This window comes from Limosilactobacillus frumenti DSM 13145 (assembly GCF_001436045.1).
GTDB classification, from domain to species: domain Bacteria; phylum Bacillota; class Bacilli; order Lactobacillales; family Lactobacillaceae; genus Limosilactobacillus; species Limosilactobacillus frumenti.
The window spans coordinates 115,343-292,708 of the sequence record NZ_AZER01000014.1 but is presented as its reverse complement, the minus strand read 5'-3'; the positions used below and the strand labels follow the sequence as shown (position 1 = coordinate 292,708).

The following is a 177,366-nucleotide window of genomic DNA, read 5'->3' as shown; positions in this document are numbered from 1 at the left end:
TTTAGTTCGTCAAAACTTTGTTCAGTTTTCAAAGGTCTACCTCAGTCAGCGTTAAGCGCTAACTAACGTTCAATATTATATCAGATGCTTATCATCAAAGTCAAGAACAAATTTTAATTTGTTTTAACTGTCATTTGTAATGCGCTCTGACAAGCAACTTTTATAATATATCAAGTTGTCATCAATCTGTCAACAACTTTTTCTAATTAAGTTAGAAGCAAAATTGCTAATCCCTTGCGACAACGTTAACTACTATACCTTCTAGTCCTCTCTTCGTCAAGCACTAATTTTGCAGAAAATCGTTGTATTTTCAAAAACAGAAACATTACAATTATATTTCAAAATAATGTTCGTTAGATTTCGTCAAAATAAATAAAGCACCCAGTCCGAATTGGTCTAGATGCTTTATTTCATGAACAATTAGATTTTAATTTATTTTACACGTGCTAAGAAGTAACGCTTCTTACCTTTACGGACAATAACAAATTTACCATCAAAATGACTACTTGGATCAATTTCTGCATCAACATCATCAACCTTTTCACCATTAATGTGGATAGCACCGTTTTGAACATCTTCCCGTGCTTGACGACGTGAAGGTTCAATCTTTGTATCATCAACTAGCCAGAGAATGATGTTCTTCTTCTCACTGCTGATATCCATCGATGGCATGTTCTTAAAGCCTTGTTCAATTTCCTTGGTAGAAAGGTCAGCAACATCCCCGGAGAATAATGCCTTACTAATCCGTTGAGCTTCTGCTAAGCCCTCTTCACCATGAACAAACTTAGTAACTTCTTCAGCTAAACGGCGTTGTGCTTCACGCTTCCATGGTTCAGTCTTTACCTTCTCTGCTAATGCATCAATTTCATCCTTGGATAAGAAGGTAAAGTACTTCAGGTACTTAACAACATCCCGGTCGTCTTGGTTAATCCAGAACTGATAGAATTCGTATGGCGAGGTCTTCTCTGGATCAAGCCAAACGGCACCACCAGCAGTCTTACCAAACTTGGTTCCATCAGACTTCAGCATTAGTGGAATGGTTAAACCATATACCTTAGTTTCTGGGCCCTTAATCTTGTGGATCAAATCAATTCCAGAAGTGATGTTCCCCCACTGGTCAGAACCACCAATTTCTAGTTGAACATCATTATTTTCATATAGATGTAAGAAATCAATGGCTTGGAGAATTTGGTAGGTAAATTCAGTGAAGGAAATTCCTGAGTCCAATCGGGAAGCAACAACTTCCTTGTTTAACATGGTATTAACGTTAAACAGCTTCCCATAATCACGTAGAAAGTCGATCATGGTTAACTTATGTAACCAGGTGTAATTATCAACAATGGTAAAGTTCTCTGTACCAAACAGTTTCTCCATTTGTTTGGTTAGGGCCTTTTTGTTGTGGTCCAATTGTGATTCCGTCTTCAATTCACGTTCCGTCTTCCGACCGGAAGGATCACCAATAGCACCGGTCCCACCACCGATAATAATCACTGGCTTGTGACCAGCTAATTGGAATCGTTTCAAGATCATGAAAGGAATCAAGTGGCCAATATGCAAACTGTCCCCAGTTGGGTCAGTTCCACAGTACAGGCCAATAGACTTTTCTTCCGTTAGCTTCTTGAGTGCTTCTTTATCCGTCGTCTGGTTAATGGCACCCCGCCATTCCAATTCATCAATAATGTTCATCCTATCTGCCTCCATTTCTCCAAGTAGAACGAAAAAATCCCCAACTTCAAAATGAAGTCAGGGACGATTTACCGCGTTACCACCTTGATTTGCAGCTATTGCTAGCTGCCTCTCTAGTCGATAACGAGACGATCCGTTCATTGCTGAAAGGCTCGGTAATTGTAATTTGCTAATCAGTATTGCTTAGCTTGCAGCGACTGCTAAGTTTCTCAATGTCCAACTAACTAGCTACTGTGATTACGTCGTTGCCTTTATTGTTGCCGTTATTTTAACCATGAACCCTCGTCACTGTCAACCCTCGATACTAAAAAACAGCCACCAGAGAGGCAGCTGTTCTCATAACTATTTTTGCTGGCCCTTAGCAACTGGATCAGATTTCTTATCTTCTTTATGGTTCTTCTTCGGAACGTATACGTCATGGACATATGCTTCACCAGTTAATTCAGCAACTGGCTTGAAGGTTCCAGCAAAGATTTCATTCATTTGGGCTGTTGCTCGTGCTTGTTCGTAATATAAAGCAGGTACTGCCAACATCACTGGCAAATAGAAAGCAAATCCCAAAATCATGACTGCGAGGCCAATGTAAATGAAAGCATTCGTAGCCGTGTAAATTCCCCACCAGGTTAAGCCACCAAAAATGACTTCCCAGATTAGAACTGGAACAACTACCGTCACCAGCATTAACAGAATATAGTTCCATTTCCGGCCACCCATAAAGCGCCGACTAGCGGTTAATGAATGCCGCATCGATTGCCCCAGGAATTGTGGTTGCTTATCCCGATAAAGGAAGTTAGCTTGAGAATATTCAATACCCTTCCAAATCAAGATTAAGTCATTGGCAATCCGGCAGATCATCACTAAGATAGCATTCTTGGCAACCAGGCCAGAAATAATGTCCAATGGCAATGTCCAAAGGAAGAGGAACAATCCCATGTACAAGATAATCCGCCATAATTGATTCTTCCGCAAGTGCTTGAAGTGCATCCAAACAGCACCAGCAGAAACAACTTGTTCTGGATGACGCAGGCGATCCTGGTAAGTAAATTCAACCGCCGTTGTAAAGAATGAGTAGAAGAATGACAACGCCAGCAAAATAACAATGGCAACAATAATTTCAAGAACAGATAAGCCAATTGCTGCTGGGGAAGCCATTCCGTACATCGACATCATGATGGCCATCCCCACTGCACTGGTAGCACTTTGAGCATAGAAACCAACAATAAATGATAAAGCCAAGAAGATCACCATTATCCCTGCTAATGGCCACATTGCAGGTTGATATGGCTTCACTAAAGCACGTAAATCCTTAATAAATTTCTTTAAGGATAGGCTATAACGTTTTTTCATTAATAACTCTCTCCATATTTTTGAATTTAAACTTGATGATAACACAAATTAGGAAAAGCTCAATTTGTCGAGAATGATTTTCAAACTTTTTTCATATTTAACAATAATGGTGTTGGTCGCTCTTTCATGGTAATGTTCTTATTTAAATAATAAATACCGTTTTAAAATTATCTATTGTTCGTAATTTATTTTAAATTAAGGTTGATTTAAACTTAATTGTTCGTTATCATTAAGCCACGTTCGAACGGTTGACTGTCACCAAGGAATCTTAAAGGAGCGATTTAAATGAATTTTGCAACTGTTGAAGAAGGACTTACTCAATTACGCAATGGTGGTTTCATTATCTTGGCTGATAACGAGGATCGGGAAAATGAAGGTGACCTAGTCGCCTTGGGCGAAGGAATTACCCCTGAGACTGTCCACACAATGCTAAAGGAAGCTAATGGTCTGATGTGCGTACCAATGACCGAAACGCGTGCTCACCAGCTGGGGTTTAAGAAGATGGTCGAACACAGTACCGATCCAAACCAGACACCATTTATGGTTACCGCTGATGGAACATTCGCCGCAACAGGTGTAACAACTGGTGTCTCGGCTTTCGACCGCGCAGCGACCATTAACCAAATCGCTAAAAGTAATGCAAAGGCTAGTGACTTTAACCACCCTGGTCACATTCAACCTTTATATGCCCAGCCGCGTGGCCTGCGAGACCGGATTGGCCATACTGAGGCTGCCGTTGACCTGGCTTTCTTAGCGGGGAAAGCTCCAGTTGCCGTCATTATCGAAGTCCTGAAAGACGATGGTCACATGGCCCGTCGCGATGACTTAGCAAAGTTGGCTAGTCAACTGACTGTCCCATTTTTAACCATTCAAGAAATCATCGACTACATGGACCGTCATCACATCGACAATGCTGCTGAAGTCCAAACAGTAAAGGCCTAATTAAGCCAATACCTGCGATTACAAATCAACACTCCCATAAAAAAACGTCTGATGCAATTATGCACCAGACGTTTTTGATATTTAACAAGAAACAGTCATTCTAGTACTTTTCCTTGTTCAAAACATTCAACTTGTCATCGAAGTCATAAACAACTGGTTGACCAGTAGCCATTTCCAGGTTCATGATGTCTTCGTCAGAAATGTTTTCAATGTACTTGCTCAAAGCACGGAGAGAGTTACCGTGGGCTGCGATGATGACATTCTTGCCATCAAGAAGCTTTGGAGCAATTTGGTCTTGCCATAATGGGATAACCCGTTCCAGGGTAACCTTCAAGTTTTCACCACCAGGAACAGTCCGTGGGTCCAAGTTAGCGTAACGACGGTCATGTAATGCTGAACCTTCGTCACTGGCCTTCAGCAATGGAGGCAAAACATCGTAAGAACGACGCCAAATGTGAACTTGTTCGTCACCGTACTTTTCAGCAGTGGCCTTCTTGTTAAGTCCTTGCAATGCACCGTAGTGACGTTCGTTCAAACGCCAAGTCTTGGTTTCAGGAATCCAAAGTTGGTCACATTCTTCAAGAGCATAGTGCAAAGTCTTGATGGCACGCTTCAAAACAGAAGTGTAAGCATAATCGAATTGAATACCGTGTTCCTTAAGGGCCTTACCAGCTTGCTTAGCTTGTTCAACACCCTTTTCACTTAAATCAACGTCAATCCAACCAGTGAACTTGTTAGCAAGGTTCCATTCACTTTGTCCGTGACGAATCAGAACTAATTTAGCCATGTTATTCTTGACCTCTTTCTTCTTATAGTTTATTTACAATATACGTTTAATATTATAATTCAATCCCCTATAAATTCCAACTGTGAAACAGGGAACAAAAAAAGTAATGAAGATAAAGTTTGCCAGAATATTCTGGACAATCTCCATTACTTTTTTATCTTATTTAAGTCCCGCCTTGGCACCAATATCGGTACGGTAAAAGCATTCGGGTTCATTTAATTGTTTTAAATACTTATAAACCGCATCATGAGCATCTTGGAGAGTCAGTGCTTTAGCTAATACCATCAGTAAACGTCCGCCAGCACCATCCAGGTCATTAAGCTGACCACTCACGTTGGCATAATCAATCATCACCTGGTCATCCATTGGTAATTGTCCTAATGATTGACCATGGACTGGTTGTTTAGGGTAGCCTTTGGAAGCCAACACCACCCCAAAGGTTGCAGCAGGGTCTTCCACTACTGCCGGTAAAGGCCGGTCATTAATGGCTGCATCAATCAGATCATAAAAATCACTGGAAATTCGTGGCAGAACCACCTGCGTTTCAGGATCCCCCAAGCGGACATTATATTCAATTACCTTTGGGCCATCCTCCGTCAACATCAAGCCAATGTACAAGATGCCATGATAATCATAGTTTCCCGCCACAAGGCCATGAACAGTCGGCTTAACCACTTGGTCAATCATCTGTTGACGATCCGCATCTTGCAATTGGGGAAGCGGACTATAAGCACCCATCCCCCCAGTATTCGGACCACGATCACCATCATAAGCGCGCTTATGATCCTGGGCCATCGGCAGCATTTCATAATGTGCGCCACTAATAACCACAAACATAGAGTATTCGGGGCCAACCAAGCACTCCTCTAATAATACTTCTGTCTGGCCCGCCGTAAACATTTCTTTAACGGTCTGTTCAGCGGTCACTTTGTCAGGCGCAATTACCACGCCTTTGCCTCCTGCCAACCCGTTTTCTTTGATAACTAGTGGGAAACCGAATTTGTCAATATGGTTAATAGCAGTTTCCTCGTCCTGACAAGCCAGGAAGCGCGCAGTGGGGACATGATACTTATTCATGAAATCCAACGCATACTGTTTAGAACCCTCTAATTGTGCGGCACGAGCATTTGGTCCAAAGATCTTGAGTCCAGCTGCCTGAAACTGATCCACAATGCCGTCCACTAAGCAGTTTTCTGGACCCACAAATGTCCATTCTACATGATGATTCTTGGCAAATTGGATTAACGATGAAAAATCTTCTTCATCAATGTCAACTGGTTCAACACCGACAGTTGGCATCCCAACATTGCCCGGTGCACAGTACACGTGAGCAACCCGTGGGCTTTCTTTGAGCTTTTTAGCAATGGCAAATTCACGCCCACCTGAACCAACCACCAATAAATTTACACCAGTCATCATTGGACTCCTTTCTTGATGCGACGCGCTCCGCCTTCGACGACAAGTCGCCGTTCTAATGCAGCTGAGTCGAAATGTGCTCGCCAGGAGCTTGCTAAGCTAGCAACCTCCTTCCTAGGCGTACAACGCCTTCGTCAGGAGAAATTGCTAGCCTTCCGCAAGCTCTTTGCTGGCTCGCACTCTCTCCTTTTTAATGCCTGAAATGTCTTACTCCCGTCATCACCATGGCAATTCCATACTTATTTGCCATATCAATCGACTCTTGATCACGGATCGAACCACCCGGTTGAACAACAGCCTTGATACCATGCTGACCAGCAAATTCTACACAGTCGCCAAATGGGAAGAAGGCATCGGACGCCATCACAGTCCGGTCATCAATATCATCCCCAGCGTGCTTAACGGCAATCTTCAGTGAATCAATCCGGTTAGGTTGCCCTTCACCAACACCAAGGGTCCGTTCATCATTAGCTAATACAATCGCATTTGACTTAGCATGTTTAACGGCCTTCCAGGCAAACATTAAATTCTTCAACTGTTCTTCAGTTGGCTGAACGTTAGTGACACACTTCCAGTCATGATAATCTTCTGCCAAAGTATCTTGCTCCTGCATTAGCATCCCGCCCATAACAGAAACAACTTCATGCTTAGTTGGCTCATCCTTTTTGCTAAAGTCAAGGCTCAATAGCCGGATATTCTTCTTCTTAGCTAACACGGCGTAAGCATCATCATCGAATCCAGGAGCAATCACAATTTCCAAGAAGATCTTATGCATTTTTTCCGCGGTTACTAGGTCAACTTTCCGGTTCAGAGCAATAACACCACCAAAGATAGAAACCGAATCGGCTTCATAAGCGCGATCCCATGCCTGTTCCAGCGTATCACCCTGACCAATGCCACATGGGTTCATATGCTTCATAGCAACTACGGTTGGCCGGTCGAATTCACGAATGCACCGCAATGCTTCATCAGCATCCTTGATGTTGTTGTAAGACAGTTTCTTCCCGTGCAACTGTTCAGCAGAAAGAACAGAAAAACGCTTTGGTAAAGCATCTTGGTAGAGCCATGCTTTCTGGTGACTGTTTTCACCATAGCGCATGGTCTCCTTCAGATCCCAGGTCAGCGTCAACTGCTCGGGATCTTCCAAGCCGGTTTGTTTTGTCAAGTATTGAGAAATCAGGGCGTCATATGCGGCTGTATGGCGGAAAGCCTTAGCAGCCAGCCGTGCCCGGGTGTCCAGGTCAGTATTTCCTTCTTCCATAATTTCACTCAGTACTTGGTCATAGTCACCCTTATCGACAACCACCGTAACATCCCGGTAGTTTTTCGCAGCTGAGCGCACCATTGACGGGCCACCGATATCGATATTTTCAATAGCATCAGCTAATTTAACATCTGGTTTTTCAATGGTTTGTTTGAATGGGTAGAGGTTGACACATACCAGGTCAATCGGCGTAATGTTGAGTTTCTTTAGTGTTGCCATGTGCTCTGGCAATTCACGACGGGCTAACAAGCCACCATGAACATAGGGGTTCAAGGTCTTAACCCGGCCATCCAAAATTTCTGGAAAGTGGGTGACATCTTCAATGCTGATGGTCTGAATACCAGCATCATCAAGTACCTTTTTCGTGCCTCCAGTAGAAACAATTTCAAAATCATTTGCGACTAACCCCTTAACAAAAGGAACCAGGTTTTCCTTGTCGGAAACACTTACCAATGCACGTTTCATGATCTAATCCTTCTCCTTTGCTGCTAATGCTGTCAAAACCTTCTTAACTGCGGCTGGATAAAGTCGGTGTTCGGTTTCATGAACCCGGGCTTCCAACGTTTCTTCACTATCATTTGGCAAAATCGGCACTCTTTTCTGAGCAATGATTGGCCCCGAATCCAGGCCGGAGTCAATATAATGAACCGTTACTCCCGTTTGTGTCCGGTGGTCATTAAAGGCCCGTTCGATAGAATGTAAGCCAGGATATTCCGGCAACCAAGCCGGATGCAGGTTGACAATCCGGTGGTCATAATGGTCCAAAATGGTGGGGCCCACCACGCGGAGGTAGCCTGCCAAAGCGATAAAGTCAATCTGATATTGTTGTAACAACTTTAATAACCGTTCTTCATATGGTTGTTTTCCACCACAGGACTTAACAGTGAAGCTTTCTGCAGGTACCCCGAATCGTTGGGCCCGTTTCATAACGGGCGCATCCGGATGATTGCAAAAAAGCAATGCTAATTCTCCTGGAATGTCACCATCCTGAAAATGTTGTGCTAGTGCTTCAAAGTTTGTCCCGTTACCGGAAGCAAATACTGCTACTCTCATTGTTCTGCCTCACTTAATTACAATCTTTGCTGCGTCTGCTGGTCGGGATTGCAAGCGGCCAATGACGTAAGGTTGTTCACCCTTAGCGGTTAACTGTTCTTGAACCATTGATACATTGTCTGGATGAACAGCTAAAATCAGCCCTAGCCCCATGTTGAAAGTCTGCCAACAATCATTAGCGGCTAAGTGACCCAGTTTCTGTAAATAAGTAAAAATAGCTGGGACAGGCCATTGCCCTTGGTTGATCACTGCTTGCAAGTTATCACCAATCATGCGGGGAACATTTTCAATCAAGCCACCACCAGTAATATGACTAATTCCTTCAATCAGGTCCTGATGAATTAAAGGCAAAACTTGTTTTATATAGATGCGTGTGGGGGCCAGAAGGGCTTGACCAACCGTTTGACCGTTGAGTTCAGTCGGCTGGGCATCAAGTTGGACATCGTGGTCCTTAAACAAGATTTGACGAACAAGCGAGAAACCATTTGAATGGAGTCCGCTCGAACTTAAGCCCAGTAACACATCCCCTTTTTGGGGGCGTTCACTAGTCAGCAGTTCATCCTTCTCAGCCACCCCAGTTACGGCACCCGCCAAATCATATTCTTGGGGAGCGTACATATCTGGCATTTCTGCGGTTTCACCACCAACTAGGGCTGCGCCAGCATCGCGGCAGCCGGCAGCCACACCGCTGACAATTGCGGCCATTTTAACTGGATCGTTATGTCCAGTTGCAATGTAGTCAAGGAAATATAGCGGTTCGGCTCCCTGAGCAAGGACGTCGTTCACACACATGGCGACGACATCGATCCCAATCGTGTCATGTTTGTTCATTTTCTGAGCAATTAACAGTTTTGTTCCAACACCGTCTGTTCCAGAAACAAGCACGGGGTGATGGTAATTCAAGGCTCCAAGGTCAAACAAACCGCCAAAAGCACCAATTCCGCCAAGGACACCAGTCCGGTGAGTTGACTTAACGGCCTTTTTAATCCGGTCAACTAACTCGTAACCAGCATTCACATTGACTCCCGCTTCTTGATAGCGATTCATGATAAGTGCTCCTTTCGTGCTAACCGTTCCTGTTCATTCAGGGACTTTAGGTATCCTGCTTCGTAGTCGTACAGCGGGGTTGGGTACTCACCAGTGAAGTAAGCGACCGTTAGCCCACCATTAGGCGCATCCCCAGCATCAGGTACTGCGATGGCTTTGATTAAGCTATTTACGCTAAGAAAGTTTAACGAGTCCGCCCCAATAAATTGACGCATCTGTTCTACGGAATAGTGAGCGGCCATTAATTCTGACCGAGTTGAAATATCAATTCCATAGAAGCATGGAAAACGAAATGGCGGTGATGAAATCAAGAGGTGGACTTCTTTTGCACCCGCGTGCCGGAGCATTTGGACAATCTGCTTAGAAGTCGTGCCCCGGACAATCGAATCATCTACGACAGCCACACGTTTGCCAGCCACCACACCACGGACCGCTGATAGTTTCAGATGCACGCCGCGTTCACGCAACGCCTGAGTTGGCTGGATAAATGTCCGGGCAACATACTGACTCTTAATCAGACCCATCTCATAAGGTAACCCGGACTCTTCCGCATAACCGGAAGTAGCGGACAGGGATGAGTTAGGCACCCCGATCACCATATCAGCGTCTACTGGATGCTCGCGGGCTAATAGGCGCCCCATTTGCTTACGAGCATTATGAACGGTGACCCCATGGATAATAGAATCCGGCCGGGCAAAATAGATGTACTCCATTGAGCAGATCGCGAGTTGGGTATTAGTGGTGTAGTGGTCGATATGAAGGCCATCACGATCGATAATGATCAATTCACCCGGTTGGACATCCCGCACGAAAGTGGCATTAACAATATCCAAAGCACACGTTTCTGAAGCCACTACGTAAGAACCATTGGCTAATTGGCCGATACAAAGCGGACGAATGCCATTTGGATCCAGCGCAGCAATCAGCCGATCTTTTTGTAAAAGCAAGTAGGCAAAACCACCGTGTACTTGATTAAGGCTCCACTTCAAAGCAGGGATAAAGCCGTCTTTAATGTGCTGCCGAACTAAGTGAATCAAAATTTCAGTATCCGAGTCCGACTGGAAAACCGCTCCCTGGTCTTCTAACTGGCGACGCAGGGTTTGCGCGTTCGTTAAATTTCCATTATGTGCAAGGGCAACATCCCCATCGTGGAAACGAAACAGGAATGGCTGCACATTAGCAATTGAATTATGGCCACTCGTACCGTAACGGACATGACCAATTGCTGCCCGACCGACCAACCGTTTTAATTCAGCCGGATCTTTAAACACTTGGGCCAGTAATCCGCGATCACGGTGTTGGTATAATTCAGTACCATCAGTTGAAACTATCCCGGCACCCTCTTGACCACGGTGCTGAAGAGTATGGAGACCATAGTAAACCAACTGGCTAGCGTCTTCGGCCCCGAAAACACCAAAGACTCCACATTCTTCATTTAATCCTTTGATTTCAGCTGGCACGGGATGGCCTCCTCCCATAAGTGTTGTAATTCCGTAACATTTTGATTTAATTCTGCATCTTGTAAGTGCAATTCCAGCCAGTGGGTGTTGGTGACGTTCCCAACTAATTGGGCGTCATGACCCAATGATTTTTCGAAGGCTGCTTGCGCACTAACAGGGACAGTGACTACTAAGCGACCGGCACTTTCAGCAAATAGCTGGGCCGCACTTAGCGAACGCAAATCTAGGTTCATCCCCAGATCGGTCTTGAAGAGCGTTTCTGCTAATGCTACTCCTAAGCCCCCTTCACTCATGTCGTGAGCAGAAGCAACATTGCCAATTTGCATTTGGGCCAGTAATTGTTGGAGGTAATGGTGAATATTATCTAAGTCCAACAGCTGTACTGTTCCCGAAATGTCACCCTTCATCATCTTTTGCAATTCAGAACCAGCATAGTCATCACCGGTTTGGCCGACCAGGTACACTAAATCACCTGCATGTTGAGCAAATGATGGAACAATGTAGTCTAGGTCTTTGATGAGACCCACCATGCCGACCATTGGTGTTGGGTGAATTGCCTTACCATTGTTTTCGTTATACAAGGAGACGTTTCCAGAAATAACCGGCGTATCAAAGACGCGACAAGCATCAGCCATCCCTTGAACAGACTGGTGTAATTCCCAGAAGATTTCCGGATCATTCGGGTCACCGTAGTTCAGGCAGTCAGTAATGGCTAGTGGTTCAGCCCCGGAAGCCACGACATTGGTGACCGCTTCAACTAAAGCCATTTGGCCACCAGCTTCCGGGTTAAGGTAAACAAAACGGCCGTTACCATCAGTCGTCATGGCCAGGCCCTTCTTTGTTCCCCGTACACGGATAACGCCGGCATCAGATCCGGGGCCAACAACTGTACATGTCCGCACTTGCGAATCATATTGTTGGAAGAAAGTCCTCTTGTCCGCCACCGTTGATTGTTGAAGCAGTGCCCGTAACGTCGCTGCCGGATCAGTAATTTGTGGCTGCCATTGAGGGGCTTGTTCAGCCTTGGTAATTCGTTCCGGTTTAGCTTCCCGACTTTCTTCTTCCAGAACATCATCAGTTAAGCTGGAAACTGGAATATGGCAAACCTCTTGGCCATCATGGTAGAGAACATAATCATGACCCTCTGTAATCCGGCCAATGGTCACGGCATCCAGGTCATAAAAGTCAAAAATCTTTTGGACGTCCTTTTCATGACCCTTCTTAACACACAGCAGCATCCGTTCTTGGGATTCGCTCAGCATGATTTCATAAGCTGACATATTAGGTTCACGCTGCGGAACCAGGTCAAGGTTGAGCTCCATCCCACTCTTACCTTCCGAAGCCATTTCCGCACTAGATGAGACAATTCCGGCTGCCCCCATGTCTTGAATGCCGACGAGCCAGTCTGGGTGCTGATGAATTAATTTCAGGCATGCTTCCAGTAAGAGCTTTTCCATGAAGGGATCACCGACCTGAACAGCTGATCGTTGGGTAGCGTGTTCATCACTAAAGTCAGCCGATGCAAAAGTTGCCCCATGGATCCCATCACGACCAGTTTTGGCACCAACATACATCACTGCGTTGCCGACCCCATTAGCTGTCCCCCGTTGGAGGTCGCGTTGGTCCATTAAGCCGACACTCATCGCATTACACAAAATGTTGCCTTGGTAGCAAGGGTCAAAAGTAGTTTCGCCGGCTACCGTTGGGATTCCCATACAGTTGCCGTAGTCACCAATACCACGCACTGTGCCATCAACTTTCATCCGCATTTGTGGGTCACTAAGTTCGCCAAAATGCAGAGAATCTAGTGAAGCAATTGGTCGAGCACCCATACTGAAAATGTCCCGCAGGATCCCACCAATTCCGGTGGCCGCCCCTTGGTAAGGTTCAACCGTGGTGGGGTGGTTGTGACTTTCTGCCTTGAAAACGACAGCTTGGCCATCATCAATATCCACTACTCCGGCCCCTTCACCAGGTCCTTGTAAAACCCGCGAATTCTTGTTAGGAAAGAGGCGGAGCACTGGCTTAGACTTCTTGTAAGAGCAGTGTTCACTCCACATGGCAGCGAATAACCCAGTTTCGGTATAGTTAGGTAACCGTCCTAATAATTTCTTACTAATGTAGTCGTATTCGACTTCACTTAAACTCCAATCCAGGTAGGGCTTCTTTGCTTTAATTTCTTCCGGTGTCATTGCCTGTTTCATTCTCTACCCCTCCACAGTAATGCGACCATGTTCTAATAACGACTTGAATAGTTTTAAGCCATCGGTGTTGCCCAAGATTGCTTCAACTGCCCGCTCTGGGTGCGGCATCATCCCTAAAACATTGCCTCGCCGGTTCACAATTCCCGCAATGTTGCGCAAACTACCGTTAGGATTCTCTTCAGCATAACGAAAGACAACTTGGTGGTGGGCTTCAAGTTCATCAAGCGTCTTTTGGTCAGCAAAATATGACCCATCAGCATGGGCGATTGGTAATTGAATCCGCTCGTGGGCTTGGTATTGACTGGTAAACATTGTCTGGTTGTTGACAACTTCCAGTGGAACCGTCTTGCAGATAAAACGTTGCTGGTTATTTTGTTTTAGTGCTCCCGGGAGCAAACCAACTTCGGTTAAAATCTGGAATCCATTGCAAGTTCCAAATACTGGTTTGCCTTCATTGGCCATCTTGACAACTGCCGGCATGATGTTGGTGAACCGGGCAATTGCCCCGGGACGTAGATAATCACCATATGAAAAACCGCCTGGCAACATCACCGCATCAAAGCCATCAAGACTGCTGTCGTGGTGAGAAACATATTCCACGTCTGCGTCGCAAACTGTCCGGAGAGCTTCATAGAGGTCAACGTCACAGTTAGAACCTGGAAAAACGATAACCGCAATTTTCATTTAGCTTCCTCCAATACTTGGTAACTGTATGTTTCCATGTTGAAATTAACTAGTAATTGGTCCGCCATCTTTTTAACGGCTTCTTCGACAGGTTCTTCTTGTTCGTCGATGGTTACGTCAAAGAACTTACCAACCTGAACATTGGTAACATCGTTGTGGCCGAGCGTATGGAGGGCATCCTTAATCGTTGACCCCTGAGGATCAAAAACCGATGGCTTGTAGGTTACGAAAATACGAACAGTTGTCATTTACTTATCCTCCTTAACGACCTTTTCCAAACGTGCTAAGACTTCATCGTACGTCTTTGTCAAATTAGCTAACTTACGACGGTAAACGTCCTTGTCCAGGTGTTGGTCAGTTTGTAAATCCCAAAGACGGCAGTTGTCAGGTGAAAATTCATCGGCTAAGACAATCTTGCCATCTTCGAGCCGGCCAAATTCGAGCTTGAAATCAACCAGTTGCATTCCGGCTTTTTCAAACAATGGCTTTAACAACGCGTTTACTTGCCGACACAGCTGCCACATGGTTGCCAATTGTTCATGAGAGGCAATCCCGAGAGCAATTGTTCCAGATTCATTGATAAATGGATCGTCTAATTCATCACTCTTGTAGAATGTTTCTTCAACCGGTTCAGGCAAAGCCTTACCTTCCTTTAATCCGTAACGGGTTGCGAAGTGACCAGCGACAACGTTCCGGGTCACAAATTCTAATGGGAACATTTGACACTTCTTTACCAAATCTTCGGTTGCTGATAGCTTTTCAATGAAGTGGGTCGGGATCCCGTTCTTAATGAGGTATTGGAAAACTAAGCTTGAAATGGCATTGGCTGCTTGGCCCTTGCCGGCGAAATGTTCCTTTTTCTTGCCATTCAGCGCAGTTGCTTGGTCCATGTAAACTACCCGTAAAACATTAGGGTCATCAGTTTGCCACATTTGCTTTGCCTTACCGGTGTACAGTAACTTTTCCATTAGAATTATCTCCTCTATTAAAAGCCGAACATTACTACAACTAAACTAGATTTTATTCGTTAAAATCTAGTTTCAATATACGCTGGGCCCCATAGGTTGTCAATATAATTTGCTAACTTTATTTTTAAATTTTACATTATTGTTCGTTTATTAGGCAAAATAATGTAAATTAAGAGCATGAATTGAAAATATGTTCGTTATTCATGATGATTACCAGAAAAATTTGCAAAAGTGGTTGACATTGAGAAAATGAGGAGTAGTCTATAAAGCAATTAGAAAATGATTAGACTTTGAAGAGAAGAGTAGTGCTCAACAATCCAGCAAGAGAGCTTCAGGTGGTGGAACGAAGTGTATTGAAGAGCATGAAGATGAGCTCTGAGTTAGTTTGCTTGGTCACAATGGCCGGGCAGGCCGGTAGCAACCGTTATCTTGCCGGGTATTTCCAGTTAGCTGGAGTACCTATTGAGGTTGCTATTGTGAATTAGCAATAAATTAAGGGTGGCACCGCGAAAGCTTTCGTCCCTAGATCGAGTAATCGGTCTGGACGAAAGCTTTTTATTTTACCTAGAAAGGAGTTTTAGAAATGACAGCAAATGCAACAAATGGCTTCTTATTAAGAAGTGGCGAATGGCACAACCACTTTCAGTTAAATCCCCTATCAATCGTGGTGGTTAACTTAATGCCTACCAAAGAAGCCACGGAACGACAATTTTTAACCCAATTTAATCAATTGGATCATGATGTTGACATCACCTTTATCTATCCCGCCACCCATCACTTCAAGGGAACTCCTTTTTCAGTAATTTCACGTGTTTACCAATCACTCGTTGAAATTGAGGGTCAGACATTTGACGGCGTGATTATCACTGGCGCCCCAGTTGAACAACTACCATTCCAACAAGTTGATTATTGGGAAGAATTTCAAACTATCTGTGACTGGGCTGAGCGGCACGCCCATCAAACACTATTGGAATGCTGGGCCGCTCAGGCAGGCCTCTATCACGATTTTGCAATTACTAAACACCCAGTTAACCATAAGATCTTCGGCATTTACCAAGCCGACCAGCTTGCTCCAGAATTAGCCAACGACTTTGGAGCAGGAGGCCTGCTAAAGATGCCTCAATCTCGGCATACCAACAGTGATATCGACCCGCAACGTTTACCCGGTGACCTGCAAATTGTGGCCAGCAACAACCAAATTGGTCCACTGATCTTGCGATCCAATCAACATCACCGCACATACATCACGGGGCATCCAGAATACGAAGTCGATACCCTCGCTAGTGAATACTACCGTGACCGCAAAAAGCGGCTCCCCATCCGGCAACCGCTTCACTATTTCAATCACAATGGAGAAATCAATTTCTCCTGGAAAACTTCTAGCAACATTATTTATCAAAATTGGCTTCACGCCTTTGCACTTCAGAAAGTAGGTAATTAATTATGAGTAAACAACCACAATATCATTTTGAAACATTACAAGTTCACGCTGGTCAACATATCGATGAAACTGGTGCGCGTGCTGTCCCGATTTATCAAACCACTTCTTACGTCTTCAAAGACGCTAAACAAGCAGCTGACCGTTTTAGTCTCAAGGAACCCGGTAACATTTATACACGACTGACGAACCCAACTACGGAAGTCGTTGATAAGCGGGTAGCCGCTTTGGAACACGGGACAGCTGGAATCACTTTAGCTACTGGTTCGGCTGCCATTACCGCAGCTATTCTCAACATTGCCCAACAAGGCGACGAGATTGTCTCTGCCAGCACCATTTACGGCGGGACATACGACTTATTTTCCGTGACCCTGCCAAAGCTCGGTATCAAGACTCGGTTCGTTGACCCTGATGATCCAGAAAACTTTGCCAAGGAAATTAACGAACATACCAAGGCCCTATACGTTGAAAGTATTGGTAACCCGGGCATTAACCTCGTGGACTTCAAAAAGATTGCCAAGATTGCCCATGACCACGGGATCCTCTTCATCGTTGACAACACCTTCGGGACGCCTTACCTTGTTAAGCCGCTCGATTTAGGTGCCGATGTGGTCGTCCACTCCGCAACGAAGTTCATTGGTGGTCATGGAACCACAATGGGTGGGGTCATCGTCGAAAACGGTAAGTTTGATTACCGAGCCAGTGGCCGTTACCCTGGATTTACCAAGCCTAATGCTCAATACGACGGCCTCGTTTTTGCCGACCTCGCACCGGCCGCCTTTACGACTAAGGTGCGGGCAGAAACTGCCCGTGACCTCGGTGCTACCATTAGTCCTTTCAATTCATTCTTACTCCTCCAAGGACTAGAATCACTGTCATTACGGGTTGAACGACACGTTGCTAATACCCGGAAGATTGTTAAGTTCTTAAACGACCATCCAAAGGTTGCATGGATCAACTACCCAGAATTACCAGACAGCCCATACAAGCCATTAGCTGACAAGTACTTCCCTAAGGGGGTTGGTTCGATCTTCACCCTTGGTTTAACTGGTGGTGAAAAGGCTGGTAAGGAACTGATTTCCCACCTGAAGTTATTCTCACTGTTGGCTAACGTGGCGGATGCCAAGTCATTGATCATTCACCCTGCTTCAACCACTCACGCTCAGTTAAGTCCTGAAGAACTGAAGGCTGCCGGTGTGACCCCTGACCTCATCCGGATATCTGTGGGGATTGAAAACGCTGATGACTTAATTGCTGACTTATCACAGGCCCTCGATCAAATTTAAAAAGGAGGCTCCATCATGCGCACAATTACCCTTGGCCTACTGGGATTAGGGACAGTTGGTTCCGGCGTGGTTAAACTATTACAGGCCCAACAAGCAAAGCTCGAGCAAACCGCCCAAGTCCATTTCCACTTAAAGCGGGTAGCAGTCGCCCACTTAGCGAAGCACCGCAATGACCCGCTGCCATCTGGCACGACCTTAACCGACAACATCGATGACGTGTTGAATGACCAGGATATCCAAGTAGTAATTGAAACCATGGGGACGGTTAATCTAGCGCGTGACGTGATTAAAAAGGCTATTTACCGGGGCAAATCAGTTATTACCGCTAACAAGGACCTCCTAGCAACTGATGGTCCACAATTAGCAGAACTTGCCCGTTTCCGTCACGTTGACTTTATGTACGAGGCCAGTGTTGCCGGGGGGATCCCCATCCTGCGGGTGCTTTCCAATAGCTTAGTTACTGATCAAATTAATCAAATCACTGGAATTATTAATGGAACAGCTAACTATATTCTGACTGCAATGAGCTCCGCTGGTCTTTCCTACCAGGATGCCTTGGCGGAGGCACAAGAAAAGGGGTACGCCGAACCCGACCCAACTAACGATGTTAAGGGAATTGATACTGCTAATAAGTTAAGTATTCTGAGCCAATTTTCCTTTGGCCGGGCATTGGATCCTCACCAGCTCACTGTGACCGGAATTGACCAGGTTTGTAAGCAACAGTTAGCCGCCGCTAGTCAACTCGGTTATGCTGTTAAGTTATTGGCCATTGCCCGTCGAAAAGGTGACTGTATTTTCACCTTTGTAGGTCCAGCCCTGCTGCCGCAAACCGCCCAATTAGCACAGATTGCGGGCGTTCAAAATGCAATTGAAGTTAACTCTAATGCCTTAGGAACCACCGTTTACACTGGTCCAGGTGCCGGCGCAGAGCCAACGGCCAACAGTATTTTGAGTGATCTGGTGGCGGTGGCGGACCACATCATGAACTTCGACTGTGGGAAAGAATTTAATGGTTATCACAACCACCTGACGACTAACTCCATCAATGACCTCCCCCAGGCCTACTTGGCAGTTGCTAAACAAGCACCGCCAGTCGATTTAGCCTGGCAAAAGACTTCGACCAACAATGACCGGTGGGCAGGTATCACCCCGACCCTATCAACGACAGAAGCGGCAGCTCTCCAAAAACAGTGTGATTATCCACTATTACCAATTGCCAATAGTTGGTCCCTCTAAGCACTGAAGAGTGTTAGAATAGTCGTAATCTACTAATTTTGGGGGATTTTGAAGCATTTGAGTAAAATCAAACGACACGTAAAAAATGAGATGGCCGTTTGGGAGGCCGATCAAGGAATTGAACTCCAAAAGATCCGCGCTTCCCAACGCCATCTCATTTATAATCTATTGGCTTATTTAGCGATTTCGATAATTGAATACTGGTTAGCCGCCATCAGTAAATCGCAAACTTTACGGGCGGACGCCTTTAACAACTTATCAGGAATCATTTCCACGGTTTTATTAATGCTTGGTTTACATATTGCCCAAGACATTAATGACGATGATATTGCGGGAATTAAGCTCCCTAATATGAAGACTAAAAAGTTCTTGGGCGGCGATCAGCGAATCCAATTTGTCCGGTGGCGTTACGAAACCATCTTTTCGTTGGTCACAGCGGTTGTGATGATCTCCATCGCCCTTAGTGTTATTACTGATGGCTTTCACGGTCTTACTGATCCAGCCACCCGTGTTGTTCCTCAGCCCATTGCCTTAGTTGGGGCCGGCATTGCTTCTGTAATTATGCTCGTGGTTTGGTATATGAACCGGCAGACGGGACGCAAATTAAAGAACGCCGCTTTACTGGCATCCGCCCAAGATAGTTTAAGCGATGCTTTTACCAGTATCGGTACAATGGTTGCTATTGGCGGTGCCCTCGCTTTCAATCTGGCATGGCTTGATGGAGTTACCAGTATCGTAGTTGGTTTGTTCATCCTTTATTCAGGGATCAAAATATTCTTTAGTACGAGCCTGAATTTGGCCGATTATTTTGATCCTAAAGCGGAAGCAGAATACCGCACAGCTATTCTGGATGTCCATAAGGTTCATCAGGTTGTTGAATTAAAAGCCCACTATAACGGCAATGTGGTTTCATTAGATGCCACACTGACCGTCAACGGTAAAATGACCATTTTGGAAAGTTACCAGTTGTCGGAAAAGATTGAGCGGATGCTCCGGAAGAAGTTTGGGATTATCGATACCGATATTTCATTTATCCCTGATCCTAATTCCTTTAAGGATAAGGATGTGAAGGGGCATTTCTAGAAATGAGAGTGCGAGCACGTTAAATCTCCCGGTGGCTAACGAATACTCCAACGAACGGCGACTTGTCGTCGGAGGAGGAGGTCGTTAGCTCGAGGGAGATTAGGGCGAGCATGTCTTGACCTGGGAGCATTAGAAGGCAGAAGTTGCTGTCGCGGCAAGGGAGCGAACCAGAAAACTTGTTTTCGTCTGTGAGCCCCCGCAAGGCTGATTAGGATAGTCACACCCGATTCATCGGTGTGGATGTCCAATCAGCTACTGCTCACATTTTGACTCGGTTGCAGTAAAACCGTTAGCTACTAGTCCTTCTCGGCGATAAAACAAAATATTCATTTAAAACGCAAACAGACGACTAACGTATCAACGTTAGTCGTCTGTTTTTCTTTATTTAACCAAGAACCCGCTTGTAAATGTCATCAACGTGACGCAAGTGCCAATGGTAATCAAAGGCGTCGTCAAGGTCTTCCTTGGTTAATTGCTTTTTGATTGTTGGATCAGCTTCCAATAATGGCCGGAATGGAACCTGGTCAGCCCAGCACTTAGCAGTATATGGCTGGATAAGGTCGTAAGCTGCTTCCCGGGTCATCCCGCTGTTAACCAGCTTCAAGAGCACCCGACCAGAATAAATCAAGCCCAGGGTCTTATCCATGTTCTTCTTCATGGTTTCAGGGAAGACATCCAAGCTGTGTAAGATCCGCCCAAACCGGTTCAGCATGTAATCCAGTAAGGATGTGGAATCTGGCAAAATCATCCGTTCAGCACTGGAATGGGAAATATCCCGTTCATGCCACAAAGGAACATCTTCATAAGCAGTTACAACATTACCGCGTAATACCCGCGCACAACCGCAAATGTTTTCTGAGCCAATTGGGTTCCGCTTGTGTGGCATTGCGGAAGACCCCTTTTGCCCCTTGGCAAAGTGTTCTTCAACTTCATGGATTTCTGTCCGTTGCAGGGAACGGATTTCCGTGGCCATTTCTTCCAGACTAGTACCGATTAAGGCAATAGTGGCAATGTATTCAGCATGTAAATCCCGTGGCAAAATCTGCGTAGAAATTTCTTGTGCCCGCAAGCCTAGCTTTTGACATACATACTTTTCCACAAATGGGTCCACTTCAGCAAAGGTACCTACCGCACCAGAAATCTTACCAGCTTCAACCCCGCGGGCAGCATGTTCGAAACGTTCCTTGTTCCGCTTCATTTCAGAATACCAGCGCAAGGCCTTTAAGCCAAATGTCGTTGGTTCAGCGTGGACACCATGGGTTCGTCCCATGCAGACAGTGTACTTGTACTTCTCAGCCATTGTCTTCAAGACATCCATAAAGTTGTCAATGTCCTTACGCAGAATGTCGTTAGCTTTCTTCAGCCGTAACCCCTGGGCAGTATCAACAACATCAGTCGAGGTTAAGCCATAGTGAACCCACTTCCGTTCCGGTCCCAGTGACTTTGATACATCTCGAGTAAAGGCAATCACATCATGGTGTGTAACCGCTTCAATTTTCGCAATGCCATCAACAGTAAACTTAGCGTTTTTCTTGATCTTTTCAACGTCTTCTGCTGGAATATGACCAAGCTTGCTCCACGCTTCATCTGCCGCAATTTCGACTTCAAGCCAGCATTGGTATTGCGTTTCAAGGCTCCAAATCTTTTCCATTTCTGGACTGGTATAACGATCAATCATCTCTGCAAAAATCCTCTCTAAATTTATTACTGTTCCATTATCGCACGAATTCGCTATTTATCCCAAATATGAGTGTCAGCAATTTCCTTAATTGTTTGGTTGACATCATTTGTCAAAATCGTGACGTGCCCCATTTTACGATTATGCCGGACTTCGGCTTTGCCATAATCATGGAAGTGCCAATTTGGTCGCTTAGCAATTTGGTCACGAACACCCGCAACGTGTTGTCCTAGAACGTTAACCATCACAACTGGTGATAACAATTTAATTTTTGGTAATGGCCAATTGCAGACCGCCCGATTATGGACGGCAAACTGTGAAAAGTTGCAAGCTTCAATCGAATAGTGCCCTGAATTATGTGGCCGTGGCGCCAATTCATTAATGTAGATCTCGCCATCATGACCAACAAACATTTCTACCCCTAAGATGCCCCGTAAGTTAATCGCATCGGCAATCTTAACCGCCATTTGTTGGGCTTTCTTCTGTAATTCAGCTGAAATTCGTGCAGGGACGATACTTAGGTGCAGGATTTCATCATGGTGAATGTTTTCAGATACGGGGAAGACGGTTACTTCACCATTTTCGTTTCGTCCCACCATGACGGAACATTCTAGTTTAAACGGTACCCAGCCTTCCAAAATGGCGTCCTTAGTGGATAGGATGCCATCGCACTTAGCAAGGTCACTCTTAGAATGCAGTACTTCCTGGCCATGACCATCATAGCCACCTTCACAGGTCTTGAGGACGGATGGGAAGCCGATCTTGGCCACTGCCTTGTCAAGGTCAGCATGGTTATGGACGGCCATGAATGGGGCCGTCTTTAGTCCTGCATTACGCAAAAAGGTCTTTTCACGAATCCGGTTCTTGGTAGTATACAGCAAGTGAGTCCCTTGAGGCACGTAGACCTTATCGGCAACATCCTCTAAAGCATGAAGGTCAACATTTTCAAATTCATAAGTCAGCACATCTGACCGCCGTGCTAATTCTTCAATTGCTTTAACGTCTGCGTATGGTGCCACGATTTGTTCATCAGCCACCTGCCCGGCTGGACAATGCGGCGTTGGATCAAGGATGATCACTTTCATCCCCGTCTGTTTAGCATCCAGTGCCATCATTTGACCGAGTTGGCCACCGCCAATAATTCCAATGGTTTGTCCTTGTTGAATCATTTTAGTCAAGGTCAGCACTGCTTTCTTTAGCGGCATCGTGCATTTGTTGCCGGTATGCCACAATCTGTTGTTGAATGTCATGATCATTAATGCCAAGAATCTGGAGAGCCAGCAATGCCGCGTTCTTTGCCCCCGCAACCCCGATCGCCGTGGTTGCAACAGGAATGCCAGCTGGCATTTGAACAATCGACAGTAACGAGTCCATCCCGCCCAGGGCCTTGGTTTGTCCCGGAATACCGATCACTGGCAATGGGGTGTTGGCCGCGATCATCCCTGGCAAGTGAGCGGCCCCACCAGCACAAGCAATGATCACCTTAGTCCCATGATCAACTGCACTTTGAGCAAAAGCGAACATTTCATTTGGCATCCGGTGAGCAGAAATAACCTGCTTATCGTAATCAACGCCAAATTGATCTAAAATCTGGCAAGTCTCTTTAACCGTTGGCCAGTCTGACTTGCTACCCATAACAACAGAAATTTGACTCATAATGGAACCTCCCTTAAAACTGCTTTCAGGATAGCAAATTCCCATCGATAAATCAATCCTATTTACGAACAAAATAAAATATGCACGCACTATTATTCGCCTTTAATATAAAAATCTCCTAGTAAGATTTACTAGGAGATCAGAAAAGAAGAACTTTAGATTTTACTTAACTAGTTGGTTGGCGGTGTCTTAACGGTTTCTTTCTGTTATGGTGGATCGACTTTACCCCCAGAATATCCAGCAAGAAAGTAAAGATCGGTACCCCAACAATCAAGCCCCAGGTCCCAAAGAGGTGCTCGCTGACAAGCAGAACAATAAAGGTATAGAAGATCGGTAATTCCGTTTTACTCGACATAAACTTCGGGTTCAGGACATATGCTTCCAGGGTATGGATGACGGCAACCATAATTAAAATATAAATAACATCGCGTACGCCACCCACCGAGTAGGCAACCATACTCAATGGCACCAGCGAAATAATGACCCCAGCAACTGGAATCAGTGAGAACAAGAACACCATTAATCCCAAAGCAAAGATCTGTGGCATGTGCATAAAAATCAGGCAGATTGTCGTAATCACGGTATTGCAAATGGCAATGAAGAATTGGGCTTCCAAAACGACCCCAAAAGTATTCACAAACTTTTTACCGAAGAAGTCAATATCTTGGAAGAACCAACCAAAATCGCTGGTCTGAAACGACCGGGAAAACTCATTCATTTGTTTTAATTCTAACGAGTAGAATAAACTAAGAATTAACGAAAGCACAAAGGTCACAGTTCCAGTTCCAAGACTGGTTAAAGTGTTAACTGCAATCGTCAAGCCGTGCCGGACCTGACTCATAATCGTTGCTGTGCTAACAAAATGATTAACATAATGGTAAATGACGGTTGCCTGATGGGTACTGTAAAACTTAATAACTGAATTAACCATTTTAATAACCTGGTTAACTAGTACTGGCAAGTACTTCGTGACCCCAAAGTAGATTGCAGCCACCAAAACCACATATGTGACCACCACGGTCAACGTTGTCGGGACCTTCGGCAGGCGGCGTTGGACCCACCGGACCCAATTAACCACAATAAAGGTCAAAATAAAGGTAAACAAGATCAAGTTCATCATTGATCGCATCATCCACAGGACCAAAATGATCAGCATCAATACCACAAAGCGGCGTAATCGCACATTATTAATAAAACGATGCCAGACATCTGTCATATTACTTTCCTCCATAACAATATTCTGTCCTCAATCTTACCGGTATTTTTAATTGGTGACAATCAATTCATCAGAAAAGCTCACAAGCTAGTGTTATAATAAACTGCATACTTTGTGAAAGAAGGATTCGTTTAAAATGCTAGAAAAGACGTTCTATAAGTCACTACTTAGTCACTCATTCAACATCCCCGTTAAGGTTGTTTTCTGGGATGGCAAAAGTGTCGTTTATGGTGACGGAGAACCCGAAGTAACGATTACTTTCAAGGAAAAGATTCCAATCCGGGAAGTTACTCGTAACGCCTCCATCGCACTTGGGGAAGCATATATGGATGGCAAAATTGAAATTGACGGTAGTATCCAGAAGCTAATCACCTCTGCTTACGAAAGTGCCGGTTCATTCATGCGTAATTCTAAATTCCGCAAGTTTCTTCCTAAACAAGGCCATTCCGAAAAGGAAAGTGAGACCGACGTTCAAAGTCACTACGATGTTGGTAATGACTTCTACAAGTTATGGCTTGATGACACTTTAACTTATTCCTGTGCCTACTTTGAAGGTGGCAACCGGAATGACCTGACTAAGGCCCAAAAGGATAAGGTTCACCACATCCTAAAGAAGCTGGACCCTCAACCAGGAAAGAAGCTCCTCGACATCGGTTGTGGTTGGGGAACTTTAATGCTGACGGCTGCTAAGTCATATGGCCTGAAAGTAACTGGGGTCACCCTGAGTGAAGAACAATTCCGCTTCGTTCAAAAGAAGATCGAAGACGAAGACCTGCAAGATGTCGCTGAAGTTCGCCTCGTGGATTACCGTGAACTTGGTGACGAAAAGTGGGACTACATCACTTCCGTGGGGATGTTCGAACACGTTGGAAAAGAAAACTTAGGCCTGTACTTCCAGGACATTTACAAGTACCTCACCAATGACGGGGTGGCCTTAATTCATGGTATTACCCGTCAACAAGGTGGCGCTTTCAACGGTTGGATCAACAAGTACATTTTCCCTGGTGGCTATGTTCCTGGTCTTGGTGAAATGGTTGACCACATCGTTGAAAACCATATGCAAATCGCTGATATGGAAATGTTGCGGCGTCACTACCAACGGACTTTGGAAATTTGGGATATGAACTTTAATGCTCACCGTTCCCAAATTGAAGATATGATGGGTGAACGGTTCACCCGGATGTGGGATTTATACCTGCAAGCATGTGCCGCTTCATTTGAGTCTGGAAATATCGATGTTATCCAATACCTGATGACGAAGGGTGCTTCTGGTAAGAACTTACCAATGACGCGGGAATACATGTACAAAGAAAGTAACAAGTAACAAAAATCGAAGCTGGGAATTAACCTTCTCAAGAGCCTGGTGGGCTAACCTGGAACGATGAATGGTGATGAAATTATCAGAGTCATCCGTAGTTAGCCTCGAAGGCGCTGGTTAATTCGCGCAATTAGACTTGGTAAGTTCAAGACTACTAGTAACAGAAGAGGGTGAGAAAAAGCGTTCTGCTTTTTCTCACCCTCGATTTTATTTCTTCAAATATTCTTTTTTAGCCAACTACGGCCAGCTTGTGTTGTTCACTCCAGGCCATTGGGTTTTGCCGCCATTCTTGTAACGACTTCAGGTGGTCGGCACTAATGTCACCATTTTCCTTAGCGATATTAATCAACGTGGAATAGTTAGTTACTGAGTAGTAGCTCAAGCCGTTTGCCAGGAAGTTTTGTTCAGCGGCTTGCAGTTGGTAAGTAAATACTGATACTACCCCGATAACATTGCCACCGGCATCTTCTACTGCCTTGGCGGCATTCAAAACACTGCTACCAGTAGAAATCAGGTCGTCGATTACGACTACCTTTTGGCCAGCACGGATAACACCTTCGACTTGCTTGCCTTGGCCATGATCCTTAGCATGAGCGCGAACGTAAACCATTGGTAAGCCCATTTCTTGGGCAACGGTAGTCGCATGAGGAATCCCAGCAGTCGCGGTTCCAGCAATAACATCGACATCTGGGTAGTGCAACTTAATTTGAGTGGTCATACCGTTAACAATTGCTTGGCGAACGTCTGGATATGAAATGGTCAGACGGTTGTCAGTATAGATTGGTGCCTTCAGTCCACTAGCCCAGGTATATGGTTCGTCAGGGCTCAAGGTAACCGCATTAATGTCTAAAAGTGCCTTTGCAACGTGTTGTGCGTATGTCATAATCTGTACTCCTTTAATCAAACCTAAGTGAAAAACAGCATTAGCTAACCATTTTCCTGATTAGACTAACGCTGTTTTTGATTAAATATGAATGGGTTTAATCAGCACACCGATTATGTCCTCACAGGAACAATTAAATGGTTTAGCGATAAAATACCCAGATTATAATTGGCGCTTTGGCAGCCATTCATGTTCACGACAGGTAAGAAAAAGCCTTCCCAGCCGTGGACTGGAAAGGCGCTATACTTATCACGTTCAATTAGATCCTTCCTAGCCTCACAGGACTAAGTTAAAGGTATTTTGTTTAACAAGTATAATAATCACATTAATGATGCTTGTCAACCATTATTTTGCATTTTTATTCAGATGACCATCGATAGCAACCACACTGATACTAACCCACCAACAACTGAAATCGCCATCGAACGAGTAAAGTAAGCAATCACCATAACAATCAATGCAGCCACGATTTGGTCGGGATGACCGAAGGGGACAAAATGATAACCCTTCGTGGTGATGAAGATGTTTTTAACAACCAGTGCCGTAAACAAACTAACCGGCACATACTTCATCCATTCGTTAAACCATTCCGGAATCTTACGTGAAGATAAAAAGCGAATTGGAAAGTAACGAGGAATGAATGCCGCGAAGGCTGCAAAGATAATTACAACCACGTGGTAAAGAATTTTATTACTAGCAAATGTATCACTAATCATTAACTGTAAATTACTCAACAAATCCATATTAACAGTCTCCACTAATTATGCTGACGCGGTTCGTCATGACTAGCCGCTGCTTCTTCAGCTTTGCTTGCCTGCTCTTCTTGTTCTTCCTGTTCTTCTTTTTCTTCAGCTTTCTGATCTTCAATAGTAATCCGCGTTGCCCGTGGACGGAAGAGCTTGGCCAAGAACCAATTGTTCTTCGGCACCTTTGCATGTTCACGAACGGTATTTTCAATCAGGAAACCAACGAACGAAGCAATTAGGGTGGCAATAACAACCCCAATAATGCTCCCGGTTAATACCATAAAGATAACAGCTAGGACAGCCGATAGTAAGCAAATCAGCAATGCCAGGTGGCTTCGTAATTGCATGACAATCATGTAAATAAAGAGAGCCGTCAATGCGAAATCAACCACTTCCAGGTTGATCGACACTGCACTACCAATTAAGCCCCCCACCATGTTGGAAACTGACCAGAATAGCAGCGAATAATGTTCTACTAACAAGCCATCTTTAGGATGCCACTTTTTATCCGTTGCAAACTTCAAATAGTTAACGGCATAGTTTTCGTCATTCATTGAAACCGCAAAGAGCCAGATGAAGTGCTGTGACTCATTTTTGATATATTTAGAAAGACTTGATCCTAAAAGAGCATACCGCAATTCCAAGAAGAAAAGCGTCATAAAGATCGAACTTAGTGGGGCATTGATTGTCAATAGCGATGCCAGAATGAACTGAGCTCCTCCAGAGAAGACCACGATTGAAACAATCAGTGTCATGATAAAGTTAAAGCCCGCTGCGTGAAGTAAGATCCCACAGGCTACCCCAATTGGAATGTAACTCAGACAAAGGGGCATTGAGATGCCGAGGACTTCAAGCCACCGTGCTTTTTCAGGATTAATTTGCGCTTTTGCCGACACAGAATTTCCTCCAATTAATTTGTATTCTAGCTTCGTACAGAAGCCGACACAATGCTCTTTTAGTTTAACACATTCAACATTCGGTGAATATAAAAGGAAGGCGGAATTTTTTAATGTTTTCCGTCTTCCAAACTTAATTTATTTATGCTGCTTGAGGGGTAAGGTAACGATAAATGAGGTTTGCTGTTCATTTGATTCAGCCTTCACGGTCCCATGATGAAGGTCAACAATACTCTTAACAATCGCTAAGCCTAACCCAGTTCCCCCGGTAGCCCGTGAACGCGATGCCTCAGCCCGGTAAAAGCGTTCAAACAAGTGGTCAATTGATTCCGCAGGGATCGGCGTCCCGTCGTTGCTAACTTTCACCACAACTTTGGTGCCCCGCTGACGGGCATCAATTTTAATATAGGAAGCGCCATTGCCGTACTTAAAAGCATTTGAAACCAGGTTAGAGAACACCCGGCCCAGTTTCTCTGGATCTGCTTCCAGCATCAGTGGATCTGGTTCTACGTGCGAAGTAATTTCAATTCCTCGATGCTGAGCTTCCAATTCAAAACTAGCAGTCAGCTGTTCCAGTAACTGGTTCAGGTCAATCTTCATGATATTGACTGGTGCCCCATGCTGTTGCACCTTGGTATATTCAAACAGGTCTTCCACCAAGTTCTTCATCTGCTTAGCTTTCTCATAAGCGGTGTGGGTGTACTTGAGGATATCATCTTCGCTCCGGTATTGTTTGTCTTCGATTAGTCCCAAGTAGCCAATAATGCTAGTTAACGGTGTCCGTAAGTCATGGCTAACGTTGGTAATCAATTCATCCTTGGATTTTTCAATCTTCCGTTCATCATCCATCGACTGAACAGCACTATCAACAAGGGCATTCACACTCGTGATCACGTGCTGCTCATTTCCCTTTAATTTAAAGGGAATCCGGTGGTCTAAGTGACCTTGCGCAATATAGTGCAATTCACCAATGATATGGTTCATTTGATACAGGTGGTAACGCCGGCGCAGTCGCCACCACACTACCCAGATATCAATAATGATCAAGAACGCAATTATGATCCGCTGGTAGCTCCAAATTTGCGCCTGCATCGGGCCAATTCGCAATGACTGTTTGATCATGAAGATCCCGCTTGTGATTCCCGGATTTGATTCCACGATATCTTGAGCAATCGTGATAATTGCCAGATTCAGGAGAATTAATAGGACAACCGTCACAATCCCCTCAAAAATTAATGAACTTTTTTCGCGTCCAGTTAGTTTCACAACCGTTCCTCCATCAAATATTCACACGTACTATCCTAGTGGTCTTCAACCTTGTAACCGACACCCCATACGGTTTGGATTACTTTTTCACCGTTTGTTGCTTCTTCGATCTTATCACGAAGGTGACTAACGTGGACCATGACCGTCTTGGCAGAAACAACACTCTCTTGCTGCCATACTCGTTCAAAAATGTCGTCCGCTGAGAAGACCCGGTTAGGATGGCTAGCCAACAAGTACAAGATTCCAAATTCCAGGGCTGTCAATTGAATTGTGTCGCCCTTGATCGTCTTGACTTCGTGAGAGTCCTTATTGATCGTCAATGGACCCACGTTCAATATATCTGGGGTATCGTTAGTAACTTCACCCTGACTGCGCCGCAATAATGACTTAACCCGAGCCATTACTTCCAACGGATTAAATGGCTTCGTTACGTAATCATCAGCGCCGGAAACCAGGCCCTGAATCTTATCCATATCGGCGGTCTTAGCAGATAGAACAAGGATTGGAATATCAGAATCCTTGCGTACCTGCTTAATTACTTGCATCCCGTCCATCTCAGGCATCATCAAGTCCAGAATGATCAATGCAATATCCGGATTAGTATTGAGCTTGGTCATTGCTTCCTTCCCATTGTAAGCAGCGACTGGCTCGTAGCCTTCATTTCGAATGTAAATTTCTAATAGTTGAACAATCTCTTTGTCGTCATCTACTACCAAAATTTTCATATCATTCACCCTTTAACTACTTTAACGAGTTAATTATAGTCATTTTATGTTTCATCACCGTGTTTTACGGGTTACCTTAATGAAATATTTGCTTTTTGCACACACTTCCATCATACCATTTTCCAATAGAAATGACCCAAGCAAGCAAATGCCTACTCAGGTCATTAAAGATTAATTATTTGTATTGAGGTCTTCTTGTTCGAGTCCCAAGCTGGAACGGAGCAAGTCGGAAATTCGTTGTCGTTCTGAATGTGAAACATCTTGGAATGCTTGACCATCCGAGTCATCACTTGTTCCTTGCGCATGACTCTGCTTAATGTTCTTGGTAGCCTGCCGGTAATGTTGCGCTAAGGTCATCATTTCACTAAACTTCAGGTCCGTCTTAGCATTCTTAGAAACCGTCTTAAGGAACTTCTGGTTAAGTACAGTCTTGTATGAGATCGACTTCTTCAGCAAGGCTTCAATGACCATCTTCTGCCGTTGTTGACGTCCATAGTCACCTTTTGGATCATCATACCGCATCCGGCAGAACTTAAGGGCCGTCCACCCATTCATGTGCTGGGGCTTTCCTTTAACAAATGAGGCCCCTTCGTAGTCAAAGGTTAGTGGTGGCGTTACCGTAACTCCGCCGACCTGGTTGATTGCTTCTTTCATCCCGGCCATATTAACTAGTGCATAGAAGTCGACCGGCACATTGAAGTATTTCTGAACAGTATTAATCGTTTCTTTGGTTCCACCGTATGCATAGGCCGCATTAATCTTAGCCGGTGATTCATCAGGATAATCTGGCAAGTTAACCTTCATATCACGTGGAATGGAAACTAGCGTGGTCTGCTTTGTTTGAGGATTGATCGTCATGAGCATAATTGTATCAGTCCGTCCCTTGTAATGACGACCCAGGTCACCAGTATCTGTTCCTAGTAGCAAAATTGAAACTGGCCGCCGTTCAGCTAAGACCTTTTGGGCATTCCGCTCCTTATTAGCACCAGCGGAAGTAAACATTTCATTGCTGGTCTGATGAACATTATGCCAAGCAATCCCACCAAAGATGACAATAATGGCAATTAAGAAAAGAACAATTGACCAAAAAATCCGATTACCCCAGTTTTTCGGTTGACGATTGTTACCCCCATTACCATGCATCCGGTGTTGATATTCCGACCTTGTTAATGGAAATTCTGTATCTCCCGAATTATTATTCATGATTCTTCTCCCTCAATAAAAACAGAATTATAAACTGATTGTACCAGCTTTTCTGTTAATAGTCATAATTTCTTTTGATTAAAGAAGGATAACTCCCGCTTTCGCGCTTTTTATGTCTTTTTTAGTATCAACTAATTGAATTTATCCATCGATACAGTACAATATGAAAAGTAATCGAACAAATTTCAAACATGTGAGGAATCACAATGAAACTATCTATCAAACGGTGTGGGGCAATCGTAATTGTCATCTTAGTAATCGTCACTAGCCTGATGATTCATCACCAACACACCTATTTCAATCAAAATACGACCATTAATGGTGTCCGGGTTGGCGGGTTGAACACTAAACAAGCCTTTAATAAAGTTAAAACTGCTAAAAGGCTAAATCGTGTTTACCTTAATGGACAACTAATTTATTCGGGGGCGCCTTCCAACTCTGGTATCCAAGATTCTCAAGAAAGACAAATGACCAGACTTCAGAAAAAGCAACGCACTTTCTTCCCTTCCAAGAAGAAGCAAGCATTAATTTTAACACCAGCGGACAACCCAGCAGACCGTAAAAATGCTCTGCAGACGGCTGTTACTAATGCTTTACAGCGAATGAATCAAGGACGGCAACGACCCGTTGATGCTTACGCCCAACTCAAGGATAATCAAGTATCAATCGTTCCGGCGAAAGCTGGTGATATGTACGATCCAGCAGACGTGATGCGTCAATTTAACCAGCAGGCGGCCCAGGGAACAATCAGAATTACTGCACACCACATGCATCCCCTGTCAGCTTCTAGTGCTACTGTCCAGCATGAAAAAACCCAGTTGCAAAATCTACAAAAGCGGGCTGTGACCTACACCGTTGCCGGAAAAGCTTATCATTTAACCGCTGCTCAAATCATTACCACTGCTACCTATCAGCACGGTAAATACCAGTTTGACCTGCATAAGTTGAATTCCAGCATTAATCGCATTAATCGTCAGCAAGCCACTCTGGGCCGGTCGTTCAAGTTTAAGACCCCCACTGGGAAATGGATCACAACCAGTAACAAAGGAACTTATGGCTGGAAGATCAGTAAAACGAAAGCCCAACAGTCATTTACGACCGCTCTGGAAAAGAACCAGTCAAAAGTAAACGCAGCTAATGATATTTATGGTAAGGGTTACTACACTGGCGGAACCGGTTATGGAAAGAAAGCTAACGACGGGATCGGTAAGACGTATGCGGTAATTTCGATTGCCGACCAGCACGCTTGGTTCTATCGTAATGGTAAACGCGTCTTTGATGCTGATATCGTCACGGGATCTAACAAACCTGGCGATCGGACTCCCCACGGTGTCTGGTACATCATGTATAAGCAATCACCATCCGTTTTGAAGGGTTCTAATGATGATGGCTCGAAATATTCAAGTAAGGTTAAGTACTGGTCCCAATTTACCAATAGCGGTTGTGGTTTTCACGACGCCCCATGGCGAACGGACTGGTCCAAGACCGCTTACTTGAAGACAAATAGTGTCACAAAGGGTGGTTCCCATGGCTGTGCGAATATGAAACCGGCTGACGCGCCGAAAGGCTACCAAGCCTTAGAGGTGCATGAACCAGTAATCGTTTATTAACTTGTAACTAAAAAGGCGACTGGAAATTTCCAGTCGCCTTTTTGATAGTCTCAGCTAACTTTATTTGTAGTTAGGAGCCGCCTTAGTGATTTGAACATCGTGTGGGTGTGATTCACGAAGACCGGCATTGGTGATTTGAACAAATTGGGCATTTTCAATCATCGTTGGAATATCAGGTGCACCAACGTAACCCATTCCTGAACGTAAACCACCATCAATTTGGAAGAGGACATCTGCCACGTCACCCTTGTATGGAACACGGGCTTCGATTCCTTCAGGGACCAACTTGTTGGCTTCATTAACGCCACCTTGGAAGTAACGATCAGAAGAACCATGAGCTTGAGCCATTGCACCAACAGAACCCATTCCACGGTAAGCCTTGTACTTCTTACCGCCGTCTTCGAAGACTTCACCAGGAGCTTCAGTAGTCCCGGAAAGCATTCCACCAAGCATCACGGCATTACCACCAGCAGCTAAGGCCTTCACAACATCACCGGAGTACTTGATACCACCATCGGCAATAATTGGCTTGCCATATTCACGTGCAACTTGGGCAGCATCATAAATGGCCGTGATTTGTGGAACACCAACACCGGCAACCACTCGGGTAGTACAAATTGAACCAGGTCCAATGCCGACCTTAACAACGTCAACCCCGGCATCAAAGAGGGCCTTAGTAGCAGAACCTGTAGCAACGTTACCAGCAATTAAGGTTACATCAGGGAAGTGATCGCGGATTTCCTTAATCTTCCGCAGAACACCAGCAGAGTGACCGTGAGCAGTATCAATAACAATTGCGTCCGCACCAGCGTCGAGCAGAGCTTGGGCACGTTCAAAAGTATCACTAGTCACACCAACAGCTGCCGCACAAAGTAAACGATGCTGGTCATCAACGGCTGCTTTAGTAGCATTAGCTGGAACCCCAACGCTCTTAACGTTAGCGACTTCACCAGCTTGTGCTTGAATAGACATATTCTTGTGAACTACACCTAGTCCACCTTGAAGAGCCATTGCGATCGCCATTGATCCTTCAGTAACGGTATCCATTCCGGCTGAAATGATTGGAATGTTCAGATGCAGGTTGTCAGCTAAGGTTGTACTCAGATCAACCTCATTTGGTAACACGTGACTTTCTGCAGGAATCAATAAAACATCATCGAAAGTTAAACCCTTCTTGGCAAACTTAGTATCCCAATTTGACATGTGACTAGACACTCCCTTTGATTTTTGATTAGATATACTGTACTAGGATTCATTCAAAAAATCAACGGAAAAACCGGAATTCGTGGTTAATTTTCTTAATTTAGCGCATGATTGTTTCAGACGACACTAACTTTTGTGTTTAATGTAATTACATAAGTTCGGTATTTTATTAAATCAAAAATTAATTTAAACGAAAAAATTGGTGAATGTTCGGCCTATTCCATGAACACTCACCAATTTTTATTTTATTTACGGCGGTTACCAAACAGTGAACCTTGAATGTGGAACCGCTGCCGGAAGATGATATCGCCAATGAAGAAGACAATTCCGATGATCAGGTAAGCCCAGACATTCAACCGCGGGTTGAGAGCGTTTGGTAAGAGGCTGGCTCCCATGTAGATTGCCAACCAAACAACTAGTCCAAAGGCAATCGTCAAGATCCGGAACCACAGCGGATTTGTTTGAACCCACTTGCCATTCTTCTTCTTTGGTTGCAATTGCCAAGCAACATAACCAAAGATGGCCCCACCGGTAATTGCGACAATCACAATCGAAGTCATTCCAGAACTTCCATTGTGCGGAACCTGCATTGCTGCTGGAGCTAACCAGTACATCAAGCCATACAGGAAAGTGAAAATACTCATGAAGATAATCATGTTATCAACAGAGAGCAGCTTAATGGTTTGCTTGGTCATGTGTTTAGCATTGCTCTGCTTCTTAGGATCCTTAAGGTCCTTAACGTATTGCGTTGGGGTACCAAACAGGCTTTTAGCGGTTTGCCCCTTCTTTTGTGCTGCCTGTAACTGTTCAATCGTCGTCTTCATAATTTCTGGACGTTTCTCACTAGCAACATTTTGCCGTTCTAATTGCTTATTCAATTGAAAAACGAATTCTTCGTTCTTCTTTGTTAAATGATACTTACTAAATTCATTGCCCACTGCTTGGCGATCCTTTTTCAGGTGTTCGCGTTGGCGTTGGCCAGCTTGGGCATTTCGTGGTTCTTGTTCGCTCACGATTAATGTTCCTCCTAAAAATGGTGTGGATAAATAATTGTTGTGGATTGAGGTGCAGCTCAGTCTAAATTCCTACTGCAGTTAAGTTGAAACGTGCTCGGCCTAAGTTTCTACTGCAACTGAGTCTAAACGTGCTCGGCCTAAACTTCTACTGCAACTGAGTCGAAATGTGCTCGGCCTAAACTCCCTCGAGCTAACGCACTCCTCCGCCGACGACAAGTCGCCGTTTGTCGGAGCAATCGTTAGCCACCGGGAGTTTTTTACGGCCTCGCACTCTAAACATTGAACCTAAACTCCACAATATCGCCATCTTGCATGACGTAATCCTTACCTTCTAGCCGTAACTTTCCGGCTTCCTTTACTGCCGCTTCTGAGCCCAGCTTATCCAAGTCATCAAAGCTCATTACTTCGGCCCGAATAAAGCCCCGTTCAAAGTCAGAGTGAATAATACCAGCGGCTTGGGGAGCCTTGGTACCCTTCTTAAAGGTCCATGCTCGAGTTTCTGGGCCACCAGCAGTGAAGAAGGTTTCCAACCCAAGGAGCTTGTAAGCAGCTCGAATCAAACGGTTCAAACCAGGTTCCTTAACCCCTTCCATTTCAAGGAAGTCAGCCTTATCTGCTTCATCCATTTCTGCAATCTGCTCTTCAGCAGCGGCAGCAACACCAATGACTTCACCATCACCCTTAACATGTTCCTTAATTTGGTCCATGTACTTATTGCTGTCGGGATCAGCCATGTCTTCTTCCGCAATGTTAGCAACATACAGCACGGGCTTACTCGTCAGTAAGAATAGGCCCTTAACGATCTTCTTTTCGTCGTCATTAAAGTCAATTGACCGGACACTCTTGCCGTCTTCCAAAACTGGCTTAATCTTGTTCAATACTGCTAATTCTGCTAAGGCATCCTTATCACGGCCCTTAGCAGCCCGTTGAACCTTTGCCAAACGCTTGTTAACGGCATCTAAGTCGGCCATCACTAATTCTAGGTTAATGGTATCAATATCGTCGATAGGGTCCACCTTACCAGTAACAGAGGTGATGTCGTCATCATCGAAGGCCCGGACAACGTGCACAATCGCATCAGTTTGCCGAATGTTTTCCAAGAACTTGTTTCCAAGCCCTTCACCCTTGCTGGCACCCTTAACGATTCCGGCAATATCGGTGAATTCGAAGGTTGTTGGGACAATCTTCTTTGCTGGAATAATTTCGTTAATACGGTCCAAACGACTATCTGGGACTTCCACCATCCCCACGTTTGGATCGATCGTTGCAAACGGGTAGTTGGCCATTTCGGCGCCCGCCTTAGTGATTGCGTTAAATAGGGTTGACTTACCAACGTTTGGTAACCCAACAATCCCTGCAGTTAATGACATGTCTTCTTCACTTTCCTTTTCTTTTATAAATTAAGCTTCTTCATTAGTTCCCTTTTCCAGAACCTTCTTAAAGCCCTTGTCGAACTTTTGGCGAGTCATCATCACAATGTGCCCACAACCAGTACATTGAATCTTGATATCAGCCCCGACCCGCGTGATTAACCACCGATTGGTCCCACACGGGTGTTGCTTTTTCATCATTACAATGTCGCCTTTATCGTAAGCTGCCATCAGTGATCATCCTTTCTGTTCTAATCTAATGAAATATTTAATACTTTCATGATCCGGTCAAAGTCTTCTGCGTTCGTATAAGGAATTTCGATCTTCCCCGTATTCCGCTTCCGGCCAGGAGCAACCGCCACCTTCGTACCAAACTTGCTTTGCAGTTCAGACTCGGCTGCCCGAGCATATGCTGGCTTGCGACGGCGCCGTGCGGTTTTCTTTTTGGTATTGCCGTTCATCTTGGCCACAATATCTTCAAGCTGACGAACCGTGATGTTTTGATCCACGGCCCGCTTAGCCAAGGATACCAGTTTCTTACGATCCTTCAATCCCAAAATTGTCCGGGCTTGTCCCATTGACAACTGGCCACCAGATACAAGCTTCTTGATCTCTGGTGGTAATCCTAACAACCGTAAGTAATTGGCAATGTATGGCCTGCTCTTCCCTAACCGGGTCGCAACTTGCGCCTGAGTCAGGTCCAACTTATTCATTAATGTCTGATAAGCCTGGGCTTCTTCCAGTGGTGTCAAGTCTTCCCGCTGAAGGTTTTCCAGTACGGCAACTTCCATCATTTTTTCATCAGACATGGACCGCACAATTGCGGGAATAGTCTTCTGTTTAGCTAACTTAGAAGCCCGGAAGCGCCGTTCACCAGCAATCAATTCGTACCGTTCCAGTTTAGGATCTGGTTGACGTAAAATAACCGGTTGAAAAACGCCTGACTTCTTAATGGAAGCGGCCAGTTCCTTCAAGGCCTTCTGGTCAAAGGTCCGCCGTGGCTGGTAAGGATTAGGACGAATCTTAGTCAGTTCAATGTCCTGCACACTTTCCTGTGAGGTTAAATCATCAAGGTTGTTTTCCTCAAACAGAGCTTCAATGCCTCGTCCTAAACCACTTTGCTTTTTATTCGCCATGATTTGCCAACACTTCCTTTGCTAATTGCTGGTAGACGTGCGCACCAGTTGACCGCTTATCGTAGTCAACGATTGCCTCACCGTGACTTGGTGCTTCTGACAAACGCACATTCCGTGGAATGATCGTCTGGTAAACCTGTGAGCCAAAGAACTTCTTTACTTCGGCGTTGACTTGTTGACCAAGGTTAGTCCGTTTATCAAACATTGTTAAGAGGACGCCTTCAATCTTCAAGTCAGGGTTAAAGTGTTTCCGAACTAATTTAATAGTGTTCAATAACTGACTCAGTCCTTCAAGGGCATAGTATTCACTCTGAACCGGAATCAAGATTGAATCACAGGCCGTGAAGGCATTGATTGTCAGCAAACCCAGCGAAGGCGGACAATCGATCAAAATGTAGTTATATTCGTCTTTAACGCTTCCAAAGGCATCTTTTAAACGGGTTTCACGGGCCATCAAACTGGTCAGTTCAACTTCAGCACCCGATAAAGCAATGGTCGTCGGCGCAATATCCATCCCCTTATGGCTAGAAGGCAAAATGATATCGCTCAGGTCTACATCATTGATCAGCACATCATAAACGCTCTGCTTAATGCTCTTCTTATCAATGCCGAGACCACTTGTGGCGTTACCTTGCGGGTCCAGGTCAATGAGGAGAACCTTCTTGCCTAGATCCGCTAAGCAGGCCCCTAAATTAACACTGGTGGTTGTTTTCCCAACGCCACCCTTTTGATTAGCAAGTGCAATTACGTATCCCATGTACTTTCCTCCTACTGTTTCTTCGGAATTTCAATCACGAGTTGATAGGAATCGTCATCATCTTGCTCGTGGGTCTTCACCGTAAAGCCGTTATCAGTAGCCAATTTAATTGACTTCTTAATGGTATTCAAAGCCAGGCGGGGATCATTAGCTGTAGTCCGCTTACTACCCTTCTTAGTCTTTGAACGCCGACTAGTTTTCTTTCTACTCTTCTTGGCTTTCTTAGCTGGTTGTGAAGTAGCAATAACCTCTTCTTCATTCGCGGTGCCACTTGCTGGCAAGCCTTCAAGATCGGCTAATTCTTGCCGCTTCTTTTCTGCTCGTTTTTTAGCCAATTCTGACGGTAACGGTCGTCCTAACAAACGGGCAACTTCATCTTCAGTCTGCCGGACAGTCAGCCGTTCATTGACCACCCGCATTAACATTTCTCGTTGCTGACCTTCATCCAAATCAAGCATTGCCCGACCATGCCGTTCAGAAATCCGGTGGTCCAGGATTGCTGTTTGAACTGGCTTAATTAACTTCAGGAGCCGAAGCTTATTGGCAACGAAGGACTGACTCTTTCCCATTCCCTTAGCCAGAGCAGATTGGGTCATGTGGTTCAGGTCCATCAATTGACGGTAGGCTTGAGCTTCTTCGACAGAGCTCAGTTGTGACCGTTGTAAATTTTCAATCAACGCTAATGATGCGGTCTCCCGGTCACTCATCTTTTCAATAATTGCCGGTACCGTTTCCCATTTTAATAATTTAACAGCTCGGTACCGCCGCTCACCGGCAATGATTTCGTACTTTGCCGGTTCATATTCCCGTACAATGATTGGTTGCAATAAACCGTGTTCATCAATCGTTTGGGCCAATTCACGAATACCATTTTGGTCAAACACTTTCCGTGGCTGGTAACGGTTAGGGATAATTTGATCAACCTTAATATTAACAACCTTATTCTTAGTGTCACCGGAATGTTCTTTCCCGATGCCAAATAACGAAAAAGCCATAATTCTCTCCCTCACTTCTAATGGATTGGTTTTTTGTTTGGCAACCCTGGCCGCCGTGGATACTTCTTTGGGGTTGCACTCACCTTATCAATTAAGATGAGGTTCCGTTCTTCATCCGTTCCCGGCAATGTCATCGTCACTGTCTTATTAATTTTACCACCGAGTTTCTTAATTGCAGTGCCACCTTGTTGGATTTCCTCTGCCGCAGCACTGGCTTTATATGCCAGAAACTCGCCACCGACTTTGGCAGCTGGCAAGCACAATTCACTTAATACTGACAGCCGTGCCACTGCCCGGGCAGTTACCAAATCATATTTTTCACGGTGAGCACTCTTCTTATCGCTGAATGTTTCGGCGCGATCATGGACCAGCGTCACATCAGTTAAATGAAGGTGATCGACCAGTTCTTGTAAAAAGTTGATTCGTTTGTTAAGTGAATCAACAATGGTCACCGTTAATTGGGGGAAAGCAATCTTTAATGGAATCGATGGGAAACCAGCCCCCGCGCCAATATCACATAAGGTTAACTGCTGGCTTTGCAGACGTGGTTCAGCCATGGCACCCGTTAAAGAATCATAGAAGTGCTTTAAATAAACTTCATTCTCTTCAGTAATCCGCGTCAAATTAACGTGTTCATTTGTCACTGTTAATAACCGATAATAATCAGCAAATTGTTGCATCTGGCGATCGGTTAATTGAATCCCTTGATCATCTAATGTTTGGCGAAATTGTTCCGGATTCATTCATCGTGCTCCTTTCGTGAAACACTTTGTTTCACATCTCCTACTACTGTACCTTAAATTCCTAGTGCTTTCAAGGCTTCAGCTTACTTTATCCCTTTAGAAAAATAAATAAAAAACGACAAACCAGTAACAATACTGACTCATCGTTTTTAGGCACGTTCATGACCGTGTCGCCCCTGCCAAGGAACTAAATTATAGCACGTTAGTTTTTAGCAATTTATTAATTTAAATAGTTTTTACACCAGATAATTACTCTTTATGAACCCAATCAAGTATAATGAAGGCAAATTGTATTCGCTTTCAATCCTTAAGGAGGACTTAATATGGTAAAAGCAGTCAAAATCGGTCACTCAGACGTTATCGCTAATCCATTGGGCTTAGGGACCAATGCCGTAGGTGGCTACAATCTCTTCCCAAATTTAAATGATGAAGATGGTCGCCAATTAGTTGATGCGGCATTATCGAATGGTATTAACCTATTAGATACGGCGTATGTCTATGGACTTGGCCATTCCGAAGAATTAGTAGGTGATGTGGTGGCAAAACATGACCGGGATAAAATTGTCATTGCCACGAAAGGAGCCCAGGACTTTTCAACCGGTGAACAAGTAATCAATAATGATCCTAAGTTTCTTACCGACCAAGTTAACAAGAGTCTGGAACGTCTCGGGGTAGACTACATTGATATCTATTACATCCACTTTCCAGATCACGACACACCAAAGGCTGAAGCAGTTGGTGCGCTGCAAAAGCTTCGCGAAGAAGGCAAGATTCGGGCAATTGGTCTGTCTAACTTCAGCCTGGACCAAATCAAAGAGGCCAATGCTGATGGTTACGTGGATGTTGTCGAAGATGAATTCAGTCTCCTCCACCAAGATCACTTAAATGAAGGAATGCTGGATTACTTGCATGACCACCAAATCAGTTTTGTTCCATACTTCCCACTAGCTTCAGGACTGCTGACTGGTAAGTACGAACGGGACGTTAAGTTCCCTGCTGATGATATCCGGAGTCAAATCGCCGACTTCAAGGAGCCCCGTTACAGTACCATTCTCGAAGCCGTTGATAAGGTTCGCCCAGTAGCCAGCGCCCATAACGCAACAGTAGCCCAAACCATTTTAGCTTGGTACCTGCAAAATCCACTAATCTCAGTTGTTATTCCAGGTGCTAAGAAGGCTAGCCAAGTGATTGCTAACGCTAAAGCAATGGACTTAACTCTGACTACTGAAGAATACTCAATCATTGAAAATGCCTTTGAACCATTCAAGAATACACAGAGTGGTAAATCATTGAAAGATCCTGACTAATGGTAATAAATTAACGCGGCCCACTAGCTGGTGGACCGCGTTTTGTTTTGGATAGTACAAAAAAAGCAGAGACCTTTCAGTCTCCGCGCTTCCGCTGGAAAGATACCATACCGGGACAATTTGACTTATTACGTATCAAGATCCGTTAAGTTTGAGCCGTGTCGTTCTTCATCAAAAGTGAGGAACCTTAGCTGTCAAATGTCATAAAATTGACTGTCTAGATATGGCCACTAATTAGCTAAACATGCTTTTCAAGGAAACTATATGTTTTCATGTGGAGTGGGGTGTGTTGTTAAATTTAATATGGTTTTTACTAAATTAACATTCTTCAAAGTAGTTTATTATGAGAAGATGTTCGACATCACCGGCCTGATATCCTTCCACACTTTTAGTATATATTAGGGAATCCCAAAAATCAAACAAAACCGCGCCATTAAAGCAATGGAAGCGGTTTTACATAATAAACATTTTTGCCTTTTTTGTATTCTTTTTAGGACCTAATTTGGCTATTTGGCCCTTTTCTTCGTCCAATTATATCCCCATGCCAAAATGGCAAAAATGGCAACCGTAATAATCAGCGGAATTCTCGTTGAATCAACGAATAATAGGATGACGAGAAGTGCAAAGTAGAAGGCAATCGTAATCCAGCTGGTCAGCGGGAAGCCAGGCATCTTAAAGTAGGACACCCCTTCTGGATGCTGTTGCCGGTACTTAAGATGGGCAAACATGATAATAATCCACGTAAAGATAAACGTAATCGTGGAAATGCTTGCAATCGCGTCAAAGATACCGGCCGGCATAATGTAATTCAAGACCACCGCAATGAACAGGATCGCTGACGAGAAGGTTAATGCATTATCAGGAACTGCTTTCGCACTTAACTTGCTAAATCGTTTTGGCGCATTACCGCTCCGTGATAAGGCATATAATGAACGACTCGTACTGAAAATGGCACTATTCGTTGCCGAGGTTGCTGCCGTTAATACCACGAAGTTCAAGATTCCTGCAGCCCCAGGTAAGCCAATTGCCGCGAACACTTGAACGAATGGGCTGGAGTTCGTCTTAACTTGGAACCAAGGGTAAATGCACATCAGCGCAATCATCGAACCGATGTAGAACAAACCAATACGCACGGGTAATGTGTTGATGGCTTTAGGAATATCCTTACGCGGATTTTTCGTTTCACCGGCGGTAATACCAACCATTTCAATCCCGACGAAGGCGAAAGCAACCATCTGAAATGACATCAAGAAGCCCATTCCACCAGTGGGGAAGAAGCCCCCGTGATTTGCTAAGTTGGCTAAGCGAACAACTTGGCCATTTACCCGGCCGTGCATAACTAATAACACAACGCCGACTGCAATTAAGGTAATAATCGCAATGACCTTAATCATGGAAAACCAGCTTTCCAATTCACCGAATAAACCGACGTTAATCATGTTCACTAACATTAGTAAGACAACAATGATTAATGGACCAACCCATTGGGGCAAAGTCGGGAACCAATACTGAAGGTAGATCCCGGTTGCTGTCAAATCCGCCATAGCAAGGGTTAACCAACATGCCCAATACATCCATCCGGCCACGAATTCCATCCGGTCACCTAAATAAACCTTTACGGAATCAATAAACGAGTGTTTAGTCGTGTCAGCTAGAATTAACTCACCCATTGCCCGCATCATAAAGAAAGTAATTATCCCGACGATCAGGTATGACAAAATAATCGACGGACCAGCTTGATGAATAGCCGAACCAGACCCTAGAAACAATCCGGTTCCGATGGCCCCACCAATTGCGATCATCGTAATGTGACGACTCTTGAGCGAACGTTCTAGTTTTTGATGTTGTTGTTCATTCATAGTTGACCTCCTCAATATGTTTTGTCTTAATTCATTGAAAAGAAAAACGCCTCTGGTAATTTCCATTACCAGGGACGTTTTGTTAACGCGGTTCCACCCATTTTTATAGTCAATGACTACCTCTTGGTTGATACTGGAACCACCCATTTCAACGAATCTGCCATATAATTAGGCCTAACTTTCAGCGACTGTCAGGCTCTCTGTCTGCTAATCATTATTAAAAGTTAGTTTTAATTATACTGAAATCCGTACTAATGTCAATAGCATTCCAAAAATTATTTGTTTTTAATCAAACATTCAGAACTTTATCCAAGAAATTCTTCGTGTCTTCGTGCTGAGGGTGGTCAAATACTTCTTCAGGAGTTCCTTGTTCCCGAATATCACCATCATGGAAGAAGACAACTCGATCAGCCACCTGCTTAGCAAAACCCATTTCGTGGGTAACCACGATCATCGTCATCCCCTGCTTAGCCAGGTTCTTCATAACTTCAAGAACATCCCCGACCATTTCTGGGTCCAAAGCACTTGTTGGTTCATCGAACAACATAACGTCTGGTTTCATTGCCAATGCTCGGGCAATGGCCACCCGCTGTTGCTGACCACCGGAGAGTTTGCTTGGGTTAGCATCGGCCTTTTCCCGTAGGCCAACTAAGTCTAAGTAGTGGTATGCTGCTTTCTTTGCTTCTTCCTTCGACATCTTGCCAAGTTGAACAGGCGCTAAGGTAATGTTTTGCAGTACCGTCATATTCGGGAAGAGGTTAAAGTGCTGGAATACCATCCCAATGTTTTGCCGCACCTTGTTAATATCAACTTGGGGGTCCGCAATATCATACCCGTCAACGTAGACGTGACCGCTATTAGGTTCTTCCAACTTATTGATGCAGCGGAGAAAGGTTGATTTACCAGAACCAGATGGCCCAATCATGCACACCACTTCATTGGGCTTGACGTTCAGATTAATCCCCTTTAACACTTCGTTGCTGCCGTAACTTTTGTGTAAATCTTTAACTTGAACTTTGTAGCGTTTATCCATTTTAAGCCATCCTCTTCTGTACGTAATTCGATAACCATGTCAACAGGGTGATAATGATGATGTAGATGACACCAATAATCAGCCACATCTTAAATCCTTCCATGTTTTGGGAAATGATCACTGTCCCGGTCTGTGTCAATTCCATTACACCAATGGCTGATAGAATCGAAGTATCTTTCAATGTAATGATGAATTGGTTAACCAGTGATGGGACCATCAACTTAAATCCTTGAGGAGCAATTACTTGTAACAATGCCTTACCATAAGGAAGTCCCAAGCTCCGTGCAGCTTCCCACTGTCCTTTATCAACAGCTTCAAAGCCACCCTTAACGATCGCCCCAATGTAGGCTCCTTCATCAAAGGTTAGTGTTAAAACACCAGCTAAGAACAATGGTACTTTATGACCAAGGACGTTTGGCAATCCCATGTAAATGAAGAAGGCCAACACGATCATTGGAATCCCCCGGAAGATGTAAATCAAGACACTTGAAACACCCTTAGCAAGTTTGTTGTTCATAATGCCAAGGACACCCAGGATAATTCCGAAGATCATCGCAAAGATAATCCCGACAATCGTCAATTCAATTGTCATCCACAAACCACGGAGTAAGGCTGCCCGGTTGGTCTTAAGCAGGCCCATAATTGTCCGGTCAGCGGCACTGTTCTTAGCAGTCTTGTTACCTTTCGTGTACTTGTCAATGATCTGCTTCATTTGGCCGGTCTTGTTTAACCATTCAATCCCGTCATTAATCTTCTTTTGTAATTCGAGGTTTTTGCCCTTTTGGAAACCAACGGCAACTGGTTGCGCGTCAATTGGTTTCTTGGTAACAATCTTTAATGGCACACCCTCTTTAATTCCGTATTGAAGAACTGGGCCATCATCGAAGGTTGCCGCAGTGTTACCAATCTTGACATCGTTCCACATCGTGTTGGAGGAATCGAAGTACTTAATCTTGTAGCCATACTTCTTTTGGTTCTTCTTTAAGAAAAGGGCGGCACTTGTACCAGACTTTGCAGAAACGGTCTTGCCTTTTAATTGCTTCATCGAAGTAATCTTACTGTTCTTAGCAACCGCCATCATAACCCCATCAGTGTAGTAAGGGGTTGAGAAGTCGTACTTTTGCTTCCGCTCATCGGTAACACTCATCCCGGCAATCACGGCATCAACTTGGCCAGATTCCAAAGCTTGGAGGTCACCGTTAAAACTCATTGGCTTCAACTCATATTTGAAGTGTTCATGTTTGGCAATTTTCTTCAGGATTTCAATTTCAATCCCGGGGTTCTTGCCGGAGTAACCACCCTTGCTATCCTGAATTTCAAATGGTTCAAAGGTGTTGTTCGTAGCGAAGGTGTAAGTAGGTTCATCGGCAGATGCCTGCTGAGGTTCGACTAACTGCCAGCCAATCACAATTCCCAGAACTGCAATGCAGGCAGTAATAAATTTTTTCCAATGATTACTTTGCATCTATACCGACTCCCTTTTTCTAATCAAATCTTAACGTTGCTAATACCTTATCATTGCCAACGTCATAAGTGAATAGAATTAAGCTAGGTCCGTGCAAAATCAAGATGATAGCGGTTTATTCAGTCGATTAATTATGCAAAATTTTATCCCTGCTTATTTAAATTAAGTCGCAAATAACGCTTTCAATATTTTCTAAGAATGATCTCATTTTACCTATTTGTAAACAAAAAACGCCTCGATCGATATCTCGAGACGCTTCACTAACTTCAAAAACAAAGTTATTTAATCATCATCGTCGTCATCATTGTTGTCTGAGTTCTTAATTGAGCTATTGTAGGCCGCTTCAGATTTAAGTTGGTTGGCATAACCATTAACTTCATCCTTCTGTGATTGACTAACATAGTAGTCTTTCTCCAGACGGGCCAACGACACAGTCTTCGTTTCCATGTGTCCATCAGCAACCGAATCACCCGGAATCCACTGCTTGTAGATCACCATATTGCCATTTACTTTATAGTGGATGAAGCTAGTGGGATCCCCATTGGCAGTAATATAGCTGTAACCATTCAGGTCCCCACTGTCGTCATCGTCGCCGTCTTGACCGTGAACACCATAGTACATGTCGTCAATCCCGTTTTTGAACCAATCAGGCTGGGCTAATAAAGCAACCATTACGCCAACCGTTTTATCGTCGACGTGTTGAACTGGCGTCGACGAGCTGCTCATGGCACTAGCAGATTGACTGCTAGCGACTTGTGACGATTGGGATGAGTTGTTTTGACTACTGCTACTGTTCGTGCTAGCACTCTTATTTCCACAACCAGCTAACACTCCCGCAATTAAGAGCGCCGCCATTCCTGATACAATACTTTTCTTCATACGAATCCTTCCTAACCACATACTGTTAACAGATACCCATTATAGCGCAAATTATCTATATAAATTAAAAAACGTCCACTGGGGAATTCCCTCAATGGACGTTTATTTCAATTACTTGTTACGGAATGGTACCGCATTTTCCTTGGTAATCTTAGTAACACCATGCATGTATGGTACTAAGACCTTTGGAACGGTGACGGAACCATCTTCGTTTTGGTAGTTTTCCAAAATAGCGGCGACAGTTCGACCAACAGCAAGGCCAGAACCGTTTAAGGTGTGAACATATTGAAGCTTACCATTTTCATCCCGGTATTGAGTGTGCATCCGCCGTGCTTGGAAGTCCAGGCAGTTCGAGCAAGATGATACTTCACGGTACTTGTTTTGAGCAGGCATCCACAGCTCAATATCGTGAGTTTCAGAAGCTGTGAAGCTCATGTCACTAGTCGTCAGTGTAATGACATGGTAAGGAATCTCCAGCTTCTTCAGGATGTTTTCACCATTAGCCGTCATCTTTTCCAATTCGTCCCATGAATCTTCTGGCTTAGTGTACTTAACCATTTCAACCTTGTTGAATTGATGCATCCGAATCAAACCACGGGTGTCACGACCAGCAGCACCGGCTTCAGAACGGAAGCATGGGGTCAAAGCAGTTACATAAACTGGTAATTCTTCAGCAGGGATAACTTCACCCCGGTAGTAATTAGTCAATGGCACTTCGGCCGTTGGAATCAAGGTCATATCTTCACCATTAACTTGGTAAACCCCTTCCTTGAACTTCGGGAATTGACCAGTTCCGTACATTGAAGCGGCCTTAACAATGTATGGTGGCAATACTTCGGTATAACCATCTTTCATGTGTTCATCCAACATGAAGTTGTAAACGGCCCGTTCCAATTGGGCACCCAAGCCTAAGTAGTAAACAAAGCGGGCACCAGATACCTTACGAGCACGGTCAAAGTCGAGGATTCCGAGGTTTTCACCAACATCCCAGTGGTGCTTTGGTTGAAAATCAAAGTCACGGATCTTGCCGACCTTACGTAATTCAACTGATCCTTCTTCAGTTAAGCTAACAGGAACGCCTTCGTGGGGGATATTTGGCAACCGGGACATCTTATCGTGGAAGACTTCATCATTAGCTTCTACCTTTTCATCAAGTGCCTTAATTTGGTCACCTAATTCCCGGGTTTCCTTAACTGCTTCATCAGCTGATTCACCATTGCGCTTAGCTTCCCCAATCTTCTTGGAAGCGGCATTCCGCTTGGCCTTCATCGCTTCAGTTTGTTGCAATAATTCACGACGCTTTTTATCTAATTCAAGGACTTCGTCAATTTCTTCAGCTTTAATGCCCCGCGTAGCTAACTTCTGCTTAAAGAAATCTGGATCTTTACGAATCTTTTTAATGTCTAACATAACAATTCCTCCTAATAAAAAGAGCCATTCCATCCCTTATATTTTGGGACGAAATGGCTCTTAGTTCCGCGGTACCACCCAAGTTTGACAACTGTTTGTCACCCTCGCGATGGATAACGGCCATCAGCCGTGCGGCATTACCCGCCCACATTTATCTGCACCGGAGTTTCGACCAACAGCTTGCACCACCCGCTGCTTCTCTTGATGGTCTACTTAAAATGCATTCGTGTTTTATCTCCGCCATTATCATATTACATTTATAGTCAATTGACAATAATATATTATAGTTAATTTGTCACCGCCACATTTATAATCTGCTCGTTCTGCTGAACAAAGACAGCTCCCAGGTTACCAGGTTGCTTTTGCCAGTCAGCTATTGGCTGACCATTAAAGAACAACCGCTTAGCTTCAATTTCACCCATGACGGATTGTTGCGTAAAAACAGTGACACTCGATAAATCAGTTTGTAACGGGTAGCCCGTGCGTGGATCTAACAAATGATGGTACTTTTTGCCATTAACCTCCAAGAACCGTTCATAGATCCCTGACGTGACGGCTGAACAAGCTGGTTTTTGAACTAATTCAATGTTCTCACCGCGATTCAATCGTGGGTCTTGCACACCAATTACCCAGTGGCCGTCTGCCCGGCGAGGGGATTGACCAACAAATAGTAAATTGCCCCCCAAGTCGATAATGCCCGCTGGAACATGACGAGTATCCCACAAGTCCTTTATCCGGTCAGCAATATAACCTTTGGCAATTCCCCCAAGGTCTAATTCCATTCCCGGTTCTTCCAGGAATACCGTATGTCCCGCATCATCCAGCAACACTTTATAAGGGTCAATTAACCGCAACCGTGCTTGAATTTCACGATCTGTCGGTACCCGGGCCCCCTTAAAGCCAATTTTCCACAGTTTCACAAGTGGTCCAATCAAGGCATTGAAGCCAAAGTTTTCGCGACTATAATGAACTGCTAACTTAATCAATTCATAGGTAGACGGCGAAACAATTTTAGGTATCCGCCCAGCAGCATGGTTAATGGACATTACCTCAGATTCCGGTCGATTGACGGTTAACCGATCTTCATATTGGTCAATTAAGCGCATCGATTGCTTTAGTAACGGAAAATATTGATCGCCATAAATAGTGAGGACAATCCGCGTGCCTAAAGCATGGTGAACTAGTGAATGGCGCTGGGCAGTTAACTCTTGCTTATTTATCATCGTGTTGGGAAGCCCCGGTAGAAGCATCGGCATCATCATCTTCAGCATCTACGGAACCAGTTTCTGAAGCACCCGTAGAAGCATCAGCCTGTTTATTACCATTGCTGTCGTTTTCAGATGCGCCCGTTGATGCATCAGGTTCAGACGACTCTTCATCATCATTTTGAGAGGCCCCAGTAGAAGCGTCAGCACCTGATTGTGATGCTCCCGTGGTTGCGTCCTGGTCCCAGGCACCATTTTCAAAGAGCTGCAAAATATATTCCACACTGCCCGTGAACTCAATTGTACCGAGATAATGGCCATCTACATCACGGAGAGCATAGTACTGGATCAAGGAACGGTGGCCCTTCATCCATAATGGTCGTGTGACCACGTCCCGCTTGCCTTCACGGAAACTATTGATGATACTCATCACTGCGGGCACGGCCATTGGTGGATGACATTCCTGAACAGTCTCATTCAGGGAAGCAACATTACGGACATGTTCCCGGTTTGGCTTGTCTGAATACCAAGCAAACCGGTCATCAGCATCGATCAGGTCCACTTCAAATGGAATTGTGGAAAAGATTTGCTGAACTTGCTTCAAAGTAAGGCGCCCAGTTGGGAATTGGACATACGCATCACTAATCGTGGGTTGTTTAACGGACATTTGTAGATCAGTCCTCCTAACATTTTCAAAGATTTGAATATATTCAATAAAGTGGGTAAAGCACTGTTCAAGGTTATCGACAATCTCTTGGTCAACGATCCGCCCATCCTTGGCAAAGGTTTGTTTGACGTTACCAATGAGGACTTCATTGCCTGGCAATAAATTAGTATCGCAATCTGGCGAAATCAAGATTTGTCGCATTTGAACCTGCGAACGGGCGGATGCCTGACGACCATAAGCCACCCCGACGACCATTGTTGGTTTCTTTTTAAGAACGGTGGTGTGGTAGGATAACCATTCAATTGCACTTTTTAGCACCGCGGGAATCCCGTGATCATATTCTGGAGTTGAGAAAACTAACCCATCCGCTTGTTTAACCTTCTGCTTAAGCTTCCACACTTCCGTTTGTTCTGATAACGGCGTGTCAACACTAAATGGTGGCAACTTGCGCACTTCATAAATTTCAATCTCGGCCATCTGCTTGAAATGCTTTTTCATAAAACGGAGCAACAATCGATTATATGAGAAATCCGCATTCGTACCGACAAAAGCTAAAATCTTTTTCACTGTTGCTTCATCTCCTCTGTTAATCGATTAATGGCCCGGGCAAATGGGCGAAATTCGGCCATACATTTGTCGAGTACTTTAATGGTGACGGGGTTAGTGAGGTTGCCATCTTCGTCCATTTCATTACGAACGTCGCTTAAGAAAAATTCAGACATCTGACAAAGCGATGCATTCAGTCCTGGTGAAATGAGAATATCGCGTAGCTGAACTTGAGATCGTGAAGTTCCCTGCGCTAAGGTGGAAGCCCCCGTGGTCCATACTGGTTTATGGTCTAATGGGTGAACCTGATATGATAACCATTCAATCGTACTTTTCAAAGCCGATGTAATTGAGTGGTTGTATTCCGGACTCGCGATAATCACCGCATCGGCAGCCTGAATTCGTTGGTCAATATCCTTAACTGACTGGGGCAAGTCCCCACGAAAGCTTTCGTTAAACATGGGTACCGGGCGAATATCGATCACGTCAAACTGATCTTGATCCTTATAACGATTAGCCATGTACTCCAATAGCATCCGGTTATATGAATGGTTAGCATTCGAACCAGCGATTGCTGCAATCTTCAAAAGATGTCACTTCCTCTTCTTATTAAGTAAATCTTATTTTACTATGATAATAGTCTATTTTTCAGGTATTTTGCATGTATCTATTGTAATAAATTACGATTATTAATAATGACCTGTTCAGCATCATCCATTTATTCAGAATGGCATTCAATAAATATGCTACAATAAGGCGTCATTACATCGACCTGCTCACTTAAAAGGAGTTTTTTAAGATGAAACCATTACACCATCACGATACCGTTGAAGTTGCTGTCGGTGATCGTTTTCCGTTAACCATTCGGCGTTTAGGAGTTAATGGTCAGGGAATTGGTTATTTTAAACATAAAGTATGCTTTGTTCCCGGTGCATTACCACATGAAGTCGTCGTCGCCGAAGTGACTAAAGTTCATCCCCGCTACTTAGAAGGGAAAATCCACCGTCTGCGGAAGGTCAGCCGGGACCGGGTCCAGCCACGTGATCCGTATGCCAACGTTGCCGGGGGCTTTGAATTAGAAAATTTGGCTTATCCTCAGCAATTGCGGTTTAAACGGCAAGTGGTGCTTGATAGTTTAGCTAAGTTTAAGCCCTATGGTTATCGGGCTTACGATGTACGACCGACGATTGCTGCCCCACATGAATATGGCTACCGGAATAAGGCAACTTTCCAAGTCCGCATGGTTAATGGCCAGGTTGCCGCCGGTTTGTACAAAGCGAATTCCCACGACCTCGTCGATATGAAAACGTGCGCTGTCCAAATGCCAGCCACGATGAACGTCATTCGAACTGTGGTGGAATTAATCGAACAACTTGCCATTCCAGTATATGATGAGCAACACAATAGTGGGATCATAAAGACACTCGTTGTTCGCGAATCGCGAGCCACCGGCGAATTACAACTGACCTTTATTACTAATACGCCAAAGTTGCCCCACAAGTACCAACTTATCACTGCTATTCAACAATCTCTGCCGAAGGTTGTTTCGATCATGCAAAATGTTAATCCCGGCAATACCCCATTAGTTTGGGGCAACCAGATGATTCACCTGGCCGGAGAGAAATACATTACCGAGAGCTTAATGGGGCTTGATTTCAAACTATCTGCCCGCTCTTTCTTACAGCTCAATCCCGAACAAACGGAAAACCTGTATGAAGAAGCAGCTAAGGCCCTGTCCTTATCACCGGACGATACCTTAATTGATGCGTACGCCGGGATTGGTACAATTGGGCTATCGTTAGCCAACCAGGTAAAAGAAGTTTGGGGAATGGAAACCATCCCTGAGGCGGTCGCGGATGCCCAGGAAAATGCCCGCCTGAACAACATTACCAACGCGCACTATGAAGTTGGCGCCGCTGAAGATGTGATGCCCCGTTGGCGTCGAGAAGGTTGTCACTTTGATACCTTAGTAGTGGATCCACCACGAACAGGACTTGACGACCAGTTGATTGAGCAAATTCTCAAAGAAAAGCCCCAGAAGTTTGCCTATGTCTCCTGTAGTATGGCTTCCTTAGCGCGGAACCTCCGTCGATTGACAAGTGTTTACCATGTTGATTATATCCAGCCCGTGGATATGATGCCTCAAACAACTCGGTGTGAAGCCGTGGTTAAATTATCATTGCGAAAGTAAACGTTTGAATGTAAAAAACTTAAAAAAGATTTTTAAAATATCTGGCATTGGTTTATGCTAAACCAATGCCAGATATTCCTATATTCAAGTATAAAAAGAGGTAAGTCCTTAATGCGACGCAAGGTCGTTATTAATTAATTTAATTTTATAAAGCTACCCACTGTTTCCAAGTATGTAAATTACTAATGTTATCAAGCGAATCGTACGCCCCAGTACTCAACTTTTGAAGTAACTGTGGGTTTTGTAATAAGTTGAGAATCGCCTTTTCCATCTTCTTAGCGTTATTCAGTGGAATTAACTCACCATTAACATCAGACTGAACCATTTCAGCTGGTCCATACAAGTAGTCATAAGTAACTACCGGAACACCGTGTGATAAAGCTTCTCCCATCGCTAATGGTTGACCGTCAATCCGGCTAGTATCGACGAACAGTTGTGCACTATTGTAAGCCTGCTCCAGGTTCGGTTGATAACCCGCAAAGGTAACTAGGCCACCCAACTGAGCGTCCTCTACCTGTTTCTCGTACCGCTTTACATCGTCAGGATTACCGTAACCATACAACGTCAAGTGCGTTGCTGGGTACTTTTTTTGAACCCGTCCAAAGATTTTAATTAGCTTGCTGATTTGCTTATCTTCACCCAGCCGACCAACGTAGATAAGTGATCCGCGTTGCCGAGCACTCATTGGCACCCGTTGTAAATTAGTCTTAACAGGGACCGCATTAATCGCAACGATTGGTTTATCTTCCCCGATGCGCTTCTTTAACATGTCCGCTTGCGCTTGAGTCATCGTAATGACCCCATCCCACTTATCAAGATCATTGATTAGTGGCCCTTGCAGCATGGCGTTCAATGGACCGGTCTTCAAATTATCACCGTCATTGACGTGGTTCATCGCAATCCACAAGTACTTTTTGGCCTTGGTTTGCATGTTTTGGACCGGTTGAATAGCAATCGCTGGCCGGTCAGCAATGAAGACATTATTTTCGCCATTCGCCCTATTCAGTTCATCAAGGAAAAACTGGAAAAGTTCTTCTTCACTATCAAAGTAATAGTCTTTTCCATTATAATTCTGCAAAACATTCAGCGAGTTAATTGGTGTATCCTGAACAGACTTAACATAATACCTTTCCATATAAATCGTCTTATCTGGACGATAATAACGTTCATAACTCATCCGCCCGTCCTGGCCAAAGAACTGGTCAACCGCTTTGAAGCCCCGCAAGTCAAATTGTTGCCGTAGGGTTAAGTTACCAGTAACGTCGAACCAATCGACATGGTTGACAAGGCCAACAGTACCACCAGTAAAGTAAACGATGCAGACTAGGCGGTCCCCATCCTTGACTTCTTGGTAGTTATTGCCGGTACCGACTTGGTATTCAATTGGTAAATTCAAGTCTGATACATGCAAAACATGTCCTTTATAATCAGTTGTTCCCGCAAAGAAATCGTACATGTTTACCAATTGATCATCGCTCAAGCCAAACCGACTCAAAGTGGCATGAATAATTGAATCGAAACTTTGAGTAACTAGCTTAGCTGGAACATTATGGTCCTTAAATAACTTCAGCCGCTTCATTTCCGCGTGTTCAATACTGGAGTTATTACTAAGTAAGTATTGGTTAACGAAAAAAAACATTATTGGGCGGCCTCCTTTATTTTCATATCATTGACTAGCTCATTCCACAGCTTCATTACATTTGCCTCTGAATAACGTTCACTATCCTGATATGCATTTTCACTAAATTGAGCAAGCTTCTGTTGATCCGTTAAAAGACTAATAATTGCTTCTGCTAGACCATCGATATCTCCATTTGTTGTTAATAGCCCGTCTTGACCATCAATCACAACATCGGCTGGCCCGTATTTAATATCATTCGCAACGATTGGTAATCCATGAGATTGAGCCTCGACTAAAGATAATGGAAGGCCTTCAGCACGGCTCGGTAAAATTAACAGTTGAGCATCATTGTAAACTGCATTGGGGTTGTTAGTATAACCATGGAAAGTAACAGAGTCTTCTAGCTTTTCATCTTTTACGATTTTTTGTAACGTTTTATCAAAGTTATCGTTTGCATATCCCCAAAAATCCAACTTGGCGTTTGGCACCTTTGCAAGAACTTGCGGCCAAGCTTTTAAAAGCTGATCTTGTTGTTTCTCTGGAGAAAGACGGGCAACCATAACTACCTGGTCCTTAGTCCGTTTTTTAAATGGAATGTGTTTGGCCATTAACACGGCCTTAGGAACAATTGGTCCTGGAATACGATAAATCTTTGTTCCATACTTAGCAAACCGGTCTTTAACATCAACTTGTTGTTGAGGGGTTAAAGTAATAATGCCATCCCAATCTTTGATATGATTTAATCCCCAAGCATAGTTGTAATTAAGGGGTGAGTGTAGCATATCATTGTTATTATTAACATGATCGTTATGCAATTGCATAGCACGAAAGACACGATGTTTCATATGCAGTACTGACCAGCCAACTTCATACGAGCGGTCTACAACCAGGCCGACAGGTTCATGATTTGTCAGTTGTGGATCAGTCACTAATTCATCATAGAAAAAGCGGGTAAGCTCATCAAAATTAGCAAATTGATAGTCATGACCGCGATAGTTCATCAAATGATAGGTATCAACAACTTTATTACGCTTGTTCTTCAAGTGAGTTAACTGGATAGCAATTGACCCATCAGGACGCAGGTAATTTTCAATTGCAATATTGCCATCCCAGTCATAAACCTGTTCGACTGAGATAAATCCCCGGTTATCATACCAAGACACTTTTAACAATTTGCCAAAATGATCAAAATATTGGACATTAATAATGTGTTTTTGACGGTCATTACGACGGCGTACATATAAAACTCGGTTGCCATTACGATAGTAATTATAATTAATACCATCAGATTTACGATCCCAGCTAGAATCAATGTTTAAATCCTTGATCGTCACATCATGCTGGGGGAAAAGCCGGACACCTTGAAAGTAGTCAAATAAATTGTCAAAGTCGTTATCCTTAATTCCCGCCTCTTCAGTTACCATATGGAGTTCATTGGAATACTGACGAGTAACAATTTTGGCAGATTCATGATACATTTCAAACAAGTGTAATCTTTTAATTTGGGCGTGTTCAATTCCTGATTTGTTGTGTTGGATATTATCATTCAGAAAGAATAGCATGAGCTGATCCCCTTTTTTAGTTTCACAAGATAAGTTTACCATATCTAATTACCTTAAGTTTATCAGTAACGAGCTTTAGTGGGGCTTTGAACAACTTTATGGTAAAATAATGAGTATTATCAAGAAAGAAGTGGAAGCGCTGTGCAAAACCCATTCGGCAATGGCAATGGCAATAACAACAATCAAAATCCCTTTGATTTGAACAACCTACCCCTACCGCCAAATTATGCCAAAATTGTAAACAATCAGGGACAAATGCGAATCGCCAAGGTGGGCTTTTCGTGGACGACACTATGGTTTGGCCCACTGCCAGCCTTATTCCGTGGCGACTACTACAACTTCATTTTAATGATCGTCTTGGATCTCGATTACGCGCTTGTTGTTCTGTTCTTTGGTTTAAACTCGCTAATGCAGTTCCCGTGGCCTTCAATTGTTTTCGGAGCCATTTACAACATGATGTTTTTCCGGCACTCATTTAATATCGGGTACCGGCCAGCTGATCAGCGTTCGCGCGAGTTATTAACACGGTCACGTTACTTGAAAAAATAATAAAAAATGAGATTGGCTAGAAAAAGTCAATCTCATTTTTTATTAGTTATTATGTTCTTGAGACCACAATGCTGGTGATTCCCGCCATTTTTTAAGTGACTCTAAGTGTTCGGCCGAAATCAGATGGTTCCGCATCGCGACGTTAATGAGGGTCGAGTAATTGGTAACCGAGTAATATTTCACACCAGCCGCCCCCATATTATTATCAGCAGCCGGTAATTCATAGGTGAAAACTGAAACAACGCCGAGAACCCGACCGCCAGCTTCCCGAACGGCTTTAACGGCTTTCAGAACGCTGCCGCCAGTGGAAATCAAGTCATCAATCACAACCACCCGTTGGCCGCGTTCAATAACCCCTTCAATTTGTTTGCCCTGGCCATGATCCTTTGGTTTGGATCGAACATAGATCATCGGCTTCTTCAGACTCTGGCCAACCCAGGCAGCATGCGGAATTCCTGCCGTCGCCGTGCCCGCGATGACTTCCACTGTCGGGAAATTATCACGAATCAAGGTTGCCATTCCCTGGTAAATGGCCTTCCGAACAGCAGGGTAAGAAATGGTTAACCGGTTATCGGTATAAATTGGGGCCTTCAACCCGCTCGCCCATGTGTAAGGATTTTCTGGACTTAAAGTCACAGCATGGATCTTTAATAAAGATTCAGCAACTACTTCTGAGGTGTTCATTATTGTTGTCCTCCTAAAAAGTCACGGCGAATTTGCTTATAAGCAGCCACTGGATCATTGCTTTGGGTAATTGGCCGACCAACGACGATCCCGTTAGATCCTAATTCCGCTGCTTGAATGGGGGTAACGACCCGCTTCTGGTCGTCATGATCATTCAAATCAAGCCGAATTCCCGGGGTAATGCATAAGAAGTCTGGATTCGTAACTTCCCGAATCGCTTTGATTTCCTTAGCAGAACAAATAACCCCGGCTAATCCGGATTCATCCGCTAACCGTGCATAGTTTTGCACTGATTCCATCACCGTTCCTGGAATGTGCTGTTCATTGTGCATAATGTTTTCATCAATTGAGGTCAATTGCGTAATTGCCAGCATTTTAGGAACCGCATTCCGTGCTTCTCGCGCACCTTGTTCCAGTCCCCGTAAACCGGCCTTCATCATTTCTGAACCACCAGCGGCGTGAACCGTGACGAATGAAACACCCAAGCGGCCTAATTGAGCCATGGCACGTTCTACAGTATTAGGAATATCATGTGACTTTAGGTCAAGGAAAACCTTAAATCCCCGTTCCTTAGCCTGCTTAATGATTCCCGGGCCAAAAGCGTAAAACAGTTCCATCCCGATCTTAACGATTGGCATATGATCTGTATCATTGGATAGCTTATCAAAGAGTTGAACAGCTTCCCGCTTGTCTTGCACATCAATTGCCACAATGGGTTCAAATCGTTCCATCATTATTCCTCCTAAAAAAGCACCAGTCCTGAGAAGGCTGGTGCTTTTCTGCTTTTAGTAACACCGTTGTGCCCTCTCTGGAGCAAATTAACAAGTTAACTATTCGTGATGTTCAATTGTAATATCTTCATGACCATCGTATTCTTCGACAGCGACGTGAACCGTTTCGTTCATGGCCGTTGGAATGTTCTTACCAACGAAGTCCGGCCGAATCGGCAATTCACGGTGTCCACGATCAACCAAGACCGCTAATGAGATCCGTTGTGGACGTCCCATATCCATCAAAGCGTCTAGCGCTGCCCGTACCGTTCGACCAGTGAAGAGGACATCATCAACTAAAATGACATGCTTGTCAGTAATATCAACATCTAATGAAGAAGTCTTCACAGTTGGTTCCTTGTGGTGGTCAGGAATGTGCCGATCATCACGATACAAGGTAATATCAAGGGCGCCAACTGGCACTTTCACGTTTTCCAATTGGTTTAGTCGCTTTGCTAACCGTTGTGCTAAGTAAACTCCTCGGGTCTTAATCCCAACGAAGACTAGATTTTCGACCCCTTTGTTTTGCTCAATAATTTCATAGGTAATTCGCGTCAATGCTCGTTGCATACTTGAACCATCAACGATTTCATGAGCCATTATTATCACTTCCTCAATCTCTTAATCAACAAAACCCCTTCCTACGGTGAGCGTAAAGAAGAGGTGTATTTACCAGCGTATCCTTCTTGATCTCACAGAATCAGATTAAAGGGTCATTTTATTTACATGTAATTTTAGCCGCCTCATACTGGCATGTCAACCAATTGCCGCTTAGTTGCTGCTGTTTTGGTACTTGTTCAGCCAACTTTGGACTTGTGAGGTAATGGAAGACCATAATTCGTCAAAGCCATCCTTGTTCTTCAAGTTGTTAACCGTGGAAGAAGCATTAGATGGATCCTGTTGAACTTGGTTAACTACCTGGTTGATATCCTGTAGCTTTTGTTGAGCACTATCAGAGTGCAACTGACTTTGAATTTGCTGGTTCTGATTAGAAATATCATTCAAGCGGTTTTGTAATTCTGCTTGGTCATGATCCTTTTCATATTGCTTAGCGGCTGCCCGTAATGCAGCAACCTGCCGAGCCAGCTTCTGGTTATCCGAACTAAGCTTATTGATACTACTGGAGTTGTCTGAAATTTGACTACTCTGTTGGGCATTGTTAGCTTCCTGGGCCTGGTTACGGTTATGTGCCGAGATTCCCCACCAAGCGAGTAAAATCACGATGATAATTGCTAAGGCAATCCATAAGCCGTAATGCTTCTTATTATTACTTGGCGCTGGCGCATTATTATTGTTGTTAATTATGGTTGTCCCCCGTTGAGCAACAACGTTTAACGTTAACCGGGCAGAAGCAGTTTGACCCATACTATCCATAACCGTAACTGCAACTGGATATTGCCCCATTTGGTTAACATTCACCTGGGTCGTATTGAAGGTCACCTTATCAGTAATATTGTTACCATTACTAGTTGCTTGAATGCCAAAACGGTTGACCAACTCTTGGTCCGTTAATGTTTGACCAAGTGGCCAGTCGACCGTTTGGCGTTGAATTGTTAATGTTGGATTTGCCATGATGTCTCCTCATCTTTTCTTGTGTGATTTGACTGAATTATATCATAAGCACGCGTAGTCAGATTTGCAGGATAACTTTTATGGATCAGAAAAGCGCCAACAATTGGGTTAATCCCAATCGTTGACGCTTTAGTTAAATTTTGCTTATGTTTTGGTTCTACTGCAGCTGTGTCGAAACATGAGCAGTAGCTGATTGGACATTCACACCGATAACTCGGTGTGACTATCCTAATCAGCCTTGCGGGGGCTCACAGACGAAAACAAGGTTTCTGGTTCGCTCCCTCGCTGGGAAGGACTAGTGGCTAACTACAGACAGACACTCGACGCGCTTCGCACGCCTAGCACTGTCTTAGGTTAGCCATACGTCCTTCTAACCCAGCTCACACTCTATAATTTCCAAGGATCCTTCACAATAATCGTCTGGATTCGGTCGGCACCAACCGAAACAGTTGCCAATGGAGTTTGTGATAATTCACTAACCCGCTTCAGGTAGTTTTGGGCATTGACTGGCAAGTCTTCAAACTTCTTAACACCAGTAATGTCTTCATCCCAACCAGGCATTTCTTCGTAAACTGGTTCACACCGGTCCAGTTCCTTCAAACTAGCTGGGTAGTAGTCGATTTCCTTACCATCAAGCTTGTAAGCCTTGCACAACTTAACAGTCTTCAAACCAGTCAAGACATCCAGTAGGTTCAAGCTCAATACGGAAATACCGGAAACCCGGCGTGCGTGTCGCATTGCAACGGTGTCAAACCAGCCAACCCGGCGAGGACGGCCAGTAACTGTCCCATATTCATGACCAGTTTCCCGAATTTGGTCACCAATTTCGTCAGTCAATTCAGTTGGGAATGGGCCGGCACCAACACGGGTGGAGTAAGCCTTGCAGATCCCGACAACGGTATTAATCTTGTTAGGACCAACACCAACACCAGTGCAGACACCACCGGCAATTGGGTTAGAAGCAGTAACGTATGGGTAAGTCCCTTGGTCAACATCCAGCATAACCCCTTGAGCACCTTCAAAGAGGACCTTCTTACCAGCATCCAAGGCATCGTTAACAACCCGAGAAGTATCAGTAACGTACTTCTTCAATTGTTGACCATATTCATAGTAAGGTTCAAAAATGTCATCAAACTTAATTGGGTCAACGTGGTAAAGCTTGGTGAATAATTCGTTCTTTTCCTTCAGGTTACGCTTGAGTTTAATTTCAAAGGTATCCTTTTCAAGCAGGTCACACATCCGGATACCAACCCGGGAAACCTTGTCCATGTAGGTAGGTCCAATCCCGTTCTTAGTGGTACCAACCTTGTGATCACCCTTGGCAGCTTCTTGGCACTTGTCCAATAAGATGTGGTAAGGGAAAGTAATGTGTGAACGTGAAGAAATCCGCAAACCAGAAAGGTCAATTCCATTGTCTTCCAGGTACTTCATTTCCTTCAGCATTGCTGGTGGATTAATAACAACCCCGTTACCAACAACAGCTAACTTGTTCTTACCAAAAATTCCGGATGGGATCAGCCGCAGAGCAAACTTCTTCCCATCAAAACTAATTGTGTGGCCGGCATTGTTACCACCTTGGGAACGAACGACAACGTCCGCTTCTTGACTAAGGTAATCAGTCATCTTACCTTTCCCTTCGTCGCCCCATTGACTACCGACAATCACAACTGATGACATTGTTCTTTCACCTCAAAATATATATTTGTAAAAGACGTTTTTACTATCTCATGTTACAGGAAAAGCGGTTCATCGTCAATAACTAAACGAACAATTTTTGATTCGTTTTTCAGAAATGTCCGCACTTTTTTGTTGACCGTCTTGCAATAAAAGTGCATAATAGCAAACGGAAAATTTGCATCACTCAAAGGAGCTTTTTGCCGTGAAAACATTTGACTACGATGATATCCAACTAGTACCGAACAAGTGCGTGATCAAGAGTCGGAAAGAGGCCGATACCAGTATTGAGTTTGGCCCGCACCGTTTTAAAATCCCCGTTGTACCAGCCAATATGGAAAGTGTCATTAATGAAGACCTAGCTGTATGGTTAGCGCAAAATGGCTACTACTATGTCATGCACCGATTTGAGCCTGCTACCCGGGCCGCGTTCGTTAAACATATGCATGATCGGGGACTATTTGCTTCTATTTCGGTGGGAATTAAAGATGATGAATATCAATTCATTGATCTGCTAAAATCCGAACAATTAGTACCAGAATACATTACGATCGATGTTGCCCATGGTCACTCAGATTACGTCATTAAGATGATCCAATACATCAAGAAACAGCTCCCCGAGAGTTTTGTCACGGCTGGTAACCTGGCCACCCCTGATGCCGTTCGGGAACTGGAAAATGCCGGCGCTGATGCCACCAAGATCGGTGTTGGTCCCGGTAAGGCCTGCATTACCAAATTGAAGACTGGTTTTGGCACCGGTGGTTGGCAACTATCCGCCCTCCGGTGGTGCTCGAAGGCGGCGCGGAAACCTCTGATCGCTGATGGTGGGATTCGCCACAATGGTGACATTGCCAAGTCAATCCGGTTTGGTGCTTCCATGGTTATGATTGGTTCCCTGCTAGCTGGTCACCTCGAGTCACCTGGCCACATCATTACGATTGATGGCAAGCGTTACAAGCAATACTGGGGCTCCGCTTCCGAAGTCCAGAAGGGTGCCTATCGGAATGTCGAAGGTAAACAAATGCTGGTCCCATTCCGGGGATCAATCAAGGATACTCTCCGTGAAATGCAGGAAGACTTGCAATCATCAATTTCATACGCTGGTGGCCGCGACCTGGAGTCTATCCGCAAGGTTGATTACGAGATCGTTAAGAATTCTATCATGGATGGCGACTATTAATAGTTTCAACTGAAAAGGTCCATAGTTATTAGACAGAGATGCTAATAACTATGGACCTGTTTTAATTACTAAAATGGAGTACTTCACTTAGCGGCTGGCGCTTCGAATGATATGTATTAATCTTGGCTGGCTTCTCATAACCGAGTGAAATACCGACAATAAAACGTTCATTTTGGGGTACGTTAAGAACTTTATGCAAAATATCCGGATAACGGACACTGTTGTAAGTTGGGATTGACCCTAAACCACGATCAGCCGCGGCTAACATTAATGTTTGCGCAAAAGCACCTGCATCAAAAATTGACCAATCAGGGCTGGCTTTAGGAATAGTAATGTAGAGAATCACTGGTGAACTATAAAGGGTATTGCTAGCCTTCGTCATTTGCTCATGTGCCTCATCAAAGTTAGTGAAATGGTGGACAATTTCATGTCGCCACTGTTTCATGTTTGATTGGGTCACCGAACTCCAGTCATCCCGTGACATTACCGCAAGATCAGGATGACCATGTTCACCCGCCTGATCTCGCTTCTGATATTCATTTTTAATCCTGGTTAGAGAATCACCCGTGGCACAATAAACCTGCCAAGGCTGGGAATTTACCCAAGACGGTGCTCGCTGAGCTAGTTGAACAATTTGTTTAATAATACCTTGGTCGACTGGCTGATCACTGAATTGGCGAACTGAATGGCGGCTCTTAATTGCTTCCGTAGTTTCCACGATAATCACTCCTCTTTAACTTACTAATTGTAAGTATAATTGATTGTTATTGGTCACTCAAGTGTTTTGTTGGCCAAGGCATTAAAGGGATTTAACGATTAACTTCGCTAAATCCCTTTTTACTATTCACTTAGCTTTGGCAAGTAAATAAAGATAATTAAACCAATCAAGAAAAGAACGCTTAATGAGGCCGCTCCAATCGTCGATTGTCCACTCACCTGGGTAACAATTCCGACCAGGAGCGGACCAATGATAGCTGAAAACTTACCTAAGATGTTGTAGAACCCAAAGAATTCACTACTGGAGTCCTTGGGAATCAGCCGGCCGAAGTAGGACCGACTTAACGCTTGAATACCACCCTGACTAGTCCCAATTAAGATGGCCAGGAGCCAAAAGTCGCGTAAAGAATGGAGCCAGTAAGCGTAAACACAAATAAACAGGTAAACGACAATCCCCACCAGGAGCATCGTCCGCGTGGATAATCGTTGCGCTAAGTATCCATACAGAATGGAGAATGGGAAAGCAATTAATTGCACCACTAGCAACACCATCATCAGAGTTGTAGTTTGGACGCCAATGTCTTTTCCAATCGAGGTGGCCATAGTAAAAATGGTATCAACCCCATCGATGTAGAAGAAGTAAGCCACCAGAAACCAGCTGGCCCGGCGATACTTATTAATGTGGCGAATGGTTTGGCTAATTCGTTTAAAGCTATCAATGATTGGCCGTTGCACCGCCGCCACGTGGTATTGCTGCCGACCATGGCGCAACAGGGGCCACCCAAAGATGATCCACCAAACAGCTGATAATAGGAAACTAAACTTGGCCACTTCCAAGTTCGATAAGCGATTGCCAAAGCCGTTGGTTAATTCGGCAACCAGGAAAATAATAAATGCTAGGACACCACCAAGGTAGCCCATCCCATAGCCAGTTGAAGATACCCGGTCCATCTGCCGATCATCCGCCACATCAATTAAAAAACTATCATAGAATAAGTTTCCACCAGAATAACCAATGATCGACAGGATATAGATAAATAGCAACCACTGCCAGGCCTGGGTTGGCACAAATGTCAGACCAATTGTCATAATAATTCCCGACCAGGTGAAGAAATTGAGCCACCGACTTTTGGCATTTGGATAATCAGCTAAGGCCCCTAAAAGTGGTGCCAAGATTGACACAATCAGGGTGCCGAAACTATTGGCATATCCCCAGTAAGCGGTCGAGTTAGCTGCAGTTACTCCTGCTTGGCCAGCAACTGCTTTAAAGTAGACTGGCAAGACAGCAGTGACGACTAAAATTCCGTAACCAGAATTAGCCCAGTCATAAAAAATCCATTGCCACTGTTGTTTTGAAAACTTCACAGAATCCCTCACTTCTTAAAAACGCCATCAATTGGCTGACCAGCTGTTGCTTCTGGATACTTCAGCCCCATTAAGTAGGCAAAGGTTGGTCCCTCATCCACTAGATTAGCGTGGGCCACCTCATTGCCCGCTTGAATTGCGGGACCCGCAAAGACCGCCGTTGTGTAATAGTTAGCCTGAGTTGGTCCGTAGCCATGGACACCATGGTAACGATCATGCGTACCTAACGATTCTGGATCAACCTGCTCAACGATTGCTGGCCGATTTACTTCATCCGTAAAATAGTAGCCTGGCTTGGCCTCAACCAGGAATGTACACTTTGGATCAGCGCCCAGTTTAATGGCTTCAGCGCCATCGTAAATGTGTTCGACACCTTCAACACCAGCGATGAGCTGTTTCAGTTGGCCTAAATTAACATTGCCCCGGGTATATACATACGTTTCACCATCACAAGTCTTAGCTGTTACTTGCCAATTGTTCCGGTAGGTCGTCTTACCAGCAAGCGGTGTTAGCCAACCATAACGAGCAAACAGCATATTTAAGTGGATCATCTTGTCAACATTAATCTGGTAGTGGTCGCCTAAAATAACAAAGTTGGTATCATCATAGGTTCCCGCTTCCTTCGTTGCCCGGATGATCCGTGCTACCCGCCCATCCAGTCGCTGCAGGGCCTGCTTGGCTTGGGCAGACCGCACACCATAACGATGACGCATGCTGTCCATGTCGACCAGGTGAATCAAGGCTAGGTCGGGAAACTTGTTCTTAAGCGTATCAACCGCACAGGCTGTCACAAAGTCGTCCAACCATGGTTGTTTAATTCCGTGCCGTAACTTTCCGTAGCGGTGGTTCATCTGGATCAAGAACCACGGTGAACTCGCCTTTAATGACACTGCCACTTGGTTAGTCCAAATCCGGTTAGGGAAGATTTCGGCAAGATTATAGTCAATTTGACTGCCAGCTGTGACGGGCCAGAGAAATGCGGCCGTCGTCATCCCCGCCGCCTTCGCTACATCATACAGTGGGGTTGCTTTAATATCACGTCGGTACCAGTACCAGTCTGGCGACAAGCGCCGGGGTTGTAACTTCGTATTGTTCACAATGCCGTGTACGACGGGATACTGGCCAGTAATAATCGACGTGTGTGATGGGTAAGTCAGAGTTGGGAAGATCCCCCGGACACGCTTGACCCATGTTCCATGTTGAATAAGCCGGTTAACATTGGGTACTAAATCACGTAATTCATTCAAATCACGAAATCCGAGTGAGTCCAAAGAAATGACAACTAATTTATGTTGTTTCATCAGTGTTCATCTGCTTTCTGAATTTTGTTCCGTCGAATAGATTCGACATTGGCAATCGCAATAGACGGGTGCTCTGCGAAGAAGACGCGACCACGTTCCCATTTCAGATTAGTAATCCGGTCCTGAAATTCTTCGTAGTAACCACTATGATCATTAAAGTAATGGATTACGACAGGAAGCTGAGTCTTCTGGGCATAAACCAGCTGCTGCCGAACCTGCGCTTCCGCTTTGGCTGACAGGTATTTTTTATGGGCATAAATCTCGGCCGTATCCCGAATTAATGAATTGAAGCCCGTCAAGGCCGCAAATGGTGAAAATTGGCCAGCGCGGTCCTCCTGACTCATTGGCAAATGCGCCTTCGACCGATGAGCAGGGAGGTCCATAATATCGTCATACCGCGAAGTATCCGAAAATAGCTGGCGTTCAATAATTTCCTTTTCGTCCATTATGCACGGTGCCCCCCAATCTGGTCATTTCGTTCCTTGGTGTTGGAACCCTTCTTTAGATCCCCGAGGCGCAAAACAACGTTCTTATTACCGGTGACCTTTTGCAGACGCAGAATGGTATCGGACAACTTTTTGTCACGTTGCCGCTTGGCTTGAGCTGCTTTTTCCTGCTGAATTTCCTGGTGAGGATCCTCAAACAGGTTAGTTTGTTTAAAGCGGGTAAGGTGCGCCGCCTCATCTTCATCAATCATGTGAGTCACAATGAGGGTTACCCGCCTAATCAATAGTCGTGGATTAGCGCACTGGTCATATAACGCATGGTAAACCTGGCGGAGCTCTGAACTAGATGATGTCAGGCTTTCCAATTGAACATTGGCATGATCGGACTTAGGAGTTGAACGACCATAGAAGTCTTTGGCGATCGCTCCCTGGTAGTCAGGGGCGTACTGGAGACTGGTGGGATCATAGTCAATGACTAAGCCAAAGTGACTGGAGACAACGTGCCGCTTAACCATTTGCAAAGCTACGGCCTCAACCATCCCCAGTACTGCCTGACGGCCTTCCGGGTACTTATCTGGCGTCATTAGGACCTGACTGGAATAAATACCGTGTTCGCTCGAATGATAGTTTTTAATGTCCGCAATCGTCGCTGTTTCACGACCCCAGGCATGGTCAATCAACAATTCCGCATTCTTGCCAAACTCACGATACAAGATTTCTTCGTTTTGGGGATCTGACAACTTACCTAGCGAACACCGGGCAATGTCACCCATGGTTTTCAAGCCGAGCTTGTCTAATCGCTTGGCGTACCCGCGGCCTATCCGCCAGAAATCAGTCAGTGGCTGGTGCGCCCACAGGTAACGACGATATTGGTGCTCATTCATCTGGGCAATCCGGACCTCGTCATTATCAGCCGGGATTCGCTTAGCAACAATGTCCATTGCGACCTTAGACAGGTATAAGTTTGTACCGATTCCCGCTGTTGCTGTAATGCCGGTTTCGGTTTGAATCTGCTGAATAATCTGTTTTGCAAGGGTATGGGCAGAGACATGATGGTCTGCCAGGTAATCCGTCACATCCATCATGACCTCATCAATCGAGTAAACGTGGATGTTTTCTGGTCGAATAAAACGCAGGTAAATGGCATATACTTCCGCGCTCTTTTCCATGTAAAAACGCATCCGTGGCTTAACGATCTTATAGCCGACGCGCAGATTTAGGGACTTCAATAGCTTCCGCCGGTAAATTGACTTGTACTTGGAAAGATGGTGGTGGCTAGCTTGTTGGGCCCGTTCCCGATTAACTTGGTCGACCCGGCGAGCCACTTCAAACAACCGGGGCCGTCCAGGTACACCAAACTTCTTCAACGCTGGCGATACCGCTAGACAAATTGTTTTATTGGACCGCGAATCATCTGCCACTACCAGATTGGCGTTCAGAGGGTCCAAATGATGAGCAACACATTCCACTGAAGCATAAAACGACTTCAGGTCAATTGACATATAGGTCCGTTCAGTTGGCATGTGGTCCTCCTCCTTTTATGGTTCTAATCGTGTGCCCGCTGGAACAACGAGAATAAAGTTCATAATCCGATTAGCATATGACTGGTGGCTTAAGTAATCATCAATAGCACTATTTAATTCACGTAAGTTGTCGGTGATAATGCCATCCGTATGGTCGTAAATCATTTGTTTCATCAGGGATGGCTGGTTGACAGTCCACGCATAAACCTGCTTATGTTGACGGTGCGCCTGCCGGATAAAGTCAAAGTTAAGGGTTGAGTACTCCATCGAGTAACCATCGGCTTGACTATTTGGATAGGATAAATTGTAAGGTTGAATATATAGTACAGGCAAAGTTGAATCGCGGTGCTTTAATTCGGCCACAACACCATAGTCCAATGAATGAACCTGGTCATGGTCCCGTTTGAGGCGTTGGCCATACTGCTGGTCAAAGCGCTTGAGCATCCCCGGTGAATCATGGGGCGTTGTCTTAACTTCCACCAATAGTCTTTGGTGAAGGTGTTCCGCCGCATTTAAATATTGGTCGAAGCTGGCGACTTTCGCAGAATGACCATTCTCGCGAGCCGTCAGCCGCGTTAACTGTTTCAAGGTCAGCTGGTATGGTGTCTTGTTGACCCCAGTGAGTTCTTTCAGATTTTCATCATGCATAACTACAAACTGGTGGTCCCGCGTTTCATGAACATCCATTTCAACGTAATCAGGATGAAGCCGGTGGGTCTTTTCCAATGCCGGGATCGTATTCTGGACCCCGTTATTATCAGCGACTCCCCGATGCGAGATTGTAATTGGTCGCTGATCATCTTCTCCTTGAAGGTAAACATGGTTGTTAGCAATGGTCGCGCCACCAAAAATCACTACTAAAACGAGCAATGCCCAACCATAATGATGGGAATTAGCCCCGTTCGTTGTGTATTGGATTTCCCCGAAGTCCTGCTGGGTAATGATCATTAAACTGGAAATCATACTGCCGACGGTCACAATTTCACTAACAACCTGAATCAAAGTTAAATTAGCGACTGCCGGAACGAGGGCTTGTGAGTGGGGAAGAAGATGATCCCATCCAATTTGAAAGCCATAGATGACTCCATACACTATTCCGAGGCCAATTGTTGCTAACAAGCCCACCAGGATGAGGCGACTAATCACCGATATCCACTGCCAATGAGCCGTTTTGCGCCAACTATTGACTAACGCTGTCCGTGTTCGTTGCGCACGAAAAACCATTAACGGCAGAGTAAAGAGCCACCGGATTCCTAAGAAAAGGATGACGAGGTAAGTCGCAATAAAGAAGATAAAAAGGCGGTCACTCCGCGTCATAAAGTCGACAATAAAAGCCGGAATTTGCACTTTAGCAAGCAGTGGCGTACGAAATACCAAGTCAGCAAATGGAATGATCAAGATAAAGTAAATGAGCATCAACGGCAGGGACCCTGGTCGCAGACGGCGTACCGCTTGCCAAGAATTCTGCAGTAAAGAATAAAAGCCTGTCCGGCCCACTGAAAATTCTCGGATACTGAGCAGGAGTAAAGCAAATTGCCAATAAACGACCATTAGCAACAGGAGTAGCTCTACTAAGAGGCCAATAATCACTAACGGGTGCTGCTGACAGATGATGACGATATTTTGGTAGGAAATAAATGGGATTTCCCCCGCTTGTAAAATAACTGTTGTGACCCACCGAAAGAGCGGTATAATGACCCACTGATTCAGTAAATCTAGACCCAAGAACAGGGCTAAGTACGTTATCCAATGCTGCTTAAAGCCACGCCAACTACCCTGAATATCTTCCCATGCTGCCCGCATCAAGTATTCCTCCCTTAAATACCGTTAATTATACAATATTCGCTAGTTAGGGATAAATAAAAACGGGACTAAGCACTGGCTAAGTCCTGTTGATAATTATTAGAATTCCACTTCATCTGGGTCAGCACATTGTCCGCCTAAGTTCGTTAACATACTGATCTTACGCATTTCATCATCAGTTAATGCAAAATCAAAGATATCCTTATTTTGGATCATCCGTTCTTCATGAACTGACTTTGGCAATGGAATAATGCCCTGCTGAATTAGCCAGCGAAGACTAACCTGAGCGGCCGTCTTGTGGTACTTGTCCGCAATTGCCAACATCGTCTTGTTTGTCATCACATGGGCTCCTTGACCGCCCAGCGGTGCCCAAGCCTCGACGACAATGTTGTGAGCTTGCAAGTACTTAACTTGTTCGGTGTGTGGCCAACCAGGGTGAACTTCAATTTGGTCAACGGCTGGCGCCACTTTAGCTGTCCGCATTAAGTCAACGATGTGGTGAGGCATGAAGTTGCTCAGACCAATTGCCTTGATCTTCCCTTCTTTATACAGGTCTTCCATCGCCCGCCACGTCTCCGCATTAATTTCAGCAGCTTGGGTACCAAATTGCTTCTGGTTTGCTGGCCAGTGAATTAGGTAGAGGTCAAGGTAGTTCATTTGCAGACGATCTAAAGTTTCCTGGAAAGCCTTTTTAGTGGAATCATAACCCCGGTTATCATTCCACAGCTTACTCGTCACGAACAGGTCTTTACGGTCAATCCCCGAATCTTTAATCCCTTTACCAACTGCTTCTTCGTTACCATATACAGCTGCAGTATCAATATGGCGGTAACCAACTTTAATGGCATCTTCCACCGCTTTTTCTGCAACATCAGCTGGCGTTCGGAATGTTCCATAACCGACGCAAGGAATTGTTGTTCCATTATTCAGGTTCATTCGTGAATTAATGTTATTCAATTCAATCATCATTTTCATCCTCTCTATCCGGTAATCACTTACTATTGTATAGCATGTTCACGGCTTTACCAAAAATTTGGGCTTTTCTCTGGATGAAATTTTCATTATAATACTATTAAAATTATTCAAGGAGGTTCTTTTATGCGACCACGAATTGCTATTCCAGCCGATACTTTAACGGAGGCCACTAATATCATTAATGAACGTAACGCTGCTTTTGCACCACGACCATTAATTGAAGCCATTATTAAATCAGGCGGCCTACCTGTTATTTTCCCAAGTGTGGCGCCAGAATTAGCTCATAATTACTTGGACCTCTTTGATGGGATTATTTTTGCCGGCGGTAGCGATGTCGATCCGATCTTTTTTCATCAAGAACCACACCAAAAATTGGGGTCAACCTACTTACGACGCGACCAGTTTGAAATTGAATTAGTAAAGGAATCGTTTAAAGCTGGGAAAGCGATGATGGGAATCTGCCGGGGAATGCAAGTTATTAATGTTGCTTTAGGCGGAACCTTATACCAGGATTTATCTGAAGATCCTCATAAAACCCTAAAGCACTCTCAAGATGCTCCTGGCAATTTTCCTTCCCACCACGTTAACGTTGAAGAGGATAGTCGCTTATTCAGCCTGGTCGGCAAACGACCTTACGTCAACTCGCGACACCACCAAGCAGTCCATGAAGTGGCGCAGCCATTACGCGTAACCGCCAAAGCAGACGATGACGTCACCGAGGCGCTAGAAACGGTTCAAAGTGACCAAATTCTAGCTGTCCAATGGCATCCCGAAAATATGTTTAAGCACTACGATTATTCTCAGCACCTCTTCCAGGACTTGATTAAACGGGCGCAACAATCATAAACATTCAATAATTAAAAGAGGTTGAGGAAAAACAGAATGTTTTTCCTCAACCTCTTCTTTGTTACTAATAGTCTCGAACTTACCAAGTCTAATCGTGGGAATTAACCAGCGCCTTCGAGGCTAACTACGAATGATTCTGATGATTTCATCGCCATTCATCGTTCTAGGTTAGCCCACCAGGCTCTTGAGAAGGTTAATTTCCAGCTTCTTTATTGTACTTCACTATTTATTAATGTTTCGCTAATGCAGCACGGAGTTCATCTGCAGTGTAAATCTTCCCATCTTCAAATCCCTTAAATGGATGAATTGACTCCAGTGCAGCCTCCTGGTAACGCTTAGCGCGCTGTAAAGCATATTCCGTTAGGGAACCATCCTTAACATAATGCAACAGCTTTGCACTTGGCGTAGTTGAAGGGTTCACAACCCGATCTTCTAAGTCTTCTAAGACTTCTGCATATTCAGGCCCTAATTGAATCTGATTAGCATACCGCTCCAAGCTTTTGACCACTGCCATCGCTTTTGTTTGGTAATGACATTTACTTGTTGGTTCTTCCTCTGCCACTACTTCATTCATGTGATCAGCGTTCACCAGAACTGGTTCGACTTCATCCTCATTCAATGCTGGGTGCATGATGAAGTAAGAAGCTAACAACCGGATGAACCGCAACGTCCCAGTCCGAACACCTACTGAACTGCTTGGGTCCAAATCCAGCATCCGTAATTCGAGATACTCAATTCCCTTTTTAGGGAGATCCTTTAAATTGCGGTTACCTTTAAAGCGGACTGGTCCGTGAAATTCATAGTCAGAAGTTAAGACACCTTCTTTAACCCCTTCCTCAATCCGGGCAATATAGCGGTCAAGATTTGTAAAGTCGCCCCGAAACTTAGTCCCAAAGCCATACTTACTTTGACGAATACTCCGCATGGGCTTTTTAGGTTCTTGCCCTGGTTCAAAATAATTTGCTTCTGCAACGGGGCTCGCACCAAACAGGTATGTGATAAACCATCGATAACGAACAAATCCTTGTGCCAACACCGTATAGAGATAATTACGGACTGCTCGTTCATCTGCAAATTTATCAGGGAAATGTTTTAATACTAAGTCCACCACGTGTTGATCAATACTTAGATTAATATGGGCGCCACATGGTGTTCCTTGTGAATATCCATGACGCTTAGCCCATTCATGCAGGTAGGCTTCCTTTTTTGGCCCCATCTTGGCTACTTGTAAAGTTTTTTTATTCTTCGGTAAGCGTGGTGGCATTGAAAGGGGCCACAGCAATTCACCAGGTGCTAATGCACAACGAAGGGTGTTGTTGATGACATATAAGTAATGCATCGCATCCAAAGCATGTTTGGCCGATGGAGTAACTGTTTCTGACATTGTCTCCAGAAAGTCATTGGTGATCCACGGATTTGTCTTTTCATCACCAATCGCTGTTGGATACGGCTCTTTACTCAAATTGCCTGCCTCATCAACCCGTTGCATTTCAATCTCAATGCCCATGGTGAAATCCGAGGTTTTTGCCACTGCTTCATTATCAAAAATAAGTTGTCCAACACGACTAAACATTCTCTCACCTCATTTGATTAGAAACTTCTAATATTTCCTGTTAAGATACATTACTTTCTAATAATATGCAATGAGATTTGTAAAAAATGAAAAACATAAAACGGGCTCATGATTTGATCAATCATGAACCCGCTTTCTGGTTTATTTACTCAAGTGAAATGATTAGTAAACTTAATTTTCACTCATTTGTTGTTTAATTGCCGCAAGGGAAACGTCGCCTGTACTGTTGAATTTAACATCAGCATCTTGCAAATTAGCTCCAAAACCGATGGATAATTCACCAGCCCGGTTAATGGATTCAACCCCTGCTTGAGCATCTTCCAACCCGGCCACTTGATTAGCTGGTAAGTTCATTGTTTTCGCTGCTTCAGTATAAATCTCAGGGTCTGGCTTACCATGAGTCAACTTAGCAGGATCAACAATGCCTTCGAAGTAATCCGCAATTTGAAGGTACTTAATAACCTTTGGTGCATTCTTCGAAGCAGAAGCAAGAACGATGTGGTAGTGGTTAGCCTTCAGTTCATCCAAGAAGTCCTTCATCCCCGGCAGGATGTCGGCAGGTGTCAAGGTTTCCACTAACTTGACATAGTTGTCATTCTTTTCCGTTGCCAAAGCAACCTTCTCTTCTTGGCTGTAGTCATTTTCGTGGCCGCCAGCCTTCAGGATTAATTCTAGTGAATCCATCCGGCTAACACCCTTTAGACTATCAGCCAATTCCTTAGTCCAAGGAGTACCAACCTTGTCAGCAAGTTGGTGCCATGCTTGACCATGGAAACGAGCAGTATCAGCAATCACACCATCAAGATCAAAGGCAAATCCCTTTAAATCTTCAAACTTCATATTTAGGCCTCCAGCAAATTACTTTAATTCTAACTTCTTACCGTCTAAATCAATGGTAATTGGGTCACCGGATACCAAGTCAATCTTGGTACCATTCTTGTCAACCTTAACCTTCAGGATCCGACCACGGAACATTTGGCGGAATTGGTAACTGTTCCACTTCTTTGGCAGGAATGGAGCATAGTGTAATTGACCATCACGAACACGCATGCCGGCGAATCCTTGCACGATATCCAGCCATGAACCAGTCATGGAAGTAATGTGCAAACCATCAACAGTATCGTTGTTGTAGTTATCAAGGTCAAGCCGTGCTGAACGTTCGTATAATTCAACCGCCTTGTCTTCATAACCAATATCAGCAGCAATAATGGAGTAAACAGAAGCTGACAGACTCGATTCGTGAACCGTGAATTGTTCATAGAAGTCGAAGTTACGCTTCTTTTCTTCCTTAGTAAAGTCATCGATGAAGTCCCAAAGACCTTGGATAACGTCACCTTGCTTAACATATGGTGAACGTAAGATCTTATCCCATGACCAGTGTTGGTTCAATGGTAATTGGTCGCTTGGAATTTCAGAAACTGGTGTCAGGTCCTTGTCTAAGAAGCCATCGTTTTCAGGGAAGATGTCCTTTTGCTTGTCGTAAGGCAGGTACATGTTGTCAGCAATACCCTTCCAACGACGCTTTTCATCTTCAGAAACATTAAGCTTCTTAGCAACTTCGTCATCCACTTCATCCAGAATTTCCAGAGTGTATTGGAGAGTCCACTTACATAAGAGGTTGGTGTACCAGTCGTTGTTGACGTTGTTATCGTATTCGTCAGGACCAGTTACCCCATGCAACATGTACTTGTTTTGACGTTGTGAGTAGTGAACACGGTCAGCCCAGAAGCGAGAAATTTCAGTCAGCACTTCTGCACCTTCATGAAGAACGTATGACTTGTCGCCAGTGTACTTAGTGTAAAGGTAGATAGCGTAAGCAATATCACCGTTACGGTGAATTTCTTCAAAGGTGATTTCCCATTCGTTGTGGCATTCAATCCCGTTGAAGGTAACCATTGGGAATAATGCACCATCAAGCCCTTGTTCCTTGGCGTTAACAAAGGCACCATCCAATTGCTTGTAACGGTACATCAGCAGGTTACGAGCAATTTCTGGGTTAGCAACACCCAGGTAAACAGGAATACAGTAAGCTTCGGTATCCCAGTAAGTAGCACCACCGTACTTTTCACCAGTGAAGCCCTTTGGTGAAATGTTCAGACGGTAATCTTCACCATAGTAAGTGGAGAAGAGTTGGAAGAGGTTGAAACGAATCCCTTGTTGAGCCCCTTCATCACCGTCAATTTCAACATCTGACTTGGTCCAACGATCTGCCCATTCTTGGACATGAGGATCAAGCAAGTCGTCAAAGCTTTGGGAATCAAACTTGTCAGTTAATTCGTCCAAGTGCTTTTCGATGGCTTCTTCAGAATCAAAGTCCCGGGAAGTAACAACAACGGTCCGCTTTTCAAAGTTAACTTCCTTACCAGCAGCAACCGTACCAGCAAAGGTGTTGTAAGCATCCTTTTCGTCAGTCCCGTCACCAGCATGGTCTAAGTCAGTCTTAGTAGTGGTCTTCATGCCGACAGTGAATTGTGGAGTGCCGAAGTCGTTCTTCTTAGTTTCAGAAGTCAATTCAGCGTGTTCACCATTAGCACTCTTGTTCAAGACCATCCAGAACTGTTCATCGTAGTTAGCATCTTCGTTGTAAACATCAGCATCAATCATGCTGGTAATTTCAACCTTAGCATCACTATTGCCGAGGTTCTTAACATGCAGACGTTGACCAACTAATTCCTTTTGGACAGCGGAAACAAAGCGTTCAAAGGTGAAGGCCATTTCAGCTCCACCAATTTCAACAGTAAATTCACGGGTGAGGACACCACGCTTCATATCGAGGTCAAGCTTGAAGTCCTTTGGTGCTTGCTTAGCAAGGTCCAGTTGTTCGCCGTTAACCTTAATGATCATCTTCATGAAGTTGACAGCGTTGATCATCTTACCAAAGTACTTAGGATAACCGTTCTTCCACCAACCAACACGTGTCTTGTCTGGGAACCAAACACCACCAAGGTAAACCCCTTGCATGTGGTCACCAGTATAGCCTTCTTCAAAGAAGCCCCGCATACCAAGGTTTTCGTTGGCTAATGAAGTCATTGATTCTTGAAGACGCTTATCTTCAGGATCCCACTTATGAGTTGCAACATGCCATGGAGCAATTTCAAAAGTTTGTTTCATGATAAAAATTCCTTTCTTTGTAGACAAATGGGAGTGGAAGGAAAGTATTAATACTTTCACCTTCACCCTCATTGTAATATGTGATTCAATTCATTGATAATTTATTCAGCGAAAGTTTCCTTGATTGTTGATACTGAAAGTCCACCAGCGATTAACACGATTCCGGCAAGGATAAACATGTTAACTTGGGAGTTACCAAGCAATGGGAATAATGCAAAGCTAAGTAATGAAGCAACAATCTGTGGCAAACAAATAGATCCGTTGAAGAGACCTAAGTAAGTACCCATGTGCTTACCAGACAAAGCGTTAGTAACAATTGTTAATGGGTAAGTGTTCATACCAGCCCATGCAATACCAACAAGGGTGTAGGAAAGGATCAAAGTCCATTGATCGTGGATAAAGAAGACGGTAATAAAACCAATTCCACCAAGCAATAAACTACCACCATAACCTAACTTGTGGTACTTGTTAGGAACTTTAGCTAAGACGTAAGACCAAATAACAGCAGCAATTGATTGAACGGCAGCTAAGACACCATACCAGTTACCAGCGGCCTGGTATCCTGCTGAAGTAGCGTTGGTAGTGTTCCAAACGTTTTGGGCAATTGCACCAGCAGAGTATGTCCATAGATATTGGAAGGCAAACCAACAGAAGAATTGAACAAGAGTAACAGTCCAGAAGGCCTTAGGAGCGGTCTTAAGCAAAGTGAACCAGTTTCCACCTTCCTTGTTATCTTCTTCAGAAATACCATGGTACTTAGCGTAAGTAGCAGGGTCATATTCGTGAACACGGAAAACAGTGAACAGACTAGTAACAATCAGTAAAGCAGCTCCAACATAGAAGGCAACCTTAACGGAATCAGGAACGACACCCTTAGCAGCAGTGTTCTTTACACCAAACCAAGTGAACAGGAATGGGAAGATAGCAGCTAAAACGGCACCGGTGTTGGATAAGAAACTCTGGATCCCGTAAGCGTAACTCTTTTGGTCATCGTTAACCATATCACCAACCATCATCTTGAATGGTTGCATAGCAACATTAGATGACAAGTCGAGGAAGGCAACGGTAATGGCACCAAACCACAGTGCAGCTAATGATCCATAACCAAAGCCGAAACTACCTGAGTTTGGCAGCAACAGCATAACGATAACAGCAACAATCATCCCTAAAAGCAAGTAAGGGAGACGACGACCACCGAGCTTAGGTGCCCAAGTACGATCTGAGTAATAACCCACAATTGGTTGAACAACTAATCCCATCAATGGTGGCAAAATAAAGAACCAGCCCAGCTTGTTAGGGTCGGCACCAATCGTTTGGAAGATCCGGCTCATTTGAGAACTTTGCAAGGTGAAGGCTGTCTGAACACCAAGAAAACCAAAGTTGATCATCCAAATGACGCTCTTCGACAGGAAAGGTAATCCTGCACCAGAGGACTTCTCTTGACTCATTTCAAACACTCCTTAAATGATTTAACAATTTAATGCATTCATGAAAGCGCTTCATGAATTTTTACAAGTATTAATATACCAGATTAAAATCAGTTGCGCAACCGTTTGCACAAAATTTCTGAAAAGGCTTTCTACATTTCAAGAGTTAATAGGCATTTATCCTATAAACGTCAAAAAACGTCAGTGATTTCAAATCATCACTGACGTTTAGATTTAATATTCAACCTTAAAATCAACAATTTGATGCTGTCGATCATGATCAAATAATAGCTTGATAGCCTGCCTCCCAAGTTCGCGCGGTTGCAAATCTACCCGCTCGTCACAATGGGTCAGCATCCGCATTAGGCGACTGTTATTAAAACAGATCACTGGCAACTGGTATTGTTGGACCTCCTGGACAAAACGGACAAATAATAAATCATCGGAGAAAACCAGCGCATCAACTTGCGAATGCTCATCAAAATAATCCCTTAACGAGCGCACATTATCGGCCAGTTGCCAAACAATCTTTGGCAAATCATGCTCACGCATACTCTGTTGGTAGCCCGCTGCCCGGTCTTGTTCGAATTGCCATGGTTGATACGATTCCACAAAGGCCACTTGGTGCGGTTGGTAGTGATTAACGATGTAATCAGTTGCTGCCTTCCCTGCCGCCACGTTGTCATTATCAACAAACCGTTCATTGTAAGCACCTTGAGGATGACCAATAACAACATAATTCAACCCTTGGTCACGAAGATACTTGGTAACTGGGTCATTTTTCATCGTGTAGAAGACCAAAAAATTGTGAACCTTCGATTGGGTCACCATTGATTTAACCTCGTCTAACAGGTCCTCTTGTGTTGGTGCGATTGCCACAACCATTTCATAGTGAAGTGGCTGAACTGCTTGACTAACGCCCCGCATTAAATCGATATGGAACGGGTTCGCAGGTGCAGTATCACTGGTCACTGGAAAGGCTAAGCCCACCATATTCGCCTCGCCCCGTGTTAAATTACGGGCTGTATAGTTTGGCTGGTAACCCAACTGCTTAGCAATTTTCTGCACACGCTGGCGAGTAGCAAGACTAATCCGTTCATTATCATTGAGCGCCCGGGAAGCTGTCGAAACTGATACACCCGCTTCTTTAGCAATGTCTTTAATGGTCGGCACCTGTTTTTCCTCCAATCGAAAATGAGATAAACTTTCTCAATTCTACCAGGTATAGACCCATTTGGACAACTGGCTCTTCTTTCATCATATTCAAAGCTTGCCGGTAAAGTTCCAGCTGGCCACGATAACGGTCCTTAATCCGCTCAATTGAAGCAGCGGTATTGTTGGTATTAACGTGATCAGTCTTATAGTCGACTAAAGTAATTCCCGTTGGTTGTTCTAAGTACCCATCGATAATCCCGTGAATTAGAATTCGTTCATCATCTTGTGCTTGAACATCACGAAATAGTTCATGACCATTCATCAACATCGCAAACGGTGCTTCACGCTGATAATTAGTCGGATCATTGAGAATTTGCTGCCCAATTGCTGTCGCAAAGAAGGCTACAATTCCTTCTTGGTCAATCTGGTGAGCAACGGCTGGCGCAATGAGTTGCTGGTCGACTAACTTGTCGATGGTATTAGCCACAAGATTGTGATCAACTGTATTTTTATCTAATGGCAATTTCTGAAAGACCAGATGCGTTGCGGTTCCGACTTCGGCTGCCGCCGGTGATTGGTCAGTTTGCTGAACGAAACGTGGAGTGGCAAAATCATTTTTCAAGTAAACACCGCGGTGCTTCGTTTTGCGTTGGTCATCATAATCCCACTGACCCATTTGGCGATTATCTGGATCTTCAAAGACCCGCTTAACATCTGTTACAGACTGGTAGGCCGTCGTTTGGGTGGCAACTTGATGAGGGTACTGATAGCTTAAAACATCAGCAAAGTGATTTTTTAGGTCTGGATCAATTGGCTCCACCTCGTGATCACTATCGGCTGCCGCCTGGTTCAGCTGGGCTAATGCATCATTAACTTGTTGTTGGCTAAATGATAGGACCTTAAATACTGCTTGATTCTGCATCCATGGGTAAGCTTGGTCATGATCGAGTGGACTTGGTAAGAGATTCATCCCCTCTTTGCCCGCAACGTTAACAGCAACGTCCTCCGGCTTAAAAAACTGACGATAGCGAGCACAAGCAAGGCCAATCCAATCCATAAAGGAGTTAGCATTCACCCGCACTTGAGCGCCCAGTACTTGTTGGTCACTTTGAAAAGCCTTTTGCCATCGTTCCCAAGCGGTTGCCAGCTTCTGGTTCCGTCGTTGTTCGTTAAACGACGACGTAATGATTAAGCGTTGCTCGGCCCGGGTTAAAGCAACATATAGAACCCGCAATCCTTCAGCACGTTCTGACCGCTGGATTTGTTCCAGGATGACCTGTCGTTGGGGCGTGTCGTAAACTAATCGATGCTCATCCATGTACCGAATTCCCAATCCCGCATCAGCATCTGTAACCGCGTTTTCCTTACTAGTTGAATTATTGAAACCATGAGTAGCATCAATCAAGAAGACAATTGGAAACTGCAGTCCCTTACTACCGTGAATCGTCATCACGTTGACAGTATTTTCAGCCAGTTGCGCAGGGGCAACACCAAGGTCCTGATCATGCTCCTGCATTTTCTCAATAAAACGTGTGAATTGATACAGGCCCTTGAATGAAGTCTGTTCATAATTTTGAGCTCGTTCATACAAGGCATGCAGGTTTGCTTGACGTTGCTGACCGCCAGGCATTGCGCCCACATAATCGAGGTAGCCGGTCCGTTGATAAATCTGCCAAATAAGGTCCACCAACGTTTGCTGTTGTGCGGTTTGGTCGAATTCATTTAAGTCCGCTAAGAAACGTTTGAGTTTCGTCGCTAAGTCGTTAATGGCATCTTCAGGCAGCAATGATCGCCGCTGCACACTGTGTTGGTCATAGTTATCAACGAATTCGCGGCAAGCACTGTAATAATCTGCCGACCGGTTTTGCAACCGAATCATGGTCAACTCTTTATTGTTAAGCCCCACGATTGGCGAACGCAAAACAGCCACTAACGGAATATCTTGGTGCGGATTATCAATCACTTTTAACAGAGCCATCATGACCCGCACTTCAGTTGCTTGGAAATAACTTTCAACATCATGGACCGTTAATGGAATATTTAACTTGTTAAACTGTTCCATTAACGTATTGTTGATTCCCTTTGTTCTTTCCAAAATGACAATATCGCCATAGTTGATTGGGCGCATTCGTCTCAAATTACTGTCATAGATCTGCTCCTGGTGAGCAATCATCTGCTTGATCCGCATTCCAACCATCTGCAGCTCACCAGTTAATTTATCATCTTCGGTTGGTTGGTCTGGGTCAACATTAGCGTCGTACAAAAGCAGTTCTGTTGGTCGTGGCTGGTTCTGTTCATCCTCATCATAATAAGTTGCCGCATATTTTAGGTGGGCATCCTCGTCATAGTCAATTTGACCGACTTGACGGTCCATAAGTTGTTCAAATAACAGGTTAGTAAAATCAACAACATTGCGCATGGACCGGAAATTCTCTGCTAGGACAATATCTTCACCAGCCGCTCCATCTTGTTGGTAACGCTGGTACTTATCCGTGAACAAGCTTGGATCAGCTTCCCGGAAACGATAAATGGACTGCTTAACATCCCCAACCATAAACATGTTATGGCGTTCAGGACTAGCTAGTTTCTTCAAGATACCTTCCTGAAGAGGGTTAGTATCTTGATACTCATCAACCATGATTTCGCGGTAATGGTTTCTTAAATCGGCTACTAATGCCTGCCAATCGGCATCATCGGCAGGTGGGGTCAGAATTTGGTAAGCATAGTGTTCAAGGTCATTAAACTCCAATACATGCCGGTTCAACTTGACTTGCTGGTACTGTTGACGGTAGCCAATGACGACATTCACTAGTTCTGCCACGAGGGCCTGTGATTTTTGAGACAGGCTCTTTAACTGAGCGGCTGGATAAATAAAGAAATGTTCGCTCAGCTGCCGGAGCTGCTTTTTAATCCGGTCACGGTCCGCTTTAATTGCCTGGTAATCCTCATATTCTGGCGTCCCGGCATCCTTCTTAGTTGGACCACCTGCCAATCGCTTAAACTTAGCACCTTGGAAATGAGCCCGTAGTTGGTCCCAGGTACAATTCGTTAACTCATCTTTTAACTGTTGCAACAGTTCCTGGTCAGCGGTTAACACTGCGCTTGGCTTTTCATAACCAGTGTCTTGCATTCGCAATACCAATTCATGGCTATCATTAATCAACTGTTCCAGTTGTTCAGCAACTAGTGGTTCCAGGTCATTGACAAAAAATTTTGATTCAGTAATATCACTATTTCCCAGGAAATAATGTTCTGGTAGCTGCCTTAACCACGCTTCAGGATCAGGTTGGGCATTTGCAATCTTTGACAACCGCAATACGAGGTCATCTAATCCTGTATCATCACGATCGCGGGAAAAATTAAGAACCAGTTCATGAAACGAAGCCCGATCATCTGCTTGGTAGTCCGCATTAGCGTACAAGTGCTCACTGAACTGTTGCCAGGTATCTTCCTGAAGGAGTAACCGCTCAGTATCATCTGTTAACAGTCTGAACTGCGGGTCCAAATTAATAAGGTAGTAATAGCGTTTGATCAGCTTCAAACAGAAGGCATGGATCGTACTAATATCAGCAGTTGCAACCAAATTCATCTGTTTAGCCATTGCCCGCTTCATCGCGACTGAATTGGTCGCAGCAGTGGCCTCTTTCTGAAGAGCTGCGCGGATTTTGTCGCGCATGTTTTTAGCGGCAGCATCCGTAAACGTCACCATCAAGAGGCGGTTAACATCAATCCCCTCTTTAATTAAACCGATCGCCCGTTGAACCAGGACGGCCGTTTTCCCTGAACCAGCAGATGCTGATACTAAAATATTCTGATGACGGTCATTAATGGCCTGTTGTTGTGCCGGGGTAGGTTTAAATTCTGCCATGATTATTCCCCTTTCCGATGATCATCATTGTGACCAGCCTGTTTAAATTCGTCTTCCGCCGTTTGAGGATTCAACTGACGATAACGACTCTGATCTAGCATATTATCAAACTGATAGATATCCAGGAAGTCACTATAATCAAGTCCCGTTTTACGATTACTGCCTTCAATTAACCGGTATGGATTAAGGTGAAGGTCACCGCTAAGGATTTGATTTCCGGCATTGATAATTAGTTGCCGATTATGCTCCTGCAACCATTTTAGCTGCTGGTCATTCACCAGCAAGGCGTCCTTGCGTGCTGAAATACTCCCTTTCTTGGTAACCCGCAATGGATACAACACGGATTGTTGTTCCTGAATACTGTGATCTAGTTGGTCCAGTAATTGTGGCTGATCAAGTAGGATTCCCTTGTACTGGTGAGCGGATAACTCTAATTCATCCAGCGTCTTCTTTTGATTGCGATTCCAATTAAATTTAGGGTCAGCCAAGTGCAAATACAGGGCACCCGCCAGTTGAGCGCTGGGAACCTTTAACTGGGTCAAGTTAGCCTGCAAGCCGTTCAGGTATGTTAGCAATTGCAAAGAAATCCCGTAATAAGCAGACGTGAGGTCAAAGCGTCGATCGCCAGACTTATAGTCCACCACGGTCAAGAAGTCTTGGTCAGGGGATGCGTTAGTTAGCCGATCAATGCGGTCAATCCGTCCGCGCAAATAGATTCGATTACCATTACTCAACGGGTAATCAAGTGGTTGTAAGTTCACGTGGTCAGGACTGCCAATCCGTCCAAATTGTGCTTCCGTCTTAAATGGTCGTAGTCCCGTGTATTGGGCCTGCTTACACAAAATTTTGATCATCGTTGTAACGATACTACGCAACTGCTGATACTGGAATGCTGCCTGGGCAGATCCAGCTGCTAGCCGTGCCATATCTGGTTGACTGTCAGTTGCCGTGGATAAAGACTGCCTAATTAATTCTTGCAATTGTTGCTGGTCTTGGTTAAGGCGATTAAGGTTCAACTTATTGTCCACTACCTGATTAACAAAGGTCTCCATCGCTTTGTGGAAGAATGTCCCAACTCGGTCAGTTGACATCGCTAACTGATCACGTTTTTGCAGACGTAACCCGTACTTTAAGAAGTACTCGTATTGATTAGTATAGAAGTCTTGTAATTGGGAGATCGAAGCATAGAGGACATGCTGCTCATTACGGTCACGCGCTGTCCGTAAATAAAGTGCTTCGGCCAGTTGCCGACCCAAACTATCAACGGTGTTAGCGTAGTTAAAGCCACGGGCGATAAGTCCTAGTTGCCGCTTCAGGTGTTCCTGTCCAGGTTCTGCACTTAATTTAACCAGTTGATTGGCAAGTAAGTGCCAGCTCACTGGCAACTGCTCAGGCTGATGCGTTTGAACAGCTTGATCACGGGCGAGACGACCAACTTGAACTAATTGATTAAGGCTTGCTTGTGGTGCAGACAAGAATAATCCGGCGTGATCCAGACCCATTTTGCTAGTAGCTAGCGGGTAGAAGTTTACCGCCTGATGGAAGTAATTGGCCATATCCGTAAGGTATGGTGACGGCGATAACTCTTGATCATCATTGTTAGCTAAAGGTGCCGTCATTATTAGCCGTTCTTGACCAGTTAACATGCCACTATAGTTGACAAACGGTTCATTGGCCAGTTCCTGGTTAGCATCGCCCGGTAAGTACTGGTAATCGTGGTCCAAGTAATTATCAATTAATTCTTTATCTTGATCAGTAATTAGTCCTTCATTGTCTTGCATTTCTGGCATCACATCATCCGTCGAGCCAATCATAAAAACAATCTTTTTATTCAGGCTCTGGACAATTCCCGTTTCAGAAATAACGACTTGGTCCAAGGTTGCTGGAATTTGTGAATATTGAGCCGCCGCAAACCCTGACTGTAAAAGTTCACTGAAGGTGGCGAGGGTTGCTGACCCTTTTCCATCTGGAATGGACTCGTCTCCTAAAATATCAACATATTCCTGAAGTATTTGGCAAAAAGTATCCCACACCTGTTGGGGCCGCTGGGCCAGGTCCAAATCACGAGTACTTTGGTATTGCTGCCATTGGTATAACCGTTCAGTAACGCCAGCATCCTGCAAAAAATTAAACAATGTTGTTGCTAAAGATTGCCCATCAGTTGCAGAAAACAGGCGATCAAATAGCGGGATCAGCTGAGTCCTAACATAGTCTTTAACTAGTAACAGTTGACGGTTTAAAACGTTCACCGCTGATGATGGGTCATTTTGGTGCCGGGGATTATCATCGTGGGTCTGCCATAACTGATTGATCTTATCTGAATTGGTCGTTTGCCAATCATTTTTGCCCTTAATACCATGCTTAAGGCACCAGTTTTCTGTGGCAAAAACCGCTTCCTGAAAATCGGTAATTGCCATGAGGTCACCATTATCATTCCGCGGCACAAGCAGCCAGGTTTTAAGAACCTGCATCACATCCGCCAGCTGATAATTGTGTTCGGGAAGCGCCAGTAAGGATGACAGGAGTAGTACTAATGGATGTTGGTCCATTTTTCGTTCATGGTCATTAAAAACGGGGATCTGATGATTAGCAAAAACTGGCTCAATCATTGTCTGATATGCATCCAGGTGACGGCTTAATATTAAGAAATCACGATAACGATAACGGCCACTAGTAACCAATTGTCGAATTTTGGTGGCAACGGCATTCAGCTCTGCCCGGCGATTAATCATCGTTGAAAAGGTGACCTGCCGTGGATCAGCGAGTTGCTCACCCACTTCATCTGTGAGGGGACCCTGCGCATATCGTTTAAAGTAATGATCTACCTGCTGCAGACTCGTACTTACCCGCGGCTGGTCAGCAAAGATCACATTTTTTACCAGTTCCACCTGGTTTGGATGTGCTTGGGCTATTTTCCAAAGACGGCGATACTGCATTGCTGCCGAGTAAAATAAGTCATTTAAGGATGGCAAGTCATGGGGGTTCGGGTGATTCTGATCAGGGTATCCCCGATCAAGGTTGAGTGAAACGGTGGTAGAAGCTCCGTGAAGGATTAAAGAATTAACAACTTCCTGTTCACTAGCAGTAAACTGGGCAAAGCGGTCCAAAAAGAAATGCATATGCTTGGTTGCTGGACTATCAGCCAAAAAGGCCGCAAGCTGGTGATACAGTTCGCCACTGGATAAGAAGTGCTTGTGTAATTGCTGCTGATACGCTTGGTAAACTAACGCAACGTCTTGCATTTTAGCAATCCACGCGCGATTAACATTATCATTTTCATTTATTACCCGGGAAATAATATCTTGGAATTCATCGGGTGAAATATTAGCAGTCTGTAATTCTGTCAGCTGATCGCGGAGTTTTTGGATGAAACCAGGTTGGTGAATTTCAGAAGCATACAAGTGAAGGTCATCCTCGTGCTCTTGGACGACTTTGGACACTAACATTGCCATCCCAATTTGGGACAATCGCGGCCGCTGAAATTCCGGTTGATCACGCATTAGGAACCACGCTAGTCGGCTAAAAGAGAGAACTTGAACCCGATCAGAAGCAAAGCGACCGTTATCACTGATCCCTGCTCGTTGCCGCAAACCAGCTAGAACATTTATTTCTGTTTCAAATTTAATATGGTTAGGCACCAAGTAAAAGAATTGGTCCTTTTGTGGTGCTGTCCGTACCTGGTCAGCCAATTGGTCAATCAAGACTTGTTGGTGATCCATTGCTTCCGTCCCTAAGACAAAGTTAAGAGTTCCCACGCTGATCCGTCCTTTTCTCATAAGAATAAATTCGCATTTTATTGTAACATACGCAGTCGAACAGACGTTTACTTAGGTAACAAAAAAGCTGCTCAATGACAGCCAAAGAAAATTATAAATAAGCCTGTTTAAAGTAGATAATTGCTTGAGTTACTGCTAGTAACGCGATTAACCACCGCATTAATCGTGCAGAAACATGACGGACTACGATAGGACCAAGGTAGCCCCCAATAAACATCCCCACCGCCATCGGGATCGCATACCACCAATAAATCCGTGAGCGAAAAGAGTAAATAATTAGGGCAACAAGGTTGGTTAACCCACAGACAGCATTTTTAATGGCGTTGGAAACCAAAAAGTTTTCGTCTGTCAAATACGTTAATAAGACCAGAATAACAATTCCACTAGCGGCACCAAAGTAACCAGCATAACCGCCGACGATGATTAACAGAAAAATATACAAGGCTTTGAGCCATGCTGGCTTTTGCTTAGTTAAATCCGGTTGATGCTTTCCAGAAATTAAAATCAGCGCACCAGCAATCAAGATAAAGAATGGTACTACTCGTTCAAATACCTTGCCCGGAAAAGCTAAGAGGCAAAAACAGCCAATAATTGAACCCACCACGGTAAAAAGGCCGTATGTCCATACCTGCCGCCAATGCCCATGTAACTCTCGTCCTGAAGCAAAGACGGCCCCGAGACTGTTCCAGATCAGCGCCGCATCATTAGTAACATTCGCATACACTGGTGCCACCCCGACACTCAGTAATAATGGGTATGACGCAAGGGAAGCAAATGAGGCGGCAGATGAAAGAATTCCTGCGACGATCCCTCCTAAAAGTAAATAAACGATCAAGCCGATTGATGGAACTGTCATTATGAAGCCTCCTTATCCTGTTACAAAATTGGTGAAAACAGGCGTGAAAATGTCTGCTTGAAGCGCAACCACCGCGACATCCCCGCAAACATTTCTGGGGTTATAACGCGACTATCACGAATATCATTCACAAAAATCTGTTCAAGGTGGTCAGTCATTTCAAGGTCATAAATAAATGAGTTAATTTCGAAGTTGAGTTTGAAGCTCCGAAAATCAACGTTTGCTGATCCCACTGAGGCCATCTTGTCATCAACCATGACCGTCTTGGCGTGGAGGAATCCCTTTTGGTAGAAGTAAATCGTAACACCCTCATTTGCCAACTGCCGAGCATAGTATTGAGTTGCCCGGTAGACAAAGGGGTGATCTGGCTTACATGGCACCATAATCCGAACATCAATGCCTGAATGAGCAGCCACCCGCAAAGAGTCTAATACACTATCGTCGGGAATCAAGTATGGGGTTTGAATCCAGATATGGTCAGTGGCCGCATTGATTAGCCGCAAGTAACCCAATTTAATATTTTCCAATGGTGCTTCTGGTCCTGAAGATACAATTTGTAAAGCGGTATCATTGTCTGGCTGATCTTTATCAATTTTGATTTCAGGGAAAAAGATACCGTAGTGGCTAATTCGGTCAGCTGGATCTTTCATCGTGGCATTCCAGTCACGAATGAATCGTTGCTGCAGGCTATATACCCCACCACCAACAATCCGTAAGTGAGTATCACGCCATGGGCCGAACTTTTTAACAAGGCCTAGGTACTGGTCACCAATATTAAAGCCGCCGACATAACCGATTTGACCATCAATTGTCACAATCTTCCGGTGGTCACGGTAGTTTAGCCGGAAATCAATGAAGTTACTATGCGTCATCAGGAATGGTGCTGCATAGCCGCCCCGTTTCCGTAAGCCATCGTAGAAGCTCTTGCGGACTCCCATTGATCCCCATGAATCATACAGGACTCGTACTTCGACCCCTTCGGCCGCTTTTTGTTCCAACAGTGTCCGTAGTTGGTTACCAATTTGATCGTTATAAATGGTATAAAATTCAATATTGATCGTTTGGGTGGCCGCTTCTATATCCTCAAATAGGTGTGCGAAAAATTCCTTACCGGTGGTATAGACGTCCACGTGATTATGGCGCGTTAAAAAAGCATTATCCAAACTTTGGAACAGCATAATCGTGCGCCGGTACGTTTGGACCGTGGAGTGTTTCGGTCGAGGCATATTTTGAAATTGCGTTTTCTGCCGGTCAACAGCCTTTTTAAGCTTTAATTGGGTTTGCGACTTGATCCGTTCCAACCGCCGTTGTGGTAGTTTCCGACCCAAAAAGGCGTAAAAAATAAAGCCGATTACCGGAATCAGCATTAACACCAGTAGCCATGCCCACGTTGCCGCAATATCCCGTTTTTCACGGAAAACGGTGAAGATGGCTGCCACTTCGTTTAGGAGGATAATTGCAATTAATAGCCATTTGATAATGTTCCACGTCAATAGCATTGCATAACCCCCTTTATCATCCAATTAGTTACGTATATTTTAACTCAATCATTAGGACGAACCAATGATTCGCCAAACGAAATTACCGTAATTTGAAATATTATTCAGATGCGCTAATAATAGGGACAAATTCAAGAGGTGACATTATATGACAGCTATTTACCTACGGCGCGGTCAAACCCGCGATTTAGATTCGATTATGGAAATTATCAACCAAGCAAAATCCTTTCTGAGATCCTATGGCAGTCCGCAATGGCAGGATGGCCACCCCAACCGGCAAGTCTTAACCAGCGATATTGCGCGACAAGACAACTGGGTCCTCATGGTTGGTAAACAAGTTGCTGGCACGGCAACCTTACAGCTAACCCCCGAGCCATCTTACCAGGTTATTCATCACGGGCAGTGGGCACAACCTAATGCACCATATGCCACCATTCACCGTCTTGCCATTAGCAGCGATTTCCGCGGTCAACACCTTTCTAAGTTTATGTTTTCTAATTTGCTCACGATTGGTCAAATGCAGGGAATGAAGAATTTCCGTTTGGATACGCATAAACTAAATAAACCCGTCCAACACCTGGCTGCTGATTTTGGCTTTATTCAACGAGGGATTGTGACGGTCAAGGATAAAATCGATACCCAACGGCTAGGGTACGAACTTAACTTAGGTAGTGACAACAAACTTCACCGTATTAATAACGACTTTATGCAAGGATTAATCCGCTAGTCCCAAGCTCACTTTCAACATATGATCCACTTGGGCCATCATTACATCATCTAAGTGGTTTATTTTGTCCATTAAACGTTGTTTATCAATTGTCCGCAGCTGTTCAAGCAAAATAACTGAATTTTTGGGAATTCCCGTCACCGCTTTAGTAATTGGAACATGCGTGGGAAAGCGCCTTTTCTGGGTTTGAGTGGTGACCGGAGCAACAATGACCGTTGGGCTAAAGCGATTGCCAACATCATTCTGCACAACGACCACTGGCCGGTCCCCACCCTGCTCTGAACCAACTACTGGTGATAAATGAGCGTACCAGATATCACCACGTTTAACTTCATGATCCATTGTTGAATCTCTCTTTCCGTTTCTCATAACTAATTATTCAGTCTAAACCTTTTTGTGAACAAAAACGAGCCTCCCAGCGGCGCATCTGCGTCACTAGGAGGCTCATTATTATTTAGGATTAGTCTTTGTCTGAACTAGTATCTTCTTTCTTGTCCTCTTGGTGGTCGTCAACTGGAGTGTATTCCTTACTGTCATCAGCAACAGCGTCCTTAGCATCCACGATTACTAACTTACCATTTTGCATTTCAGCAACTAAGTGCTTTGCGTCCAAGTGGTCAAGGTAGTAGTCAGTGACCTTGTCACGGATTTCCCGTTCAATTACCCGACGAAGTGGACGAGCACCCATGGCCTTGTCGTAACCTTCATCAATCAGGTATTGCTTTGCTGTGTCAGTAACCTTAACATCCATGTCCTTCTTAGCCAACGTCTTGTTAACATCTGCCAACATCAAGTCAACAATCTTCTTCAAATTGTCCTTAGTCAGGCTGTGGAATTCAACAATGGCGTTGAACCGGTTCAAGAATTCTGGACGGAAGTATGCTGTCAACTTCTTAATCAAGTCTTCTTCACTTTGGTTCTCACCAAGCTTTACTGGAGCATCGTTAGAGTAACCAGCGTTAGAAGTAGCAATGATAACGGTGTTCTTGAAGTCAACCGTGTTCCCTTGACCGTCAGTCAAACGACCGTCATCTAATACTTGGAGCAAAAGGGTAATAACTTGTGGGTTAGCCTTTTCAATTTCATCAAGCAAGATGATGGAGTATGGGTGACGACGAACTTTTTCAGTTAATGTGTTACCGTTGTCTTCATAACCAACGTAACCTGCAGTAGCACCAATTAACTTAGAAACAGCAGTGCGGTCAGAGTATTCTGACATGTCCAACCGAATCAAGTCATTCTTGGAGCCAAACATGTCAAGTGCTAATTGCTTAGCTAATTCAGTCTTACCAACACCGGTAGGTCCAACGAAGAGGAAGGAACCAATTGGTTGGTCACCTTCGTCAAAACCAGCCCGGTTACGACGAATAGCACGAGCAACCGCTTCAACAGCTTCGTCTTGACCAATGACCTTGCCTTCAAGCCGCTTGTCCATGTCCTTTAGACGTTCAACATCAGAAGCCCCAATCTTGGATACTGGAATACCAGTCATCTGTTCAACTGCCTTAGCAACATCTTCTGGAGTAGCAGTAACCTTATCATCTTCAGAACCTTGCTTCAGTTGCTTTTGCAATTCCGCAATCTTATCCTTGGCAGCTTGAGCAGTCTTGTAGTCTTCCTTCTTAGCAGCATCTTGTTGCTTCTTCTTTTCGTTCTCGATGTCCTTTTCAATTTGCTTAGCATCGTGAGCAGGGTGCTTTGCAGCTAAGTGAGCGGCAGTCATATCAACCAAGTCAATTGCCTTGTCAGGTAAGGACCGTTGTGGCATGTATTGAACAGAGTAGTCGACCGCTGCCTTAAGGACATCGTCTGGCAACTTAACGTTGTGGTGCTTTTCGTATAATGTCCGAATACCCTTCAAGATTGCTAAAGTGTCAGCCTTGCTTGGGGCGTTAACCGTTACTGGGTTGAACCGCCGAGCTAAAGCAGCGTCCTTCATAATTGTGTTCCGGTATTCATCTTGAGTAGTAGCACCGATTACCGTGATTTCACCACGTGACAAAGCTGGCTTGATAATGTCAGCCATCCCTTTAGAACCGTCGGCATCACCTGCAGATCCAGCACCAATAATCTGGTGAATTTCATCGAAGAAGAGAATAACGTTTCCGGCTTTCTTAACTTCAGTAATCAACTTTTGCATATTCTCTTCAAAACTGCCACGGTATTGAGTACCAGCTTCCAGACTGGAAATATCAATTGAGATAATTTCCTTATCTTTAATCGCAGCTGGAACATCTCCAGACACAATGGCTTGAGCTAAGCCTTCAACAACAGCAGTCTTACCAACACCAGCGTCACCAACTAATACTGGGTTGTTCTTTGTCCGCCGGCTTAGGATTTCAGCAGTTTCTTGAATTTCTTTGTTACGGCCAATAACTGGGTCCAGCTTGTGTTGACGAGCTTCTTCCGTTAAATTACGACCGAGCTTTTGTAAAATAGTTTCTTTTCCTTGCTTTTGTTGACCAGGACGGCCTTCTTGAGGATTTGCACCGCCTGGCAACCGTCCTGTTTGCCGATATTGGGCAAATTCTTCAGGAGTAACTTCACGACCATTAATAAGGTAACGACGGTTATCTGAATTGTAACCATTCATGCCACCCATTAATGAGTTAAAAATGTCATTCATGTCACTGTCAAATGGATTCATTGGATTTTGAGCCATATTGCAATCCCCCTTAAAAGTATATTCATTCCAAATTAGTAGTCTTGTTTTTCGTTAAAGGAATAATCCCTTCCAGGCTACATCGACTTATCATAACTTCATTCCAAATAGTGCTCTTCCAATTCTTTCAGCACTTCCCACATTCGCTTGTGTTGGGCTTGGGCTAAAGCGTCCAAATCTCGCAAATTCAGTGAGGTTGAGCTCGACTGTGGTTTATTGAAAGATTTGTGTAAAGTCGTGTAACCATATCCGGACCGCTTTGATACTTGATAAATCGTCAAATTATGGACTGTCAAGTAGTGTTTAACATCAATCCGCATAACCTCACTTCCTTTACATCTACTAGTATATCACATTTGTGATATAACACAAGTGTGATATAGCAAAAAAGTGAAATATTTTTAAATTTTTTGGATTTTCTTTTTTAAAAACTATTGACATATATTAGAAAAAGATTAGAATAATGATAATCTCTTAATCAATTGAGGAATGGCAAAGATAGTGATTGTTATCTCTTTTCTATGTGTGCTTTGATCATTCCCAGGTATTCCCCCAAGTATCTGGGAATAACTATTTTACTCATTCCAATTCTACAAAAAAGTCACTGCTCCCCGCGGTGGCTTTTTTGCTATTTAAATGAAATTTTACTGCGACCGAGTCGAAACGTGCTCGCCTTTCTTATGCAACTGAGTCGAAATATGCTCGCCGTGACCGCACGATGACGTTCTAATGCTACCGAGTCAAAACGTGCTCGCCGGGAAGGACTAGTAGCTAACTACAGACAGATACTTGACGTGCTTTGCACGCCAAGCACTGTCTTAGGTTAGCCATACGTCCTTCTAATCCGGCTCGCACTCTATGCATATTATTTGCCATCCCCTCCCTCTTTCGTCATACTGTGATTAACAATAAAGGAGTTGATACATTATGAGTACTTTTAAAGTTAAAGCAACCAAGACCTCGACCGGTCTCCAAGTTTCCGCCAGCACCCGGGGCTTTGAAATCACCTTCGACGAACCAAACAGCACCAACACGGGGATGAACCCGGTAGAAGTGCTGCTAACCTCCTTCGGTGCATGTACCGCTATTACAGCGCATGAACTTGCCAGAAAGAAGCATTTTGACTTACGCGCATTTTGGATTGATATTGACGGTGACCTTGGTCGCGAAGATGTCGCTGACGGTGATAACCGCAGTAAATTTACCGAGATTCGTTTCACTCCGCACCTTCGTACCGACGAATCAGACGAAGATGTTCAAAAGTTTATGGCGGAAGTTGAACGTAAGTGTCCCGTTCGTAACACGCTTGAATTTGGAACCAAGTTTGTGGCAAATGGCTTCGTACGTGAATAAGGATTACTAATATGGCATATATTAAACGCATTCGCGATAAGGTGGGGCATGAACCATTAATCATGACGTCTGCATCTGGTGCATTATTAAATGATCAGGGGGCAGTCCTCTTGCAAAGCCGTGCCGATACGGGCGATTGGGGCTTCCCCGGTGGGTGGCTATATGGAGTATGGCGAATCATTTGTCGACACCCTTAAGCGGGAATTCAAGGAAGATGGCGGCTTTGAGGTTACCCCTATTAAGTTATTGCAACTAATGGATCAAGATTTTTACACTTACCCAAATGGTGATAAGGTCCAGCCAATCAACGCCTTTTTCCTTGTTAAATTAGCTAACCATAAACATTTTGCAACTAAGCCGACCGAAACCAATGAAACAAAGTTCTGGTCACTAGATCAGCAACCACCGCACTTCTTCAATGGTCAGCATGAAGAAATGTGGCAAATTTTAAGAAAAGAACTGGATAAATAGGTTCTGAATGACCTCAAGTATGAGTTGCCTTGAGGTCATTTTTTATATGCATTATTTGGAGTGTTAATCCCTATAATGAATAAGCACCCGAAGCTTAAATAGCGTATGATATAAGAGATTATTGATTAATATCATTTTTTAAAGGAGAAAAATAATGGTTTGGTCTTGGGATGTTATTCGACGCATCATTGAAGTACTATGGCTGATTAACATTGGTTTTGCAATATGGACGGTTTTCCGGAGTCGTCGTGATATTGCAGCAACGTGGGCATGGCTACTTGTCTTATCAGTATTCCCCTATGTTGGTTTTATTCTCTACATGTTCGTTGGGCGTCAACTATCGCATGATGATATTTTTAGTATTCAAAAAGAACAGGCGGCCTTTCGTGATTCTTTCTTAGACAAACAGCATCAATTGCTAAACCAGCACCAACTATTGCCACGCAGCGATCGTAAGCCACGAGCTCGTATGTTAGCCGAATTAAACTTAAACAACGACGATGCCATCTTGACCTTTAATAATCAGGTTAAAGTCTTCACTGATGGCCACGCCAAATTTGCACAACTAATTGACGACATCGACCATGCAAAACACTCCATTGCCATTGAGTATTACACTTTCTATGCTGACCACCTGGGTCATCGCGTTCTTGATGCGTTGGTACGGGCAGCTCAACGCGGCGTCAAGGTACGCGTCTTGTACGATGCTAGTGGTTCACGGGGAACGAAACCAGCTTTCTTTGCCCCATTGACAAAGCTCGGTGGCGAAGCTCAGGCATTTATTTCAAGTTCACCTAAGTGGTATACCTCGCCTCGCCTGAACTATCACCTTCACCGGAAGCTCGTTATTATTGATCACCAGCTTGGCTATATTGGGGGCTTTAACATTGGTGATCAATACCTTGGTGACAGTCCTAAGTTCGGTTATTGGCGTGATACCCACTTAAGGGTTATTGGACAAGCTGCTTTAATGATGGAAGTTCGTTTTGCAATGGACTGGAACACCACTTGCCGGCGCACACATAAGCAACACTTGCAGTTAGACAAAGAGTTAGCACAATTTAACGTTATTCGTCCTGACGAAACACAGTCCGATAATGTACCGATGCAGATTGTTTCTTCTGGTCCCGATAATGACCATTACGCTATTCGCCGCGGGTACGAAGGAATCATTGCAACAGCTCGCAAATATGTCTACATCCAATCACCCTATTTAATCCCCGAAAGTTCGGTCCTGGAAGCATTAATTATTGCTGCCAAAAGTGGGGTTGATGTCCGCATCATGGTGCCTTGTATGCCAGACCACCCATTTGTCTATCGAATGACCGAATATTACGCTAAATACCTCGTTCATAACGGTGTTAAAGTTTATCGCTACGATAACGGCTTTATTCACGCCAAGACGATTGTTTCTGGAACCAATATTGCTTCTGTTGGTTCCGCTAACCAAGACTACCGAAGTTATAAACTCAACTTTGAGGTTAATGCCTTCACTTATAGTCCAGAATTATCTGCTAAGCTCAAGAAAATCTTTGAAGATGACATGATGAATTGCACGCCAATGACTGAAGAATACTTTGCTCAACAATCGACCTGGTTAAAGTTCAAGCAACAATTCTCCCGGCTGCTTTCACCAATTTTCTAACTAAATTCGGTCCGTCATGGTCCGTTTTTTGATTTAAAATTATTGTTAGAAATAGCTTAGGAGGTCAGTCTCATGATTCATAATCAAACCCTTGATCAGCAATTTAATCATCGTTCAATCCGGGCATTTAAACCCCACTCATTAACCAAAGAACAATTGACCACTTTGTATACCGCTGCCAGTCATACTTCAACCAGCAATTTCTGGCAACAATTCAGTATCATCCATGTTACTGATCCTGAAAAACGGGCTGCTATTCGGAAAATTTCCAAGCAACCCTACGTTGGTGCTAATGGGGACCTCTTTATCTTCTTGGTAGATATGTACCGCAATCAAAAGATTCGTCAGGCAGCCGGTAAAGATGATGGACTTCTCCACACCACTGACCTCTTCCAGCAAGCTAGCGAAGATGCCATCTTGGCCGTTCAAAATACTTTAACTGCCGCTGAAAGTATGGGCCTTGGTGGGGTGATTCTAGGTTCCATCAAGAATGATCCTTTAAAACTCATTCAAGTCCTTAATTTACCAAAAATGACCTTTCCTATTTTGGGTTTACAAGTCGGCGTACCAGACCAAAAGCCCCAGTTAAAGCCCCGATTACCGTTACAGTTCATTGCATTTGATAATGAATACCACCGCGATTTTCAAGCGAGCGATCTTGCTGACTACGATAAGGAAGTTGCACAATATTACGACTTGCGTGATACCAATAAGCGCATTGATTCCTTTACTCACCAAATTGCGGGTGAGAAGCTTGATAAGGGTGACAATAACCACCGCGATCAATTGCCTGATGCCATTCGTCAACAGGGATTCTCTCAAGATTGGTAATCACTGTTCCACATGAAACAATAACAGCCACTAACGTTTAAAAACGCTAGTGGCTGTTATTTATTTTATAAATATAAAGATTATTCTCCCGGCTTATATTCTGGGTCAATGATCAAGACTGGCTTAATCGTCTTACCTGATACAGAATCTGCGTTGGCTTGGTTAATGTCCTTAAAGTCATAGAACTTTTCAGTCTTATCAAAGTCAAACATTCCTTGCTGGTAGAACTTAATTAACCGTGGAATATCAACTTGTGGGATCGAGTCACCCATGTTGACACCGATAATAGTCCGGTCAGCTGGGCAAAGATCAGTCCACGTATTAACGTCAATGTGGTTAGCAGTAACTGCGATGGCTGCAAGAACACCACCTTGAGCTAATGCTTGAATGGAGTCTTCAAGAACCTTTGTTACCCCAGTAGTATCAACTAAGTAGTCAACTCCCTTGCCGTCGGTTAAGTCTTGAACAGCCTTAACCATGTCAACATCATTGGTATTAATAGTATCGGTAGCGCCTAGTTCCTTAGCCAATTTCAGCCGTTCTGGAACTCGGTCAATTGCAATAACTGTGGTGCAGCCAGAAATCTTGCCGGCCATCATTGCGGCCAAGCCAACCGCCCCAGTACCAGCAACCGCAATTGTGGAACCTGGTTCTGGCTTTAAGGTATTAAAGACAGTTCCGGAACCGGTAACGTAGCCACAACCCAGTGGTCCTAACTTCCGCAAATCCAAGTCCTTTGGTACTTTAACAGCGTTCCGCTCACGGACAACCGTCGTTGTGGTGAATGATGATTGGTCAAACATATCGTCAACTTGGTGACCATTTTCAGTAAAGTGGGCACTACCATCTGGACGAACTCCAGATAGATTGTTAGCAGCATAGTTTAAACACTTAGTTGGTTTACCCTTCAAACAGTTAATGCAGTTACCACAACCATAGAATGACAGGATAACATGGTCACCAGGCTTAAAGTTTTTAACTTCAGGGCCCACCTTTTCAACAATGCCGGCACCTTCGTGACCCAAAATAATTGGATAGCCGATTTCAGCGTCACCTTTCCGTAGCGCTTCATCTGAGTGACAAATTCCAGATGCAACCATATGAATTTGTAAATCATCGGCTTGCATATCAGCTAATTCAACGTCGTCTCGGATGTCAAATTGAGCACCCTTCTGATCTACAACAGCAGCTTTAATTTTCATAAGACAAAACCTCCTGTGATCGTTTCACGACTCTACATTGTTTAGCGTATCACAAATCAAATGTCTTATAAAGCGATTACATTTGACTAACCGCTAATAAATCGTATGAAATCATATGATATTAAGTGCTTGATGAACTAATTAGTTTGATCATTAAACAACAAATCCACCACTAACCAGTGATGATTAGTGGTGGATTCTAAAGCGTAGAAATTATCAAGAGTACTTCAAATGCTTAATAAGGTTCTATTTAGTAAATACCATCGTATGCCTTTTGGTAAAGGTCAATGATTTCTTGCTTGGTACCCTTACGTGGGTTGGAGAATGCATTCCCATCCTTCAAAGCATTTTCAGCCATCAATGGGAAGTCTTCTGGCTTAGCACCAATTTCCTTGATAGATGCTGGGATACCAACAGCCTTGCACATTTCCTTCATTCCGTCAATGGACTTTTGGGCAGCTTGCATGGTTGTTAAACCAGTAGTGTCATAACCCATAATTTGAGCTAATTCAGCAAACCGTTCTGGGCAAGCAATCAAGTTGTACTCTTCAACCGTGGACAGCAAAAGGGCACAGCATACACCATGAGGAGCATCGTATTGACCACCAAGTTGGTGTGCCATTGCGTGAACATAACCCAAGTTAGCGTTGTTGAAGGCCATACCGGCAAGCATTTCGGCTTCAACCATCTTAGTACGAGCTTCCACGTTGTGACCATTAGCAACGGCAGCTGGTAAGGCAGTTTGAATTAATTGAATAGCTTCCTTACACTGACTGTCCGTAATTGGGTTGTGATCAACAGAAACATATGGTTCGATTGCTTGAACAAAGGCATCACAACCAGTGGCAGCAGTAACTGATTGTGGCACATCAAGCATTAACATTGGGTCGTTGAAGGATACCAATGGAATATTCCGCCATGAAACCACAACAAACTTCAGGTGGTCCTTTTCGTTAGTGATAACAGCGTGACGAGTTAATTCTGAACCAGTTCCGGCAGTGGTATTAACAGCCATCAATGGTGGAAGTGGGTTGTCCAGAGTTTCAATTCCGGCTAACTTAGTAATGTCATCACCATTAGTTAAGATGATACCAATTCCCTTACCACAGTCGTGAGCGGATCCCCCACCAACAGTAATGATGGAGTCACACTTTTCTTCTTCGTACATCTTCTTACCAGCTTTGATGTTACGGATCTTTGGGTTAGGTTCAACCCCTGTAAAGACTGCGTAATCAACGCCGGCCTTTTCTAAGGAAGCCAAGGTCTGCTTAACTGGGCCATTATCAATGGCAGCCAAGTTATCTTGGGTAACAACTAATACTTTGTGCATATTGAGCATTTTGGCACGATCACCAATTTTTTCAATTACACCAGGGCCAAAGAAGTTAACACTAGGCATTAAAAAGTCAAATTGTCTATTCATAAAAATAGCCTCCTTAAGCTAATCGAATACGCTTTCATTATGCACTAATGTGAAGTTTATTTCAAAGAAAAGCAGCTGGCTTATTCACTATACCAATTAATATTAGATTTATTATAACCTGGCACCTACTAGAACGATTCTGCTAAGCTAGTGAACCAATTTGATCTATTTGTCTTATTAGCAGTTTCATCCTGTGTTTCATGTGGAACAAATATTAATAATTTGACCATATCAAAAAGGCTTCCAATACTCGGATCCTTGAGTATCAGAAACCTTATTAGCCTATCGAGAGCTCTCACTCTCGGCGCTCCCCCTAGCCGAATGGCTAACCACAGACGACAATCAATTAATAGTAATTAATTGCCGTCCTCAGCTAGCCATCCCCTAATGGAATAGCTAGTAGGTTATATTACTGTTTCTTACGTTGAAGCCAGCTGCCCATTAGCAGTTGGGCCCCAGCAATCAGAAGCAATGCTAATCCACCTAATGTTACTTCACGAGTTGATTTATTACTAGTTTGTGGCAAAGTATCTTGTTGTGACTTCGTAACTGTCATTTTGTTTACGATTGTTGAATCATTTCCTTTAATTTCAGTATGTGTTCCATCAATGTTATCTGTAATAGAGATTTCATTATCTGACTGATCTGAATTGGAACCTGGGCCCGGGGCTAGTGTTGAATCCGGATCTAGGTTTGGATTTGGATCTGGGTCTGGGTTTGGATCTGGATCTGGGTCTGGCGTTGGGTCTGGATCTGGATCCGGGGTTGGATCTGGGTCTGGCGTTGGATCTGGATCTGGGTCTGGATCCGGGTCTGGGTTTGGATCTGGATCTGGGTCTGGCGTTGGGTTTGGGTCTGGATCTGGCGTTGGGTCTGGATCTGGGTCTGGGTCTGGCGTTGGGTTTGGGTCTGGATCTGGGTCTGGCGTTGGATCTGGGTCTGGCGTTGGATCTGGATCTGGCGTTGGATCTGGATCTGGCGTTGGATCTGGGTCTGGCGTTGGATCCGGATCTGGATCTGGGTCTGGATCCGGGGTTGGATCCGGATCTGGGTCTGGCGTTGGATCTGGATCTGGGTCCGGGTCTGGATCTGGGTTTGGATCCGGGGTTGGATCTGGATCTGGGTCTGGCGTTGGAATTTCAATAAATGAAGGTGGGCCTACTGGATGAATATCCCATCTGTGAGTTTCACCACCAATAATATTAACGATATTAGCAATAATGTTCCCATCAATATTAACATGCGCATTGACGATTGCATTAGGTGCTAAAATACTTCCCATGAAACGACCACTCATGATATCAATTTTCTTTGCATCAGTACCGAAATTCCATAAAACATGGTTTGGAACTTCATGACTTTCCGCATTATTTACAGGACTATTACTTCCATCGTAGTACAAATGAATTTGTGAATTAACTTCAAATAATCCCATGATGCCATCTATAACATTAATTATAATAGTTGGTCCATCAGTTTTACTGGAAAGTCCCTTTATCTTGATTGGTTGAGGCCCTTGTAAATACTTAGCAGGAATATTGACATAAATAACGTTATCGGTTGGCTTTGCATTAGTGACATCAATAACTTGATTATTCATATCACTAAAGTCCATTACCACTCCTTCTGAAGTTGATTGGTCAGAATAGAAGTTAGAAGCATTAATTAATCGCTGAAATACAGCCGCAAAATTAATATATTGTGATCCTGCCGTGTCTTTAAATACTTCCTCAGGTTTTAGATTATCCATCGGTTTGCCATTAACGTATACTTTATCATCAATAATTTCTACATTTATGTCACTGCCGAAAATTACATGGTTAAATTCAGGATTTCGAAACGACCCGCTATTTAACGCTTCTGATAATTGTTGGATGTAATAAATATCACCATTAGTTAAATGAATAGAATCTCCACGAGTTCCAAAATCAACTATTCCATTTAAAGTTCCAACCGCAATATTGCCATTAACATCTGCTCCTAAATTCGCTTCATTAGCAAAAATATGGAACAATGATGCAAGTAATAGAACACTTTTCGCATCTAAATGATTAATGTCAATTCCATACTTATCTTTTAGGGTCTGGTCATTATGGATTATCCCTACTTCTCCAACAGTTGGCTGCTTTAAGGAATCAGCAGTTGTTTTTAATTCTTCTGACTGTTCACTTACTATTCCGGCGTTGGAAGAAACAGGCGAGGCTTCCACCCCTGAAGAAGTATTCGCTTCAGGTTGCGTGGTTGATAATGCTGACGAATTTTGTATTTGATTGGCTGGATTTGCCACCACTTGCGGAGCATTTTCGCTCGAAACTGGTACCGTTTCTGCTGAGCTGCTACTCACTACATCATTGTAGCTAGGTTGCCTCGCGCTTTCATCATTAGTAATGTTGGCGGGCTGGACATTTATTAATTCTACTTGATTTTCTTGCTGTCCCTGATGTACTGTTTCATCGGCCGAAACACTACTCGCGCCCAGGAATGTTAATCCTAACAACACGGATGCCACACCAATACTTAATTTACGTAGGCCGAAGTGTTCCCTTTGAGCCTTAAATTTACGACTCATCATTTGGACATTATTTCTTGATAACATATCATAATCCTCCTGTGATCAAAATAAAAAGTAACGATTGAGTTGCTTTCTATCTATCCGCATTCGTCATAGGGGGAAAACCTATTATTAAGCTTTTAGATATTTGCTGATCATAATATACTATGCGTACATAGATATCTAAATACTATTAAGATAAGAGATAAGTTTTCTTAATGAAATAAAGTTTGCTTTAATAATTTAGACTAAATTTCTTCACAATTTAAATAATCATAAGAAAAGCATGTTGTGATAATGTCATTATCATCACAACATGCTTCTTTTTACTTATGGTAAGGCAGACCATTAATAATAGTAAAGGCCCGGTAAATTTGTTCTGACAACACTAACCGCATCAATTGGTGTGGCAAAGTAAATCGACCAAAGGAAATCTGTGTATCAGCTCGCTTCAGCACTTCTGGGCTAAGTCCTAATGAACCACCAATAACAAAGGTAATATCGCTATGACCATACGTTGCTAATTGATTAATTTCTTTAGCAAATTCTTCTGAGCTTCGTTCCTTACCTTTAATCGCTAATGCGTAAACATACTCACGATCCTTAATTTTAGCAAGAATCCGTTCACCCTCCTTTGCCATGACTTCATCCATTTCAGCCTGACTCAAGGATTCAGGAGCCTTTTCGTCGGGAACTTCAACAATCTTGAATTTACAAAAGCGACTGAGCCGTTTAGCATATTCTGCAATCCCAGCCTTAAAATACTTCTCTTTGAGCTTACCCACACCAATTATTTTGATATTCACTACTAATCCACCACTTTCAACATTTTATCCACAAAGTTTTCCACAGGCAGTCAACTTTATCCACCGATTTCCCGAATGTTCGCTAGTAAAATTTCGGTGAAACCGATTTCTAGTGTTTTACTTATCCACAGTTATCAACAGAAACATGTGTTTGATAGCACATCTATCTATCGTTGATATATCAACGTTTATGATCCATATATTTTAAATTTTTCCACTTATCAACAATTACCCCTCACTCCTGTGGATAACTTTTACACTGGATTCATCCTTGCTATATTAACATTTATTGCTAGTGTTGAAAAATCCCTTTAACTTTCCACAGAGTTTTCCACAGTTATCCCCACCACAATATATAGATTAAAATAACCACGGATCGTGAACTAAATATCACAATCCGTGGTTTTATGAATGATTATTACCATTAAATTCCTAATCATTCGCTTTTTCATCAATTAAGCATACTTATGGGCAATTTTTCCACAAACAGCAGCGACAATCGCTGATAACAAATCATCAATGAACGTATTAACGTGAGTGCCATCAGTATCAAATTTCTGCATAATCCCTGTTTTTACGCGGTCAAAATAACCAAAATTAGTAGTCCCAATCGTTCCGTAAATTGTTGCAATCTGTAGGGCAAGGGTTTCATCCACGCCAAATACCCCTGCGTCGGCTTTAATAATCGAAGATAATGGTTCTTTAATCTTTCCTTCTTCAGTCAAGCGATCCAGCTCAAGCATCACCATAGCGTTGTTCATTAGTTCCCGCTTATGCATTGTATCAACCACTGCTTCTTGACACTCTGCCATCGTCAACTGTGGTTCATACTTAACTTGGGTATCATAAGCTACCTGAGCTAAGTCACTGAGCTCAACACCCCGCTTGTGCAATCGTTGCACTACGAAATTATATGCCTTCGTATCTGGATATTTAAACTTTGGATTATTCATTCTTTTTCCTCCACTTACTTTGTTAAAACAATAAATCGCGTCTAGTTCGCTTAACGAACCGACGCGATAAATTATTACTGCTGATTATCGTCACTTTGTTTATTATTGTTATCACTGTTGGCCGCTGCTGTCTGGGATAGCTTCAGGTTAGCAGTGTGGCGATGACCATCACGATAGTAGGTTACTGATACGGTATCGCCAACTTTATGCTTGTACAGTGCTGATTTCAATGACCCAGTATTTGTAATTTTAACATTATCAAGTTTCGTAATTACATCATACTGTTTTAATCCCGCACTATCAGCTGGTGAACCACCTTGAACCTGCATAATAACTACTCCCCGGTTAACCGAAGAAGGCAGTTTAAGGACTGATTTTTGTTGGTCCGTTGTGACCCGGCTCAAATCAATCATCCCCACACCTAACGCTGGCCGTGAGATCTTACCATCCTTAATTAGTTGGTTAATAATCTTGACGACTTCATTACTTGGAATTGCGAAGCCCATCCCTTCAACTGACGAGCCATCGTTGCTACCAGCGAGCTTCATAGAGTTAATACCAATGACTTGACCAGCTAAATTAATTAAAGGACCACCAGAGTTACCAGAGTTAATCGCTGCATCAGTTTGAATAACTGACGTCATCGTACCATCTGAACTAGCTTTCAGTGTCCGGTTCTTAGCAGAAATAATTCCCTTGGTAACCGTATTAGCATATTCACTACCCATTGGTGAACCGATCGCTAAAACATCTTGACCAGCGGCAATTGAATTGGAATTACCGAACGAGGCAACTGTTGTGACGTTTGCAGCATTGATCTTCAATACTGCTAAATCAGTCGCTGCGTCAGCCCCAACCAGTTCAGCATCTACTCTTCGGCCATTGCTCATGATCACTTGCAGGGCGCTAGATCCCTTAACGACGTGATTATTAGTGACAATATAGGCCGTCTTACCAGACTTCTTATAAATCACTCCAGAACCTTCACTGGCCGTTTGCAGCTTACTAGAGTTCGAACTGTTGTTACCCTGTGCTCCTTCTTGGTCGTCAGCATCACCATTAATCGCACCAAACATCCCCATAATTCCTTGATTGGATGATTGGACTTGTTGCTTATTAATCACAGAAACAACCGCACCCTTGACTGAGTTATATGCCTTGGTTGATTCACCATTTAACTCTGCCTTATTCTTGTGAACTTCTGTCCCGCCTGCTTTGTTAGATCCAGCAGGAACCTTCGTACTGGCAACCTGTTCATGGTGTTGAATTGCGCTACCGATACCTAATGACAGGCCTCCACCAATTAATCCAGCGACGAGTCCGATTCCCGCAACTTTTAACCAAAAGCGGTTTGAGCGTTGTGTTTGTTCTGACATTGATGATCCTCCCGTTTACAAAATTAATTCATTCTTACCATATCGCAAGAATATGAAGAAAGTTTGAACTAGTTGTAGCGATTATTTAACTTTATAGGGTCATTAACTTTGATGGATGATCTGGTTCAGCATCTAATAACTTAAAGTCATGATTGACACCGAAATCATGCTCCTTCATCAAACTAGCTACTGTTAGGTGGGCCAATGACCGCATATTATTATGCTGACTGCGGTGTCCTAAGAAGATCCGTTTAGTTCGCCGCCCCAACACATCCATCAATGCATCTGCGCCTTCCTCATTCGAAAGGTGGCCTGTGTCGCTAAGGATTCGTTGCTTCAATGGCCATGAGTAGGGACCCATCCGCAGCATTTCAGTATCATGGTTACATTCCATCAGGTATGCATCTGCATCACGAATAGTACCTTCGACGCGGTCTGATACGTAACCTGTATCGGTGAGAATGCAGAAAGTTTTGTTGTTATGGTGGACCTGATAAAACTGCGGCTCGGCTGCATCATGGGATACCGAAAAGCTTTCAACATCCATATCACCAAGGTCCTTAACGCTATTTGGTGCAATAATGTGCTTCTGCTCCAATGGAATCTTGCCAATCTTATTTGCCATCGCATCCCATGTTCCTTGGTTAGCATAAACATCCATCCCGTAGCGGCGTGCTAACACACCAACACCATGACTATGATCGGAGTGTTCGTGAGTAACGAAAATCGCGTCCACATCATCTAATGAACGATGAATCTGGGCCATTAATCCCGCAATTCTTTTACCACTTAAGCCGGCATCAATTAAAATGTGGTGTTCTTTTGTCTCCAGATAGGTAACGTTGCCTGTGCTCCCACTGGCTAAAATGCTATAACGTAACGGATCTGTTTCTTCCACATCACAACACTCCTTACTTACCGATTTAATGAATCAGTATTAATACTGGTCTGTTGGTTATTCTTCAAGATTGTACTGTTAAAGGCATTAATCGCAATCTGTTCGACCTCGCCTGAGTTTTTCGTTTTCATTTGAACTGTCCACGTTGGAATATACACGTTCTTGTTATCCGTATTGGTCGTCATTAGACGAGAATAACCAAGTTGACACCAGCGGATACGAGAATTATTAGGAATTTGATTGTGCTTGTATAACCAGGTTACAGCCTTCTTTTGACTGATTAGGGGCGTATCTGGACGCAGGACAGTTGCATCTTCCAAATAAGTTTGGTTATAGCCAGTAACTTCCCCCGAATTATTCATGTGGAACTTAATCTGACCATCGCCATTCATAAGAGGCCGTCCTTCAATTACCTGTGAGTAAACTACTGTCTGGCCCTTCGATAAGGCAGGATTATAACGATAATGACTGCCAAAAGCAACTTGGTGGCTGTTTTTAATTAATTGGTTCAAACGTTCTTCTGGTGCTTGGGGATCAACCCGAATAGAACGGTCAAATTCACTAGAAAGTGTATAGCCATTAAAATGTTGATCCTGATTTCTTAATCGCGACGTGGCCGAGTCTAACTGACCATCGCTAGCTGATCGTTTACCAGAAATGTAAAAACCGGTATGGACTCTACTACTGAGTTTATTAAAGGTAATTGAGTCATTACGCATTTCCTTCATGATTACTTCGGAATTATCACCAATATTATTAGCGATAATAAACCGATTTTCGACTAATAAGGAACCAGCAATAATTACATCAAACAGTAGGAAAGCAAAGAAGAAGATCCATTGAATTCGTTTAAAATTCATTGTTTATTTCCCCCTTACTTTTCCAATTTCTGATAATTAATCCAACTACCATTGTACTTAACAAAGTAGGTTGGTGTTAACCGGACAACCTTACTCGTTGAGTCGCTGCGCCAGAGGTAACCGACCCTAATATCAGAAATATCCTTAAGTTTATTATTTTCCCGTAATTCATTAAAGACCGTTGTTGTGGACGGTATTTTTTCTGCCTGGCGGTCGATTGGCAGTGGAACTTGGATATTGTAAAGGCTCATCCATAACTGCAGCTTACCATCATTAGCTGCCTTAACCTTGATTGCACCATAACTATCATGGTTGTAAATCGGGAAGCCCTCAACATAGCTTCGGTAGCTAATCATCCGTTGGTGCTGACTAATCCCATCATAGCGTAAATTATTTAACGGAATGCCTGTCCGCGCAATTAGCCGGTAGAAATAGCTATACAGCTCACTGCTTGCCGGGACATCTTGTTTACTCAAGAAATTACGGTAATGAATTTCTCCATTCCAGTGGTCATAAAAGACCCGCTTATCATCACCATCACGATACGTTGTTATATGACCATTATGGTTAGTATTAACAGTGGACCGCTTATTGCTTGATATCAAGTTTTGACTTAAGGTGTCAGCATTCTGCGCCGTGACCTGGTAGCCAAATACTGGCAATGAGAATGAATGCGGATAAAGCAGTAGTGTTTTTCCATTGATAATCTTGTGTTCAACAGCTACTTTGTCAATTGAATGTGTGTTACCGATAAACGGCTTAAGGTATTTATCGGTATTGCCACGACCAATCCGTACCCGGTAAACCCGGTAACCTTGATCGCACAGTAAGTAAATACTCCGTGGATGATTAAGGTGGATCAAGATATGATCCACCTGCTTAATCCGACTAGTGTCAATTGTCTGGGCAAAAGTCTCATTAAAAATCGTGGCGGGTACCGGGTCAGAATATGACAACATGAGAGAATCTGGCTGGCGCAGGTAGCTTAAATAAACATCGCTGTTATTATTCTTAACAAGGACACTCCATCCCAACTGCCAATGCTTGATCTGCCGTTGGGCTTGTCGAACCAGATTAACTCGTGAACTATAGAGAAGATTTTGGTCTTGACCACTGCTATTTTTAACAACTTGTGTTGGCAAGTACAAGTCGCCAATCGATTGAGCACTAGTATTTTGATTTCCACTACTAGTGTCACGAGGGTGGTCATACTGAAAGGGATTTGTCCAAATAATTCCTGATAAGATCAGACTAATGATCACGACGGTCGCTAATGCTATATCGAGCCATTTAATCTTTATCCTTTTGGTCATCCCATTCATCTCCCTCTTCGTATGGAACATAAGGTAATGAAATGTAGAAGGTGGAACCTTTGCCTTCAACACTGTCGACCCAAATTTGGCCGCCGAGCATGTTGACAACTTCCTTCGAAATAGCTAATCCTAAGCCGGTACCACCTTGTTTCCGACTACGAGCTTTATCCACTCGGAAGAACCGATCAAAGATGTGTCCCAGGTCTTTCCGTGGAATCCCTAACCCTTGGTCAGAAATACTCAAAATCACGTGATTATGGGTTTCTAATAGCCGCGCGGTAATTACCCCACCATCAGGCGAATACTTAATCGCGTTATTCATAATGTTATCAACGACTTGGGTAAATTTATCGGTATCAATTTCTACCCACAGATCTTTTTTAGTAAAGAATCGCTCAATAGTGTACTTCTTACTCTTGGGATCTTCTTCTTTTTTAATGATCATGTCGAAGCGATCCAAGATGTAATTGAAAAGCTCGTTAATATTAACGTATTCCAAGTTTAACTTAGTCGTTCCAGCATCCATCCGTGACAGACTTAACAGGTCATTAATCATCCGGATCATGCGTTCCGTTTCATCCTGGACAACTTTCAGGAACTGCGGCGCAATTTCTTTATCTTGCCAAGCCCCATCGCTTAAGGCTTCAACATAACTCTTAACACTTGTTAATGGTGTCCGTAGTTCGTGAGAAACGTTGGAAACAAATTGTTTCCGTTCGCGTTCCTCTTTTTGCTGACTCGTAACGTCGTGAAGGACACATACTAAACCATTGATAAAGCCAGATTCTCGCTGAATTGGGGAGAAGTATGCGTTCAAAATCATGTTGCTTCCCGTGTTGGACATATCCAGCAAAATTTCTTTCTGGTCAGAATCAATCAATTGACGAACCGTGTAATCATGCCGGATGTCTAAGACGTCAATAATGGACTTACCAATCAATTCGTCTTCATGATCGACTCCTAGCAGTTGCAGTGCCATATTATTAACAATTGTGACATTTCCGCGCCGATCAGTGGCTAACACCCCATCCGACATGTGGGAAAGGACACTATCCAACCGCCGTCGTTCAGATTCACTTGATTCCTGAGCTTCTTCAACCCGTACAGATAAGTTATTGATAGCGCCTGCCAATTGCCCTAGTTCATCATTACCCAAGACTCGTACTTGTCCTGAGAAGTCTCCACGAGCTATTCGTAACGTTTGCTTCCGGACTTCTTCAATTGGCCGCGTAATTTCCCGGGAAATAATAACTGCCAATAGCAGCCCAATCACAATTGTAATTAGCGCCGCCGACAGGTAAATCAACGTAATGTTATTAATGTTTGTGTAGACATCTTCCAAACTAGCCCGCAGGTAAACTGCCCCAACAACGTTATTGTTATTGTTATCGACTAATGGAATCATATTTACGTAGTACCGCGTATGGTTAGAGCGGTCATAGATATTCTCCGTGTGCGATCGGTTGTTGACCAGCGTCTGTTTTAGTGTCTGGTCGGTCGTCTTTTGACCAATAATATCCCGATTGCTGTAACTACTGGTTCCACGGACAACACCTTGACTATCGACAACCCGAATCTCCGAAATGTTATTGTTATTGACTTCGGCCAAGATTTGCTTGATTTCTTTATTCGCTTTTTTGTGGTTAGAACGAACCAATTGCTCACTCAAAGAATTGTCGACGTATGATGGCAATTCAATGGTTTGCTTAAAAGTATTCAAGTTTTGATGTTCCAATTGACGCACAAAAACCGCCCCAACGCATTCCAACGTTAACATGAGCATTAACGCGAAAACGAGGGCGATTTTAAACTGAATCGATTGATAGAATTTTAACTTACTATTCACAACCGTGGTGCCTCTAATTTTGATCAGGATTTGCTAGGTAGTAACCGACTCCACGACGAGTGACCAGCCATTGTGGATGACTAGGATTATCCTCAATTTTCTCCCGTAACCGCCGAACAGTCACATCGACAGTCCGCACATCACCAAAATAATCGTAACCCCAAACAGTTTGTAAGAGATGTTCACGATTAATAACTTGGCCAATATGCTCAGCTAAGTAGTGGAGTAGTTCAAACTCACGATGAGTCAAATTGATGTTTTCACCCCGTTTAGTAACGGTATATGCTTCGGGGTGAATTGTTAAGTCACCAACTTGAATATCCGTATTATGTTCTTCTTCAGCTGGTGCTGCTGTAGCTGCTTGCCGCCGTAAGTTAGCCTTAACCCGAGCAACTAATTCCCGGTTAGAGAATGGCTTAGTTACGTAATCATCAGCCCCCAGTTCCAGTCCGAGGACCTTATCGAGTTCGGAGTCCTTAGCGGTTACCATAATGATTGGTGTCGTATGCTTAGCACGAACCCGCTTAGCAACTTCTAAGCCATCAATTTTTGGCAACATGAGGTCAAGAATAATTAAATCGGGTTTTTCCGATTCAACTTTTTCAAGAGCTTCTTCTCCATCAAAAGCTACAACTACATCGTAGCCTTCTTTTTTTAAATTAAACTTGATGATATCAGAAATTGGTTTTTCATCATCAACAACTAAAATTTTCTTAGCCATAACAAATATTCCCCTCCAAACGGGTATCATTGACTAATTACTTATTACTCAATATACTGCCATATATTATAGCACACCATCGTCAACGGGCTAATTTGCCGGTTTTTTGAAATTTATTATTGACATCACTCATGACAAATGATAAATTAATAATGTTCTGATTGAACAAATGGGCAGTTAGCTCAGCTGGCAGAGCAACGGACTCTTAATCCGTGGGTCCAGGGTTCGATCCCCTGACTGCCCATCAGAGGTTTACAGAGATTGAGATTTATTCCTCAATCTCTTTTTTTATCTCAAAAATAAGAGTTCAGTTGAAAAATGGCGACAAAGCAGTGATCGTTTCATCGCTTGATATACATTAGCCTAATTTAGTTTTTCAAGAGATTGAAGTTAATTCTTCAGTCTCTTTTTCATATTTTCCTTGCAAATTACGCGGCGTCATTTTGTACAATTAAAAATACAAAAGAGGTGTTTTGTATGTATTCAAGCGGTCAGCTAGCTAAGCAATGTCATGTCTCTGTTCGCACAGTTCAATATTACGATCGGCAAGGACTTCTTCATGCAACTAGAACGGCTCATAATCACCGCCAATATCAGCAAGCAGATTTACTCCGCTTACAACAAATAATTACTTACCGCCAACTTGGCTTTTCCATTAAAGACATCAAAGAACTGCTGGATAGTCAGGATAATATCCCCGTCTTACAAGCCTTGATTAAAAAGCAGCAACAAGTAACTCGGCAAATCTTACAGCAATCTCAACTACAAATCGAAAACCTTTCTTTTATGGAAAAGCACTTAGATCATTTTGGTGTTTTACCCCAACATTGGGATCAAAACTTGAACTTTAATCTCCAACAAAGCCACAAGTTACATCGTTTCCGCTCTAAAATGCTGATCAGGGGAGCCGTTGTTGACTTGTTATTATGGGGTAGTCTTGCGGTTGTGGTTTGGCAAGGCGTTTCCATTAGCTGGTTTATTGTTGGCTTAGTTATTTCACTACTGCTTTGCTTAGAAATCACCTGGGCTTACTATCATCACGCCCGTTACCTTTGTCCCCATTGTCAGTCTATATTTGTGCCGCATTTCAAACAATGGTTTTGGGCTGCTCATACTCCAAATACACGTAAACTCAAGTGTCCTGAGTGCCATCAGAAGAGTTTCTGTATCGAAGAATACCGATAAACTACAAAGACTGAAGAATAAGTTCTTAAAGCTTACTCTTCAGCCTTTGTAATTATTCTTGACGATCTTCCCATAACTTACGTAACATTGCGTACCGGAGATCTCCTACTTGGGTTACCTGATAATCAGCAGAACTAATTTGTTTACTGTCACCAACACCAACTGATAAGATATTGGCATCCTTCATCAATTGAATCTCATGTTGACTGGTACCAATTCCAATACAGTCTGCAGGTTCAATTGATAATTCTTCACATGCCTTTAAATATAGGTTATCAGTGTGGTTGTCATCAACGACAACGTTAAAGTAATCATCGAGGTTAACCTTTTCTAGAATATCATGAGCATAGCCGTCGGTATCATTAACGGCTAGGTCCACATAATGATCATAGAAGTTGATGATCAAGCGTTTAGCATTCGGCAATAATTGGTCATCGGTAATCCCATCAATTGCCTTTCCATACATCTCATATTGTTCTTTTAGCAGAGCCTCTTCATCAGCATCCGTTTGCTTGAAGTGTTGTAATACGACTTGTAGTGCCTGCTGCCTGCTCAGTCCTGCTAGGCTTTGCGCCATCTTCCCCGGAAGCCCCATTCCAAACTCATACATGGCTAGTTCACGCCATGCTTGAAATTGAAGTTCATCAGTATTCAAAATAATATGGTTTAAACTTAAGACTGCGCCTTTCATGTTCTCATCCCTTTATCACTAATATTGCTAACATCTACTCTACCGGGGATCAGCCGAATATTCAATTAATTCTTGTCCCAGAATTTATCATTATTATTTAAATTAACCCTTGCAAAGATCACTAAAGCTTGCTAAGATAGTATCTGTTGTCAAGATATGGGCAGTTAGCTCAGCTGGCAGAGCAACGGACTCTTAATCCGTGGGTCCAGGGTTCGATCCCCTGACTGCCCATCATATCTTTAGCAGGTCATTGATGACCTGCTTTTTTATTTCCAAGGGAATATAGTAAAACGGTCAAGTGACGGCTAACACGTTACTTGACCGTTTTTCATTTATTAATACCGGATTGTCTTTGACTGATTGAACTTTACAATGATAAATACTGCAATCAGGACAACCATTACAGAAAAGGCACAAACCACAAACAAAATCCGGTAACTGGCTAGTTCAATTACAATCCCACCGAAAAGGGGCCCGATTGCTTTCCCAATCGACGAAAAAGCATTCAGTATCCCTTGATATTTTCCTTTTACTTCGACTGGCGATAGCTCATTAACAATCGCCGGCATTGTTGGAAATGCCGTTGCTTCACCGATCGTCAAAACGACCATCGCAAGGACATACCATAGATATGACTTGGCAAATAGTAAAATCACAAATGATAAGGCAACGGTAAAGATCCCCAAGAAGACTTGGCGATATAAGTTTGAATGGTAGCGATTGATCCAGGTAATAATCAACTGAATAATTACGATCAATACTCCGTTAAGCGTCCAGAGGAGACTATATTTCGTCATGGAGATACCTTGATCAGTCATAAAGACAGATAGGTTACTGGACCACTGCTCATACATTGTCCAGATGACCGCGAGACTAACGAAGAATGCCCACGAGATCATCAGGTTACTTAATGGTAACTTAATTTTCGCCTTAGTATCCACCTGGTGACCACGATTAGAAATTTGTTCACTACCATTATCATCACTCTTAAAGAAAATAAAAACAACGGTGCTAAAAAGGATATACAAGACAGTTGTGATGGAGAACATTGGTGAGATATTGCCATGAGCATACTGGTAAAGTGGGCCAACAATCGTTGTTCCAATCACCATCCCCAAGTTATTCGCAAAGTATAGCATATTGAAGACATACCGTCCATCGCGACCAGATTGCGTGCCGTATGAGTTCACCATGGTAATGATCCAGCCATTCAAGAACCCAATAACGGTCAGCAGGATACCGTAAACTGGCCACCCGTTGAAGGCAATTAATAATCCCATCACAATAGTTGCTGTTACTGTGCCGCCAAGCATGAGGCGACGGGGATCCTTCTTATCGAAGAGTAAACCGGCAATATAGGACCCAATCACGTTGGCCCCAGAATACAGCAAGAGGACAATCCCCGAAACCGTTAATGATTCATGTAACTGTTGATGCATATAAATAGTCGTTAATGGCCATACAAAACTATTACCTATGCTCCCTAAAAACATGCCGAGCAGCAACCACCGCAATTGAATTCCTTGACGATTCATCTTTCCGCCTCCTCATTTACTAAAACCTAAAAAACATACAAAAGGGCCTCTCGCTCGATCTCTCGTAAGATGCCCTCATGCCATTAATTATTATCTTCTGGAATATAAGAAACCGAAGCAAACTTGTTATAGGACTTAGCAAATAGCAGCTTTACTGTCCCCCGTGGACCGCTACGGTTCTTTTCAATGATGACTTCAACTTCACTAACGTTTGAGCCATCATCGTCTTGTTGTTGGTTATTATCCTCCTGGTCGTCATCCTCATCGTGTTCATAATAATCATCACGATAAAGGAACGATACAATATCCGCATCCTGTTCAATTGAACCAGATTCACGAATATCAGATAGAACTGGCCGTTTGTCTTGCCGCTGTTCAACTCCCCGTGAGAGCTGTGATAAGGCAATGACTGGTACTTCCAGTTCCTTAGCAAGTTTCTTTAGTTGCCGCGAAATTTCAGAAACTTCTTGTTGCCGGTTATCAGGGTTAGTTCCTTCAATAAGCTGCAAGTAATCGATAACGATTAATCCTAAATTACCCTTTTCTTTTGCTAACCGCCGACAACGAGCACGAATTTCGGCCACTTTGATTCCGGCCGTATCATCAATGTAAATGTTAGCCTTGGAAAGCGAACCAGTCGCGACAAACAGACTATTCCACTCATCCTGAGTTAATTGTCCAGTCCGCAGGTGGTTAGCGTTGATATTGCCTTCTGCACAAATCATCCGGTTAACCAGTGATTCGGCGCCCATTTCCAAACTGAAAATAGCCACTGTCGTGTCAGAACTAGTCGCCACGTTTTGAGCAATATTCAGGGCAAATGCGGTTTTCCCAACAGCTGGCCGGGCCGCAATAATTACCAATTCATCCTTATGCAAACCAGTGGTCATTTCGTCCAGCTGTGCATAACCAGTCGATAGTCCCGTCACTTCACTATCATTTTGGGATAGCTGGTTAACATGACTCAGTGATTGCTCCAGGACGTCCTTAATGTTCTGAAAACCGTTTTGGACATTATCCTGGGATACAGACATAATCTGCTGCTCAGAACTGTCGAGAAGGTCACTGATACTATCATCATCCGCATAACTCTTATTGATGATCTTTGTAGCTGTATTAATCAGTCGCCGACGAATAGCCTTATCGTGAACGATCTTCGAATAGTAAACAACATTCGCAGCTGTTGGTACCGCGGAGGCCAGTTCGGCAATGTAGGCAACCCCACCGATGTTTTCTGTTTGATTGTCCTTATCAAGAGCACTCTTCATCGTCAGAGGATCAATCGGTTGGTCCTCATCATTTAGGTCAATCATTTTCTGAAAAATGATTTGATGAGCTTTCCGATAAAAATCATGCGGTTGTAAGTACTCCATTGCATCAGCCAATGCGTTCTTACTCAAAAAGGCTGCCCCTAAGACCGCCTTTTCTGCATCCAGATCGCGTGGCTCTTCCTGCACTGGTGCATTATCCATAACGATACCGCTCCTTCAACTGAATCGTTAATTACTTTTCTGCAATATGAACCCGAATTTCAGCCGTTACTTGTGGATGTAATTTAATTGGAACATTCACGTAACCTAAAGCCTTAATTGGTGCTGCTAATTCAATCTTCCGTTTATCGATCTTAACATCATACTGCTTTTTTAATGCCGTGGCAATTTGTTTCGTTGAAATCGAGCCAAACATCCGGCCATCAGTGCCCGCTTTACCACTTAATTCAACAACTGTCTTGTCATCTTCCAAGATGCCCTTCAGCTTCTTGGCTTCTGCTAATTCCTCAGCAGCATGCTTTTCTTCGGCCCGTTGTTGACCTTTTAATTGACTCATTGCGGCCTTGGTTGCTTGCTTAGCCAATCCACGCTTAATAAGGAAGTTTTGGGCGTAACCATCGGGAACTTCCTTAACTTGACCGCGCTTACCGCGACCACGAACATCTTGAATAAAAATAACTTTCATCCTAGTCACTCCTCACTTTTATCTTTACTACTATCTTCCTCTGTTTTCTTCAATAGGTCAATCAGAGAATCCTGAACTTCTTGAATCGTCTGTCCCTCAATCTGAGTGGCCGCATTTGCAAGGTGACCACCGCCACCCATTTGTTCCATAATCAATTGAACATTGAAGTCACCCATTGATCGTGCAGAAATGCAAGTCATCCCATCAGCTCGCTTAGTGATAACGAATGAGGCATCGACCCCACTAACCTGAAGCAGCATATCAGCTGCCTGAGCGGCCGTAACAGAATCGTAAGTCTGATCTTCTTCACCGGCCACAATGGCAATTGCGTTTTCAATTTTGGCACGAGAAATCAAGTGGTTCCGCTGCATAAAGCTGTGTGGATTTTCCTTCATAAAGGACTGAATCATCATCCCATCAGCTCCAGCAGAACGCAAGTAACTAGCGGCATCAAAGGTCCGGGTCCCTGCACTCTTCGTAAATGATTTGGTATCAATCTGAATTCCCGTTAACATCGCTGTGGCTTCGAGTTTATTCAGTCCAGCTCCCTCACGCGGCTGATATTCAAACATTTCCGTAATCAGCTCACAAGTTGAAGAAGCGTATGGCTCAATGTAAACCAAAAGCGGATTTTCAGGGAACTCTTCACTCCGCCGATGGTGGTCAATGATAACCAGTCGGTTCTGAAGGCGATCATAAAGCTCAGGAGCGATGGTAATACTCTTCTTAGAGTGATCAACCATTACCAGCAAACTACTGTCTGTTGCCTTCTCAAGCGCCTCTGCAGGCGAGATAATATGATCCTTGATTGTTTGATAATTGTCAATTTGGTGCATCAATCGCTGAATATCGGAATGGGTTTGTTCATTATCAACAACAATCCAGCACTCCTTATCATTCATTTCAGCAATCCGCCGAATACCTAGACAGGCACCTAGTGAATCCATATCCGGTTTATCATGCCCCATCACAAATAGCTGATCTGCTTGAACCATTAATTCTTGAAGGGCCTGACTGATCATCCGTGCACGAACACGGGTCCGCTTTTCCATTGGATTGGTTTTACCACCGTAGAAACGAGTAGCTGAGTTCGTCGATCGGACAACAACTTGGTCTCCACCACGGCCCAGGGCCAGGTCAAGATTGTTTTGTGCCATGTCTGCCAGTTTAATCAAATCACTCTCACCATAAGCAATCCCCACACTTAAAGTAACCGGGGAATTTTGCTTCGAAGTGCTTTCTCGGATTGTATCCAAGATCTTAAACTTCTTCTTCTCTAGTTCGTTAAGTGATTCCTGATGACCAATAATCAGGTAATTATCATCATCAATAATCTTCATCAGCAAGTGGTTATTGGCAGCCCACTCACTAATCTCGGAAGTAACGTAATTATGCAGGTTGGAGACATCGCTATCACTCATCCCCTGAGTCAATTCAACATAGTTATCTAAGTAAATATTTCCCAGGAAAATTTGTTGTTGCTGGTAACGTTGACTCATTCGCTCATACTCAGTCACATCCATCAAATAGATGGCATGGTGGTACTTCTGGACCAGAAACTCAAATTGGCGATCGTGCCAATTAACCACCGTTGGCTTTGTATCATTAATGTGTTCGTCCACCAAGTCGGCCAGGTCCTGGTCAACATCGCCCAGTTTCTTACCAACAATAATTTCAAGATTGAAGTAGCGGGCCATGAACGGGTTAATCCATTCAACCTCATTCCGTTGGTTGAGCATGATCATACCCAGTGGCATTTCCAATAGGGCCTCTTGTTGCCCCTGCTGTACTTGATAAGTCAAATCGACTAGGTACTCGTGAGCATCAATAACGAGTGCGCGTAACCGGTGAGCGCTCAACAATCCACCAATGATTGCTAATACCAATACAAGGATTCCCACTATTAAATTAAGGTTGAAAGCTAAAACTAAGCTAATCACTGTTAATATTAGTAAATAACAAAGGTTCCAGCGCACAGCTGGATGTTTAACTAAGTCTTGCCAATATTCTCGACTGAAAATCTTATGCATCCTTAATCCTCCCGGAGACTAACGATAATCCCCCGCTGTGTAATTTTCTAAATCATTAGGCAGTGCAAACTATTATTCTCCCCACGTAAATAGTTGGCTGGACAAAATCGTCCATTCTTCGTTGCCTACTCCCGTAGTTAATCAAGTACTATCATATCATAAACTACTACCAAATTTGCCATGGATCGATCACTGCCGCTCTTTTTGAAAGCATAAATTAAAGCATAACAAAAGGCACTGCAACAAACTAGGTTGCAGTGCCTTTAACAGATTAATCTTCAGCAACGAATGGCAGAAGACCCATAATCCGTGCACGCTTGATAGCGATAGTTAACTTACGTTGGTTCTTGGCGCTAGTACCAGTAACCCGACGTGGTAAAATCTTACCTCGTTCAGAAATAAACCGACGTAATAAATCAGTGTCTTTGTAATCGATGTAGTCAATGTGGTTTGCGGCGATGAAGTCGATCTTACGACGACGACGGCCGCCACGACGTTGTTGTGCCATGAAATTACCCTCCTATCTGGCTTAAATTTTTAGAATGGTAATTCGTCATCGGAAAGGTCAATAGATTGACCTCCGTCATCCCCACTATCAGGTGGGAATGGATTATTATTGGCTTGCCCTTGGTTGTTATTGTTACCACCAAAGCCGCCTTGATTAGCAGACGAATTAGCCTGAGGAGCATTATTTCCTGATTGTGGCTGATTGTTGAACTGTGGTTGCTGACCCTGACCACCAAATGATTGTTGGTTGCCACCATATTGTTGGCCGCCTTGGTTATTACCACCTTGACGAGGTTCAAGCAACGCAAAGTTATCAACAACAACTTCAGTAACGTATACCCGATTACCTTGTTGGTTTTCGTAATTCCGGGTTTGGATCCGGCCTTCAATTCCAACAAGAGAACCCTTATGCGTAAAGTTACTGAAGTTTTCAGCAGATTTCCGCCAAATGACGCAATTGATAAAATCAGCGTCCCGGTCACCATTTTGGTTCCGGAATTGACGATCAACGGCTAAAGTGAATGAAACAACAGCCGTACCGCTGGTTGTGTACCGCAACTCAGGATCTCTAGTTAAGCGTCCAGTTAAGACTGCACGATTAAGCATAGATGTATCTCCTCTCTTTTTGTTGACGATTGATTAAGCTTAGCGCTTAACGATCATGTGACGCAGGATATCGTCGCTGAACTTAGCCAAACGATCGAATTCGTTTAAGGCTTCGTCAGAATCGGTAGTCAAGTTTACCACGTGATAAGTACCTTCAGTGTACTTGTCAATTGGGTAAGCAAACCGACGAGTTGACCAATCCTTGGAATCAGCGATAGTTGCACCATTGTCCGTCAGAACCTTGTCGAACCGGTCAACCAGTTCGCTCTTTGCTGATTCTTCGATGTCAGGACGAATGATGTAAGTAATTTCATATTTACGTGTTTCCATGAATGTTACACCTCCTTATGGACTCTGGCTCTTCTCTCTTTTGAGAAGAACAAGGAGAGTAGACGTCTGTACGTATACTCACAGAGATAAAATATACCACAGACCTTTGGTAAAAACAAGGAACAGATAACAAGAAATCCTGAATTTGCGGTCTAACTTATATAGACGTAAAATTCAGGATTTTGCACTAATTATTTAGTTTTTTGATTCAGTATCAGCTGGTTGTTCACTAGTTGCTTGATCCGCATCTTTTTCTGATTCAGTTGAATCATCAGAGTCGTCTTCTTTGGCGACCTTAGCAATCGTTGCCACTGTTGTTCCCTTGTCCATCTTAATTAAATGAACACCAAGGGCCGAACGACCAGTTTGCGAAACACTTTCAATGCCGAAACGAATAATGACACCCTTGTCAGTAACCAGCATAATATCTTCATCACCTTGGACGGTTGTTAACCCAGCCAGTGGACCATTCTTCTTAGTCACATTGACGGTCTTAACACCCATTCCGCCACGACCCTTGATTGGGTATTCACTAGCAGGGGTTTGCTTACCGTAGCCTAACTCACTGATGACCAGCACATTACTGTCGTCGTTCAGTGGTGCCGCACCGATTACGTAGTCATTATCACGAAGACGAATTCCTCGAACACCGGCAGCAGCCCGGCCCATTGACCGCACAAGTGATGAATCGAAGCTCAAAGCATACCCATTATGAGTCCCAATGATCATGTTTTGGTGATCCTTGATAATTGCCACATGGATTAATTCATCATTATCGTGAAGGTTAATTGCCTTCAGACCATTGCTCCGGATATTTTGGAATTCACTGACTGGCGTCCGCTTGACAGTTCCCTGTTTAGTAACGAAGAACAGGTACTTATCATCGTTATCGGCCTTATGAGAAACGTTAATAACGGCATTGATCTTTTCATTGCTATCAATTCCTAAGAGGTTAATAATTGGAATTCCTTGCGCTGAACGACCATATTCAGGAATCTCATATCCCTTCATCGAGTAAACCTTCCCGGAATTGGTGAAGAAGAGCATCAAGTCATGCGTATCACTGGAAATCAGGTGCTCAATAAAGTCATCTTTGTGAACACCCATCCCCTTAACACCACGACCCCCACGGTGCTGAGACTTAAATTCGTCAACTGGCAGCCGCTTAATGTAGCCGTTATGGGTCAAAGTAACAATAATGTCTTCTTCTTCGATCAGATCTTCATCTTCAATGTTAGTAATATCACCAACTTGAAGTTCTGTCCGCCGCTTATCACCAAACTTCTTTTGGATTTCAAGCAATTCGTTATAAATAATCTCTTGAATCCGTTCTTGGTGGGCCAAGATGTCCTTATAATCAGCAATTGCTTCGGTCAGCTTCTTATATTCGGCTTCGATCTTTTCCCGTTCCAAACCGGTTAACCGAACTAGCCGCATATCAAGGATTGCTTGTGCTTGCCGGTCAGACAAACCATAGTTATCCATCAATTGCTTCTTAGCGACTTCACTGGTTTGTGAATTTCGGATGATATTAATAATTTCATCAATGTGGTCAAGGGCAATCCGCAGACCTTCAACAATATGAGCCCGCTTTTGGGCTTTCTTCAGATCGAATTCTGTCCGCCGTCGAACAACATTCTCTTGGTGTTCCAGGTAATACTGAAGAATTTCTTTCAAGCTTAGAATCTTAGGAGCGCCATTAACGATCGCCAGCATATTGAAGTTGAAGGTGGTCTGCATCAGCGTCATCTTGTACAGGTTGTTCAAAATGACTTCTGCACTAGCATCACGCCGCACATCAATCACAATCCGCATCCCATCACGGTCAGTTTCATCGTTAACGTCGATGATTCCTTCAATTTCCTTGTTCCGCGCTAATTCAGCAATTCGTTCAATTAACTTGGCCTTGTTGACCATGTATGGAATTTCGTGAACGATAATTTGTTGCTTACCGTTCTTCTTTTCCTCAATATCAACCTTGGCCCGCACAATGATGGTTCCTCGACCAGTTTCATATGCTTTCCGAATACCAGATTTGCCCATTACAACCCCACCTGTTGGGAAGTCAGGGCCTGGTAAGACCTTCATCAAGTCTTCCGTTGTAGCGTCGGGGTTCTTCATCAACACATGGAGAGCAGAGATAACTTCACCCAGGTTGTGAGTTGGAATGTTAGTTGCCATCCCAACCGCAATTCCTGAAGCCCCGTTTACCAAAAGATTAGGGAAACGAGCTGGCAAAACAGTTGGTTCCTTTTCGGTCCCATCATAGTTATCTTGAAAATCAACGGTATCTTTGTTGATATCACGAAGCATTTCCACGGCAATTTTGCTCATCCGTGCTTCGGTGTACCGCATAGCGGCAGCACTATCACCATCAACAGAACCAAAGTTACCGTGACCATCAACCAGCATATACCGGTATGAGAAGTCTTGAGCCATCCGCACAAGCCCTTCGTAAATTGATGAGTCACCATGAGGGTGGAACTTCCCCATAACATCCCCAACAATACGGGCAGATTTCTTATATGGCTTATCAGGAGTAACCCCTAATTCGTTCATCCCATAAAGAATCCGCCGCTGAACTGGTTTTAGGCCATCCCGAACGTCAGGAAGCGCACGTGAAACAATAACACTCATGGCATAGTCCAAGAATGAATTTTTCATTTGGCTTGTCAGATTGACGTCGGTAATTCGATTTGGCATATCATTATCAGCCACGTCGTTGTTCCTCCTTTGTGTTTGAGTGCGTCACTCCAAAGAGTTTCCGGTAAGCTAACGATTTCTCCAACGAACGGCGACTTGTCGTCGGAGGAGGAGGTCGTTAGCTATAGGAAACTCGAGTGACGCACGTTATGACTATGTAAGTTTAAAGTTCTAATTTTATATTGCCAAGCTATGCTCGCCGGAAGCTTGCTAGTGCTAACCCTCTCCTTCCTAGACGCATAGCGCCTTCGTCAGGAGAGAATGTTAGCCTTCCGCAAGCTTTGGATCCGGCTCGCACACTACAAATCCAAATTCTCCACAAACTTAGCATTATCCTCAATAAATTGCCGCCGTGGCGTTACCTTATTCCCCATCAACATTGGGAAAATCTTATCGGCTTCTGCAGCATCATCCAGGTTAACCCGCAATAAGTGGCGTTTTTCAGGATCCATTGTTGTTTCCCATAACTGTTCAGCATCCATTTCACCAAGACCCTTATACCGTTGGATAACAGGTTTAGGACTTGGCTGCAGGGAGTTCACAACCCGATCTAATTCTTCATCAGACTCAATGTACTTAACGAACTTACCCTGCCGAACTTGGTACAGAGGTGGCTGGGCAATGTAAACATATCCATGAGTAATCATTGGCTTCATGAACCGGTAGAAGAGTGTCAGCAACAGGGTCCGAATGTGTGCCCCATCGACATCGGCATCGGTCATGATAATCAGTTTGTGGTAGTTAGCCTTGGTAATATCAAAATCATCACCAAAGCCGGTTCCTAGAGCCGTAAATAAGGACCGAATTTCATCGTTCGCCAATACCCGGTCCAGCGTAGCCTTTTCAACGTTCAAAATCTTACCCCGAATTGGGAGAATTGCTTGGGTCAACCGTGAACGTCCTTGCTTAGCAGAACCACCGGCTGAGTCCCCTTCGACGATGAACAATTCTGAGATGTTTGGATCTTTACTGGTATTATCAGCTAACTTACCTGGCAAGTTACTAATTTCCAGGCCACTCTTCTTCCGCGTAACTTCCCGGGCCCGTTTAGCAGCAACCCGAGCCTTAGAGGCTAATTGACCCTTTTCAATAATTTGCCGCGCCTCATCAGGGTGTTCCATCAAGAAACGGTTAAAGGTTGCCGCGAAGACATGGTCAGTAGCCGTCCGGGCATCAGAGTTACCCAGTTTAGTCTTCGTCTGGCCTTCAAATTGGGGATCAGGGTGCTTGATAGAAACAACCGCTGTTAACCCTTCACGGACATCGTCCCCAGATAACGTTTCATTGTTCTTTAAAACACCGGCCTTGTGACCATAGTCATTGATAACCCGGGTTAAGGCCATCTTGAACCCTGTTTCGTGAGTCCCGCCTTCATACGTGTGAATGTTATTAGTGAAAGTTAACAATTCACTCCGGTATGAGTTGGTGTACTGCATGGAAACTTCAACCGTAATACCGTTTTCCTTACCTTCAACGTAAATCGGTGGTTCAAATAATGTTTCCTTGCCTTCATTCAGGAAGTCGACATAGTGACGAATTCCACCTTCATAGTGGAATTCTTGGCGCTCAGGGTTTTCATCCCGCTTGTCTTCGATCGTGATCTTAAGGCCCTTGTTCAGGAAGGCCAATTCCCGCAAACGATTAGTTAAGGTATTGATATTGTAAGTCGTCGTTTCACGGAAAATTTCTGGATCCGGCTTAAAGTGAACGGTTGTCCCATGAACATCTTCTGGCAGATTTTCATCAATTACCTTCATCGAGGTCTTGACGTGACCATGATCAAAGTCCATGTAGTAGCGCTTTCCTTGACGGGCAACTTTGACGTCCAATTCGGTTGACAAGGCGTTAACAACAGAAGCACCAACACCGTGCAAGCCACCAGAAACTTTGTATCCGCCACCGCCGAACTTACCACCAGCGTGGAGAACGGTAAAGACCGTTTCCAGAGCCGGCTTACCAGTTTCTTTTTGGGTGTCAACTGGAATTCCCCGTCCATTATCGGTAACGGTAATACTATTATCGGGTTCAACCGTCACGTTGATTTCATCACAGAAACCTGCTAAGGCTTCATCAATCCCGTTATCAACGATTTCCCAAACTAAGTGATGTAAACCCTGTGCTGATGTCGAACCGATATACATCCCCGGACGCTTCCGGACAGCATCAAGTCCCTTTAAGACCTGAATCTGGCTGGCATCGTATTCGCTCGCTAACTCAGCTTTTGTTTCTTTTTGCTCGTCGCTCACTATGCTTCCTCCTTGATCAAGTTTCCATTTTTAATTTCAAAAATTGTTGGTTGGTGAATTAACTGCCGGGCAACATCAGAGAGACTCGTTGTCGTCAAGAAGGTTTGTACCTTATCTTGAATAGCAGTTAATAGGTGGGTCTGACGGATCGTATCCAATTCTGATAGAACGTCATCCAGCAATAGTAATGGGTATTCACCCGTCTGTTCTTTCATCAGGTCAATTTCCGCTAGTTTAACCGACAAGGCCGTCGTCCGTTGCTGGCCTTGTGAACCAAATGCCTGAACATTTTTACCATTGACCACAAAATGAATATCGTCACGTTGTGGACCATAAGATGTCGTTCCCTGGTCCACTTCACGTTCCTGATGGTCTTGGTAAATCTTAAGTAACTGATGATAGACCTGGTCAACGCTTGTGTCATCACCAACATTAACCTGGGTGATGTATTTTAGTTTCAACTGTTCTGCCTGCAACGAAATTTGTTCGTGCAGGTTAGCCGCCCACTTCTCCAATTGGTGAAGAAAATGGTAACGGGCGACAATCACTTCTGCACCATAAGCAGCCAGCTGGTCAGAAAGGACACTCAGTAGTACCCGGTCGTGCTGTTGACCATATTTCAATTGCTTAAGGTACTTATTCCGCTGCCGGAGGAGTGTCCGATACTGACTAGCATCATAGAGGTACTTACTACTCATCTGACTGAATTCAGTATCCATAAAGTGACGACGCAGTGCCGGAGCCCCCTTCACTAGTGACAAGTCCTCGGGCGCAAATAAAATTGCGTTAAGCTGACCCACATAAGACGACAGCCGCGCTTGCTCTAGGTGGTTAACCTTTGCTTTCTTCCCCTTTGTTGTGAACTGCAGCTCAAGAGGAACGCGTCCGGTCTGTTTTTCAACCACCCCACTAATCATGGCAGATTGGTGCTGCCAATTAATTAGGTCACGGTCGTTATTAGTCCGGTGGCTTTTCGTCAGCGATAACGCATAAATAGCTTCTAGCATATTAGTCTTCCCCTGGGCATTATGGCCAATCAGTACGTTGACCCCGGGGGCAAAGTGAACAGTTAAATCATCGTAATTGCGAAAATGACGTAAGTGCAATTCCGAGAGGATCATAATTAGTCCTTGCTCTTAATCATGATCGGCTCGTGTTCTGGAATAATGACAACATCGTCAGGATAAAGCTTCTTTCCCCGCCGGTCTTCAAGTTCGTCATTAATTCTGACCTCATGATCTTTTAAAAACCACTTGGCAGCTCCTCCGGTGGGAATGATTCCCTCTTCCTTCAGTAACTGGCCAAGAGTTATAAATGGTCGGTCGATTGTTACCGTCTTTGTTTCCACACTATCACCTACTTTACTGAGGTTAATTATACCACAGTTTTAAGCGTTAAACGCGATTAGAGCCTTTGGGAGGCATTTTGGATTCATTTGGTCTTTTTTATCTATTTTGCCTCGTGAGTGCTCATTTTTGCTCACAATTGATTTAACACCATTCATCAATTCAAAATTTATCAAAATCAAAAAAGAGACCCACAAGTTCAAAATTAATCTTGTGAGTCTCACTAGTATTAGTTTGTTTAGAATGTCCGTACTGGCGTAATCAGGTGGACAAAGTTTTCTGTGTCCTCCGTTGGTACCAGGGTAAATGGCCGCAATGGGGAGGTAAATGAAATCTTGATCGTTGACTGACCAAATGACCGCAACGCATCCTTCATATAGTTTGGATTGAAGGAAATCTCCAAATCATTACCGTCAACAGCACTTGTCGTTACTTCTTCTTCAACCATCCCAATGTCAGGAGAGTCGCCGCTAATCCGGACGAGATTATCTTCTGGTTTGATTGTCAGTTTAACCACATCGTTACGACTTTCATGTGAAAGCAGGGAGGCACGTTCAATTGATTGAAGAAAGCTCCCCGCGTCCAATTCAATCGTGGTGTCGGCAGTATCTGGAATCAATTGACTGGTTTCTGGGTAATTACCTTCCAAGAGACGGGAGTAGAAATGGGTGTTACCAAAAATGAAGAGGACTTGGTTTTCGGTAACTTGCATTTGAACATCATCTTTGACGTCGGAAATCATTCCAGACAGTTCATCCATGCTCTTTCCGGGGATGATAACGTCATAATCAACGCCATCAACACCATCTAATTGAACTTTGCGTTGTGCTAACCGGTGGCTATCAGTGGCAACAGCAGTTAGCAATCCATCATGCAACGTAACGTGGACACCGGCTAGAATTGGCCGACTTTCTTGTTTAGAAACGGCAATAACTGTTTGCCGAATGACTTCTTTTAACATGTCATTTGCTAACGTAACGGTCTTATCAGTTTCTACTTCTGGAAGGTGAGGGAAGTTTTCAGCATCTTGACCGTTAATTTGGAACTTTGCCGTTCCAGAAGTAATTTCAGCTTGAAAGCCAGTTGTAACTTCAATTGTTACTTGCTTATCAGGAAGCTTCTTAACAATTTCACTGAAGAATCGTGCTGGTAAAACAATTGATCCTGGTTCATCAACCTGTAAACCATAACTGTCATCACTAGCAGAAAGAACAGATTCAATTGTAATATCTGAATTACTTCCAGTAAGAACAATTTGGTTTTGATCAACAACCATTTTTAGTCCTGTCAAAATTGGAATAGTTGTTTTTGATGAAATTGCACGTAAGACATTATTTAATTGACTAATGAATGCGGAACGGTTAATTGTAAATTTCATATTCAGACCTCTTTGCTGTGGTGGTTATATATATATATTTATTTTAATACTTTAAAGTTTAGTAGTCTTAGTAGGGATTGTTAATACTGTGGATAAGTCTAATTACGATAGTCAGATCAAGTTATCCACCTGTTGATAACTTGTGGATAATCCTGGGAATAACTGTCTTGGTTATCCACAGGCAATTATCAGGAACGTAACTTGGCCTTCAAGGTGTTGATTTGTTCGTTCAGGTCATTATTAGACTTCATTTCCTCTTCAATCTTATCGATTGCGTGAAGAACAGTTGTATGATCCTTACCGCCAAACTCTTTTCCAATCTTAGGGAGAGAGTAATCTGTTAACTCACGGGAAAGGTACATCGCAATTTGACGAGGCACAACGATCTGCTTAACCCGCTTCTTACCAACGATATCTGCTTGTGTGATGTCATAGTAATCCGCTACGCTCTTTTGAATTGCAGAAACGGTGACCACGGTTTTCTTGGACCGCTGCAGGCCCTTGAGTGCTTGTGAGGCAAGGTGAGGCGTGATCGGTTCATGACTAAGGTTAGAATAAGCTTGCACTTTGGTAAGAGCGCCTTCAAGTTCACGAATGTTGGTATCGATTTGACCGGCAATATAGTTGAGGGTGTCATTACCAATATTGATATGATCTTCTTCAACCTTACTACGTAAAATAGCGATCCGCGTTTCCAAATCAGGTGGGGTAATTTCAACCGTTAATCCCCATCGGAACCGGGATACGAGCCGGTCTTGCAATTCAGGAATTTCGTTTGGAATTCGATCGGAAGTCATCACGATCTGCTTCTTATTGTCATGTAAGGCGTTGAATGTATTGAAGAATTCCATCTGGGTTCCTTCCTTGTTAGCAAGGAACTGAATATCATCAATTAACAATAAGTCCAGGGTACGGTATTCTTCACGAAATTTTTCTGTGGAGTTGTTTTGAATAGAATGAATGAAATCGTTGGTAAACTCTTCACTAGTCACGTACTTGACTTTAGAAGAGGGGTTCAATTCCAACATGTGATTACCAATAGATTCCATTAAGTGAGTCTTGCCGAGGCCAACGCCCCCATAAATGAAGAGCGGGTTATATAGTTGGCCAGGACTTTCCGCCACGGCGAAAGCCGCCGCGTGCGCCATTTTATTACCTTCACCAACAACGAAGGTATTGAAGTTGTAGTGCGGGTTTAAGGGAGTATCCATTTCAAAATTGGTTTGATCGCCACTTTGCCCTTGGGTATAAGGGTCAAATTCTCCCTCAAGAATGAAGTGCGGTTCAATCCCTGAAAAACCAGCGTCTTCAGCGGCTTGAATCAATTCGCTAGAAAGGTTCTTCTCCCAGTAATCACGGTGAACCTTAGTAGGAACTTCGATTTGTAAATTGTTATGAGAGAGAGAAATTGGTTTTGCCGGAGCAATCAAAGTTTCAAAGGTAACTTGACTTTTCCTTTGACGAAATGAATTTTGGATCGCTTCCCATAGAGAATCGAGCTCAGTCAAAATAATTCCTCCTAATATGAATTCCAAACGGTATTTTATCATTTCAAAAAAAAGTTTTCCACAGGATGGTGGATAAAAGGAAAAATTTTACACAACGCTGTGTGTTATTAGAGAAGCTAACTGTTGATTGTGTGGAAAGTTAGGTGGAATAAACACTTATTAACCGCATCTGTGGATAACTGAATGCTGATATGACGCAGCTAAAACGAGTTATGAACAGTTATTAACATGCCTGTGGATAACTTTAATCACAGGATGGGGATTGTGGAACAATGCTGTTAAATACGCGTTGATAACTTATCCACAAGGGAGCAGTTTACACAACGCTGTGGATTATTTTGGTGATTTTGTGGATAAGTAAAAAATTTTTTGATGAAATTTTCCGTTTATTATTAGGGAAAAGTATGGTAGACTATCAAAGTATGTTTGAAGAGATCGTCTTTTTAGACTATAGAAACCAAACCATTCATCTTGAATAGGAGGTGCAATCGTATGAAGCGCACGTTTCAACCAAAGAAGCGTCACCGTGCACGTGTCCATGGCTTCCGTAAGCGTATGAGCACCAGTAACGGCCGTAAGGTATTAGCACGTCGGCGTCAAAAGGGCAGAAAAGTATTATCTGCATAACCAACACGGCCACTATTATTTAGTGGCTTTTTTAATTGTTGAGGGCAGGGCAGTCAGCTTGATGAGCAATCTTTTCGTTGAAGTTGTCATTGTCCAGCCCTCTTTTTATCTATTGAGTTTAGGCTGGGGAATATACATTATGAGAAAATCATATCGCGTCAAAAAAGAAAGTGAGTTTCAACGTGTGTTTGAAACTCACAATTCCGTTGCCAACCACAAATTTGTGATTTATCAAATGGCTAAGCCAGGCCAAAAACATTTTCGGGTCGGGATTTCAGTTGGTAAGAAGATTGGTAATGCGGTTCACAGAAACTGGGTGAAGCGACGTATCCGGCAGACACTGTTAGAAGTGAAGCCGCAACTAAAGCAAGATGTTGACTTTTTAGTAATTGCTCGGCCAGCAGCGGATGGACTTGAAATGGCGGAAACAAGGAAAAATTTGGTCCATGTTTTAAAGCGGGCCCATCTATTAACTGAAAAAAGTGAGGATCGTTAATCAATGAAAAAGACAAAACGGATCCTAAGTTTAACGGCAATTGCAAGCTTAACCTTATTCTTAGCAGCTTGTTCTAATAAGCCAATTACCAGCCACAGTACTGGTTTATGGGATCACTACATTATCTACAACTTCTCGCGGTTTATCATCTGGCTATCAAATACCTGTGGTGGCTATGGGATGGGGATCATTATCTTTACGATCATTATTCGGGTCCTCTTACTGCCACTGATGTTCTATCAGACCAAGTCGATGCTGAAAACGCAGGAATTACAGCCAAAACTGAAGGCCATTCAAAAGAAGTACTCATCACGTGACCGGGCCTCAATGATGAAGATGCAACAAGAAACCCAAGCGCTTTATAAGGAAGCAGGAGTTAACCCATGGGCGTCAATGTTGCCAATGATAATTCAGCTGCCAATCATGTGGGCTTTGTACCAAGCAATTTGGCGGACTCCAGAGTTGAAGCATGGGACCTTCTTATGGTTACAACTTGGTCATACAGATCCTTATTACGTTTTGCCAATTCTCGCGGCCATCTTCACCTTCATGAGTTCATGGCTGTCGATGGCATCAATGCCAGAACGTAATGCAATGACCTCCGCAATGACTTGGTTTATGCCAATTATGGTCTTCTTCATGGCTCTTGGGTTCTCATCAGCTATTACCTTATACTGGGTAGTTTCAAACGCTTTCCAGGTATTGCAGACCCTTTTACTCCAGAATCCATTTAAGATTCGGCGTGAACGTGAAGAACGTGAAAAGGCTGATAAAGCAAAGCGGCGGAAGCTTGAAAAGGCAAAGCGGCGTGCTTACAGCAGTCATCGTAAATAGTCAAAATAACGGAGGATGGCCAGGAGTCATTCTCCGTTTTCAGTAGATATATTTGGAGGAGAAATAATGGGACAGTTTAAAGGGGCAACAGTTGAAGAGGCCGTTAAAGCGGCTAGTCAACAATTAGGTACCAATGAAGATCATTTGACAGTGACGGTTATTCAACAACCGCGGCACGGGTTTCTTGGAATTGGTCGGCGTGCAGCCGTAATTGAAGCTAAGGTAAAACCGACAAAAGAATCTAAGCCCAAAGTAGCTAAGGTAGCTAAAAAAGTAAAACCGGCTAAATCAAAGGTCGCTAATAAAGTTAAATCACACCATCAGCCGGTACAGCCTAATCACAAGAAGGCGGACGGGGAGATTGACCCTGCCGAAATGAAGCGGCGTCATGAGGAGAATGTCAATCGAGTAAGGGAAAGTAGTCAGCAGTTAATCCAATACCTTAGTGACATCTTTACCGAGCTGAAAGTTCACGTGGAACCGGAAATTAAAGAAGTTCGGTCACATGAAGTGGTAATTGATCTGAAAAGTGAACAGTCAGGCCGAATTATTGGTCACCATGGGCGCCGGATTAACGCGTTGGAACAATTAAGCAATGCCTTTATGAACTACCATGGAGCATCGAAGACAATCGTTATCCTCGATACTGCTAATTATCGGCAGCGACGTCAAAAAGCCCTTCACACGCTTGCTGAGCGCTCTGTGACCGAGGTTGTCGCAACTGGTCAGGCAGTCTTCTTAGATCCAATGCCAGCTCGTGAACGAAAGCAAATTCATAAAGAACTCGAAAATAATCGGCACGTCCGGACTTATTCTCATGGTCGTGAACCTTACAGGAGTGTAGTGATTGCTCCAGCTAATTAACCAGCTTTTGTGATTGACATTTATGGCCGTTCACACTAGAATAATTGCGGTTATAAAATTTAAATTAAATGATTACTGTTAAAGTAGTGAAAGTGCTTTGACCATGTGATCGGCAATTGATTGTCGAATGACGTGGAGGGCACTTTTTTTAATAGAAAGGAGTCTGAATGGTGGCAAATACTGATAATGATACAATTGTAGCAATTTCAACCCCAATCGGTGAAGGTGGCATTTCGATTATCCGGATCAGCGGTGATGATGCGATTAAGGTTGCTAAAAAGATTTATCATGGTAAGGATTTAGCAAAGGTCCATACTAATACCATCAACTATGGCCATATCATTGACCCAGATACGAATGAAGAGGTCGATGAAGTGATGGTATCAGTGATGCGGGCTCCCCATACCTACACCTGTGAGGATGTTGTCGAGATTAACTGTCATGGGGGCCTTCTGGCAACAAACCGGATCCTCCAGCTGGTCCTGTCCTATGGGGCCCGGATGGCTGAACCAGGTGAATTTACTAAGCGGGCCTTTCTAAATGGTCGGCTGGACTTATCCCAATCTGAAGCGGTTATGGACCTCATTCGTGCGAAAACTGATAAATCAATGAAGGTGGCATTAAATCAGCTTGATGGGAACTTGTCTCACCTGATTCGTCATTTACGGAAAGATATTCTGGATGTATTGGCTCAAGTAGAGGTCAACATTGATTATCCGGAATATGATGCTGTTGAAGAAATGACGACTAAAATGTTAAAAGAAAAAGCGATTGATATTCGTCAGCGAATTGAATCACTACTCAAAACTGCGAAGCAGGGGAAAGTGCTTCGCGAAGGATTAGCGACGGCAATTATTGGTCGGCCAAACGTTGGTAAGTCCAGCTTACTTAATTCGTTACTCCATGAAGATAAGGCGATTGTAACGAATGTTGCTGGGACCACGCGGGATGTCATCGAGGAGTACGTCAATGTTGACGGTGTTCCCCTTAAGCTGATTGATACTGCGGGAATTCGCGACACGAATGATACGGTTGAAAAAATCGGTGTGGACCGGAGTAAGAAAGCTCTTAATGCTGCTGACCTGGTCCTGTTGCTAATTGATAACTCTGCGCCATTAACTGATGAAGACCGGGAGTTGTTGGCGGCAACGAAGGATAAACAACGAATTGTGATTTTGAATAAGACTGACTTGCCGGATAAAGTGGATCGGAATGAACTAAAACAATTAGTTGGCCAAGATCACCTGATTGAAACTTCCATTGTGAATAATGAAGGGATGAGCCAACTCGGCCAAACAATTAGCCATATGTTCTTCGATCAAGGTATCGAGAATAGTCAGAATAATGTTATGGTCACTAACGCCCGACATATTGGCTTGCTCCATCAGGCAGATGATGCCCTTGGGGATGTCCTTAAAGGAATTAAGGATGGAATGCCAGTTGACCTTGTCCAAATCGATATGACTCGTTGTTGGGACTTACTCGGTGAAATTACCGGGGACTCATACCAGGATGAATTGCTTGATCAATTATTTAGTCAGTTCTGTTTAGGAAAGTAGGAGGAAAAATGAAGTCTGCAGAAGCATTAAAAACTTCGGATGCCGTTCAATACGAGGGCGGCGATTACGATGTTATCGTTGTTGGTGCTGGTCACGCAGGAAGTGAAGCGGCACTGGCAGCAGCAAGAATGGGTAATAAAACCCTCTTAGTAACGATTAGTCTTGAAATGGTTGCTTTTATGCCATGTAACCCGTCTGTTGGTGGACCGGCAAAGGGAATTGTTGTTCGTGAAATCGACGCCCTTGGTGGTGAAATGGGTCATAATATTGACAAGACTTATGTCCAAATGCGGATGCTGAATACTGGTAAAGGACCAGCAGTCCGGGCATTACGTGCACAAGCCGATAAGCATGCCTACCACCGTCAAATGAAGTTAACCATTGAAAAGCAACCTAACTTGACTTTACGACAAGCGACAGTTGACCAGTTAATCGTTGAAGATGGTGTCTGCAAGGGTGTTATAACCAATACTGGAGCCCGTTACCATGCGAAGGCAGTGGTATTGACAGTCGGCACAGCGGCACGGGGCAAAATAATCATTGGTGAATTACAATACCAATCTGGGCCGAATAACTCTAAGTCGGCAGTTAAACTGTCTGAGAATCTTGAAAAGCTGGGCTTTGACCTTGAACGGTTCAAGACGGGGACGCCGCCACGTGTTAACGGTAATACGATCCACTATGATGAAACAGAAGAACAGCCTGGCGACCAAGAAGTTCATCACTTCAGCTTTGATACACCAGATTCTCATTACCTTTCCGTAAGTGACCAAATTTCCTGCTGGTTAACATACACCAACCCAGGCACTCATAACCTGATTCGAGCAAATCTTGATCGGGCACCAATGTTCTCTGGTGTGATCAAAGGTGTGGGACCACGGTACTGCCCATCAATTGAGGATAAAATTGTCCGGTTTGCCGACAAGGATCGTCACCAAGTCTTCTTGGAACCAGAAGGCCGTGATACTGATGAATGGTACCTCGACGGTCTCTCTACTTCGATGCCAGAAGAAATTCAACAAAAGATTGTACACTCCGTCAAGGGCCTGGAAGACGCTGAATTGATGCGGCCTGGTTACGCAATTGAATATGATGTGGTGGCTCCTTATCAACTACACCCCACTCTAGAAACCAAGTTAGTTAAGAACCTTTATACGGCTGGACAAACCAATGGGACTTCTGGGTACGAAGAAGCAGCTGGTCAAGGATTAATTGCGGGAATTAACGCCGGTTTACGGGCATTAGGAAAGAAACCATTTGTGTTGAAGCGGTCTGATGCTTACATCGGTGTCATGATCGATGACCTAGTTACTAAAGGAACCAAAGAACCATATCGTTTACTGACTAGTCGGGCTGAATACCGGTTATTGTTACGTCACGATAATGCTGACTTCCGTTTAATGGCTAAGGGCCACGCCATTGGGTTAGTTTCAGATGAACGGTATGCTAAGATGGAAGCCAAGAAGCAGCAGGTTGAGGCAGAAATTGCGCGATTGAAGAGTGAAAAGCTGAAGCCAAACGATCAAGCAGTTAACAACTTTATCCAGCAACATGGTGATAATCCGCTGAAGGATGCCGTGACGGCAGCGGATTTCATTAAGCGCCCATATGTTGATTATCAAACATTGCTAAAGTTCATTCCTGGACCAAACCAAGACTTGGATCGTCATGTGATTGAACAAGTTGAGATTCAATTAAAGTATGCTGGCTACATCAAGAAAGAGGAACAAAAGGTTGAACGGATGAAGCGGATGGAAAATAAACGGATTCCGGCAAATATTGACTATGACCAAGTTGACGGACTAGCCACCGAAGGACGGCAGAAGCTGGAAAAAATTCGACCAGAAACCCTTGCTCAGGCTTCACGTATTTCTGGTGTCAACCCAGCAGATATTGCAATTCTATCGGTATATATTCGTAAGTAAGAAGAGGGTGGACCTATTTCCCGGGAAATAGATCCCCTTTTTTGAAAAAATCACTAAAGAAGAGTAAAATTAAGGCTTCAGAAGATACGAGAAAATTATGATTAGGAGAAATTCGCATGTGTGGAATTGTTGCATTTGTAGATAACGAAAAGCCACAAATTAAGGATAGTCTGATCAAGAAGATGAAGGAACGGATTATCCACCGTGGTCCGGACGCTGAAGGGCAATATGTTGATGAGAATGTTGCTCTGGGCTTCCGGCGCTTAAGCTTTGTTGACGTTAAGTCTGGAAATCAACCAATCTTTAATGAAAATAATTCCAAAGCCATTGAGTTTAATGGTGAAATTTACAACTTTGAGGAACTACGGGAAGAATTAATCAAAGACGGTCATACCTTTAAGACCCATGCTGATACGGAAGTTATTTTGCATGGATATGAACAATGGGGTAAGGACGTTGTCAATAAACTACGTGGTATGTTTGGCTTCATTATCTGGGATTTGAAGACTCATGAAATGTTTGGGGCCCGTGATCATTTTGGTATCAAGCCATTGTACTATGCTAAGATGAACGGTACCTTCTTTGTGGGTTCTGAAATCAAGGCCTTCTTAGACCACCCTAACTTTAAGATGGAGCTTAACAAGCGGGCTTTGAAGTCTTACATGACATTCCAGTACAACGTTACCCAAGAAACTTTCTTCAAGGGTGTTTATCGTTTACCAGAAGCTCATTACTTTACTTACAAAGATGGTAAGTTTGAAATGAAGCAGTACTGGGATGAAGATTTTGATCCAAAGCAGGAAACCTTTGATCAAGCAGTTGATAACATTGATGATGTTGTCAAAAATTCTGTTAAGGCACACACCTTTGCTGATAAGGGAATTAAGGTTGGCTCATTCTTATCTGCTGGGGTTGACTCAAGCCTGGTAACGGCATTGATGCGGCCTAATAATACCTTCTCAATTGGTTTTGACAGTGGTTACGATGAAACCAAGCAGGCCCGTGAATTAGCTGCCAAGTTGAAGCTTAAGAACACTGATAAGCTATTGACAGATGAAGAAGCATTTCATAAGTTCCCCCTGATCCAGTATTACCTGGATGAACCAGACTCTAACCCATCAGTTGTTCCTTTGTATTTCTTAAACAAGTTGGCAAAGGATAATGGCTATAAGGCGTTACTGTCCGGGGAAGGGGCCGACGAACTCTTTGCTGGTTACACAGCATACGGCTTTAACACTAAAATTAAATTCTTACGGTGGGTCACAGACCAATTAAAGAAGTTACCAAAGGAAAAGCGGTATAAGCTTGGTAAGTGGCTTGAAGGAAAGCAGTTCCACGGTTCAGAGCACCTTTACCGGAACTTAGCACCTGCCCGGGACACCTTTATTGGCCAAGCTTATATCTTTAGCCCAACAGAAGCTAACGAATACTTGAAGCCAGAATATCAAGACGGCCCATCCATTACCGACCTCTTAAAGCCACTGTATGATAAGTGTGACGAAAAGAAGGACATGAATGAAGTAGCAAAGAAACAATACGTCGACTTGCACCGGTTCATGCCTGGTGATATTTGCTTAAAGGCTGACAAGATGAGTATGGCTAACTCCGTGGAAATTCGGGTTCCATTGTTGGATAAAGAAGTTATGAAGGTGGCTGAAACAACGCCAACTGATTACTTGTTCAACTATAAGGGAACTAAATGGGCATTCCGAATGGCGGCTAACCGGCACTTGCCTGAAGAATGGGCAACTCGTCCTAAGCTTGGCTTCCCAACTCCTGTCCGGGAATGGTTACGTGAGAAGAAGTACTACGAAATTGTCCGTGAAATGTTCGAACAAGACTTCGTTGGTCAATTCTTCAACCAAGATAAGCTACTAAAGCTGGCTGACGATAACTTTGCAGGAAAGATCGATGGTCGACGGAAGATTTGGACAGTATACACCTTCTTAGTATGGTATAAGCTTTACTTTATCGACCACTTTAAGCCAGATGAAAGTGGCATTGATCGTTCTAAACAAGCAGTTACAGAAGCTTAATAGTTACACTGTGGTGTCGAGAGTAGGCACCACAGTTTTTTTGCTTAGCAGTTGTAAGCGCTAACACAGCATGCTATAATATAAGTGTAGAAAAGATAGGTAATGACCAGTGAGGTGATTACAATGGTAAAGATGATTCGAGCAGTAAGGTAAATGTCCGTTGCTTAGGTTTGAAAGAGCGGAGTGATACCAATGGGAGATATTGTTTAGAATTGTTGCTTTGTTTTTTTCCGAACTGTGAGATGATTTGTATGACGAAGATGATTCGGGCAGTAAGATAAGTTTGTTGATGTCAGATACATGAAAGGTTTGTGATACCAATGGGCTTAGAAGTTGACGAATGTTGAATGTAAGTTTATAGGCGATTAGCTTACTGATAAAAGCCAGACAGTCATCATATAAATAAATGAATAAATCCCAGTGAATGGCTCGAGCATTCACTGGGATTCTTTTATTCCCCGGGAAATATGATAAATTTGTTATGATTCATTATGATATATTCACATTTGCAATAAAAAATGAAATAATATAGCTTTAGATAGAAAGATAAGAGGGGTCAGTGACAGAATGGAACTGCATGTTACACTTGCACTTACGTTATTAAGAGAACACCATTTATTAGATCATGTTAGTAATTTAACAGATTTTACAGCTACCAGTGTTTCCTATGATTCACGAACGGTGAAAAAAGGGACACTCTTTTTCTGTAAGGGTAATTTTAAACCAGCTTACCTGGCATCGGCCAAGAAGCAAGGAGCGATTGCTTATGTTGCTGAGCGCGAATATCCAGAGGGGCAAGGACTGCCAGCAATTATTGTTAATGACGAACAAAAAGCAATGGCATTGCTCGGTGCAGCCTTCTATGGTTACCCGCAAAATGATTTATTTATTATTGGTATTACGGGAACTAAAGGAAAGACGACCACGGCCTATTTTGCTGATAATGTCCTCCGCCAGTCCACTAAACAACATAGTGCTCTTTTTTCAACGCAGGACCGGGTCTTGGGTAACAAACCAGAAGATCGTTTCAAATCCGATTTAACGACTCCAGAATCACTCGACCTATTCCATGATATGCGAGCGGCGGTTAATAACGGTATGACCCATTTAATAATGGAAGTTTCCTCACAAGCTTTCAAGAAGAATCGGGTTTATGGATTAAAGTATAATGTCGGCATCTTTCTGAATATTTCACCAGACCATATTGGCCGCAACGAGCACCCGACATTTGCGGATTATCTTCATTGTAAAGAACAATTGATGGTTAACTCGCGGACGTGCATCATTAATGCTGAAAGTGCCCATATCACTGACATTTATTATGCTGCAAAAGCGACAACGCAACCAGAGAATATCTATTTGTTTGCACGCCATGGGGCTGACTTATCATTACCAGATAATCAAACGGTTGACTTCGAATACCGAAACGATCTTGAAGACCTTCATGAAAGTGAGTTTGAATTGAAGGCAGTTAGTGATAAGGGCCATCAATTACATCTTGATCACCGCTACTTAACCAGTGTTCCTGGCGATTATAACGAAGGCAATGCTGTTGCAGCAATTATTGCGAGTGGCCTAGCTGGTGCACAAGCGGAAGACGCGGTTGAAACGCTCGACCACGTGCACATTAAAGGTCGGATGGAAATGCTGAAGACGAAGCAGCACGGCACGATCTATGTAGACTATGCGCATAACTATGCTAGTCTGAAACGGCTATTAGCCTTTTTGAAGCGGCAAACGGACGCGGGAAAGGTCACGGTTGTTCTTGGTGCTACTGGTGATAAAGGTATTTCTCGTCGTCCTGGGTTCGGTAAAGCCTTGAATGAGTCACAAGCAGATGTTGTAATTTTGACCACTGATGATCCAGGCTATGAAGATCCACTTAAGATTGCTCATGAGATTGACTCCTATATTGATCATGATTGTGTGGGCGAAGTTCAATTTGAAATGGATCGGCAAAAGGCCATTCAGAAAGCAATTGATTTAAGTGATAATGATGATATTGTCGTATTAGCTGGCAAGGGCGCGGACCCGTACCAAAAGATTAAGGGCGTTGACACACCTTACCCAACCGATATGAAAGTCGCTAAGAGCTATATTAATAAAATTGAAAACTAAGTGAGGATTTAATAATGAGAACATTTCGTCAAAAGCTGAGCTGGCTGGTCCCAATTATAATTGGGTTACTGATTGCCTTGTTGATTAAGCAGTTTCTATTTCAGATTGTGCGGGTTGATGGTCCATCAATGCAACCTAATTTGCAGAATAATGAGCGAGTATTCTGCTTGAAAGCATCAAAGATTCATCGGGGAAGCGTTGTGATTTTCGATGCGAATGGGGTTGATCCGCAAGTGGCAACCCGGACAAATTATGTAAAACGAGTAATTGGTGTTCCTGGGGATACTGTTAAATCTAAGGATGGCAACATCTATGTTAATAACAATAAGATCAATCAAAACTATATTAACGCCGATCAACGGGATAGTGGAACTGGTAACTGGACGTTAAAAAGCATTTCAGTTCAGAATAACTGGCTAAAGAATAATGGGGCAACGAAAGTCCCAAATGGCGAATACTTTGTTCTCGGAGATCACCGCAGTGTTTCTAACGATGGTCGTTACTGGGGATTTGTTCCGAAGAGTAAGATTGATGGGGTTGTCAAAGTGCCTTCATGGACAGGAACAGCGACGACACGAAATAATGTTAACCAAGAATGGAAACATTACTGGGCTAATTAATCAAAACTAGTTCCATAATTTAACTTAAAATAAAAGGCCTTCTCAAAGTTACTACAGCAACTTTAAGAAGACCTTTAATATTATTTGAGAGTAACTTCACCAGCTACATCTGTATCAAAGAATTTAGCAATTTGATCGACATCCATCCCTTGACCAAGCCCCCACATCAGTTTGGTGATAGCACTTTCGGAGGTCATATCATGGGCGCTGATGGCACCTTCCAGTAACGCTTGACGACCAACTTCATACTTAGTTAGGTCACTTCGCTCATATAGACACTGACTAGCAGCAATAACCGGGATGCCCTGGCGGATTAATTTTCCAATTGCTGCCGCGACATTACGTCGAATATAAGTCATACCGCCTAGACCATAGGCTTCGATGACGATCCCGTGACAATCATTTTGTGCCATTGCGTGCAGCATCCGCGGATCAAAACCGGGGAAAAGTTTAACCAGGGAAACATTAGTATCAATTTTCGTGTTTAAGACACAAGTTTGTTGGGAATGATTATGCTGATGATGAATTACTAAACCGTCTGAAGTAATTTCCGCAACTGGCGGGACGTTGACACTTTCAAAAGCATTAAAAGCAGTTGTACGGACTTTAACAGCACGACAGCCACGCATTACTTTACGATCAAAAGATAGATAGATATCTGGTGCACAAGAAGCCGCTGCTGCAAACGCCAGACGCATATTTGCTGGGGCATCGGACCAAATAACGTTCATTGGGACCTGACTCCCGGTGAAAACGACGGGGACATCAATTCCTTGAAGCATGAAGGTCAACATCGAAGCAGTATAAGCCATTGTATCTGTTCCATGTGAAACAACGATTCCATCGTAGTCGTGACGGTACTTATAAATTGCTTCAGCAATAATTTTCCACTCTTCTGGTTGAATATTGGAAGAATCAAGGGAAAGGATATCTTTTACCGTAATATCATAGGGAACATTACCTAACATTTGGAGTAATTGTTCACCAGACTCTTCCGGAACGAGCCCCTCGTCAGAAACAACGGACGCAATTGTCCCACCAGTAGAAAGCAATAATAATTTTTTGTTTGCCATGAGATTCTCCAAACTTCTTTTTTAATGATATTTTAAGCAGTTCAGTTAATGAAGGCAATAAAAATCTCCTTTTAACTTAAATGTCAAAAGGAGATTTTTACTTACTTATTTAATGCTTCGTCTAATGCAGCACCTAGTTGTTTCAAGCCAACCTGAATTTTATCTTCTGCCATATTGGAGTAGTTCAAGCGGAAAGTCCCTGGTTGGGGCTTGCCAGCAAAGAATGGATCACCAGGAACGAAGGCGACGTTGTGTTTAAGACATTCCTTGAAGAGAGCGACCGTGTCATCAACACCAGGGACGGTAACCCATAAGAACATCCCACCTTCAGGATTGGTGTATTTAACTGACTTTGGGAAGTACTTTTGCAATCCTTCCACCATTAATTGCTTACGCTTGCCGTAAAGGGCACTAATTTCTTTGACGTGGGCGTCAACATCATTCTCTTTGAAGAATTCGGCAACAACGTATTGAACTAAATTATCAGTATGAAGGTCGGCAGATTGCTTGAGGACTGTTAGTTTCTTAACCACTTCCGGATCAGCGACTAGCCAGCCAAGTCGGAATCCAGGAGCTAAAATCTTTGAAAAGGTACTCATATAAAAGACGTGACCAGTCTTGTCAAATGACTTTACAGATGGGACATGCTGACCAGCAAACCGAATGTCACCATAAGGATTATCTTCTAGTACTGGGACGTCATATTTAGCAGCTAATTCCGCAAATTTTTTCCGTCGATCGGCCGGCATCGTCCGTCCAGTAGGGTTTTGGAAGTTTGGAACAGTGTAAACTAACTTAGCTTCTGGGTGAGCTTTCAATGCATCCTCCAGCGCATCCATCCGCATCCCATCTTCGTCCATTGGAACCCCCACAAATTTAGCGCCATAAGAACGAAAAACATCAAGCGCACAAAGGTAGGTTGGGTCTTCGACGAGGACGGTATCACCAGGATTAACAAATGCCTTTCCCACTAAGTCAATGGCCTGTTCAGAACCGGTTGTGACCATAACATTTTCAAGATTGGCATGGACGCCTTCTTTTTCTGCGACTCGTTTGAGAATTAATTGACGAAGTTCAGTTACCCCAGCCGCGGCACCATATTGAAGAGCCTCTCGGCCATGTTCTTCGTAGACTTTATCAGTTGCCTTTTTCATTCCTTCAACAGGGAATAATTCAGGAGCTGGGAGGCCACCAGCAAAGGAAATGACTTTCGGATCAGCAGCAGCTTTTAGGATAGCACCGACAGCATCTGTACCGTCAGCAGGGACTCGTTTTGAAAAATGAAATGTCATGATCATCGCTCCTCTTCTAATTCGTTAATTAAACTATTCTTTATGTTCACGCGTTGCTTCTGCTAAGTGAACTAAGTTAGTGACAAAATTATGGGTCTTTGCTTCGTAATGGTATTTACGGCCTAATTTAACTAAGTAACCATTGATGTAGTCAACTTCTACGGGACGGTCGTGACTCATGTCCTGGTACATTGAAGGATAGTGGTGAGGGTTACCGACTTTAGAAACGTAGTTAACACTCTCTAATTCATCTGCACGGGTACCAACTAGTTGAACACCAGCTCGTTCACAAACATCGTAGGCTTCATCAATTAATTGACGAGATAATTCATCAGCTTTAGAGAAGTTGGCATATTCACCCATTGTGATTTCAAACATTGTACATAAAGTATTAACAACAGAGTTGAAGACAACCTTGGCCATCAGTGTTCCCATGAAGTTAGTCTTTAATGATGGGTTAAAGTTAGCTTTCTTAAGTTCTGCCATCAATTCCTTAGTTTTATCATCTGGCTTCTCAGTATAATTTGCCCAGTTGGTTGTTCCCATTCCTGGTTCACCAACGAATTCAACTTCACCGGGGCCAGTTAAAATAGTGGCAACAAGTGCGGTCCCGGCAACCAGCTTTTCCTTTGGGAAGTATTTAAGTAGCTTTTCAACATGCCCCATCCCATTCATGGCAGTTAAACAATACTGATCTTTAAAGAAGTGTTCACAGCGGGGGAGCAAGTCATCCATTTGCATTTGCTTCAATTCAAAGAAGACAAAGTCCGCGTCCGTTGCGGTATATTCTTCGGGAGTATACACATTAACTGGGACAAGATGCTTATTCTTATGTTCACGGGTAACGTAAACACCGCCCTGCTCCTTCATTTTGTCGTAATGTGGTTTCCATCCTTCAACAAAGTCAACTTCATTGCCTGCTTCTTGAAGTAATACACCGAAACGCAGACCCATAGCACCAGCACCAACTACAGTAAATTTCATAATTAAAACTTCCTCTCTAATTGCCAAAGTGATTGTTTAATGATTATAAAAAAAGCGCCCGTCAATCCATTGCTGGATTGAGGGACGCTTATGCGTGTTACCACCCTGTGTTCATTAATAGCTCACACTACTAACCTCAATGTTCAATACGCTTGTATTAAACATGGTAGCTATAATGGGCTACTCCCACCGATGATTACTATTGGTTCATCTCGGCACTCAAAGTGATTTTCGTTAACGTTGCTTCATTCTTTTCCACCAACCAAGAACTCTCTGTAGAAGATACGATAATTACTTTTCTTATCAACGTGTTTTTATAATCATTTTCTAATTGCATTTTAATCTACTCGCTTGATGAGCGTTTGTCAAGGGATAATTTAAAAAAGTATGTTAAGGTGGATCATAAGAGGTGAGAATATTGAATAAAAATATGCAGCCACTAATTGAGTTAAACAATGGTGTAAAGATTCCGCAACTTGGCTTGGGAGTCTGGAAATCAACAATTGAAGATGCCTCACATGCTGTTCAAGCAGCCCTCCATAACGGGTATGTTTTAATTGATACCGCTAAGCAGTATGGAAATGAAAAGGGAGTTGGGGATGGTATCCAAGCTGCTATGAAGAATGACGGCTTGAAACGTTCTGATATTTTCCTGACTACCAAGATCTTTAATGGTGACCAAGGCGACTATGACCATGTTCGCCACGCCTTTGAAGAGCAACTGAAGAATTTACAAACTGATCATGTTGACCTGCTGCTGGAACACTGGCCAGTTGATGGTAAATACAACGAAACGTGGAAAGCAATGGAAGCTATTCTGAAAGATGGTCAAGCGCGGGCAATTGGTGTTTCTAATTTTAATAATGAACGGTTGACTGACTTGATGGATCATGGAACAGTGGTTCCGGCAGTTAATCAAATTGAATTTAATCCGCACATCCACCAGCCTGAGATTGTTAAGTTCGATCGTGATCATGGTATTAAAGTTGAGGCATGGTCGCCATTGGGCTCTGGAACATTACTGAAGAACCCGGTTGTTAACCAAATTGCTGATGCACATCACAAGTCAGCTGCACAAGTCGAATTGCGGTGGGGGTTGCAACATGGAATGATTGAAATTGCGAAGACTATTCATGAGCAGCGGATGATCCAAAACATGGATATCTTTGACTTCCAATTAACCGACGATGAAATGAAACAGATCGATGCTTTAGATCAAGAAAAGCACTCGCTATGGTACCATGATTTCCAGTGGAACGGTAATCCAGATGGTATCGGTGATTACGTTGCCACGCCTAATCACTGGTAATTAGGTCACAATTTTATTAAAGAAGGGCAGGGAAGTTTCACATGAAACAGTCCCTGCCCGTTTTGTATCATTACTAGCATCAGCATAGATAATTTGATATGCTGATAGCAAAATTAATAGGGGTAATTAGGTAATGAAAATTAATGACTTACATAATCAGGTGAAAGAGAACTACGAGAATGGTAACTATACGGATTCTAAAGATACCAGTTACTACACCGCACCTGATGAAATTACCAAGAATAAACGGATTTTACGTGTAATTGAACCGGTTAGTCTAATTTTGCTGATCTTATCAATTTACCGGGGATTACATATCAGTAATTGGATTCGCTGGGTGATCCTGATCCTCTTTATTTGCAATGCTTTAGCGGTTATTTACTTCTCTGTAAAAGTCATCCAATCAGAAAAGAATAGCAAACAAAAGTAAAGTGAGGGTTAGAAATGGAGGGCTGACCGGTGACTAATCAGGTAATTGTATTAGGAAGTATAAATGTTGACACGACTTATCGAGTGGAACACTTCCCCCAACCAGGCGAAACAATCAGTGCTAATGATAAGCAGATTGCTCCTGGGGGCAAGGGAGCTAATCAAGCGGTGGCAGCGGCTCGCTCAGGAGCTCATACGGCATTTATTGGTGCAGTTGGTAACGATGATGATGGGCGAGCAATGCTTAAACAGTTGCAGAAGAACTACATTGATACGCAGCACGTTATTATCGATAATGACCATGCCACAGGCAGTGCGTTAGTAACTGTCGAGGAAAGTGGACAAAACGATATATTAGTCTATGGTGGTGCTAACCAAGCCCTTACAACGACGATGGTCGGTTCGGTTGATGAGTTACTTGAGCAAGCGGACTTTTTAGTTGCTCAATTTGAAACTCCTCAAGAAGTAACGGTCGACTTATTCCGCCAAGCCAAAGCACATGGGGTGATTACTATTTTGAACCCAGCTCCTGCCCATTCACTCGATCCAGCATTGTTTAGCTATACCGATTTAATTATCCCTAACGAAACCGAAGCGGAAAAACTAACTGGGATTACAGTAACCGACCACAGCTCCATGCAAGCAACCGCTACATGGTTCCGTCAGCATGGTATTCCAAATATGATGATCACCCTGGGGAAACATGGGGTCTTTTATTCCCTCTTTGATCAGTCAGGGACAGTGCCCGCATTCCGGGTAAAAGCAGTTGATACTACTGCTGCGGGTGATACTTTTGTGGGCGCATTGGTAGCTGAACTTAAGCCCGATGTGACCAACATTGCGCAGGCAATTACTTATGCTCAACAAGCATCATCATTAGCAGTCCAAAAGCATGGTGCCATGCCATCAATCCCTTATCGATCAATGATTGAAGCCATTAATTCTTAGTAGAGTGTGGTGGTGATGTGTGTTCTTTTGCCTATCACAGGGTTATAATAAAAGTAGCTAAGGAGTGATAATCATGGCAAAGGGCACATATCAACAAGTAAAAGATGCACTAAAAAAGTTAGGAATTGATGATTACAATGTCGTTGATCATCCAGCTGCTCATACGACTGAAGAAGCTGATAAGTACATTGCCGGGCATGAAGGTGTTCGGACGAAGACGATGTTTCTGAAGGGCAAGAAAAAGAAGTTCTACATGGTTATCATGGATGATAAGAAACGGATGGACTTCCATGAATTTATGGACCTGACCGGGACAAAACGGGTTTCAATGGCCCGTCCAGAACATCTTGAAGAAGAGTTGGGCTTGGAACCAGGAATTGTTTCACCATTCGGCTTATTAAATAATCAGGACCATAACGTTAAGGTCTATATTGATAAGGATATCGTGGATGAACCAATTCAAACCTTTCACCCCAACGAAAATACGCATACGATTTTTATCAAGACCAAGGACTTGTTTAAGTTCTTAAAGGCCATTGATTTTGAACCAGAGATTATTGATTTATAAAGAGCTATAAATCCTGCAAAGTTGAGATACTCTACAGGATTTTATTTATGATTATTTAAAACAATTACTTTTCCCAAGCTATGGCTACTTTCTAGATAGCGATGAGCATCAGGTACTTCTTTAAGTGAGAAAATCCTTTCTGATTTGATGCTAATGGAGTATTTTTCAATCGTGTCGAAAAGTTGATTTAGCTTTTTTTGATTAATTGTCCCAGAATAGAAGCTGGTTAAATAACCATTGGTGGCGATATCCGTAATAGGATCGAAATGATCTAAGTACCACTGGTTGCCGAGTTCACCGGTGCTGCAGATAATTACACTGAGAAGGGTATCCTTGAAACTATCTTTAACCGTTAATGGACCGATTAGTTCTAGAACCTTGGAAAATTTTTGATCAGTTTGCAATTGGCCATCCTGGTCAGTGACAACGTTATCATAGCCAGCATCTAGTAATTGCGCTTTTTTGCGGCTGTTTCTGGTGGTCCCAACAACTCTTATTTTGGGGAATATCCCCCTCACTAAGTTCAAAAAGGCGATGCCAACACCACTGCTGTCACCACGGACGAGAACATGGTCATCATTCTGGAGCTTGAGGTTTAGCAACGATCCAAATGTAATAAGTTTCGGGGATAGTTGTTAGCGTTAGCCAATCCAGATTAGTATCGACAGGATAAATCTGATTATTGGGTAGGAGGACATATTCGGCATAGGAACCGTCAAACTTTCTCCCCATTTCACCCATAATGGAGACAACCTTGTGATCCACTGGTAGATGTTCTGGATCGGTTGTATCAGCAATTTCACCGACGCACTCAATACCAAGAATCCTTGGAAAATGAACAGGAGATAGGCCTTTTCGGGTGAATATCTCAGAATGGTTAATCCCAAAACCTTTCACCTTCACCAATGACCAACCAGGCTTTACTTGTGGCGTGGGGACATCTTGATAAATTAGCTTGTCAGGCCAGCTTGGTAGATAACAACTGCTTTCATTAATAGTCACCTTGTTCCTTGATAAACTCTTCAGACTCATATTATTACCAAGTTAATGGGAAATGGTTGAGGAAGCATTACAGGATTGTCTTAAAAAGATCTGACAATTGTTCCCCTGATACTGATGTATTGCCTGTAACGATTTGTGCGGAGCCCCCACCACGAATCTCACCAGCTTGATGGAACCTAGCTAAAATGTCACGGGCCATATTTTGTGGTGAGACAATAGCAAAGTAGGTTTTATTCTCAAATTGGGCAAGAATAAGCTTGGTTTCTTTTATCTGGCGAAGTAATTGTGGTGCCAATATCGATAAATCACTGGTATTACTAATGTGAATGTGATTAACGGCTTGGTTTTTCATTATAATTTGTTGGATAGTTATCCTTGCTAACTGTTGGCGGTAATTCTTCAGTTGCTTCTTTAATTTTTTGTTTTTTGCCTGTAGGTCAGAAATACCAGGTAAGATTTGTTCACGATTGATACTTAATTTATTTGCCACGTCATTTAATACTTGTTCGTCTTTCTTTAAACGGTCGGTGGTTACCTGGTTGACCGTGATGTAGATTTTAGTACCTGTGGAAACCTTGGCCGTGCCAATAATGGCAAAGCTTTGCAACTGACTAGTATGGTTAACATGACAGGTACCACAAGGCTGTGTGTTGATATTACCAAAATGAACTAACCGCACGACAGGGTACTTCTGGTAAGCTTTATCTGGATATTCACTACCTTTAACATAGCTAAAACTAGTTTGGATATCTTGATGGATGACATCATTCATCCATTGCTCCACATCAGCTAGTTGTTGAGTAGTAATCTGTTTGGTATCGACAATATACCATTCACTATCCGGATTGGCGCTTACTTCTATTATCTTCATTGGCTGATGAGCATAATAACCATCTAAGAGGTGGAAAGCACTTTGGACAGTTGTATTGATCCATCGTGTTTGGGCGTCCACTTGCATATGAATTGGGTTATGTAAATCACCGCCAACCTTATGGTAAAGCGTTCCATGGTCCCATTTCAGGTCGATCACTTGTAAACCATTAATGGTTCCGTGATCAGCTAATTGACCACCTTTCTCACCATAGAAAACAGTCTCGTTAAATGCATAGTAGCCGTTTTTAACTTCCGCTATTTGAGTGGTACAAGTGAGCTTTTCAAAATTATCATAAGCAGTTGGTTTTATCATCTTAGTTTGCTCCTTTCAATAACATATCTAAGTGAGGAATATTATCTTCCAAGTAGATTTTAGAGATCGGTTGGAAACCAAAAGAATGGTAGAAGTTTTCTAGGTAAGCTTGGGCTTGAATTTGAATATTCTCATGGGGAAAGAGTTTATGAGCCTCGTCAATTGTTGCCTGGACTAACTGACGACCATAGTTTTTTTCCCGGTATTCCTTTGGAACAAGAACCCGACCAAATGTCGCCTTACCGTCATTTCGCCGGTAAATTCTTGTATAGCCAACCAAACTATTTTTGCCATCTTTCAAGACCAAGTGGTAAGCATGGTGGTCATCCTGGTCAACTTCTTGGTAGGGACAATGTTGCTCCACCACGAAAACCTTAATCCGTTCTGCAACAAGATCGCACCATTCTTCACTGCTTAATTCTGCTAACTTCTTTACTACTATTTTCATCGCTCACAATTCCTCCTTAAAAGCAAAAGCATCCAACCTTATCTCTCTTCCATACGGAAGCCCTAACGAGACAAAGTTGGATGCTATTATTCCTGATTCCGGGGAACCAGGTAGCGATATTTAATTGTAGTTAATATATCATGACTTAATATAAAAAGCAAATAGGCTTACACTTTCCCAGGACGACCTAAAGCATAACCCTGCCGCAGGTTAATGTTCAATTGGTTAGCCAGGAGGATCTGCTCCTGGGCTTCGACCTTACCGACGATTGACGTAATGTGGTACTTGCTAATTAAACGTTGCCATTGAGCCAGAGTAATATCAATCCAATGGTTTCGTGACTTTTTAAACGAGTGGATATTGAATTTAAAGTAGTCCACAAATGGCAGGAACTTTTTCAACATTTGGTAAGTCTTTTTGGATGAATCGACATTTTCAATGGTTATTTTAACGTGGTCGTGATTCAGACTTTTCAGAACAGAAAGCATTCGGCGTTGTTGGAGCAGATTAGCTTTGCGGATATCATAAGCATCAAGCTCAACTGATAATTGTTGCTTATTAATCACACCCAACACCCATTTGAAGAAGTAATTAGCCCGAAAATCAGTGATTTGACTAACCGTCATGTTAAGGGCCAACACCTGAATTGATTCAGTAATTTGGGGATCAATCTGGCGAATTGTGTGGACCATTTTACTGAGCGGAAAGTTGACCACATCTTTTGGCAGTTGCCACTTGTTTTGATGAGGATCAAATTCGCGGAGTAGTAATTCATACCCGCGAAGCGAATGCTGCTGATCATAAATTGGTTGACCAAAATATTTGTATTTACTGGAAAAGTCATGATCCTGATCAATGCCCTTTTTATTCCGATAGCGGAAGTGAGCGGTAATGCAAAATAGAATACAAATAAGGGTGAAGATCACGAAGATCCACCACAAGAAAATTGTTAAATCAGTCATTACTATTAGCCTTCCTTTCGGGACTGACCCACTTACCACTACCATAGCCTAAAATTGTTTTTACGGCTTTGAGGAAGGTGGTAACGATGGTCAATGGATTAACGATCCATGTGAAGAGAAGGTAGATCGGTGAGAACAGTAAATAACGAAGCTTGGCCCCATTAAAGTCAAGGATTAGGGCAGCGAGGACCTGAAAAAGCCCCGCAATTAGTTGGAAGGTCACGAAAATCATACTCATGACAATTCCGTGCCAAACCCGTTCATAGTTTCCAGTAGTGGCAAAGTAGGTCATCAAAAGGATAAAAATAATACTGGTAATCCAGAAAAAGAATGACCAAATAATCGATAATGTCGTATCAGTTAGCATAGGAATCACGAAGCGGTGACGCCACGGGTGACGGATAATCTTGGTGAAGTTGGTCAACCAAACCTCAGTACCACCCTGAGCCCAACGCTTGCGTTGCCTATAAAGGTCGTGGAAAGTTTCCGGAACGTTCATATGGAAAACAATGTCAGGCGCAAATTTGGGAGTGACGTTCATGAAGGTATGGTCCCAAGCGATACTGATATCTTCTGTTGCTCGATCCTGACGAAAACCGCCGACGTCAATTAAGAAGTCGCGTCGATACATTGTATTAGCACCACTATAAGCGTACATTGTGTTATTTATGGCCGTCTGACTACGTTTAATGATCCCGACAATACTTGAGAACTCGACTGTTTGTGACTTGCCCCATAGCGTGGAACGGTTATAAACATCCATGTTAGCGGTGATTGCAGCATAGTTAATGCCGCGTGGACTGGTAAAGTACCGCATGTACTTCATCAATGCATCTCGCTCAGGAATTGTGTCCGCATCGTTACTGAGAATGTATTCACCCTTAGCAAAGAAGATCCCGATATTAAAAGCATGGGCTTTGCCTTGATTTTCATCAATCCTGATTACCCGTAGACGAGGGTATTGTGCCTGCATCTCTTTTAAAATCTCTGGAGTGCGATCAGTACTACCATCATCCATTACTAAAATTTCGTAATTATGATAATTAAGCTCATTCAATAAGTATTCAAGAGTACCTTGAATCACAATATCTTCATTGTGAGCGGGAATCATGATGGTGATAAACGGTTCTTTTTCTAATTTGGTGTTAGGTGCAAGCTCTTCATTATGACGAAAAGACATGTATGATAGGGCACCAAAGAACCAGAACATCGCTCCGAGGATAGGGTAGAGACAAAGGATTAAGTTAATCACTAATATAACCGTTATCCATGGTGAAGAAGTTTGGGAGGCTTCGTTCATAATATTAGAGGCCATTAATTATGAACCTCCATTTCTTCGCTATTAATAATTTCCTTAAGCTGATTCTTGGTTAGGTTCTGTTCCGGCTTAACAGTGTAGCGACGGTAAGATTGGCGCTGATCTTCATCACCAAAACGTTCGGTCATGAATTTTTCAGCAGTTCGTCGTTCCCGTTGATTCTTGCTCATATCAAACATGGGCCATTTTTCGACAAGTCCACGGGATCGCTGAATTTGAATGTAACCCATCGCAAAGCAAAAAACGGCGGTCATGCCTAGAGCAAATGTTAGGAAGATTACCAGGAAGTTAAGTTCCTGAAATCCTTCAGCATAGTACCAGAAAAAATGGCCGTGGTGACCATGAGTCCAGTATGCGATATACGTGGCACTAGTGATAATGATGGGGATAAATAGTATTACCCAGCTTAGTAGCATTACCACTGATTGCCCAATTTTCATTCCCCAATGACCTTTTTCAAAATAGCGGTCACGATAACTTCTGTGTGCTTTATTATTCATTGTTTAATTAATTAAGTAATGGGACAGTAGTGATCCCATTACCTTCCCCCTAATTAGATTGAACTAAAAATCACGCGAAAAATTATATCATAAATTAGTCATAAATGGTGTAATAGTATAATTACTGTAATATAGATGTTCAAATAGTAAAAATGAGTATATATGGATAGATCTTATTTCCCCGGTCACTGGATTAAATCTCTAAGGAGCAGTAAAATTTGAAGGTTATTGCAAATTAATATGAAAAGGTGAAATGAATTTGGGGGTAAAATTCTTTGATGCGATTATCTACTTACCGATAATCGTTATTTCGATGATTATTAGCCAGATTTACTTTGAACAATATTGGGGATCATTTAAGGGAAATCGCATGGCTAATTTCATTTTGACCGTCGTTGTTATTATTACTTACTTCATTCAGGAATTTTGTTTACTACAACTTTCCTTAATCAATATTGGGGCAGTGGCATTTATGCAGGTCGTGCCGATCACAATGTTATTTCGGAATAACCAAAATAAAGTCTGGTGGTGGCTGTTGTTCCTTACACCACCGTTTGTGAATGTTATAGAAGTGATGATGAGACTTGAATCAATTAATACTTGGTGGATTTGGCTGGTTGAATCAGTTGTTTTCCTGATCTTGTGTGGGATTTTAACTAGGTGGGAAAAGATATCAATTCGGATCCGCTATACTTTAGCAATTGTTATTCTTGGCATGATTGAACTGTTCTTTTTAGGCATTGAGCACCACTTTTTGGCCGTTAACATCTCAGCGGCAACACTTGGTTTGATAGTAATTCTCGTCTTTGAAGGGCGTCGTTACGAAAGTGAGATTAAAAATAAACAAAAGATTAAGTTGTTACAAAGGGAAAGTGAACGTGACGACCTAACTGGACTGCTTAGTTATCGGGCACTTAGTCAGGAAATTAGCGCCTTAACTGAGAATAAGGACATCCGTAATATTGTCATTGGGGGTCTCGATATTGACCACTTTAAGGCAATCAATGATACATATGGTCACTTTGTCGGTAATGAAGTCTTAAATCACTTTTCAACGGTCCTGCGTGAACAGATTCACCATGCCTTTCCTAACCATGGCTATGTGTATCGTTTCGGTGGGGAAGAGTTCAGTATTGTGGTTTCTAATCATTCAATTGATGAAGTTTATAGTTTACTGCAATCGATTGAAAATTCTTTCAATGCAAACCCGGTGGTGACTAAAGAAGGGATCAAGATAACAATTAGTTTTTCGTGTAGTTTAACTAATCATTTGAAAGGTGAACTGCTAGATGTTACCTTGAAGCGTGCTGACAAGATGTTGTATATTGTTAAAAATAATGGTCGTGGCTGGATTGTGACTGATCATCATCATAAGCTTGCAAAAAGAGGAACAGACTAAGGGAATTAATATAGTTGTCAATGCTAAGATAAGTAGGGTGAGAAACATTACAATGAATGCAAATAAATTACATAATATTTTTCAGCCCATTTTACAGGTTGATGGTTCCATGAATGCCAAGATAGATGCTTATGAAATGCTGATGCGTGACGCTGCGGAATCCTTCCCGGGGATGGAATTTTTAAATAGTTTAACGACTCTGGAAGGTAATGAACGGTGGATTGCGATAAGTCAATCAGCATTGGTTAATGCACTTGACGGCCATCCTAATAGAAAAATATATATTAACCTCGAACCATGCCAAATGGAATTTGAAAGTGTTTGGCGGTTTTTGACCGACCTGTATAATCAATATGGTTCGCAAATTGCTATTGAAATTACCGAACGGCGGGAAACAATTCATAGTTTGGACTACCTAGATGACGAAATTCACCGCCTTGAGAAAATCGGCTTTGAATTAGCAATTGATGATGTCTGCGCGGGTAGTAACAGTTATGCCTTTATTGTTCGTCAGCTGGGCGCTATTAAGCGGATTAAATTGTCGCTCCTGTTGTTTAAAAACGAAGATCATGAAATTGAGAAAAGCTTTGTAAATGCATGGTTAACTTTCGCTAGGAAGCACCACCTTGATTTCGTAATTGAAGGTATTGCCAATGAACAACTTGCCAAAACTTTTGCTGGCCAGTCAAACGTTTTCCAGCAAGGTTTTTACTGGGGAAAGGGAACGTCGGAAATTCAATAAGTACAAAATAAAGAGGATGAGAAAAAGCAAAAATACTTTTTCTCATCCTCTTAAATGTTACTAGTAGTTTTGAACTTACCAAGTCTAATCACGGGAATTAACTAGAGCCTTCGTAGTTAGCCCACCAGGCTCTTGAAAAGGTTAATTCCTAGTTTATTTAATTATGGACGCAACCGGTTCAACATCCGTGGGAATGGAATGTTTTCACGGATATGGTCTTGCAAGGTTACCCAAGCCAAGAACCGTTCAAGCCCCATCCCGAATCCGGAGTGAGGAACAGAACCATACTTCCGTAAGTCATCGTACCAGCCGTAGTCTTCCTTACTTAAGCCGTTTTCTTCCAGCTTGTTAGTGATGTATTCGTAATCGTATGAACGTTCAGAACCACCAATAATTTCACCATAGCCTTCTGGGGCCAAGAGGTCAGCACAGATAACTTGCCGATCATCTTCAGGGTCAGTTGGCATGTAGAAAGCCTTGATTTCCCGTGGGTAATTCTTGATGAAGACAGGCTTGTTGAATTGATCGGCCAAGAAGGTTTCTTCTGGTGAACCAAAGTCGTCACCGTACTTTACATCGAGGCCACCCTTTTGCAACATTTCGATAGCCTTCTTGTAAGTTACTCGTGGGTATGGCAATTCGGTGAATGGCTTCAAGCTTTCCACAGAGCGACCAACCATTTCCAATTCAGTTGGGCATTTGTCGATTAAGTCTTGGATCAAGTAAGCCACGTATTGTTCTTGGATCCGTTCACTTTCTTCTTCGTGACACCAAGCCATTTCTGGTTCGATCATCCAGAATTCAGTCATATGACGACGGGTCTTAGACTTTTCAGCCCGGAAGGTTGGCCCCATTGAGTAAACTCGCCGTAATGCCATCGCACCAGCTTCTTCATATAATTGACCTGATTGAGATAGGTAGGCATTTTCATCAAAGTACTTCACGTTGAAGAGGTTGGTGGTACCTTCAGGGGCACTAGCCGTTAATTCTGGAGCATCGAATTGAGTAAAGCCATGTTTGTCAAAGAATTCCATGGTGGATAACTTTACTTGGCTCCGAATCCGCATTAATGCCCATGGCTTGCGAGAACGTAACCACAAGTGACGATGGTCAAGCAGAAAGTCAATCCCGTGATCCTTGTTACCAATTGGGTAGTCTTCGCTTTCACCAACGACTTTAATATCCTTGATGTGAATTTCGTAACCAAACTTAGAACGCTTGTCTTCTGCAATTTCACCAGTAACAATAAAGCTCGTTTCCTGGTGCAAATCATGTTTAGCGAGGTCAAAAGTGGCTTCGTCAACATCGTTCTTCCGGATAATTCCTTGGAAGAAGCCAGTTCCGTCACGCAATTGCAGGAAAGCAATCTTACCACTAGAACGTTTGTCAGTTAGCCAAACCCCAATTTTGACTGTTTCGCCGACATGTTTTGGTGATTCACTAATTGTAATAGTTTCCATCATAATCTCCCTTAATCAATTATTTTATAGAATTTGAATATGAGCGGCTTCACACTTCTTGAGCATGTCTTCAGGCCAAATGCTTGCTTGAACTTCGCCAACATGGGCTTTACCAAGCAACAACATGCACAGCCGTGATTGACCGATTCCTCCACCAATTGTATATGGTAATTCGCCGTTGAGCAACATCTTGTGGAATGGTAACTTCTCACGGTCAGTAGCACCAGCTTGTTCCAATTGGTACTTCATCGATTCTGGGCTAACCCGGATCCCCATACTAGAGATTTCCAACTTCTTTTGTAATGGTTCATACCAGAAGATAATATCACCGTTGAGACTCCAGTCATCGTAGTCAGGTGCCCGGCCATCGTGAGGCTTGCCAGAACGCTTCAATTTATCACCAATCTTCATAACGAAGACGGCACCCATTTCCTTAGCAATCTTGTCTTCCCGTTCCATTGGGGTTAAGTCTGGCCAGCGATCTTCTAGTTCTTGAGTAGTAACGAAGTGAATTTCATCTGGTAATTGGTAAACAGCGTCAGGGTAGAGATACCATAATTCCTTTTCGATCCGCTTGATTACTTTGAAGATTTGCCGAACAGTTGACTTCAAGGTTTCTTCCGTCCGCTCTTCCTTGGCAATAATCTTTTCCCAGTCCCATTGATCAACATAAATGGAGTGGAAGTTATCAAGATCTTCATCCTTCCGAATGGCGTTCATGTTGGTGTAGAGACCTTCATGCATACCGAAGCCGTATTTCTTTAAGGCTAACCGTTTCCACTTAGCTAGTGAGTGGACAACTTCGATGGTGTCGCCAGGCATATCTTTCATGTCAAAGGAAACTGGTTTTTCAACACCGTTAAGGTTATCGTTCAAACCAGTACTCTTTTCAACAAACATTGGGGCAGACATTCGTTGCAGGTGTAATTCTTGACCGAATTCATCTTGGAAGTTTTCCCGGATGAAGCGAATTGCTGCTTCAGTGTCACGAATAGATAATTTTGGATCGTAGTCCTTTGGAATAATTAAATCAGCCATAATTAGCACTCCTTTATATGTTTAGAATCGAGGATAAATAAAAAAGCCCTTCATCCCCAACATCTAAGGGACGAAAGGCTTTTGTTCCGCGGTACCACCCAAATTGCCTAAAATATTTTTAGACCTTCTCATAGAGTACTTTCATACTCTTCCGGCGTGGTAACGTACCGGTGACGACTAAGCCTACTTTAAGACGGGTTATTTGGGTTAGTAGCATGGGAAAAGTGTTTTTCGGTAATTCAGGTGCTATCGGTCTCTCACTATCACCGACTCACTGGTAGATTGGAAATTACTTACTCTTCTTTTTCATCGCTTTTGAAATCTTTAATTGTATTTTAACCGTATTTTTATAAATTGCAACTACTTTTTTAAAAAATATTGAAAAATTTTCGGTAGCTAAAAAGAAGAGCGTAACGATAAGTTTTCATTGTCATCATTACGGTAACGGGAACGAGAAAAATCCATCAAACATCAAGCTGTTTCGAGGTAGTTAGCAGCTCATGTATAATAATTAATTGAGGTGAACATAATGGAAGTATTTATTCAACGTGATGGCCTGAAACTCCACGGCTTGCTGGAAGGGACTGACCAGGTCCAGAATTCATCGGTCGCCATTTTAATGCATGGTTTCAAAGGTGACTTGGGCTATGATAATAGCCAAATTTTATATGCTTTATCACATTATTTAAATGATCATGGTATTCCAACGCTTCGTTTCGATTTTGATGGTAGTGGGAAGAGTACTGGTCGTTTTGAAGACATGACGGTCTTTTCTGAATTGTTGGATGGGATGAAGATTATTGATTATGCCCGGACGAAGATGAAGGCTCAGCATATTTACTTAATTGGTCATTCCCAGGGTGGGGTGGTTGCCTCCATGTTAGCTGCCTATTATCGGGATGTAATTGAAAAATTAGTTCTATTAGCGCCAGCAGCGACTTTAAAAGATGATGCTCTCAATGGAGAATGTCAGGGAAGTACGTATGACCCTAACCACATTCCGTTATCTGTTAATGTTCACGGTTTTGAAGTTGGGGGTGACTATTTCCGGACAGCCCAATTAATGCCAATTTATGAAACGGCTCAACACTTTGCTAAGCCAACGCTCCTGATTCACGGTACTGATGACCAGGTTGTGTCACCAGAAGCTTCCCGTAAATATAATGTTATTTTGCCACAGAGTGAACTTCATTTGGTTCCTGGAGAAGGACACATGTTTGTTGGCGCCCAGCGGCCAGCAATTCTGGAATTAGTGGCTGACTTTCTGAATAGATAATAGCAGTTCAATGTTAATCACTTTCTTGACTGTGACCTTACTAGACAGCTTACAGTAGAAATTGTCAAAGCAGAATAAAGAAAGGATTGATAAAATGGCACAAGAAACGATGCAGGCTGTGCAATTAACCGGACCATGCGAAACAAGTGAAATGAAACCGACGACAGTTGCTAAACCGGTCTTGAAAAAGGGATATGTCCTCATTAAGGTGAAGGCATTTGGTGTTAACGAATCCGAAGTAACGAGTCGGAAGGGTCAATCTTCCTCTGACTTTACCTACCCCCGAATTTTAGGGATTGAAGGAGCTGGGGTTGTTGCGGAAGTCAACCCAGGAAGTTCATTAAAAGTCGGTCAAAAAGTGGCCACGATGATGGGCGGCATGGGACGTGCAATTGATGGCTCATATGCTGAATATACGTTAGTTAAGGAAGCTAATGTGATCCCACTAGAAACTAACTTACCATGGAAGGTTGTTGGAGCCTTACCAGAGATGCTGCAGACATCTTATGGGTCATTAGTGGAAGGGTTGCACCTGCAGAAGGGTAACGTAGTCTTTATTCACGGTGGTTCTTCAACGGTAGGCTTAATGGCGACCGTTGTTGCGAAAATGATGGGGGCTACTGTTATTACGACTACTCGTCACGAAGATAAATTAGCAATCCTTAAAAAATTTGGTGCTGATTATGCCCTACTTGATAATGACGACCTTTATAAAGAAATAAAGCAGATTGCACCTCAGGGCGTTGATAAGATGCTTGAATTAGTGGGTTTCTCTGCGTTGTTTAATGATCTAAAATTGATCCACCAAGGCGGTTATGCCTGCTTTACGGGTGCGCTAGATGGACAATGGACCTTTAATAACTTTTCTCCATTTATGATTCCAACAGGTGTTTTCCTGACTAGTTATGCTGGTGAAGCAAAGGACCTTCCCGCTAAAGCCTTTAACAAAGTTTTGGCGGAAATTGCTAAGCAGGATCTTCAAGTGCCAATCGCGAAAGTTTACCATGGCTTAGCAGAAGTGGGCCAAGCACAGGCAAACTTGGAATCTGGTAAATTTATTGGCAAACACGTTGTGGTGTTAGACGAAAACTAATAATTACGCAAACGCCCTTGACCGATTAAAAACCAGTCAAGGGCATTTATTTTTATTCGTAATGATGAATGATTTTGCAAATTATTTAATGATATTAACTAACGAGGCTGGTAAATGACGGGGACCACGCACTGCTTTTATCCCATGTTGCTGCAAAAACGCAAACGTGAATTTATCAGGTGGGAAACGACGAATCAGTTGGACTTTCATGACATGGCTAATCTTAATTTCATTACCTTGATAATGATAGGGGATATTAACTTCAACAGCTCGACATTCATAGACAATCGCCTTAATAGGCGCGGTAACGTATAGTAAAACCGTATCGTTAACCCGGATACTAGTTGATTGTTTCCAAATAATCGTATCTGTATGGTCAAAGGCGTGCATAATATCGTAATACTTGGGGTTGGCCGGCACCAGCCAGGTGGTTGGCTGCGTTAAGATTGCCCGACTAGCCTTAATTAACTGAAAAATATCATTATCCGATACTGTATCGTCCAAAATTACGCTTAGCCAATTTTTCCCTTTGAGATGAAAGCTCGGGTAAATTCCCGGCTGTTTTAATAACTTTGCCCGATCAACAGGGTGAATTCGTAAATCCATTACTTCGACTTTCTGGTGTGAGGGGTGGTCATAATGAGGAATACGATGGTAATCGATATTCATTACTAGTCCATACCATTTTTGAGTTTGGGGTTCACGAAAGACGCCATAATCAGGAGCAATCTTAAAAATGAATTCTGGTTGCTCATGGTAGCAAGCATTGATTCGTCCAGCGAGGCGGTTGGCTTGTGGTGAGTGAAATGGTTCCTTAATAAAACAGCGGTCAGCCAGTGACTGTAATAAATCAATGTAAGCTTGTTTAACCTGCGCCGCAAAAGCGCCGACGTGAATGGCCCGTAATGGGAGGTATTCTTCACCACTAGCAAGGTCCAACACTTTGCCGGTAATCTTTCCCGATGCAGATACAGTTATTTGCGCCTGAAATTGGTGGTCGTAGAATGATTGCTTTAGGAGGTAGGAGGACCCTTTTTGGTAAAACCCGGCTGCTTTGAATTTAGCAAAATCGGGGCGGTATTTTGCAAACACACGCTGTTCGATAGACATAATGATCGCCTTACTGTTCTTTCAATTGATATTCTAGAAGGCCAGTTGCAGTAAAACCAGCTCTCTCAATTTTATTACCGATGTTGATTTGCCACAATTCACCGGTGCAGTCGAGCTGGTGTTTCTTTAAGTAATCTGCAATTAAAGTGAGCCCTTTTTCGATTTCAGGAGAAGTGTTCTTGACCTTAACAACAATGTAATTCCCGGCGGACTTAGTGATTGTTGGTAAATCGTAGTTTAAAGCAGGAATACTCTGCTCCTTAATGATGCGAAAGCCAGCGTTGGCATACTGGTCAGCGACTGGTTGACGAAGGTTAGTTTTGAATCCAGAACGGAGGTTATTGGTGACCATACTCATATTTAATTTAGAATAGAAATCTGAAAAAATGTTGGCCATTTCTTCAACGGTACAGTCAACCGAATAGTCTGAACACCAGAAAGAAGCCTCTGGCAAGTAGGTAATGATTGGTTGGTAAAGCTTCGCTTGCTTAATGACTTGGGGATGTACTAATCGTTGACGAATAGTCATTTGGACCTGTTTCAAATGATGGATCTGTTGTTCAATCTTGGCGTCTAATTGGTGTAGTTGTTTACTCAAAACAGCACTATCAGGCTCTTGTAAGTATTGTTTAATTTCATTGATGGAAAGGCCTAATTCACGGAGCCCTAAGATAAAGCTAATTTGGTACAGTTGGTCATAGCTATAAAGACGGTAACCAGCATCGTTAACGGTATGGGGATGAAATAATCCAGATTCGTCATAAAAAATTAGTGTTCGCCGGTTAGTATTGGCGAGCTTGGCGAAGTCACTAATTTGCAAAAGCTTTTCCATAAAGTCATCATTCCTTCGTTTTTATCAATTATTATAAGCTGTAACCCTAGGGGACAGTGAAGAATAAAAATTCCCCCTTTACTATCCAGTAAGGAGATAGCCTATAGTTGGATAGTGAAGGGAGAAACCGATATTTATTTCTGGTAGTTATGCTTAAGAAATGCCGCCATACTCTCAGGTTCATGCCCTGTAATATGCCGGAAGTCAGTAGTGACTTGGTCCATCAAGCCTAAGGCACCAGCGTGGTACATAGATGAGAGCTCATCGCCATCTCCTTCTGCTCGGTAAATGTCAGCAAATTCTTGCAGCGTCACGGGAGAATAGCCAATTTTCTTGCCAGTGACTTGTGACATTATGTGGCTTAGTTCCACCATGTTGTAATTTTGGTCCATCGTCAATAAGTAATTTTGACCATGGTTACGCAAGTATGGTTTGACGGCAACATTGGCAATTGCTTCAGCGCTATCTTGACGACTGATGAAGCTCAGCGCCTTATCGCCAACAGGGTAAATAACATTGTGGCGGTCAATCAACTCTGGCAAATAGGGAATGAGCGGGTCAGCATAGAGTGAGTTCTTAACTATCGCATAATTCATCCCCGAACTGGCCAATCGTGCGGGTAAGTAAGCATAGTATCCGGCCATCTGGAAAGGGTTGTTTGCTTGGTCGGCGATGAAGCTGACGTCCACGATGTTGGCAACACCAGCGTGCTTCATTGCGGTTAATGAGTTTTCAAACTCATTAATCCGTCCCTGAACATCATATGTGATGCTGGGAATGTAAATAACAACGTTAACACCAGTGAAGGCCTGGACCATCCCTGCAACATCGTTATAGTCGAGGTGTACTAACTCAAAGCCACCGTCTTGAAAGACTTGGCTTTTCTGAACGTTATGTATTCCGATACGGATGTTAGTTGGTGCGGTTAACTTAGCCAATTCGGTAACCACCTTTTGACCAAGGTGACCGGTAGCCCCAGTAATGAAATATTTGGTCATAGTTGTTATCCCTTCTTATTGGTCTTTTGGGCTTGCTTCACAATGATTGAGTCAATGATATCAGCCAAACTAATTCGTGCCAATTTGGCTTTAGCAGAAGTCTCAACTTGTTTGTAGTAATAACGTAGGGTGTCCTGAATGTTGCCGCCCACAATGCATTGTGGATTTGTTTTATCGTCAACGGTAAATAAGTGTTGGTCGTGTTCGATTGCTAAAAATACGTCATACAATGAGATATTTGCCGGATCCTTAGCTAACTTAGGGTCTGCAGCACCATGAACCGTGGTAATTAAACCAGCCTTCTTGAGCTGACTCATGATGCGGCGGACAACAACGGGCGAAGTTTCGACACTGTTGGCGATATTATCACTAGTTAAAGGAATCTTTCCTTGATAGATTGAGATAAAAGCGAGAATGTGAATGCTGTCGCTAAAACGGGTTGAGATTTTCATATGTATCATTCCTTTGACTTAATTGTAACTAATAAAGTTACATAAAGCAAGGGTGATTAGTTTGATAATTAACCAGATAATGGTGTAATTAGATTGACACAGGCATGATTTGATTATATGATATGGCCTAAAAGATGAAACTAAATGAGTTACATAAGGAGCATTAATATGAAATTCAAGAAAATTATGCTTGCCTCTTTATTAGGGGTAACGACCCTCTTAGCAGGAGTCATCGTTCCAACCGTTGCAAGCGCCGCGGCCACTAGTAAACCGATCATTGTCGGTTCTAAGAATGTATCCGAAAGTAAGACCGTTAGTGAAATCTATGCAATTGCCCTTGAGAAGGCCGGTTATAAAGTTACCCGTAAGCCAAACATTTCTAATAATGTAATCTTCAAGGCCGCTCAAAAGGGGCAAGTTGATGTTTATCCAGAATATACGGGAACAATTGTGGAAAGCTATCTTAAGAAAGATGGCCAAGGTAAAACATCTGCCCAAATGGCTAAAATGGCTCGCGATGGGATTAAGAAGGATGGTCTAACGACTTTTAACTATGCTCCGGGCGATAATCGCCAGGGGGTAGGGATGCCAACCAAGGTCGCTAAGAAGTATCACATCACCAACCTTAGTGATTTACAAAAACATGCTAAGCAATTGCGGTTTGCTTCCCAAGGAGAATTTGAAAAGCGGGCTGACGCACTACCAGCAATGAATAAGGCTTATGGTAAGTATAATTTCAAGTCGTTGAAGGATTACGATGTCAACTTACTTTACAAGATTATGTCACAAGGTAAGGCTGATGTAGCTCCAGTATCAACGACGGATGGCCAATTAGCAACAAGCAAGTTTACTCTGCTTAAGGATAACAAGAAGATCTGGCCGCCATACAACTTGGTACCAGTCGTCAATCAGAAAGCTGCCAAGCGGTATCCAAAGATGGAAAAAACGTTGAATAAGGTTGATGCTAAGTTAACTACCAAGCAATTGACATCGATCAATAAAAAAATGAATGTGGATGGGCAGAATTATAAGACGGTTGCCCAAAACTGGTATAATGCCAATATGAAGTAAGTTAGAAAAGAGGCTGCTTACAGCTTCTTTTTTTGTATAAGGAGGGTTGATCCTTGCTCCACCAAATTATCAACTATTTTGCAACTGATAGTAATCAATACTGGCAATGCGTGGGCCAACATTTATTTCTTAGTGCGATTACACTGGCAATTTCATTAGTGATTGCTTTGCCACTGGGTTACTTAGGATCGCGGATCAAGCCAGTGGCAACATTTTGTACAGTCTTTGCACAGGTATTACGAATAATTCCGAGCCTGGCATTATTGTTTATCCTGATCCCATTTATCGGTACGGGAATGCTGCCAGCCGTGATTGCATTAGTTGTTTTAGCCTTACCACCGTTATTAATTAACACCATTTTAGGGTTCAACGAAGTCAGTCCAATGTACAAGGAAGTTGGATTAGCTTTGGGGATGAACCAACGCCAACTTCGGCGCCAGATTGAGATTCCGTTAGCCATGCCATACATTTTGAATGGCATTAAGCTGGCTTTAGTGGAAATTATCGCTAGTGCGACTTTAGCCACGTATATTGGGGCCGGTGGCTTAGGGACGTTAATTTTCACTGGATTGGGTCTTTATGACATGTCATACGTAGTGATTGGTGGAGTTAGTGTTGCCGTATTATCATTACTAGCCATGCTTAGTTTCGACTTTTTGATTAAGAAGGTGCAAAAGAATGAACAAACCAGCGATTCAATTTAAACATGTCCGAAAAAGTTTTGGTCAGAATACAGTGATTCCCGATTTATCTTTCACGGTGAATGCTGGCGAGTTTGTGACGGTTCTTGGTTCTTCAGGATGCGGGAAAACAACCGTGTTGAAGATGGTCAATGGATTATTGTCGCCAACTGCTGGTGAGATTCTAATAAACAGCCGACCCCTCGTAGACCAAAACTTAGTTCAATTACGTCGCCACATGGGCTATGTGGTTCAACAAATTGGCCTTTTCCCTCATATGACCGTGGCCAAGAACATTGGACTAGTACCGCAAATGCTGAATTGGAATCAAGACAAGATTGTTTCACGTGTAACAGAGCTTCTAAAGTTAGTGCAACTTGAGCCAGCTAAGTACGCTGACCGTTACCCGTCCCAGCTCTCTGGTGGCCAACAACAGCGGATCGGTGTGGCCCGGGCACTGGCAGTTAATCCGCCTTATGTATTGTTCGATGAACCATTTGGCGCTTTGGATGCTTTGACCCGAATTGAACTGCAGAAGGAAATTAAGCATATCCATGATACCTTGAAGGATAAAACATTCATGTTTGTGACGCATGACATTAACGAAGCCTTGTTCCTCGGTCAACGGGTGATGATTATGAAAGACGGGCAAATCGAACAATTCGCCACTCCGGAAGAAATTGTTCAGCATCCTGCGACGCAATTTGTCAGTGACCTATTGGCAACGACACGCCAAAACCAAGGATTATGGGGGCGGAGCGAATGATCGAATATTGGAATGCTAATGCCCCGACAATGCTCCAAGAGATGGGGCAACATGCCCAAATGGTATTGTTATCACTAATGATCGCCTTGGTAATTGCAGTGGTCATCACTTTAATTTTCATGCAGCGTAAGGAGTGGCTTAATGGACTGGTATATTTCTTTTCACTGCTGTATTCCATTCCCAGCTTTGCTTTCTTCGCGTTACTGTTACCGTTATCGGGATTAGGGATGCGCACAGCGGTCATTGTGTTAACAGTATACTGTGAGTATATTTTGCTCCGTTCTTTTATCACTGGCATTCAAGGAGTAGACGCTAATATAGTTGAAGTAGCGCGGGGGATGGGAATGACTAAGTGGCAGGTTTTTAGCAAAGTGCAGCTTCCGTTAGCCTTACCAGCTATTTTTTCCGGTGTTCAAGTGGCTCTCTCATCGACAATGGCTATGGCAACGATTGCCGCGACAATTAACGCAGGCGGCCTTGGTCAACTCTTGTTTGAGGGGCTCCAGTCACAACAGGTAGTCCCTATTCTGTGGGGAACGATCCTGACGATGGCATTGACACTAGTTTGTGCCGCCGTGGTTTGGCTAATTGAGTGGCTATTAATTCATAAATGGCGACGGGTAGTAGCTGTGAAATAATGAAAATAAAAGATAATACATAGAAGGCTCTAACGTCCGAATTCTTCGAACGCTAGAGCCTTCGTGGTATTGCGAGATCTTTTGTCACGATCGCTGTTATTTCTTATTTAATTGGTGGAGGACCGTTTCCGCAATTTCATGGTTAGTCCACATCCAAATTGCATGGCCCAGACTTTCTGAAAGGTGTTCTTCTTCTGGTTGTTCTTTAGCCGATGGAACAGTTCCCATGGCCGGCATGATTACTAAGTGAAAGGCAATCCAAACAGCCAGGCCAAAGGGAATTCCCTGGCCTATCGTCAGTAATTTGACCTTTTTCTCTAGCAATGCTGCATAGGCAGTCGCAAATGAAATAGAAAAGCCAAAGTGAACGAGGTAAGAGACCCATGGCAGCTGTTGCCCAGAATATTGATAGGTCGCCTGTGTTAATTTAGCAGGGACTCCTAATTGTTGTAATAGCGTTTGTGGTGGGTTAACTTTATCGCGTTCGGCAGTGCGCGGTGGCAGAATGTTTTCCCAGCCCAATTTTACTAGGCCAGAGATGACACCGGCTGCTGTTCCAGCAACAATCGTCTTTTTTAAATTTAACTTTGCCATTAATGGTCACTCCTTTTGATAACTTTTAGTTGTCGTTCCGGCATTTTTTGCTGCCATTTGGTTGAGATAAGTCCAAATTTGTGGACGGTAACGACGAAGAACAAACAGTAATCCTAGGTAAATAATAATACATAATCCGATCCAAAGGGGATTTTTTGAAATAAAGGCGGCAAAGACAACCACATTAAGTGGACGGGCCATGAGGTTAAAGCTAGTTATCAGTACCACACCAGCGGGGATTGCAGCACCATAATGGGTCAGGGTGGCGGTATAGACAGGGCCGAGCCAACTAGAACAATAGAGACCTAGGCTAAACCAGACAATTCCATTTGCAATGACTTTTAGGATATTACCATTAGTAATAGCAACAATTGACTCCACCATAAAGGGCAAGGAGATTAAGTCAACAACGGGAAGGGTCCGGTTTCCAGGTAAGATAAAGGCAATTATTACCATGATTGGAATGAGGATAATACCCGAAATAATTGTCGCTGGTTCACCATATCCCACGCCATCATCGATCGCGAGGAACCAGCGTTTACGATGATGAATGGGGTCACTTGCCTCATTAGAGACGGTTTGGCGTTGCTGATCGATGCTGGATGCTAAAGGCTTAAAAGCTTTGGCAAAGATATCAGTTACTAAAGGAAAAATGGTCATTACGGCTGCTAATTGAATAGCAAACTGACAGATTTGTCCCCAGGCTTGGTAACTAGTAATCCGATTGAGATTACCCAATATTCCAATGAACAAGCCCAGGATGGCACCAAGAGTAGTGGGCTGACCAAAGATACCAAACTTTTGACGGAAAGAAGTAGGGGTAAAGTGAACTTTATTAAAGCCAAGACAATTCCACAGGGGGTCCAATAAAATTGCCGGCACAGTTTGAACAATATTTTGGGCGGCACTGACTGTCGTGTTGTTTATTTGATAATAAGAGGACCAACGATCAGCCTGAATTTCTGCTAGTTCAAGGGTATACAAAAGCATGAAACAAGATAGGCCAATTGATAACCAAAAATTATGAGTGACATAGTAAGCGAGTGTTCCCCAAATCATAAATCCGAAGTTGTTCCAGAGATTTGAAGGCATAAAGACTTTGGTAATCCCTAGTGCAAATAATAAGAATTCAATAATTAATCCGAAAACAAAAAAGGCTAATCCAACAGTGGAGTTGAAAGAAGCTAGCGAACCAGCTTGCCAGCCAATATCAACAACGGGTAATTTAATCCCAACGTTATTGACCATTTGACGGATAATTTTCGTTACCACAGGGGTAAATTCACTGATAATCCAAGAAAAGCCAGTCAATCCAACGCCTGCGTACAATGCTGATATGACCGCTGTTTTAACTTTAACTTTGAGAAACAGCGCAATAATAAAGATCATCAGGGGAACGACAATTGTTGCGCCAAATGCATTGAAGAAATGATCAACTGCATAAAGCATTAGTTCATCTTCTTTCACTAATAAATAATTGATTAATACCGCGAAACCTATTTAATTGCTAAGACTATTTTTAATGAGTGCGGCTACCCCCATGCCACCGCCAACGCATAATGATGCAATTCCTGTATTTTTATGCAAAGATTGTAGCTCATGGACAAGGGTCACCACAATCCGAGCTCCGGAACAACCAACTGGGTGGCCCAGTGCAAGAGCACCACCATGAGGGTTAACCTTAGTAGGGTCTAATTTTAATAATTGTTCGCAGACAATCGCTTGACTAGCAAAGGCTTCATTAAGTTCAAATAAGTCAATATCCTCATTATTGAGGCCTGTTTGCTGGTACAGCTTAGTAATCGCGTAATAAGGACCTAACCCCATAACCGCAGGATCGAGGCCAACGATGGTGGAGTTTTGCCATTCTGCAAGGGGAGTTAAATGGTTTGTTTTGACGACTTTTTCGCTAGCTAAGACAACCGCAGCCGCACCATCGTTAAGACCTGATGAGTTACCAGCAGTTACCGAGCCATCTTTTTTAAAAGCTGGCTTTAGTCCCTGTAAAGCAGCCAGCGAAGTATCAGCACGGGGACCTTCATCGCTATCAATGGTTGCTGCTTGGTGGTGGACCGTTACCTCTACTGGCGTGATTTCACTATCAAAGGCATGATCTTCTTGAGCTTGAATTGCTTTCTGATGACTACGTAAGGCAAATTCATCTTGTTGGTAACGGGCAATGTGGTAACGTTCGTTGATATTTTCGGCCGTGATTCCCATTGCATAGCCACCCCAAGCATCCTGTAAGGCATCATTTTGCATGGTATCGACTAATTCACCATTGCCAAATTTGTAGCCATGCCGAGCGTTCAATAGGACATATGGAGCGCGAGACATACTTTCCATTCCACCAGCAACAATCACTTGCGCTTGACCAGCACGAATCAAGGCCGCCCCGAGATTAATGGCAGATAAGCCAGAACCGCAGACATCATTGATTGTGATAGCAGGAATGCTTTGGCTTAACCCGGCGGCAATGGCGGCCTGACGAGCTGGATTTTGTCCCTCACCAGCTTGGAGAACATTGCCCATCAGAACCTGGTCAACTTGATTTGTCAAACCAGCTTTGTGAACACTGTCGCGAATGACCGTCGCTCCTAACTCAATTGCCGATTTTGTTGCTAAGGCACCGCCAAATTTACCAATTGGCGTCCGTTGCGCAGCAATGATGTATATTTTCTCCATCTCTTTATCCCCCCAGAATAAAATTCACCGTCTTAGTTTAGCGATTATTACAGGGGACCGCAAGCGTTTCGCATTACCTTTGTGAATTGTCAAGCTTGTCTAATAATGACTGATCAATTGGTCGATTGTGATCATAATATTGGCGGTCATGGTCACTAATTGAACGAGCCACTCGTGCTGGGACCCCCATTGCGACAACATTAGCTGGAATATCATGTGTAACGACTGCGCCAGCGCCAATGACGGCATTATCGCCAATTGTGATGCCGGGGAGAATAATTACGCCGGCCCCCAACCAACAATTTTGACCAATCTTAATAGGTAAGTTGTATTGATAACCCTTTTTACGGAGCTCTGGCAAGATCGGGTGAGCTGCGGAAGACATAGTAACATTAGGGCCAATCATCGTGTGACTACCGATGGTAACGTATGTGTCATCAGCAATGGTTAAATTAAAGTTCGCATAAACGTGATCGCCTAGCTTAATGTGGTGACCACCCCAATTAGCATGGAACGGGGGCTCAATGTAGCAGTTTTTACCAACTTCAGCGAACATCTCTTTGAGCAGTTGTTGCCGTTTCGCTGATTCAGTAGGTAAGGTTTGATTATATTTATACATTGCCAGCATTGCTTGAGTCTGCTTTTTCATAATTTGGGGATCTTCCGGCGAATAAATTTGTCCGGAATGAATTCGCTGTTCGTTATTCATATTAACCTCCGAGATGATTACAAAAAATGAGCGTGACCGCAAGAAATTTTGCTGTCACTCTCTTATAAAATTATTATAGTTGGTCAAGGGCCGTATCAATTGGTGTTTTACCGTTACGCATCATAATCACTTTGCCGATTGTATTAGGCCGAGGCAAAACATCAGCGAGAACTTGGGCAACGTCATCAATGGTGTTTGTAGTATCATCACCGGCGCCGAAAGTTACCTTACCAGTCGGTTGTTCTTCAGTTAATGCTGCCGGCTGAATAATCGTATAGTCCAAACTCGTTTGGTGAATGAGGTAGTTATCAGCAAAGAATTTGGCAATGTTGTAATCAGTAATGTCCGCTAAGGCTTGATAATGAGCCCACTTTTCTGGCTGGAGGGCATACATTGAAGATAGCATAATATATCGTTTAATACCGCACAATTCTGCCGCCTGCATAGTTTTAACTGCTCCAAAGGCATCGGTTTGAAGTAGGTCTTGACCACGTGAACCGGCGACAAAGTAAACTGCCGTGCAGCCTTTCATAAGGTGAACAATCTCATCTACCGGGGCATGTAATTCTAAAGTTACAGCAGTGATATGTTGACCACTGATAATGTTTTCGGTATGACGGGCTCCAGCAACGACTTCGTTACCAGCCTTAACTAAATTCTTAATTAGAGCCGTAGCAACTCGGCCAGAACCACCAGCAATAAATACTTTTGCCATATTAATTCCTCCTCAGGTTCAGTTTAAATAACTTGTGGTGGGCAAACAATTAAAAGGGTCTCAGAAAGAAGCTTTTTGTTAAGGAATGCGCTATCATTGAAGTTGTAATAGTCATATTAAGTTAATGTATCTAAAAGAAGGGAATATTATGACAGAGGAACATCATTTAACTAATTCAATGGTGCAGGAATATAAGAAGATTTTTCATGCTCGGCCAGCAGCGGACGTGATTGCCCGAGCTATCCAAAAGAACGGAATTAAGAATGCGAGTGAAGACCCAACCGCGAGCGAACGTTTACACCGGGCGTTTTCATATGAAATTAAGACTGGTAAGCCAAGTAACCAGCGGCACAGTGGACGTTGCTGGTCCTTTGCAACTTTGAACACGCTTCGTCATAAATTTGCGAAGAAGTATAACTTCAAGGACTTTGAACTTTCCCAAAACTACTTGTTCTTCTGGGATCGAATTGAACGGGCTAACATGTACTTCCAAAAGATTATTGAAACGGCCAAGAAACCACTTCATGATCGGACAGTCGACTTTTACTTAGATTTTGCTTTAAATGATGGTGGCCAGTGGGCTAATGCTGCTTCCATCATTGAGAAGTACGGGGTAGTACCAGAATATGTTATGCCAGATACCCACAACACACGTGATACTTCTGATGTTGCTGAAGTGGAGAATTACCTAATGCGGAAAGACGCACTGGTATTGCGGCAGATGGTCCAAGACGGGGCCAGCGAAGATGAATTATCAAAGGCTCAACAAAAGATGATGGCCGATGTTTACAAGGTGGCCGCCTACTCATTTGGTGAACCACCGACGAAATTTGACCTGGAATTCCGTGATGATGATAAGAAGTTCCACCAAGTATTAGGGCTAACACCACTTAAGTTCTACCGGGAATACTTTGACACTAATCTGAATGATTATGTCGTTGTCACCAATGCTCCTGATCATGAATACAATAAGGTTTACGCAATGCCAACTCAAGACAGCGTTGCTGGTGGTATTCCGATCAAGTTTGTTAATGTCCCATTTAAGTACTTGCAAGAAACAGCAATGAAGCAACTTAAGGCTGGCGAAACCGTTTGGGTTGGTAACGATGTCTTACAACAAATGGATCGCAAACGGGGGTTGATGGACGCCAACTTATTCCATCGCGCTGAATTATTGGATGTTGACTTCACGATGAACAAGAAAGACCGTCTGGAAACGAAGCAAGCCATGGTTTCTCATGCTATGACTTTGACTGGCTTTGATTTACAAGACGACCAACCAGTTCGTTGGAAGATCGAAAACAGTTGGGGCAAAGACAATGGTGACAATGGTTACTTCGTTATGACCCAAGATTGGTTTGAGGAATATACTTATGAAGCCGTCATCAATAAGAAATACCTAAGTGATGATTTAAAGAAGCTAGCTGATCAAACACCAGTTACCTTGAAAGCTTGGGATTCACTTCAATAAATAACTAAAATCGCCAACAGACATCATTATGAACGCCTGTTGACGATTTATTTTGGGGAGATGGGGTAAATGACCGCCTTAAAAGAAGAAATGTTTAGGCTTTTTGACCGGCCGGATTTTTCGTTTAAGAAGTTAAAGGAACAGTACCCACCAGAAGAAGTGGCGATGATTAAGGACCAGTTCAAAAAAGAATGGTGCGTCTGGAAGCGGGTTCAGATCAATGTTTCCAATCAGCTGCCGCTCGGGTTATTTGCTAAGACGCATATTGAAAGTTGGACGAATGGTTGGAACATTCGTGAGCACTTTTGGGCCTCTTATCGGCTAGCCGTCTTGGCCGAAGCTAACCCCTGTATTGGCGTCATGCTTGATCGTAAGCAGTTAAAAGTCTATCTGATGCTTCAACATTACCGCAGTGATCATCGGCATGGCACACCTGCTGAGTTTAATTTACTATTAACAGCAATTCCCGAATGGAGTCCAGGGAAGGGCATTTCTGATTGGTACCTGTGGGATCAATTGGAAATGAAACTCGATCCTCAGATTAGCCTGCATGACTATTTAAATGATCGTGACCAGCGTGACCAATTTGACCAGCGAGCAACTAAATCAACCTTTATGCTTGGTAAATTTGCCTTCCGCGACCGTGATTGTGGAATCAATATGGAGAGTTTTATTGAACAGGCAATTGGCGAACTCGTTCCCTTATATCAAAAGTTAATATAGTGACGCTAAAGAGGTTGAGGAAAAACATTCTGCTTTTTCTCAACCTCTTCTCTGTTACTAGTAGTCTCGAACTTACTGAGTCTAATTGCGTGAATTAACCAGCGCCTTAGAGGATAACTACGAACGATTCCGATGATTCCATCACCGTTCATCGTTCTAGGTTAGCCCACCAGGCTCCTGAGAAGGTTAATTCCCAGCTTCTTTTTAGTTAGTTCTTAGGGTGTACAATCTCTTGCTTCCAGTGGTGCAAGTGTTGCTTAGTGATGACGCATAGTCCATCATCACCAGCGGCCTTCATTTGATTAGTGCACATAATTTTAATATCCGGGGATTCACTAGCACGCTGTTCACCCCAGTAATTCAGGTAGCGTAATGCGGCGTAGAGATTTTCCCCATCATCCGTTAACCGATACTCGACGTGGGGTGGAACGGTATTGTAACTTTTTCGACTGACCAATCCCGCATCAATCATTTCACGTAGCTGGTCGGCCAGTACCTTATAAGAGGTGCCTAACTGTTTCACTAATTCGCTTGTTCGCCGGGGATGTCCTGCCAATAGGTATAGGATGACGGGCTTCCACTTGCCGCCAATGATTGACAAGGCATATTCGGCGCCGGTATTGAACATCTTTTTCGCTGAACTCATTATCAAGGCTCCTTATTTAATTGATTGTGGTGGTCCAATCCCCACTTATCCATTGCTTTGATTACTGGAAGCATGCTTTGACCAAGTTTTGTTAATGAATATTCGGTCTTAGGTGGAACAACTGGATAGACTTTCTTTTGAATCAATCCCGCTTTTTCTAGCTCTTTCAATTGTAATGATAACATGCGCTGTGAGCAGTCGGGCATGAGCTTCTTTAATTCATTGAAACGATAAACCGGCTGATGAAACAAGTGGTAGAGAATGACGGTTTTCCATTTACCGGCGATTAAGGAAAGGGTATATTCAATCGCACAAGATGATGATTTAGCCATTGATAGAACCTCCTGTGGTATGGATAGGGAATAATTTGTAACTAAGGGTAAAACAATTCCCTTCTTGCTATATTATTATTTTTAGTTACTATTAGTAAGTGAAATAACTGAAAGGGGTAATAAATTATGAAATCACAAGTAATCCAATTATTGAAACAACGCCGTTCTATTTATGCACTGGGTGATCAAGTTCAGCAGTCGTCAACTGAAATTGCGGACTTAATTAAAGAAACGATCCGGCAATCACCAACGGCCTTTAATAGTCAAACGGTCCGCGCCGTAATTCTATTTGGCAAAGCTTCTGATAAGGTCTGGGACATTGTTGAGGACACACTAGCAAAGGTTGTCAAGAACCCCGATGCATTTAAGAAAACTCAGGCTAAGATCGCCACCTTTCGGGCAGGGTTTGGTACTGTTCTTTTCCTAACTGAAACCAAGACGGTTCACGAATTAGAACAGCAATTTCCAACATATGCTGATAACTTTGCCGACTGGGCAGAACAAGGAATCGGTGGTGCTCAGCAGGCCGTTTGGACCGCGTTGGCGGAAAATAACATTGGCGCCAGTTTACAACACTACAATCCATTAATTGATGACGAAATCCATCAAGAATTTGGCCTACCTGATAGTTGGCAATTACGAGCTGAAATGCCATTTGGTTCAATTGAAGCGCCAGCTGGTGATAAAGAAATGATGGCGGATAATGAACGGTTTAAAGTAATTCAATAAATTTAGAATTGGCTTATTGGATGGCGCTCAATTAAATCTTACCACGTAGTAACTATCTTACCCGAAAGTGCTTACTTTTAATAACTAATCTGGGCACCTATAATGAAAATTGTAAGGAAATGAGATTTTCAAAGGAGGATTAGTTATGACAAAACAAGTATTAATTCTCGGGGCAACTGGTCAAATTGCCGGACACGCAATCAAAGCGTTATTAAATAATGGTGATGATCATTTATTACTATTTACTCGGCCCCCCCAGCACTTGTCAAATGTTGATGATAAACGGGAAACGGTCATCAAGGGCGATACTTTGAAGGTCGCCGAATTAGATGCAGCCGTTGCACAAGCCGATGTCGTTTATGCTAACTTACGGAACCCGCAAATTCAGCAACAAGCAGAAAATATTGTTGCCGCCATGGATAAACACGGTGTTAAGCAGCTGGTTTGGATTTCCTCGATCGGTATTTACAATGAAGTCCCTGGTAAATTTGGGGAATGGAATAATAAAGAACTCGGTGGTGGCCAAGAAGATAGTTACTTGGGTACTTACCGAAAAGCAGCTGATGTGATTTCTTCATCAGATTTGGATTACACAATTATTCGTCCAGCGTGGTTAACAAATAAAGATGAGGTTGATTATGAGACAACTAAACGTGGTGAATCCTTTAAAGGGACAGAAGTATCACGGAAGTCGATTGGTCACTTTGTTGCAAAAATTATTGATGATCCGGCACCATATGCTCGTAAAGACTTTGGTGTTGATAAGCCAGGAACTGATGGCGATAAACCAGCTTGGTATTAATATAAGCTAGAAAAAAGGGACCAGCCGATTCACTTCGGCTGGTCCCTTTTGCTTACTTAGTCCATAAGAAGTTAATCAATGCTTGGTTAACTTGGTGGTTATTATTATGTAATTGACTATGTTGTGCCTTGCTACCACGAATTTCGCGTTCCTGGTAAGATTGTGCGCGTGAACTAACAAGGTACTTCAGGGTCTTCGCTGAGTTAACTGGCACGTCACCGTCAGAATTTTTGCCCTTGTAGTTACCATAGATGTTAAGGACCTTAGTGTTGGTAGGAAAATGCTCGCGTAAACCGAGTAGCTGAGTGAAGCCCGGATCTTGTTGACTTGGCTTGCCACTTTGTTCATCAATGGCGCCTTCCGCGGCTTTTTGACCAGCTAATCCATTATAGTGACCGGCAATAGCAACGAGGTGCTTGACCTTTGGAAGCTTATTGCTTGGGTAGTTATCATTAATGTAGTTAGCGATTTCCAAGTTACCCATTGAGTGACCCACTAAGTTAATTGCTGAGTAGTGGTGTTGCTTTTCTAATGCTTTTACAACATTAAGGATATAAGTTCCACCGTGATGGTATGCATCGGCATAGTTATTGCTGGTAGAGGAGCTTACGTAGCGCTCTAACTTATTATCCTGGAGATTGACTTCTACAATTGGGTTGGTAGCATTTGCTGGGATGGAATGGTTAAAAGTGACGTGGCCATTTCGATCAACATTGGCGCGCACAATGGTATTAGTAACGTCAGCGTGCTTAGCCGCGTTTGCCATCGACGTTTCCGCATGGTAACTGCTTCCCCAACCATGGACGAAAATGGTTGGCGTATTAGAATGAACAAACTTTTGCGCCGCTTGCGTATGGTGCCAACTAAAGCCACCAACAATTGCGATGACGATTGCCAGAATGACAGTAGTCAGGGCAGAACGATGTTTCATGTGAAACCCTCCTCTTTCAATATTATATGTTAATTAAGCGTTCAAATGTTGCTTGAAGAAGTCAGTTAACTTGTCGAACGGAATCTTATCAACCCGGTCATAAAGGTCAATATGTTCACAGTCTTGGACAATGTACTTTTCTTTTGGCTCCTTCGCTAAGTCGTATGCCCGTTCAGAAAATGACCGGGAGTGTGCTTTATCTCCAAAGACAAATAAGATCGGTCGTGGACTAATTTCATCAATATAATCTAAGGCAGAAAATTGCATCATTGCAAGGTCAGAAGTTGTGGTGAAACCGCCGCGAGCATTTGAGTGGAAACCTCGTGGAACAGCATAGAAACGGAACCATTCCCGGTTGATACTATCCATTTCTGGAATAGCGTCAACGTTTGGGAGTGGTTTATTAGGAAAGAATGGCTTATATTCTGGCTGCTGGTTAGCAAAATCTTCCCACCGTTGCTCAGCTAGTTTCTTCTTCATCTGGTCGAGCTGTTCCTTAGAAGGCTTCATCATCCCACGGATATCAGTAATATCATACATTGAAGCCGTTGCTATGGCTTTGATTCGCACATCTACTGAAGCGGCGGATAGAGCAAATCCGGCCGAACCACAAATGCCGACAACACCGATTTTTTCACGGTCAACGAACGGCACCTGAATGCCAAGATAGTCAACCGCCGCACTGAATGATTCAGCAAAGAGGTCTGGTGAGGACACGTGACGGGGATGACCACCAGATTCGCCCATGTAAACTTGATCAAATGTCAGAACGACAAAACCGCGTTTGCCTAATTCATTTGCATAAACTGAAGGTCCCTGTTCCTTAGTACCACCATATGGCGCACCAACAATTAGTGCTGGGAGCTTATCGCCCCGTTGCAGCTCCTTGGGATAGTACAAATCAGCAGCAATTTTGATACCATAGCGGTTATTATATGAAACATGTTTACGTTTAAGATGGTTATCTAAGTCGGTAATGTAGCCAAATGCCATATATAAAATCTCCTTTATTATTTAATCTTCTTAATTACTCGTGCGGGAACGCCAGCAACAACGGTATTAGCAGGAACGTTTTTAGTAACCACTGCTCCAGCAGCGACAACCGCATTTCTGCCAATTGAAACTCCAGGCAGAACAGTTGCGTTAGCGCCGATCCAGGCGTTTTCATGTATATAAACCGGTTTAAGCTCAACGTTACGGCGGTTTGTCGGGTCAAGTGGATGATTGACCGAAATTATGTTTGCTTTTGGACCAATTAGTACTTTATCGGAGAGGTAAATTCCACCTAAGTCGACAAAAGTGACACCACTGTTGATGAAAACATTCTTGCCAAAGTGGAGGTTGCGACCGAAGTCAGTATAGAAGGGTAACCGAATTTCGACTGAATCATCAATCGTTTGTTTGGTGATCTGACTGATTAACTCACGAACCTCTGCTTGTGAGTGTTGGCCGTCATTCAATGACTGCAATAACGATTGATTGATGGTGTTAATTTGGTTAATTTCTTGACCAGTACTTGAATTTAATTTAACAGTAGTTGTCATCCTTTTTCTCCTTCGTAGTTGCTAAGTTTATAGTAATTGGTTACACTTAGAATGTGAAATACTTATGTTTAATGTATAAATATAACTTATATGCATGGAAGTGAACCTATGGAAACACGTGTACTACGTTATTTCAGCGAAATTGTCCGTGAAGGTAATATTTCAAATGCAGCTCGCCACCTGCATGTTTCGCAGCCGGCGTTATCACGGCAGATTATGGACTTGGAAACTGAGCTGGGGGTGACATTATTTGAACGTGGACATCGTCAAATTAAATTAACTCAAGAAGGACATTACCTGTACCGACGATCTCAAGAAATTCTCGCGATGATTGATAAGACAGAGTATCACTTGCAAGGCCAAGATATGATTTCTGGTGTGCTAGATATTGGTGCCGGAGAAAGTGCAAGTCTCAAGCCCGTAATGAAAGTTATTCATCA

General features: G+C 43.3%; 158 protein-coding genes, 2 tRNA genes, 1 pseudogene and 3 other annotated features (1 of these 164 running past the window's edge). Of the genes and pseudogenes, 46 read left to right on the top strand and 115 right to left on the bottom strand.

Annotation, left to right across the window (positions count from 1 at the left end):
* Nucleotides 1–432 precede the first annotated feature (432 nt).
* Nucleotides 433–1,686, bottom strand: a complete 1,254-nt coding sequence (tyrS, locus tag FD27_RS04530; RefSeq protein ID WP_057750192.1) for a tyrosine--tRNA ligase — start codon at nucleotides 1,684–1,686, stop codon at nucleotides 433–435.
* Nucleotides 1,687–2,028: 342 nt separating this feature from the next.
* Entirely contained in the window at nucleotides 2,029–3,033 is a 1,005-nt protein-coding gene (locus FD27_RS04525) for a hypothetical protein (RefSeq protein ID WP_057750190.1), read from the bottom strand.
* 285 nt (nucleotides 3,034–3,318) lie between these two features.
* Between FD27_RS04525 and ribB the strand changes: the two genes are divergently transcribed.
* Nucleotides 3,319–3,975: a 3,4-dihydroxy-2-butanone-4-phosphate synthase gene (gene ribB / locus FD27_RS04520; RefSeq protein WP_057750187.1), complete on the top strand. Its 657-nt coding sequence runs from the start codon at nucleotides 3,319–3,321 to the stop codon at nucleotides 3,973–3,975.
* A gap of 100 nt (nucleotides 3,976–4,075) precedes the next feature.
* On the opposite strand, the gene FD27_RS04515 is transcribed toward ribB, so the two are convergent.
* From FD27_RS04515 to purC, 10 genes are all read right to left on the bottom strand, one after another.
* A complete protein-coding gene (locus tag FD27_RS04515) occupies nucleotides 4,076–4,762 on the bottom strand; it encodes a 2,3-diphosphoglycerate-dependent phosphoglycerate mutase (RefSeq protein ID WP_057750185.1) in 687 nt (228 codons plus the stop codon).
* A 159-nt stretch (nucleotides 4,763–4,921) separates the two neighbouring features.
* Entirely contained in the window at nucleotides 4,922–6,178 is a 1,257-nt protein-coding gene (gene purD / locus FD27_RS04510) for a phosphoribosylamine--glycine ligase (protein ID WP_413230749.1), read from the bottom strand.
* Between the two features lie 190 nt (nucleotides 6,179–6,368).
* Nucleotides 6,369–7,907, bottom strand: coding sequence for a bifunctional phosphoribosylaminoimidazolecarboxamide formyltransferase/IMP cyclohydrolase (gene purH, locus FD27_RS04505; protein ID WP_057750174.1), 1,539 nt, complete (start codon nucleotides 7,905–7,907; stop codon nucleotides 6,369–6,371).
* A 3-nt stretch (nucleotides 7,908–7,910) separates the two neighbouring features.
* Complete coding sequence (purN, locus tag FD27_RS04500) at nucleotides 7,911–8,495, bottom strand: phosphoribosylglycinamide formyltransferase (protein ID WP_057750169.1); 585 nt, start codon at nucleotides 8,493–8,495, stop codon at nucleotides 7,911–7,913.
* A 9-nt stretch (nucleotides 8,496–8,504) separates the two neighbouring features.
* Complete coding sequence (purM, locus tag FD27_RS04495) at nucleotides 8,505–9,542, bottom strand: phosphoribosylformylglycinamidine cyclo-ligase (protein WP_057750166.1); 1,038 nt, start codon at nucleotides 9,540–9,542, stop codon at nucleotides 8,505–8,507.
* Nucleotides 9,539–11,002 carry an amidophosphoribosyltransferase gene (purF, locus tag FD27_RS04490; RefSeq protein WP_057750163.1) on the bottom strand — a complete coding sequence of 488 codons (1,464 nt, stop codon included), beginning with the start codon at nucleotides 11,000–11,002 and terminating at the stop codon, nucleotides 9,539–9,541. The genes purM and purF overlap by 4 nt, the downstream gene beginning before the upstream one ends.
* Nucleotides 10,978–13,206: a phosphoribosylformylglycinamidine synthase subunit PurL gene (gene purL, locus FD27_RS04485; RefSeq protein WP_057750160.1), complete on the bottom strand. Its 2,229-nt coding sequence runs from the start codon at nucleotides 13,204–13,206 to the stop codon at nucleotides 10,978–10,980. Before purL ends, purF begins: the two co-directional genes overlap by 25 nt.
* A gap of 3 nt (nucleotides 13,207–13,209) precedes the next feature.
* The gene (purQ, locus tag FD27_RS04480) at nucleotides 13,210–13,890 is read right to left on the bottom strand and encodes a phosphoribosylformylglycinamidine synthase subunit PurQ (protein WP_057750157.1); all 681 of its coding nucleotides are present in this window, start codon (nucleotides 13,888–13,890) and stop codon (nucleotides 13,210–13,212) included.
* Complete coding sequence (gene purS / locus FD27_RS04475; protein ID WP_057750154.1) at nucleotides 13,887–14,138, bottom strand: phosphoribosylformylglycinamidine synthase subunit PurS; 252 nt, start codon at nucleotides 14,136–14,138, stop codon at nucleotides 13,887–13,889. The genes purQ and purS overlap by 4 nt, the downstream gene beginning before the upstream one ends.
* Nucleotides 14,139–14,858, bottom strand: a complete 720-nt coding sequence (purC, locus tag FD27_RS04470; protein WP_057750151.1) for a phosphoribosylaminoimidazolesuccinocarboxamide synthase — start codon at nucleotides 14,856–14,858, stop codon at nucleotides 14,139–14,141.
* Between the two features lie 281 nt (nucleotides 14,859–15,139).
* Nucleotides 15,140–15,385: a binding site (T-box leader), on the top strand.
* 56 nt (nucleotides 15,386–15,441) lie between these two features.
* Here purC and FD27_RS04460 point away from each other — a divergent pair.
* From FD27_RS04460 to FD27_RS04445, 4 genes are read left to right on the top strand one after another with little or no spacing between them, the layout of a single operon-like run.
* On the top strand, nucleotides 15,442–16,299 hold the full coding sequence (locus tag FD27_RS04460) for a homoserine O-acetyltransferase/O-succinyltransferase family protein (protein WP_057750144.1): 858 nt from the start codon (nucleotides 15,442–15,444) through the stop codon (nucleotides 16,297–16,299).
* Between the two features lie 2 nt (nucleotides 16,300–16,301).
* Nucleotides 16,302–17,582, top strand: a complete 1,281-nt coding sequence (locus tag FD27_RS04455) for an O-acetylhomoserine aminocarboxypropyltransferase/cysteine synthase family protein (protein WP_057750141.1) — start codon at nucleotides 16,302–16,304, stop codon at nucleotides 17,580–17,582.
* A gap of 15 nt (nucleotides 17,583–17,597) precedes the next feature.
* Nucleotides 17,598–18,818: a homoserine dehydrogenase gene (locus tag FD27_RS04450; RefSeq protein WP_057750138.1), complete on the top strand. Its 1,221-nt coding sequence runs from the start codon at nucleotides 17,598–17,600 to the stop codon at nucleotides 18,816–18,818.
* A gap of 57 nt (nucleotides 18,819–18,875) precedes the next feature.
* The gene (locus FD27_RS04445; RefSeq protein ID WP_057750135.1) at nucleotides 18,876–19,901 is read left to right on the top strand and encodes a cation diffusion facilitator family transporter; all 1,026 of its coding nucleotides are present in this window, start codon (nucleotides 18,876–18,878) and stop codon (nucleotides 19,899–19,901) included.
* Nucleotides 19,902–20,286: 385 nt separating this feature from the next.
* Here FD27_RS04445 and purB read toward each other — a convergent pair whose 3' ends face one another.
* The 4 genes from purB to FD27_RS04425 all read right to left on the bottom strand — a co-directional run bounded on the left by purB (nucleotide 20,287) and on the right by FD27_RS04425 (nucleotide 24,451).
* Nucleotides 20,287–21,579 (bottom strand): adenylosuccinate lyase, encoded by a 1,293-nt coding sequence (purB, locus tag FD27_RS04440; protein WP_057750132.1) that lies wholly within the window; start codon nucleotides 21,577–21,579, stop codon nucleotides 20,287–20,289.
* A gap of 53 nt (nucleotides 21,580–21,632) precedes the next feature.
* Nucleotides 21,633–22,748, bottom strand: a complete 1,116-nt coding sequence (purK, locus tag FD27_RS04435; RefSeq protein WP_181578080.1) for a 5-(carboxyamino)imidazole ribonucleotide synthase — start codon at nucleotides 22,746–22,748, stop codon at nucleotides 21,633–21,635.
* Nucleotide 22,749: 1 nt separating this feature from the next.
* Nucleotides 22,750–23,235: a 5-(carboxyamino)imidazole ribonucleotide mutase gene (gene purE, locus FD27_RS04430; RefSeq protein WP_057750127.1), complete on the bottom strand. Its 486-nt coding sequence runs from the start codon at nucleotides 23,233–23,235 to the stop codon at nucleotides 22,750–22,752.
* Between the two features lie 166 nt (nucleotides 23,236–23,401).
* The gene (locus tag FD27_RS04425; RefSeq protein WP_057750125.1) at nucleotides 23,402–24,451 is read right to left on the bottom strand and encodes an AI-2E family transporter; all 1,050 of its coding nucleotides are present in this window, start codon (nucleotides 24,449–24,451) and stop codon (nucleotides 23,402–23,404) included.
* A gap of 136 nt (nucleotides 24,452–24,587) precedes the next feature.
* On the opposite strand from FD27_RS04425, the gene FD27_RS04420 reads away from it, so the two are divergent.
* Nucleotides 24,588–25,775: an SAM-dependent methyltransferase gene (locus FD27_RS04420; RefSeq protein WP_057750122.1), complete on the top strand. Its 1,188-nt coding sequence runs from the start codon at nucleotides 24,588–24,590 to the stop codon at nucleotides 25,773–25,775.
* A 223-nt stretch (nucleotides 25,776–25,998) separates the two neighbouring features.
* Here the strand turns inward: FD27_RS04420 and pyrE (FD27_RS04415) are convergent, their stop codons facing one another.
* The 6 genes from pyrE (FD27_RS04415) to FD27_RS04390 form a co-directional block, all read right to left on the bottom strand.
* Complete coding sequence (gene pyrE, locus FD27_RS04415) at nucleotides 25,999–26,652, bottom strand: orotate phosphoribosyltransferase (protein WP_057750119.1); 654 nt, start codon at nucleotides 26,650–26,652, stop codon at nucleotides 25,999–26,001.
* A 362-nt stretch (nucleotides 26,653–27,014) separates the two neighbouring features.
* Entirely contained in the window at nucleotides 27,015–27,395 is a 381-nt protein-coding gene (locus FD27_RS04410) for an AzlD domain-containing protein (RefSeq protein WP_083482688.1), read from the bottom strand.
* A gap of 14 nt (nucleotides 27,396–27,409) precedes the next feature.
* Nucleotides 27,410–28,231, bottom strand: coding sequence for an AzlC family ABC transporter permease (locus FD27_RS04405; RefSeq protein WP_057750215.1), 822 nt, complete (start codon nucleotides 28,229–28,231; stop codon nucleotides 27,410–27,412).
* 201 nt (nucleotides 28,232–28,432) lie between these two features.
* Nucleotides 28,433–29,560 carry a sensor histidine kinase gene (locus FD27_RS04400; protein WP_057750116.1) on the bottom strand — a complete coding sequence of 376 codons (1,128 nt, stop codon included), beginning with the start codon at nucleotides 29,558–29,560 and terminating at the stop codon, nucleotides 28,433–28,435.
* A gap of 35 nt (nucleotides 29,561–29,595) precedes the next feature.
* Nucleotides 29,596–30,285, bottom strand: a complete 690-nt coding sequence (gene croR, locus FD27_RS04395) for a response regulator transcription factor CroR (protein WP_057750113.1) — start codon at nucleotides 30,283–30,285, stop codon at nucleotides 29,596–29,598.
* 171 nt (nucleotides 30,286–30,456) lie between these two features.
* Nucleotides 30,457–31,488, bottom strand: coding sequence for an LCP family protein (locus FD27_RS04390; protein ID WP_057750109.1), 1,032 nt, complete (start codon nucleotides 31,486–31,488; stop codon nucleotides 30,457–30,459).
* Nucleotides 31,489–31,694: 206 nt separating this feature from the next.
* Between FD27_RS04390 and FD27_RS04385 the strand changes: the two genes are divergently transcribed.
* The gene (locus FD27_RS04385; RefSeq protein WP_057750106.1) at nucleotides 31,695–33,098 is read left to right on the top strand and encodes a L,D-transpeptidase; all 1,404 of its coding nucleotides are present in this window, start codon (nucleotides 31,695–31,697) and stop codon (nucleotides 33,096–33,098) included.
* A gap of 60 nt (nucleotides 33,099–33,158) precedes the next feature.
* Here the strand turns inward: FD27_RS04385 and guaB are convergent, their stop codons facing one another.
* The 8 genes from guaB to rsmG form a co-directional block, all read right to left on the bottom strand.
* Entirely contained in the window at nucleotides 33,159–34,301 is a 1,143-nt protein-coding gene (gene guaB, locus FD27_RS04380; RefSeq protein ID WP_057750102.1) for an IMP dehydrogenase, read from the bottom strand.
* 245 nt (nucleotides 34,302–34,546) lie between these two features.
* Nucleotides 34,547–35,314, bottom strand: coding sequence for a DUF1129 domain-containing protein (locus FD27_RS04375; protein WP_057750099.1), 768 nt, complete (start codon nucleotides 35,312–35,314; stop codon nucleotides 34,547–34,549).
* Between the two features lie 275 nt (nucleotides 35,315–35,589).
* Nucleotides 35,590–36,687 carry a redox-regulated ATPase YchF gene (ychF, locus tag FD27_RS04370; RefSeq protein WP_057750097.1) on the bottom strand — a complete coding sequence of 366 codons (1,098 nt, stop codon included), beginning with the start codon at nucleotides 36,685–36,687 and terminating at the stop codon, nucleotides 35,590–35,592.
* Nucleotides 36,688–36,717: 30 nt separating this feature from the next.
* Nucleotides 36,718–36,918: a DUF951 domain-containing protein gene (locus tag FD27_RS04365; protein WP_057750094.1), complete on the bottom strand. Its 201-nt coding sequence runs from the start codon at nucleotides 36,916–36,918 to the stop codon at nucleotides 36,718–36,720.
* A gap of 20 nt (nucleotides 36,919–36,938) precedes the next feature.
* Complete coding sequence (locus FD27_RS04360) at nucleotides 36,939–37,823, bottom strand: ParB/RepB/Spo0J family partition protein (protein ID WP_057750091.1); 885 nt, start codon at nucleotides 37,821–37,823, stop codon at nucleotides 36,939–36,941.
* The gene (locus FD27_RS04355; protein WP_057750088.1) at nucleotides 37,813–38,580 is read right to left on the bottom strand and encodes a ParA family protein; all 768 of its coding nucleotides are present in this window, start codon (nucleotides 38,578–38,580) and stop codon (nucleotides 37,813–37,815) included. Before FD27_RS04355 ends, FD27_RS04360 begins: the two co-directional genes overlap by 11 nt.
* 11 nt (nucleotides 38,581–38,591) lie before the next feature.
* Nucleotides 38,592–39,575 (bottom strand): nucleoid occlusion protein, encoded by a 984-nt coding sequence (locus FD27_RS04350; RefSeq protein ID WP_057750085.1) that lies wholly within the window; start codon nucleotides 39,573–39,575, stop codon nucleotides 38,592–38,594.
* 17 nt (nucleotides 39,576–39,592) lie between these two features.
* The gene (rsmG, locus tag FD27_RS04345; protein WP_057750083.1) at nucleotides 39,593–40,318 is read right to left on the bottom strand and encodes a 16S rRNA (guanine(527)-N(7))-methyltransferase RsmG; all 726 of its coding nucleotides are present in this window, start codon (nucleotides 40,316–40,318) and stop codon (nucleotides 39,593–39,595) included.
* Between the two features lie 323 nt (nucleotides 40,319–40,641).
* Between rsmG and FD27_RS04340 the strand changes: the two genes are divergently transcribed.
* Complete coding sequence (locus FD27_RS04340; RefSeq protein ID WP_057750080.1) at nucleotides 40,642–41,625, top strand: aldo/keto reductase; 984 nt, start codon at nucleotides 40,642–40,644, stop codon at nucleotides 41,623–41,625.
* A 506-nt stretch (nucleotides 41,626–42,131) separates the two neighbouring features.
* On the opposite strand, the gene FD27_RS04335 is transcribed toward FD27_RS04340, so the two are convergent.
* The 8 genes from FD27_RS04335 to FD27_RS04300 all read right to left on the bottom strand — a co-directional run bounded on the left by FD27_RS04335 (nucleotide 42,132) and on the right by FD27_RS04300 (nucleotide 51,276).
* Nucleotides 42,132–43,484 carry an amino acid permease gene (locus FD27_RS04335; RefSeq protein WP_057750077.1) on the bottom strand — a complete coding sequence of 451 codons (1,353 nt, stop codon included), beginning with the start codon at nucleotides 43,482–43,484 and terminating at the stop codon, nucleotides 42,132–42,134.
* Between the two features lie 289 nt (nucleotides 43,485–43,773).
* Nucleotides 43,774–44,517: an amino acid ABC transporter ATP-binding protein gene (locus tag FD27_RS04330; RefSeq protein ID WP_057750074.1), complete on the bottom strand. Its 744-nt coding sequence runs from the start codon at nucleotides 44,515–44,517 to the stop codon at nucleotides 43,774–43,776.
* 1 nt (nucleotide 44,518) lies between these two features.
* Nucleotides 44,519–45,982 carry an ABC transporter substrate-binding protein/permease gene (locus FD27_RS04325; RefSeq protein ID WP_057750071.1) on the bottom strand — a complete coding sequence of 488 codons (1,464 nt, stop codon included), beginning with the start codon at nucleotides 45,980–45,982 and terminating at the stop codon, nucleotides 44,519–44,521.
* A 282-nt stretch (nucleotides 45,983–46,264) separates the two neighbouring features.
* Entirely contained in the window at nucleotides 46,265–46,861 is a 597-nt protein-coding gene (locus tag FD27_RS04320) for an Lreu_0056 family protein (protein ID WP_057750068.1), read from the bottom strand.
* Nucleotides 46,862–46,972: 111 nt separating this feature from the next.
* Nucleotides 46,973–48,271, bottom strand: coding sequence for a serine--tRNA ligase (serS, locus tag FD27_RS04315; protein WP_057750065.1), 1,299 nt, complete (start codon nucleotides 48,269–48,271; stop codon nucleotides 46,973–46,975).
* A gap of 287 nt (nucleotides 48,272–48,558) precedes the next feature.
* Nucleotides 48,559–49,494: an FAD:protein FMN transferase gene (locus FD27_RS04310; RefSeq protein ID WP_057750063.1), complete on the bottom strand. Its 936-nt coding sequence runs from the start codon at nucleotides 49,492–49,494 to the stop codon at nucleotides 48,559–48,561.
* On the bottom strand, nucleotides 49,484–50,710 hold the full coding sequence (locus FD27_RS04305) for an NAD(P)H-dependent oxidoreductase (RefSeq protein WP_057750060.1): 1,227 nt from the start codon (nucleotides 50,708–50,710) through the stop codon (nucleotides 49,484–49,486). Before FD27_RS04305 ends, FD27_RS04310 begins: the two co-directional genes overlap by 11 nt.
* Complete coding sequence (locus FD27_RS04300) at nucleotides 50,707–51,276, bottom strand: NADPH-dependent FMN reductase (RefSeq protein ID WP_057750057.1); 570 nt, start codon at nucleotides 51,274–51,276, stop codon at nucleotides 50,707–50,709. The genes FD27_RS04305 and FD27_RS04300 overlap by 4 nt, the downstream gene beginning before the upstream one ends.
* A 212-nt stretch (nucleotides 51,277–51,488) precedes the next feature.
* Between FD27_RS04300 and rlmD the strand changes: the two genes are divergently transcribed.
* Nucleotides 51,489–52,880, top strand: a complete 1,392-nt coding sequence (gene rlmD, locus FD27_RS04295; RefSeq protein WP_057750054.1) for a 23S rRNA (uracil(1939)-C(5))-methyltransferase RlmD — start codon at nucleotides 51,489–51,491, stop codon at nucleotides 52,878–52,880.
* A gap of 145 nt (nucleotides 52,881–53,025) precedes the next feature.
* Here the strand turns inward: rlmD and asp1 are convergent, their stop codons facing one another.
* Together asp1 and FD27_RS04285 are read right to left on the bottom strand one after the other, a co-directional pair.
* The gene (asp1, locus tag FD27_RS04290) at nucleotides 53,026–54,519 is read right to left on the bottom strand and encodes an accessory Sec system glycosyltransferase Asp1 (RefSeq protein WP_057750051.1); all 1,494 of its coding nucleotides are present in this window, start codon (nucleotides 54,517–54,519) and stop codon (nucleotides 53,026–53,028) included.
* Nucleotides 54,519–56,063 (bottom strand): glycosyltransferase, encoded by a 1,545-nt coding sequence (locus FD27_RS04285; protein WP_057750048.1) that lies wholly within the window; start codon nucleotides 56,061–56,063, stop codon nucleotides 54,519–54,521. Before FD27_RS04285 ends, asp1 begins: the two co-directional genes overlap by 1 nt.
* Before the next feature lie 141 nt (nucleotides 56,064–56,204).
* Between FD27_RS04285 and FD27_RS04280 the strand changes: the two genes are divergently transcribed.
* Entirely contained in the window at nucleotides 56,205–56,612 is a 408-nt protein-coding gene (locus tag FD27_RS04280; RefSeq protein WP_057750044.1) for a hypothetical protein, read from the top strand.
* Between the two features lie 42 nt (nucleotides 56,613–56,654).
* On the opposite strand, the gene pyrE (FD27_RS04275) is transcribed toward FD27_RS04280, so the two are convergent.
* The 5 genes from pyrE (FD27_RS04275) to FD27_RS04255 all read right to left on the bottom strand — a co-directional run bounded on the left by pyrE (FD27_RS04275) (nucleotide 56,655) and on the right by FD27_RS04255 (nucleotide 61,315).
* Nucleotides 56,655–57,296 (bottom strand): orotate phosphoribosyltransferase, encoded by a 642-nt coding sequence (pyrE, locus tag FD27_RS04275; protein WP_057750031.1) that lies wholly within the window; start codon nucleotides 57,294–57,296, stop codon nucleotides 56,655–56,657.
* The gene (gene pyrF / locus FD27_RS04270) at nucleotides 57,296–58,027 is read right to left on the bottom strand and encodes an orotidine-5'-phosphate decarboxylase (RefSeq protein WP_057750028.1); all 732 of its coding nucleotides are present in this window, start codon (nucleotides 58,025–58,027) and stop codon (nucleotides 57,296–57,298) included. The genes pyrE (FD27_RS04275) and pyrF overlap by 1 nt, the downstream gene beginning before the upstream one ends.
* Nucleotides 58,028–58,126: 99 nt before the next feature.
* Nucleotides 58,127–58,666 (bottom strand): bifunctional pyr operon transcriptional regulator/uracil phosphoribosyltransferase PyrR, encoded by a 540-nt coding sequence (gene pyrR / locus FD27_RS04265; RefSeq protein WP_057750025.1) that lies wholly within the window; start codon nucleotides 58,664–58,666, stop codon nucleotides 58,127–58,129.
* 171 nt (nucleotides 58,667–58,837) lie between these two features.
* Nucleotides 58,838–59,638 (bottom strand): immunoglobulin-like domain-containing protein, encoded by an 801-nt coding sequence (locus FD27_RS04260; RefSeq protein ID WP_057750022.1) that lies wholly within the window; start codon nucleotides 59,636–59,638, stop codon nucleotides 58,838–58,840.
* 387 nt (nucleotides 59,639–60,025) lie between these two features.
* Nucleotides 60,026–61,315 carry an adenylosuccinate synthase gene (locus FD27_RS04255; protein ID WP_057750018.1) on the bottom strand — a complete coding sequence of 430 codons (1,290 nt, stop codon included), beginning with the start codon at nucleotides 61,313–61,315 and terminating at the stop codon, nucleotides 60,026–60,028.
* Between the two features lie 202 nt (nucleotides 61,316–61,517).
* Between FD27_RS04255 and FD27_RS04250 the strand changes: the two genes are divergently transcribed.
* Nucleotides 61,518–62,492, top strand: coding sequence for a GMP reductase (locus tag FD27_RS04250; protein ID WP_057750015.1), 975 nt, complete (start codon nucleotides 61,518–61,520; stop codon nucleotides 62,490–62,492).
* Nucleotides 62,493–62,553: 61 nt separating this feature from the next.
* On the opposite strand, the gene FD27_RS04245 is transcribed toward FD27_RS04250, so the two are convergent.
* From FD27_RS04245 to FD27_RS04215, 7 genes are all read right to left on the bottom strand, one after another.
* Nucleotides 62,554–63,210, bottom strand: coding sequence for a nitroreductase (locus FD27_RS04245; protein ID WP_057750012.1), 657 nt, complete (start codon nucleotides 63,208–63,210; stop codon nucleotides 62,554–62,556).
* Nucleotides 63,211–63,332: 122 nt separating this feature from the next.
* Nucleotides 63,333–64,574, bottom strand: coding sequence for an MFS transporter (locus FD27_RS04240; RefSeq protein ID WP_057750009.1), 1,242 nt, complete (start codon nucleotides 64,572–64,574; stop codon nucleotides 63,333–63,335).
* An 8-nt stretch (nucleotides 64,575–64,582) separates the two neighbouring features.
* Entirely contained in the window at nucleotides 64,583–65,875 is a 1,293-nt protein-coding gene (locus FD27_RS04235; protein ID WP_057750007.1) for an alkaline phosphatase family protein, read from the bottom strand.
* Nucleotides 65,875–66,321, bottom strand: a complete 447-nt coding sequence (locus FD27_RS04230; RefSeq protein WP_057750004.1) for a hypothetical protein — start codon at nucleotides 66,319–66,321, stop codon at nucleotides 65,875–65,877. Before FD27_RS04230 ends, FD27_RS04235 begins: the two co-directional genes overlap by 1 nt.
* Nucleotides 66,321–67,844: a Y-family DNA polymerase gene (locus FD27_RS04225; protein WP_057750001.1), complete on the bottom strand. Its 1,524-nt coding sequence runs from the start codon at nucleotides 67,842–67,844 to the stop codon at nucleotides 66,321–66,323. The genes FD27_RS04230 and FD27_RS04225 overlap by 1 nt, the downstream gene beginning before the upstream one ends.
* Before the next feature lie 15 nt (nucleotides 67,845–67,859).
* A complete protein-coding gene (locus tag FD27_RS04220) occupies nucleotides 67,860–69,647 on the bottom strand; it encodes a glycerophosphoryl diester phosphodiesterase membrane domain-containing protein (RefSeq protein WP_057749998.1) in 1,788 nt (595 codons plus the stop codon).
* A 99-nt stretch (nucleotides 69,648–69,746) separates the two neighbouring features.
* Nucleotides 69,747–70,613 carry an aldo/keto reductase gene (locus tag FD27_RS04215; protein WP_057750213.1) on the bottom strand — a complete coding sequence of 289 codons (867 nt, stop codon included), beginning with the start codon at nucleotides 70,611–70,613 and terminating at the stop codon, nucleotides 69,747–69,749.
* A gap of 132 nt (nucleotides 70,614–70,745) precedes the next feature.
* On the opposite strand from FD27_RS04215, the gene FD27_RS04210 reads away from it, so the two are divergent.
* A complete protein-coding gene (locus FD27_RS04210; protein WP_057749994.1) occupies nucleotides 70,746–71,468 on the top strand; it encodes a gamma-glutamyl-gamma-aminobutyrate hydrolase family protein in 723 nt (240 codons plus the stop codon).
* Between the two features lie 229 nt (nucleotides 71,469–71,697).
* Here FD27_RS04210 and FD27_RS04205 read toward each other — a convergent pair whose 3' ends face one another.
* The 9 genes from FD27_RS04205 to cls (FD27_RS04165) form a co-directional block, all read right to left on the bottom strand.
* Nucleotides 71,698–73,041, bottom strand: a complete 1,344-nt coding sequence (locus FD27_RS04205) for a glutamate--cysteine ligase (RefSeq protein WP_057749990.1) — start codon at nucleotides 73,039–73,041, stop codon at nucleotides 71,698–71,700.
* A gap of 171 nt (nucleotides 73,042–73,212) precedes the next feature.
* Nucleotides 73,213–73,881 (bottom strand): beta-phosphoglucomutase, encoded by a 669-nt coding sequence (gene pgmB, locus FD27_RS04200; protein ID WP_057749988.1) that lies wholly within the window; start codon nucleotides 73,879–73,881, stop codon nucleotides 73,213–73,215.
* An 18-nt stretch (nucleotides 73,882–73,899) separates the two neighbouring features.
* Nucleotides 73,900–76,152 carry a glycoside hydrolase family 65 protein gene (locus FD27_RS04195; protein WP_057749984.1) on the bottom strand — a complete coding sequence of 751 codons (2,253 nt, stop codon included), beginning with the start codon at nucleotides 76,150–76,152 and terminating at the stop codon, nucleotides 73,900–73,902.
* 101 nt (nucleotides 76,153–76,253) lie between these two features.
* Nucleotides 76,254–77,600, bottom strand: a complete 1,347-nt coding sequence (locus FD27_RS04190) for an SLC45 family MFS transporter (protein WP_057749981.1) — start codon at nucleotides 77,598–77,600, stop codon at nucleotides 76,254–76,256.
* A gap of 213 nt (nucleotides 77,601–77,813) precedes the next feature.
* Nucleotides 77,814–78,752 carry a LacI family DNA-binding transcriptional regulator gene (locus tag FD27_RS04185; RefSeq protein ID WP_057749978.1) on the bottom strand — a complete coding sequence of 313 codons (939 nt, stop codon included), beginning with the start codon at nucleotides 78,750–78,752 and terminating at the stop codon, nucleotides 77,814–77,816.
* Nucleotides 78,739–82,602: a helicase-exonuclease AddAB subunit AddA gene (addA, locus tag FD27_RS04180; RefSeq protein WP_057749976.1), complete on the bottom strand. Its 3,864-nt coding sequence runs from the start codon at nucleotides 82,600–82,602 to the stop codon at nucleotides 78,739–78,741. The genes FD27_RS04185 and addA overlap by 14 nt, the downstream gene beginning before the upstream one ends.
* Before the next feature lie 2 nt (nucleotides 82,603–82,604).
* On the bottom strand, nucleotides 82,605–86,378 hold the full coding sequence (locus FD27_RS04175; protein WP_185154759.1) for a PD-(D/E)XK nuclease family protein: 3,774 nt from the start codon (nucleotides 86,376–86,378) through the stop codon (nucleotides 82,605–82,607).
* Nucleotides 86,379–86,469: 91 nt separating this feature from the next.
* Nucleotides 86,470–87,234, bottom strand: coding sequence for a sulfite exporter TauE/SafE family protein (locus FD27_RS04170; RefSeq protein ID WP_057749969.1), 765 nt, complete (start codon nucleotides 87,232–87,234; stop codon nucleotides 86,470–86,472).
* A 20-nt stretch (nucleotides 87,235–87,254) separates the two neighbouring features.
* On the bottom strand, nucleotides 87,255–88,733 hold the full coding sequence (cls, locus tag FD27_RS04165) for a cardiolipin synthase (protein ID WP_057749966.1): 1,479 nt from the start codon (nucleotides 88,731–88,733) through the stop codon (nucleotides 87,255–87,257).
* Nucleotides 88,734–88,881: 148 nt separating this feature from the next.
* Between cls (FD27_RS04165) and FD27_RS04160 the strand changes: the two genes are divergently transcribed.
* Nucleotides 88,882–89,460 (top strand): GNAT family N-acetyltransferase, encoded by a 579-nt coding sequence (locus FD27_RS04160; RefSeq protein WP_057749963.1) that lies wholly within the window; start codon nucleotides 88,882–88,884, stop codon nucleotides 89,458–89,460.
* Here the strand turns inward: FD27_RS04160 and FD27_RS04155 are convergent.
* The 3 genes from FD27_RS04155 to FD27_RS04145 all read right to left on the bottom strand — a co-directional run bounded on the left by FD27_RS04155 (nucleotide 89,449) and on the right by FD27_RS04145 (nucleotide 92,442).
* Nucleotides 89,449–89,802 carry a type II toxin-antitoxin system PemK/MazF family toxin gene (locus FD27_RS04155; protein WP_057749961.1) on the bottom strand — a complete coding sequence of 118 codons (354 nt, stop codon included), beginning with the start codon at nucleotides 89,800–89,802 and terminating at the stop codon, nucleotides 89,449–89,451. The two genes, FD27_RS04160 and FD27_RS04155, sit on opposite strands and share 12 nt — an antisense overlap.
* A 118-nt stretch (nucleotides 89,803–89,920) precedes the next feature.
* Nucleotides 89,921–92,122 carry an ATP-dependent Clp protease ATP-binding subunit gene (locus tag FD27_RS04150; protein WP_057749958.1) on the bottom strand — a complete coding sequence of 734 codons (2,202 nt, stop codon included), beginning with the start codon at nucleotides 92,120–92,122 and terminating at the stop codon, nucleotides 89,921–89,923.
* 98 nt (nucleotides 92,123–92,220) lie between these two features.
* Nucleotides 92,221–92,442 (bottom strand): hypothetical protein, encoded by a 222-nt coding sequence (locus FD27_RS04145; RefSeq protein WP_057749955.1) that lies wholly within the window; start codon nucleotides 92,440–92,442, stop codon nucleotides 92,221–92,223.
* Nucleotides 92,443–93,049: 607 nt separating this feature from the next.
* On the opposite strand from FD27_RS04145, the gene FD27_RS04140 reads away from it, so the two are divergent.
* The 4 genes and pseudogenes from FD27_RS04140 to FD27_RS04125 all read left to right on the top strand — a co-directional run bounded on the left by FD27_RS04140 (nucleotide 93,050) and on the right by FD27_RS04125 (nucleotide 96,422).
* Nucleotides 93,050–93,475 carry an OsmC family protein gene (locus FD27_RS04140; RefSeq protein ID WP_057749952.1) on the top strand — a complete coding sequence of 142 codons (426 nt, stop codon included), beginning with the start codon at nucleotides 93,050–93,052 and terminating at the stop codon, nucleotides 93,473–93,475.
* Nucleotides 93,476–93,486: 11 nt separating this feature from the next.
* Nucleotides 93,487–93,946, top strand: a pseudogene (locus FD27_RS04135) (NUDIX hydrolase).
* 154 nt (nucleotides 93,947–94,100) lie between these two features.
* The gene (cls, locus tag FD27_RS04130) at nucleotides 94,101–95,591 is read left to right on the top strand and encodes a cardiolipin synthase (RefSeq protein ID WP_057749949.1); all 1,491 of its coding nucleotides are present in this window, start codon (nucleotides 94,101–94,103) and stop codon (nucleotides 95,589–95,591) included.
* Nucleotides 95,592–95,663: 72 nt separating this feature from the next.
* The gene (locus FD27_RS04125) at nucleotides 95,664–96,422 is read left to right on the top strand and encodes an NADPH-dependent oxidoreductase (protein WP_057749947.1); all 759 of its coding nucleotides are present in this window, start codon (nucleotides 95,664–95,666) and stop codon (nucleotides 96,420–96,422) included.
* Between the two features lie 80 nt (nucleotides 96,423–96,502).
* Here FD27_RS04125 and FD27_RS04120 read toward each other — a convergent pair whose 3' ends face one another.
* The 11 genes from FD27_RS04120 to yycF all read right to left on the bottom strand — a co-directional run bounded on the left by FD27_RS04120 (nucleotide 96,503) and on the right by yycF (nucleotide 110,371).
* A complete protein-coding gene (locus FD27_RS04120; protein WP_057749944.1) occupies nucleotides 96,503–97,624 on the bottom strand; it encodes an NAD(P)-dependent alcohol dehydrogenase in 1,122 nt (373 codons plus the stop codon).
* Nucleotides 97,625–97,874: 250 nt separating this feature from the next.
* Nucleotides 97,875–99,047 carry an iron-containing alcohol dehydrogenase gene (locus FD27_RS04115; protein ID WP_057749941.1) on the bottom strand — a complete coding sequence of 391 codons (1,173 nt, stop codon included), beginning with the start codon at nucleotides 99,045–99,047 and terminating at the stop codon, nucleotides 97,875–97,877.
* Between the two features lie 409 nt (nucleotides 99,048–99,456).
* A complete protein-coding gene (locus FD27_RS04110; protein WP_057749939.1) occupies nucleotides 99,457–101,643 on the bottom strand; it encodes a collagen-binding domain-containing protein in 2,187 nt (728 codons plus the stop codon).
* A 281-nt stretch (nucleotides 101,644–101,924) separates the two neighbouring features.
* Complete coding sequence (gene rlmH / locus FD27_RS04105) at nucleotides 101,925–102,404, bottom strand: 23S rRNA (pseudouridine(1915)-N(3))-methyltransferase RlmH (protein WP_057749936.1); 480 nt, start codon at nucleotides 102,402–102,404, stop codon at nucleotides 101,925–101,927.
* Nucleotides 102,405–102,859: 455 nt separating this feature from the next.
* Nucleotides 102,860–103,357 (bottom strand): phosphatidylglycerophosphatase A family protein, encoded by a 498-nt coding sequence (locus tag FD27_RS04100; RefSeq protein WP_057749934.1) that lies wholly within the window; start codon nucleotides 103,355–103,357, stop codon nucleotides 102,860–102,862.
* A gap of 74 nt (nucleotides 103,358–103,431) precedes the next feature.
* Nucleotides 103,432–104,733 (bottom strand): S1C family serine protease, encoded by a 1,302-nt coding sequence (locus tag FD27_RS04095; RefSeq protein WP_057749931.1) that lies wholly within the window; start codon nucleotides 104,731–104,733, stop codon nucleotides 103,432–103,434.
* Between the two features lie 91 nt (nucleotides 104,734–104,824).
* Nucleotides 104,825–105,631, bottom strand: coding sequence for an MBL fold metallo-hydrolase (locus tag FD27_RS04090; RefSeq protein WP_057749928.1), 807 nt, complete (start codon nucleotides 105,629–105,631; stop codon nucleotides 104,825–104,827).
* Between the two features lie 17 nt (nucleotides 105,632–105,648).
* Nucleotides 105,649–106,491, bottom strand: coding sequence for a two-component system regulatory protein YycI (locus FD27_RS04085; RefSeq protein ID WP_057749926.1), 843 nt, complete (start codon nucleotides 106,489–106,491; stop codon nucleotides 105,649–105,651).
* Between the two features lie 14 nt (nucleotides 106,492–106,505).
* Complete coding sequence (gene yycH / locus FD27_RS04080) at nucleotides 106,506–107,804, bottom strand: two-component system activity regulator YycH (RefSeq protein WP_057749922.1); 1,299 nt, start codon at nucleotides 107,802–107,804, stop codon at nucleotides 106,506–106,508.
* Entirely contained in the window at nucleotides 107,782–109,650 is a 1,869-nt protein-coding gene (gene walK, locus FD27_RS04075) for a cell wall metabolism sensor histidine kinase WalK (protein WP_057749919.1), read from the bottom strand. The genes yycH and walK overlap by 23 nt, the downstream gene beginning before the upstream one ends.
* 13 nt (nucleotides 109,651–109,663) lie before the next feature.
* Entirely contained in the window at nucleotides 109,664–110,371 is a 708-nt protein-coding gene (gene yycF / locus FD27_RS04070; RefSeq protein WP_057749916.1) for a response regulator YycF, read from the bottom strand.
* A gap of 171 nt (nucleotides 110,372–110,542) precedes the next feature.
* Between yycF and FD27_RS04065 the strand changes: the two genes are divergently transcribed.
* Together FD27_RS04065 and FD27_RS04060 are read left to right on the top strand one after the other, a co-directional pair.
* Nucleotides 110,543–110,615, top strand: a tRNA-Lys gene (locus tag FD27_RS04065).
* Between the two features lie 233 nt (nucleotides 110,616–110,848).
* On the top strand, nucleotides 110,849–111,556 hold the full coding sequence (locus tag FD27_RS04060) for a MerR family transcriptional regulator (protein ID WP_057749913.1): 708 nt from the start codon (nucleotides 110,849–110,851) through the stop codon (nucleotides 111,554–111,556).
* Between the two features lie 52 nt (nucleotides 111,557–111,608).
* On the opposite strand, the gene FD27_RS04055 is transcribed toward FD27_RS04060, so the two are convergent.
* Entirely contained in the window at nucleotides 111,609–112,247 is a 639-nt protein-coding gene (locus tag FD27_RS04055; protein ID WP_057749910.1) for an HAD family hydrolase, read from the bottom strand.
* A 158-nt stretch (nucleotides 112,248–112,405) separates the two neighbouring features.
* Here FD27_RS04055 and FD27_RS04050 point away from each other — a divergent pair.
* Nucleotides 112,406–112,478, top strand: a tRNA-Lys gene (locus FD27_RS04050).
* A gap of 104 nt (nucleotides 112,479–112,582) precedes the next feature.
* Here the strand turns inward: FD27_RS04050 and FD27_RS04045 are convergent.
* The 13 genes from FD27_RS04045 to dnaA all read right to left on the bottom strand — a co-directional run bounded on the left by FD27_RS04045 (nucleotide 112,583) and on the right by dnaA (nucleotide 128,392).
* A complete protein-coding gene (locus tag FD27_RS04045) occupies nucleotides 112,583–113,782 on the bottom strand; it encodes an MDR family MFS transporter (protein ID WP_057749904.1) in 1,200 nt (399 codons plus the stop codon).
* 83 nt (nucleotides 113,783–113,865) lie between these two features.
* Nucleotides 113,866–115,254 carry a replicative DNA helicase gene (dnaB, locus tag FD27_RS04040; RefSeq protein WP_057749901.1) on the bottom strand — a complete coding sequence of 463 codons (1,389 nt, stop codon included), beginning with the start codon at nucleotides 115,252–115,254 and terminating at the stop codon, nucleotides 113,866–113,868.
* 31 nt (nucleotides 115,255–115,285) lie between these two features.
* Complete coding sequence (gene rplI, locus FD27_RS04035; protein WP_057749898.1) at nucleotides 115,286–115,738, bottom strand: 50S ribosomal protein L9; 453 nt, start codon at nucleotides 115,736–115,738, stop codon at nucleotides 115,286–115,288.
* A 5-nt stretch (nucleotides 115,739–115,743) separates the two neighbouring features.
* Nucleotides 115,744–117,768: a DHH family phosphoesterase gene (locus tag FD27_RS04030; protein WP_057749896.1), complete on the bottom strand. Its 2,025-nt coding sequence runs from the start codon at nucleotides 117,766–117,768 to the stop codon at nucleotides 115,744–115,746.
* 271 nt (nucleotides 117,769–118,039) lie between these two features.
* Complete coding sequence (gene rpsR, locus FD27_RS04025; RefSeq protein ID WP_057749894.1) at nucleotides 118,040–118,276, bottom strand: 30S ribosomal protein S18; 237 nt, start codon at nucleotides 118,274–118,276, stop codon at nucleotides 118,040–118,042.
* A gap of 29 nt (nucleotides 118,277–118,305) precedes the next feature.
* On the bottom strand, nucleotides 118,306–118,881 hold the full coding sequence (gene ssb, locus FD27_RS04020) for a single-stranded DNA-binding protein (RefSeq protein ID WP_057749890.1): 576 nt from the start codon (nucleotides 118,879–118,881) through the stop codon (nucleotides 118,306–118,308).
* Between the two features lie 39 nt (nucleotides 118,882–118,920).
* Nucleotides 118,921–119,211: a 30S ribosomal protein S6 gene (gene rpsF, locus FD27_RS04015; RefSeq protein WP_057749886.1), complete on the bottom strand. Its 291-nt coding sequence runs from the start codon at nucleotides 119,209–119,211 to the stop codon at nucleotides 118,921–118,923.
* Nucleotides 119,212–119,406: 195 nt separating this feature from the next.
* Nucleotides 119,407–121,929: a DNA gyrase subunit A gene (gyrA, locus tag FD27_RS04010; protein ID WP_057749883.1), complete on the bottom strand. Its 2,523-nt coding sequence runs from the start codon at nucleotides 121,927–121,929 to the stop codon at nucleotides 119,407–119,409.
* A 284-nt stretch (nucleotides 121,930–122,213) separates the two neighbouring features.
* Nucleotides 122,214–124,160: a DNA topoisomerase (ATP-hydrolyzing) subunit B gene (gene gyrB / locus FD27_RS04005; RefSeq protein WP_057749879.1), complete on the bottom strand. Its 1,947-nt coding sequence runs from the start codon at nucleotides 124,158–124,160 to the stop codon at nucleotides 122,214–122,216.
* Nucleotides 124,160–125,281: a DNA replication/repair protein RecF gene (gene recF / locus FD27_RS04000; RefSeq protein ID WP_057749877.1), complete on the bottom strand. Its 1,122-nt coding sequence runs from the start codon at nucleotides 125,279–125,281 to the stop codon at nucleotides 124,160–124,162. Before recF ends, gyrB begins: the two co-directional genes overlap by 1 nt.
* 2 nt (nucleotides 125,282–125,283) lie before the next feature.
* Nucleotides 125,284–125,508, bottom strand: coding sequence for a S4 domain-containing protein YaaA (gene yaaA / locus FD27_RS03995; RefSeq protein WP_057749874.1), 225 nt, complete (start codon nucleotides 125,506–125,508; stop codon nucleotides 125,284–125,286).
* Between the two features lie 236 nt (nucleotides 125,509–125,744).
* On the bottom strand, nucleotides 125,745–126,884 hold the full coding sequence (dnaN, locus tag FD27_RS03990) for a DNA polymerase III subunit beta (RefSeq protein WP_057749870.1): 1,140 nt from the start codon (nucleotides 126,882–126,884) through the stop codon (nucleotides 125,745–125,747).
* 188 nt (nucleotides 126,885–127,072) lie between these two features.
* Nucleotides 127,073–128,392 carry a chromosomal replication initiator protein DnaA gene (gene dnaA / locus FD27_RS03985; RefSeq protein WP_057749868.1) on the bottom strand — a complete coding sequence of 440 codons (1,320 nt, stop codon included), beginning with the start codon at nucleotides 128,390–128,392 and terminating at the stop codon, nucleotides 127,073–127,075.
* 492 nt (nucleotides 128,393–128,884) lie between these two features.
* Here dnaA and rpmH point away from each other — a divergent pair, with 492 nt between their 5' ends.
* The 9 genes from rpmH to lepB all read left to right on the top strand — a co-directional run bounded on the left by rpmH (nucleotide 128,885) and on the right by lepB (nucleotide 139,471).
* Nucleotides 128,885–129,019, top strand: coding sequence for a 50S ribosomal protein L34 (gene rpmH, locus FD27_RS03980; RefSeq protein WP_003665227.1), 135 nt, complete (start codon nucleotides 128,885–128,887; stop codon nucleotides 129,017–129,019).
* A 139-nt stretch (nucleotides 129,020–129,158) separates the two neighbouring features.
* A complete protein-coding gene (rnpA, locus tag FD27_RS03975) occupies nucleotides 129,159–129,515 on the top strand; it encodes a ribonuclease P protein component (RefSeq protein WP_057749865.1) in 357 nt (118 codons plus the stop codon).
* Between the two features lie 3 nt (nucleotides 129,516–129,518).
* Nucleotides 129,519–130,349 carry a YidC/Oxa1 family membrane protein insertase gene (locus FD27_RS03970; RefSeq protein ID WP_057749861.1) on the top strand — a complete coding sequence of 277 codons (831 nt, stop codon included), beginning with the start codon at nucleotides 129,519–129,521 and terminating at the stop codon, nucleotides 130,347–130,349.
* A 66-nt stretch (nucleotides 130,350–130,415) separates the two neighbouring features.
* Nucleotides 130,416–131,213 (top strand): RNA-binding cell elongation regulator Jag/EloR, encoded by a 798-nt coding sequence (gene jag, locus FD27_RS03965; protein ID WP_057749858.1) that lies wholly within the window; start codon nucleotides 130,416–130,418, stop codon nucleotides 131,211–131,213.
* A 167-nt stretch (nucleotides 131,214–131,380) separates the two neighbouring features.
* Entirely contained in the window at nucleotides 131,381–132,772 is a 1,392-nt protein-coding gene (gene mnmE, locus FD27_RS03960) for a tRNA uridine-5-carboxymethylaminomethyl(34) synthesis GTPase MnmE (protein WP_057749855.1), read from the top strand.
* Nucleotides 132,773–132,780: 8 nt separating this feature from the next.
* Nucleotides 132,781–134,697 (top strand): tRNA uridine-5-carboxymethylaminomethyl(34) synthesis enzyme MnmG, encoded by a 1,917-nt coding sequence (gene mnmG / locus FD27_RS03955; RefSeq protein WP_057749852.1) that lies wholly within the window; start codon nucleotides 132,781–132,783, stop codon nucleotides 134,695–134,697.
* 116 nt (nucleotides 134,698–134,813) lie between these two features.
* Complete coding sequence (gene asnB / locus FD27_RS03950) at nucleotides 134,814–136,733, top strand: asparagine synthase (glutamine-hydrolyzing) (protein ID WP_057749849.1); 1,920 nt, start codon at nucleotides 134,814–134,816, stop codon at nucleotides 136,731–136,733.
* A 567-nt stretch (nucleotides 136,734–137,300) separates the two neighbouring features.
* Nucleotides 137,301–138,851, top strand: coding sequence for a UDP-N-acetylmuramoyl-L-alanyl-D-glutamate--2,6-diaminopimelate ligase (locus FD27_RS03945; RefSeq protein ID WP_057749846.1), 1,551 nt, complete (start codon nucleotides 137,301–137,303; stop codon nucleotides 138,849–138,851).
* A 14-nt stretch (nucleotides 138,852–138,865) separates the two neighbouring features.
* Entirely contained in the window at nucleotides 138,866–139,471 is a 606-nt protein-coding gene (lepB, locus tag FD27_RS03940) for a signal peptidase I (protein WP_057749842.1), read from the top strand.
* A gap of 80 nt (nucleotides 139,472–139,551) precedes the next feature.
* Here lepB and FD27_RS03935 read toward each other — a convergent pair whose 3' ends face one another.
* The 3 genes from FD27_RS03935 to FD27_RS03925 form a co-directional block, all read right to left on the bottom strand.
* The gene (locus FD27_RS03935; RefSeq protein WP_057749840.1) at nucleotides 139,552–140,544 is read right to left on the bottom strand and encodes an asparaginase; all 993 of its coding nucleotides are present in this window, start codon (nucleotides 140,542–140,544) and stop codon (nucleotides 139,552–139,554) included.
* A 101-nt stretch (nucleotides 140,545–140,645) separates the two neighbouring features.
* Nucleotides 140,646–141,839 (bottom strand): aminotransferase-like domain-containing protein, encoded by a 1,194-nt coding sequence (locus FD27_RS03930; RefSeq protein WP_151495827.1) that lies wholly within the window; start codon nucleotides 141,837–141,839, stop codon nucleotides 140,646–140,648.
* A gap of 30 nt (nucleotides 141,840–141,869) precedes the next feature.
* Nucleotides 141,870–142,820 carry a ketopantoate reductase family protein gene (locus FD27_RS03925; protein ID WP_057749833.1) on the bottom strand — a complete coding sequence of 317 codons (951 nt, stop codon included), beginning with the start codon at nucleotides 142,818–142,820 and terminating at the stop codon, nucleotides 141,870–141,872.
* Between the two features lie 77 nt (nucleotides 142,821–142,897).
* Nucleotides 142,898–143,136, bottom strand: a binding site (T-box leader).
* Between the two features lie 102 nt (nucleotides 143,137–143,238).
* Here FD27_RS03925 and FD27_RS03920 point away from each other — a divergent pair.
* The 4 genes from FD27_RS03920 to FD27_RS03905 all read left to right on the top strand — a co-directional run bounded on the left by FD27_RS03920 (nucleotide 143,239) and on the right by FD27_RS03905 (nucleotide 146,074).
* Entirely contained in the window at nucleotides 143,239–144,129 is an 891-nt protein-coding gene (locus tag FD27_RS03920) for an aldo/keto reductase (protein WP_413230746.1), read from the top strand.
* 133 nt (nucleotides 144,130–144,262) lie between these two features.
* Nucleotides 144,263–144,559 carry a hypothetical protein gene (locus FD27_RS03915; protein ID WP_057749830.1) on the top strand — a complete coding sequence of 99 codons (297 nt, stop codon included), beginning with the start codon at nucleotides 144,263–144,265 and terminating at the stop codon, nucleotides 144,557–144,559.
* Nucleotides 144,560–144,588: 29 nt separating this feature from the next.
* Nucleotides 144,589–145,506, top strand: a complete 918-nt coding sequence (gene rbsK / locus FD27_RS03910; RefSeq protein WP_057749827.1) for a ribokinase — start codon at nucleotides 144,589–144,591, stop codon at nucleotides 145,504–145,506.
* A gap of 73 nt (nucleotides 145,507–145,579) precedes the next feature.
* On the top strand, nucleotides 145,580–146,074 hold the full coding sequence (locus tag FD27_RS03905; protein WP_057749824.1) for a prolyl-tRNA synthetase associated domain-containing protein: 495 nt from the start codon (nucleotides 145,580–145,582) through the stop codon (nucleotides 146,072–146,074).
* A gap of 41 nt (nucleotides 146,075–146,115) precedes the next feature.
* On the opposite strand, the gene FD27_RS09055 is transcribed toward FD27_RS03905, so the two are convergent.
* The 7 genes from FD27_RS09055 to FD27_RS03875 form a co-directional block, all read right to left on the bottom strand.
* Nucleotides 146,116–146,676 carry a zinc-binding dehydrogenase gene (locus FD27_RS09055; protein WP_413230747.1) on the bottom strand — a complete coding sequence of 187 codons (561 nt, stop codon included), beginning with the start codon at nucleotides 146,674–146,676 and terminating at the stop codon, nucleotides 146,116–146,118.
* Entirely contained in the window at nucleotides 146,651–147,076 is a 426-nt protein-coding gene (locus tag FD27_RS09050) for an alcohol dehydrogenase catalytic domain-containing protein (RefSeq protein WP_413230748.1), read from the bottom strand. Before FD27_RS09050 ends, FD27_RS09055 begins: the two co-directional genes overlap by 26 nt.
* A gap of 67 nt (nucleotides 147,077–147,143) precedes the next feature.
* A complete protein-coding gene (locus tag FD27_RS03895; protein ID WP_057749821.1) occupies nucleotides 147,144–148,262 on the bottom strand; it encodes an alanyl-tRNA editing protein in 1,119 nt (372 codons plus the stop codon).
* Nucleotide 148,263: 1 nt separating this feature from the next.
* Nucleotides 148,264–148,710, bottom strand: a complete 447-nt coding sequence (locus FD27_RS03890; RefSeq protein WP_057749818.1) for a GNAT family N-acetyltransferase — start codon at nucleotides 148,708–148,710, stop codon at nucleotides 148,264–148,266.
* A gap of 167 nt (nucleotides 148,711–148,877) precedes the next feature.
* Nucleotides 148,878–149,672, bottom strand: a complete 795-nt coding sequence (locus FD27_RS03885) for an EAL domain-containing protein (RefSeq protein ID WP_057749816.1) — start codon at nucleotides 149,670–149,672, stop codon at nucleotides 148,878–148,880.
* Nucleotides 149,665–150,987 (bottom strand): glycosyltransferase family 2 protein, encoded by a 1,323-nt coding sequence (locus FD27_RS03880; RefSeq protein WP_057749812.1) that lies wholly within the window; start codon nucleotides 150,985–150,987, stop codon nucleotides 149,665–149,667. Before FD27_RS03880 ends, FD27_RS03885 begins: the two co-directional genes overlap by 8 nt.
* Nucleotides 150,987–151,490: a hypothetical protein gene (locus tag FD27_RS03875; RefSeq protein WP_057749809.1), complete on the bottom strand. Its 504-nt coding sequence runs from the start codon at nucleotides 151,488–151,490 to the stop codon at nucleotides 150,987–150,989. The genes FD27_RS03880 and FD27_RS03875 overlap by 1 nt, the downstream gene beginning before the upstream one ends.
* 253 nt (nucleotides 151,491–151,743) lie before the next feature.
* On the opposite strand from FD27_RS03875, the gene FD27_RS03870 reads away from it, so the two are divergent.
* Both FD27_RS03870 and FD27_RS03865 read left to right on the top strand, forming a co-directional pair.
* A complete protein-coding gene (locus tag FD27_RS03870) occupies nucleotides 151,744–152,889 on the top strand; it encodes a GGDEF domain-containing protein (protein WP_235803008.1) in 1,146 nt (381 codons plus the stop codon).
* A 52-nt stretch (nucleotides 152,890–152,941) separates the two neighbouring features.
* A complete protein-coding gene (locus FD27_RS03865) occupies nucleotides 152,942–153,631 on the top strand; it encodes an EAL domain-containing protein (RefSeq protein WP_057749804.1) in 690 nt (229 codons plus the stop codon).
* 161 nt (nucleotides 153,632–153,792) lie between these two features.
* Here the strand turns inward: FD27_RS03865 and asnS are convergent, their stop codons facing one another.
* The gene (gene asnS, locus FD27_RS03860) at nucleotides 153,793–155,094 is read right to left on the bottom strand and encodes an asparagine--tRNA ligase (RefSeq protein ID WP_181578086.1); all 1,302 of its coding nucleotides are present in this window, start codon (nucleotides 155,092–155,094) and stop codon (nucleotides 153,793–153,795) included.
* A 21-nt stretch (nucleotides 155,095–155,115) separates the two neighbouring features.
* Complete coding sequence (gene asnA / locus FD27_RS03855) at nucleotides 155,116–156,129, bottom strand: aspartate--ammonia ligase (protein ID WP_057749798.1); 1,014 nt, start codon at nucleotides 156,127–156,129, stop codon at nucleotides 155,116–155,118.
* A 63-nt stretch (nucleotides 156,130–156,192) separates the two neighbouring features.
* Nucleotides 156,193–156,448 (bottom strand) — a binding site (T-box leader).
* A 210-nt stretch (nucleotides 156,449–156,658) separates the two neighbouring features.
* Here asnA and FD27_RS03850 point away from each other — a divergent pair.
* Together FD27_RS03850 and FD27_RS03845 are read left to right on the top strand one after the other, a co-directional pair.
* Complete coding sequence (locus FD27_RS03850) at nucleotides 156,659–157,405, top strand: alpha/beta hydrolase (RefSeq protein ID WP_057749795.1); 747 nt, start codon at nucleotides 156,659–156,661, stop codon at nucleotides 157,403–157,405.
* Between the two features lie 94 nt (nucleotides 157,406–157,499).
* Nucleotides 157,500–158,498 (top strand): zinc-binding dehydrogenase, encoded by a 999-nt coding sequence (locus FD27_RS03845; RefSeq protein ID WP_057749792.1) that lies wholly within the window; start codon nucleotides 157,500–157,502, stop codon nucleotides 158,496–158,498.
* 81 nt (nucleotides 158,499–158,579) lie between these two features.
* Here FD27_RS03845 and FD27_RS03840 read toward each other — a convergent pair whose 3' ends face one another.
* The 4 genes from FD27_RS03840 to FD27_RS03825 all read right to left on the bottom strand — a co-directional run bounded on the left by FD27_RS03840 (nucleotide 158,580) and on the right by FD27_RS03825 (nucleotide 161,890).
* On the bottom strand, nucleotides 158,580–159,608 hold the full coding sequence (locus FD27_RS03840) for an MmcQ/YjbR family DNA-binding protein (RefSeq protein WP_057749789.1): 1,029 nt from the start codon (nucleotides 159,606–159,608) through the stop codon (nucleotides 158,580–158,582).
* Between the two features lie 10 nt (nucleotides 159,609–159,618).
* Entirely contained in the window at nucleotides 159,619–160,440 is an 822-nt protein-coding gene (locus FD27_RS03835) for a MerR family transcriptional regulator (RefSeq protein WP_057749786.1), read from the bottom strand.
* Nucleotides 160,441–160,574: 134 nt separating this feature from the next.
* Nucleotides 160,575–161,438, bottom strand: a complete 864-nt coding sequence (locus tag FD27_RS08595; protein WP_083482686.1) for an SDR family oxidoreductase — start codon at nucleotides 161,436–161,438, stop codon at nucleotides 160,575–160,577.
* A 5-nt stretch (nucleotides 161,439–161,443) separates the two neighbouring features.
* Nucleotides 161,444–161,890, bottom strand: a complete 447-nt coding sequence (locus tag FD27_RS03825; protein ID WP_057749783.1) for an Rrf2 family transcriptional regulator — start codon at nucleotides 161,888–161,890, stop codon at nucleotides 161,444–161,446.
* Between the two features lie 168 nt (nucleotides 161,891–162,058).
* Between FD27_RS03825 and FD27_RS03820 the strand changes: the two genes are divergently transcribed.
* Genes FD27_RS03820 through FD27_RS03805 form a run of 4 tightly spaced genes read left to right on the top strand, consistent with a single transcriptional unit; the run spans nucleotide 162,059 to nucleotide 165,045 of the window.
* Complete coding sequence (locus FD27_RS03820; RefSeq protein ID WP_057749780.1) at nucleotides 162,059–162,961, top strand: glycine betaine ABC transporter substrate-binding protein; 903 nt, start codon at nucleotides 162,059–162,061, stop codon at nucleotides 162,959–162,961.
* A 53-nt stretch (nucleotides 162,962–163,014) separates the two neighbouring features.
* Nucleotides 163,015–163,665 (top strand): ABC transporter permease, encoded by a 651-nt coding sequence (locus tag FD27_RS03815; RefSeq protein WP_057749777.1) that lies wholly within the window; start codon nucleotides 163,015–163,017, stop codon nucleotides 163,663–163,665.
* Nucleotides 163,640–164,407 carry an ABC transporter ATP-binding protein gene (locus FD27_RS03810; RefSeq protein ID WP_057749773.1) on the top strand — a complete coding sequence of 256 codons (768 nt, stop codon included), beginning with the start codon at nucleotides 163,640–163,642 and terminating at the stop codon, nucleotides 164,405–164,407. Before FD27_RS03815 ends, FD27_RS03810 begins: the two co-directional genes overlap by 26 nt.
* Nucleotides 164,404–165,045: an ABC transporter permease gene (locus FD27_RS03805; protein ID WP_057749771.1), complete on the top strand. Its 642-nt coding sequence runs from the start codon at nucleotides 164,404–164,406 to the stop codon at nucleotides 165,043–165,045. Before FD27_RS03810 ends, FD27_RS03805 begins: the two co-directional genes overlap by 4 nt.
* A 96-nt stretch (nucleotides 165,046–165,141) precedes the next feature.
* On the opposite strand, the gene FD27_RS03800 is transcribed toward FD27_RS03805, so the two are convergent.
* The 5 genes from FD27_RS03800 to FD27_RS03780 form a co-directional block, all read right to left on the bottom strand.
* A complete protein-coding gene (locus FD27_RS03800) occupies nucleotides 165,142–165,639 on the bottom strand; it encodes a DUF1440 domain-containing protein (RefSeq protein ID WP_057749768.1) in 498 nt (165 codons plus the stop codon).
* Between the two features lie 6 nt (nucleotides 165,640–165,645).
* Nucleotides 165,646–167,088 carry a PTS galactitol transporter subunit IIC gene (locus FD27_RS03795; protein WP_057749765.1) on the bottom strand — a complete coding sequence of 481 codons (1,443 nt, stop codon included), beginning with the start codon at nucleotides 167,086–167,088 and terminating at the stop codon, nucleotides 165,646–165,648.
* Between the two features lie 51 nt (nucleotides 167,089–167,139).
* The gene (locus tag FD27_RS03790; RefSeq protein WP_057749762.1) at nucleotides 167,140–168,324 is read right to left on the bottom strand and encodes a thiolase family protein; all 1,185 of its coding nucleotides are present in this window, start codon (nucleotides 168,322–168,324) and stop codon (nucleotides 167,140–167,142) included.
* 73 nt (nucleotides 168,325–168,397) lie between these two features.
* Entirely contained in the window at nucleotides 168,398–169,033 is a 636-nt protein-coding gene (locus FD27_RS03785) for a sugar O-acetyltransferase (RefSeq protein ID WP_057749759.1), read from the bottom strand.
* A gap of 73 nt (nucleotides 169,034–169,106) precedes the next feature.
* Complete coding sequence (locus tag FD27_RS03780) at nucleotides 169,107–169,748, bottom strand: NAD(P)H-binding protein (RefSeq protein WP_057749756.1); 642 nt, start codon at nucleotides 169,746–169,748, stop codon at nucleotides 169,107–169,109.
* Between the two features lie 148 nt (nucleotides 169,749–169,896).
* On the opposite strand from FD27_RS03780, the gene FD27_RS03775 reads away from it, so the two are divergent.
* Entirely contained in the window at nucleotides 169,897–171,219 is a 1,323-nt protein-coding gene (locus FD27_RS03775; protein WP_057749753.1) for a C1 family peptidase, read from the top strand.
* A gap of 69 nt (nucleotides 171,220–171,288) precedes the next feature.
* The gene (locus tag FD27_RS03770) at nucleotides 171,289–171,942 is read left to right on the top strand and encodes an HI_0552 family protein (RefSeq protein WP_057749750.1); all 654 of its coding nucleotides are present in this window, start codon (nucleotides 171,289–171,291) and stop codon (nucleotides 171,940–171,942) included.
* 208 nt (nucleotides 171,943–172,150) lie between these two features.
* On the opposite strand, the gene FD27_RS03765 is transcribed toward FD27_RS03770, so the two are convergent.
* On the bottom strand, nucleotides 172,151–172,588 hold the full coding sequence (locus FD27_RS03765) for a winged helix-turn-helix transcriptional regulator (RefSeq protein ID WP_057749747.1): 438 nt from the start codon (nucleotides 172,586–172,588) through the stop codon (nucleotides 172,151–172,153).
* A gap of 2 nt (nucleotides 172,589–172,590) precedes the next feature.
* Nucleotides 172,591–172,920, bottom strand: coding sequence for a winged helix-turn-helix transcriptional regulator (locus FD27_RS03760; RefSeq protein WP_057749744.1), 330 nt, complete (start codon nucleotides 172,918–172,920; stop codon nucleotides 172,591–172,593).
* A 126-nt stretch (nucleotides 172,921–173,046) separates the two neighbouring features.
* Between FD27_RS03760 and FD27_RS03755 the strand changes: the two genes are divergently transcribed.
* Nucleotides 173,047–173,649 carry a nitroreductase family protein gene (locus FD27_RS03755; protein WP_057749740.1) on the top strand — a complete coding sequence of 201 codons (603 nt, stop codon included), beginning with the start codon at nucleotides 173,047–173,049 and terminating at the stop codon, nucleotides 173,647–173,649.
* Nucleotides 173,650–173,794: 145 nt separating this feature from the next.
* Entirely contained in the window at nucleotides 173,795–174,451 is a 657-nt protein-coding gene (locus FD27_RS03750; protein WP_057749737.1) for an NAD(P)H-binding protein, read from the top strand.
* A 52-nt stretch (nucleotides 174,452–174,503) separates the two neighbouring features.
* Here FD27_RS03750 and FD27_RS03745 read toward each other — a convergent pair whose 3' ends face one another.
* Genes FD27_RS03745 through FD27_RS03735 form a run of 3 tightly spaced genes read right to left on the bottom strand, consistent with a single transcriptional unit; the run spans nucleotide 174,504 to nucleotide 176,926 of the window.
* Complete coding sequence (locus FD27_RS03745; protein ID WP_057749734.1) at nucleotides 174,504–175,382, bottom strand: alpha/beta hydrolase; 879 nt, start codon at nucleotides 175,380–175,382, stop codon at nucleotides 174,504–174,506.
* Nucleotides 175,383–175,415: 33 nt separating this feature from the next.
* Nucleotides 175,416–176,375, bottom strand: a complete 960-nt coding sequence (locus tag FD27_RS03740; RefSeq protein ID WP_057749731.1) for an alpha/beta hydrolase — start codon at nucleotides 176,373–176,375, stop codon at nucleotides 175,416–175,418.
* Between the two features lie 17 nt (nucleotides 176,376–176,392).
* The gene (locus FD27_RS03735) at nucleotides 176,393–176,926 is read right to left on the bottom strand and encodes a DapH/DapD/GlmU-related protein (protein ID WP_057749728.1); all 534 of its coding nucleotides are present in this window, start codon (nucleotides 176,924–176,926) and stop codon (nucleotides 176,393–176,395) included.
* A gap of 108 nt (nucleotides 176,927–177,034) precedes the next feature.
* Here FD27_RS03735 and FD27_RS03730 point away from each other — a divergent pair, with 108 nt between their 5' ends.
* A protein-coding gene (locus FD27_RS03730; protein ID WP_057749725.1) for a LysR family transcriptional regulator crosses the window boundary here: on the top strand, nucleotides 177,035–177,366 show its 5' end (the start). It continues 562 nt past the right edge of the window; 332 of the gene's 894 nt are visible here — the first part of the coding sequence; it begins with the start codon at nucleotides 177,035–177,037; its stop codon lies beyond the right edge, outside the window.

Coding starts and splice junctions, on each gene's coding strand:
- tyrS (WP_057750192.1), bottom strand. CDS start 1,686: ATGAACATTATTGATGAATTGGAATGGCGGGGTGCCATTAACCAGACG.
- FD27_RS04525 (WP_057750190.1), bottom strand. CDS start 3,033: ATGAAAAAACGTTATAGCCTATCCTTAAAGAAATTTATTAAGGATTTA.
- ribB (WP_057750187.1), top strand. CDS start 3,319: ATGAATTTTGCAACTGTTGAAGAAGGACTTACTCAATTACGCAATGGT.
- FD27_RS04515 (WP_057750185.1), bottom strand. CDS start 4,762: ATGGCTAAATTAGTTCTGATTCGTCACGGACAAAGTGAATGGAACCTT.
- purD (WP_413230749.1), bottom strand. CDS start 6,178: ATGACTGGTGTAAATTTATTGGTGGTTGGTTCAGGTGGGCGTGAATTT.
- purH (WP_057750174.1), bottom strand. CDS start 7,907: ATGAAACGTGCATTGGTAAGTGTTTCCGACAAGGAAAACCTGGTTCCT.
- purN (WP_057750169.1), bottom strand. CDS start 8,495: ATGAGAGTAGCAGTATTTGCTTCCGGTAACGGGACAAACTTTGAAGCA.
- purM (WP_057750166.1), bottom strand. CDS start 9,542: ATGAATCGCTATCAAGAAGCGGGAGTCAATGTGAATGCTGGTTACGAG.
- purL (WP_057750160.1), bottom strand. CDS start 13,206: ATGAAACAGGCAATGACACCGGAAGAAATTAAAGCAAAGAAGCCCTAC.
- purQ (WP_057750157.1), bottom strand. CDS start 13,890: ATGAAAATTGCGGTTATCGTTTTTCCAGGTTCTAACTGTGACGTTGAC.
- purS (WP_057750154.1), bottom strand. CDS start 14,138: ATGACAACTGTTCGTATTTTCGTAACCTACAAGCCATCGGTTTTTGAT.
- purC (WP_057750151.1), bottom strand. CDS start 14,858: ATGGAAAAGTTACTGTACACCGGTAAGGCAAAGCAAATGTGGCAAACT.
- FD27_RS04460 (WP_057750144.1), top strand. CDS start 15,442: ATGACAGCAAATGCAACAAATGGCTTCTTATTAAGAAGTGGCGAATGG.
- FD27_RS04455 (WP_057750141.1), top strand. CDS start 16,302: ATGAGTAAACAACCACAATATCATTTTGAAACATTACAAGTTCACGCT.
- FD27_RS04450 (WP_057750138.1), top strand. CDS start 17,598: ATGCGCACAATTACCCTTGGCCTACTGGGATTAGGGACAGTTGGTTCC.
- purB (WP_057750132.1), bottom strand. CDS start 21,579: ATGATTGATCGTTATACCAGTCCAGAAATGGAAAAGATTTGGAGCCTT.
- purK (WP_181578080.1), bottom strand. CDS start 22,748: ATGATTCAACAAGGACAAACCATTGGAATTATTGGCGGTGGCCAACTC.
- purE (WP_057750127.1), bottom strand. CDS start 23,235: ATGAGTCAAATTTCTGTTGTTATGGGTAGCAAGTCAGACTGGCCAACG.
- FD27_RS04425 (WP_057750125.1), bottom strand. CDS start 24,451: ATGACAGATGTCTGGCATCGTTTTATTAATAATGTGCGATTACGCCGC.
- FD27_RS04420 (WP_057750122.1), top strand. CDS start 24,588: ATGCTAGAAAAGACGTTCTATAAGTCACTACTTAGTCACTCATTCAAC.
- pyrE (WP_057750119.1), bottom strand. CDS start 26,652: ATGACATACGCACAACACGTTGCAAAGGCACTTTTAGACATTAATGCG.
- FD27_RS04410 (WP_083482688.1), bottom strand. CDS start 27,395: ATGGATTTGTTGAGTAATTTACAGTTAATGATTAGTGATACATTTGCT.
- FD27_RS04405 (WP_057750215.1), bottom strand. CDS start 28,231: ATGCCCCTTTGTCTGAGTTACATTCCAATTGGGGTAGCCTGTGGGATC.
- croR (WP_057750113.1), bottom strand. CDS start 30,285: ATGAAAATTTTGGTAGTAGATGACGACAAAGAGATTGTTCAACTATTA.
- FD27_RS04390 (WP_057750109.1), bottom strand. CDS start 31,488: ATGAATAATAATTCGGGAGATACAGAATTTCCATTAACAAGGTCGGAA.
- FD27_RS04385 (WP_057750106.1), top strand. CDS start 31,695: ATGAAACTATCTATCAAACGGTGTGGGGCAATCGTAATTGTCATCTTA.
- guaB (WP_057750102.1), bottom strand. CDS start 34,301: ATGTCAAATTGGGATACTAAGTTTGCCAAGAAGGGTTTAACTTTCGAT.
- ychF (WP_057750097.1), bottom strand. CDS start 36,687: ATGTCATTAACTGCAGGGATTGTTGGGTTACCAAACGTTGGTAAGTCA.
- FD27_RS04365 (WP_057750094.1), bottom strand. CDS start 36,918: ATGGCAGCTTACGATAAAGGCGACATTGTAATGATGAAAAAGCAACAC.
- FD27_RS04360 (WP_057750091.1), bottom strand. CDS start 37,823: ATGGCGAATAAAAAGCAAAGTGGTTTAGGACGAGGCATTGAAGCTCTG.
- FD27_RS04355 (WP_057750088.1), bottom strand. CDS start 38,580: ATGGGATACGTAATTGCACTTGCTAATCAAAAGGGTGGCGTTGGGAAA.
- FD27_RS04350 (WP_057750085.1), bottom strand. CDS start 39,575: ATGGCTTTTTCGTTATTTGGCATCGGGAAAGAACATTCCGGTGACACT.
- rsmG (WP_057750083.1), bottom strand. CDS start 40,318: ATGAATCCGGAACAATTTCGCCAAACATTAGATGATCAAGGGATTCAA.
- FD27_RS04340 (WP_057750080.1), top strand. CDS start 40,642: ATGGTAAAAGCAGTCAAAATCGGTCACTCAGACGTTATCGCTAATCCA.
- FD27_RS04335 (WP_057750077.1), bottom strand. CDS start 43,484: ATGAATGAACAACAACATCAAAAACTAGAACGTTCGCTCAAGAGTCGT.
- FD27_RS04330 (WP_057750074.1), bottom strand. CDS start 44,517: ATGGATAAACGCTACAAAGTTCAAGTTAAAGATTTACACAAAAGTTAC.
- FD27_RS04325 (WP_057750071.1), bottom strand. CDS start 45,982: ATGCAAAGTAATCATTGGAAAAAATTTATTACTGCCTGCATTGCAGTT.
- FD27_RS04320 (WP_057750068.1), bottom strand. CDS start 46,861: ATGAAGAAAAGTATTGTATCAGGAATGGCGGCGCTCTTAATTGCGGGA.
- serS (WP_057750065.1), bottom strand. CDS start 48,271: ATGTTAGACATTAAAAAGATTCGTAAAGATCCAGATTTCTTTAAGCAG.
- FD27_RS04310 (WP_057750063.1), bottom strand. CDS start 49,494: ATGATAAATAAGCAAGAGTTAACTGCCCAGCGCCATTCACTAGTTCAC.
- rlmD (WP_057750054.1), top strand. CDS start 51,489: ATGAAACCATTACACCATCACGATACCGTTGAAGTTGCTGTCGGTGAT.
- asp1 (WP_057750051.1), bottom strand. CDS start 54,519: ATGTTTTTTTTCGTTAACCAATACTTACTTAGTAATAACTCCAGTATT.
- FD27_RS04285 (WP_057750048.1), bottom strand. CDS start 56,063: ATGCTATTCTTTCTGAATGATAATATCCAACACAACAAATCAGGAATT.
- pyrE (WP_057750031.1), bottom strand. CDS start 57,296: ATGAACACCTCAGAAGTAGTTGCTGAATCTTTATTAAAGATCCATGCT.
- pyrF (WP_057750028.1), bottom strand. CDS start 58,027: ATGGAACGATTTGAACCCATTGTGGCAATTGATGTGCAAGACAAGCGG.
- pyrR (WP_057750025.1), bottom strand. CDS start 58,666: ATGGCTCATGAAATCGTTGATGGTTCAAGTATGCAACGAGCATTGACG.
- FD27_RS04260 (WP_057750022.1), bottom strand. CDS start 59,638: ATGGCAAATCCAACATTAACAATTCAACGCCAAACGGTCGACTGGCCA.
- FD27_RS04255 (WP_057750018.1), bottom strand. CDS start 61,315: ATGTCATCAGTTGTGATTGTCGGTAGTCAATGGGGCGACGAAGGGAAA.
- FD27_RS04235 (WP_057750007.1), bottom strand. CDS start 65,875: ATGAAACAACATAAATTAGTTGTCATTTCTTTGGACTCACTCGGATTT.
- FD27_RS04230 (WP_057750004.1), bottom strand. CDS start 66,321: ATGGACGAAAAGGAAATTATTGAACGCCAGCTATTTTCGGATACTTCG.
- FD27_RS04225 (WP_057750001.1), bottom strand. CDS start 67,844: ATGCCAACTGAACGGACCTATATGTCAATTGACCTGAAGTCGTTTTAT.
- FD27_RS04220 (WP_057749998.1), bottom strand. CDS start 69,647: ATGCGGGCAGCATGGGAAGATATTCAGGGTAGTTGGCGTGGCTTTAAG.
- FD27_RS04215 (WP_057750213.1), bottom strand. CDS start 70,613: ATGATTGAATTGAATAACATTAATTCACGAATGAACCTGAATAATGGA.
- FD27_RS04210 (WP_057749994.1), top strand. CDS start 70,746: ATGCGACCACGAATTGCTATTCCAGCCGATACTTTAACGGAGGCCACT.
- FD27_RS04205 (WP_057749990.1), bottom strand. CDS start 73,041: ATGTTTAGTCGTGTTGGACAACTTATTTTTGATAATGAAGCAGTGGCA.
- pgmB (WP_057749988.1), bottom strand. CDS start 73,881: ATGAAGTTTGAAGATTTAAAGGGATTTGCCTTTGATCTTGATGGTGTG.
- FD27_RS04195 (WP_057749984.1), bottom strand. CDS start 76,152: ATGAAACAAACTTTTGAAATTGCTCCATGGCATGTTGCAACTCATAAG.
- FD27_RS04190 (WP_057749981.1), bottom strand. CDS start 77,600: ATGAGTCAAGAGAAGTCCTCTGGTGCAGGATTACCTTTCCTGTCGAAG.
- addA (WP_057749976.1), bottom strand. CDS start 82,602: ATGGCAGAATTTAAACCTACCCCGGCACAACAACAGGCCATTAATGAC.
- FD27_RS04175 (WP_185154759.1), bottom strand. CDS start 86,378: ATGAGAAAAGGACGGATCAGCGTGGGAACTCTTAACTTTGTCTTAGGG.
- FD27_RS04170 (WP_057749969.1), bottom strand. CDS start 87,234: ATGACAGTTCCATCAATCGGCTTGATCGTTTATTTACTTTTAGGAGGG.
- cls (WP_057749966.1), bottom strand. CDS start 88,733: ATGCTATTGACGTGGAACATTATCAAATGGCTATTAATTGCAATTATC.
- FD27_RS04160 (WP_057749963.1), top strand. CDS start 88,882: ATGACAGCTATTTACCTACGGCGCGGTCAAACCCGCGATTTAGATTCG.
- FD27_RS04155 (WP_057749961.1), bottom strand. CDS start 89,802: ATGGATCATGAAGTTAAACGTGGTGATATCTGGTACGCTCATTTATCA.
- FD27_RS04150 (WP_057749958.1), bottom strand. CDS start 92,122: ATGGCTCAAAATCCAATGAATCCATTTGACAGTGACATGAATGACATT.
- FD27_RS04145 (WP_057749955.1), bottom strand. CDS start 92,442: ATGCGGATTGATGTTAAACACTACTTGACAGTCCATAATTTGACGATT.
- FD27_RS04140 (WP_057749952.1), top strand. CDS start 93,050: ATGAGTACTTTTAAAGTTAAAGCAACCAAGACCTCGACCGGTCTCCAA.
- cls (WP_057749949.1), top strand. CDS start 94,101: ATGGTTTGGTCTTGGGATGTTATTCGACGCATCATTGAAGTACTATGG.
- FD27_RS04125 (WP_057749947.1), top strand. CDS start 95,664: ATGATTCATAATCAAACCCTTGATCAGCAATTTAATCATCGTTCAATC.
- FD27_RS04120 (WP_057749944.1), bottom strand. CDS start 97,624: ATGAAAATTAAAGCTGCTGTTGTAGATCAGAAGGGTGCTCAATTTGAC.
- FD27_RS04115 (WP_057749941.1), bottom strand. CDS start 99,047: ATGAATAGACAATTTGACTTTTTAATGCCTAGTGTTAACTTCTTTGGC.
- FD27_RS04110 (WP_057749939.1), bottom strand. CDS start 101,643: ATGTTATCAAGAAATAATGTCCAAATGATGAGTCGTAAATTTAAGGCT.
- FD27_RS04100 (WP_057749934.1), bottom strand. CDS start 103,357: ATGAATAATCCAAAGTTTAAATATCCAGATACGAAGGCATATAATTTC.
- FD27_RS04095 (WP_057749931.1), bottom strand. CDS start 104,733: ATGTCAGAACAAACACAACGCTCAAACCGCTTTTGGTTAAAAGTTGCG.
- FD27_RS04085 (WP_057749926.1), bottom strand. CDS start 106,491: ATGAATTTTAAACGAATTCAATGGATCTTCTTCTTTGCTTTCCTACTG.
- yycH (WP_057749922.1), bottom strand. CDS start 107,804: ATGACCAAAAGGATAAAGATTAAATGGCTCGATATAGCATTAGCGACC.
- yycF (WP_057749916.1), bottom strand. CDS start 110,371: ATGGCTAAGAAAATTTTAGTTGTTGATGATGAAAAACCAATTTCTGAT.
- FD27_RS04060 (WP_057749913.1), top strand. CDS start 110,849: ATGTATTCAAGCGGTCAGCTAGCTAAGCAATGTCATGTCTCTGTTCGC.
- FD27_RS04055 (WP_057749910.1), bottom strand. CDS start 112,247: ATGAAAGGCGCAGTCTTAAGTTTAAACCATATTATTTTGAATACTGAT.
- FD27_RS04045 (WP_057749904.1), bottom strand. CDS start 113,782: ATGAATCGTCAAGGAATTCAATTGCGGTGGTTGCTGCTCGGCATGTTT.
- dnaB (WP_057749901.1), bottom strand. CDS start 115,254: ATGGATAATGCACCAGTGCAGGAAGAGCCACGCGATCTGGATGCAGAA.
- rplI (WP_057749898.1), bottom strand. CDS start 115,738: ATGAAAGTTATTTTTATTCAAGATGTTCGTGGTCGCGGTAAGCGCGGT.
- FD27_RS04030 (WP_057749896.1), bottom strand. CDS start 117,768: ATGCATAAGATTTTCAGTCGAGAATATTGGCAAGACTTAGTTAAACAT.
- rpsR (WP_057749894.1), bottom strand. CDS start 118,276: ATGGCACAACAACGTCGTGGCGGCCGTCGTCGTCGTAAGATCGACTTC.
- ssb (WP_057749890.1), bottom strand. CDS start 118,881: ATGCTTAATCGTGCAGTCTTAACTGGACGCTTAACTAGAGATCCTGAG.
- rpsF (WP_057749886.1), bottom strand. CDS start 119,211: ATGGAAACACGTAAATATGAAATTACTTACATCATTCGTCCTGACATC.
- recF (WP_057749877.1), bottom strand. CDS start 125,281: ATGATCCTCTCGGAATTGCACTTACGTCATTTTCGCAATTACGATGAT.
- dnaN (WP_057749870.1), bottom strand. CDS start 126,884: ATGAAATTTACAATTAACCGTTCCGCATTCATTAGTCAATTAAATAAT.
- rpmH (WP_003665227.1), top strand. CDS start 128,885: ATGAAGCGCACGTTTCAACCAAAGAAGCGTCACCGTGCACGTGTCCAT.
- rnpA (WP_057749865.1), top strand. CDS start 129,159: ATGAGAAAATCATATCGCGTCAAAAAAGAAAGTGAGTTTCAACGTGTG.
- FD27_RS03970 (WP_057749861.1), top strand. CDS start 129,519: ATGAAAAAGACAAAACGGATCCTAAGTTTAACGGCAATTGCAAGCTTA.
- jag (WP_057749858.1), top strand. CDS start 130,416: ATGGGACAGTTTAAAGGGGCAACAGTTGAAGAGGCCGTTAAAGCGGCT.
- mnmE (WP_057749855.1), top strand. CDS start 131,381: ATGGTGGCAAATACTGATAATGATACAATTGTAGCAATTTCAACCCCA.
- mnmG (WP_057749852.1), top strand. CDS start 132,781: ATGAAGTCTGCAGAAGCATTAAAAACTTCGGATGCCGTTCAATACGAG.
- asnB (WP_057749849.1), top strand. CDS start 134,814: ATGTGTGGAATTGTTGCATTTGTAGATAACGAAAAGCCACAAATTAAG.
- FD27_RS03945 (WP_057749846.1), top strand. CDS start 137,301: ATGGAACTGCATGTTACACTTGCACTTACGTTATTAAGAGAACACCAT.
- lepB (WP_057749842.1), top strand. CDS start 138,866: ATGAGAACATTTCGTCAAAAGCTGAGCTGGCTGGTCCCAATTATAATT.
- FD27_RS03935 (WP_057749840.1), bottom strand. CDS start 140,544: ATGGCAAACAAAAAATTATTATTGCTTTCTACTGGTGGGACAATTGCG.
- FD27_RS03925 (WP_057749833.1), bottom strand. CDS start 142,820: ATGAAATTTACTGTAGTTGGTGCTGGTGCTATGGGTCTGCGTTTCGGT.
- FD27_RS03915 (WP_057749830.1), top strand. CDS start 144,263: ATGAAAATTAATGACTTACATAATCAGGTGAAAGAGAACTACGAGAAT.
- FD27_RS03905 (WP_057749824.1), top strand. CDS start 145,580: ATGGCAAAGGGCACATATCAACAAGTAAAAGATGCACTAAAAAAGTTA.
- FD27_RS03895 (WP_057749821.1), bottom strand. CDS start 148,262: ATGATAAAACCAACTGCTTATGATAATTTTGAAAAGCTCACTTGTACC.
- FD27_RS03890 (WP_057749818.1), bottom strand. CDS start 148,710: ATGAAAATAGTAGTAAAGAAGTTAGCAGAATTAAGCAGTGAAGAATGG.
- FD27_RS03885 (WP_057749816.1), bottom strand. CDS start 149,672: ATGACTGATTTAACAATTTTCTTGTGGTGGATCTTCGTGATCTTCACC.
- FD27_RS03880 (WP_057749812.1), bottom strand. CDS start 150,987: ATGGCCTCTAATATTATGAACGAAGCCTCCCAAACTTCTTCACCATGG.
- FD27_RS03875 (WP_057749809.1), bottom strand. CDS start 151,490: ATGAATAATAAAGCACACAGAAGTTATCGTGACCGCTATTTTGAAAAA.
- FD27_RS03870 (WP_235803008.1), top strand. CDS start 151,744: ATGAATTTGGGGGTAAAATTCTTTGATGCGATTATCTACTTACCGATA.
- FD27_RS03865 (WP_057749804.1), top strand. CDS start 152,942: ATGAATGCAAATAAATTACATAATATTTTTCAGCCCATTTTACAGGTT.
- asnS (WP_181578086.1), bottom strand. CDS start 155,094: ATGATGGAAACTATTACAATTAGTGAATCACCAAAACATGTCGGCGAA.
- asnA (WP_057749798.1), bottom strand. CDS start 156,129: ATGGCTGATTTAATTATTCCAAAGGACTACGATCCAAAATTATCTATT.
- FD27_RS03850 (WP_057749795.1), top strand. CDS start 156,659: ATGGAAGTATTTATTCAACGTGATGGCCTGAAACTCCACGGCTTGCTG.
- FD27_RS03845 (WP_057749792.1), top strand. CDS start 157,500: ATGGCACAAGAAACGATGCAGGCTGTGCAATTAACCGGACCATGCGAA.
- FD27_RS03840 (WP_057749789.1), bottom strand. CDS start 159,608: ATGTCTATCGAACAGCGTGTGTTTGCAAAATACCGCCCCGATTTTGCT.
- FD27_RS03835 (WP_057749786.1), bottom strand. CDS start 160,440: ATGGAAAAGCTTTTGCAAATTAGTGACTTCGCCAAGCTCGCCAATACT.
- FD27_RS08595 (WP_083482686.1), bottom strand. CDS start 161,438: ATGACCAAATATTTCATTACTGGGGCTACCGGTCACCTTGGTCAAAAG.
- FD27_RS03825 (WP_057749783.1), bottom strand. CDS start 161,890: ATGAAAATCTCAACCCGTTTTAGCGACAGCATTCACATTCTCGCTTTT.
- FD27_RS03820 (WP_057749780.1), top strand. CDS start 162,059: ATGAAATTCAAGAAAATTATGCTTGCCTCTTTATTAGGGGTAACGACC.
- FD27_RS03810 (WP_057749773.1), top strand. CDS start 163,640: ATGAACAAACCAGCGATTCAATTTAAACATGTCCGAAAAAGTTTTGGT.
- FD27_RS03805 (WP_057749771.1), top strand. CDS start 164,404: ATGATCGAATATTGGAATGCTAATGCCCCGACAATGCTCCAAGAGATG.
- FD27_RS03800 (WP_057749768.1), bottom strand. CDS start 165,639: ATGGCAAAGTTAAATTTAAAAAAGACGATTGTTGCTGGAACAGCAGCC.
- FD27_RS03795 (WP_057749765.1), bottom strand. CDS start 167,088: ATGCTTTATGCAGTTGATCATTTCTTCAATGCATTTGGCGCAACAATT.
- FD27_RS03790 (WP_057749762.1), bottom strand. CDS start 168,324: ATGGAGAAAATATACATCATTGCTGCGCAACGGACGCCAATTGGTAAA.
- FD27_RS03785 (WP_057749759.1), bottom strand. CDS start 169,033: ATGAATAACGAACAGCGAATTCATTCCGGACAAATTTATTCGCCGGAA.
- FD27_RS03780 (WP_057749756.1), bottom strand. CDS start 169,748: ATGGCAAAAGTATTTATTGCTGGTGGTTCTGGCCGAGTTGCTACGGCT.
- FD27_RS03775 (WP_057749753.1), top strand. CDS start 169,897: ATGACAGAGGAACATCATTTAACTAATTCAATGGTGCAGGAATATAAG.
- FD27_RS03770 (WP_057749750.1), top strand. CDS start 171,289: ATGACCGCCTTAAAAGAAGAAATGTTTAGGCTTTTTGACCGGCCGGAT.
- FD27_RS03765 (WP_057749747.1), bottom strand. CDS start 172,588: ATGAGTTCAGCGAAAAAGATGTTCAATACCGGCGCCGAATATGCCTTG.
- FD27_RS03760 (WP_057749744.1), bottom strand. CDS start 172,920: ATGGCTAAATCATCATCTTGTGCGATTGAATATACCCTTTCCTTAATC.
- FD27_RS03755 (WP_057749740.1), top strand. CDS start 173,047: ATGAAATCACAAGTAATCCAATTATTGAAACAACGCCGTTCTATTTAT.
- FD27_RS03750 (WP_057749737.1), top strand. CDS start 173,795: ATGACAAAACAAGTATTAATTCTCGGGGCAACTGGTCAAATTGCCGGA.
- FD27_RS03745 (WP_057749734.1), bottom strand. CDS start 175,382: ATGAAACATCGTTCTGCCCTGACTACTGTCATTCTGGCAATCGTCATC.
- FD27_RS03740 (WP_057749731.1), bottom strand. CDS start 176,375: ATGGCATTTGGCTACATTACCGACTTAGATAACCATCTTAAACGTAAA.
- FD27_RS03735 (WP_057749728.1), bottom strand. CDS start 176,926: ATGACAACTACTGTTAAATTAAATTCAAGTACTGGTCAAGAAATTAAC.